Origin of the sequence: Tsukamurella sp. TY48, assembly GCF_019656655.1 — a bacterium.
Taxonomy (GTDB): Bacteria; Actinomycetota; Actinomycetes; order Mycobacteriales; family Mycobacteriaceae; genus Tsukamurella; species Tsukamurella strandjordii.
The window spans coordinates 2099837-2325755 of the sequence record NZ_BPMV01000001.1 but is presented as its reverse complement, the minus strand read 5'-3'; the positions used below and the strand labels follow the sequence as shown (position 1 = coordinate 2325755).

The 225919-nt window shown below is 69.0% G+C and carries 222 protein-coding genes, 2 tRNA genes and 1 pseudogene (2 of these 225 cut by a window edge); 109 read left to right on the top strand and 116 right to left on the bottom strand.

Annotated elements, in window-relative coordinates:
• Positions 1-442, top strand: partial view of an NAD-dependent epimerase/dehydratase family protein gene (locus tag TTY48_RS11315; RefSeq protein WP_220657581.1) — the 3' portion only. The gene continues 545 nt to the left of window position 1, outside the view; only the last 442 of its 987 coding nucleotides appear in the window; the start codon falls outside the window, past its left edge; its stop codon occupies positions 440-442.
• Between the two features lie 81 nt (positions 443-523).
• Here the strand turns inward: TTY48_RS11315 and TTY48_RS11310 are convergent, their stop codons facing one another.
• Both TTY48_RS11310 and TTY48_RS11305 read right to left on the bottom strand, forming a co-directional pair.
• The gene (locus tag TTY48_RS11310) at positions 524-1429 is read right to left on the bottom strand and encodes an SDR family oxidoreductase (protein ID WP_220657580.1); all 906 of its coding nucleotides are present in this window, start codon (positions 1427-1429) and stop codon (positions 524-526) included.
• A 27-nt stretch (positions 1430-1456) separates the two neighbouring features.
• Positions 1457-2248 (bottom strand): SDR family oxidoreductase, encoded by a 792-nt coding sequence (locus TTY48_RS11305; RefSeq protein ID WP_220657579.1) that lies wholly within the window; start codon positions 2246-2248, stop codon positions 1457-1459.
• 103 nt (positions 2249-2351) lie between these two features.
• Here TTY48_RS11305 and TTY48_RS11300 point away from each other — a divergent pair, with 103 nt between their 5' ends.
• The 4 genes from TTY48_RS11300 to TTY48_RS11285 are packed head-to-tail and all read left to right on the top strand — an operon-like array spanning position 2352 to position 5804.
• A complete protein-coding gene (locus TTY48_RS11300; protein ID WP_220657578.1) occupies positions 2352-3140 on the top strand; it encodes an enoyl-CoA hydratase family protein in 789 nt (262 codons plus the stop codon).
• Complete coding sequence (locus TTY48_RS11295) at positions 3137-4009, top strand: CoA transferase subunit A (RefSeq protein ID WP_220657577.1); 873 nt, start codon at positions 3137-3139, stop codon at positions 4007-4009. Before TTY48_RS11300 ends, TTY48_RS11295 begins: the two co-directional genes overlap by 4 nt.
• Positions 4006-4749 carry a CoA-transferase subunit beta gene (locus TTY48_RS11290; RefSeq protein WP_220657576.1) on the top strand — a complete coding sequence of 248 codons (744 nt, stop codon included), beginning with the start codon at positions 4006-4008 and terminating at the stop codon, positions 4747-4749. Before TTY48_RS11295 ends, TTY48_RS11290 begins: the two co-directional genes overlap by 4 nt.
• Positions 4746-5804: a nitronate monooxygenase family protein gene (locus TTY48_RS11285; protein ID WP_220657575.1), complete on the top strand. Its 1059-nt coding sequence runs from the start codon at positions 4746-4748 to the stop codon at positions 5802-5804. Before TTY48_RS11290 ends, TTY48_RS11285 begins: the two co-directional genes overlap by 4 nt.
• Positions 5805-5814: 10 nt before the next feature.
• Here TTY48_RS11285 and TTY48_RS11280 read toward each other — a convergent pair whose 3' ends face one another.
• On the bottom strand, positions 5815-6489 hold the full coding sequence (locus tag TTY48_RS11280) for an MspA family porin (protein WP_255585637.1): 675 nt from the start codon (positions 6487-6489) through the stop codon (positions 5815-5817).
• Positions 6490-6967: 478 nt separating this feature from the next.
• Here TTY48_RS11280 and TTY48_RS11275 point away from each other — a divergent pair, with 478 nt between their 5' ends.
• The gene (locus TTY48_RS11275) at positions 6968-7597 is read left to right on the top strand and encodes a response regulator transcription factor (RefSeq protein WP_220657573.1); all 630 of its coding nucleotides are present in this window, start codon (positions 6968-6970) and stop codon (positions 7595-7597) included.
• Positions 7598-7615: 18 nt separating this feature from the next.
• Here TTY48_RS11275 and TTY48_RS11270 read toward each other — a convergent pair whose 3' ends face one another.
• From TTY48_RS11270 to TTY48_RS11255, 4 genes are read right to left on the bottom strand one after another with little or no spacing between them, the layout of a single operon-like run.
• Positions 7616-8779, bottom strand: coding sequence for an acetyl-CoA C-acetyltransferase (locus TTY48_RS11270; protein ID WP_220657572.1), 1164 nt, complete (start codon positions 8777-8779; stop codon positions 7616-7618).
• Positions 8776-9390 (bottom strand): TetR/AcrR family transcriptional regulator, encoded by a 615-nt coding sequence (locus TTY48_RS11265; protein ID WP_220657571.1) that lies wholly within the window; start codon positions 9388-9390, stop codon positions 8776-8778. Before TTY48_RS11265 ends, TTY48_RS11270 begins: the two co-directional genes overlap by 4 nt.
• Positions 9383-10171 carry an SDR family oxidoreductase gene (locus tag TTY48_RS11260; RefSeq protein ID WP_220657570.1) on the bottom strand — a complete coding sequence of 263 codons (789 nt, stop codon included), beginning with the start codon at positions 10169-10171 and terminating at the stop codon, positions 9383-9385. Before TTY48_RS11260 ends, TTY48_RS11265 begins: the two co-directional genes overlap by 8 nt.
• On the bottom strand, positions 10168-11316 hold the full coding sequence (locus TTY48_RS11255) for an acyl-CoA dehydrogenase family protein (protein WP_220658553.1): 1149 nt from the start codon (positions 11314-11316) through the stop codon (positions 10168-10170). The genes TTY48_RS11260 and TTY48_RS11255 overlap by 4 nt, the downstream gene beginning before the upstream one ends.
• Positions 11317-11438: 122 nt before the next feature.
• On the opposite strand from TTY48_RS11255, the gene TTY48_RS11250 reads away from it, so the two are divergent.
• The 6 genes from TTY48_RS11250 to TTY48_RS11225 all read left to right on the top strand — a co-directional run bounded on the left by TTY48_RS11250 (position 11439) and on the right by TTY48_RS11225 (position 18070).
• Positions 11439-12968, top strand: coding sequence for a FadD3 family acyl-CoA ligase (locus tag TTY48_RS11250; RefSeq protein WP_220657569.1), 1530 nt, complete (start codon positions 11439-11441; stop codon positions 12966-12968).
• The gene (locus TTY48_RS11245) at positions 12965-13867 is read left to right on the top strand and encodes an enoyl-CoA hydratase (RefSeq protein WP_220657568.1); all 903 of its coding nucleotides are present in this window, start codon (positions 12965-12967) and stop codon (positions 13865-13867) included. The genes TTY48_RS11250 and TTY48_RS11245 overlap by 4 nt, the downstream gene beginning before the upstream one ends.
• Positions 13867-15027 carry an acyl-CoA dehydrogenase family protein gene (locus tag TTY48_RS11240; RefSeq protein ID WP_220657567.1) on the top strand — a complete coding sequence of 387 codons (1161 nt, stop codon included), beginning with the start codon at positions 13867-13869 and terminating at the stop codon, positions 15025-15027. Before TTY48_RS11245 ends, TTY48_RS11240 begins: the two co-directional genes overlap by 1 nt.
• Positions 15024-16025, top strand: coding sequence for an acyl-CoA dehydrogenase family protein (locus tag TTY48_RS11235; RefSeq protein WP_220657566.1), 1002 nt, complete (start codon positions 15024-15026; stop codon positions 16023-16025). Before TTY48_RS11240 ends, TTY48_RS11235 begins: the two co-directional genes overlap by 4 nt.
• Positions 16022-17080: an acyl-CoA dehydrogenase family protein gene (locus tag TTY48_RS11230; RefSeq protein WP_220657565.1), complete on the top strand. Its 1059-nt coding sequence runs from the start codon at positions 16022-16024 to the stop codon at positions 17078-17080. Before TTY48_RS11235 ends, TTY48_RS11230 begins: the two co-directional genes overlap by 4 nt.
• A gap of 72 nt (positions 17081-17152) precedes the next feature.
• Positions 17153-18070, top strand: a complete 918-nt coding sequence (locus TTY48_RS11225) for an SAM-dependent methyltransferase (protein WP_220657564.1) — start codon at positions 17153-17155, stop codon at positions 18068-18070.
• A 90-nt stretch (positions 18071-18160) separates the two neighbouring features.
• Here TTY48_RS11225 and hsaB read toward each other — a convergent pair whose 3' ends face one another.
• The 4 genes from hsaB to hsaA are packed head-to-tail and all read right to left on the bottom strand — an operon-like array spanning position 18161 to position 21710.
• Positions 18161-18742 (bottom strand): 3-hydroxy-9,10-secoandrosta-1,3,5(10)-triene-9,17-dione monooxygenase reductase subunit, encoded by a 582-nt coding sequence (gene hsaB / locus TTY48_RS11220; RefSeq protein WP_220657563.1) that lies wholly within the window; start codon positions 18740-18742, stop codon positions 18161-18163.
• On the bottom strand, positions 18742-19647 hold the full coding sequence (gene hsaC, locus TTY48_RS11215; protein ID WP_220657562.1) for an iron-dependent extradiol dioxygenase HsaC: 906 nt from the start codon (positions 19645-19647) through the stop codon (positions 18742-18744). Before hsaC ends, hsaB begins: the two co-directional genes overlap by 1 nt.
• A 3-nt stretch (positions 19648-19650) precedes the next feature.
• A complete protein-coding gene (gene hsaD / locus TTY48_RS11210; protein ID WP_220657561.1) occupies positions 19651-20532 on the bottom strand; it encodes a 4,5:9,10-diseco-3-hydroxy-5,9,17-trioxoandrosta-1(10),2-diene-4-oate hydrolase in 882 nt (293 codons plus the stop codon).
• Between the two features lie 2 nt (positions 20533-20534).
• Positions 20535-21710, bottom strand: coding sequence for a 3-hydroxy-9,10-secoandrosta-1,3,5(10)-triene-9,17-dione monooxygenase oxygenase subunit (gene hsaA / locus TTY48_RS11205; RefSeq protein ID WP_220657560.1), 1176 nt, complete (start codon positions 21708-21710; stop codon positions 20535-20537).
• Positions 21711-21918: 208 nt separating this feature from the next.
• Between hsaA and TTY48_RS11200 the strand changes: the two genes are divergently transcribed.
• The 7 genes from TTY48_RS11200 to TTY48_RS11170 all read left to right on the top strand — a co-directional run bounded on the left by TTY48_RS11200 (position 21919) and on the right by TTY48_RS11170 (position 29465).
• Positions 21919-23379 carry an FAD-dependent oxidoreductase gene (locus TTY48_RS11200; protein ID WP_220657559.1) on the top strand — a complete coding sequence of 487 codons (1461 nt, stop codon included), beginning with the start codon at positions 21919-21921 and terminating at the stop codon, positions 23377-23379.
• A gap of 241 nt (positions 23380-23620) precedes the next feature.
• Complete coding sequence (locus TTY48_RS11195; RefSeq protein WP_220657558.1) at positions 23621-24073, top strand: hypothetical protein; 453 nt, start codon at positions 23621-23623, stop codon at positions 24071-24073.
• A 187-nt stretch (positions 24074-24260) separates the two neighbouring features.
• Positions 24261-25979, top strand: a complete 1719-nt coding sequence (gene kstD, locus TTY48_RS11190; protein WP_220657557.1) for a 3-oxosteroid 1-dehydrogenase — start codon at positions 24261-24263, stop codon at positions 25977-25979.
• Entirely contained in the window at positions 25976-27154 is a 1179-nt protein-coding gene (locus TTY48_RS11185) for a Rieske 2Fe-2S domain-containing protein (RefSeq protein WP_220657556.1), read from the top strand. Before kstD ends, TTY48_RS11185 begins: the two co-directional genes overlap by 4 nt.
• Positions 27155-27159: 5 nt before the next feature.
• Positions 27160-27492: a hypothetical protein gene (locus TTY48_RS11180; RefSeq protein ID WP_220657555.1), complete on the top strand. Its 333-nt coding sequence runs from the start codon at positions 27160-27162 to the stop codon at positions 27490-27492.
• Between the two features lie 14 nt (positions 27493-27506).
• A complete protein-coding gene (locus TTY48_RS11175; RefSeq protein WP_220657554.1) occupies positions 27507-28586 on the top strand; it encodes a ferredoxin--NADP reductase in 1080 nt (359 codons plus the stop codon).
• A gap of 21 nt (positions 28587-28607) precedes the next feature.
• On the top strand, positions 28608-29465 hold the full coding sequence (locus TTY48_RS11170) for a MaoC/PaaZ C-terminal domain-containing protein (RefSeq protein ID WP_220657553.1): 858 nt from the start codon (positions 28608-28610) through the stop codon (positions 29463-29465).
• Positions 29466-29543: 78 nt separating this feature from the next.
• On the opposite strand, the gene TTY48_RS11165 is transcribed toward TTY48_RS11170, so the two are convergent.
• The gene (locus TTY48_RS11165) at positions 29544-29954 is read right to left on the bottom strand and encodes a nuclear transport factor 2 family protein (protein WP_220657552.1); all 411 of its coding nucleotides are present in this window, start codon (positions 29952-29954) and stop codon (positions 29544-29546) included.
• A gap of 8 nt (positions 29955-29962) precedes the next feature.
• Positions 29963-30829 carry a TIGR03619 family F420-dependent LLM class oxidoreductase gene (locus TTY48_RS11160; protein WP_220657551.1) on the bottom strand — a complete coding sequence of 289 codons (867 nt, stop codon included), beginning with the start codon at positions 30827-30829 and terminating at the stop codon, positions 29963-29965.
• A gap of 133 nt (positions 30830-30962) precedes the next feature.
• Here TTY48_RS11160 and TTY48_RS11155 point away from each other — a divergent pair, with 133 nt between their 5' ends.
• The 5 genes from TTY48_RS11155 to TTY48_RS11135 are packed head-to-tail and all read left to right on the top strand — an operon-like array spanning position 30963 to position 36413.
• Positions 30963-33218: an acyl-CoA dehydrogenase gene (locus tag TTY48_RS11155; protein WP_220657550.1), complete on the top strand. Its 2256-nt coding sequence runs from the start codon at positions 30963-30965 to the stop codon at positions 33216-33218.
• Entirely contained in the window at positions 33215-34201 is a 987-nt protein-coding gene (locus tag TTY48_RS11150) for a bifunctional MaoC family dehydratase N-terminal/OB-fold nucleic acid binding domain-containing protein (RefSeq protein ID WP_220657549.1), read from the top strand. The genes TTY48_RS11155 and TTY48_RS11150 overlap by 4 nt, the downstream gene beginning before the upstream one ends.
• Entirely contained in the window at positions 34198-34614 is a 417-nt protein-coding gene (locus TTY48_RS11145) for a MaoC family dehydratase (protein ID WP_220657548.1), read from the top strand. The genes TTY48_RS11150 and TTY48_RS11145 overlap by 4 nt, the downstream gene beginning before the upstream one ends.
• Positions 34611-35783, top strand: coding sequence for a lipid-transfer protein (locus TTY48_RS11140; RefSeq protein ID WP_220657547.1), 1173 nt, complete (start codon positions 34611-34613; stop codon positions 35781-35783). Before TTY48_RS11145 ends, TTY48_RS11140 begins: the two co-directional genes overlap by 4 nt.
• A gap of 3 nt (positions 35784-35786) precedes the next feature.
• Positions 35787-36413 (top strand): PaaI family thioesterase, encoded by a 627-nt coding sequence (locus tag TTY48_RS11135; RefSeq protein WP_220657546.1) that lies wholly within the window; start codon positions 35787-35789, stop codon positions 36411-36413.
• Here the strand turns inward: TTY48_RS11135 and TTY48_RS11130 are convergent, their stop codons facing one another.
• Both TTY48_RS11130 and TTY48_RS11125 read right to left on the bottom strand, forming a co-directional pair.
• Positions 36414-37109 (bottom strand): hypothetical protein, encoded by a 696-nt coding sequence (locus TTY48_RS11130; protein WP_220657545.1) that lies wholly within the window; start codon positions 37107-37109, stop codon positions 36414-36416. It lies immediately after the preceding gene.
• A gap of 136 nt (positions 37110-37245) precedes the next feature.
• A complete protein-coding gene (locus TTY48_RS11125; protein ID WP_220657544.1) occupies positions 37246-37719 on the bottom strand; it encodes an SgcJ/EcaC family oxidoreductase in 474 nt (157 codons plus the stop codon).
• Positions 37720-37994: 275 nt separating this feature from the next.
• On the opposite strand from TTY48_RS11125, the gene TTY48_RS11120 reads away from it, so the two are divergent.
• The 6 genes from TTY48_RS11120 (at position 37995) to TTY48_RS11095 (ending at position 42193) form a co-directional block, all read left to right on the top strand.
• Entirely contained in the window at positions 37995-38915 is a 921-nt protein-coding gene (locus TTY48_RS11120; RefSeq protein WP_220657543.1) for an SPFH domain-containing protein, read from the top strand.
• The gene (locus tag TTY48_RS11115) at positions 38915-39142 is read left to right on the top strand and encodes a hypothetical protein (protein WP_013128435.1); all 228 of its coding nucleotides are present in this window, start codon (positions 38915-38917) and stop codon (positions 39140-39142) included. The genes TTY48_RS11120 and TTY48_RS11115 overlap by 1 nt, the downstream gene beginning before the upstream one ends.
• A 63-nt stretch (positions 39143-39205) precedes the next feature.
• A complete protein-coding gene (locus tag TTY48_RS11110; protein WP_220657542.1) occupies positions 39206-39706 on the top strand; it encodes a DinB family protein in 501 nt (166 codons plus the stop codon).
• Between the two features lie 68 nt (positions 39707-39774).
• Positions 39775-39847: transfer RNA gene (locus TTY48_RS11105), tRNA-Thr, on the top strand.
• A 387-nt stretch (positions 39848-40234) separates the two neighbouring features.
• Positions 40235-41059, top strand: coding sequence for a hypothetical protein (locus TTY48_RS11100; RefSeq protein ID WP_220657541.1), 825 nt, complete (start codon positions 40235-40237; stop codon positions 41057-41059).
• Positions 41060-41419: 360 nt separating this feature from the next.
• Positions 41420-42193, top strand: coding sequence for a S1 family peptidase (locus tag TTY48_RS11095; RefSeq protein ID WP_220657540.1), 774 nt, complete (start codon positions 41420-41422; stop codon positions 42191-42193).
• 10 nt (positions 42194-42203) lie between these two features.
• Here the strand turns inward: TTY48_RS11095 and TTY48_RS11090 are convergent, their stop codons facing one another.
• Positions 42204-43085, bottom strand: coding sequence for a dihydrodipicolinate synthase family protein (locus tag TTY48_RS11090; protein ID WP_220657539.1), 882 nt, complete (start codon positions 43083-43085; stop codon positions 42204-42206).
• A gap of 30 nt (positions 43086-43115) precedes the next feature.
• Positions 43116-43895, bottom strand: coding sequence for an aldolase (locus TTY48_RS11085; protein WP_220657538.1), 780 nt, complete (start codon positions 43893-43895; stop codon positions 43116-43118).
• Positions 43896-44053: 158 nt separating this feature from the next.
• Here TTY48_RS11085 and TTY48_RS11080 point away from each other — a divergent pair, with 158 nt between their 5' ends.
• The 5 genes from TTY48_RS11080 to TTY48_RS11060 all read left to right on the top strand — a co-directional run bounded on the left by TTY48_RS11080 (position 44054) and on the right by TTY48_RS11060 (position 50040).
• Positions 44054-44602 carry a helix-turn-helix domain-containing protein gene (locus TTY48_RS11080; RefSeq protein WP_220657537.1) on the top strand — a complete coding sequence of 183 codons (549 nt, stop codon included), beginning with the start codon at positions 44054-44056 and terminating at the stop codon, positions 44600-44602.
• Between the two features lie 108 nt (positions 44603-44710).
• Positions 44711-45928, top strand: a complete 1218-nt coding sequence (locus TTY48_RS11075) for a CdaR family transcriptional regulator (protein ID WP_220657536.1) — start codon at positions 44711-44713, stop codon at positions 45926-45928.
• A gap of 208 nt (positions 45929-46136) precedes the next feature.
• Positions 46137-47633 carry an NAD(P)/FAD-dependent oxidoreductase gene (locus TTY48_RS11070; RefSeq protein WP_220657535.1) on the top strand — a complete coding sequence of 499 codons (1497 nt, stop codon included), beginning with the start codon at positions 46137-46139 and terminating at the stop codon, positions 47631-47633.
• Positions 47634-47743: 110 nt separating this feature from the next.
• Positions 47744-48289, top strand: a complete 546-nt coding sequence (locus TTY48_RS11065; protein ID WP_220657534.1) for a dihydrofolate reductase family protein — start codon at positions 47744-47746, stop codon at positions 48287-48289.
• A 71-nt stretch (positions 48290-48360) separates the two neighbouring features.
• Positions 48361-50040 (top strand): serine/threonine-protein kinase, encoded by a 1680-nt coding sequence (locus TTY48_RS11060; RefSeq protein WP_255585635.1) that lies wholly within the window; start codon positions 48361-48363, stop codon positions 50038-50040.
• On the opposite strand, the gene TTY48_RS11055 is transcribed toward TTY48_RS11060, so the two are convergent.
• Positions 50037-51257, bottom strand: coding sequence for a DNA polymerase III subunit delta' (locus TTY48_RS11055; protein ID WP_220657533.1), 1221 nt, complete (start codon positions 51255-51257; stop codon positions 50037-50039). The two genes, TTY48_RS11060 and TTY48_RS11055, sit on opposite strands and share 4 nt — an antisense overlap.
• 85 nt (positions 51258-51342) lie before the next feature.
• Between TTY48_RS11055 and TTY48_RS11050 the strand changes: the two genes are divergently transcribed.
• A complete protein-coding gene (locus TTY48_RS11050) occupies positions 51343-52842 on the top strand; it encodes an adenylate/guanylate cyclase domain-containing protein (protein ID WP_220657532.1) in 1500 nt (499 codons plus the stop codon).
• Here the strand turns inward: TTY48_RS11050 and topA are convergent.
• The 3 genes from topA to TTY48_RS11035 form a co-directional block, all read right to left on the bottom strand.
• Positions 52839-55805, bottom strand: coding sequence for a type I DNA topoisomerase (topA, locus tag TTY48_RS11045; RefSeq protein ID WP_220657531.1), 2967 nt, complete (start codon positions 55803-55805; stop codon positions 52839-52841). The two genes, TTY48_RS11050 and topA, sit on opposite strands and share 4 nt — an antisense overlap.
• Positions 55806-55982: 177 nt before the next feature.
• A complete protein-coding gene (locus TTY48_RS11040) occupies positions 55983-56561 on the bottom strand; it encodes a hypothetical protein (protein WP_220657530.1) in 579 nt (192 codons plus the stop codon).
• A gap of 146 nt (positions 56562-56707) precedes the next feature.
• The gene (locus tag TTY48_RS11035) at positions 56708-56911 is read right to left on the bottom strand and encodes a cold-shock protein (protein WP_220657529.1); all 204 of its coding nucleotides are present in this window, start codon (positions 56909-56911) and stop codon (positions 56708-56710) included.
• Between the two features lie 321 nt (positions 56912-57232).
• Here TTY48_RS11035 and TTY48_RS11030 point away from each other — a divergent pair, with 321 nt between their 5' ends.
• The gene (locus TTY48_RS11030) at positions 57233-59596 is read left to right on the top strand and encodes a DEAD/DEAH box helicase (protein ID WP_220657528.1); all 2364 of its coding nucleotides are present in this window, start codon (positions 57233-57235) and stop codon (positions 59594-59596) included.
• 4 nt (positions 59597-59600) lie between these two features.
• Here TTY48_RS11030 and TTY48_RS11025 read toward each other — a convergent pair whose 3' ends face one another.
• The gene (locus tag TTY48_RS11025; protein ID WP_220657527.1) at positions 59601-59930 is read right to left on the bottom strand and encodes a TfoX/Sxy family protein; all 330 of its coding nucleotides are present in this window, start codon (positions 59928-59930) and stop codon (positions 59601-59603) included.
• A gap of 66 nt (positions 59931-59996) precedes the next feature.
• Between TTY48_RS11025 and TTY48_RS11020 the strand changes: the two genes are divergently transcribed.
• The 3 genes from TTY48_RS11020 (at position 59997) to TTY48_RS11010 (ending at position 62495) form a co-directional block, all read left to right on the top strand.
• Positions 59997-60473: a tetratricopeptide repeat protein gene (locus tag TTY48_RS11020; RefSeq protein WP_220657526.1), complete on the top strand. Its 477-nt coding sequence runs from the start codon at positions 59997-59999 to the stop codon at positions 60471-60473.
• A gap of 98 nt (positions 60474-60571) precedes the next feature.
• On the top strand, positions 60572-62071 hold the full coding sequence (locus tag TTY48_RS11015) for a SulP family inorganic anion transporter (protein WP_220657525.1): 1500 nt from the start codon (positions 60572-60574) through the stop codon (positions 62069-62071).
• 10 nt (positions 62072-62081) lie between these two features.
• The gene (locus TTY48_RS11010) at positions 62082-62495 is read left to right on the top strand and encodes a MerR family transcriptional regulator (protein WP_220657524.1); all 414 of its coding nucleotides are present in this window, start codon (positions 62082-62084) and stop codon (positions 62493-62495) included.
• Between the two features lie 12 nt (positions 62496-62507).
• On the opposite strand, the gene TTY48_RS11005 is transcribed toward TTY48_RS11010, so the two are convergent.
• The 7 genes from TTY48_RS11005 to ssd form a co-directional block, all read right to left on the bottom strand.
• Positions 62508-62861, bottom strand: a complete 354-nt coding sequence (locus TTY48_RS11005) for an Rv3654c family TadE-like protein (RefSeq protein WP_255585634.1) — start codon at positions 62859-62861, stop codon at positions 62508-62510.
• Entirely contained in the window at positions 62858-63166 is a 309-nt protein-coding gene (locus tag TTY48_RS11000; protein WP_220657523.1) for a TadE family type IV pilus minor pilin, read from the bottom strand. The genes TTY48_RS11005 and TTY48_RS11000 overlap by 4 nt, the downstream gene beginning before the upstream one ends.
• A gap of 23 nt (positions 63167-63189) precedes the next feature.
• Positions 63190-63384 (bottom strand): DUF4244 domain-containing protein, encoded by a 195-nt coding sequence (locus TTY48_RS10995; protein WP_220657522.1) that lies wholly within the window; start codon positions 63382-63384, stop codon positions 63190-63192.
• A gap of 23 nt (positions 63385-63407) precedes the next feature.
• The gene (locus TTY48_RS10990) at positions 63408-64004 is read right to left on the bottom strand and encodes a type II secretion system F family protein (protein WP_220657521.1); all 597 of its coding nucleotides are present in this window, start codon (positions 64002-64004) and stop codon (positions 63408-63410) included.
• The gene (locus TTY48_RS10985) at positions 64001-64735 is read right to left on the bottom strand and encodes a type II secretion system F family protein (RefSeq protein ID WP_220657520.1); all 735 of its coding nucleotides are present in this window, start codon (positions 64733-64735) and stop codon (positions 64001-64003) included. Before TTY48_RS10985 ends, TTY48_RS10990 begins: the two co-directional genes overlap by 4 nt.
• A gap of 69 nt (positions 64736-64804) precedes the next feature.
• Positions 64805-65989 carry a TadA family conjugal transfer-associated ATPase gene (locus TTY48_RS10980; RefSeq protein WP_220657519.1) on the bottom strand — a complete coding sequence of 395 codons (1185 nt, stop codon included), beginning with the start codon at positions 65987-65989 and terminating at the stop codon, positions 64805-64807.
• On the bottom strand, positions 65986-67053 hold the full coding sequence (ssd, locus tag TTY48_RS10975; RefSeq protein WP_220657518.1) for a septum site-determining protein Ssd: 1068 nt from the start codon (positions 67051-67053) through the stop codon (positions 65986-65988). Before ssd ends, TTY48_RS10980 begins: the two co-directional genes overlap by 4 nt.
• Before the next feature lie 139 nt (positions 67054-67192).
• Between ssd and TTY48_RS10970 the strand changes: the two genes are divergently transcribed.
• A complete protein-coding gene (locus TTY48_RS10970; RefSeq protein WP_255585747.1) occupies positions 67193-68023 on the top strand; it encodes an HAD family phosphatase in 831 nt (276 codons plus the stop codon).
• Between the two features lie 410 nt (positions 68024-68433).
• Here the strand turns inward: TTY48_RS10970 and TTY48_RS10965 are convergent, their stop codons facing one another.
• The 5 genes from TTY48_RS10965 to TTY48_RS10945 are packed head-to-tail and all read right to left on the bottom strand — an operon-like array spanning position 68434 to position 74405.
• Positions 68434-69171, bottom strand: a complete 738-nt coding sequence (locus TTY48_RS10965) for an oxidoreductase (protein ID WP_220657516.1) — start codon at positions 69169-69171, stop codon at positions 68434-68436.
• A 46-nt stretch (positions 69172-69217) separates the two neighbouring features.
• Positions 69218-70987, bottom strand: coding sequence for an ABC transporter ATP-binding protein (locus TTY48_RS10960; RefSeq protein WP_255585633.1), 1770 nt, complete (start codon positions 70985-70987; stop codon positions 69218-69220).
• Positions 70987-71937 (bottom strand): ABC transporter permease, encoded by a 951-nt coding sequence (locus TTY48_RS10955; protein ID WP_220657515.1) that lies wholly within the window; start codon positions 71935-71937, stop codon positions 70987-70989. Before TTY48_RS10955 ends, TTY48_RS10960 begins: the two co-directional genes overlap by 1 nt.
• Positions 71930-72856 (bottom strand): ABC transporter permease, encoded by a 927-nt coding sequence (locus tag TTY48_RS10950; RefSeq protein WP_220657514.1) that lies wholly within the window; start codon positions 72854-72856, stop codon positions 71930-71932. The genes TTY48_RS10955 and TTY48_RS10950 overlap by 8 nt, the downstream gene beginning before the upstream one ends.
• Positions 72857-72860: 4 nt before the next feature.
• The gene (locus TTY48_RS10945) at positions 72861-74405 is read right to left on the bottom strand and encodes an ABC transporter substrate-binding protein (RefSeq protein ID WP_255585746.1); all 1545 of its coding nucleotides are present in this window, start codon (positions 74403-74405) and stop codon (positions 72861-72863) included.
• A gap of 287 nt (positions 74406-74692) precedes the next feature.
• On the opposite strand from TTY48_RS10945, the gene acs reads away from it, so the two are divergent.
• Genes acs through TTY48_RS10925 form a run of 4 tightly spaced genes read left to right on the top strand, consistent with a single transcriptional unit; the run spans position 74693 to position 79311 of the window.
• Positions 74693-76639 (top strand): acetate--CoA ligase, encoded by a 1947-nt coding sequence (acs, locus tag TTY48_RS10940; RefSeq protein ID WP_220657513.1) that lies wholly within the window; start codon positions 74693-74695, stop codon positions 76637-76639.
• A gap of 35 nt (positions 76640-76674) precedes the next feature.
• Entirely contained in the window at positions 76675-77529 is an 855-nt protein-coding gene (locus TTY48_RS10935) for an ABC-2 family transporter protein (protein ID WP_220657512.1), read from the top strand.
• The gene (locus TTY48_RS10930) at positions 77522-78352 is read left to right on the top strand and encodes an ABC transporter permease (RefSeq protein WP_220657511.1); all 831 of its coding nucleotides are present in this window, start codon (positions 77522-77524) and stop codon (positions 78350-78352) included. Before TTY48_RS10935 ends, TTY48_RS10930 begins: the two co-directional genes overlap by 8 nt.
• Positions 78349-79311 (top strand): ATP-binding cassette domain-containing protein, encoded by a 963-nt coding sequence (locus TTY48_RS10925; RefSeq protein ID WP_220657510.1) that lies wholly within the window; start codon positions 78349-78351, stop codon positions 79309-79311. Before TTY48_RS10930 ends, TTY48_RS10925 begins: the two co-directional genes overlap by 4 nt.
• On the opposite strand, the gene TTY48_RS10920 is transcribed toward TTY48_RS10925, so the two are convergent.
• The gene (locus TTY48_RS10920; RefSeq protein ID WP_220657509.1) at positions 79284-79808 is read right to left on the bottom strand and encodes a nuclear transport factor 2 family protein; all 525 of its coding nucleotides are present in this window, start codon (positions 79806-79808) and stop codon (positions 79284-79286) included. The genes TTY48_RS10925 and TTY48_RS10920 overlap by 28 nt on opposite strands.
• Positions 79809-79852: 44 nt before the next feature.
• Here TTY48_RS10920 and mug point away from each other — a divergent pair, with 44 nt between their 5' ends.
• The gene (mug, locus tag TTY48_RS10915) at positions 79853-80431 is read left to right on the top strand and encodes a G/U mismatch-specific DNA glycosylase (protein ID WP_220657508.1); all 579 of its coding nucleotides are present in this window, start codon (positions 79853-79855) and stop codon (positions 80429-80431) included.
• Between the two features lie 216 nt (positions 80432-80647).
• Complete coding sequence (locus TTY48_RS10910; RefSeq protein WP_220657507.1) at positions 80648-91216, top strand: hypothetical protein; 10569 nt, start codon at positions 80648-80650, stop codon at positions 91214-91216.
• 3 nt (positions 91217-91219) lie between these two features.
• Here the strand turns inward: TTY48_RS10910 and TTY48_RS10905 are convergent, their stop codons facing one another.
• A complete protein-coding gene (locus TTY48_RS10905) occupies positions 91220-92392 on the bottom strand; it encodes an IS3 family transposase (protein ID WP_220657506.1) in 1173 nt (390 codons plus the stop codon).
• A 714-nt stretch (positions 92393-93106) separates the two neighbouring features.
• On the opposite strand from TTY48_RS10905, the gene TTY48_RS10900 reads away from it, so the two are divergent.
• Entirely contained in the window at positions 93107-93844 is a 738-nt protein-coding gene (locus tag TTY48_RS10900; protein ID WP_220657505.1) for a hypothetical protein, read from the top strand.
• Positions 93845-93883: 39 nt separating this feature from the next.
• Here the strand turns inward: TTY48_RS10900 and TTY48_RS10895 are convergent, their stop codons facing one another.
• Entirely contained in the window at positions 93884-95221 is a 1338-nt protein-coding gene (locus tag TTY48_RS10895) for an MFS transporter (RefSeq protein WP_374758688.1), read from the bottom strand.
• A 44-nt stretch (positions 95222-95265) separates the two neighbouring features.
• Between TTY48_RS10895 and nhaA the strand changes: the two genes are divergently transcribed.
• The 3 genes from nhaA to TTY48_RS10880 are packed head-to-tail and all read left to right on the top strand — an operon-like array spanning position 95266 to position 97988.
• Complete coding sequence (gene nhaA, locus TTY48_RS10890; protein ID WP_220657503.1) at positions 95266-96474, top strand: Na+/H+ antiporter NhaA; 1209 nt, start codon at positions 95266-95268, stop codon at positions 96472-96474.
• A gap of 38 nt (positions 96475-96512) precedes the next feature.
• Positions 96513-96980, top strand: a complete 468-nt coding sequence (locus TTY48_RS10885) for a phage holin family protein (RefSeq protein WP_255585630.1) — start codon at positions 96513-96515, stop codon at positions 96978-96980.
• Between the two features lie 36 nt (positions 96981-97016).
• Positions 97017-97988, top strand: coding sequence for an alpha/beta fold hydrolase (locus tag TTY48_RS10880; RefSeq protein WP_220657501.1), 972 nt, complete (start codon positions 97017-97019; stop codon positions 97986-97988).
• Here TTY48_RS10880 and TTY48_RS10875 read toward each other — a convergent pair.
• Genes TTY48_RS10875 through nth form a run of 4 tightly spaced genes read right to left on the bottom strand, consistent with a single transcriptional unit; the run spans position 97985 to position 101341 of the window.
• Entirely contained in the window at positions 97985-99196 is a 1212-nt protein-coding gene (locus TTY48_RS10875) for a MarP family serine protease (RefSeq protein WP_220657500.1), read from the bottom strand. The genes TTY48_RS10880 and TTY48_RS10875 overlap by 4 nt on opposite strands.
• On the bottom strand, positions 99193-99897 hold the full coding sequence (locus TTY48_RS10870) for a CoA pyrophosphatase (RefSeq protein ID WP_220657499.1): 705 nt from the start codon (positions 99895-99897) through the stop codon (positions 99193-99195). The genes TTY48_RS10875 and TTY48_RS10870 overlap by 4 nt, the downstream gene beginning before the upstream one ends.
• Complete coding sequence (locus TTY48_RS10865) at positions 99894-100577, bottom strand: TlpA disulfide reductase family protein (RefSeq protein WP_220657498.1); 684 nt, start codon at positions 100575-100577, stop codon at positions 99894-99896. The genes TTY48_RS10870 and TTY48_RS10865 overlap by 4 nt, the downstream gene beginning before the upstream one ends.
• Positions 100574-101341, bottom strand: a complete 768-nt coding sequence (gene nth / locus TTY48_RS10860; protein ID WP_220657497.1) for an endonuclease III — start codon at positions 101339-101341, stop codon at positions 100574-100576. The genes TTY48_RS10865 and nth overlap by 4 nt, the downstream gene beginning before the upstream one ends.
• Positions 101342-101416: 75 nt before the next feature.
• Here nth and TTY48_RS10855 point away from each other — a divergent pair, with 75 nt between their 5' ends.
• Positions 101417-101629, top strand: coding sequence for a hypothetical protein (locus TTY48_RS10855; RefSeq protein ID WP_255585629.1), 213 nt, complete (start codon positions 101417-101419; stop codon positions 101627-101629).
• Between the two features lie 159 nt (positions 101630-101788).
• Positions 101789-102463 (top strand): Crp/Fnr family transcriptional regulator, encoded by a 675-nt coding sequence (locus TTY48_RS10850; protein WP_013128499.1) that lies wholly within the window; start codon positions 101789-101791, stop codon positions 102461-102463.
• A gap of 122 nt (positions 102464-102585) precedes the next feature.
• Here TTY48_RS10850 and TTY48_RS10845 read toward each other — a convergent pair whose 3' ends face one another.
• From TTY48_RS10845 to TTY48_RS10835, 3 genes are read right to left on the bottom strand one after another with little or no spacing between them, the layout of a single operon-like run.
• Positions 102586-103419, bottom strand: a complete 834-nt coding sequence (locus tag TTY48_RS10845; protein WP_220657496.1) for an MBL fold metallo-hydrolase — start codon at positions 103417-103419, stop codon at positions 102586-102588.
• The gene (locus TTY48_RS10840) at positions 103416-103880 is read right to left on the bottom strand and encodes a RidA family protein (protein ID WP_220657495.1); all 465 of its coding nucleotides are present in this window, start codon (positions 103878-103880) and stop codon (positions 103416-103418) included. Before TTY48_RS10840 ends, TTY48_RS10845 begins: the two co-directional genes overlap by 4 nt.
• Positions 103880-104041: a DUF4177 domain-containing protein gene (locus tag TTY48_RS10835; protein WP_220657494.1), complete on the bottom strand. Its 162-nt coding sequence runs from the start codon at positions 104039-104041 to the stop codon at positions 103880-103882. Before TTY48_RS10835 ends, TTY48_RS10840 begins: the two co-directional genes overlap by 1 nt.
• 101 nt (positions 104042-104142) lie before the next feature.
• Here TTY48_RS10835 and TTY48_RS10830 point away from each other — a divergent pair, with 101 nt between their 5' ends.
• Positions 104143-105189, top strand: coding sequence for an ArsA family ATPase (locus TTY48_RS10830; protein WP_374758707.1), 1047 nt, complete (start codon positions 104143-104145; stop codon positions 105187-105189).
• Complete coding sequence (locus TTY48_RS10825; protein WP_220657493.1) at positions 105186-106286, top strand: ArsA family ATPase; 1101 nt, start codon at positions 105186-105188, stop codon at positions 106284-106286. Before TTY48_RS10830 ends, TTY48_RS10825 begins: the two co-directional genes overlap by 4 nt.
• A gap of 68 nt (positions 106287-106354) precedes the next feature.
• Here the strand turns inward: TTY48_RS10825 and TTY48_RS10820 are convergent, their stop codons facing one another.
• Positions 106355-106666 (bottom strand): WhiB family transcriptional regulator, encoded by a 312-nt coding sequence (locus tag TTY48_RS10820; protein WP_013128505.1) that lies wholly within the window; start codon positions 106664-106666, stop codon positions 106355-106357.
• Between the two features lie 244 nt (positions 106667-106910).
• Between TTY48_RS10820 and TTY48_RS10815 the strand changes: the two genes are divergently transcribed.
• The 3 genes from TTY48_RS10815 (at position 106911) to TTY48_RS10805 (ending at position 111715) form a co-directional block, all read left to right on the top strand.
• Complete coding sequence (locus TTY48_RS10815) at positions 106911-109433, top strand: transglycosylase domain-containing protein (protein WP_220657492.1); 2523 nt, start codon at positions 106911-106913, stop codon at positions 109431-109433.
• A gap of 127 nt (positions 109434-109560) precedes the next feature.
• Complete coding sequence (locus tag TTY48_RS10810; protein ID WP_220657491.1) at positions 109561-110943, top strand: aldehyde dehydrogenase family protein; 1383 nt, start codon at positions 109561-109563, stop codon at positions 110941-110943.
• 13 nt (positions 110944-110956) lie between these two features.
• Complete coding sequence (locus tag TTY48_RS10805) at positions 110957-111715, top strand: enoyl-CoA hydratase/isomerase family protein (RefSeq protein ID WP_220657490.1); 759 nt, start codon at positions 110957-110959, stop codon at positions 111713-111715.
• Here the strand turns inward: TTY48_RS10805 and TTY48_RS10800 are convergent.
• The 4 genes from TTY48_RS10800 to TTY48_RS10785 all read right to left on the bottom strand — a co-directional run bounded on the left by TTY48_RS10800 (position 111696) and on the right by TTY48_RS10785 (position 114214).
• Positions 111696-111926, bottom strand: a complete 231-nt coding sequence (locus tag TTY48_RS10800; RefSeq protein ID WP_220657489.1) for a hypothetical protein — start codon at positions 111924-111926, stop codon at positions 111696-111698. The two genes, TTY48_RS10805 and TTY48_RS10800, sit on opposite strands and share 20 nt — an antisense overlap.
• A gap of 131 nt (positions 111927-112057) precedes the next feature.
• Positions 112058-112825, bottom strand: a complete 768-nt coding sequence (locus TTY48_RS10795; RefSeq protein WP_220657488.1) for a crotonase/enoyl-CoA hydratase family protein — start codon at positions 112823-112825, stop codon at positions 112058-112060.
• Entirely contained in the window at positions 112822-113616 is a 795-nt protein-coding gene (locus tag TTY48_RS10790) for an acyl-CoA thioesterase domain-containing protein (RefSeq protein ID WP_220657487.1), read from the bottom strand. The genes TTY48_RS10795 and TTY48_RS10790 overlap by 4 nt, the downstream gene beginning before the upstream one ends.
• Before the next feature lie 10 nt (positions 113617-113626).
• Positions 113627-114214, bottom strand: coding sequence for a TetR/AcrR family transcriptional regulator (locus tag TTY48_RS10785; RefSeq protein ID WP_220657486.1), 588 nt, complete (start codon positions 114212-114214; stop codon positions 113627-113629).
• 123 nt (positions 114215-114337) lie between these two features.
• On the opposite strand from TTY48_RS10785, the gene TTY48_RS10780 reads away from it, so the two are divergent.
• The gene (locus TTY48_RS10780) at positions 114338-115783 is read left to right on the top strand and encodes a carotenoid oxygenase family protein (RefSeq protein ID WP_220657485.1); all 1446 of its coding nucleotides are present in this window, start codon (positions 114338-114340) and stop codon (positions 115781-115783) included.
• Here TTY48_RS10780 and TTY48_RS10775 read toward each other — a convergent pair.
• Both TTY48_RS10775 and TTY48_RS10770 read right to left on the bottom strand, forming a co-directional pair.
• On the bottom strand, positions 115780-116310 hold the full coding sequence (locus TTY48_RS10775) for an AAA family ATPase (RefSeq protein ID WP_220657484.1): 531 nt from the start codon (positions 116308-116310) through the stop codon (positions 115780-115782). The two genes, TTY48_RS10780 and TTY48_RS10775, sit on opposite strands and share 4 nt — an antisense overlap.
• A 121-nt stretch (positions 116311-116431) precedes the next feature.
• Positions 116432-118036: an MFS transporter gene (locus TTY48_RS10770; RefSeq protein ID WP_220657483.1), complete on the bottom strand. Its 1605-nt coding sequence runs from the start codon at positions 118034-118036 to the stop codon at positions 116432-116434.
• A 115-nt stretch (positions 118037-118151) separates the two neighbouring features.
• Here TTY48_RS10770 and TTY48_RS10765 point away from each other — a divergent pair, with 115 nt between their 5' ends.
• Both TTY48_RS10765 and TTY48_RS10760 read left to right on the top strand, forming a co-directional pair.
• Positions 118152-118661, top strand: a complete 510-nt coding sequence (locus TTY48_RS10765; protein ID WP_220657482.1) for a MarR family winged helix-turn-helix transcriptional regulator — start codon at positions 118152-118154, stop codon at positions 118659-118661.
• A 432-nt stretch (positions 118662-119093) separates the two neighbouring features.
• Positions 119094-120266 (top strand): annotated as a pseudogene (locus TTY48_RS10760) (IS3 family transposase).
• Here TTY48_RS10760 and TTY48_RS10755 read toward each other — a convergent pair.
• The 3 genes from TTY48_RS10755 to TTY48_RS10745 are packed head-to-tail and all read right to left on the bottom strand — an operon-like array spanning position 120263 to position 122630.
• A complete protein-coding gene (locus TTY48_RS10755; RefSeq protein ID WP_220657481.1) occupies positions 120263-120631 on the bottom strand; it encodes a hypothetical protein in 369 nt (122 codons plus the stop codon). The pseudogene TTY48_RS10760 and the gene TTY48_RS10755 overlap by 4 nt on opposite strands.
• A gap of 32 nt (positions 120632-120663) precedes the next feature.
• Positions 120664-121473 carry a GIY-YIG nuclease family protein gene (locus tag TTY48_RS10750; RefSeq protein ID WP_220657480.1) on the bottom strand — a complete coding sequence of 270 codons (810 nt, stop codon included), beginning with the start codon at positions 121471-121473 and terminating at the stop codon, positions 120664-120666.
• Entirely contained in the window at positions 121473-122630 is a 1158-nt protein-coding gene (locus TTY48_RS10745; protein ID WP_220657479.1) for a DNA cytosine methyltransferase, read from the bottom strand. The genes TTY48_RS10750 and TTY48_RS10745 overlap by 1 nt, the downstream gene beginning before the upstream one ends.
• A 199-nt stretch (positions 122631-122829) precedes the next feature.
• Between TTY48_RS10745 and TTY48_RS10740 the strand changes: the two genes are divergently transcribed.
• Positions 122830-123207 carry a hypothetical protein gene (locus tag TTY48_RS10740; RefSeq protein WP_220657478.1) on the top strand — a complete coding sequence of 126 codons (378 nt, stop codon included), beginning with the start codon at positions 122830-122832 and terminating at the stop codon, positions 123205-123207.
• Between the two features lie 116 nt (positions 123208-123323).
• Here TTY48_RS10740 and TTY48_RS10735 read toward each other — a convergent pair whose 3' ends face one another.
• Positions 123324-124397, bottom strand: a complete 1074-nt coding sequence (locus TTY48_RS10735) for an ImmA/IrrE family metallo-endopeptidase (protein ID WP_220657477.1) — start codon at positions 124395-124397, stop codon at positions 123324-123326.
• Between the two features lie 274 nt (positions 124398-124671).
• On the opposite strand from TTY48_RS10735, the gene TTY48_RS10730 reads away from it, so the two are divergent.
• A complete protein-coding gene (locus TTY48_RS10730; protein WP_220657476.1) occupies positions 124672-125397 on the top strand; it encodes a hypothetical protein in 726 nt (241 codons plus the stop codon).
• Positions 125398-125510: 113 nt separating this feature from the next.
• Positions 125511-125822, top strand: coding sequence for an integration host factor, actinobacterial type (gene mihF, locus TTY48_RS10725; protein WP_220657475.1), 312 nt, complete (start codon positions 125511-125513; stop codon positions 125820-125822).
• Between the two features lie 152 nt (positions 125823-125974).
• Here mihF and TTY48_RS10720 read toward each other — a convergent pair whose 3' ends face one another.
• The 3 genes from TTY48_RS10720 to TTY48_RS10710 form a co-directional block, all read right to left on the bottom strand.
• Positions 125975-126136 (bottom strand): hypothetical protein, encoded by a 162-nt coding sequence (locus tag TTY48_RS10720; protein ID WP_220657474.1) that lies wholly within the window; start codon positions 126134-126136, stop codon positions 125975-125977.
• Between the two features lie 317 nt (positions 126137-126453).
• On the bottom strand, positions 126454-127098 hold the full coding sequence (locus tag TTY48_RS10715; protein ID WP_220657473.1) for a hypothetical protein: 645 nt from the start codon (positions 127096-127098) through the stop codon (positions 126454-126456).
• Positions 127099-127198: 100 nt separating this feature from the next.
• Positions 127199-128017 (bottom strand): hypothetical protein, encoded by an 819-nt coding sequence (locus tag TTY48_RS10710; protein WP_220657472.1) that lies wholly within the window; start codon positions 128015-128017, stop codon positions 127199-127201.
• A 239-nt stretch (positions 128018-128256) separates the two neighbouring features.
• On the opposite strand from TTY48_RS10710, the gene TTY48_RS10705 reads away from it, so the two are divergent.
• Entirely contained in the window at positions 128257-128397 is a 141-nt protein-coding gene (locus TTY48_RS10705; RefSeq protein ID WP_220657471.1) for a hypothetical protein, read from the top strand.
• Between the two features lie 115 nt (positions 128398-128512).
• Here TTY48_RS10705 and TTY48_RS10700 read toward each other — a convergent pair whose 3' ends face one another.
• The 5 genes from TTY48_RS10700 to TTY48_RS10680 all read right to left on the bottom strand — a co-directional run bounded on the left by TTY48_RS10700 (position 128513) and on the right by TTY48_RS10680 (position 133742).
• Entirely contained in the window at positions 128513-129190 is a 678-nt protein-coding gene (locus tag TTY48_RS10700; RefSeq protein WP_220657470.1) for an SMI1/KNR4 family protein, read from the bottom strand.
• Between the two features lie 99 nt (positions 129191-129289).
• Entirely contained in the window at positions 129290-130111 is an 822-nt protein-coding gene (locus tag TTY48_RS10695) for a DUF5642 family protein (protein WP_220657469.1), read from the bottom strand.
• 35 nt (positions 130112-130146) lie between these two features.
• Positions 130147-131223, bottom strand: coding sequence for a hypothetical protein (locus tag TTY48_RS10690; RefSeq protein WP_220657468.1), 1077 nt, complete (start codon positions 131221-131223; stop codon positions 130147-130149).
• Positions 131224-131742: 519 nt separating this feature from the next.
• Positions 131743-132396, bottom strand: coding sequence for an MspA family porin (locus TTY48_RS10685; protein WP_220657467.1), 654 nt, complete (start codon positions 132394-132396; stop codon positions 131743-131745).
• A gap of 374 nt (positions 132397-132770) precedes the next feature.
• Positions 132771-133742 (bottom strand): hypothetical protein, encoded by a 972-nt coding sequence (locus TTY48_RS10680; RefSeq protein ID WP_220657466.1) that lies wholly within the window; start codon positions 133740-133742, stop codon positions 132771-132773.
• A gap of 95 nt (positions 133743-133837) precedes the next feature.
• Here TTY48_RS10680 and TTY48_RS10675 point away from each other — a divergent pair, with 95 nt between their 5' ends.
• On the top strand, positions 133838-134875 hold the full coding sequence (locus tag TTY48_RS10675; protein WP_220657465.1) for a hypothetical protein: 1038 nt from the start codon (positions 133838-133840) through the stop codon (positions 134873-134875).
• A gap of 39 nt (positions 134876-134914) precedes the next feature.
• On the opposite strand, the gene TTY48_RS10670 is transcribed toward TTY48_RS10675, so the two are convergent.
• The 9 genes from TTY48_RS10670 to TTY48_RS10630 all read right to left on the bottom strand — a co-directional run bounded on the left by TTY48_RS10670 (position 134915) and on the right by TTY48_RS10630 (position 139188).
• Positions 134915-135502, bottom strand: a complete 588-nt coding sequence (locus TTY48_RS10670; RefSeq protein ID WP_220657464.1) for a hypothetical protein — start codon at positions 135500-135502, stop codon at positions 134915-134917.
• A gap of 19 nt (positions 135503-135521) precedes the next feature.
• Positions 135522-136007, bottom strand: coding sequence for a hypothetical protein (locus tag TTY48_RS10665; protein WP_220657463.1), 486 nt, complete (start codon positions 136005-136007; stop codon positions 135522-135524).
• Positions 136004-136288: a hypothetical protein gene (locus TTY48_RS10660; protein ID WP_220657462.1), complete on the bottom strand. Its 285-nt coding sequence runs from the start codon at positions 136286-136288 to the stop codon at positions 136004-136006. The genes TTY48_RS10665 and TTY48_RS10660 overlap by 4 nt, the downstream gene beginning before the upstream one ends.
• The gene (locus TTY48_RS10655; RefSeq protein WP_220657461.1) at positions 136278-136799 is read right to left on the bottom strand and encodes a hypothetical protein; all 522 of its coding nucleotides are present in this window, start codon (positions 136797-136799) and stop codon (positions 136278-136280) included. The genes TTY48_RS10660 and TTY48_RS10655 overlap by 11 nt, the downstream gene beginning before the upstream one ends.
• 131 nt (positions 136800-136930) lie before the next feature.
• The gene (locus TTY48_RS10650) at positions 136931-137332 is read right to left on the bottom strand and encodes a hypothetical protein (RefSeq protein ID WP_220657460.1); all 402 of its coding nucleotides are present in this window, start codon (positions 137330-137332) and stop codon (positions 136931-136933) included.
• A complete protein-coding gene (locus TTY48_RS10645; RefSeq protein WP_220657459.1) occupies positions 137329-137553 on the bottom strand; it encodes a hypothetical protein in 225 nt (74 codons plus the stop codon). Before TTY48_RS10645 ends, TTY48_RS10650 begins: the two co-directional genes overlap by 4 nt.
• Positions 137550-137771: a hypothetical protein gene (locus tag TTY48_RS10640; RefSeq protein WP_220657458.1), complete on the bottom strand. Its 222-nt coding sequence runs from the start codon at positions 137769-137771 to the stop codon at positions 137550-137552. Before TTY48_RS10640 ends, TTY48_RS10645 begins: the two co-directional genes overlap by 4 nt.
• On the bottom strand, positions 137768-138628 hold the full coding sequence (locus TTY48_RS10635; protein WP_220657457.1) for a DUF2637 domain-containing protein: 861 nt from the start codon (positions 138626-138628) through the stop codon (positions 137768-137770). Before TTY48_RS10635 ends, TTY48_RS10640 begins: the two co-directional genes overlap by 4 nt.
• Positions 138625-139188, bottom strand: coding sequence for a recombinase family protein (locus TTY48_RS10630; RefSeq protein WP_220657456.1), 564 nt, complete (start codon positions 139186-139188; stop codon positions 138625-138627). Before TTY48_RS10630 ends, TTY48_RS10635 begins: the two co-directional genes overlap by 4 nt.
• A gap of 269 nt (positions 139189-139457) precedes the next feature.
• Between TTY48_RS10630 and TTY48_RS10625 the strand changes: the two genes are divergently transcribed.
• From TTY48_RS10625 to TTY48_RS10585, 9 genes are all read left to right on the top strand, one after another.
• Complete coding sequence (locus TTY48_RS10625) at positions 139458-140036, top strand: hypothetical protein (protein ID WP_220657455.1); 579 nt, start codon at positions 139458-139460, stop codon at positions 140034-140036.
• Complete coding sequence (locus TTY48_RS10620) at positions 140023-142407, top strand: hypothetical protein (protein WP_220657454.1); 2385 nt, start codon at positions 140023-140025, stop codon at positions 142405-142407. Before TTY48_RS10625 ends, TTY48_RS10620 begins: the two co-directional genes overlap by 14 nt.
• Positions 142408-142421: 14 nt before the next feature.
• On the top strand, positions 142422-142937 hold the full coding sequence (locus tag TTY48_RS10615) for a hypothetical protein (RefSeq protein WP_220657453.1): 516 nt from the start codon (positions 142422-142424) through the stop codon (positions 142935-142937).
• A gap of 482 nt (positions 142938-143419) precedes the next feature.
• Complete coding sequence (locus tag TTY48_RS10610) at positions 143420-143962, top strand: hypothetical protein (protein ID WP_220657452.1); 543 nt, start codon at positions 143420-143422, stop codon at positions 143960-143962.
• A 33-nt stretch (positions 143963-143995) separates the two neighbouring features.
• Positions 143996-144472 (top strand): hypothetical protein, encoded by a 477-nt coding sequence (locus tag TTY48_RS10605; RefSeq protein WP_220657451.1) that lies wholly within the window; start codon positions 143996-143998, stop codon positions 144470-144472.
• On the top strand, positions 144472-145047 hold the full coding sequence (locus TTY48_RS10600; RefSeq protein ID WP_220657450.1) for a hypothetical protein: 576 nt from the start codon (positions 144472-144474) through the stop codon (positions 145045-145047). The genes TTY48_RS10605 and TTY48_RS10600 overlap by 1 nt, the downstream gene beginning before the upstream one ends.
• A complete protein-coding gene (locus TTY48_RS10595; RefSeq protein WP_220657449.1) occupies positions 145044-145403 on the top strand; it encodes a hypothetical protein in 360 nt (119 codons plus the stop codon). Before TTY48_RS10600 ends, TTY48_RS10595 begins: the two co-directional genes overlap by 4 nt.
• Positions 145403-146164: a hypothetical protein gene (locus TTY48_RS10590; protein WP_220657448.1), complete on the top strand. Its 762-nt coding sequence runs from the start codon at positions 145403-145405 to the stop codon at positions 146162-146164. The genes TTY48_RS10595 and TTY48_RS10590 overlap by 1 nt, the downstream gene beginning before the upstream one ends.
• Positions 146161-146316, top strand: coding sequence for a hypothetical protein (locus TTY48_RS10585; RefSeq protein WP_220657447.1), 156 nt, complete (start codon positions 146161-146163; stop codon positions 146314-146316). Before TTY48_RS10590 ends, TTY48_RS10585 begins: the two co-directional genes overlap by 4 nt.
• A 246-nt stretch (positions 146317-146562) precedes the next feature.
• On the opposite strand, the gene TTY48_RS10580 is transcribed toward TTY48_RS10585, so the two are convergent.
• From TTY48_RS10580 to TTY48_RS10570, 3 genes are all read right to left on the bottom strand, one after another.
• Positions 146563-147249: a hypothetical protein gene (locus TTY48_RS10580; protein WP_220657446.1), complete on the bottom strand. Its 687-nt coding sequence runs from the start codon at positions 147247-147249 to the stop codon at positions 146563-146565.
• 148 nt (positions 147250-147397) lie between these two features.
• Positions 147398-147559, bottom strand: a complete 162-nt coding sequence (locus TTY48_RS10575; protein WP_220657445.1) for a hypothetical protein — start codon at positions 147557-147559, stop codon at positions 147398-147400.
• Positions 147559-148218: a VOC family protein gene (locus TTY48_RS10570; RefSeq protein ID WP_220657444.1), complete on the bottom strand. Its 660-nt coding sequence runs from the start codon at positions 148216-148218 to the stop codon at positions 147559-147561. The genes TTY48_RS10575 and TTY48_RS10570 overlap by 1 nt, the downstream gene beginning before the upstream one ends.
• A gap of 101 nt (positions 148219-148319) precedes the next feature.
• Here TTY48_RS10570 and TTY48_RS10565 point away from each other — a divergent pair, with 101 nt between their 5' ends.
• From TTY48_RS10565 to TTY48_RS10555, 3 genes are all read left to right on the top strand, one after another.
• A complete protein-coding gene (locus TTY48_RS10565; protein ID WP_220657443.1) occupies positions 148320-148724 on the top strand; it encodes a hypothetical protein in 405 nt (134 codons plus the stop codon).
• Positions 148725-149246: 522 nt separating this feature from the next.
• Complete coding sequence (locus tag TTY48_RS10560) at positions 149247-150014, top strand: S1 family peptidase (protein WP_220657442.1); 768 nt, start codon at positions 149247-149249, stop codon at positions 150012-150014.
• 41 nt (positions 150015-150055) lie between these two features.
• The gene (locus TTY48_RS10555; RefSeq protein WP_220657441.1) at positions 150056-150976 is read left to right on the top strand and encodes a toll/interleukin-1 receptor domain-containing protein; all 921 of its coding nucleotides are present in this window, start codon (positions 150056-150058) and stop codon (positions 150974-150976) included.
• A 26-nt stretch (positions 150977-151002) separates the two neighbouring features.
• Here TTY48_RS10555 and TTY48_RS10550 read toward each other — a convergent pair whose 3' ends face one another.
• Positions 151003-151449 carry a DUF6247 family protein gene (locus TTY48_RS10550; protein ID WP_220657440.1) on the bottom strand — a complete coding sequence of 149 codons (447 nt, stop codon included), beginning with the start codon at positions 151447-151449 and terminating at the stop codon, positions 151003-151005.
• A 400-nt stretch (positions 151450-151849) separates the two neighbouring features.
• Between TTY48_RS10550 and istA the strand changes: the two genes are divergently transcribed.
• Both istA and istB read left to right on the top strand, forming a co-directional pair.
• Positions 151850-153544 (top strand): IS21 family transposase, encoded by a 1695-nt coding sequence (gene istA / locus TTY48_RS10545; protein WP_220658546.1) that lies wholly within the window; start codon positions 151850-151852, stop codon positions 153542-153544.
• Complete coding sequence (gene istB, locus TTY48_RS10540; protein WP_220657439.1) at positions 153541-154362, top strand: IS21-like element helper ATPase IstB; 822 nt, start codon at positions 153541-153543, stop codon at positions 154360-154362. Before istA ends, istB begins: the two co-directional genes overlap by 4 nt.
• Positions 154363-154372: 10 nt before the next feature.
• On the opposite strand, the gene TTY48_RS10535 is transcribed toward istB, so the two are convergent.
• The 3 genes from TTY48_RS10535 to TTY48_RS10525 all read right to left on the bottom strand — a co-directional run bounded on the left by TTY48_RS10535 (position 154373) and on the right by TTY48_RS10525 (position 156472).
• Positions 154373-154576 carry a DUF1737 domain-containing protein gene (locus tag TTY48_RS10535; protein WP_220657438.1) on the bottom strand — a complete coding sequence of 68 codons (204 nt, stop codon included), beginning with the start codon at positions 154574-154576 and terminating at the stop codon, positions 154373-154375.
• A gap of 10 nt (positions 154577-154586) precedes the next feature.
• Positions 154587-155438, bottom strand: coding sequence for a hypothetical protein (locus TTY48_RS10530; protein ID WP_220657437.1), 852 nt, complete (start codon positions 155436-155438; stop codon positions 154587-154589).
• Between the two features lie 116 nt (positions 155439-155554).
• A complete protein-coding gene (locus tag TTY48_RS10525) occupies positions 155555-156472 on the bottom strand; it encodes a hypothetical protein (RefSeq protein ID WP_220657436.1) in 918 nt (305 codons plus the stop codon).
• A gap of 67 nt (positions 156473-156539) precedes the next feature.
• Between TTY48_RS10525 and TTY48_RS10520 the strand changes: the two genes are divergently transcribed.
• The 3 genes from TTY48_RS10520 to TTY48_RS10510 all read left to right on the top strand — a co-directional run bounded on the left by TTY48_RS10520 (position 156540) and on the right by TTY48_RS10510 (position 158391).
• Positions 156540-156710 carry a hypothetical protein gene (locus tag TTY48_RS10520; RefSeq protein WP_220657435.1) on the top strand — a complete coding sequence of 57 codons (171 nt, stop codon included), beginning with the start codon at positions 156540-156542 and terminating at the stop codon, positions 156708-156710.
• A gap of 200 nt (positions 156711-156910) precedes the next feature.
• On the top strand, positions 156911-157177 hold the full coding sequence (locus TTY48_RS10515; RefSeq protein ID WP_220657434.1) for a hypothetical protein: 267 nt from the start codon (positions 156911-156913) through the stop codon (positions 157175-157177).
• 42 nt (positions 157178-157219) lie between these two features.
• Positions 157220-158391, top strand: a protein-coding gene (locus TTY48_RS10510; protein WP_374758672.1) for an IS3 family transposase whose coding sequence is annotated in 2 segments (ribosomal slippage) — positions 157220-157480 and positions 157483-158391 — 1170 coding nt in all. Because the reading frame shifts where the segments join, the coding sequence is not laid out codon by codon here.
• A 3-nt stretch (positions 158392-158394) separates the two neighbouring features.
• On the opposite strand, the gene TTY48_RS21340 is transcribed toward TTY48_RS10510, so the two are convergent.
• Positions 158395-158589 carry a hypothetical protein gene (locus tag TTY48_RS21340; RefSeq protein WP_255585623.1) on the bottom strand — a complete coding sequence of 65 codons (195 nt, stop codon included), beginning with the start codon at positions 158587-158589 and terminating at the stop codon, positions 158395-158397.
• Between the two features lie 15 nt (positions 158590-158604).
• Here TTY48_RS21340 and TTY48_RS21485 point away from each other — a divergent pair, with 15 nt between their 5' ends.
• A complete protein-coding gene (locus tag TTY48_RS21485) occupies positions 158605-159051 on the top strand; it encodes an HNH endonuclease (RefSeq protein ID WP_308443059.1) in 447 nt (148 codons plus the stop codon).
• Positions 159052-159384: 333 nt separating this feature from the next.
• Here the strand turns inward: TTY48_RS21485 and TTY48_RS10500 are convergent, their stop codons facing one another.
• From TTY48_RS10500 to TTY48_RS10480, 5 genes are all read right to left on the bottom strand, one after another.
• Positions 159385-159621, bottom strand: a complete 237-nt coding sequence (locus TTY48_RS10500) for a hypothetical protein (protein WP_220657433.1) — start codon at positions 159619-159621, stop codon at positions 159385-159387.
• Positions 159622-159796: 175 nt separating this feature from the next.
• Positions 159797-161824, bottom strand: a complete 2028-nt coding sequence (locus TTY48_RS10495) for a phage/plasmid primase, P4 family (protein ID WP_220657432.1) — start codon at positions 161822-161824, stop codon at positions 159797-159799.
• 170 nt (positions 161825-161994) lie between these two features.
• Positions 161995-162699, bottom strand: a complete 705-nt coding sequence (locus tag TTY48_RS10490; protein ID WP_220657431.1) for a M50 family metallopeptidase — start codon at positions 162697-162699, stop codon at positions 161995-161997.
• The gene (locus TTY48_RS10485; protein WP_220657430.1) at positions 162678-163229 is read right to left on the bottom strand and encodes a hypothetical protein; all 552 of its coding nucleotides are present in this window, start codon (positions 163227-163229) and stop codon (positions 162678-162680) included. Before TTY48_RS10485 ends, TTY48_RS10490 begins: the two co-directional genes overlap by 22 nt.
• A gap of 169 nt (positions 163230-163398) precedes the next feature.
• Complete coding sequence (locus TTY48_RS10480) at positions 163399-163620, bottom strand: AlpA family transcriptional regulator (protein WP_220657429.1); 222 nt, start codon at positions 163618-163620, stop codon at positions 163399-163401.
• A gap of 125 nt (positions 163621-163745) precedes the next feature.
• Here TTY48_RS10480 and TTY48_RS10475 point away from each other — a divergent pair, with 125 nt between their 5' ends.
• Complete coding sequence (locus TTY48_RS10475; protein ID WP_220657428.1) at positions 163746-164267, top strand: helix-turn-helix domain-containing protein; 522 nt, start codon at positions 163746-163748, stop codon at positions 164265-164267.
• A gap of 25 nt (positions 164268-164292) precedes the next feature.
• Positions 164293-165468, top strand: a complete 1176-nt coding sequence (locus TTY48_RS10470; RefSeq protein WP_255585622.1) for a site-specific integrase — start codon at positions 164293-164295, stop codon at positions 165466-165468.
• 141 nt (positions 165469-165609) lie between these two features.
• On the opposite strand, the gene TTY48_RS10465 is transcribed toward TTY48_RS10470, so the two are convergent.
• Positions 165610-165683: transfer RNA gene (locus TTY48_RS10465), tRNA-Pro, on the bottom strand.
• A gap of 55 nt (positions 165684-165738) precedes the next feature.
• Positions 165739-166692: a metallophosphoesterase gene (locus TTY48_RS10460; protein WP_220657427.1), complete on the bottom strand. Its 954-nt coding sequence runs from the start codon at positions 166690-166692 to the stop codon at positions 165739-165741.
• A 53-nt stretch (positions 166693-166745) separates the two neighbouring features.
• Here TTY48_RS10460 and TTY48_RS10455 point away from each other — a divergent pair, with 53 nt between their 5' ends.
• Both TTY48_RS10455 and TTY48_RS10450 read left to right on the top strand, forming a co-directional pair.
• Positions 166746-167210, top strand: coding sequence for a GatB/YqeY domain-containing protein (locus TTY48_RS10455; RefSeq protein ID WP_220657426.1), 465 nt, complete (start codon positions 166746-166748; stop codon positions 167208-167210).
• A gap of 11 nt (positions 167211-167221) precedes the next feature.
• Positions 167222-167716, top strand: a complete 495-nt coding sequence (locus TTY48_RS10450) for a hypothetical protein (RefSeq protein ID WP_220657425.1) — start codon at positions 167222-167224, stop codon at positions 167714-167716.
• Here the strand turns inward: TTY48_RS10450 and TTY48_RS10445 are convergent.
• Genes TTY48_RS10445 through TTY48_RS10435 form a run of 3 tightly spaced genes read right to left on the bottom strand, consistent with a single transcriptional unit; the run spans position 167711 to position 168866 of the window.
• On the bottom strand, positions 167711-168067 hold the full coding sequence (locus tag TTY48_RS10445; RefSeq protein WP_255585621.1) for a CrcB family protein: 357 nt from the start codon (positions 168065-168067) through the stop codon (positions 167711-167713). The two genes, TTY48_RS10450 and TTY48_RS10445, sit on opposite strands and share 6 nt — an antisense overlap.
• A complete protein-coding gene (locus TTY48_RS10440) occupies positions 168064-168501 on the bottom strand; it encodes a CrcB family protein (protein ID WP_255585620.1) in 438 nt (145 codons plus the stop codon). Before TTY48_RS10440 ends, TTY48_RS10445 begins: the two co-directional genes overlap by 4 nt.
• Complete coding sequence (locus TTY48_RS10435; protein WP_220657424.1) at positions 168441-168866, bottom strand: organic hydroperoxide resistance protein; 426 nt, start codon at positions 168864-168866, stop codon at positions 168441-168443. Before TTY48_RS10435 ends, TTY48_RS10440 begins: the two co-directional genes overlap by 61 nt.
• Before the next feature lie 202 nt (positions 168867-169068).
• Here TTY48_RS10435 and TTY48_RS10430 point away from each other — a divergent pair, with 202 nt between their 5' ends.
• Entirely contained in the window at positions 169069-170187 is a 1119-nt protein-coding gene (locus TTY48_RS10430) for a hypothetical protein (RefSeq protein ID WP_220657423.1), read from the top strand.
• 24 nt (positions 170188-170211) lie between these two features.
• Here TTY48_RS10430 and TTY48_RS10425 read toward each other — a convergent pair whose 3' ends face one another.
• The 6 genes from TTY48_RS10425 to TTY48_RS10400 all read right to left on the bottom strand — a co-directional run bounded on the left by TTY48_RS10425 (position 170212) and on the right by TTY48_RS10400 (position 176646).
• Positions 170212-170637, bottom strand: coding sequence for a Fur family transcriptional regulator (locus tag TTY48_RS10425; protein ID WP_220657422.1), 426 nt, complete (start codon positions 170635-170637; stop codon positions 170212-170214).
• Positions 170638-170689: 52 nt separating this feature from the next.
• Positions 170690-171589, bottom strand: coding sequence for an alpha/beta fold hydrolase (locus tag TTY48_RS10420; protein WP_255585619.1), 900 nt, complete (start codon positions 171587-171589; stop codon positions 170690-170692).
• The gene (locus tag TTY48_RS10415) at positions 171586-172038 is read right to left on the bottom strand and encodes a MaoC family dehydratase (RefSeq protein ID WP_220657421.1); all 453 of its coding nucleotides are present in this window, start codon (positions 172036-172038) and stop codon (positions 171586-171588) included. Before TTY48_RS10415 ends, TTY48_RS10420 begins: the two co-directional genes overlap by 4 nt.
• A gap of 27 nt (positions 172039-172065) precedes the next feature.
• Positions 172066-173775: an alpha/beta hydrolase gene (locus tag TTY48_RS10410; protein ID WP_220657420.1), complete on the bottom strand. Its 1710-nt coding sequence runs from the start codon at positions 173773-173775 to the stop codon at positions 172066-172068.
• Positions 173776-173796: 21 nt separating this feature from the next.
• Entirely contained in the window at positions 173797-175299 is a 1503-nt protein-coding gene (locus TTY48_RS10405) for a long-chain fatty acid--CoA ligase (protein WP_220657419.1), read from the bottom strand.
• 126 nt (positions 175300-175425) lie between these two features.
• A complete protein-coding gene (locus TTY48_RS10400) occupies positions 175426-176646 on the bottom strand; it encodes a CdaR family transcriptional regulator (RefSeq protein ID WP_220657418.1) in 1221 nt (406 codons plus the stop codon).
• A 108-nt stretch (positions 176647-176754) separates the two neighbouring features.
• On the opposite strand from TTY48_RS10400, the gene TTY48_RS10395 reads away from it, so the two are divergent.
• The 10 genes from TTY48_RS10395 to TTY48_RS10350 all read left to right on the top strand — a co-directional run bounded on the left by TTY48_RS10395 (position 176755) and on the right by TTY48_RS10350 (position 186388).
• The gene (locus TTY48_RS10395) at positions 176755-177594 is read left to right on the top strand and encodes a LysR family transcriptional regulator (protein WP_220657417.1); all 840 of its coding nucleotides are present in this window, start codon (positions 176755-176757) and stop codon (positions 177592-177594) included.
• Positions 177591-178487 carry a serine hydrolase gene (locus TTY48_RS10390; RefSeq protein ID WP_255585618.1) on the top strand — a complete coding sequence of 299 codons (897 nt, stop codon included), beginning with the start codon at positions 177591-177593 and terminating at the stop codon, positions 178485-178487. Before TTY48_RS10395 ends, TTY48_RS10390 begins: the two co-directional genes overlap by 4 nt.
• A gap of 71 nt (positions 178488-178558) precedes the next feature.
• Positions 178559-180301, top strand: coding sequence for a penicillin-binding transpeptidase domain-containing protein (locus TTY48_RS10385; protein WP_220657415.1), 1743 nt, complete (start codon positions 178559-178561; stop codon positions 180299-180301).
• 64 nt (positions 180302-180365) lie between these two features.
• Positions 180366-180647 (top strand): hypothetical protein, encoded by a 282-nt coding sequence (locus TTY48_RS10380; protein ID WP_220657414.1) that lies wholly within the window; start codon positions 180366-180368, stop codon positions 180645-180647.
• 26 nt (positions 180648-180673) lie between these two features.
• Entirely contained in the window at positions 180674-181264 is a 591-nt protein-coding gene (locus tag TTY48_RS10375; RefSeq protein ID WP_220657413.1) for a phosphoribosylanthranilate isomerase, read from the top strand.
• A 59-nt stretch (positions 181265-181323) separates the two neighbouring features.
• Positions 181324-182004, top strand: a complete 681-nt coding sequence (locus TTY48_RS10370) for a hypothetical protein (RefSeq protein ID WP_220657412.1) — start codon at positions 181324-181326, stop codon at positions 182002-182004.
• Positions 182005-182088: 84 nt separating this feature from the next.
• Positions 182089-183531 (top strand): PepSY domain-containing protein, encoded by a 1443-nt coding sequence (locus TTY48_RS10365; RefSeq protein ID WP_220657411.1) that lies wholly within the window; start codon positions 182089-182091, stop codon positions 183529-183531.
• Positions 183532-183601: 70 nt separating this feature from the next.
• Positions 183602-184105, top strand: a complete 504-nt coding sequence (locus tag TTY48_RS10360) for a ferritin (RefSeq protein ID WP_220657410.1) — start codon at positions 183602-183604, stop codon at positions 184103-184105.
• A 110-nt stretch (positions 184106-184215) separates the two neighbouring features.
• A complete protein-coding gene (locus TTY48_RS10355; RefSeq protein WP_220657409.1) occupies positions 184216-184884 on the top strand; it encodes a TetR/AcrR family transcriptional regulator in 669 nt (222 codons plus the stop codon).
• The gene (locus TTY48_RS10350; protein WP_220657408.1) at positions 184877-186388 is read left to right on the top strand and encodes a glycosyltransferase family 39 protein; all 1512 of its coding nucleotides are present in this window, start codon (positions 184877-184879) and stop codon (positions 186386-186388) included. Before TTY48_RS10355 ends, TTY48_RS10350 begins: the two co-directional genes overlap by 8 nt.
• A 54-nt stretch (positions 186389-186442) precedes the next feature.
• On the opposite strand, the gene TTY48_RS10345 is transcribed toward TTY48_RS10350, so the two are convergent.
• Together TTY48_RS10345 and TTY48_RS10340 are read right to left on the bottom strand one after the other, a co-directional pair.
• Positions 186443-187468: an aspartate-semialdehyde dehydrogenase gene (locus TTY48_RS10345; protein WP_220657407.1), complete on the bottom strand. Its 1026-nt coding sequence runs from the start codon at positions 187466-187468 to the stop codon at positions 186443-186445.
• 3 nt (positions 187469-187471) lie between these two features.
• Positions 187472-188737 (bottom strand): aspartate kinase, encoded by a 1266-nt coding sequence (locus tag TTY48_RS10340; protein ID WP_220657406.1) that lies wholly within the window; start codon positions 188735-188737, stop codon positions 187472-187474.
• Positions 188738-188896: 159 nt separating this feature from the next.
• Between TTY48_RS10340 and TTY48_RS10335 the strand changes: the two genes are divergently transcribed.
• Complete coding sequence (locus TTY48_RS10335) at positions 188897-189670, top strand: hypothetical protein (protein ID WP_220657405.1); 774 nt, start codon at positions 188897-188899, stop codon at positions 189668-189670.
• 47 nt (positions 189671-189717) lie between these two features.
• Positions 189718-190926, top strand: a complete 1209-nt coding sequence (locus TTY48_RS10330; RefSeq protein ID WP_255585617.1) for a mannosyltransferase family protein — start codon at positions 189718-189720, stop codon at positions 190924-190926.
• 48 nt (positions 190927-190974) lie between these two features.
• Here the strand turns inward: TTY48_RS10330 and TTY48_RS10325 are convergent, their stop codons facing one another.
• From TTY48_RS10325 to TTY48_RS10315, 3 genes are read right to left on the bottom strand one after another with little or no spacing between them, the layout of a single operon-like run.
• On the bottom strand, positions 190975-191178 hold the full coding sequence (locus TTY48_RS10325) for an MbtH family protein (protein WP_220657403.1): 204 nt from the start codon (positions 191176-191178) through the stop codon (positions 190975-190977).
• 51 nt (positions 191179-191229) lie between these two features.
• Positions 191230-192069 carry an ABC transporter permease gene (locus TTY48_RS10320; protein ID WP_220657402.1) on the bottom strand — a complete coding sequence of 280 codons (840 nt, stop codon included), beginning with the start codon at positions 192067-192069 and terminating at the stop codon, positions 191230-191232.
• Complete coding sequence (locus TTY48_RS10315; protein ID WP_220657401.1) at positions 192069-203438, bottom strand: non-ribosomal peptide synthetase; 11370 nt, start codon at positions 203436-203438, stop codon at positions 192069-192071. The genes TTY48_RS10320 and TTY48_RS10315 overlap by 1 nt, the downstream gene beginning before the upstream one ends.
• 556 nt (positions 203439-203994) lie before the next feature.
• Between TTY48_RS10315 and leuA the strand changes: the two genes are divergently transcribed.
• On the top strand, positions 203995-205863 hold the full coding sequence (gene leuA / locus TTY48_RS10310) for a 2-isopropylmalate synthase (RefSeq protein WP_220657400.1): 1869 nt from the start codon (positions 203995-203997) through the stop codon (positions 205861-205863).
• A gap of 79 nt (positions 205864-205942) precedes the next feature.
• On the opposite strand, the gene TTY48_RS10305 is transcribed toward leuA, so the two are convergent.
• The gene (locus tag TTY48_RS10305; protein WP_220657399.1) at positions 205943-206800 is read right to left on the bottom strand and encodes an alpha/beta fold hydrolase; all 858 of its coding nucleotides are present in this window, start codon (positions 206798-206800) and stop codon (positions 205943-205945) included.
• A 54-nt stretch (positions 206801-206854) separates the two neighbouring features.
• Between TTY48_RS10305 and TTY48_RS10300 the strand changes: the two genes are divergently transcribed.
• Entirely contained in the window at positions 206855-207460 is a 606-nt protein-coding gene (locus TTY48_RS10300; RefSeq protein WP_255585615.1) for a TetR/AcrR family transcriptional regulator, read from the top strand.
• On the opposite strand, the gene TTY48_RS10295 is transcribed toward TTY48_RS10300, so the two are convergent.
• Positions 207426-208388 carry a DMT family transporter gene (locus TTY48_RS10295; RefSeq protein WP_220657398.1) on the bottom strand — a complete coding sequence of 321 codons (963 nt, stop codon included), beginning with the start codon at positions 208386-208388 and terminating at the stop codon, positions 207426-207428. The genes TTY48_RS10300 and TTY48_RS10295 overlap by 35 nt on opposite strands.
• Between TTY48_RS10295 and TTY48_RS10290 the strand changes: the two genes are divergently transcribed.
• Positions 208387-209793, top strand: coding sequence for a PLP-dependent aminotransferase family protein (locus TTY48_RS10290; RefSeq protein ID WP_220657397.1), 1407 nt, complete (start codon positions 208387-208389; stop codon positions 209791-209793). The genes TTY48_RS10295 and TTY48_RS10290 overlap by 2 nt on opposite strands.
• On the opposite strand, the gene TTY48_RS10285 is transcribed toward TTY48_RS10290, so the two are convergent.
• From TTY48_RS10285 to TTY48_RS10275, 3 genes are all read right to left on the bottom strand, one after another.
• The gene (locus tag TTY48_RS10285; protein ID WP_220657396.1) at positions 209794-210960 is read right to left on the bottom strand and encodes a globin domain-containing protein; all 1167 of its coding nucleotides are present in this window, start codon (positions 210958-210960) and stop codon (positions 209794-209796) included.
• A 109-nt stretch (positions 210961-211069) separates the two neighbouring features.
• Positions 211070-211876: an SDR family NAD(P)-dependent oxidoreductase gene (locus tag TTY48_RS10280; RefSeq protein ID WP_220657395.1), complete on the bottom strand. Its 807-nt coding sequence runs from the start codon at positions 211874-211876 to the stop codon at positions 211070-211072.
• On the bottom strand, positions 211873-213591 hold the full coding sequence (locus TTY48_RS10275) for an FAD-binding dehydrogenase (RefSeq protein WP_220657394.1): 1719 nt from the start codon (positions 213589-213591) through the stop codon (positions 211873-211875). The genes TTY48_RS10280 and TTY48_RS10275 overlap by 4 nt, the downstream gene beginning before the upstream one ends.
• Positions 213592-213684: 93 nt before the next feature.
• Here TTY48_RS10275 and TTY48_RS10270 point away from each other — a divergent pair, with 93 nt between their 5' ends.
• Both TTY48_RS10270 and TTY48_RS10265 read left to right on the top strand, forming a co-directional pair.
• Positions 213685-214278, top strand: a complete 594-nt coding sequence (locus tag TTY48_RS10270; protein ID WP_220657393.1) for a TetR/AcrR family transcriptional regulator — start codon at positions 213685-213687, stop codon at positions 214276-214278.
• Between the two features lie 11 nt (positions 214279-214289).
• Positions 214290-215474 (top strand): winged helix DNA-binding domain-containing protein, encoded by a 1185-nt coding sequence (locus tag TTY48_RS10265; RefSeq protein WP_220657392.1) that lies wholly within the window; start codon positions 214290-214292, stop codon positions 215472-215474.
• Here the strand turns inward: TTY48_RS10265 and TTY48_RS10260 are convergent.
• The 3 genes from TTY48_RS10260 to TTY48_RS10250 are packed head-to-tail and all read right to left on the bottom strand — an operon-like array spanning position 215471 to position 219135.
• Positions 215471-216853, bottom strand: coding sequence for an LLM class flavin-dependent oxidoreductase (locus TTY48_RS10260; protein WP_220657391.1), 1383 nt, complete (start codon positions 216851-216853; stop codon positions 215471-215473). The two genes, TTY48_RS10265 and TTY48_RS10260, sit on opposite strands and share 4 nt — an antisense overlap.
• Positions 216850-218178 carry an MFS transporter gene (locus tag TTY48_RS10255; RefSeq protein WP_255585614.1) on the bottom strand — a complete coding sequence of 443 codons (1329 nt, stop codon included), beginning with the start codon at positions 218176-218178 and terminating at the stop codon, positions 216850-216852. The genes TTY48_RS10260 and TTY48_RS10255 overlap by 4 nt, the downstream gene beginning before the upstream one ends.
• 21 nt (positions 218179-218199) lie before the next feature.
• Complete coding sequence (locus TTY48_RS10250) at positions 218200-219135, bottom strand: LysR family transcriptional regulator (RefSeq protein ID WP_220657390.1); 936 nt, start codon at positions 219133-219135, stop codon at positions 218200-218202.
• 93 nt (positions 219136-219228) lie between these two features.
• Between TTY48_RS10250 and TTY48_RS10245 the strand changes: the two genes are divergently transcribed.
• Entirely contained in the window at positions 219229-220149 is a 921-nt protein-coding gene (locus TTY48_RS10245) for an EamA family transporter (RefSeq protein ID WP_220657389.1), read from the top strand.
• A 6-nt stretch (positions 220150-220155) separates the two neighbouring features.
• Here the strand turns inward: TTY48_RS10245 and TTY48_RS10240 are convergent, their stop codons facing one another.
• Positions 220156-220902, bottom strand: coding sequence for a trans-aconitate 2-methyltransferase (locus TTY48_RS10240; protein ID WP_220657388.1), 747 nt, complete (start codon positions 220900-220902; stop codon positions 220156-220158).
• Between the two features lie 38 nt (positions 220903-220940).
• Between TTY48_RS10240 and TTY48_RS10235 the strand changes: the two genes are divergently transcribed.
• Complete coding sequence (locus tag TTY48_RS10235; protein WP_220657387.1) at positions 220941-222182, top strand: Mur ligase family protein; 1242 nt, start codon at positions 220941-220943, stop codon at positions 222180-222182.
• Positions 222183-222208: 26 nt separating this feature from the next.
• Positions 222209-222916, top strand: a complete 708-nt coding sequence (locus TTY48_RS10230; protein WP_220658538.1) for a type 1 glutamine amidotransferase — start codon at positions 222209-222211, stop codon at positions 222914-222916.
• Between the two features lie 2 nt (positions 222917-222918).
• Here the strand turns inward: TTY48_RS10230 and TTY48_RS10225 are convergent, their stop codons facing one another.
• From TTY48_RS10225 to TTY48_RS10200, 6 genes are all read right to left on the bottom strand, one after another.
• The gene (locus TTY48_RS10225; RefSeq protein WP_220657386.1) at positions 222919-223446 is read right to left on the bottom strand and encodes a methylated-DNA--[protein]-cysteine S-methyltransferase; all 528 of its coding nucleotides are present in this window, start codon (positions 223444-223446) and stop codon (positions 222919-222921) included.
• A gap of 3 nt (positions 223447-223449) precedes the next feature.
• The gene (locus TTY48_RS10220; protein ID WP_220657385.1) at positions 223450-223944 is read right to left on the bottom strand and encodes an SRPBCC family protein; all 495 of its coding nucleotides are present in this window, start codon (positions 223942-223944) and stop codon (positions 223450-223452) included.
• Between the two features lie 9 nt (positions 223945-223953).
• On the bottom strand, positions 223954-224532 hold the full coding sequence (locus TTY48_RS10215; protein ID WP_220657384.1) for a DinB family protein: 579 nt from the start codon (positions 224530-224532) through the stop codon (positions 223954-223956).
• Between the two features lie 68 nt (positions 224533-224600).
• Entirely contained in the window at positions 224601-225164 is a 564-nt protein-coding gene (locus tag TTY48_RS10210) for a uridine kinase (protein WP_220657383.1), read from the bottom strand.
• A 1-nt stretch (position 225165) separates the two neighbouring features.
• Positions 225166-225813, bottom strand: a complete 648-nt coding sequence (recR, locus tag TTY48_RS10205; RefSeq protein WP_220657382.1) for a recombination mediator RecR — start codon at positions 225811-225813, stop codon at positions 225166-225168.
• A gap of 4 nt (positions 225814-225817) precedes the next feature.
• A protein-coding gene (locus TTY48_RS10200) for a YbaB/EbfC family nucleoid-associated protein (protein ID WP_220657381.1) crosses the window boundary here: on the bottom strand, positions 225818-225919 show its 3' portion. Its footprint extends 207 nt past the window's final position; only the last 102 of its 309 coding nucleotides appear in the window; the start codon falls outside the window, past its right edge — the gene reads right to left on this strand; the stop codon is at positions 225818-225820.

The following is a 225919-nucleotide window of genomic DNA, read 5'->3' as shown; positions in this document are numbered from 1 at the left end:
GTACACGGCGGCCCGCGGCCGCATGCCGGTGTTCGTCTCCAAGGCGGGTTTCGATCTGGTGGATGTGCGAGACGTGGCAGCGGGTGTGATGCTGGCGGCGGAGAAGGGCCGCACCGGCGAGAACTACCTGCTGGGTGGCGAATTCGCCCCCATCATCGATGCGATGCGGCTGTCCGCCAAGGCGGCCGGACGCCCCGGCCCGCAGATCGGGGTCCCGATCGGCGCGCTCGCCGCGATCATGCCGGTACTCGAGCCGATCAACGCCCGGCTGGGTTCCGATGTGCTGTCCAAGGCCGCCCTGGGGCCGTTGTTCGCCTCGCCCCTGGTGAACATCACGAAGGCGCGCAACGAATTGGGCTACGCGCCCCGCTCGATGGCCGAGACGGCCGAGGAACTCGTGGACTTCTTCGCACGAAGTGGACGGCTCAGCCGCAGGAACTGAGCCCACCGGACTCGGCACACCCCTCCGCCGGGATACAGCCGGCCGCGTGGAATCCCCTCCCACGCGGCCGGCTTCCTCGTCTCAGGCGCCGTACACCGGTTCCGGTGCGGGCCCCGCGGCGATCAGCTCGCGCACCACCCCGCCCAGCTCGGCCGGTTCCCACCGGGCGCCCTTATCGCGGACCGCCCCGTGCCGCCAGCCCTGTGCGACGGACACCTTGCCGCCCTCCACTTCGAAGACCCGACCCGTGACATCGGCGGACTCCGTGCTTCCCAGCCAGACCACGAGCGGCGAGACGTTCTCCGGCGCCATCGCATCGAAACCATCGGCGGGAGCGGCCATATCGTCGGCGAAGGTGACCTCGGTCATCCGGGTGCGCGCAGCCGGGGCGATCGCGTTCACGGTGATCCCGTAGCGCCCCATCTCGGCCGCGGCCTGAATCGTCATCTCGGCGATACCGGCCTTCGCCGCCGCGTAGTTGCCCTGGCCCACACTGCCCAGCAGTCCGGCACCGGAACTGGTGTTGATCACCCGGGCGTCCGGCTGCCGCCCCGCCTTGAATTCGTCACGCCAGTAACCGGCGGCGTGCCGCAGCATCGCGAAGTGCCCCTTGAGGTGCACGCGGGTCACCGCGTCCCACTCCTGTTCGGACATGTTCACCAGCATCCGGTCGCGCAGGAACCCGGCGTTGTTGACCAGTACGTCGAGGCGCCCGAACTCGTCGATCGCGGTGCGCACCAGCGCCTGCGCACCGGCCCAGTCGGCCACGTCCGAGGCGTTCGCGACCGCGCGGCCGCCGGCCGCCCGGATCTCCTCGACCACCTCGCCGGCGGGACCCGACGAGGCGTCTCCGCCGTCCAGACCCACGCCGTAGTCGTTGACCACCACGGCGGCTCCCTCCGCGGCGAAGGCGAGCGCATGTGCGCGCCCGATACCGCGGCCGGCCCCCGTCACGATGACCACGCGGCCGTCGACGATTCCAGTCATGTCTTCTCCTAGTGGTTTCCGAGTGGTTCAGGCGCCGTGATCGGCGTTCGCCGCGGCGAGGAAGGCGGGGCGCTCGCCGCCGCCGTGGACGAGCATGGTGGCGCCGCTCACGTAGGACGCGAGGGGCGAGGCGAGAAATGCGGCGCAGGAACCGATCTCCTCCGGCTCTGCGAGCCGACCGAGCGGGATCGTGGCGCCGATCGCTGCGATGCCCGCATCGTCACCGTAGTGCTGCTGCGCCGCCTCGGTGCGCACCATGCCCACGTCGAGGGCGTTGACGCGCACGGCCGGTGCCCATTCGACCGCGAGGCTGGCGGTGAGCGAATCGAGGCCGGCTTTGGCCGCCCCGTAGGCGGCGGTACCGGGCGAGGGGCGGGTGGCGCTCACGCTCGAGATGTTGATGATGGCGCCGCCACCCGCGGCCTGCATCGCGGCGTTGGCACGCTGGGCCACGAGCAGGGGCGCCAGCAGATTGAGCCCGATCACCTTGTCGTGGAACCGGGGCGAGGCGGTGGCGGCATCGGCATGGGGCGCACCGCCCGCGTTGTTGATCAGTACGTCGAGCCGGCCGTGTCGCTCGACGATACCGTCGATCATGGCGTCGACCTGCTCGGCGTCGCGCACATCGCAGGCGACGAACTCCGCGGTGCGGCCGTCGACCCCGACGGCGGTCTCGGGCTCGCGTCGCGCACACACCACGACGGTGGCCCCGGCGCGCAGGAAGACCCGCGCGATCCCCGCGCCGATCCCGCGTGCGCCGCCGGTGATGAGGACCACCGCATCGTCGAGCCCCGGCACTGCCGGTGCGTTGCTGGACATCGTTTCCGCCTTCCCATTCCGGCTGACCGGACAACGGTGGTAGCGTACCAAGCAATTGCTAGGTTTAGATCACGTTCTACCTGTCTACCTCGAAGGAGGCGGTGTGTCCACACCGATCAAGACCACCGTCGCGGCCCCCGGAATCCATGTGATCACGGTGGACGCGCCGCCCGTCAACGCCCTCACCGTGCAGGGCTGGTTCGACCTCGCGACCGCCCTCACTGAGGCCGGAGCCGACCCCGAATGCCATGTGGTGGTGCTCCGCGCGGAGGGCCGGGGGTTCAACGCCGGGGTCGACATCAAGGAGATCGACGCCTCCGAGGGATACGGCGCCCTGATCGGCGCCAACCACGGGTGCGCCGCCGCCTTCTCCGCCGTGTACGACTGCGCGGTACCCGTGATCGTGGCGGTGAACGGCTTCTGCCTGGGCGGCGGGATCGGCCTGGTGGGCAACGCGGACGTGGTCCTCGCCTCCGACGACGCCACCTTCGGCCTGCCCGAGGTCGATCGCGGGGCACTGGGAGCCGCAACGCATCTCGCGCGCCTGGTGCCACAGCACCTGATGCGCACCCTGTACTTCACCGCCGGCACGGCGACGGCGCAGCAGCTCCACCACTTCGGATCGGTCTACCGCGTGGTGCCTCGCGCCGAGCTGGACGAGGCCGCGCTGGAGGTGGCCCGGGCGATCGCCGCCAAGGACACCCGGGTGATCCGCAAGGCCAAGGAAGCCATCAACGGCATCGATCCGGTGAACGTGCACACCAGCTACCGCTTCGAACAGGGCTTCACATTCGAACTGAACCTGGCCGGTTACTCCGACGAGCACCGTCGTGAGTTCGTGGCCACCGGCCGCACCGTGGGCGAGGCTGCCACCGGAGAGGAGAAGGCATGAGCGACAAGAGGATGACTCCCGAACAGGTGGTCGCGGAGCTGCACGACGGGATGACCCTCGGCATCGGCGGATGGGGCTCGCGGCGCAAGCCGATGGCACTGGTGCGCGCGATCCTGCGGTCGGACCTCAAGGACCTGACGGTGGTCTCGTACGGTGGCCCCGATGTGGGTCTGCTCGCCGCCGCGGGCAAGATCCGCCGGCTCGTCTTCGGTTTCGTGACGCTCGATTCGGTCCCGATCGACCCCAACTTCGCCCGGGCCCGGCAGGCGGGCACCATCGAGGTCTCCGAGTGGGACGAGGGCATGTTCGCGGCGGGACTCAAGGCCGCGGTGCAACGCCTCCCCTTCCAGCCCATCCGCGCCGGACTCGGCTCGGCAGTCATGGCCACCAACCCGGACCTGAAGACGGTGCGCTCGCCCTACGCCGACGGCGAAGAGCTGGTGGCGGTGCCGCCGCTGCACCTGGACGCCTCGCTGATCCACATGAATCGCGCCGACGCCCGTGGCAACGCGCAGTACCTCGGCCCCGACCCCTACTTCGACGACGACTTCGCGTTGGCGGCGGAGCGCTGCTACGTCTCCTGCGAGAAGATCGTGAGCACCGAGGAGTTGGTGGCAGGTGGGCCCGTGCAGTCGCTGCTGATCAACCGCAGCGCCGTGACCGGTGTGATCGAGACCCCGAACGGCGCCCACTTCACCACCGCCGCACCGGACTACGGGCGGGATGAGAAGTTCCAGCGCCACTACGCGGCGAGCGCGAAGGACCCCGATTCCTGGGCGGCCTTCACCGAGCGCTTCCTCACCGGCGACGAGGCGCACTACCAGGCAGAGGTGGCGGCGTGGGCCGCCGAGCAGGAGGACGCGAAATGACCGACATCACCCGCGCCGAGGTGTGCGTCACCGCCATCGCGGACCTGTTCCGCGGCGACGGCGAGATCACCGCCAGCCCGATGGGATTGATCCCGTCCTTCGGTGGCCGGCTCGCCCGCCTGAGCTTCGAGCCGGATCTGCTGCTGTCCGACGGCGAGGCCTACCTCGTGGCCGACGCCGCGAACCCCTCCGCCGGGATCGAGGGCTGGCAGCCCTTCAAGAAGGTGCTCGATGTGGTGGTGCCGCACGGTAAGCGGCACGTGATCATGGGCGCCAGCCAGATCGACCGCTACGGCAACCAGAACATCTCGGCCATCGGTGACCACCGCGCACCGTCGCGCCAGTTGCTGGGCGTGCGCGGCGGACCGGGCAACACGGTGAACAACCGCACCTCGTACTGGATCCCCAAGCACTCCACCCGGGTCTTCGTCGATGCGGTCGACGTGATCAGTGGCGTCGGCTACGACAGCGCCCGCGCCGCCGGCCCCGCCGCCACCCGCTTCCACGACGTCTACCGCGTGGTCACCGATCTCGCCGTACTCGGCTTCAACGCTGAGGGCGCGATGACACTGCTGTCCGTGCACCCCGGTGTCACGGAGCAGCAGGTCCGCGAGGCCACGGGCTTCGAACTGGACGGTGCCGGGGCCCCGCAGACGCGGCTGCCCGACGATCGCGAACTGCAACTGATCCGCACCGTCGTCGACCCGAAGGGCCTGCGCAACCGCGAGGTTCCGGCATGACGCTGCGCACCCGGCTCACCGACCTGGTGGGCATCGAGCACCCCGTGGTGCAGACCGGCATGGGTTGGGTCTCGGGCGCCCACCTCACCGCGGCGACCGCGAACGCCGGCGGCCTGGGCATCCTGGCCTCGGCCACGATGACCTACCCGGAGCTGGAGACGGCGATCCGGAAGACCAAGGAGCGCACCGACAAGCCCTTCGGGGTGAACCTGCGGGCGGACGCCGAGGACGCGCAGCAGCGGGTGGAGCTGTTGATCCGCGAGGGCGTGCGGGTGGCATCGTTCGCCCTGGCCCCGCGCAAGGAGATGATCGCGCAGCTCAAAGACGCGGGCCTGGTGGTGATCCCGTCGATCGGAGCCGCTCGGCACGCCGAGAAGGTGGCGTCCTGGGGCGCGGACGCGGTGGTGGTGCAAGGCGGCGAGGGTGGCGGTCACACTGGCGGTGTGGCGACCACGCTGCTGCTGCCCTCGGTCCTGGACGCGGTGGACATCCCGGTGATCGCGGCGGGCGGGTTCTTCGACGGCCGGGGCCTGGCCGCAGCACTGGCCTACGGGGCATCGGGCGTGGCGATGGGCACACGGTTCCTACTGACGCAGGACAGCCGGGTGCCCGATTCGGTGAAGGCGGAGTACCTGCAGCGCGGGCTGGCGGACACGGTGGTGACCACCAAGGTGGACGGCATGCCGCACCGAGTGCTGCGCACCGCACTGGTCGAGGCGCTGGAACGATCGCACGGCGTGGCCACATTGGCGCACGCGGCGCGGAACACGCTGCGCTTCCAGGCTCTGACCGGGGTCTCCTGGAAGGGCCTGATCAACGAGGGGCTCGCCCTGAAGAAGGGCGGCGACCGCACCTGGAGCCAGTTGATGATGTCGGCGAACACGCCGATGTTGTTGCGGGCCGGATTGGTCGAGGGCAACACCGAGGCCGGTGTGCTCGCGTCCGGCCAGGTGGCGGGGATCATCGAGGATCTCCCGACCGTGGCGGAGCTGATCGAGCGGATCGTCGCGGAGGCCGAGGCGCGCCTGGACGCGCTCTCGGGCCTCCGCTCCTGATCCCGCGGGATCAGGCGAAGCGCATGACCTCGCTGTAGACGGTCTTCATATCGTCGAAAGCACGCGACGAGACGGTCAGGGTGGAGTAGGCGACGGCGTCGACGCTGCCGATGCAGCCCTCGATGCTCACGCGCTTCTCACCGAAGCGCACGCCGAAGCTCTCACCGGGCTTGGGCTTCTGGATGGTCTTGGTGCCCACCGGGAGGAAGACGATGCCACCCGGTGCGGTCTTGATGACCTGGTTCTGGCTCAGGCCCAGGGTGCCGCCGACGCCGGCGCCGATGGCACCGAACGGACCGGGGGCACCGCCGACGACGCCCACGCCGCCGCTGATGGACTGGTTGGAACCGATCCACGACTCGAAGCCGCCGTCCTTGACGCCGCAGGCCACCACGTAGCCCACCTCGACCGTGGCCGACTCGACATCGCCGGGCGCCTTGGTGATGGTGCCCTCGGCCTTGCCGTCGACATAAGCCAACCGCGACTTGTTATCACCCGCGAGCGGCGGGAACAGCTTCGCCTTGAGGTCGAACAGCGCGATCTGAGCGTTGACACCCTCAGACGACTTGATCGTCTGCTTGCCACCCTTGACCGGGCCGGACGGGTTCTGCGGGGTGATCTGGGCGGAGGCGGGCCCCACCGACATCACCGAGACGGCGCAGGCCGCGACTGCCACAGCTGCCATACCGATCTTGATTCGACGCACTCTTCGACTCCTTCGCAAGGTCACTATTGAGTAAGCAAAGGAAAGCACGTCACCTTAGAATTTGCCAAACAGAACCTGCGGTCTGATGGGTTTTTGCGACACAAAACACACTCACGCGACCGAATCGCGACATTTTCATTGCGCCGACACGTGTTCGTCGCCACATCTATACGGCTTTCCACCTGTACATACCCTTGACGCCTGAGAGAACCTCAGATAACTTACGGAGACAGTATTACGGCGTGTCGCGACATTGGCGACGCAAACCTCGTCTTTGCAGACGCTCAGACGGAGGTCGGCGGCCGTTCGGCGGCAGAGCCAAAGTATTGTCGATACTGCATCATGCCATTACTTGTCGGAGCGAAGGAGAATCGTGCAGATCCTCTACTTGCACAGCTCGGCAGACCCGTCGATCGCGGTTCCTTCCGAGGCCAGACTCGAGGCTCAGGGTCACGCGGTGCTGTTGGCCCCGGTCAGCGACGCCGTGCCCATGCGGGCGCTGGCGGACATCTCCGCCGTCATCATCGACTCCGACAACGGGGACGCCTTCGACGCCTGCCGGGAGCTCCGCCGGCTCAGCGACGTGCCGATCCTGATGATCGGCGGAGCGAACCGCGACGAGGTCCACACCATCGCCGCGCTCACCGTGGGCGCGGACGACTTCGTCACGCGCCCCGTGTCCGACCGCGAGATCGACGCCCGGCTGCGCGCCATCCGGCGCCGCGCCCGGTCGACCGGCGCCTGCACCCTGACCTGCCGCACGCACGAATCGGGCGGCACCGCCGACGGCGGACCGGTGACGATCGAGCAGAGCGGACTGTCGATCGACCCCACCACGCGCACCGTCTCCCGCAACGGCGATCCCGTCCTGCTCACCGCCACCGAGATAGGCCTGCTCCTCGCCCTCGCGGCGCGGCGCGGCGTGCCCCAGTCGCGGGACTCGCTGCTCCGGCAGGCATGGGGCCACGACTACCTGGGCCGGTCACGCATCGTCGACAACGCGGTGCAGCGACTGCGCTCGAAGATCGACACCCCGAAGTGGCACCACGTGCACAGCGTGCGCGGCTTCGGTTACGTTCTGCGCTGATTCATCGAGCGGTGCGGATCACACGCGCTCGATCACGGTGACATTGGCGGTGCCGCCGCCCTCGCACATCGTCTGCAGGGCGTAGCGTCCGTCGCGGCGCTCGAGCTCGTGCAGGAGCGTGGTCATCAGCTTCGCCCCCGTGGCGCCCAGCGGGTGCCCCAGGGCGATACCGCCGCCGTTGACGTTCACCTTCTCGTGCGGGATACCGAGCTCGTCCATCCAGGCGAGCGGGATCGACGCGAAGGCCTCGTTGCACTCGAACAGATCGATGTCTCCGACGGTGAGCCCCGTCTTCTCGAGGGCGTGCTTGGTGGCCGGAATCGGACCGGTGAGCATCCACACGGGATCGGCGGCGCGCACCGAGATGTGGTGGATGCGGGCGCGGGGCCGCAGCCCGTGGGCCTTGACGAAGTCGGCCGAGGCCACGACGAGGGCCGCGGCACCGTCGGCGATCTGGCTGGCGACGGCCGCGGTGATGGCCGAGCCCTCCGCGAGCGGGGCCAGGCCGGCCATCTTGTCCAGGCTGGTACCGCGCCGCGGGGTCTCGTCGGTCGCGAACTCGCCCACCGCGGCGATCTCGGCCGCGAACCGTCCGGCGTCGATGGCGTCGATGGCGCGTTCGTGGCTCGCGAGCGCGAACTCCTCCATCCGGCGCCGCGAGATGCCCCACTTGGTGGCGATCATGTCGGCGCTGGTGAACTGGGAGACCTCCACATCGCCGTAGCGCTCACGCCAGCCCACGGAACCGGAGAACGGATCGTCGAAGCCGTACTCGCGGCCGGCCAGCATGGCCGCGCTGATCGGGATCGCGCTCATGTTCTGCACGCCCGCCGCCACCACCGCGTCGGCGGTGCCGGACAGGACGGCCTGCGCCGCGAAATGCACCGACTGCTGGCTGGACCCGCACTGCCGGTCGACGGTGACGCCGGGAACGTGTTCGGGAAGTCCCGCGGCGAGCCAGGAGGTGCGGGCGATGTTGCCGGACTGCGGGCCGATGGTGTCGCAGCAGCCCATGATCACATCGTCGATCAGTGCCGGATCCACACCGGACCGCTCCACGGTGGCGCGCAGCACGTGCGCGCCGAGGTCGGCGGAGTGCACACCGGCCAGTGAGCCGCCGCGCTTGCCGGTGGGCGTACGGACCGCGTCGATGATGTAGGCGCCGGGGGTGATCTCGGTCATGACTGCTCCCTTGGGGATTCGGATCGGCGGGCGATGCCCTGCTCGAGGATGCTGAGGTACTGCTGGGCCACCGCGTCGGAGGTGAGCGCTCCGCCGGGGCGATACCACCGGACCGCGATCCACACGGTGTCGCGGAGGAAGCGGTAGGTGACGTCGATGTCGAGATCCGCCCGGAAGTCCCCGGATTCGACGCCGCGCGTCAGGATGTCGCGCCACATGGAGCGGAACTCGTCCAGCCGGTCGGCGATGTAGCCGAACCGGTCGAGCTGGGCCAGCGAGCGCGCCTCGGCCTGGTAGATCGCCACCGCCTCGGGGCTGGAGTCGATCGCATCGAAGGAGGCGATCACACAGCCGCGCAGTTGCTCGCGCGGATCGGCGCCGGAGGCGAGCACGGCGCGGTACCGGGTGAACAGGCGCCCCAGGAACTCTCGGAGGATCTCGTCCACCATCGATTCCTTGGAGTCGAAGTGGTGGTACAGGCTGCCCGACAGGATCCCGGCCGCATCGGCGATATCGCGCACGGTGGTGGCGCGGTAGCCGTTCTCGGCGAACAGCTTCGCGCACACCACCAGGAGTTCGGCTCGGCGCGCCGAGACATCGGGTCTAGGCATGTTGACTGCTCACCGAGAGCACCTCCCCGGTCAGGTACGAGGAGTAGTCCGAGGCCAGGAAGACGATCACGTTCGCCACCTCCCAGGGTTCGGCCGCCCGCCCGAAGACCTCGCGGCGCGAGAGCTCGTCGAGCAGCTCATCGGAGGTGACCTTGGCGAGGAAGGGATGCATGGCGATGCTGGGGGACACGGCGTTGATCCGGATGCCGTGCTCCGCCGCATCCACCGCGGAGCATCGGGTGAGCGCCATGACCCCGGCCTTGGCGGCGGCGTAGTGCGCCTGTTCGGCCTGGGCCCGCCAGCCGATCACCGAGGCGTTGTTGACGATCACTCCACCTCCACCCTGCCCGATGAACCGGTTGATGGCCGCGCGGGTGGCGCGGAAGGTGCCGGTGAGGGTCACGTCGAGCACGCGGGACCACTGCTCGTCGGTCATGTCCTGCACCGCGACGCTGCCGCCGAGTCCGGCGTTGTTGACCACCACGTCGATGCGGCCGAACCGCGCTGCGGCACCGTCGAACAGGCCCTGCACCTGATCCTCGACCGTCACATCGCAGGGCACGGCGTGCACCCGGTCGCCGAACTCGGACGCGAGCTCGTCGAGCTTCTCGCCGAGGCGCCGCTCGTGCCAGTCCGAGATCACTACGCGCGCGCCCTCTTCGAGGCAGCGCTTGGCGGTGGCGGAGCCGATCCCGGTGCCGGCGGCGGCGGTGACCACGACGACGCGGTCTTCGAGGATGTTGCGGCCCTGCGGGTAGGGAGGTGCGGGAATCGCGGTCACGGTCGAGCCTCTCTCGGCAGGCCGAGCACGCGCTCGGCGAGGATGTTGCGCTGAATCTCGTTGGAGCCGCCGTAGATGGTGTCGGCGCGGGTGAACAGGAACAGGCGCTGCCAGTCGTCGAGCTCGGGGTCGGCCAACAGCCCATCGGCTCCCCGGATCGCCATCGCGATCTCGCCGAGGCCGCGGTGCCAGTTGGCCCAGAGCAGTTTCGCGACCTCCGCGGTGCCGGTCTCGGCCGAGCCCAGAGTGCGCAGCGCGTGGGCGCGCATCACATCGAGTTCGGTCCAGGCGCGGCGCAGCCGATCGGCGATCTCGGGGCGTTCGGCGGCTCCGGAGTCGATCGCGAGATCGGTGAGTCGTTGCAGCTCCCTGCGGAATCCGAGTTGCTGGCCCAGGGTGGCGACACCGCGCTCGAAGGCGAGGGTGCCCATCGCGACCCGCCAGCCCTCGCCGGGTTCGCCGACCACATTGGCGGCGGCCGTGCGCGCACCGTCGAAGAAGACCTCGTTGAACTCGGAGGTGCCGGTGAGCTGCACGATCGGTCGCACCTCTATACCCGGCTGATCCATGGGCACCAGGAGGTACGACAGGCCCTTGTGCCGAGCGCTCCCCGGCTCGGTGCGGGCGACCACGAAGCACCAGTCGGCCACGTGCGCGAGAGAGGTCCACACCTTCTGCCCGGAGATCACCCACTCGTCGCCCTCGAGCCGGGCCTGCGTGCTGACATTGGCGAGGTCGGATCCCGCGCCCGGCTCCGAATAGCCCTGGCACCACAGCTCGCGGACGTCGCGGATCGCGGGGAGGAAGCACTGCTTCTGCTCCTCGGTGCCGAAGGCGATGAGCGTGGGGCCCAGCAGTTCCTGGCCGAGGTGCGAGACCTTGGCCGGCGCCTCGGCGCGGGCGTACTCCTCGTGGAAGATCACCTGCTGGGCGAGCGTGGCCCCCGCCCCTCCGTACTCGGTGGGCCACCCCACGCAGTTCAGCCCCGCGGCCGCGAGATGGCGCTCCCACACCATCCGCTCCTCGAAGAACTCGTGTTCGCGGCCCGGGCCGCCGGCGCCCCGCAGGCCGGCGAACTCGCCGGCCAGGTTCGTCGCGAGCCAGTCCCGGATCCGCGCGCGGTACTGCGCATCGGACTCGTCCATCGCCGTGGCCACCGCTCTCCTTCCCGCTCACCAAGCGATTGCTTGGTGGAATCAGGTTACATAGAAACCACCGGCACTGTAACGTGTTCTACCAAGCACTTGCTAGGTAGGAGGCTTTTCGCATGTCGGGCACCATTGCATCGGTCCTGCGCGCGGCCGCAGAGCGGTTCGCGGACCACCCCGCGGTGGTCGACGGCGAGCGCCGCATCGGCTACGCGGAGCTCCACGATCGGGCTCGGGCGGTGGCCAAGGCGCTGCTGGCCGACGGGGTCCGCCCGGGCGACCGGGTGGCGATCTGCGCACCCAACGGGCACGAGTGGATCGAGGCGGCGCTGGGCCTGGCCTACATCGGCGCCGTGCTGGTACCGGTGAACACCCGCTACACGGGCCCCGAGATCGTGGACCTCCTGGTGCGCACCCGTGCACGGGCCTTCGTGGTGGCCGGCCCCTTCCTCGGGGTCGACCGGCTCGAACTCGTACGGAGCACCGCCGGGGAGCTGCCCGCCGACATCGTCTCCGTGCTGCGGCTTCCCGAGTGGGAGGGCGTCCCCGCGCGCGGCGCGACCGTCCCGGACGCGGAACTCGACGCGGTGGCCGCCACCGTGACCGCGCAGTCACCGTCGGACATCTTCTTCACCTCGGGCACATCGGGCCGCAGCAAGGGTGCCGTGAGTACCCACGCGCAGACCCTCGCCAACGCGGCCAACTGGGCCGAACTGGTCGGCGTCAGCGAGGCGGACCGCTACCTGATCCTCAGCCCGTTCTTCCACATCTTCGGATTCAAGGCGGGCATCCTGGCCGCGCTCCAGCACGGTGCCACCATCTACCCCGAGCAGACCTTCGACGTGGTGCGCGCCTTCGAACTCATCGCGCGCGAACGGATCTCGATCCTTCCCGGCGTCCCCACCATCCACCAGATGATGCTGGACCATCCCGAGCGCGAGCACTACGACCTGTCGAGCCTGCGCGCCGCGACCACCGGAGCAGCGACGATTCCGGTGGTGCTGATCGAGCGGATGCGCGATGAACTGCGCTACGACCGCGTGCTCACCGCGTACGGGCTGTCCGAGGCCCCGGTGGTCACCATGTGCCACGCCGACGACGATCCCGCGGTCATCGCCACCACGTCCGGACGGGCCGTGCGCGATATGCAGGTCCGCATCGCCGAGGACGGCGAGATCCTGGTGCGCGGCCCCAACGTGATCACCGAGTACTTCGAGGATCCCGAGGCCACCGCCAAGGCCTTCGACGACGCCGGGTGGTTCCACACCGGCGACGCCGGGAGCATGGACGAGGCGGGGAACCTGCGGATCACCGACCGCATCAAGGACATGTTCACCAACGGCGGCTTCAACGTGTATCCCGCCGAGGTGGAACAGGTGATCGCGCGGATCCCCGGGGTCTCGGAGAGCGCGGTCGTGGGAGTGCCCGAGCCCCGGCTGGGCGAGGTGGGCAAGGCCTTCGTCGTGCTCACCGCCGGCCAGGCGCTCACCGAGGATGCCGTGATCGAGCACTGCCGCGGCTCCCTCGCGAACTTCAAAGTCCCCCGCAGCGTGGAGTTCGTCGCCGAGCTCCCCCGCAACGCCACCGGAAAGGTGCTCAAGCGCGTCCTGCGCGGCGAGCCCGATCCCGTATCAGGAGAGAAGCGATGACCGACAGCCCCACGTCCGCGAGCGAGCAGGAGCCCGTGACCTACGAGGTCCGCGGGCCCGTCGCCGTGGTCACCATGAACCGTCCGGAGTACCGCAATGCGCAGAACTCCGCGATGACCTACGCCCTCGATGCGGCCTTCGTACGCGCCGTGGAGGATCCGGCGGTCAAGGCGATCGTGCTGGCGGGAGCGGGCAAGCACTTCTCGGCGGGGCACGACATCGGAACGCCCGGACGCGATGTGGACACCCGGTTCGAGAACAAGGCCGTGCTGTGGTGGGACCACGTGGGACGCGAGGGCGGCGACCAGCGCTTCGCCCGCGAATCCGAGGTGTACCTCGGGATGTGCCGCCGCTGGCGGGAGATCCCGAAGCCCGTGATCGCCTCGGTGCAGGGCGCCTGCATCGCCGGTGCGCTCATGCTGGCCTGGAGCTGTGACCTGATCGTGGCCTCCGAGGACGCCTTCTTCTCCGATCCCGTGGTGCGGATGGGCATCCCGGGCGTGGAGTACTTCGCCCATCCGTGGGTGATGGGACCGCGGGCGGCGAAGGAGTTCCTGTTCACCGGCGACCGGTTCTCGGCGCAGCAGGCCAAGGAATGGGGCATGGTGAACCGGGTGGTGCCGCGCGCCGAGCTCGAGGAGGAGACGCTCGCGCTGGCCGAGCGGATCGCCGAGATGCCGAGTTTCGGCCTGGCGCTGACGAAGAAGGCCGTGAACCAGTGCGAGGACCTGATGGGGATGCGCGCCGGAATGGACTCGGTGTTCGGGCTGCATCACTTCGCGCACGCGCACAACGCCGAACTCTCGGGCGGGGATTCGCTGGGCGGCCAGGACGCCAAATCGATGGCGTCCGGCGCACGCAGCGCCACCGATGACAAGGCCACCGGGAAGGCCGAGTAGTGGACCTCGAGTTCGACGAGGCCACCCTCGCCTTCCGCGATGAGGTGCGGGCCTGGCTCGCCGCGAACGTTCCGGCGCAGCCGCTTCCGTCCTTCGACACCGTCGAGGGATTCGCGGCGCACCGGGCCTGGGACGCGGTGCTGGCCGATGCCGGCCTCGCCGCCGTCTCGTGGCCGCGCGAGTACGGCGGCCGCGAGGCCACGCTGCTGCAGTGGGTGCTGTTCGAGGAGGAGTACTACGCCTCGGGCGCACCGCTGCGAGTGAACCAGAACGGCCTGTTCATGCTGGCCCCCACGTTGTTCAGCCACGGGACCGAGGAGCAGCGCGCCCGCATCCTTCCCGCGATGGCGCGGTCGGAGCGGGTGTGGGCGCAGGCGTGGTCGGAGCCCGAAGCGGGCAGCGATATCGCCTCCCTGCGTTCCACGGCGACCCGCGTCGAGGGCGGCTGGAAACTCTCGGGACAGAAGACCTGGAGCTCGCGCGCCGCCTTCGCGGACAGCGCCTTCGGTCTGTTCCGCAGCGAACCCGGTTCGGAGCGGCACCGCGGCCTCACCTACCTGATGTTCGACCTGCGGGCGCCCGGTGTGACGGTGCGGCCGATCCCCCAGCTCGACGGCGAACCGGGCTTCGCCGAGATCTTCCTCGACGAGGTCTTCGTTCCGGACGCCGATGTGATCGGCGAGCCCGGCCAGGGGTGGCGGGTCGCGATGACCACGGCGAACAACGAGCGCGGACTCTCCCTGCGCAGCCCCGGCCGGTTCCTGTCCGCGGCGGATGCGCTGGTGGACCTGTGGGATCGGGAGGACGGATCAGCCGATTCGGCTGCTGCCCAGCGGGTGGCCGATGCCTGGATCGGGGCGCGGGCGTACCAGCTGTACACCTTCGGCACCGTCACCCGGCTGCAGGACGGCGGCGAGCTGGGCCCGGAGTCGAGCGTCAACAAGCTGTTCTGGAGCCACCTGGACGTGGGCCTGCACGAGACCGCGCTCGACGTGCTCGGCGCGCGTGGCGAGCTCACCGGAGCGGACGCGCCCGACGGTGGGCGGTGGCCCGCCGGCTACCTGTTCTCCCTGGCCGGCCCGATCTACGGCGGCACCGACCAGATCCAGCGCAACACCATCGCCGAGCGTCTCCTCGGCCTACCTCGGGGGTCCCGATGAGATTCGCACCGTCGGACGAGAACCGCGCCTTCGCGGCGTCCCTGAACGATCTGCTGTCGTCGGCGGGCACCGTGTCCGCCGCGCGGGCCTGGGCCACCGGCGACCATGAACCCGGCCGCAAGATCTGGGCCTCGCTCGCCGACCTCGGCGTCACCGCGCTCGCGATCGATGAGGTCCACGACGGTGTGGGCGCCGATGCCGCCGACCTCGCCGTCGCGCTCGAAGCCCTGGGATACCACGGCGTTCCGGGACCGGTGGTCGAATCGATCGCAGTGCTTCCGGCGCTGCTCACGGGCGATCTCGGCGACCGGCACCTGCCCGCGCTCGCGGGCGGGGCGATGGGCACCGTCGCGCTCGCGCCGCGCACGCCCTACCTGCTCGACGCCGATGCGGCGGACCTGCGATTCGTGGTCGCGGAGGACGGCGCTGTCGCGGAAGCCGCTGCCCCCGAGGCGGGTCCGCATCGATCGGTGGATCCCACCCGTCGCCTGTTCCCGGCGCCCGCAGCCGCGGGCGGCGTGAGCGGTGACCGCGATCGCGCGCTCCTGCTCGGCGCCTTCGGTGTCGCCGCGCAGTCGCTCGGCGCGGGGCGGCGACTCCTCGACGAGGCCGTCGCCTACGCGAAGGCCCGTGCGCAGTACGGCCACCTGATCGGCGAGTACCAGGCGATCAAGCACCTGTTGGCCGATGTGGTGACCCGCCTGGACCTGGCGGCGCCGCTGGTGCAGGGCGCCGCGGTCGCACTGTCCGGAAGCGGTACCGGTGTCGATCTCGATGCGGCGCGGGACGTCTCGGCGGCCCGGGTCGCCGCGGCCGATGCGGCGAACCTGGCGGCGCGCACCGCGCTGCAGGTGCACGGCGCCATCGGCTACACCGCTGAGCACGACCTCGGGATCTGGCTCACCAAGGTCCGGGCGCTGCAATCGGCGTGGGGCACCCAGGCCGAGCACCGCACCGTCGTGCTGGAGTCGGTGCGCGGCCGGGCGGTGGCCCGATGAGCTCGGAACTCGACGATCTGGCGAGTGCGGTCCGCAGCGTGCTGGACCGGCGCTGGTCGGACGCGGCACTGCGTGCGGCGATCGACTCCCCCGCCGGCTACGACGCCGACCTGTGGGCGGTGCTGTGCGAGCAGGTGGGCGTCGCGGCGCTGGCCGTCCCCGAGGAGTTCGACGGTGTCGGCGCCGGGGTCCGCGCCCTGCAGACCGTGGCGCAGGAGCTCGGTCGGCGGCTGATCCCGTCGCCCTTCCTGGGCTCGGCGGTATTCGCGACCACGCTGCTCAGCGCAGCCGGAACGCCCGCAGCGGGCACGCTCGGCGATCTCGCGGCGGGCACCCGCACGGCGGCGGTCGCCTTCGCCGGCGAGGATTTCGCCGACCGGGCGCTGCGCGTGCGCGACGGCTCGGTATCCGGGACGGCGCGCTTCGTCCTCGACGGCGATCTCGCGGACGATCTGGTGCTGGTCGCCGGCGACGGCGACCGGACGGTGGTGCACCTGATCGACGGCGAGTCCGCGTCGCGGCGGCACACACCCACGATGGATCCCACCCGGCGCCTCGCCGAGGTCACCGTCGACGGTGCGACCGGGACCGTGGTGCTCGACGACGCGGGCTCCGTGTTCGCGCACGCACTGGACGTGACCTGCGCGGTGCTCGCCGCGGAGCAGGTGGGCGCGGCCGCGCAGGCGCTGGCGGCGACCGTCGAGTACGCGAAGTCGCGGGTGCAGTTCGGTCGCGCGATCGGCTCCTTCCAGGCCCTCAAGCACCGGATGGCGGACATGTTCGTCCTGGTCGAGGCGGCACGCTCGGCGGCCTACGCGGCGGGCGAGGCCCTCGACCGCGGCGATGCCGATGCCGGGCTCGCGGTGGCCACGGCGAAGGCCTACTGCTCGGAGGCCTTCGAGGCGGTGGCCGGCGAGATGATCCAGCTGCACGGCGGTATCGGCATCACCTGGGAACACGATGCACACCTGTACTTCAAGCGTGCGCACGGCAGCGCCCAGCTGTTCGGCGATCCGGCCTCGTTCCTGAACCGCCGCGCGCTCATCCATTCCTGAAACAGGTTCTTGTCCTGCGCCCGCAACGCGGGTACTTTCGTTAGCGAAGTACCCCACGAGGCGGAGGTTCACATGACGGACAGCGTGCGCACGGACGGCGACACCTGGGACATCACCACCAGCGTGGGGTTCACCGCCCTCCTGGTGGCGGCGGCACGTGCCGTGGAGAACGATCGCCCGGACGCCCTCGCCCACGACCCGTACGCGCGCGTCTTCCTGGAGGCGGCCGGCGACCCGCGCACCCTGGCGATGCTCGCCTCCGCCGACGATTCGGGCAGCCCGATCAGTGCGAGCCGCCACCTCGGCATCCGCACGCGGTTCTTCGACGACTTCGTGATCGACGCCATCGCCGCCGGCCTCCGGCAGGTGGTGATCCTGGCCTCCGGGCTGGATTCCCGCGGATACCGCCTGGAGCTGCCCAGCACCACCGTGGTCTTCGAACTCGACCAGCCCGAGGTGCTCGCGTTCAAGTCCGCCACGCTCGGTGAGCACGGGGCAACCCCGGCGGCCCACCTGCGCGCGGTGCCCGTCGACCTGCGCGACGACTGGCCCGCCGCACTCAGTGCCGCCGGTTTCGACCCGGGCGCACCGTCGGCCTGGCTGGTGGAGGGTCTGCTCCCGTACCTGCCCTCGGACGCCCAGAAGCTGCTGTTCGAGCGCATCGTGACGCTCGCGGCACCGGGGAGCCGGGTGGCCGTCGAGGGCCAGATCGGCAAGCTCGACCTGGACGGCTTCCGCGCCGTGCAGCAGAAGTACTCGACGCCCGACAATCCGCTCGGCGACTTCGACGTGACCTCGTTGTTCGTGGCCGACGCCGAGCGCGAGGACCCCGCCGAGTACCTCGCGAGCGAGGGGTGGACGGTGCGGCGCGAGGGCGGCCCCGTGGAGCTGGGCAGCCGGTACGGGGTGGAGGGCGCGGTGCTCCCGGAGGACGCGGCGCGGCTATCGGGCGTGATCGAGTACTTCACCGCGGAGCTCCCCGCGAGCTGACTGCCCCGGATCGCGATCGGACGTCGGCCCGCCGGACCCGTGCGGCCTCGCGCTGCGCCGGGCTCACGAACGGGAAATGGGCACCGAGGACTACATCCAGTCGTCGCCGACCGGCCACGTGAGGAAGGCGTCGAGCGAGAGGGCGCGCGGGATCGCCTGCCCGGGATCGGTCACCGTCTGGGTGTACCGGCCGCGGTAGAACAGCAGCGGGCGACCTGGATTCGGCGGGCTCAATTGCTGGACCCGGCCGATCACGATGTGGTGGTCGCCGCCGTCGTGCACGGTCTCGACGGTGCAGTCGATCCAGCTGAGCGCATCGTCGAGCAGCGGCGATCCCGTGGGCGACGGCCGCCACCGGACCTCCCCGAATTTATCGGGGTGCCGGGAACCGAAGACCGAGCTCACGGCCTGTTGGTTCTCCGACAGCACGTTCACGGCGAACCGGCCGGTGCGCTCGATGGTGCGCCAGGCACCCGAGGTCTTCATCGGGCAGAACAGCACCAGCGGCGGGTCGAGCGACAGTGCGGAGAAGGACTGGCAGGCGAAGCCCACCGGTCCCTCCTCGTCGGCCGCCGTGATCACCGTGACGCCGGTGCAGAAGTGCCCCATGGCCGTGCGATACGCCAGCGGATCGATCGGATCGATCTTCACGGGGGACGTCTGCTCGGTCATCACTGCTCCTTGAAGCCGATGGTGAAGTCGTGGCCCCACAGGCTGACCGCGGTGGACTCGCGAGCGATCCAGTTCTCGTCCTCTACCTCCATACCCTCGCAGCCGAATTCGATATCGAATCCGCCGGGGGTCTTCATGTAGAAGGACAGCATCTTGTCGTTGATGTGCCGCCCGAGAGTGGCCGACATCTTGACCTTCTTGCGGTAGGCGCGATCGAGGGCCAGACCCACATCGTCACTGTTCTCCACCTCGACCATGAGGTGGACGATGCCGGTGGGGTTGGGCAGCGGCAGGAAGGCCAGCGCATGGTGGCGCGGGTTGCACCCGTAGAACCGCAGCCAGGCCGGATCGCCATCGGCCGGACGGCCCACCATCTGCGGCGGGAGACGCATCGAATCGCGCAGCCGGAAGCCGAGCACGCCCTGGTAGAAGTCCTGCGCGGCAGCGTCATCGGTGCACGTGAGCACCACGTGGCCGAGGCCCTGTTCCGCCGTGACGAACTTGTGCCCGTACGGGCTGACGAACCGGCGGCCCAGGTACTGCGCGCCGTGGAAGGCCTCGAGCGTGTTGCCCGCGGGATCCTGGAACCGGATCAGCCCCTCGACGCGGCGCTCGCCCTTCTCCTCCTTCGTGCCCTCCTCGAAGGCGACGCCCGCGGCGGCGAGCGTCTCCCGGAGTTCCTGGAGGGCAGGCGCGTCGGTGACCTCCCAGCCGGAGACCAGCAGCCGGTCCTTCTCACCCGGCACGATCACCAGGCGGGCCGCGAAATCGTCCATCCGCAGGTAGAGCGAGTCGGGGTCGTTGCCCGTGCCCTCCATCATGCCGAGCACCTTGAGCCCGTACTCGCGCCAAGCCGCCATATCGGTGGCCTCGATGCGCATGTACCCGAGCGCCTTGATCGCCATCGCCTACTTCTCCTTGGACCCGGCCAGGAAATCCGCTGTGAGCCGGTTGAACTCGTCGAACTTCTCCAACTGCGCCCAGTGTCCGCACTGCCCGAAGACGTGCAGCTGCGCGCGCGGGATCTGCTTGAGCGCGAGTAGCGCACCGTCGAGCGGGTTCACCCTGTCTTCCCGGCCCCAGATCATGAGCACGGGCTGACGCAGCTTGTAGGCGTCGCGCCAGAGCATGCCCTTCTCGTAGTCCGCCGAGGCGAAGGACTTCCCCATCGCCTTGAACGCCGCGATCGCCTCGGGGTCGAGCGCGAGCTCGAACCGCTCCTCGATCAGCTCGGGCGTGATCATCTTCTGGTCGAAGACCATGATCCGCAGGAAGTCCTCCAGCCGCTCCTTACTGGGCGCGGCGTAGAACTTCTGCAGGGTGCGCAGCCCCTCAGTGGGGTCGGGCGCGAAGGTGTTCACGCTGAGGCCGCCGGGGCCCATCAGCACGAGGCGTCCCGCCCGCTCCGGGAAATCGAGAGCGAACCGCACCGAGGTGCCGCCGCCCAGCGAGTTGCCCACCAGGTGCACGCGTTCCGTGATCCCGAGGGTGTCGAGCAGGCCCGCGAGCGCCGTCGCGCTGTGCACGAAGTACTGCGGGTGCTCCGTGGGCTTGTCCGATCGCCCGAACCCGGGCTGATCGACGGCGAGCACGTGGAAGCGCTGCGCCAGCACCGGGATGTTGCGTCCGAAGTTGCTCCACGAGGAGACACCCGGGCCGCTGCCGTGCAGTAGTACGACGGTGCCGTTGGCCCGGTTCTCCTCGCCGGCCTCGTGGTAGTGCAGCGTGAGACCGGCTGCGGTGGTGGCGAACTTGCCCTCCTTGAGGACGTCGACCTCGGTCTCGGGCACGGTCAGACCATCCCGTCCATGACCGGCTCGCCGAACTCACCGGTGCCGAACATCTTGTACGCCCGCTCGGGATCGTTCGCGGCGTGCACCCGGCCCGCGTGGGCATCGCGCCAGAACCGCTGGATCGGGGTGCCCTCGGCGAGCGCGCGGCCGCCGGAGTTCTCGAACATCCGATCCACCGCGAAGATCGCGCGCTCGGTGCCGCGCACCTGATCGCGCCGGACCTTCAGGCGCAGGTTGAACGGGATCTTCTCGCCGGCCTTGACCAGCTCGAACTCCTCGCGGATGTTGCTGGTGAGCTGCAGCCAGGCGGCGTCGATCTCACTGCCCGCCTCGGCCACCCGGACCTTGGCGAACGGGTCCTCCTTGGCGTTCTCGCCCGCGTAGGCGGCGCGCACGCGGCTGCGCTGATGCTCGACGTGGGCGTCGTAGGCGCCCTGCGCCATGCCGATGATCGGGGCGGTGATGGTGGACGGGTGCACCGAGCCGAAGGGCAGCTTGTACAGCGGGCTGGTGTTGACCTCCTGGCCCGGCCCCTTGCACTTGGAGACCTGCTGGAAGCTGAGCGCGCGGTGGGCGGGCACGAAGACGTCCTCGACCACGATGTCGTTGCTGCCGGTGCCGCGCAGGCCGACGGTGCGCCACACGTCGTTGATCGTGTAATCACTGATCGGCACCAGGTAGGTGAGGAAGTCGACCGGCTTGCCGTCCTGGAACGCCGGGCCGCCGAGCAGCGCCCACGTGGCGTGGTCGCAGCCGGACGAGAAGCTCCACTTGCCGGAGAGCCGGTAGCCGCCCTCGACGATCTCGGACTTGCCCATCGGCGCGTACGACGAGGAGACCAGCGTGTCCTGATCCTCGCCCCACACCTCCTGCTGCGCGCGGTCGTCGAAGAGCGCGATGTTCCAGGGATGGATGCCCAGGATCGATGCCACCCAGCCGGTGGAACCGCAGGCGCTGGCGAGCGCCTTGACCGCGGTGTAGAACTCGATCGGATCGGCCTCGAAGCCGCCGTACCGCTTCGGCTGGAGCAGCCGGAAGAAGCCGCTCTGCTGCAGCGCCTTGATGGATTCGGCCGGAACGCGACGCGCGTCCTCCGTTTCCTGCGCGCGATCCCGGAGCGTGGGCAGCAACTCCGCCACCTCGGCCAGCACGGCGCTGACGCTCTGTTCGCTCATGTTTCCTCGCTCTCTGCGACTCTCGGACGGGCATCGCGCCTGCCGGTGGAACCGATACTAGAACACGTTCTCATTTTCTGGACGGAAACGCTACATCAAGGCCGCGGATCCGCCTATCTTGCTGGTATCTCCCGTGGCCGCGGCCCTCGTGGACCGCGGGCACGATAGAGATGCAACCGGTTTCCATCACTGCTGCCGAGGAGCCCCGATGACCACCAGCCGACGCCCGATCGACGCCGAATCCGTGACCGCCTGGGATCTCGAGGCCGATGTGGTGATCGCCGGCTACGGCATCGCCGGTGTGTGCGCCGCCATCGAGGCCGCCCGCGCCGGCGCCGAGGTCCTGGTCCTGGAACGGGCGGGCGGCTGGGGCGGCGCCGCCGCGGCCTCGGGTGGCTGGATCTACCTCGGCGGTGGCACCGGGCTGCAGCGCTCGCTCGGCTTCGAGGACACCGCGGAGAACATGGAGAAGTTCATGTCGGCCGCGCTGGGTCCGGGGGTCGACGAGGCGAAGATCCACGACTACGCCCACGGCAGCACCGAGCACTACGACTGGCTGGTGGACTGCGGCGTGGTCTTCAAGGAGGAGTTCTGGGGTGAGCCGGGATGGGAGGTACCGCACGACGAGGGCCTCGGGTACTCCGGCGGCGAGAACGCGGCCCCCTTCAACACCCTCGCGCAGCCCGCCCCGCGCGGTCACGTTCCGCAGATGGCCGACAAGCAGACCGGCGTCCGCGGCGCGGGCTACATGTTGATGAAGCCTCTGGTGGAGACGGCGGAAACATTGGGCGTCCGTGGCGAATTCGATATCCGCGCACACACTTTGATCAGTGACGCGCAGGGCCGGGTGTGCGGAGTCCAGGCCCGCCGGTTCGGCCAGGACCTCACGGTGCGCGCCCGCCGGGGCGTGGTCCTCGCCACCGGCAGCTTCGCCTACAACGCGGAGATGATCGCGACCTACGCGCCGCGGCTCATCGGGCGGCCCGCGGCGGCCGTCGAGGAGCACGACGGTGCGGGCATCCTCATGGCACAGGCCGCCGGCGCCGGACTCGCGCACATGGACGCCACCGAGGTGGCGTTCTTCGGCGACCCGCAGATGATGGCGCGCGGCATCCTGGTCAACGGCCGCGGCCAGCGCTTCATCGCCGAGGACACCTACGGCGGCCGGATCGGGCAGGCCGCGCTGATCCAGCAGGACAACGCGGTGTTCCTGGTGATGGACATGGATTCGCACGAGGAGGCGCTCGGTACCGAGACCTCCACGCCCTACTTCCGGCAGCCGCCCACCTGGGCCGCGGAGACGGTCGAGGAGTTGGAGTCCGATATGGGGCTGCCCGCCGGGGCGCTCACGAGCACCGTCGAGACCTACAACCGGCACGCGGCGGACGGCGACGACCCGCTGCTGCACAAGAAGCAGCAGTGGGTGCGCCCGCTCACCGGTCCGGTCGCGGCCTGGGACATGCGGGGCTTCACGGCGGGGTTCACGCTGGGCGGGCTGCGCACCGATGTCGATTCGCGGGTACTGCACGTGGACGGGGCGCCGATCCCCGGCCTGTTCGCCGCCGGGCGCTGCACCTCCGGCGTCTGCGCGGGCGGCTACGCCAGCGGAACCAGCCTCGGCGACGGCAGCTTCTTCGGCCGGCGGGCCGGGATCTCCGCCGCAACCTGATCGCTTCTCATTTTGCAACCGCGCCGCCCTGTCGGGTGAGCTCAACTGGCCGCCGGCGTGATCGCAAAACCGAGGCTGATTCACCTCCGTGCACACAAGTGTGCCGGATGAATCATCGCTGTCCCGTTGGCTATTCGACGTTCTCCCCTCCTCGCCCACGGCCGCCTCCGCACTGAGAGGATGTGGCCATGAACGCGATATCAACGACCGCGTCGACCGCCCGGCGAGAGGGTCGCGCAGCATGACGCACCGCCTCGACAAGTCCACCGGCGGGACCGGGCTGCTACGCGGATCGTCGGGCCGATTCCTCGCGCTGGGAGCGGCCGCCGTGCTGTGCGCCACGGCGATCGCGGTGGTCGTCGGCCTGAGCCTGCGCGACGACACCACGCCGGTGCCCGCATCCGCACCGTCGAGCGTGGCACCCACCTCGGCCGTGCACGCGGTCGCTCCCGCACCGAACACCCCGTCGCCGAGCGGCGCACCGTCGTCCGCTCCGGCCGAGCCCACTGCGGCGCCGACCACCGCGGCGCCCGCCCCCACGACGGCGCAGCAGGCACCGGCGGCCACCGCACCCGTTCGCACCGCCGTCCCGCGGACCACGGCGCGGCCCGCACCGTCGACCTGTCGACCGCAGACCAAGTGGGTCTTCCGGCCCAGCACCGGCAGCTACGAGCGGATGACCATCCCCTGCTGACCCCTCACTGATCGCAGCCCTGCGGCCGCACCCGTGAGCCCCCGGCTCACGGGCCTCTCGGGTACCCGGTTCACTCCATCCCTGGATACTGGAACACGTTCTAGTCTATGCTGCACTGAGAGCTAGAACACACTGCGCATCGGTGCAGTTCAAGCCAGAGAACCTGTTACATCGACGAGGAGAGCCGATGACGGCGGAAGCCACCGAATACGACGTGATCGTGGTGGGAAGCGGTGCCGCGGGCATGGCGGCGGCACTCAAGGCCGCGGACAGCGGACTGAGCGCGCTGATCGTGGAGAAGGCGCCGCACTACGGCGGTTCGACGGCGCGCTCGGGCGGCGGCGTGTGGATCCCCGGCAACGAGGCCCTCGCGAAGGCCGGCGTCAAGGACAGCCCCGAGGAGGCCCGCAAGTACCTGCACTCGATCATCGGCGATGTGGTCCCGGCGGAGCGGATCGACACCTACATCGATCGCGGCCCCGAGGTGATCTCGATGCTGCACCGGATGAGCCCCCTGGAACTCACCTGGGTGCCCGGCTACTCGGACTACTACCCGGAGGCGCCGGGCGGACGCGCGCACGGCCGCTCCTGCGAGCCGAAGCCCTTCGACGGCAACCAGCTCGGCGACGAGCTGAAGAACCTGGAGCCCGACTACACCAAGGCGCCGATGAACCTGGTGGTCACGCAGGCCGACTTCAAGTGGCTCAACCTGATCATGCGCCACCCCAAGGGCATCCTCCGGGCACTCCGGGTGGGCGGCCGGTTCTACGCCGCCAAGGCCCGCGGCAAGCACCTGCTGGGCCGCGGGCAGGCACTCGTGGCCGCGCTCCGCGTGGGCCTGCAGCGCGCGAACGTCCCACTGTGGCTGAACACCTCGCTCGTCGCGCTCACCGAGGCGAACGGCCGGATCACCGGCGTCACGGTGGAGCGCGACGGCAAGCAGGTGCAGCTCACGGCCCGCCGCGGCGTGATCCTGGCCGCGGGCGGCTTCGAGTCCAGCGAGGAGATGCGCGCGCAGTACCAGCGCCAGCCCATCGGCACCGAGTGGACCAACGGCGTGCCCGCGAACACCGGTGACGCGATCCGCGCCGGCGAGGCCGTGGGCGGCGCCCTCGAATTCATGGACGACGCCTGGTGGGGTCCGTCGATCCTGCTGCCCAAGATGGCCTGGTTCGCCCTCTCGGAGCGATCGCTACCCGGCAGCCTGATGGTCAACACCGACGGTGAGCGGTTCGTCAACGAATCCGCCCCGTACGTCGAGGCCGTGCACTCGATGTACGGCGGCGAGTACGGCCAGGGCGAGGGGCCCGGCGAGAACGTGCCCTGCTGGCTCGTCTTCGACCAGCGGTACCGCAACCGCTACCTGTTCGCCGGCCAGCCGCCGCGCCAGCCGCTGCCCAAGCGCTGGTTCGAGTCCGGGTGCATGGTGCGCGCCACCACGCTCGCCGAACTCGCCGAGAAGATGGGCGTGCCCGCCGACACGCTGACCGGCACCGTCGAGCGGTTCAACGGTTTCGCCCGCGCCGGCCGGGACGAGGACTTCGGCCGCGGCGTGAGCGCCTACGACCACTACTACGGCGATCCGCGGAACAAGCCGAATCCCAGTCTCGCCGAATTGTCCACCGGGCCGTTCTACGCTGCTCGTATGGTTCCCGGCGACCTCGGCACCAAGGGCGGCCTGCGCACCGACGTGGCCGGCCGGGTCCAGCGCGAGGACGGTTCCGTGATCGACGGCCTGTACGCCGCCGGCAACACCAGCTCCCCCGTCATGGGCCACACCTACGCCGGCCCCGGCGCCACCATCGGCCCCGCCATGGTGTTCGCCTACCTCGCCGTGGAGGACATGGCGGCAGCCCCCGCCGCCTCCACCTCAGCCCCCGTTCGCGCGGAAGAGGAGATCTCATGAGTAACACCGAAACCGCCGCCCGCCTGATCGACAGCGGCACCGCACCCACCCGGTACGCCCGGGGCTGGCACTGCATCGGCCTGCTCAAGGACTTCGCCGACGGGAAGCCCCATGCGGTCGAGGCCTTCGGCACCAAGCTCGTGGTCTTCGCGGGCGAGGACGGCAAGGTGAACGTGCTCGACGGGTACTGCCGGCACATGGGCGGCGACCTGACGCAGGGCACCGTCAAAGGCAACGAGGTGGCCTGCCCGTTCCACGACTGGCGCTGGGGCGGCGACGGCAAGTGCAAGGGCATCCCCTACGCCAAGCGCGTCCCGCTCCGCGCCCGGACCCGCACCTGGCCCACCATGATCGAGAACGATCAGCTGTTCATCTGGCACGACGTGGAGAACTCCAAGCCGACCGAGGACGTGGCCATCCCCAGGATCGACGGCGACGTCGACGGACCGGAGTGGTCGAACTGGGTGTGGAACGAGATCATCATCGAGGGCAGCAACTGCCGCGAGATCGTCGACAACGTGGTCGACATGCCGCACTTCTTCTACATCCACTACGGCCTGCCCACGTACTTCAAGAACGTCTTCGACGGACACATCGCCTCGCAGTACCTGGATACCAAGGGCCGCAACGATGTCACCGACATCGGACTGTCCGGCGGCGACGACGTGCTGCTCAAGTCCGAGGCGCACTACTTCGGGCCGTCGTACATGATCAACTACCTGCACAACGACTACAAGGGCTTCCAGATCGAGAACATCTTGATCAACTGCCACTACCCGATCGATCAGCACTCGTTCAAGCTGATGTACGGCGTGAAGGTCAAGAAGCTGCCCGGCTTCGACGACGAGAAGTCCGACTACCTGGCGGGCAAGTTCGCCAAGAACGTGGGCCTGGGTTTCCTGCAGGACGTGGAGATCTGGAAGAACAAGACCCGCATCGACAACCCCCTCCTGTGCGAGGAGGACGGACCCGTCTACCAGCTGCGCCGGTGGTACGAGCAGTTCTACGTGGATGCCGCCGAGGTCTCCGAGGACATGACGCAGCGCTTCGAGTTCGAGATCGACACCACCCACGCCGTGGAGGCCTGGGAGGCGGAGGTCGCCGACAACATCGCGCGCCAGGAGGCCGAGAAGGCCTCGGATCAGGCCGCCGACAAGCAGTCCGCGGAGGCCTGATCGCCATGTCCCCCACGGTGACGATGTTCGGCGAGCCGGTCACGCAGCCGGCCACGGTGGCCGACCGCGAGGCCTTCCTCACGGACGGTTTCACCCCGCTGAACTGCGGCACCTGCGGCGTCGCGGTGCAGGTGCGCAAGAACAGCCGCGAGCAGACCTCCATCCAGTGGTGCGGGTCGGCACGCGACTGCTCCGTCTTCGCCGCCGACGGTGCCGGTTCCGCCCTGCGGGCCACCTGCCCGCGGCTGATGGACTCGATCACCCGGGCGGCCAAGCTGGGCGCGGTCCCCGTTCCACCGGAACCCCTCCCGTCGACCAACGACGCGGACGCCGACTAGGAGAGACAGAACAAGTGAGCATCCACCGACTGCTCGTCGCCAAGGTGGTCGCGGAGACGCACGACGCGCACTCCATCGAGTTCGAGGTGCCCGCCGAGCTGGCGGACCAGTTCACCTACAAGCCCGGCCAATTCCTCACCGTGCGGGTTCCCAGCGACCAGACCGGATCGGTGGCCCGCTGCTACTCGCTGTGCAGCGCACCGCACGACGGCGGCCCGCTGCGGGTGGCCGTCAAACGCACCGCCGAGGGATACGCCTCGAACTGGCTGTGCGACAACGCCACCCCGGGCCTCGAACTCGATGTCCTCGTGCCCGCCGGCATCTTCACGCCGAAGTCCTTCGACACCGACATGCTGCTCTTCGCCGGAGGCAGCGGTGTCACGCCGATCCTGTCGATCCTGCGATCGGTGTTGGAAGCGGGCACCGGCTCGGTCGCGTTGATATACGCCAACCGCGACGCACAGTCGGTGATCTTCGCCTCCGCCCTCGCCGAGCTCACCCGGAAGTACCCGGAGCGCCTGGTGGTGGTGCACTGGCTGGAATCGGTACAGGGACTGCCCAGCGCCGCCAATCTCGCCGCCCTGGCCGCGCCGTACGTGGCCCGCGAGGTCTTCGTGTGCGGTCCCGGCCCGTTCATGGACGCGGTCTCCGAGGCCATGACCTCACTCGGCAAGGGCCGCCGAGAGGTGCACGTCGAGAAGTTCCGCTCGCTGCCGCGCAACCCCTTCGAGGTGGAGGCCTCCAAGGAGGAGGCGGAGGAGAAGGCCGCCATCGCCGAGGCGGAGGACCTGCCGGATCCGGCCGCACCCGTTGCGGACGACGGCGGCACCGTGACCGTCGAGCTCGACGGGAAGACCACCGAACTGGCCTGGCCGGCCGAGAAGAAGCTGCTGGACGTGATGCTCGACGCCGGCCTGGACGCGCCGTACTCCTGCCGCGAGGGCGCGTGCAGTGCGTGCGCCTGCCGCATCGTCGACGGCGACGTCGAACTCGCGCACAACGAGGTGCTCGATCAGGAGGACCTCGACGACGGCCTGATCCTGGCCTGCCAGTCGCTGCGCCGGTCCCAGACCGTGCACATCACCTACGAATAGACCTACTGCACAGGGAGCTTCATGCCCATCGATCCGTCCGTCGCGATCGGTGCCGATCTCGGCACCGCCGAATTCGCCTGGAGCACCTCCGATGTGCTGCTGTATCAGCTGGCCCTCGGCGCCGGTGCCGACCCGGTGTCGTCGCGCGAGCTGCGCTACGCCACCGAGAAGGACACCGTGGTGCTGCCGACCTTCGCCACGGTCGCGCAGAACTTCCATGCCACCGAGCCGCCGAAGGTGTCCTTCCCCGGCGTCGAGATCGACCTCGCGAAGGTGGTGCACGGCAGCCAGTCGGTGACCGCGCACCGTCCCCTTCCCACCAGCGGGAAGGGCGTCTCGCGCACCCGGATCAGCGATGTGCACGACAAGGGCAAGGCCGCGGTGATCTGGCAGGAGACCGAGGTGGTCGACGACTCCGGCGAACCGCTGTGGACCGCCCGCTCGTCGATCTTCGCCCGCGGCGAGGGCGGCTTCGGCGGCGAGCGCGGACCGTCGGACAGGATCGAGCTGCCCGACCGCGCCGCCGATGTCACCGTGGACGTGCCCACACTCGGCCAGCAGGCGCTGCTCTACCGGCTCTGCGGCGACCGGAACCCGCTGCACTCCGACCCCGGCTTCGCGAAGGCCGCCGGCTTCGACGCGCCGATCCTGCACGGCCTGTGCACCTACGGGATCGTCGCCAAGGCCGTCACGGACGCCGTACTCGACGGTGACGCCTCCGCGGTGGGGTCGTGGTCGGCCAAGTTCGCCGGCACCATGCTGCCGGGCGAGACCCTGCGCGTGCGTATCTGGCACGACGGTGACCGGCACCTGGTGACCGCGGAGTCCGTGGAGCGGGCCGCGCCGGTACTCGCCGACGCGGTCTTCACCGCGCGCTAGCTACGGAAACCGGCGGTTTCCTCGGCGATACGACGTGATGCGTCGCAACGCGGAGGAAACCGCCGGTTTCCGTTCGACTCAGGCGGGGCGGGCGGTGGCCATCGCGCGGTCGACCTCCCAGAAGGCGCGCAGCGCCACGATCTTCCCGGCGTCATCGACCTTGTACGTGAACACGCCCTCGGCGTCGATGATGTGGCCGCCGATCACGGTGCGGATCAGGCCGGTGAAGGCCACCTCGTCGCCGCAGGCGAAGCCGTCGCCGAACAGGAACTCCAGCGATTCGGCCACGCCGATGGTCTTGTCGTAGAACGCCGCAATCTCCTCGCGCCCGTGGTGCCCCTTGCCCTCCGGGTCGAATCCCGATGGGCCCACCGGATCCTCGACCACCCCGTCGGGGGCGAACAGATCGAGCCAGGCCTGCTTGTCGTGGGCGCTGGCGGCGGCCTGCGAGGCGCGGCCGGCACGGACGGCGGGGTGGTCTTCGTTCATCGTGTCTCCTAGAACTTGCTGATCACGGAATCGGCGTAGCGGCGCAGGTTGTCGATCTTCGGCTGCAGCGGCTCCGTATCGGGGCCCAGCTGGTAGGGCAGCCGGAAGCCCACGATCACATCGGTCACGCCCTTGTCCTCCAGCCGCTTGATGCCGTCCACCGTGTAGGCGTCGAGCGAGATCACGTGGATCTCGAAGTCCTTCTTGTCGTGTTCGGCGCGCAGCTCGTCGATCCGGGCCAGCATCCGGTCGAGCTCCTCGCCGTCGCCGCCGGCGTGCATCCAGCCGTCGCACAGCCGCACCGCCCGCCGCAGGGCAGCGTCGGCATGGCCGCCCACCAGGATCGGCAGCGGCTCAGTGGGCACCGGCGAGATCTTGATCGAGGGGATGTCGTAGAACTCCCCGTGGTACTCGAAGTACTCCCCGGTGGACAGGCCGCGGACGATCTCGATGCACTCGTCCATGCGCTTGCCTCGCCGCTCGAAGGGCACGCCCATGATCTCGAAGTCCTCGGGCCACGGACTGATTCCCACGCCGAGCGAGAAGCGGTTGCCGCTGATCGCGGCGAGCGAGGCCGCCTGCTTGGCGACCAGCACCGGCGGCCGAATGGGGAGCTTGAGCACGAACGGGGTGAACCGCAGCGTGGTGGTGGAGGCGGCGAGCGTGGCGGCCAGCACGAAGGTCTCCACGAACTCCTTCCCGTCCAGGAACTCCCGGCTACCGTCCGGGGTGTACGGGTAGGTCGAGTCGGAGACCTCCGGATAGGCCACGCTGTCGGCCACGCACATGCCGTGGTAGCCCGCCTCCTCCGCCGCTTGCGCCAGGGGCACGTAGAAGGCCGGATCCGTCATCGCCTCCGCGTAGGTGAATCGCATCGTGGTCCCGTCTCTCGATCCGCTCTCTGTGAGCTGCCGGTCAGTTTCCCGACTCGCTTGCGGGCGCTGCGCCCACCTTGCTAAAAATAGAACACGTTTCACTGATTTTCAGCCGTATGAACCAGGAGTGTGCGTGGACTTCCACCCGGACGAGAACCAGGCCGCCGTCGCCGGTCTGGCGGCGGACGTGCTCGCGCGTTCGACGGAGCAGGACGACTGGCGCGCCACCTGGACCGACCTCGCGCGCGCCGACCTGCTGGGCCTGCCGGCACCGGAGAGTGCCGGCGGCGCCGGGCTCGGCGCGGAGGAGGTGGCCGCAGTCCTCACCGAGGCGGGGCGGCTGCACAGCACCGCTCCCCTGCTGCCCGCGCTGGCACTGGGCATCGCCCCGGTGGCCGCGTACGGCACCGAGGAGCAGCAACAGCGACTCCTGCCCGCGGCGCTGCGCGGCGAACAGCTCGTGGTGGGCGCCCTCAACGAGGCCGGGGCCGCGCTGCCCCGCCGGCCCCGCACCCGCGCGGAGCGCACCGCCGAGGGCTGGACGCTCACCGGCCGCAAGGTGGCGGTCGGCTACGGCCAGCACGCGACACACCTGCTGGTGAGCGCGACCACCGATTCCGGAGCCGCGGTCTTCCTCGTGGATCCCGAGGCGCCCGGCGTCACCGTGCGGCCGAGCCCCACCTCGTCCTCGGCGCCCGAGGCCACCGTCTACCTCGATGCGGTCGCAGTGCCGGACGACGCGGTGCTCGGCGCCGACGTCGACGGCGTGGTCGCTCGATCGGTGCGCGAGTACGGCCTACTCGGTGCCGCCGCGCTGGCCGACGGTGCGCTCGCCGGGGCCCTCGCGCTCACCGTGGACCATCTGCGCAAGCGGGAACAGTTCGGGCGGCCGCTGGCGGCCTTCCAGGCCGTCGCGCAGCAGATCGCCGATGTGTACATCGCCTCACGCACCCTGCACCTGGCCGCCACCAGCGCGGCATGGCGCGTGGGCACCGGATCGGCGGCCGACGAGGCCACCGCGCTCGCCGCGTACTGGCTGGCCGCCGAGGCACCGGCGGCCGCGCGCACGTGCCATCACCTGCACGGCGGCGTCGGCGTGGATGCGACCTACCCGCTGCACCGGTTCTCCTCGCAGCTCAAGGATCTCGTCCGGTTCGTGGGCGGCGAGGTCGCAACGCTGCGCGATCTCACGATCGCCGACCGGGACGATTCCGTAGCCGGCGGCGAAGACGGCAGGTTCATCGCCCTCACGGACGCGCAGCGCGCCCTGCAGTCCGAACTGCGCGACTACTTCTCCACCCTGATGACGCCGGAGGAGCGCACCGCGATGCTGGTGCAGCGGCACGGCGAGGTGTTCCGGAACGTGGTGCGCCGCATGGGGCTCGACGACCGCCTGGGCGTGGGATGGCCCACCGAGTTCGGCGGGCAGGGCTTCGGCCCCATCGAGCAGTACCTGTTCGTCAACGAGGCCTCCCGCGCCGATGTGCAGCTGCCCTCGGTGACCCTGCAGACCGTGGGCCCCACGCTGCAGGCCTTCGGCACCGATGCCCAGAAGGCGCAGTTCCTTCCGAAGATCCTCTCGGGCGAAGTGCATTTCGCGATCGGCTACACCGAGCCCGAGGCGGGCACCGACCTCGCCTCGCTGCGCACCACCGCCGTCCGCGACGGGGACCACTACGTGGTGAACGGGCAGAAGATCTTCACCACGGGCGGACACGACGCCGACTACGTGTGGATGGCGGTGCGCACCGACCCGGACGCCCCCAAGCACAAGGGCATCTCGATCCTGATCCTGGACACGAGCGATCCCGGGTACAGCTGGACCCCGATCATCACCGCCGACGGCGCGCATCACGTGAACGCCACGTACTACAACGACGTCCGGGTGCCGGTGGACATGCTGGTGGGCGTCGAGAACGAGGGCTGGAAGCTGATCACCACCCAGCTCAATCACGAGCGGGTCATGCTCGGCCCGTCCGGCCGGATCGGCTCGCTGTACGACCGGGTGACCGCCTGGGCGGCGGACCACGGCCTCGACACCGACCCCGATGTGGCCGCGGCACTCGCGAAGGTGCGCGCCGCCGAGCTCATCAACGAGCTGTTGAACTGGCAGGTGGCCGCCGCCGAGGCGGGCGGCCCCGTGGACGTGGCGGACGCCTCCGCCACCAAGGTCTTCGGCTCCGACCGGATCCAGGGCCTCACCGCGCTGCTCGAGGACGTGGTGGGCACCCACGGCGATCCCGGGGAGGCGGCCACGGGCGAGCTGCTGCACTGGCTGGACGTGCAGGCCAAGCGGAACCTGGTGCTCACCTTCGGCGGTGGCGTCAACGAGATCCAGCGCGAGCTGATCGCCCTCATGGGCCTGCAGTTGCCGCGGGTGCCGCGATGAGCGCGCCCGAGACGGACGCGGTGCTCGCGGCCGCGGAACGCATTCGCGCCCTCGGCGATTCCGCACCGCGCACCGGCCGGGATCCGGTGAACCAGCCGATGATCAACAACTGGACCGAGGCCATCGGCGACACCAATCCGCTGTACTCGGACCCGGCGTTCGCGGAGCGCTCGCGGTTCGGCGGGGCGGTCGCGCCACCGGCGATGGCGCAGGTGTGGACCATGAACGGGCTGCACGGCACGCGCGCCGACGACGATCCGCTGGGCCTGATCACCGCCGCCCTCGACGAGGCCGGCTACACGTCGGTGGTGGCCACCAACTCGAACCAGACCTACCACCGGCACCTGCGCATCGGCGAGGAGGTGACCGCCTCGTCCCGCCTGGAGGACGTGGTGGGCCCCAAGAAGACCGCCCTCGGCGAGGGCTGGTTCTTCACCACCCGCACGCTGTGGCGGGTGGGCGACGAGGTGGTGGCCGAGATGGTCTTCCGGCTGCTGAAGTTCCGGCCACCGTCCGCCGACGCCCCCTCGATCCCGGATGCCGGGCCGAGCGGACGGATCGTGGACGCCTCCGGATACGCGGGCGGCGTGCTGCGCCCGGTGATCTCGCGCGACACCGCCTTCTACTGGGAGGGCGCCAAGGTGGGCGAGCTGCGCATCCAACGCTGGGGCGCGACGGGCTCGCCGACGCTACGACACCCGCCCGGACCGATGGACCCGAACGGCGACCTCGCGGCGGTGCCCGACTACGTGGTCTCCCCCGGCACCGGCACGGTGTTCAGCTTCGTGGTGCACCACCACCCGAAGGTGCCCGGCAAGCGACTCCCCTTCGTGGTGGCCCTCGTGGAACTCGACGAGGGCGTACGCGTGCTGGGCGAACTGATCGACGTCGACCCCGCCGACGTGCGGATCGGCATGGCCGTGCACGCGGTCTTCCTCCGTGTGGACGACGACCTGACCCTGCCCGCCTGGGAGGTGGCATGAGCGCTCCGCAGACCCTGCGCGCCGGTGATGTAACGGTGGGAACACCACTGCCGCCCCTCCAGATCCACGCCACGCCCACGTTCGTGACGAGTACGGCGATCGCGACCCGCGACTTCCAGGACGTGCATCACGACCGCGATGCGGCGCACGCCCGCGGCAGCAAGGACATCTTCGTGAACATCCTCACCGACAACGGCCTCGTGCAGCGGTACGTGACCGACTGGGCGGGACCGGAGGCGTTCGTGCGCGCCATCGACATCCGGCTCGGCGTGCCCTGCTACGCCTACGACACGCTCACCTTCTCCGGCACCGTGACCGCGGTCGAGGGCGACCGCGTGACCGTGGCGGTGACCGCGAAGGACAGCCTCGGCGACCACATCACCGGGACCGCGACGGTGGAGCTGCCCGCATGAGCGCGCTGAGCGGCCGGGCCGCGATCGCCGGTATCGGCGCCACCGAGTTCTCCAAGGACTCCGGCCGCAGCGAGCTGCGGCTGGCGGTCGAATGCGTGCGGGCGGCGCTGGACGACGCCGGCCTCACACCGCAGGACGTGGACGGGCTGACCACCTTCACGATGGACACCAATTCGGAGATCGCCGTGGCCCGTGAGCTGCGCATCCCCGAGCTGAAGTTCTTCAGCCGCATCAACTTCGGTGGCGGCGCCGCCGCAGCCACGGTGCAGCAGGCGGCCATGGCGGTGGCCACCGGCGTGGCCGATGTGGTGGTGGCCTACCGCGCCTTCAACGAACGCTCGGGCCACCGCTTCGGCCAGGTGTCGAGCGCCGCGGCGCAGCAGGTGAACACCAACGGCATCGACAACGCCTTCCACTACCCGGCCGGAATCGCCACGCCCGCAGCCACCGTCGCGATGGCGGCGCGCCGCTACATGCACGACTTCGGGGCCACCAGCGAGGACTTCGGCCGGGTGGCGGTGATCGACCGGGCCCGCGCCGCGACGAATCCGCTGGCCTGGTTCCACGGCAAGCCGATCACGCTGGAGGAGCACCAGGCGTCGAAGTTCGTGGCGGAACCGCTGCACCTGCTGGACTGCTGCCAGGAGTCCGACGGCGGTGTCGCGCTGGTGATCACCAGCGCCGAGCGCGCACGCGACCTGAAGCAGACGCCGGCCGTGATCGCCGCGGCCGCCCAGGGCAGCGGACCCGATCAGTACGTGATGACCAGCTACTACCGCGACGGCCTCACCGGGCTCCCCGAGATGGGCGTGGTGGGTGGGCAGCTGTGGTCGCAGTCGGGGTTCACCCCGCAGGACATGGACCTCGCGGTGCTCTACGACCACTTCACGCCGTACGTGCTCATGCAGCTCGAGGAGCTCGGCTTCTGCGGGCGCGGCGAGGCACCGGGATACCTGGCGGCCGGTAGCTGCGAGCTCGACGGTGCGCTGCCGCTCAACCCGCACGGCGGGCAGCTCGGCGAGGCGTACATCCACGGCATGAACGGCATCGCGGAGGCGGTGCGCCAGCTGCGCGGCACCGCCGCGAACCAGGTGGCCGGGGCGTCGAGGGCCGTGGTGACCGCGGGGACCGGGGTTCCGACCAGCGGTTTGGTGCTGAGTAAGGTCTGATCCATGACTGAGGCCGATTCGGAGAAGGTGGACCTGCGGAGCGAGATTCCGCGGTTCAAGCCGGCCACCCCGCCGGCGGCGTTCGGCGAGTTCGTGGAGAACATGCGCCGGCTGCAGGACCTCGCGGTGAGCATCGACGCGCCCGACGAGGTGTACGCCGCCGCGCAGGAGAAGACCGCCGAACTGATCGAGCTGCTGGCCCCGTTCGAGGCGCGCGAGGGCAAGGGCCCCGCGAACCGGTCGATGCAGCTACCCGGCCGCGGCAGCCTGCTGATGCCGCCGTGGAAGGTGGAGAAGTTCGACGAGGAGTCCGTGGTCGCCACAGGCGTCCTGCGGCGCTACCACCTGGGCGGGGGCGGCGTGGCGCACGGCGGTGTACTGCCCCTGATCTTCGACGACAACTTCGGCATGGTGGTGTACGCGGCGAAGCGGCCGATCAGCCGCACCGCGTACCTGCACGTCAACTACCGCAAGGTGACTCCGCTGAACGTGCCTCTGGTGATCGAGGGCAAGGTGGACCGTGTGGACGGCCGCAAGACCTTCATCACGGCGCGGCTCACCGAGGAGGACGGCACCCTGCTCGCCGACGGCGAGGGCCTCATGGTGCAGTTGCTCCCCGGCCAGCCCTGATTACTTGCCGCCGCCCAGCGCGGAATCGATGCCGCTGACGTCGGTGATGATCCAGTTCTGCTTGGTGTCGATGGTGACCGCGTAGGTGGCGACCGACGGAATACCCTGCGGCCGCTGCGTGCTCTTGGTGATCACGTTGACGAAGACGTTGGCCTGGATCACGCCGTCCTGATTCGACTTCACCACCGAACCGAGCGGGGTGGCGGTGGACTGCCACTGCATCGGCACGAAGACCTGCTCGAGTTCCGTGGACGCCTGCTGCAGGGAGGTCGCGAGCGACGGAGTGGTATTGGCGCCCAGCGCCGTCCGCCACGGGGCGAGGTTCTGGTAGTCCACCGTGGCGGCACCCACCGCGTACTTCGTGGCCACATCCTCGGCCCGCTTGTTCTGATCCTCGGTGGCCTGCACCGCCGTGAGCTGCGCCCCGGCGTCGTCGCGCTCCGAGGCCGCGGAGGACCAGAGGAATCCGAGGGCGGTGGCGATCACGGCGAGCACCACGACCGCGGCGGCGAGACCCATCGCGAGCGGCGAGACGGTGACGCCCTTCGCCTGCCGCTGGTCCGGAGCCGGCTTCGGCGCGGCGGACGTGCGCGCCGACACGCGCTTGGTGACGGCCTCGGGCTGATCGTCCGGCGTGCCCGGCTCGGCAGTGCCGACGGCGCCGGTCTTCTCGTCGGTCTCCGATGTGGTGGCCATTTCGAGTCCCCTTCCCCGCATGATCACCGACATAAGCCCAGCTGAGAGCCACTACGGATGCGGTTATGTGAGCAGAACTGTAACACGTTCCAGTTCTGCCGCGGGTGGGGTTTCCGCAGATCGATCGGGTGCGAACCTACCCGGCGCGCGACTGCCGCGCGGCGGGATCGTCGAAGACGGCCGTGGACTGGGCCGCGGCGATGCGCCAGGCCCCGTCGTCCTTGGACAGCACGTACAGCGGGGCCGAATCCGGGGCGCCGGGCAGCGGCGCACCGTCGAGCCCGAGGGGCCGCACCCGCACGCTGACCGCGGCCACATCGGGCCGGACGAAGAGGATGCGCTCGACCCGGTAGTGCGCACCGCCGCGGCGCATCGACCCGCTGACGGTGCGGGCGACGAAGGCGTCGATGGCGGCGCGGCCGTGCAGGCGCCGGCCGTGCGCGGTGGTCCACACCGCGTCGTCGCGGAACAGCGTGCGCACGCGCGGAACACTGCCGGTCCGCTGCGCCTCCAGCACCTCGGCCACGAACTCGACGATCGCCGCGGTATCGGCGGGAGCGCCATCGCCGAGGATCTCCGGGGCAGCGCGATCGAATGCGTCGTCAGACATGCCTCAAGGCTCGCCTATCAACCCCGGTTGAGGTCAAGGCTTCGATTCAGCGTGGTTGGATCACTCGCCGGTCCGAGCGGCGGTAGTACAGCTCGTTGACCAGGCGCAGGATCAGCAGCACGCCCAGGAGGATCAGCAGGAAGGTCATGGGAGAAGACGCTAGATCCGAGTGCGATCGCAGAACAGGGAGCTTGACGCGTTCCTGACGACTCCTTGACGCCCGCTCCAAGAAACTGATATCACTTAAATAAGTGATATCAGAAAAAGGAGGGGTGATGACCGACATCGTTCAACCCGAGGACACGCAGGTGGCCATCTCCGAGCGACCCGCCTGGCACGCCGGCTCGGGGGCGGCCGTCGCAGCGTTCTTCGGGGTCATCGTGCTGCTCGGGGGCGCCGCGGGCTTCGTGGCACTCGCGGCCAAGCAGTCCGCGCCGGGGTTCATCGCGGGCACCGTGATCCTGGTGATCGCCGCCGCGCTGTTGGCCAGCATGATCGTCATGGTCTCGCCCGGCCACACCCTGGTGGTGCAGCTGTTCGGCAAGTACCTCGGCACGGTCCGCTCCACGGGCCTCGGCCTGGTCGTCCCGCTCACCACCCGGCGCCAGGTGTCGGTGCGCGTGCACAACTTCGAGACCGCCGAGCTCAAGGTGAACGACTCCACCGGCAATCCCGTGAACATCGCGTCGATCATCGTGTGGCAGGTGGCCGACACCGCCCGCGCCACGTTCGCCGTGGAGGACTACGAGGAGTTCATCATCTCGCAGGCGGAATCGGCCCTGCGGCACGTGACCACGAGCCACCCCTACGACGCCGACGATGCCGATACCGACGCCACGAGCCTGCGCGGATCGACCGACCAGGTGGCCGCCGAGCTCGCCGAACAGGTGGCCGCGCGCGTCGAGCTGGCCGGCCTGGAGATCCTCGAGGCCCGCATCTCCTCGCTGGCCTACGCCCCCGAGATCGCCCAGGCGATGCTGCAGCGGCAGCAGGCCTCGGCGTTGCTCGCGGCGCGGGAGAAGATCGTGGAGGGCGCGGTGGGCATCGTCGAGAACGCGCTCACCCGGCTCGAGGACAACGGCACCGTCGAGCTCGACGACGAGCGGCGTGCCGCGATGGTCTCGAACCTGCTGGTGGTGCTCTGCTCCGACAGTCGCACCACCCCGGTGGTGAACACGGGCAGCCTGTACAGCTAGTGGATTCCGAGCACGCACCCGAGCGTCCGGAGCGGGGCCGCAAGGCGGTTCCGCTCCGGATCGACCCGGCGGTCTACCAGGCGCTCGCGAAGTGGGCGGCCGACGATCTGCGCAGCGTGAACGCGCAGATCGAATTCCTGCTGCGCCGCGCGCTCGACGATGCCGGGCGCATGCCCGCCAAGGCCCGCCCGATGCGCGGGCCTGGTCGCCCGTCGCAGAACAACTGATCCTGCCGCACACCGCGACTTACCGACGGGTGGAGTCCGATGCGCCGCTGCTAGATTCATCTCATGACGCAGCCGACGATCGAGCGCGCCGCAATCGAAGCGCCACTGCGACAACAGCTCGAGGTCTTCCTCGACGAACATCGATCCCGGCTGGCGGCCACTCTCGATGGACTCACAGAGGATGAGGCGCGGGCGGCGCTCGTGCCCTCCCGCACCACGCTGCTGGGACTGGTCAAACACGCCGCGTTCGTCGAGAAGGTGTGGTTCGACTCCGCACTGTCCGGCCGGAGCCGGGCAGAGATCGGCATACCGCAGACCCCCGACGAGTCCTTCGTTCTCGACGACAGCGACACCATCGCGGCGGTGCTCGCCGCACACACGGACGCCTGTTCGGCGTCACGGCGCGCCACCGCGGGCCTTGGTCTCGATCATGTCTTCCCCGGGCACCGACTCGGGCCACTGCCGCTCCAGTGGGTGTACCTCCACGCTCTGCGCGAGTACGCGCAGCACCTCGGGCACGCCGACATCCTGCGCGAGCAGGTGCTGGCGAAGCGGCCCAGCTGAGCCGTGCGTTTGGTGCCCGCCGGGACGATCAGTACACTTGGTCCTCGGTCCTGCCTCGGTAGGGCCACGCCGCCTTAGCTCAGTCGGTAGAGCGCTTCACTCGTAATGAAAAGGTCGGGGGTTCGATTCCCCCAGGCGGCTCCCAGATAAAGGCCAGGTCAGAGACATTTTCTGCCCTGGCCTTTGTCGATGCGAGCGCCGGATGCGGCCCCAAAATGGGACACAAAGGCCCAGCTCAGTCCCGACGGGTACCGATCGGCAGCAAACAGGGAGCCGCGCGGACCCGCTGGTCGAGAACTCAATACCGACGCGCGTCAGACTGTCCACCTACCGTCGAGCCATGGACGCGGAGAAGGGGCCTGCGCGGCGCGCGGTGTTGGTGGCAGTTCGGCCCGCGCCAATAGCGAGTCGGAAGGTCGCTGCGCGCAGACCGCTAGCTGACGGTGGCTTTGCCCAACGAGCCTACCCAATCCGCACGCCCTCCTGAGTTGACAACCAGCCACCACTACGAGGGAACTACGAAGAGATATGAACGTTATCGATGCCGACAATCTTAAAGATGGAAGCCACCTAGTGAACTATCAGCGATGGCGAATCCACTGGGGATCCCCAGCGATCGGGTTCAATGTCAACGACGACACCGACACCCCTTACGAACGAGCTTTCACGCTCGCAACTTTCTTGTTCACCGTCGCCCCCGGGTCAGAGTGGTTCGTGGGCGTAGGTTCCGAAACGGGCTACGACACGACAGCGCTCCCCGGCTCTCCCGATCTTGCAGCGAACACACTGATTGATCAGTTTGACGCCCACCGGGATAGGGGCATCGTTCACCTGGAATGCCACGGCGACTATCAGTGCGGCCTTGTTTACAGGGATGGACGGGCCACAGTGAGTGACCTTTCGAGCGTCGTCGCGCCGAATGCGATCACCGCAGCAGTCGTCGACTGGTACTCAACCGGTCGCGCCACGTGGCCCGTCACCGAAGCCACGGCCGTCAGTTTCAAGCAGAGAGAAATCCAACGCACCCGAGAACGAGCCCAAATATTTACCGACATAGAGGTCGAATCCCTTCTGCGCGGCGAAATGCCGCCACCTCGTCCCCAACCAAATACCCTGTCGAGCGTTTCCGACATCGGATGGATGAATACTCTACAAACGACAACTTTGAAGTTTCCCGAGTTGCTCACCGATGGAGTTGATTGGACTCCCTCAGATGAATTCGGGTACAGCTTTCTCCAACTAGGAAAGAATCCCGAGGATTTCACATTCGAGATGGCCGAGTCCGTGCATCGAGCGTGCGGAAATCCTACCCTTGAGGAGATGCGAAACACGTTGGCTGCGCTACAAAGCTAGACAGGGGCCATCGCGACGGGCCCACCAAACGCCCACCAGATCTTCACCGCAGGGCTCACCCAGATCCATGTACACCCAGAACCGCTCCCTCGCCGCCAACGTCCGTGCGGGCCGGATTCGGCGAAACCGGTGTCAGATCACTCGTTTGACCGCGGCGGTCGCGTCCCGAAGCTCGACCGCCATGCGAGGGTGATCGTCCTCGATCACCCTCCGCACCCTCTGTCGCGCGTTCCATCCCCGCGCACGCGGATTCGTGAATTCACTGTGCCGTAGAGCGAAATGCGTTGATCCGCTACCCTAAACTCCGGCCAGGAATTCCGCCGCACCGGAGTGCGGTGCAGAACGAGACGGGGGACAGCAATGCGAGCACGGTCAGCTCTGCCAGGCGCGATCGCCGGAACCATCACCGCGATCCTGACAGCCGGGCTCGGCGCTCCCGCCGCCCAGGCAGTGCCCGCACCGCCTGCGCCCGCACCGGCCGTCACCGTGGGCCCCGGTTCGGCGATCAGCATCGCCAAGAAGGAGAACCCGGACGGCACCGTCGATGCTTCGCGCTGCACCCTGGGCTTCATCGCCGTGCGTCCGGACGGCAGCCGCGTGGGCCTCATCGCCGGTCACTGCGGCACGACCGGGCAGCGCATCGGCGTCCCCGCTCCCGGCAAGCCGAACACGATCCGCGAGATCGGGCGGGTCGCGAACTCGTCCAACCCGCCGACTCGCGTCAACCCGGACACCGGCAAGCGCGGCCCTGCCGACCCGTCGGCCCCCGACTGGGCGGTGCTCGAGTTCCGCCCGAACGTCACTACCACCGCGGGCAAGGGCGCGGTCCAGCCCCGGAGCGTGGGCATCGCTCGCGCCGGCGACCGCGTGTGCCAGCAGGGCGTGACCACCGGGTGGCGGTGCGGTGTGGTGATCAAGGCCGATGCCCGGCAGATCGCGACCGATATCGCCTCGCGGCAGGGCGACAGTGGCGGGCCCCTGATCCGGCTGTCCGACGGGGCCGCGCTCGGCATCGTCTCGTCGATCCTGACCGGTGACCCCGCCGTGGCCAGGACCTACTACTGGACCGTGAGCGACTCGCTGGCCCGCGCCGGTGGCCTCACCCTGGCCACCGTCGGGCCCGCCCGCATCTGACCCGGGCGCGTCAGCCCACGCCGGCGGCGGTGAGGAGCCTGCTCAGCTCCTCCGCCTCGGCGTCGTCGAGCGGCAGCAGGGGTCGCCGAGGATGGCCCGCGGCGATGCCCGTGAGCGTGAGCCCCGCCTTCACGGTGGTCGGCAGTCCACGCGCGACGATGAACTCCAGAAGCGGCCGGATCTGCGCGAAGCGTTCTTCGGCGAGGGCGTCGTCGCCCGCCGCGACGGCGGCGTGGAAATCGCGAACCTGCTCCGGGATCAGACACGGCGCGGCAGTGCACCATCCGGCCGCACCCGCCTGGAAGGCCTTGAGTGCGAGCGGGTTACTGCCGTTGAAGAAGGGCAGCGTTCCTCCGCTGAGCTCGCGGAGCCGGTGCATGCGGTCGATATCGCCGGTGGACTCCTTGACCATGGTGATGTTCTCGACATCACGCACCAGTTCCCAGAGCTGTTCGGGCGTGAGATCGATCCCCGCGGTCGCCGGATTGTTGTAGACCATCACGGGGATCGACACGGCCCCCGCGATCGCCTCGAAGTGCCGCTGCACCTCGGCCGCGGTGAGCTTCCAGTACGAGACCGGCAGTGCCATGACCACATCGGCGCCGAGCCCCTCGGCGATCCGGGCCCGTTCCGCAGCCCCGCGCGTGGTGAGATCGGAGACCCCGACCACGGTGGGGACGCGGCCGCCGATGTGGGTCACGGTGCTCGCCACCACCTGCGTCCACTCCGTGAGGTCCAGATACGCGGATTCGCCGGTGCTCCCGAGCGGGGCCACGGCGGAACAGCCACCGTCCACGAGGCGGTCGAGCACTCGGTGCAGGGCGAGATGATCCACGGTCCCGTCCGCGGCGAACGGGGTGATGGGATAGGCGACGATGCCGGAGACGGTCATGCGATTTCCTTCACGGGTCGGTGTTGACGCTCAGACGGCGTCGGGGTGGGTGCGGAGGGCGCGGCGCGCGTAGTACTGGAAATTCGCCTCGCTGCGGCGGTGCGACAGGGTCCAGTCGTGGGCTTCGCGGGCGAGCCGCGGTGGCAGCGGAGCGATCTCGCCCGCGCTCATGGCGAGCAGTTGCAGGCGGGCCGCCCGCTCGATCAGGTGGGCCAGCGAGCAGGCCTCCTCGATCGTCGCGCCCACCACCAGCTGGCCGTGGTGGGCCAACAGGATCGCGCGCTTATCGCCGAGCGCCTCGGAGATGATCTCGCCCTCCTCGTTCCCGACGGGGACACCCGGCCAGTCCTTGAGGAATGCGCAGTCGTCGTACAGCGGCGCGATGTCCATCTGCGAGACCTGCAGCGGCACTTCGAGCATCGACAGCGCGGCGACGTGCAGCGGATGCGTGTGCACGATGCAGTTCACATCCGGCCGCGCGCGGTAGACCCAGCTGTGGAAACGGTTCGCGGGGTTGGCCATGCCGTCGCCGGCGAGGACGGTGAGATCCTCGTCGACCAGTAGGAGGTTGTCGGCGGTGATCTCGTCGAAACCGAGGCCGAGCCGCTGCGTCCAGAAGGTGCCCGGCTCGTCTCCGCGGGCGGAGATCTGCCCGGCGAGCCCGGAATCGTGCCCCGCGTCGTACAGGGCGCGGCAGGTGAGCGCGAGCTTCTGCCGATCGGTCCACTCCTGCGTGATCATCGTCGTGTCCATCGCCCGCTGGGCGGTGTCCATCAACTCCTGTTTGCCGAGCCCCATCGTCGATGCCATATCAGCACAAGACCTTTCAGTTCCGGGTCCGCTGGTCGAACCCGATTCCCACCGTAGGACACTTGTGTCCTATCGTCAACTGGGGTCCTGTGCGGTAGGATCGATCCCGCTACCGGATGGAGCACACGCAACGAAGAAGAACAGGGCGGGCGAGACCGATGTCGGCGATGGTGCGGGCGCGACGATTGAGCGCGGGACTGACCCTCGACGCCCTCGCCGAGCGCGTGGGGGTCACGAAGAGCTACCTGTCGAAGGTCGAACGAGGCCGCAGCACACCGTCGATCGCGATCGCGCTGCGGATCGCCGAGGCGCTCGGCGTGGACGCCGCCGAGATCTTCGTGGACCGGGATGAGACCGATTCCGGCGGCGTCACCATCGAACGCGCTGCACAGCGCATCACCCCGGGCCGGGCCGACCGTCCGATCTACGACCCGGTCGCCGCGGCACTCTCGGGCAAGCAGATGCATCCCTTCGTGGTCCATCCCCCGCACGAGAAGTCCGACCCGGTGCACCACGACGGCGACGAATTCGTCTACGTCATCGCCGGCACCCTCGGTCTCACCGTGGACGGCACCGAGACACCGCTCGAGACCGGCGACTGCGCATACTTCTCCGCGACGCTGCCCCACCGGCTCCGCTCACTGTCCGAGACCCCGGCCACCGCACTCCTCGTGACCACCGTGACGCGGCACCACGCCCCGACCTGACATCCTCACTGCGCCCCGGTGACCGTCGTCCCCGGGACGAGTCCGGCCCGGTGGACCCGGGCCGCTGACGCCTGCGCGAGAATCGACGGACAGATCGAAGGGACCTCGATGCGCAAGACCTGGCCCGAACCGTCGGAGCGGGTGAAGGAGCTGATCCGCCGTGGCGCGGAGATCGCGAGCAATCCGCCCGAGGAGTGGGTGGCCGAGCTCCACGACGCGACGCTGGCCGGGGCCATCATGCAGGGCATCGCCGCCGATCCCACGCTCGCCGAACTGGTCCGCCAGTCCAACACCGCCGCGATGCTGCTGTGGGCCACCCACAACCTGCGCCACCCCGGCGCCCGGGTACCGCCCAACACCGACGACGAGGCCCTCGCCGTCGCCCGTGACCTGGTGCGACGGGGCCTCGACCTGCACGGCATCGACTCCTACCGCACCGGACTGAACGCGGCGTGGCGACGCTGGATGGAGCTGTGCTTCACCCTCACCGACGATCCGGAGGAACTGCGCGACCTGCTCGCCGTGACCTGGGAATCGATGTCGGTGTACATCGACGACACCATCACCGCGATCGCCGTGCGCATGGCCGCCGAACGCGACCAACTGACCACCGGGACCAACGCGGACCGTCTGGCCACGATCTCTCTGGTCCTGCAGGGCGCGCCCATCGCCCGGGACCGGGCCGAACAACAGCTCGGCTACCGCCTCACCGGACCGCACACGGCCGCCGTCGTCTGGACCACCGGCGACGCCGCCGACCTCGACGCCGCCGCGCAGGCCCTGGCCCGGCACGCGGGGACCGCGCGACCGCTCACCGTGGTGGCCAGCGCCTCGGCCCTGTGGGTATGGCTCCCCGGCACCGTGGTCCCCCACAGCGCCGAACTGGCACGCGAACTGGCCGATCACCCCGAGGTCCGGGTGGCACTGGGCCGGCCGGGCGACGACCTCGACGGCTTCCGGCGCAGCCACCTCGACGCCGGTGCGGCGCAGCGCCTCCTCAGCCGGCTCGGCTCGCCGCGGCGCGTGGCCCGCTACGACGACATCGCGCTGATCTCACTGATCACGGCCGACACCGCCAAGGCCGACGAGTTCGTGCACGACACCCTGGGCGAGCTGCTGACCGCCGACCAGGACACCCGCGACACCGTGGCCACCTACGTGAGCGAGCAGTTCAACACCTCCCGCACCGCGGAGCGGCTGTACACCCACCGCAACACGGTGATCCGCCGCCTGGCCCGCGCCGACGAGCTGCTCCCCCGCCCGCTCGCCGAGAACCCGACCGGGGTGGCCGTCGCCCTCGACGTACTGCGCTGGCTGGCGCCCTGAGCGGCGCGTGAAACTGCTCCGCAGCGGCGGGGCGTGGACATAGTGTCCGCGGCGGCCCTGTGGTGTGCATTTTCGCGAGGCACCGCGTGACGATCTGCACAACGCCGTAGGGCAACCGGGTGCATTCTGCTGTGGCCCGCGCCACCGCCGCCGCGAGAGAGTAGGGCATCGGTTCTATCACTGAGCCCCATCAGCAGGAGAAACAGCTATGACGAGCAGCACCCCCGAGCACCTCGACATCCTGGTCATCGGCGCCGGCATCTCCGGCATCGGCGCCGGCCACTACATCCGCACCGAGCTGCCCACCAAGTCCTTCGCGATCCTCGAGGGCCGCGACACCTTCGGCGGCACCTGGGACCTGTTCAAGTACCCCGGCATCCGCTCGGACTCCGACCTGCACACCTTCGGCTACGAGTTCAAGCCCTGGGAGAGCAAGGACTCCATCGCCGACGCGCACAAGATCATCGACTACCTGCAGGAGACGATCGACGAGAACGACCTCGGCGACAAGATCCGCTACAACCACAAGGTGATCTCGGCCGACTGGTCGAGCGAGGACGCCCGCTGGACACTGACCATCGAGCGCGACGGCGAGCCCACCACGCTGACCGCGAACTGGATCCTGTTCGGCAGCGGCTACTACGACTACGAGCAGGGCTTCACCCCCGAGTTCGCCGGCCGCGACCGCTTCGCCGGCCAGATCATCCACCCGCAGTTCTGGCCCGAGGACCTCGACTACACGGGCAAGAAGGTGGTGGTGATCGGCTCCGGCGCCACCGCCGTGACCCTGGTCCCGTCGCTGCTGACCGGCGACAAGACCGCCGGCCACGTCACCATGCTGCAGCGCACGCCGACGTACATCATGCCGGTGCCCAAGCAGGACCCCATCACGAACACCCTGCACAAGGTGTTCGGCCACAAGATCGGTCACGATCTGTCCCGCAAGCGCTTCATCTGGCAGCAGCGCGGCGTGTACGTCTTCGCGCAGCGCTTCCCGAAGGCGGCCCGCAAGATCATCCGCAACGAGAACGCCAAGCGCCTGCCCAAGGACTTCCCGGTGGACGTGCACTTCAACCCGCCCTACAACCCCTGGGACCAGCGGCTGTGCGCCGTGCCCGACGGCGACCTGTTCAAAGCGATCCGCAGCGGCAAGGCCGATGTGGCCACCGACAAGATCGCCACGTTCGACGAGACCGGCATCGAGCTGGCCAGCGGCGAGCGCCTGGACGCCGACATCATCGTGACGGCCACGGGCCTGAAGCTGAAGCTGCTCGGCGGCGTGACGCTCTCGGTCGACGGACGTGAGGTGGACGTGCCGAACGCCGTGATCCACCGCGGCGCGATGCTCTCCGGCGTCCCGAACGCCGCGCTGGCGATCGGCTACACGAACTCGTCGTGGACGCTCAAGGTGGGCATGCTGTGGAAGTACATCACCAAGCTGATCAACACCATGGACCGGCAGGGGCAGGACGTGGCCGTGGCCGTGGCCGATCCCGATATGGCCACCCGCCCCGCCCTCGATTTCGAGGCCGGCTACGTGCAGCGCGCCCTCGCCGAGCTGCCGCGGCAGGGCGAGGCCGATGACTGGCGCATGTCGATGAGCTACTTCGAGGACGCCAAGCGGCTCAGCAGCGAACTGTCGCTGGACGAGAGCTCGGGCCTGCGCCTGTCGTCGAGCACGCGGACGGCGCCCGCGAGCGTCTGACCGGTTCCACCGACGCGCCCTCTCCCGCGTTCCGCAGCACCGCGCACCCGCGCGGGGTACCTTCGCTGCGGACGCCGAGAGGGCGCGTCGGTCTATCCGGAAGAGGGATCATGGGCACCATTCACGCACACGAATTCGTCACGCTCGACGGCTATTTCGACGACCCCAGCTTCACCTTCCCGTTCGGATTCGATCCGGCCATGGGCGAGACACTGGGGGCGATCACCGGCGCCGCGAGCGATATCCTGCTGGGCCGCAAGACCTACGAGATGTTCGCGCCCGCATGGCGGGACCGCACCCCCGACGACGATCCGGGCGCACCCTTCTTCAACGACACCACCAAGCACGTGGTGGGCGCGAACCCGCTCGTGGAGCAGTGGAACAACACCGTCGCGCTGGGCGCCTACGACCCCGCGGCCATCGCCGACCTCAAGGCCACGGCGCAGGGCGACATCTACATCAGCGGCAGCGGCCAGCTGGTCCGCGGGCTGCTGCACGACGGCCTGCTCGACTCGCTGCACCTGTTCGTGTACCCCGTGGTGCTCGGCCGCGGCGAGCGCCTGTTCACCGACCAGGAGCTCACCCTCACGCTGCAGGAGTCGCAGTCCTACGACAACGGCGTGCTGCACCTGGCGTACGGGCCCGCCGCGACCTGAGCCGCACCCGTTCCGCCTCCCTGACCTGCAAGAACATGGCAAGCTCAGGGTGTCCCGCTACCGTGGAACGGATGCGTGAAGACAGTCTGGCCGTGGCGCAGAGGGAGCGGATGAACGAGCAGTACATCGCGGGATACCGCGTGGTGCGCCGCCTGGGCGGTGGCGGCATGGGTGAGGTGTACCTCGTGGAGCACCCCCGGCTGCCCCGCCAGGACGCGCTCAAGCTGCTGCACTCCTCGGTGAGCAGCAACCCCCAGTACAAGGCCCGCTTCGAGCGCGAGGCCTACCTGTTGGCCCAGCTCAACCACCGCAACATCATCCACCTGTACGACCGGGGCGAGCACGACGGCCGGCTGTGGATCGCGATGGAGTACGTGGCCGGACCGGACACCGCGCAGATGCTCGCCGAACGCGGGCCCATGCCGCTGCCCCTGGCGATCGAGATCGCGGCGGGCGCGGGCGCCGGGCTGGATTACGCGTACCGGCACGCGAACATCACCCACCGCGATGTGAAGCCCGCCAACATCCTGGTGGCCTTCGACGCCGACGGTGCGCCGCAGGTCAAGCTCGCCGATTTCGGCATCGCGAAGGCCGCGGGCGAAGCGCTCGGCGTCACCTCCACCGGCGTCACCGTGGGGACGATGGCCTACATGTCGCCGGAGGCCTTCGACAACAAGAACCTGGACAACCGGGCCGACCTGTACTCGCTGGGCTGCACCGTCTTCGAGCTGCTCACCGGCACCCCGCCCTTTCCGGGCGATTCGCCCGCCGCGGTGATCTCCGCACACCTGAATCAGCCGGCCCCGAAGATCACCTCGCGCAATCCGGATCTCCCGCCGCATCTCGACCTCGTCTTCCGCAAGGCTCTCGCGAAGCGGCCCGAGGACCGCTACGCCTCCTGCGCGGAGTTCGTCGCCGGCCTGCGCGGCGAGGTCCCGACGATGCCGGCGCAGGCGGGGACGGCCGAGCACCCGTCACCGTCGACCGGCGCCTACCCGGCCGGCGGCGGCGACACCGGCTCGTACGGTCCCGCCACCGGCTCCTACGGTCCGCCGCCGGGCGCGTACCCGCCGCCCCGGCACACCGCGCCGCAGCCCGCCCCCACCCGCGCGCAGGCCTATCCCCCGGCGACCGCGGCCGAACGCTATCCGGCGGAGCAGTACCCGCCCGCCGAGTACCGCGGCGATACCAAGCCCCGCAAGCGCAGCCTGCCGATCGTGATCGGTGCGCTTATCGTGATCGTGGCGCTGGTGGCGGGCGGTTTCTACCTGTTCTCCCCGACCGGAAAGGGCGGCGCGGCCAGTGGTTCGCCGCTGACCGGCACCTCGGTCCAGCTGGTGAACTTCCAGGGCACGAACGATTCGTCGCCCAATCTCCGGAACGTGCTGACCGGTGCCTCGCCGTCCTGGAAGACCGACCAGTACTTCAGCGGACCGAAGTTCGGCGGGCTCAAGTCCGGCGTCGGCTTCCTGATCACCCTGGACCGCGAGGCCTCGGTCACCTCCGGCACCATCACCTCGCCCAGCGCGGGATCGACGGTGCAGGTGCGCACGGCATCGTCGGCGTCGGTGAGCTCGCTCGATCAGACCTCGACGGTGTGGGACGGCACGCTGAGCAGCGGCGACACCGCCTTCGCGGCCGGCGCCTCGGAGAAGACCCGCTACGTGCTGGTGTGGATCACCGGGCTCTCGCAGATCTCGGGCGGCAAGTGGCAGACCACCATCGACCAGGTGCAGCTGCGCGGAGACTAGCGGCGGTAATCGCGCAGCGCCGAGGACACCCCGGCGGCCATCGCGTCCAGCGCCACCACCGGCTTGACGTTGAGGTCGATGGCCTCGCGGCAGTCGAGCACCGACTCCACGCAGCGCAGCAGCCCCTCGGGCCGCGCGTAGCCGGCCAGCCGGCTGGTCTGCTCGGCCTCGTCGGGATGCATCAGCGTGACCCGCGCACCGGAACCCTGCACCAGGGCATCGCGGAACAGCGCGGCCAGGTCGATGAGCGCCCGGTCGAGCGCATCGCGCACGGCCCGGGTGCTGCGCGCCTTCTGCCGCTTCTCCAGGTCTTTGAGCTGTCCCGCGCTACCGCGCATGACCCCGGCCGTGCCGCGGCCGGTGCCGCCCGCACCGAGCGCGGTCCGCAGTTCCTCGGTCTCGCGTTCGTTGAGGTCGGCGTTGAGCTCCTTGGCGGTGGACTCGGCATCGCGCAGCAACTGCTCGACCACGCCGTAGACGCCCTCGGAGGTGGCGGCCCGGGCCACGCCCAGGGCCTGCCGGCGCTGCTTCTGCGACTCCGGATCGGTGGCGAGGCGCTTCGCGCGGCCCACGTGGCCGCCGCACACCCCGGCCGCCCAGGCGGCGCGTTCGGGGTCGATGCCGTCGCGTTCGAGCACCGCCGCGATCGCCTCCGCCGACGGCGTGACGAGCGGCACATGCCGACATCGCGACTTCAGCGTGACGGAGATGTCCTCGGGATCGACGGTGGGCGCGCACAGCAGCACGATGGTCTGCGCGGGCGGCTCCTCGACCATCTTCAGCAACGCGTTACCGGCCTGCTCGGTGAGGCGGTCGGCGTCCTCGATCAGCACGATCTGCCAGCTGCCCACGGACGGCCGCCGCGACGCATCGGCCACCACCTCACGCATCTGCTTGACCGCGATCGACAGCCCGTCCGGCGCGATTCCGCGCACGTCAGCGTGGGTTCCGGCGAGCACAGTGGTGCAGGCGCGGCATTCGCCGCAGCCCGGCTCGCCCGGGGTCTCGCACTGCAACGCGGCCGCCAGGGCGCGGGCGGCGACCGACCGTCCGGAGCCGGGCGGGCCGGTGAACAGCCAGGCGTGGGTCATCGCGGACCCGGCCAGATCGGCGACGGTGCCGGACCCGGCCGCGACCTCACGTGCGGCCACCGCGGCCGCGCGCAGCTCCGTCACCACCGCGTCCTGCCCGACCAGCCGACTGAACACCCCACTCACGCCACCAGCCTAGCCCTCGTCCCACGAGCCGAGTGCAAGCTAAGTTGGACCCGTGGTCACGCCAGCTAGCAGGTTCAGTCGCTTCATGCGGCTGGCGCGCTGGCTGGCCAAGACCCCGTGGCCGATCTTCGCGCTGGACATCCTGCGGTCGAACATCCTGGGCGCGGTTTTCGTCTTCGGTTTCCTGCGGTTCGCGCTGCCGGTCAACCAGTCGGTGCAGATCCAGCAGATCAGCGGTGTGAACCTGCTGGTGTTCGTGTCCTATCTGCTGTTCGCGACCGCGATCGGCACCATCGTGGGCCTGCGTCTGGTGCTGCCCGTGCTGCGCTGGCACCGCCGCAGCGCCCCCAACGACCTCGACATCTCCCAGCGGGTGCTGGCGCTGCCCAGCCGGATGGCGCTGCTGCAGGCGATCCTGTGGATCGTGGGCGGCGCGATCTTCGTGGTGATCAACTACGACGCCCCCACCGGCACCCCCGCGGTGATCGCGATGACGGTCTTCCTGGGCGCAGCGACCACGTGCGCGCTGAGCTACATGCAGACCGAGCGGGTGCTGCGGCCGATCACGGTGGCGGCGCTGGCGCAGGAGCCGCAGGGCACCGCCGGACTGTCCGTGAACACGCGCATCATGCTCAGCTGGCTGCTGGGCACCGCGGTGCCGATCATCGGCATCCTCATGGTGATCCTGTTGCAGCACTTCGGCCTGGTCGATCCCGATGCGCCCAGCATGATCGACCCCATCCTGTTGCTGTCGCTGGTGGCGCTGGCCGCCGGCCTGCTCGGCATGGTGCGGGCGGCGAAGTCCATCGGCGATCCGATCCGCGACCTGTTCCGGGCGCAGCGCCGCGTGCGTGACGGTGATTTCAACACCTCGGTGAAGATCTACGACTCCAGCGAGCTGGGGCTGCTGCAGGCCGGTTTCAACGACATGGTGCACGATCTGGCCGAGCGGCAGCGGATGCGCGACATGTTCGGCCGGTACGTGGGCGAGGACGTGGCGCGGCAGGCGCTGGAGCACGGCACCCACCTGGGCGGCGAGACCCGCGAGGTGGGCGTGCTGTTCGTCGACCTGGTCGGCTCCACCAAGCTGGCCGTCACCGAGGAGCCGGCCGCGGTGGTCGACCTGCTCAACGACTTCTTCAAGGTTGTCGTCGACCTCGTCGACCTGCACGGCGGTTTCGTCAACAAGTTCCAGGGCGATGCGGCGCTGGCCATCTTCGGTGCCCCGCTGCCGCACCCCGATTCCGCGGGCGCCGCGCTGGCGGCGGCGCGGGAGATGCGGTTCCAGCTGCGGGACGTGCTCGGCGGCACCGGCTTCGGCATCGGTGTCTCCGCCGGTCAGGTGGTGGCCGGGCACATCGGCGCGAAGGCGCGGTTCGAGTACACCGTGATCGGCGATCCGGTGAACGAGGCGGCGCGGATCACCGAGATCGCGAAGTCGGAGCCCTCGTCGTTGCTCGCCGCCGGTCGCGCGGTACAGGCGGCGACGGAGGCCGAGCAGGCCCTGTGGACGCTGGGTGAGGCGATCGAGCTGCGGGGACGCGGCCAGCTCACGCAGCTGGCGCGCCCCCTCTACGACGACTAGACGGTCTCGTCGGCCGCCGGTGCGGCCTTCTTGGCCGGTGCCTTCTTCGCCGGTGCCTTCTTCGCGGGCGCGGCCTTCTTGGCGGTGGTCTTCTTCGCCACCGTCTTCTTCGCCACTGCCTTCTTCGCCGCGGCCTTCTTGGCCGGTGCCTTCTTCGCGGGCGCCTTCTTGGCCGCCGCCTTCTTGGTGGCCTTCTTCTTCACCGGTCCGCGGGCGCGACGGTCCGCGAGCAGCTCGGAGGCGCGCTCGTCGGTGATCGACGCGACCTCGTCGCCCTTGCGGAGCGAGGCGTTGGTCTCGCCGTCGGTGACGTACGGACCGAACCGGCCGTCCTTGATCACCATCGCGGCACCGGACACCGGGTCGTTGCCCAGCTCCCGCAGCGGCGGCGCGGCGGCGGCGCCACGGCCCCGTCGCTTCGGCTCGGCGTACAGCTTGAGCGCCTCGTCGAGGGTCACCGTGAACAGCTGCTCCTCGGTGGCCAGCGACCGGGAGTCGGTGCCCTTCTTCAGGTACGGCCCGTAGCGGCCGTTCTGCGCGGTGATCTCCTCCTTGGACTCGGGATCGACACCCACCACGCGGGGCAGCGACAGCAGCCGCAGCGCGTCCTCGAGGGTCACCGTCTCGATGTCCATGGTCTTGAGCAGTGAACCGGTGCGCGGCTTCGGCGCATCGGTCTTCTTCTTGCGCTTGGCCTTGGTGGTCGCCGCCTCGTCGAGGTTCTCCGCCTCGGGATCGGTCTCGGGCTCCGGCAGGATCTCCGTGACGTACGGGCCGAAACGGCCCTCCTTGGCGACGATCTCGTGGCCCGTCGCCGGGTCCACGCCCAGCGGGCGGCCGTCCTGCGGGGTCGCGAACAGCTTCTCCGCGACCTCCTCGGTGAGCTCGTCCGGGGTCATCGAAGCGAGGATGTTGGCCCGCTGGACCGTGGGCTCGCCGGGCTCGGTCTCCCCGTCCTGGGGGGCGACGGTGCGCTCCAGGTACGGGCCGTAGCGGCCCACGCGCACGTAGACCACGTTGCCGTTGGTGTCGGTGTACAGCGGGATCGAGTTGATCTCGCGGGCGTCGATCGCGTCCAGGTTGGCGGCGACGAGGTTCTTCAGGCCGGGGCTGTCGGGGCCGGGGCCGTCGGCGGAAACCGTTGCGGCATCGCCGTTGTCGCCGAAGTAGAATCGGGTGAGCCAGTCGACCCGGCCCTCGCGGCCGCCGGCGATCTCGTCGAGATCGTCCTCCATGGAGGCGGTGAAGTTGTAGTCCACGAGGCCGCCGAAGTGGCCCTCCAGCAGGCCGATCACGGCGAAGGCGACCCACTGCGGCACGAGGGCGTTACCCTTCTTCACCACGTAGCCGCGGTCCTGGATCGTCTTGATGATCGAGGCGTAGGTGGACGGGCGGCCGATGCCCAGCTCTTCGAGGGTCTTGACCAGCGAGGCCTCGGTGTAGCGGGCGGGCGGGCTGGTCACGTGATCGGCGGCGATGAGCTCGGCGGCGGTCACGCTCTGGCCCTTGGTGAGCTGCGGCAGACGCGATTCCGCGTCGTCGGCCTCGCCGCCCGCCTGATCGTCGACGGTCTCGACGTAGGCCGAGAGGAAGCCGGGGAAGGTGATGGTGCGGCCGGAGGCGGCGAACTCCACCGTCTCGCCACTGGTCGCGGTGCCGCCGATGCGCAGGCTCAGGGTGGTGCCCTTGACGTCGGCCATCTGGGAGGCGACGGTGCGCTGCCAGATCAGCTCGTAGAGCCGGAACTCGTCGGTGCCCAGCACGGAGTTCAGCGCGCCGGGGGTCTGGAAGACCTCGCCGGCGGGGCGGATCGCCTCGTGCGCCTCCTGCGCGTTCTTCACCTTGCGGGTGTACTGCCGCGGGGTGGGGTGCACGTACTCGTCGCCGTACAGCTGCCGCGCCTGATCGCGGGCGGCGGCGATGGCCGTCTCGGACAGCGTGGTCGAGTCGGTACGCATGTAGGTGATGTAGCCGCCCTCGTAGAGGCGCTGCGCCACCTGCATTGTGCGGTCGGTGTTGAACCGCAGCTTGCGGCTGGCCTCCTGCTGCAGCGTGGAAGTCATGAAGGGCGCGTAGGGCTTGCGGGTGTAGGGCTTCTCCTCGACGGAGTTCACCGTGAGGGTCGCGTTCTGCAGGCCTGCGACCAGGGCGTTGGCCCGCGCACCGTCGAGCACGGTGGTGCCGGCCGGCTTCTTGAGCTGGCCCTGCGCGTCGAAGTCGCGGCCGGTGGCCACGCGGTTGCCGTCCACGCCCACGAGGCGGGCGCCGAAGGTGCGCGGGGTGGCCTGCGCGCCGGCGTCGAGCTGCGCGGCGATGTCCCAGTAGCCGGCGGTGCGGAAGGCGATCCGCTCGCGCTCGCGGTCGACGATGATGCGGGTGGCGACGGACTGCACGCGGCCGGCCGAGAGGCCCTGGTTCACCTTGCGCCACAGCACGGGGCTGACCTCGTAGCCGTAGAGGCGGTCGAGGATGCGGCGGGTCTCCTGCGCGTCGACGAGGTTCATGTCGAGTTCGCGGGGTTCCTGCGCCGCGGCCTGGATGGCCTGCTGGGTGATCTCGTGGAAGACCATCCGCTTGACCGGGACCTTGGGCTTGAGCACCTCTTGCAGGTGCCACGCGATGGCCTCGCCCTCGCGGTCACCGTCTGTCGCGAGGTACAGCTCGTCGGCCTGCTTGAGCAGCGACTTCAGCTCGGAGACCGTGGAGCGCTTGCTCGCGGAGGTCACGTAGTGGGCCTCGAAGTCGTGGTCGACGTCCACGCCGAGTCGGGACCAGGACTTGCCCTGATCGGCCTCGGGCAGCGGGTTGTCGCGGCTGGGGAGGTCCCGGATGTGTCCCATGGACGCCCGGACGGTGTAGTTCGGCCCCAGGTAATCGCCGATCTTCTTGCCCTTGGCAGGGGACTCCACGATCACCAGACGATGCAAGCCGTCCTCGCCTGCTGCCTTCCCGCGTGCCGCCATGGACCCTCCTGCCTGTTACCGGTGGTCGCCTCGCGCCACCTGCACCCCGTACGTCTCCTCCGACGCTGGGGTCACGGGTGCCCATTCTGCCGCACCCGAATCGGACTTGCTACCGGACACCTTATATCTAGGGGTGCCGTGCACGCCGCGCACAGCCGGATCCTCGCCAGTCGGCGGTCAGGGAACCGGCCACTCGGCGGATGCCTCCGGGACGGGCGGCGGGTCGCCGATGCTCTCCCGCAGGCGCAGCAGCCGACGGTGCCCGGACACCCGCAGCGCGGGGCGATTACCGCGGGTGCCCACCAGGGTGGGAGCGATGCCCGCGCGCATGAGGGCGGTCGCGAGCACGGGCGCGGTCTCGGGCGTGTGCGGGTCGAGGTGGAGAAGATAGTGCGCCCCGTCGGGCTCGCCGGCGGCCAGGGCCCAGGCGCGCAGGGCGCGGGGTCCGGGCACCCAGGTGGGCGGGGCCACCTTGGCGGCGCCGCGGGTCCACTCGAGCGCGAGCGGCTGCAGTTCGGGGCTGGCCAGCGTCCGGACCAGGGGCGATCCCTCGTCGGAGGTGCCGGTCTCGCCGCGGAGGCCGGCCTCGGCGATCATCGCGGCCAGGGCGTCGGCGCGCCAGGGGGCGGAGACGACCACGGAGATCCGGGCGCTACCGCCGAGCTGCACGATCTGCCCCGGGGCCGCCAGGACTCCGGCGAGGTCGCGCGGCGACGGCGCGGTCTGCTCGGCGGAGAAGAGTGACAGTTGGGACACCGGTTAAGAGTAGTTCGCCCGCACGCCCCGCCCGGTGCCGACACGATCTCGATCGCGTCGCGAACCGGTCGCGAATGCACGACACCCCCTCACCGTGCGGTGAGGGGGTGTCGCGAGAAACGCTTATCGCGTGGTGCGGAGGTTTCTTAGATAGCGCGGACGCCGGTGGCCTGCGGGCCCTTGGTGCCCTGGCCGACCTCGAACTCGACCTGCTGGTTCTCCTCGAGCGTACGGAAGCCGTTGCCCTGGATCTCCGAGTAGTGGACGAACACGTCATCCGAGCCGTCGGCGGGAGCGATGAAGCCGAAGCCCTTCTCCGCGTTGAACCACTTCACAGTGCCCTGTGCCATTGAGATGTTTCCTAACTTGTCTTACTACCGGTGTAGGAACTCACCCAAGATGAGGGCGTGTTCCTGGCCGGTTCCGGCCGCCATACTTTCTGGAGCCGTTTGCGGAGTCCGCACACAAAAACCTTCAGTACCACGCCCGCAACATCGATCCCCCGATGGTCCACTCGGACCCCCGGCGGGAGCTGCGACCGCATACAGTCAATCACGATTTCGAATCGAGCGACAGCGGGCGGGGTGAATTCGCCTGCTGTTAACCCGGCGGGCGTCGAATCGTATCCGAGTTCCTACCCGAGAGTAGAGTGGGATACCGCCTCGGAAGGGATGCGCGGGGCGATCGGTACAGGTGCAGCGTCGGGGGCAATCGCAGTGGAGCACAACACCTTCGGGCGCGAGCTGCTGGCCCGGATCCAGGCGGGCACCGGCGCCGGGGGCGATGGGATCACCCACATCGCGGACATCCCGTCACGGCGAGCGGAATTCGGGGAGTGGCCCACCTGGCTCCCGGCGGACATCCGCGACGGCCTCATCGAGACCGGGGTCGAACGGCCGTGGCGGCACCAGGTGGAGGCCGCCGAGCACGCTCACGCCGGCCGGCACGTGGTGATCTCCACCGGTACGGCGTCAGGAAAGTCCTTGGCGTATCAGCTTCCCGTGCTGACGGCGCTGGCCGACGAGCCGCGCGCCACCGTCCTCTACCTCTCTCCCACCAAGGCATTGGGCACCGATCAGCACGCCGCCGCGGTGCGCCTGATGTCGCTGTTCGACGGTTCGGACACCGTATCGCCGGCGATGTACGACGGCGACACCTCGCAGGAGATGCGGCGGTGGGCGCGGTCCGACAGCCGGTGGGTGTTCACGAACCCCGACATGATCCACGTGGGAATGCTTCCGCGGCACGCGAAGTGGGCACGTTTCCTACGAGGACTGAAGTACGTGGTGGTGGACGAGTGCCATCACTACCGCGGCGTCTTCGGATCGCACACGGCGTTGGTACTGCGGCGGCTGCTGCGGGTGGCGGCGAAGTACGGCGCCGCCCCCACGGTGATCTGCGCCTCGGCCACCACGTCCGATCCCGCTGGCGCCGCCTCCCGTCTCATCGGCGCGGACTGCGTGGCGGTGGACACCGATTCCTCTCCGCACGGGCCGCGCACCGTGGTGCTGTGGGAGCCGCCGCTGATCCCGGACCTGGAGGGCGAGAACGGCGCCCCGGTGCGGCGGCAGGCCACCACGGAGGCGTCCCGGATGATCGCCGATCTCGTGGTGGAGGGCGCCCGCACACTGGCCTTCGTCCGTTCCCGACGGTCCGCGGAGACCGTCGCGCTGTCCGCCCGGCGGATGCTGGCCGAGGCCACACCGGAACTCGCCGGCCGCGTGGCCGCCTATCGCGCCGGGTACCTCGCGGAGGATCGTCGGGCCCTGGAACGCGGCCTGGGCGACGGTGAGCTGCTGGCGGTGGCCACCACCAACGCGCTCGAATTGGGCGTGGACATAGCGGGATTGGATGCCGTGCTGATGGCGGGTTTCCCGGGGACGGTGGCCTCGTTCTGGCAGCAGGCCGGGCGCAGTGGGCGCCGCGGGCAGGGTTCGCTGATCCTGCTGATCGCGCGCGATGATCCGCTGGACACGTACCTGGTGCACCACCCGCAGTCGCTGCTGGGCCGTCCGGTGGAGGCCACGATCACCGATCCGTGGAACCCGTACGTCCTTGGGCCGCAGCTGCTCTGCGCCGCGGGCGAATTGCCGCTGACCCGCGAGGAGGTGGCCACCCTGGGCGCGGTGGACGTGGTGGGACGGCTCGCAGCCGACGGCCTGCTGCGGGAGCGGCCCGCCGGGTACTTCCTGGCCGCCGGGATCGATCCCCATGCGCGCGTGAACATCCGAGGCGGGGCGGGCAGCGAGGTACTGATCGTGGAGGAGTCCACCGGCCGGCTGCTGGGCACCGTCGATTTCCATCGCGCGCTGTCCACGGTGTACCAGGGCGCGGTGCACGTGCATCAGAGCGAGTCGTACGTGGTCGACGAGCTCGATCTCGACGAGGGCCTGGCCATGGTGCACGCCGAGGAGCCGGAGTGGACCACCTCGGCCCGCGAGGACTCCGATGTCCGGATCACGGCGGTGCACCAGACCGAGGAGCTGGGGGCGGTCACGGCGCGGTTCGTCTCGGTGGAGGTCACCAGCCAGGTGGTGGGATACCTGCGCACGCTGCGCACCGGCGAGGTACTCGATGCGGTGGAGTTGGACCTGCCGGAGACCTCGCTGGCCACGCAGGCTGCGCTGATCACGATCGATCCGGAGGCCCTGCTGGCCGCGGACCTCGCCCCGGAGCACTGGCCGGGCGCGCTGCACGCCGCCGAGCACGCGGCGATCGGCCTGCTGCCGCTCGTGGCCTCGTGCGACCGGTGGGACATCGGCGGGCTCTCGACGGCGCTGCACGAGGACACCGGCCTGCCGTCGATCTTCGTCTACGACGGGTACCCGGGCGGCGCCGGCTTCGCCGAGCGCGGCTATGAGGCGCTCGCGACGTGGCTGCTCGCCACCCGCGATGCCGTGGCCGCCTGCGAATGCCCGGCGGGTTGCCCGTCGTGCGTGCAATCCCCCAAGTGCGGCAACGGGAACGACCCACTCGACAAGGCCGGCGCGATCGTGGTGCTCGACCTGGTGCTGGCCGCTCTGGCCCGGGGGTGATCCGCTACTTCGGCGGCAGCGTCCGCGAGTAGTCGACGGTGCGCCGCACCCACTCCGCGAGGTCGATATCGGAGGCGATCTCCTCCTCGTCGAGCACGAGCCAGCCGCGCATCTCCCGTCCGCCCATCACGCCGAGCGAGACGTGCTCGCCGATGTACTCGTCGGCCACCTCGCGCGGCAGCCGGACCATGGCGCCACCGTCGTTGCGGACGGCGATGCTCATGTGGCCGTCCACCAGGAAGGCGAGGCCGCCGAACATCTTCTTCTCCGTGATGTCCGGGGCCACCCCCAGTGCGTCGCGGATCCGATCGGCCAGGCCCTCGTCGTACGCCATGGATTCAGTGTGCGCGCGTGCGCTCGACGCTGCTAGGTTCCAAGCGTATCGATCGGAGGGGGCGCGATGACCTGGGAAGACGATCTCGAGGCGGCGTGGGCGGCGGACCTCGGCGAGGACGAACTGCGGGCCCGGATCGGTCGGATCGTGGGCGATCCCGCGGTCCCCGAGGGCGTCGCGGAGTTCGAGCGCGCGGGTGTCGAGGATTCGACGGGGCACCCCGAGCGGGCGGTCCCGGGCTACCGGCGCGCCCTCGCCGCGGGTCTCGACGAGAGCCGCGCGCGGCAGGCGACGATCCAGTTGGCCAGCTCGCTGCGCAACCTGGGCGAGCCCGGCGACGGGCTGATGCTGCTGGACGGCCTCGACCGCACTCTCGGCGACGGCCTCGATCCCGCCATCGCGGTCTTCCGGGCCCTCTGCCTGACCGACCTACGGCGCACCGACGAGGCGGTGGCGCTCCTGATCGACACCGTGGCCGAGGGAATGACCCGCTATCAGCGCTCGGCGCGCGCCTACGCCCAGGAACTCAGAGACAAGGACTGACCGCACGGGCTCCGTCCGATTCGTCATCCGCACCGGCCCTCGTTAACCTTACCCTCACGGGAGGGTAGATTTACCCTCCGCAGCAACGGAGGGCCGCCATGATCACGCGATTCGCACGCGCAGCGCAACGGAGCGAGGTGCTCGCGGCTCTGCGAAGCCCGCAGCGGCTGCGCACCGAGACGCTCGCCGGGCTCGTCGTCGCGCTCGCGCTGATCCCCGAGGCCATCTCGTTCTCGATCATCGCGGGCGTCGATCCGCGGGTCGGCCTGTTCGCATCGTTCACCATGGCGGTGACCATCGCCGTCGTCGGCGGCCGACCCGCGATGATCTCCGCCGCGACGGGCGCCATCGCGCTGGTCATCGCGCCGATCGCCCGCGAACACGGGCTCGACTACCTGCTGGCCACTGTGATCGTCGCGGGCATCCTGCAGGTGCTGCTGAGCATGCTCGGGGTGGCGAAGCTGATGCGCTTCATCCCCCGCAGCGTGATGATCGGCTTCGTCAACGCCCTCGCGATTCTCATCTTCCTCGCTCAGCTCCCCCACATGACCGGCGTTCCCTGGGCCGTCTACCCGCTGATCGCCGCGGGTCTCGTGCTCATGGTCGGCCTGCCGAAGCTGACCCGGGCGGTGCCGGCGCCCCTCGTGGCGATCGTCGTCCTCACCGGGTTCACGCTCGCCTCCGGACTCACCGTGCCCACCGTGGGCGACGAGGGCGAATTGCCTAGTACGTTGCCGCAGTGGCTGATTCCGGACGTCCCGTTCACCCTCGAGACCTTGCGACTGATCGCCCCGTACGCGCTGGCCATGGCGCTGGTGGGCCTCCTCGAATCACTGATGACCGCCACCCTCGTCGACGACATCACCGATACCCCCTCTGATAAGACCCGGGAGGGTTGGGGCCAGGGGGTAGCGAACGTGGTCACCGGATTCTTCGGCGGGATGGGCGGATGCGCGATGATCGGCCAGACGATGATCAACGTCAAGAGCTCCGGCGCGCGCACGCGGATCTCCACCTTCCTCGCCGGTCTGTTCCTGCTGATCCTCGTGGTCGGGCTCGGAGACCTGGTGGCGAGGATCCCGATGGCGGCACTCGTGGCGGTGATGGTGATGGTGGCCGTGGGCACCTTCGACTGGCACAGCATCGCCCCCGCCACGCTCCGCCGGATGCCACGCAGCGAGACCGCGGTGATGCTCGTGACCGTGGCGATCACCGTGGCCACGCACAATCTGGCCTACGGGGTGATCGGCGGCGTGATCGTCGCGACACTGCTGTTCGTCCGCCGGGTCTCGCACTTCACCGAGGTCTCACGGTCTCCCGAGGGAGCGGATGGCACGCGGACCTATCGTGTGCGGGGCGAGCTGTTCTTCGCGTCCAGCAACGATCTCGTGCATCGATTCGACTACGCGGACGATCCCGAGCGGGTGCTCGTCGACCTGTCCGACACCCACGTGTGGGACGCGTCCACGGTGGCGACGCTGGACGCGATCGAGATGAAGTACCGGGCCCGCGGCAAGACGGTGGTCTTCACCGGCCTCAACCCGGCCTCGGCGGAACGCCACGGGCGCCTGACCGGCAGGCTGGGCGCAGGCCACTAGGCTCGAGGGCATGGCTGATCAGATGCGCCTGCCCGAGGCCCGGCTGCTGCAGATCGGCCAGGTCGCGGAGGCCACCGGGCTCTCCCTCAAGACGATCCGGCACTACGACGAGATGGGCCTGGTCGAACCGTCGGAGCGCAGCCCCGGAGGTTTCCGGCTGTACACCGCGGCCGACGTCGAACGTCTCCTGGTGATCCGCAGGATGAAGCCGCTCGGCTTCACCCTCGAGCAGATGCGTGATCTGCTGTCGGCGCTCGACGCCCTCGCCGATCCGGACACCGATGGCGAGGTCCGTTCCGATGCCGCGGAATTCATCGACCAGTGCTCGGCCGCCGCCCAGCAGCGATGTGCCGAACTCCGCACGCAATTGGCGATGGCGGAGGAGTTCGCGGCGGTGCTCAGCGACCGGGCGCAGCACCGCTAGCGGGCCGGACCGTCATTCCGGACCTGCCCGCGCCATCGCGACCGCCTCGCCGTCGCCGAACACCGAGAAGGCGACGGGCACACCCACCCGGACGGTGACCTCGAACTCCCGCTCCACCGTGCACGCAAGTAGTCGCGCCGAATTCTCCTGCGCCAGACGAGTCGCCGCCGCACAGGCCGCATCGACGTCGAGCGCATCGGCGGCTCCCGCGAGCGCGGCGAGATCGGCCGCCGCCTGCGCGCGGTGCCGCGCCGACACGGCGGCGCCCACGTCGATGATCATCACCGCCACCACCACGATCACGGCCACCATCACTGCGCCCAGCACCGTGGCGACCCCGTCGTCATCACGGAGTACCCGTCTCACCCCGCCTCCCCCGGTTCGAGCGCCGCGACCGCCGTGGCCGAGACCGTGAGGCCCGGCAGCGCGGGCACGGGTGCCTGCACCCGCACGGTCACCGTGTCGCCGGACCGTGTCGTCGATGCCGTGGCGCCGGGCGGTCCCACCGCGGAGATCGCCTCGGCGGCAAGGGCATCGTCGCCGCGGGCGGTGAGCCGGGCGGCCTCGCGTGCGGCGTCAACACACCGCACCTGGGCGGTGACGCCGACGATCGCCCCGACGCTCAGCACCAGCACCGTGATCAGGCTGGCGACGGCGAGCGCGGCCTCCACGGTGACCGCGCCCGCATCGCCGGCTAGCCGGTGGAGGTGCCCAGCGCCTTCCCGATGATCGACGTGAGGCCGCTGACGATGTTGTCGCCGGTGACCACGCCGTAGAGCACCGCACCGAAGGCCGCGGCCGCGATCGTCCCGATCGCGTACTCCACCGTGCTCATCCCCTCCTCCTGCATCATCAGTTCGGTCATCGTGCACCGCAGACGAATCCACATTCCATCCCCCTAACGTCGGGCCGCTACAGCAGCCCCTCACCGAGCACTTTGCCCGCGAGTCCCATCACCACCGGAACGATGCCGAGGCACACGAACGCCGGTAGGAAGCACAATCCGAGCGGGCCGGCCACCATGACCCCCGCTCGTTCACCCGCCGCCACCGCGCGGTCCTCGGCCTGCGCCCGCTCCGTGCGCGCGAGATCCGCGAGGCCGGCCGCGGGCGAGGAACCGGCGCGTGCGGAGCGGCGCAGCATCCGCGTGAGCGCGACCACCTGCGGGTCGTCGGACTCGGTGCGCCAGGCGGTCTCCGGATCGGAACCGAGCGCCAGCAGTTCCGCCGCCCGGTGCAGCACCGCGGCCAGGGCCGGCGCCGCGGTGGCCCCCACGGCGCGGGCCGCGTCCGCGGTGGGCATGCCCGCGCGAAGACACACGGCGAACAGGTCGTACGCGGCGGCGGCCTCGAACGGATCGGGCTTCGGCGCGCGCCGCGGCAGGTGCCGACGGCGGGAATCGGAGCCGTCACCGGACCGGTGCAGCCGAGCACGCGCCTGCACGGGCAGGGCCACCAGCGCGGTCGCGATGAGGGCGAACGCCGCCGCGAACGGACCGTATCCGCTCATGCCGGCACTCCTTCGCCCTGGTCGCTGCCCGCCGCACCGTCGGCGATCGACCGCGACCACAGCAGCCCCACCGAGGTCAGACACACCCCCACCACCAGCAGGATTCCGCCGGCCCCGGTGCCGAGGAGGGTGCGCAGCGGATTCGCGCCGATCAGTTGCCCCATCGCCACCCCGAGCACCGGGAGCGCCGCCAGCACCTGTGCGGTGGCGCGCGCTCCCGCGAGCGCGGAGTGCGCACGGCGTTCGTACCGCTCGCGGGCCCGCAGATCCTCGCGGACCGAGGCCAGCAGCTCGCCCATGCCGATGCCGTGCCGCGTCCCCGTGTCCCAGGCGGCCGCGAGACGCGACCAGGCGGCGCTCTCGCCCGCGTGCCCGCGCAGGCCTGCGGCCACATCGCCCCCGAGCTCGGCGCGGCCCGCCATCTCCGCGAAGACGTCCCGGACGTGCCGATCCTCGGCGTCGCGCCCGGCGGTGGCGCACGCGGCGGCGGGGTGCGCGCCGACCGACAGCTCGGCGACCATCGCATCGACGCCGGCGAGGATCGCGGTCAGCCGGTCGGCCCTGGCCCGGCGGGCGTGGTTCCGCGACCACAGCTCGCGCACGGTCCCGGCGGCGAGCGCCGCGGCGAGGGCCTGCGCGGGGCCGACCAGCAGCGCCCCGGCGGGTACCGCGAGCGCGAGCCAGCCCCCACCGCAGCACGCGTTCGCGCCGCGCCGGACGGTGCGCGGCACGCAGCCGGGCCGCACCGGCGCCGCCCGGCCACAGGAGTGCGGCCACTGCGAGCACCGCGACCGCCCCGCTCACGCTGCGCCCCGTTCGGCCAGCAGCTCCCGGAGCACAGCGACGGCACCGGTGAAACCCTCGTCCCGATCCCACGCCGGACGCACCCGCACGTACCCGTCGTCGGCTCTGTCGACCACGCCGATGCTGCGCAACCCGCGGCGCCCGTCGGGCCAGCGATGCACCGCGAAGACCACCTGGAAGGCGGCGGCGAGCTGCGCATGCAGCGCCTCCCGACCGAGCCCGCCCAGGGCCGCGAGCGCCTCCAGGCGCGCCGGGACCTCGCGCGGCGAGTTGGCGTGAACGGTGCCCGCGCCGCCGTCGTGCCCGGTGTTGAGCGCGGTCAGCAGGTCGACCACCTCCGCGCCGCGGACCTCGCCCACCACGATCCGGTCCGGCCGCATCCGCAGCGACTGCCGCACCAGATCGCGCACCGTGACCTCGCCGACGCCCTCCACGTTGGCGCCGCGCGCGATCAGCGAGATCACATGGGGATGAACGGGATCGAGTTCGTGCGCGTCCTCCACGCAGAGCACGCGCTCACCGGGGGACACCTCGCCCAGCAGGCCGTTGAGCAAGGTGGTCTTGCCGCTGCCGGTGCCGCCGACCACGAGGAAGGCGAGCCGCGCGGACACCACCGCGCGCACCGTCTCGGCCACCTCGGGCGGCACCGCACCGGAGGCGATCAGCGCGGTGAGGCTCTGGGTGGCGGGCCGCAGGACGCGCAGTGAGATGCAGGTGCCGCCGTGCGCGAGCGGTGGCAGCACGGCGTGCAGCCGGATGCCGCTGCCCGCGCGGCCGCCGGGCCCGGCGGGGAGGTGCCCGTCCACCCAGGGCTGGGCGTCGTCGATCCGGCGGCCCGCCGCGAGCGCGAGCCGGGCGGCGAGGCGGCGAACCGCATCGTCGTCCTCGAAGGTCACCTCCGTGCGTTCGAGACCGGCCCCGCGATCGATCCACACCCTGTCGGGCCCCGCGACCAGCACGTCCGCGACCGCCGGATCGGCGAGCAGCGGCTCCAGGCGGCCCGCGCCGACCAGCTCGGTCTCCAGGTAGGCCAGACCGTCGAGCAGCTCGGTATCGCCCAGCACCCCGCCGCACTCCGCACGGAGCGCGGCCGCCATGACGTCGGGGGTGAGCACGGCCGCGGTGTGCGCGAGCCGTTCCCGCACCCGAGCCAGCAGGTCCGCACTCGTGGCGGGATTCATGCGGCGCCCCGGCGGACACCGTCGAGTACGCGGCCGGCCGCGGCGGCGAGCGGCGAACCGCGGCGCAGGCGCAGGCCTCCCTCATCGAGCTGGGCGTCGAGCCCCGGCTGCGGCCGCATCGATGTGAGCAGGGGCAGGCCGACGGCCCGTTCGACGTCCCGAGCGGACAGGCCGCCCGGTGCCGGACCCCGCACCACGAGCCGCGCCGCTCGCGCCCGGCGCGCCACCCCGTCGGCCACCGAGCGGGCCGCCGCGCAGGCCCGCACCGTGGCACCGCACACCACGAGCACCACATCGGCCACCTCCAGGCAGGCATCGGTGGCGGCATCGGAGCGGCGCGGCAGGTCGACCACCGTGACCCCCACGCTGCGGCGTCCCGCATCGAGTACCGCGAGTAGCGCCTCCGCCGGGATCTCGGGTGCGGGGGAACCGCCGGCCGCGAGCACGGCGACGGCGTCCGCGCGCCCCGGCAGCGCGGCCACGAGCGCCTCCGAGGGCACGTGCCCGCCGCGTAGGGCGAGATCGCCCCAGCGCAGGCCGGGGAGATCGGCGCAGCCCAGGAGCAGGTCGAGGCCGCCGCCCCAGGGATCGGCGTCCACCGCGAGCGCCGTGATCCCGCGCCCCGGCGCCGCCACCGCGACGGCCGCGGCCAGCACCGACGCCCCCGCTCCGCCGTGCCCGCCGAGGACCGCCACCACCCGGGACCGGGCACCGTCGTCGGGCTCGCGCGCGGCGAGGAACCGGGCCAGGTCGCGGACCTGCGCGGGCAATTCGAAGACCTGGGCCGCCCCCACGTCGACCGCTGCGGCCAACTCCGGGAGCCCGGCCTGCGCCGCCACCATCGCGACGCCCTCCCGGCGGGGCAAGCCGCCGGCCCGGGCCGCGGCGGCCATCACCTGGGCTGCCGCGAGGTCGAGCACCAGCCCGCTCGCCGTGGCCCACGCCGCCCGCGGTTGCCCGCGGTCGACATCGGTGACGGTGCGCGCGGCGGCCGCCGCGGCCCGCCGGACATCGTCCGCGAGCGCACCGTCGGCCACCGCCATCCCGATCTCGATTCCTCGCATGCCTCCAGCCTCACCCCGCCGGCGGCCGGAAACCGTCGCCGACGACCTCGCCTGTGGAGGAATCCGGGTGCTCCGAGAAACCTGTGGAGGAATCCGCTCTCGGCTCTTGCGGGGTGTTCGCGACAGCAACGGCGGTACGCTGAACGTCGTGAGTCCAACCGCGCCCGATCAGGCCCCGGTGCGCCGGGTCGCCGCGTTCTTCGACCTGGACAAGACGATCATCGCGAAATCGTCCGCGCTGGCCTTCTCCCGGCCCTTCTTCGACGAGGGGCTGCTCAATCGCCGCGCGGTCCTCAAATCCAGCTACGCGCAGTTCCTCATGATGCTCACGGCCGCCGATCACGATCAGATGGAGCGCATGCGTGATCACCTCACGCAGATGTGCGAGGGCTGGAACGTGGAGCAGGTGAAGTCGATCGTGCGCGAGACGCTGCACGACGTGGTCAATCCGCTGGTCTTCGCGGAAGCCGCCGAGCTGATCGCCGGCCATCACGCCCGCGGCCACGATGTGGTGGTGGTCTCGGCGTCGGGCGAGGAGATGGTGGGTCCCATCGCCGAGATGCTGGGCGCGGACTACTCCGTGGGCTCGGTGATGTCCGTGGAAGACGGCAAGTACGCCGGCGAGGTGCAGTTCTACTGCTACGGCGAGAACAAGGTGACCGCGATGGAGCGGCTGGCCGCCGAGCACGGCTACGACCTCGACCAGTGCTTCGCCTACTCCGATTCGGTGACCGATGTGCCGATGCTGGCGGCGGTGGGGCACCCCACCGCGGTGAACCCGGACCGCGGGCTGCGCAAGGAGGCCGCCGACCGCGGCTGGCCGGTGCTGTCCTTCTCGAACCCGGTGCCGCTGCGGGACCGCCTTCCCTCGCCGTCCCGGACCTCGGTGCTCGCCACCGCGGGGCTCGGCGTGGTCGCCGCGGGCGCGAGCGTGGCGACATATCTTGTGCTGCACCGCAAGCGGAGCTGACAACCGCACTCGCGGAAATTTTCGCTCCAACCCCTTGATGTGACCGCGGCCACAAGGTACAAATGAATCACGGAGCGGCGCAAAGCCAAACCCCCACCGGAAGAGAAGGTCGAGGGTTCCCGAGCGTCAAGGCTCCCAGCACGGACACCAGGCACCCACGCGGAGCACGCCACGTTGGCAGAAAGCGCTGTGGGCCTGCGGCACCGAGGAACATTCAGCTGATGAGGTCTGCGGATAGTGGACCTTTCCATCGGTGTACGCCGAGGCCGCACACACAGCCCACCCAGCACGCTTGGTAACCGGGATCCGTGCTTGCGAACGGCGATTCGGACCCGTTCTTCAGGACGCACCACCTGTGGTGTGAGCCCTGGAGCTCAGGCCGGGTCGCCGTTGCGCGTGTTCGGGGTAGGTCAGCGCTCCGCGAGGGCGAGCGCTTCCCGCGCACCGGCCTCCAGCGCCTGGCAGCACAGCACCACCCACGCCACCACGCCGTCGGTGCCACCCAATCCGAAGGTATCGGCCGCCTCGGCGTAGCTCGGCGCGAACTTCAGCCACGTGGTCTCCGGGATTCCCAGCGCGTGCGGGTCCAGGCCCGACGACACCGTGACCAGGCGTGATGCGGCGCGGGCCACCACCCCGTCCGCCACCTCGAACGGGCGGAGCGAGAGCAGTTCGCCGTGCACCACGGCCGCCAGTACCGGGGCGGGCGCCTGCGTGCCGCCGGTCACCAGCTGCGCGAGCAGACCGAGCCGCTCCCCCGCCCCTTGCCGGGGGCGGCCCAGGCGCTCGTCATCGCCGTCCACCAGATCGGCAGCGGCCAGCGTGTGCAACCGGGCGAGGACCTGCAGCGGCGCGCGCCGCCACACCGCCACGGTGGCATCGAGGGAATCACCGTCGATCGCCTGGTAGACGCGCATCGCGCCCGCCAGCACCGGATCGGTGACGAGTTCGTCGCGGCTCAGTTCCACGGCGCCGCCGTCGAGTGCCGCCGATGCGCGGGCTCCACGCAGGGAGGATTCGGTGGCGGTGGCGCGCCATTCCCGCCGGTTGGCGGGGTGACGGTGCACCTGCGCCAGCGCCTCCCGCGCGGCGGACGCCGCCTCCGCGACGGCGGGGACGGCGGCGAGCGGGCTCAGCGGATCGGTCACGATGATCCAGGGTAGCCCGCCCGCCGTCGTTGCCTCGACGCTGGCGTCAGCCCGCCGCCAGCTCGATCGAGCCGCCGGGGATGGCCTCGATCAGCGTGCGGGTGTAATCCGAGGTCGGGTTGTCGTAGACCTGATCGGTGGGGCCGGAGTCGACCACCTTGCCGCGCGACATCACGATCGTCTGGTGCGCGATCTGCTTCACCACCGCAAGGTCGTGCGTGATGAACAGGTACGTCAGCCCCAGGTCCCGCTGGAGGTTCTCCAGCAGGGTGAGGATCTGTGCCTGCACCAGCACGTCGAGCGCGGAGACCGCCTCGTCGAGCACCACCACCTCGGGGTTGAGCGCCAGCGCCCGCGCGATGGCCACGCGCTGCCGCTGCCCGCCCGAGAGCTCGTTCGGGTACCGGTGCATGGTGTCCGCCGGCAGCGCCACCATCTCCAGCAGTTCCCGCACTCGCGCCACCCGCTCGTCCTTGCTCCCGATGCCGTGCACCGCGAGTGGTTCCGAGACGGCCCGGTACACCGAGTACATGGGATCCAGTGAGCCGTAAGGATTCTGGAACACCGGCTGCACCCTGCGGCGGAACTGTTTGGCCTCGGCCCCCTTCAGGCCGGAGACATCGACCCCGTCGAATTCGACGGTGCCGCTGGTGGGTTCGAGCAGCCCCAGCACCATCTGCGCCACGGTGGACTTACCCGAACCGGATTCGCCCACGACCGCGGTGGTGGTACCGCGCAGCATGGAGAAGCTGACATCGTCGACCGCGCGGAAGGCGGTGCTCTGGAAGGGCACCGAGCCGCGGATCTGGAAGTCCTTCACCAGGTGCGAGGCCACCACGACCTCCGCCGGACCGTCGCTCGACTCGTCCTGCGCCTGATCGGCGAGCGTCTGCGCGCCCACCTCCTCGGCACGCTCCTGTTCGACCACGTCGGTGATCGACGGAGCCTCCTCGCGGCGGGCGTTGAGCGACGGTGCCGCCGCGACCAACCGCTTGGTGTACTCGTGCTGCGGGTTCTGCAGGATCTCCAGCGCCGGACCGGATTCCACGACCCGTCCCTTGTACATCACCACGAGGTGGCTGGCGCGTTCGGCCGCCAGTCCCAGATCGTGCGTGATGAGCAGCACCGCGGTGCCCAGCTCGTCGGTGAGGGTGTCCAGGTGATCGAGGATCTGCCGCTGCACCGTGACGTCGAGCGCCGAGGTCGGCTCGTCGGCGATCAGCAGCTTCGGCCGCGCCGCGAGACCGATCGCGATCAGCGCACGCTGCTTCATACCGCCCGAGAACTCGTGCGGGTACTGGTTCACGCGCTGGTCGGGATCGCGCATGCCCGCCTCGGACAGCAGCTCGATCGCCCGCTTCTTGGCATCGCCCTGTTCGGCGCCGTTGGCCTTGAGGGTCTCCCGGATCTGGAATCCCACCCGCCACAGCGGGTTCAGGTTCGTGTTCGGATCCTGCGGCACCAGGCCGATACCGCTACCCCGGATCTGCTGGAAGTCCTTCTCCGAGGCCTTCGCCAGATCCTGCCCGTCGAACAGGATCTGTCCACCGGCCACCTTGCCGGTGCCCTGCAGCAGGCCGAGGACGGCCGCCGCGGTGGTGGACTTGCCCGAGCCCGATTCGCCGACGATGGCCACCGTCTGGCCCGGATACACGGTGAGATTGGCGCCGCGCACGGCGGGAACCTTCTTACCCTGCACCGTGAATTCCACGATGAGATCGCGGATCTCGAGGAGCGGATCGGGCGTCTTGCCGAACCGCTCGGTGACCTTGTCCTTGATCTTGCCCGCCAGGTTGCGCTTGTGGTCGTCGGACATCAGCGGGTCCTCGCCTTCGGATCGAGCGCATCACTCAGGACGTCACCGAGCATCATGAAGGTGAGCACGGTGAGCGCGAGAGCAGCCGCGGGGAAGAACAGGATGGGATTGCCCTCGCGGAGCAGGGTCTGCCCGTCCGCGATGTCCATACCCCAGGACACGGTGCTGGCCGGCAGGCCGATGCCGAGGTAGGAGAGCGTGGCCTCGGTGACGATGTAGATGCCGAGGGCCACGGTGGCCACCACGATCACGGGACCGAGGCAGTTGGGGATCACGTGCGTGAAGAGCGTGCGAACCTTGGAGGCCCCCAACGATTTCGATGCGGTGATGAACTCCTCGTTGCGCACCGAGATGGCCGCCGACCGCGCGATGCGGGCGATCTGCGGCCAGCTGAAGATGGTGAGCACCAAGACCACTGACAGCACCGTGCGGGTGGTGACCATCTGCATGACCACCACGGCTGCCAGCATCAGCGGGACGCCGAAGAAGATGTCCGAGAGCCGCGCGATCACCGAATCGAGCCAGCCGCCGTAGAACCCGGCGGTGGCGCCGAGCAGGCCGCCGATCACGACCACCGCGAGGGTGGTGAGCACGCCCACCAGCACCGAGGCGCGGGCGCCGTAGATGGTGCGGGCGTAGATGTCGTAGCCCTGCAGATCGGTGCCGAACCAGTGGGCGCCACTGGGCGGCAACAGGGATCGGTCGAGCGAGGCCTCGTGGGGGTCCTTCCCGAAGGCGAAGACGCTCGGGAAGATCACGACCAGCAGGATCAGCGTGAGCAGAGCGACGCAGACCCAGAACAGCGGCCGTCCCCTGAGCTGCTGCCACGCCGTCTTCCAGAAGCCCGCGGGCTCCACGTCCTGATCGACGGCGTCGATCGCGCCGACCACCACATCGTCGGCAGCGGCGACGAAGCGTTCCTGTCCGGGGTAGGTCTGATTGTCAGGCATAGCGAATCCTCGGGTCGAGGGCGGCGTAGAGCAGGTCGACCACCACGTTGCAGATGAGGTAGATGACGATGAGAACCGTCACGAAAGAGACCACGGTGGTGGCCTCGCCACGGATGATGGCCTGGTAGATGGTGCCGCCGACGCCGGGGATGTTGAAGATGCCCTCGGTCACGAGGGCACCGCCCATGAGCGCCCCGATGTCGGCACCGAGGAAGGTGACCACCGGGATCAGCGAGTTCCGCAGCACGTGCACGAGGACCACGCGCGAACGCGGGAGACCCTTGGCCGTGGCGGTGCGGACGTAGTCGGCGGTGAGGTTCTGCGAGACCTGCGATCGGGTGAGCCGCACGACGTAGGCGAAGGACACCAGGCCGAGCACGATGCCGGGCAGCAGCAGGTGGTAGAAGTCCAGGTTGCCGCCGACGGTGACCGGGAACCACTGCAGTTTCACGCCGAAGACGAACTGAGCAATGAAGCCGAGCACGAAGATCGGCACCGCGATGATCACCAGCGAGACGAACAGGATCGTGGTGTCGAACCACTTGCCCTTCTTCAGGCCGGCGATCACGCCGAAGAAGATGCCGAGCACGGCCTCCACCACGAGCGCGATGAGCGCGAGGTTCACGGTGACCGGGAAGGCCCGCTTCATCACGTCCCACACCGGCTGACCGGAGAAGGAGACGCCGAAGTCGAGTGTGAAGACGCCCTTGATGTAGTACCAGTACTGCACCAGGAAGGGCTGGTCCAGGTGGTACTGGGCCCGGAGGCCCTCCACCACCTCGGGCGGGAGATTCCGGTCGCCGCCGAGCGCCGCGATGGGGTCGGCGGGGACGAGGAAGACGAGCGCGTAGATCAGCAGGGTGGAGCCGAAGAAGACGATCACCAACTGCCCGAGCCTGCTCAGGAGATATCTGGTCATCCCGCTACTCCTTCGTGATGTTCGTAAAGTCGAAGCGGCCGTTCCAGGTGAGATCGCCCGTGACGCCCTCGGCGACGCCGGCGGGCGCCTTGTAGTCCCACAGCGGGACCACCGGGAGGTCGTTGAGCAGGATCGACTGCGCCTCGTTGACGAGGCGGGTGGACTGCACTGGGTCCAGGGCCTGCTGCGCCTGCGCGATCTTGGCGTCGAAGGCCGGGTTGCTGTAGTCACCGTCGTTGGAACCGCCACCGGTGAGGTAGTTCGGCTCCAGGAAGTTGAGCTGCGTGGGGTAGTCGCCCTGCCAGCCGTTGCGGCCGGCGGACTGCAGCGTCTTGCGGGTCAGCTCGTCGCGGATCTGCTTGAACGTGGCGTAGGGCTTGCCTGCGGCCTCGATCCCCAGATTGTTCTTGATCTGGTTCGTCACCGCGTCGATCCACTGCTTGTGGTCGCCGTCGGAGTTGTAGGCGATCGTGAACGCACCGGTCCAGGGCTTGATCGCATTCGCCTGCGCCCAGCGCTGCTTCGCCAGTTCCGGGTTGTACTTGGTGGTCTCGTTGCCGGGGATGTCCGCACTCCAGCCGGGGATCGACCGTGCGGTGAAGTCCACCGAGGGGTAGCGGAATCCCTGGAAGACCACGTCGATCACCTGCTGGCGGTCGATCGACATCGAGATGGCCTGGCGCCGCAGGCGGCCCTCTTCATCGCTGCCGAAGTGCTCCAGGAACTGGGGGATCACGAACGACTGGGTCTGCGCCGTGGGCCGCGTGATCGCGCGCTTGCCCAGCGTCTTCTCGAAGGACCGCAGCGCACTGTTCGGGATCGTGTCGAGCGCATCGAGATTGCCCGAGGTGAGATCGACGTACGCGGGATCGTAGGACTCGTACATCACGAAGGTGAGCCCGCCGTTCTTCGGCTTGGGTCCCTTGAAACCCTCGTTGCGGACGATCTCGAGCTGCACGTTGTGCCGCCACTGCTTGAACTTGTACGGACCGTTGCCCACCGGATTCTGGCCGAACTGCTCCTTGCCCTCGGTGAAGAAGACATCGGGCAGCGGCGCGAAGGGCAGGTAGCCCAGGGCCAGCTTGAAGTCGATGTTGGGCTGCGCGAGCTCGATGGAGAAGGTGTAATCGTCGATCACCTGCAGGCCGCGCATCTCGGTCTTCGTGGCGCCCTTCTCGGACACCTCGTCGAAACCGGCGATGGGAGCGTAGAAGCTCTGCTGCTTCTGCAGGTTGCCGATCGCGGCGCCGAAGTTCCAGGCGCGCACGTAGTTCTGCGCCTTGACCGGCGTACCGTCGGTGAAGGTCCAGTCCCGCTTGAGCTTGACCAGGAAGCGCTTGTTGTCGGTGGTGTCCACGGACTCGGCGTTCGCGAGCTCGGGCTTACCGTCGGCCTGGTACGAGTACAGACCCGTGAACAACATGTCGGCGACGCGGCCGCCCATGTTCTCGTTGGTGTCCGAGGGCACCAGGCCGCTCTGCGGTTCGCCGCCGTTCACCCGGATGATCGCGTCCGGGCCCACCGTGTTCTGGGACCGCGCGCCGTCCATGCTGCAGCCCGACACCGCCAGGCTCGCGGCCACCGCGATCGCGAGGATCGCCCGCGTCGCCGTCGACCTACTTCGTCTTCTCACCTGATACCTCCGCCTGATTTGGCTTGTCTTCGGTGGTGAGCACTCTAGGGCCGCTCCACCTGTGTTGTCCTGCTAACGGACAGCCGCCCCTCGCCGATCGGGCACCGCCGAGGGCCCCGGCAACCCCCTGCAACCCCACCCGTACCGGGTTCAATTCGGGTAAACCCCTCCTCACGTCCCGAGCCGAAAACTACGATCGATCCATGACTGATTCCGCGACCTCCGCGTACCCGCCCTCCGCAGACTTCGCAGCTCAGGCCAATACCCACGGTCGAGAATTGTACGACCGTGCCGAAGCCGACCGCCTCGGCTTCTGGGCCGAGCAGGCGAATCGCCTCGATTGGGACACCCCGTTCGGCGAGGTCCTCGACTGGTCGGGAGCCCCGTTCGCGAAGTGGTTCGTGGGCGGCAAGCTGAACGTGGCCTACAACTGCGTCGACCGGCACGTGGTGGCCGGCAACGGCGACCGGGTGGCCATCCACTGGGTGGGCGAACCGGGCGACACCCGCGACATCACCTACGCCGATCTGCAGGCCGAGGTGAGCCGCGCCGCCAACTACCTGGAATCACTCGGATTGCAGGCGGGCGACCGCGTGGCCATCTACATGCCGATGGTCCCCGAGGCCATCGTCGCCATGCTCGCCTGCGCCCGCCTGGGCCTGACCCACTCGGTGGTCTTCGGCGGCTTCTCGGCGGGTGCGCTGCGCTCGCGGATCGACGATGCGCAGGCCCGCGTGGTGATCACCACCGACGGCCAGTTCCGCCGCGGTAAGCCCACGCCGCTCAAGGCCAATGTGGACGAGGCGCTCGACATGGACGTCGACGGCACCAAGGCCACGAGCGTCGAGAAGGTCATCGTCGTCCAGCGCTGCAAGAACGACATCGACTGGCACGACCGCGACGTGTGGTGGCACGAGACCGTGGGCGCCGCATCGTCCACCCACACCCCACAGGCCTTCGACGCCGAGCACCCCCTGTTCCTGCTGTACACCTCCGGCACCACCGGCAAGCCCAAGGGCATCGTGCACAGCTCGGGCGGCTACCTCACGCAGGCGGCGTACACGCACTACTACCTGTTCGACCTCAAGCCGGACAAGGACGTCTTCTGGTGCACCGCCGACATCGGCTGGGTCACCGGGCACACCTACATCGTCTACGGCCCGCTCGCCAACGGCGCCACGCAGATCATCTACGAGGGCACCCCGAACTCCCCCACCGAACACCGGCACTTCGAGATCATCGAGAAGTACGGCGTCTCGATCTACTACATCGCGCCCACCCTGGTGCGCACGTTCATGAAGTGGGGCAGGGAGATTCCCGACGCCCACGATCTCAGCTCGATCCGCCTGCTGGGCTCGGTCGGCGAGCCGATCAACCCCGAGGCCTGGCGCTGGTACCGCGATGTGATCGGCCACGGCACCGCCCCGATCGTCGACACCTGGTGGCAGACCGAGACCGGCGCCGCGATGGTGGCGCCGCTGCCCGGAACCACCACCCTCAAGCCCGGTTCGGCGATGGAGCCGGTGCCCGGCATCAGCGCCAACATCGTCGACGACGAGGGCAACAGCCTGCCCCGCGGCGAGTCCGGCCTGCTGGTGCTCGACAAGCCCTGGCCGGCGATGCTGCGCGGCATCTGGGGCGATCCCGAGCGTTTCGTGGACACCTACTGGTCGCGCTACGCCGATCAGGGCTGGTACTTCGCGGGCGACGGTGCGCGGTACGACGAGGACGGTGCGCTCTGGATCCTGGGCCGCGTGGACGATGTCATGAACATCTCCGGCCACCGGATCTCCACGGCCGAGGTCGAGTCGGCCCTCGTCGGGCATCCCGCGGTGGCCGAGGCGGCCGTGGTGGGCGCCTCCGATCCGACCACGGGCCAGGCGATCGCCGCGTTCGTGATCCTGCGCCAGGGCGTCGACGACTCCGATCCCGCCCGCCTGATCGCGGAGATGACGGCCCAGGTGTCCAAGGACATCTCGCCGATCGCCAAGCCCCGCGAGATCAACATCGTGCCCGAGCTGCCGAAGACCCGTTCCGGCAAGATCATGCGGCGCCTGCTGCGTGATGTGGCCGAGGGCCGCGAGCTGGGCGACACCTCGACCCTGGTCGATCCGACCGTCTTCGAGAACATCCGCAAGCAGAAGAGCTAGCACCGAGCCCGGGAGGGCGGTAACGTCAGTCCACTGTGTCGTCGCAATCCAGCGCGGCCGCAGTGTCCGGGCGTGCCGCCCTCCTCGCAGCTCTCCGTCCGTACGCCCGGCTGACCGTCGCCGGGTTCCGCCAGCAGTCCACCTACCTGGCCGCGGCGCTGGCCGGGCTGTTCACCAACACCGTCTTCGGATTCCTCAAGATGGGCGTGCTGCTGGCCACCCTCGCCGGCGCCGGCGGCATGGCGGGCGGCTACACGCCCGAGCTGATGGTGAGCTACATCTTCCTGTCCCAGGGGCTGCTGACCGCGATCGGCGGCTTCGGCACCGACGGTGAGCTCCCCGAGCGGATCCGCACCGGCGATATCGCCGTCGATTTCCTGCGGCCGCTCAACGTCCAATTCGCCACGCTCGCCACCGGTCTCGGCGGGGCGGTCTACTCGCTGATCCCGCGCTGGTCCCCACTGATCGGGGTGGGCCTGCTCACCGGGATGATGGCCTGGGCTCCCGAACCCGCGGCGTACCCCCTGGGTGCGCTGAGCATTCTGCTGTCCATCGTGCTGAGCCGGGCCCTGCTGTACGCGGTGGAGATCCTCGGTTTCTGGGTGGTGGAGACCCGCGGCATCGTGCTGTTCTACGTGATCGTCTCCAGCTTCCTGATGGGCATGTTCGTGCCCATCGGCCTGTTCCCCGCGTGGCTGGCCGCGATCGCCGAGCACTCCCCGTTCGCGTCGATCCTCATGCCGCCCTGCGACATCCTCTCCGGCCGGATCGACGTGGCCGCAGCCCTGCCGGCGGTCGGCGCGCAGGCGGCGTGGTGCGTCGTCGCCCTGACGCTGGGCGCGTTGCTCACCTCGGCCGGACGGCGACGGCTGGAGGTGCAGGGTGGCTGACGTCTCCGCCGGGTCCCGGCGTCCCGGACGGCTCGCGCCCTACCGCGCGGTGCTGGCCTCCCGCATCCAGGCGCAGGCCTCCTACCGCGCCTCCCTGGCCCTCGACCTGGTGACCGCCGCGGTGCTCGGGCTCGTCGAGTTCGCCGAGGTGTGGCTGCTGTTCCACAACGCCAAGGTGATCGGCGGCCTCACCTTCTCGGCGGTGGTGCTCGTGTTCGCGCTGGCCGACGGCTCGTTCTGCCTGGCCGACATCCTGTTCGGCCATCTGGACAAGCTGAACCGGTACATCCGCAAGGGCACGGTGGACGTCTTCTACCTGCGCCCGCAGCCGATCCTGGCGCAGCTCATGACCAGCGACATCCGGATCAACCGGCTCACCCGGCCCGCGGTGAGCGTCTTCGCGCTGGTGTACGCGCTCACCCACAACCCGATCGACTGGGGCCCCACCACGATCGGCATGCTGGTGCTCGCGATGCTGTGCGGACCGGTGATCTACGCGAGCATCTTCGTGATCGCCGCCGGGCTGCAGTTCGTCCTGGTCAACGGCGCCGAGTTCACCAATGCCTTCGTCTACGGCGGCAGGTACGCGGCCACGCAACCCGCACCGGTGATGCCCGCGGCCTTGAAGGTGACGCTGGGATTCGTACTACCGCTGGCCTTCACCGGCTACCTCCCCACGCTGGTGGTGCTGGAGCTGCCCGGCCAGGGCGTCTTCCAGCCGTGGTTGGCGTGGCTGTTGCCGCTGGCCACGCTGTGGGCGGTGCTGGTGGCGGCCTTCTTCTGGCGGCTGGGTATTCGGCACTACCGAGGGGCGGGCGGATGAACGGTCCACACATCATCGAGACGCACGATCTGACCCGGACCTTCGTCCGGCGCGGCTGGAACGGCCGGGTGAAGAAGGAGACCACGGCCGTCGACCGGTTGAATCTCGCTCTGGCGCCCGGGGAATCGGTGGGGTACATCGGCGCGAACGGTGCGGGGAAATCGACCACGATCAAGATGCTCATGGGCATCCTGGTGCCCACGTCCGGCACGGTGCGCACCGTCGGGCTCGATCCGCTCACCCAGCGCCGCGCGGTGGCGCGCCGCGTGGGCGTGGTCTTCGGGCAACGCTCCCAGCTGTGGTGGGACCTGCCCACCTCCCGCTCGTTCGACATCCTCGCGGCCATCCACCGGCTCACGCCCGACGAGGCGCGGGCCCGCACCGGCCGGCTCGTCGAGCGGCTGGAGCTGGCGGAGTTCCTCGATCAGCCGGTGCGCCAGCTCAGCCTCGGCCAGCGGATGCGTGCGGAGGTCGCCGCGGCGCTGCTGCACTCCCCCGAGCTGCTGATCCTCGACGAGCCCACGATCGGTCTCGACGTGCTCAGCAAGCAGCGGCTGCGCGAGTTCCTCATCACCGAGCGCGCCGAGCGCGGCCTCACGCTGCTGCTCACCACGCACGATATGGGCGATGTGGAGCGCCTCTGCGACCGGATCGTGGTGGTCGACCGCGGCCGCACCGCCTACGACGGCACGCTGCCCGGACTCGTCGACACCGTGGGTGCCGCGCGGGTGCTCGTGCTGGACCTGGACCGTCCCACTCCGGATCTGCACGTCGACGGTGCGCGGCACCTCGCCAGCGAGGCCGGCGGCCTCCGTCAACGATTGGAGTTGAGCGGCGCGCTGCCGGAGGTTCTGGCCGCGGTCTCGCACACGGCGACGGTGCGCGATCTCACGGTGGACGAGCCCGATATCGAGGACGTGGTGCGCCGGCTCTACGAGCGGTCGCGCCCCAGTACCTGAGCGCGGAGCAGGTCGATGGGATCGTCGCCGCCGCGCCCGGGCGGCGGGCCGGCCTCCGGTACGCCGAGGGGTCCGGTGAGGTCCTTCTCCCAGCGTGTCCAGTCGGTGACGGCCCAACGCTCGGCGATCGCCCACCGTCCGGCCCGGCGCTCGAACCGGTCCACGTAGCGCAGGCCCAGCGTCACGTAGGCCTGGAGTTCCGCGCCCGGGGTGGACCAGTGCGTTGCCGTGCAATAGGTCTCGACCACCGCGGTGTCTCCCGAGGGCTCGCACAGATGGTTCCCGATCTGGTGGTGCGTGCCGCCGAGCGAAGTGAGCTGGCCACGCACCCAGGGCACGTAGTCCTCCACCGGCCCGGTGAAGCCGGTGTGATGATCGACGGCGCCCGGGTGGTAGCAGTCGCGCACCGCGTCCAGGTCGAGCCGGTCGATGCCGCGGCAGTAGCGGAGGACCACGTCGTGGATCTCGCGGCGGGCCAGGAGTTCGTCCACGGTCATGTCCCCCAGTGGACCACGGCCGATCGAGCGGGTAGGACCGTTGCATGGGATTCACGCGCGAGCAGCTGCTGGCCTTCGCCGATACCGAGGTACCCGATCTGATCGGTCCGGACTGTCGGCTGCTGTTCGCCGGGATCAATCCGGGGCTGTGGACCGCGGCCACGGGTGCCCACTTCGCCCGTCCCGGCAACCGCTTCTATCCGGCGCTGTACGCCGCGGGCATCACCGATCACGTGATCGACGCCGCCGAGGGCATGCGCGCGGAGGACCGCGAGGCGCTCATCGCCGCGGGTGTCGGCATCACCAATGTCGCCCCGCGGGCCACGGCGAAGGCGAGCGAACTGACGACGACGGAGCTCCGGGAGGGCGGCGAGGCATTACTGGCCCGGGTCGATCGGGTCGCCCCGCGGGTTCTGGCGGTGCTCGGGGTCACCGCGTTCCGAACGGCCTTCGGTCAGCCGAAGGCCACGGTCGGGAGGCAGGCGCGGGGGCTCGGCGAGACCGCGGTGTGGGTCCTGCCCAATCCGAGCGGCCTCAACGCCCACGAAACGGTGTCCAGCCTGGCCGCCGCGTACCGCGAGGCCGCGGAAGCGGCGGGAGTGCCGCTGCTCTCGCCGCCCTAGAACGAACCTGTTGCTAACGAACAAGCGTCGTACTGAGCAGGTGCTCATCGAACTGCTGTTCGTGACTACATCTGCAGTCGCGCGTGGCCCAAACCTACTTTGAAGAATTCGCGACATTGAATCTGATTTGGTACCGCGTTGGCCTATTTGCAATGACACTTTTGGCACGATGCACGACTGCGCTGTGCATCCCTGCCCAAAAGGACTGAAGAAAACATGTCGTCGATCGCACGCGCCGCTGCTGCAACCACCACTGTCGTGGGCCTGGTGACCTCAGGCTCCGCTGGAGTTGCCGCAGCACAGAACAACCTCATCGATTCCAGCACGCGACAGGTGGCGCTCACGCCCGCGAGCGCCGGCTGGATGGGGTCTCCGTTCTCGGTGCAGGTGCCGTCCGCCGCGGTGGCCGATCGCGCGTCCGCGGGGACCGCCACCGCACCGTGCTACCCCACGCGGCTCGTGTGGCTGGGCGCGCGCGGTGCGAACAGTCCGCTGGACCTCAGCTGTGGCTTCGCACTCGGCGGCTACAACAGCAACGGCTCCTATGTGATCGGCAATGCCCCTGACTTCGGGCGGATCGGTCTGGGCCCCTGGGTGGGCGTCGGGGCGCCGACGGACGGTCCGGGCTTCGGACTGGGTGCGGGAGTCGGCTTCGGCCCCGGGCTCGGTTTCGGCGCGGGCGCGGGCTTCGGCGCGGGGCTCGGCAACGGCTTCGGGTTCGGGTCCGGCGTGGGCTTCGGCGGGGGCTTCGGCCCCGGGTACGGGTTCACTCCCGGGTTCAATCTCGGTCTCACGCCGGGATTCGGTCCCGCCCTGCCCTACGGCTTCGGCACCGGTTTCAGCCTCGGCATCGCGCCGGGCGTCGGTATCGGGTTCGGTCTGGGCGCGGGCCTGGGCTACGGGCCCGACGGTCTGCGGCTGGGCGCCGGCATCGGCTTCGGCATCGGTCTGGGTCCCGGTATCGGGTTCGGCTTCGGGATCGGCGGTTACTTCGATCTCCGCTCCCCCGTGAGCATTCCGGGTATCGACTACGCGGCGCAGGCGCGCGCGAGCGCGATGGCCGCACGCATCGCGGCGGAGTGGGCTGCGAGCGAGGCGGACCGGGCGCGCAGGGCGTTGGACGCCGCGCGTGCCAACCAGTCGGCGTCCGCCGACGCCGTGAAGAAGGCCGAGGATCGCCTCGCTGCCGCCAATACGGCCGCGCAGAAGGCCGCCGCGGCAGCAGAACAGGCGACGAAGGATCGCACCGCAGCCGAGCAGGCTTCGACGGAGAAGGCCGCCGCGGCCAAGACGGCTGCGGATCAGCTGAATGCCGCGCGTGATGCCCAGTCCAAGGCAGCCGACGCCGCGCAGAAGGCCGCCGCCGATAAGACCGCCGCCGACGCCGCCCACAAGTCCGCTGCCGACGCCGCCACGAACGCGCAGCAGAAACTCAACGACGCCACCGCCGCTGCCGACAAGGCGGCCAAGGCCGCCGAGCAGGCCACCGCAGAGAAGAAGACAGCCGAGCAGGCCGCCGACGACCGCGAGAACGAACGCCGCACCGCCACAAACCAAGCCGCCGCCGACAAGGCCGCCGCGCAGAAGGCCGCCGACGACCGAGCCGCCGCCCAGAAGGCCGCCGACGACGCCGCATCGAAGGCCACCACCGCCCGAGACACGGCGAAGGCCGCCGCCGACAAGGCAGCCACCGACAAGGCCACCGCAGCCGACTCCGCCGCTGCGCAGAAGGCCGCGGAGAACAAGGCCGACTCGGCCACCTCCAACGCCACCGCCGCCCGCGACGCCGCCAAGGCAGCAGCAGACAAGGCCACCGCCGACAAGCAGACCGCAGCCGACTCCGCCGCCGCACAGACCGCCGCCGACAAGGCCGCCGCCGACGCAGCCAAGACCGCAGCCGACAAGCAGGCCGCCCAGAAGAACGCCGACACCGCCGCAACCGACGCCAACAACGCCGCCGACAAGTCCGCCGCCGCGCAGACCGCCGCGGAGAAGGCCGCCGCCGACGCAGCCAACAACGCCGCCGACAAGCAGGCCGCCCAGAAGAACGCCGACACCGCCGCATCCGACGCCAAGGCGGCTGCGGACAAGGCCAGTGCCGACCGCGCCACCGCCGCCAAGAACCTCGACAACGCATCCAAGAACGCCTCGACCGCAGCCTCCGCAGCCAAGGACGCCGCCGATAAGGCCGCGGCATCCACCACCGCCGCGAACAACGCCGCCACCGCCAAGACCGCGGCGGACACCGCAGCCAGCAAGGCCAACGACGCGGCGAAATCGGCCGCCGACCAGGCCGCATCCGCCGCCACGAAGGCCAAGGACGCCGACTCCGCGGCCGCACAGGCCCGCGCCGCGAAGTCCGACGCCGATAGCGCCAAGACGGCGGCCGATAAGGACCTCGCCGATAAGACCGCCGCGGCCACGAAGGCCACCGCTGACGCGGATACCGCCCGAACGACTCACCAGCAGGCGACGGCCATCGCCGATCAGGCTGCCAAGGACAAGGCCGCCGCACTCTCGGCCGCCGCCTCCCAGGCGAAGGCTGCGAACAGCGCTGATAGCGCGTCGGCCGCGGCTGCGTCCGCCGCCGACAAGGCCGCGGCTGCGAAGAGCGCGGCGGAACAGTCCGCCGCGGCTGCCGATAAGACCGCGAAGGATGCCGCGGCTGCGGCCACCGCTGCCGGCGAGCGTCTCGCTGCCGCGAACGATGCCGCGCAGAAGGCCGCCGCGGACGCCGCGAAGGCCGCTCAGGAGCGCGCCGACGCCGACAAGACCGCCGCCGACAACACCGCCGCCGCGAAGGCCGCCGCCGACCGGCTCGCCGCCGCACGGGACGCGCAGAAGCAGGCCGAGGACGCCGCGCAGAAGGCCGCCGCCGATAAGGCCGCCGCCGACGCCGCCCACAAGTCCGCTGCCGACGCCGCCACGAACGCGCAGCAGAAACTCAACGACGCCACCGCCGCCGCCGACAAGGCGGCCAAGGCCGCCGAGCAGGCCACCGCAGAGAAGAAGGCAGCCGAGCAGGCCGCAGCCGACCGCGAGAACGAACGCCGCACCGCCACAAACCAAGCCGCCGCCGACAAGGCCGCCGCGCAGAAGGCCGCCGACGACCGAGCCGCCGCCCAGAAGGCCGCCGACGACGCCACCAAGGCCTCGACCGACGCCGCCACCGCCGCCAAGAACGCCGCCGACAAGGCGACCGCCGATAAGCGGACCGCGAACGACTCGGCAGCGGCCCGTGACACGGCACAGAAAGACGCCGCACAGGCCACCTCCAACGCCACCGCCGCCCGCGACGCCGCGAAGAACGCCGCAGACAACGCCAGCGCTGACAAGGCCACCGCTGCCGACTCCGCCGCTGCACAGACCGCCGCAGAGAAGGCCGCCGCCGACGCAGCCAAGAACGCCGCCGACAAGCAGGCCGCCCAGAAGACCGCCGACACCGCCGCCGCCGACGCCAACAACGCCGCCGACAAGTCCGCCGCCGCGCAGACCGCCGCGGAGAAGTCCGCCGCCGACGCAGCCAAGAACGCCGCCGACAAGCGCGCCGCCGAGCGGACCGCCCTCGATCGAGCCGCCGCCGATAAGGCGACCGCCGATAAGGCCGCCGCCGACAGGGCTGCCGCAGCCAAGAACCTCGACAACGCCACCACGGCGGCGAACCAGAAGGCCACGGCAGCCAAGGACGCCGCCGACAAGGCCGCCAGTGCCAAGTCCGCCTCCGACTCCGCGGCCGCAGCCAAGACCGCCGCCGATCAGGCTGCCGATCAGGCCACGCGCAACGCCACCAGCGCCTCGCAGGCTGCGGCGTCCGCGACGACGAGGTCGGACGCGGCGAACACCGCAGCGGCACAGGCGCAGACCGCCAAGACCACTGCGGACAATGCCAAGACGGCGGCCGATAAGGACCTGGCCGACAAGACCACCGCGGCCAAGAACGCCGCCGCCGCGGCGGACACCGCCCGCGCCGGGCAGCAGCAGGCCGACGCCGCCGCCGCGCAGGCTGCCAAGGACAAGGCCGCCGCGTTGACTGCCGCGGCGGAGAAGGCGACGGCGGCGCAGACCGCCACCGAGAAGGCCGCAGCCGCGAGTTCCGCTGCTGCCAATGCCTCCGTGAAGCAGAACACGGCACAGCAATCCGCCGCTGCCGCGGACAAGGCCTCGCAGGACGCTGCCGCGGCGAAGAAGGCAGCCGACGAACGGGCTGCCGCAGAGAAGGCCGCGGCGGATGCCTCCGCTGCGGCTGCGGACGCCGCTCGCAACAAGGCCGGCGACGCGTCCACCGCCGCGGCCGATCGAGCCTCGGCCGCACGCGCCGCGGCGGACCGCACCACGGCCGCCAACGCCGCGCTGCAGAAGGCGCAGGCCGACCAGGCCGCCGCCGACCGCACCGCGGCCGAGGCCGCGAAGGCCAGCGACGCGAGGGCTGCGACCGCGAATCAGGCCGGCGCCACTGCGGCTCAGAAGAAGTCGGATGCCGACGCCGCCGATGCTGCGCGGGCGGCCGCGGAGAAGGTCGCCGCGGATGCCGCTCGTGCTGCCGAGGAGAAGTCTGCCGCCGCGAGCGATGCGGCAGATCGCGCCGCGGCAGCGAGCGCGAAGGCCGCCGAATCGGCCGATGCTCGGGCGAAGGCCGATCGTGAGCGCGCGGAGGCGGATCGCGCCGCCGCTGAGAAGGCCGCCGCCGACAAGGCGGCAGCGGACAAGGCGGCAGCAGCGGCGCAGGCCGCTTCCGCCGCCCGCGCCGAGAAGGATCGAGCGAACGCCGCACGGGATGCGGCGGACAAGACCGCCGCGGAGAAGGCCGCCGCGGCACGAACCGCCGCCGATGCGGCGACCGCCGCTGAGGCCGCCGCGGAGCGCTCTGCGGCAGCCGAATCCGACGCCCGGCAGGCGGCGACCGCCGCGGCGGCACGGCAGAAGGATGCGGATTCCGCTGCTGCGTCGGCATCGTCGAGCAACGATGCCGCGCGTGCCGCGGCCACGAAGGCCGCCGAGGATCGGGCGGCGGCGGACCGCAGCGCGGCAACCGCCACCGCTACCCGCGCTGCTGCCGATGCCTCGGCGAAGGCGGCCGCGGACAAGGCGGCGGCCGACAAGGCGGCGGCCGAGAAGGCGGCGGCCGACAGCACGAAGGCGCAGGCCACCTCCGCCGCCGCGGTGAAGGCGCAGCAGGACGCGGCATCGGCGGCGACGGCGGCGAATGAGCGGGCCACCGCCAGCCAGGCGGCGGCGGATGCCGCGCGGGCCCAGCAGGATGCACAACGATCAGCCCAGTCGAGCGCGGCCGCGCTTCAGGAGGCACAGAGCAAGTCCGCCGCGGCGAACACTGCGGAGCAGCAGGCGCAGGCGACCGCGAACCAGACGAGCAACGACGTTCGCAACGCCCAGGCTCTGGTCGCGCAGCGCGAGGCCGAGCTGCGCGCGAAGACCGGCGGCTTGTTGACCCCGATCATCAATTTGCTATTCGACTCTGCCCGCAGAGAGCGTCAAGCTCTCACCGACGCCCGGAATGCGCTCCGTGACGCAACCACTCGCGATAACGCGGCGCAAGCGGCGCTGGGCACTGCCAACACCACCGCGACCGCGGCGTCGAATGAGGCGAAGGCCGCGGCCGCCACGAACACCGCGGCTCAGGACCAACTCGCCGGGGCGAACACGACGAAGCAGAACGCCGATGCAGCGCTGAGCTCGGCGACCGACCGGGCGACCAGCGCGCAGGCGACCGCGGACCGGTCCGCTGCCGCCGTTGGTCAGGTGACCTACGACGACACCGCGGTGCGGGCCGCGAAGGACAAGGCTGCCGCGGCACAGGCGACTGCCGATAAGTCCGCGGCGGCTGCTGCGGCGAACCCGAACGATGCTGCGGCCGCGGCGAAGGCCGCCGCGGACAGGGCGGCGGCGAACAAGGCCGCTGCCGATGCCGCGCAGACCGAGCGGCAGGCGATCAGCTCCGCCGCTGCGGCAGCCGTGACGAACGCCGCCAAGAAGGAATCGGACGCGAAGGCCGCTGAGGCAGCTTCCGCCGCAGCGAAATCCGCCGCGGAGAAGGCCGCTGCCGATGCAGCGAAGGCCGAGCAGGACGCGGCGAACGCGGCGAAGGCCGCTTCCGATCGGGCGAGCTCGGCCCAGGCCGTGGCGGAGAAGGCCGCGCAGGACAAGGCGGCCGCCGACAAGGCCGCGGCCGATGCGGCTGCGGCGCGCCGGGATGCCGACACCGCCGCGAAGGCAGCGGCCGACAAGGCGGCCGCCGATCAGCAAGCTGCCGAGGCTGCGCGCGCCACCGCCGATAAGGCGCTGGCCGATGCCGAAGCGGCACGTGCGGCCGCAACGAAGGCACAGCAGACCGCATCGGAACGAGCGGCGAGCGACAAGGCCGCGGCCGATGCCGCCGATGCGGCGGACAAGGACGCCCAACGCGCCGCGGCGGAGAGGGCCGCCGCGGAGAAGGTTGCATCGGAGAAGGCCGCCGCCGCCAAGGCGTCCGCCGATACCGCCGCAGCCGATCGGAGCGCTGCGGACACCGCGGCAGCCGCCCAGACCGCCGCGGAGAAGGCCGCCGCCGACGCGGCGGCGAAGCAGGATTCGGCGTCCGCAGCTGCTCAGGCCGCGGCCGATAAGGCCCGGGACGCCCGGGCGGCAGCCGACCAGGCGGCAACGGCCAAATCGGATGCCGATCGGGCGGCTTCGGCTGCCGCGGCCGCGCAACGCGATGCCGCGGCCTCCGCTGCGGCCGCTGCGGACCGGGTGAGCTCCAACTCGACCGCGGCACAGAAGGCCACGTCGGATCAGGCCGCAGCGGACGAGGCGGCCCGCTCCGCCGCTCGGACCGCCACCGATGCAGCGCAGGCGAGCACTGCCGCCGCGAACAAGGCCGCAGCGGACAAGGCGGCCGCGCAGAAGGCCGCCGACGACCAGGCCGCAGCAGCCAAGGACGCCGCAGCCAAGGCCGACGCGGCGAAGACCGCAGCCGACCAGGCAGCGGCAGCCAAGACCGCCGCCGACCAGGCCAAGGCCGAGGCCGACAAGGCAGCGGCCGACGCCGCCAAGGCCCGTCAGGACGCGACGACCGCCGCCGGCAACGCCGACGCCGCCACCGCCGCCGACAAGACCGCCGCCGACAAGGCAGCAGCAGCCAAGACCGCAGCCCAGAACGCCGACGCCGCCAAGGCAGCAGCAGACAAGGCACAGGCCGACGCCACCGCAGCCCAAACCCGCGCAGCCGACGCGGCCAAGTCCGCCGCCGACAAGGCCACCGCCACCAAGACCGCAGCCGACCAAGCAGCGGCCGCCAAGGCGACCGCCGACAAGCAGGCCGCCGATGCGGCCAAGGCTCAGCAGGATGCAGTCGCCGCGGCGAAGTCCGCATCCGACACGGCGGCTGCGGCCAAGGCGGCGGCGGATGCCGCTGCGGCCGATCAGGCCAAGGCGCAGAAGGCGGCCGACGATGCCGCGAAGGCGAAGCAGGATGCGACTGCCGCCGACCAGGCGGCCGCGAACGCTGCCAAGGCGGCGGCGGATCAGGCCGCCGCGACCAAGGCGGCGGCGGACCGCGCAACAGCGGACCGCGTCGCTGCGGAGAAGGACGCCGCCGACCGGGCAGCAGCCGCCAAGACCGCACAGGACAAGGCCACCGCCGACAAGACCGCAGCCGACGCCGCGAAGAAGGCAGCCGACCAAGCCGCCGCCGACCGGGCCGCCGCAGACAAGACCGCAGCAGACCAGGCAGCAGCAGCCAAGACCGCACAGGACAAGGCCACCGCCGACAAGCAGCAGGCCAACACCTCCGCCCAGGCACAAGCCCAGGCAGACAAGTCCGCCGCCGACGCCGCAGCCGCACAAAAGGCAGCCACCGACGCCGCCAAGACCGCAGCAGACAAGGCCACCGCCGACAAGCAAGCAGCAGACAACTCCGCCCAGGCCCAAACCCAGGCAGACAAGTCCGCCGCCGACGCCGCCAACGCACAACAGGCAGCCACCGACGCCGCCAAGACCGCAGCAGACAAGGCCGACGCCGCCAAGCAAACCGCCGACGCCTCCACCGCAGCAGCCGACAAGGCCACCGCAGCAAAGGAAACCGCCGATAAGACCGCAGCCGACAAGACCGCAGCAGCCCACACCGCCGACGCCGCCAAGAAGGACGCCGACGCGCAGCAGACGAGGGCCGCGGCTACCGCGGCGGACGCGAAGAAGTCCGCCGATCAGGCGGCGGCCGCACAGTCCGCGGCCGACCAGGCGGCGACCAACGCTGCCGATGCGGCTCGCGCCGCCGCGGAGCGGACGAAGAGTGCCGGCTCGACGGCGAACGACGCCGCGGCTGCTCGGGCGGCAGCCGAGCGGACTGCCGCGGACAAGGCCGCGATCGATAAGGCGATGGCCGACAAGGCCGCAGCGGACAAGGCGGCCGCGCAGAAGGCCGCCGACGACCAGGCCGCAGCGGCCAAGGACGCCGCAGCCAAGGCCGACGCGGCGAAGACCGCAGCCGACCAGGCAGCGGCAGCCAAGACCGCCGCCGATCAGGCCAAGGCCGACGCCGACAAGGCAGCAGCAGACGCCGCCAAGGCCCGTCAGGACGCGACGACCGCCGCCGGCAACGCCGACGCCGCCACCGCCGCCGACAAGACCGCCGCCGACAAGGCAGCAGCAGCCAAGACCGCAGCCCAGAACGCCGACGCCGCCAAGGCAGCAGCAGACAAGGCACAGGCCGACGCCACCGCAGCCCAAACCCGCGCAGCCGACGCGGCCAAGTCCGCCGCAGACAAGGCCACCGCCACCAAGACCGCAGCCGACCAAGCAGCGGCCGCCAAGGCGACCGCCGACAAGCAGGCCGCCGAGAGCGCTGACGCAGCGCAGCGGGCAGCGGACGCGGCCACCGCCGCGGCGGACCGGGCTTCCGCCGCACGGACCGCGGCGGACAAGGCCACCGCGGAGAAGGCCGCCGCGGATCGGGCAGCGGCCGATGCCGACAAGGCGCAGAGCGACGCCGCTGCTGCCGATCGGGATGCGGCGGATGCCGCGAAGAAGGCCACCGAGGCAGCGGCCGCCGCCAAGGACGCCGCCGATCGGGCCGCCTCCGAGCGCGCCGCCGCCGATAAGGCTGCGGGAGATGCCGCGGCCGCGGCCGCATCGGCGAAGGATCGCGCCGATGCCGACCGGGCCGCTGCTGACGCCGCGAAGAAGGCAGCCGACCAAGCCGCCGCCGACCGGGCCGCCGCAGACAAGACCGCAGCAGACCAGGCAGCAGCAGCCAAGACCGCACAGGACAAGGCCACCGCCGACAAGCAGCAGGCCAACACCTCCGCCCAGGCACAAGCCCAGGCAGACAAGTCCGCCGCCGACGCCGCAGCCGCACAACAGGCAGCCACCGACGCCGCCAAGACCGCAGCAGACAAGGCCACCGCCGACAAGCAAGCAGCAGACAACTCCGCCCAGGCCCAAACCCAGGCAGACAAGTCCGCCGCCGACGCCGCCAACGCACAACAGGCAGCCACCGACGCCGCCAAGACCGCAGCAGACAAGGCCGACGCCGCCAAGCAAACCGCCGACGCCTCCACCGCAGCAGCCGACAAGGCCACCGCAGCAAAGGAAACCGCCGACAAGACCGCCGCCGACAAGACCGCAGCAGCCCACACCGCCGACGCCGCCAAGAAGGACGCCGACGCCAAACAGGCCACCGCAACCGACCAGGCAGCAGCAGCCAAGACCGCCGCCGACCAGGCCACCGCAGCCAAGGAAACCGCCGACAAGGCGGCCACCGACCGAGCGAATGCGGCCAAGGCGGCCGCGGATGCCACCGCTGCGGCGAAGGCCGCCTCGGATCAGGCGGCGGCAGCGAAGGCGACGGCCGATCAGGTCGCGGCCGACAAGGCGGCCGCCGATAAGGCGATGGCCGATAAGGCCGCCGCGGAGAAGTCCGCCGCTGAGAAGGCGTCGGCCGACCAGGCGAACGCGTCGAACGACGCCGCGGCCAAGGCCGACGCGGCGAAGACCGCAGCCGACCAGGCAGCGGCAGCCAAGACCGCCGCCGATCAGGCCAAGGCCGAGGCCGACAAGGCAGCGGCCGACGCCGCCAAGGCCCGTCAGGACGCGACGACCGCCGCCGGCAACGCCGACGCCGCCACCGCCGCCGACAAGACCGCCGCCGACAAGGCAGCAGCAGCCAAGACCGCAGCCCAGAACGCCGACGCCGCCAAGGCAGCAGCAGACAAGGCACAGGCCGAGGCGACGACGGCGCAGGCGCAAGCGGACAAGTCCGCCCAGGCGGCGGCAGACAAGGCCACCGCCACGCAGACCGCAGCCGAGAAGGCGGCCGCGGACAAGGCCATCGCCGATAAGGCGGCGGCCGACCGGGCCGCGGCCGCGCAGAGCGCGACGGATGCCGCCACCGCAGCCGCGGACAAGGCTGATGCGGCCAGGGCCGCGGCCGACAAGGCGGCAACCGAGAAGGCAGCGGCGGAGAAGGTGGCGGCTGACGCCGCGAAGAGTGCCGCGGACGCGCAGGCCGCCGACAAGGCGGCGGCAGACGCCGCGCAGGCCGCGGCGGATGCTGCCCGTGCCGCCCAGGAGGCCGCCGACAAGGCAGCAGCCGAACGCTCGGCTGCGGAGAAGGACGCCGCCGACCGGGCAGCAGCCGCCAAGACCGCACAGGACAAGGCCACCGCCGACAAGACCGCAGCCGACGCCGCGAAGAAGGCAGCCGACCAAGCCGCCGCCGACCGGGCCGCCGCAGACAAGACCGCAGCAGACGGGTCTGCTGAAGGTTTCGTTGTCACTTCAGCTCAGTGATTGTTAGGCCGCGTTGGCGGCTGTGTAGATCATCTCAAATTCGATGGGTGTGAGCTTGCCGAGTGTGCGTTGTCGCCGGCGGCGGTGGTAGGTCCGTTCGATCCAGACGACGATTGCCGTCCGCAGTTCCTGGCGGGTGGTCCACTGCTGGCGGTCGAGGACGTTCTTCTGCAGCAGCGAGAAGAACGATTCCATCGCTGCGTTGTCCCCGGCGGAGCCGACCCTGCCCATCGAACCGCTGAGCTGAAACCTGTTGAGCTGCTCGGTGAACCGGCGTGATCGGAACTGGCTACCTCGATCCGAGTGCACTACGCATCCGGCAACCGCGGCAGGGCCACCGCGCCGGGTCACGGCGCTGTTGATGGCGTTGACCGCGATGCGGGTCTTCATCCGTTCGTCGATCGAGTATCCGACGATCCGATTCGCATAGACGTCTTTGACCGCGCACAGATACAACTTGCCCTCGCGGGTGTGGTGCTCTGTGATATCAGTGAGCCACAAACGGTTCGGGGCCTCAGCGGAGAACTCGCGTTCTACCAGGTCGTCATGGACCGGCGGTCCGGGACGTTTGCCGCTGCCGCGCCGGCGGCTGTGCGCGGAGAACAGACCAGCTTGTGAGCACAGCCGCCACACTCGCCGCTCCGACACACTGTGACCGGCAGCGACGAGTTCGTCGGCGATGAACCGATACCCGAACTCCGGATCATCACGATGGACATCGACCGCAGCATTAGTCACCACCGCATCATCGACATCACGGTCACAGACTGGAACAGCGCTCCAGGCATAGAAGGCTTGGCGGGAGAACTTCAGAACCCGGCAGGTCACCGCGACGGCAATCCCGTCAGCGGCCAGCTCGCGGACCAGCGGGAACATCATTTTGGGGGACGAACCGAGCTTCAGATTCGCCTGCGACAAATACGCCGCCGCCCGCCGAAGGACTTCATTCTCCTGCTCCAACAGCCGGATCCGCCGCCGCGCTTCCCGCAGCTCCTTCGCCTCGTCCCGGCTCACACCGGGACGAACACCGTCATCGACATCGTCTTGCCGCAGCCACCGCCGCAAACACGACTCCGCGATCCCGAAATCCTCCGCTACCTGTTTGAGCGAGACCTGCCCCGACCTGGCCACGCGGACCACATCAGCACGGAACTCCTCTGGATACGCCTTCGGCATGGTCGATCATCCTTCCAGCAACAGTCCGCAGACCGCTACAGATCAGGTGACAACTAGACCTTCAGCAGACCCGACCAGGCAGCAGCAGCCAAGACCGCACAGGACAAGGCCACCGCCGACAAGCAGCAGGCCAACACCTCCGCCCAGGCACAAGCCCAGGCAGACAAGTCCGCCGCTGACGCCGCAGCCGCACAAAAGGCAGCCACCGACGCCGCCAAGACCGCAGCAGACAAGGCCACCGCCGACAAGCAAGCAGCAGACAACTCCGCCCAGGCCCAAGCCCAGGCAGACAAGTCCGCCGCCGACGCCGCCAACGCACAACAGGCAGCCACCGACGCCGCCAAGACCGCCGCAGACAAGGCCGACGCCGCCAAGCAAACCGCCGACGCCTCCACCGCAGCAGCCGACAAGGCCACCGCAGCAAAGGAAACCGCCGACAAGACCGCAGCCGACAAGACCGCAGCAGCCCACACCGCCGACGCCGCCAAGAAGGACGCCGACGCCAAACAGGCCACGGCAACCGACCAGGCAGCAGCAGCCAAGACCGCAGCCGACCAGGCCACCGCAGCCAAGGAAACCGCCGACAAGGCGGCCACCGACCGAGCGAATGCGGCCAAGGACGCGCAGGCCCGGGCCACCGCGGCTAAGGAGGCGTCCGACAGCGCCAACGCGGCCAAGGCGGCCGCGGAGCGCACCGCCGCCGACAAGGCGGCCGTGGACAAAGCGATGGCGGAGAAGGCCGCCGCCGACAAGGCGACCGCGCAGAAGGCCGCAGCCGACCAGGCCGCTGCGACGAAGGCCGCCGAGGCGGCCGGAACGGGCCAGCAGGACGGCGCGGCCGCCGCGAAGGCGGCGGCGGACCGGGCCGCCGAGGCGAAGGCCGCAGCGGATCGAGCCGCCGAGGAGGCGGCCCGCAAGCCGGTGGACCGGGAGGCCGCTCAGCGCGCGGCCGCCGAGCGCGCCGCCGCCGAGAAGGCCGCTGCCGCCGCGTCCGAGCAGGCCGACGCCGCGCAGAAGGCGGCGGGCCGAGGCGGGTCGTCGAGCAGCGCCGGCTCGTCGTCGGGCCGCACGGGTTCGGAGGGGTCCGGCTCCGGATCGAGCAACTCCGGAAGCTCCCGCTCGACCGAATCCGGTTCGACCGGCGCGGGTTCGAGCAGTTCCGGCTCGACCGGTTCGGATTCCAGCGGTTCCGGATCGCGTTCGAGCTCCAGCGGCTCCGATTCGAGCAGCTCGGGATCGAGCAGTTCCGGTTCGGGTAGCTCCGGTTCGAGCGGCTCCGGATCGAGCAGTTCCGATTCGGGTAACTCCGGATCGAGCAGCTCGGGATCGGGTAGCTCCGGTTCGAGCGGCTCCAGCTCGTCGGGTAGCTCCGGCTCGTCGAGCGGTTCGGACTCGGCCGGCTCGTCGAGCGGATCCTCCGCCGGATCCGCATCGTCGGCGACGGCCGGCTAGCGGGTACCCCGGATGGGCCGGCCGCGCCGGCCCATCCGGCTAGACCTTGTCGAGCTCCACGTCGCGGGTCTCGGGCATCGCGAGCAAGGCGATGAGCGTGGCACCACCCGCGAGCGCGAGGTACACGCCCACCCAGCCGACGCCGTAATCGCTCACCAGCCAGGTGGCGATGAAGGGGGCGATGGCGGCGCCCAGGATCGACGCGAAGTTGTACGCGATACCGCTGCCCGTGTACCGGACGTTGGTGGCGAACAGCTCCGGGAGCACCGCGCTCATCGGGCCGAAGGTGATGCCCATCAGAGTCAGGCCCACGATGAGCACGGCCAGCATCGACCCCTGCGTGGTGGTCGACGGGTCCAGGATCCACTTGAAGGACAGGCCGAAACCGATGATGGCCAGGGTCGCGCCGATCAGCACCAGCCGCCGGCCGATCCGGTCGGCGAAGTAACCCGAGACCGCCACGAAGGCCGCGAAGAAGAGCACGGCGACCAGCTGCATCTGCAGGAAGTCGATGTAGGAGATGCCCAGCTTCACGCCCGACTTATCCACCACCTTGCCGGTGCCGTACGACACGATCCAGGTGGTCACCAGATAGAACAACGTGTACGTGGCCACCATGACGAAGGTGCCGATGATCAGCGGCCGCCACGCGGTGCGCAGCACCTCGCCCAGCGGCGCCTTCACCTTCTTGCCGTCCTCGACGGCCTTGGCGAAGACCGGGGTCTCGGTGAGCTTGAGCCGCACGTACAGGCCCACGATCACCATCACGGCCGACGCGAGGAAGGGGATGCGCCAGCCCCAGGTCATGAACGCGTGGTTGGAGGCCGAGGTCTTCGAATCGAAGTCCATCAGCTGCATGATCACCAGGAAGGTGCCGTTGGCCAGGAAGAAGCCGAACGGGGCGCCGAGCTGCGGCCACATCGCCGCCCAGGCCCGCTTGCCGGGCTCCGCGGTCTCCGTCGCCAGCAGGGCGGCACCCGACCACTCGCCGCCGAGCCCGAGGCCCTGGGCGAAGCGCATCAGGGCCAGCAGCGCCGGAGCCCAGTAGCCCACCTGGTCGAAGGTGGGCAGCACGCCGATGAGGAAGGTGGCGATGCCCATGGTGAGCAGCGATCCCACGAGGGTGGCCTTGCGGCCGACCCGGTCACCGAAGTGGCCGAACAGGATCGAGCCCAGTGGGCGGGCCACGAAAGCCAGACCGAAGGTGGCGAACGAGGCGAGCAGCGCCGCGGTGTCGTCCCCCTTCGGGAAGAAGAGGGTGGGGAACACGAGCACGGCTGCGGTCGCGTAGATGTAGAAGTCGAAGAACTCGATGGTGGTGCCCACCATGGAGGCGACGACGATTCGCCTGCGATTCATTCGGCAGAGATTACTCATTCCGTGACCTCCGTCACCCACCGACCCTGCGGTAGGTTCGACCGATGAGCGACGCATCGTCGAACCCCCAGACGAACGCGCTGTCCCGCTTCCTGCGCACGGAGACCGTGGGCGGAACCGCCCTGCTGATGGCCGCCTTCGTCGCCCTCGTCTGGGCCAACTCACCCTGGGCCGATGCCTATCAACACCTCGGCGAAATCCATGTGGGCACAGACTCACTCAGACTGTTCGGGGAGCCGCTGCATCTGCGCCTCACGCTCGCCGAGTGGGCGAAGGACGGGCTGCTGGCCGTGTTCTTCTTCGTGGCGGGCCTCGAGCTCAAGCGCGAACTGGTGGTGGGCGAGCTCTCGACCCTGCGCAGCGCCGCCCTCCCGGTGATCTGTGCGACGGGCGGTGTGGTGGTGCCCGCGCTGATCGCCTTCGCCATCGCGCACGACGATCCGCGCATCGCGAGCGCCTGGGCCATCCCCATCGCCACCGACATCGCCTTCGCCCTCGGCATCCTGGCGCTCACCGGATCGCGTCTGCCCTCCGGCGCACGGGTCTTCCTGCTGGGGCTGGCGGTGGTCGACGATCTGATCGCGATCGTGGTGATCGCCGTCCTCTTCTCCACCGGCCTGAGCCTGCTGTGGCTGGGCGTGGCCGTGGCGGGGTGCGCCGCCTACGCGCTGGCCCAGCACCGCCGCATCACCACGCCCCTGCTCTACCTTCCGCTGGCCGCGCTGGTGTGGATCGCCATGCTGCAGTCCGGGGTTCACGCCACCATCGCCGGAGTCGCGCTCGGCCTGCTCACCCGCGTCCGCACCGATCCCGGCGAGGCCGAGGCACCGGCGGAGCGCCTGGAGCACCGCATCCAGCCCTTCTCCGCGCTGGTGTGCGTGCCGATCTTCGCCTTCTTCGCCTCCGGTGTCGCCGTGAACGGTGAGGTCTTCCGCGCCTTGTTCACCGATAAGATCGCGGTCGCCGTGATGGCCGGGCTGTTCTTCGGCAAGATCATCGGCATCTTCGGGTCCAGCACGGTGGCCGTGCGGCTGGGCATCGCCGAACGCCCCGAAGGACTCACCGGCCGCGACATCCTGGCACTGAGCGTGCTCGGCGCGATCGGCTTCACCGTGAGCCTGCTGGTGGCCGAACTCTCGCTCGGCGACAGCGCCGATCTCGCCAAGGCGGCAGTGTTGCTGACATCGCTCGTGGCCTCCGTGATCGGTTCGCTGCTGTTGCTACGGCGTGGTCGCGCGCACACGAACACCTGACCTCTGGCACGATGAGGACAGCAACGAGGAGGAAAGACGTGAGCTTGGACAGCACACCCACCACCGGAACGCCGCAGACCCTGTCGGCGATCCCCCTCACCGACCCGAACGTGACGTCCACGGGCGATCCCACGATCGGCAGCCTGGTGCGCGATGCGACGGCCCAGGTGTCCTCGCTGGTCCGCGCCGAGGTCGAGTTGGCGAAGACGGAGACGGTCGCCGACCTGAAGAAAGGCGTCACGGGTTCGGCCTTCTTCATCCTGGCGGGCGTGGTGCTGCTGTACTCGTCGTTCTTCTTCTTCTTCTTCCTCGCCTACGTGATCAACATCTGGCTGCCCACCTGGGCCGCCTTCGGCATCGTCTTCCTGCTGATGGTGTTCATCGCCGTGGTCTCGGCCGTGATCGGTTACCTGCAGGTGCGCCGTATCCGCGGACCGAAGAAGACCATCGAATCGCTCAAGGAGACGCAGTCCTCGCTGGTCCCCCGCGGTGGCGCCGACTCCTGACCGGCGAGCTCCGGCAACGGCCACGAGGCACGTGTGGTGACCGCTAATCCCGATCCGTCGAGCGTCCGCTTCCCCGGTCCGTGGAAGCACCTCGACGTGCGTGCCAACGGCATCCGGCTGCACGCCGTCGAATACCGCCCCGAGGGCTCCGACGAGCCCCAACACGACCGCCCACTGGTGGTCTTCCTGCACGGCTTCGGCGGATTCTGGTGGAGCTGGCGGCATCAGATGCCGCTGCTGCACGAGGCCGGCTACCGCGCAGTCGCCGTGGACCTGCGCGGCTACGGCGACAGCGACAAACCCCCGCGCGGCTACGACGGCTGGACCCTGGCCGGCGACATCAGCGGCCTGATCCGCGCGCTCGGCCACGGCAACGCCGCGCTCGTCGGGCACGCGGAGGGCGGGCTCGGCTGCTGGTCCACCGCCACCCTGCATCCCCGGGTGGTCTCGGCCATCGCGCTGGTGTCCTCGCCCCATCCGATCGCCCTCAAGCGGTCGGCCCTGCGCAACCGGGATCAGCGGTCGGCGATGCTCGGACCGATCACCTTCGCGCAGCTGCCCCGGGTGGCCGAGGACCGGCTCACCCGCGACGACGGCGCGGAGATCGCCCGGCTCATCGACGAACGCAGCGGGGCGACCTGGAAACGCACCGCCGACTACGTGGACGCGGTGGACCGCTACCGCAGCGCCATCCGCATCCCCGGCACGGCGCACAGCGCCCTGGAGTACGCGCGGTGGGCGTGGCGCAGCCAGTTCCGGCCCGACGGCACCCGCTTCCTGAGCCGGATGAACCAGCGGCTGCACATCCCCGTGCTCGCCTTCCGCGGCGAGAGCGATCCGTACGTGCTGCCCCAGCCCGTCTTCTCCAGCCACGACTGGGCGAGCGACTACCGGGTGCGCACCGTCGACAACGCCGGGCACTACGCGCACGAGGAGGCGCCCGGCACCGTCGGCCCGCAGCTGCGCGATTTCCTGCTGGGCCTGCCCGGCCCCCGGCTCCTGAACTAGCGGCTCAGCACACAGTTGCCCGTGGACACTCCCGGTGCGGCGGCGGCGGGCTTCTTCGCGGCCTCGAGCGCCGGTTCGATCTGCTTGGCACTGAGCGCGTACGCCGTGTCCGGATCGTTGGTCGCCATCCCGAAGATCACTCCCACCACGTTGCCGTCGCGGTCGAGGAGCGGGCCGCCGGAGTTACCGGGCCGCACCTGCCCGCGCAGCAGGTACACATCGCGGCGCACCTTCGCATCGCGGTAGACGTTCATCCCCTCCAGCGTCTGGTGGTTGCGGACCCGGGTGGACGAGAGCGTGAGCGGCCCGCCGCCCGGGTAGCCCAGGGCGAAGCCCGAATCGCCCGGCTTCGCACCGTTGAAGACGATCCGCAGCGGGTCCGCGCGCAGGCCCGGCACCGTGAGCACCGCGACATCGGTCTGCGGGTCGAAGTAGGTGACCTGTGCGGCGTACTTCTGCCGCCCGTCGACGGTGACCTGCACGTTGCGCGTGCCGGCCACCACGTGCGCGTTGGTGATCACGCGCTCGCGCAGCGCGATGAACCCGCTGCCCTCCAGCGCGCGGCTGCACGAGGGCGCCTGGCCGTCGATCCGCACCACGCCGGGGCGCACCCGCTGCACCGCGGGATCGGTGAAGTCGACGCGCTCGGGCGCATCCACGTTGGTGATCGGGGTGCGCGCGAACGGGCCCATCACCTGCGGCAGGCCCGAATCGTCGACGATCCCGGCCACCTTCTGCGGCAGATCGCCCAGGCCCACGTTCTGGGCGAACTTGTTCACCCCCGACAGCACCGACGATCCGTTCACCGCACCGGACACCGCCGGCGACGCCGCCGATGTCAGCGGGATCGCCACCAGCCACGCGGCCAGCAGCACCGCACCCATCTGCGCGATCGCGCCGACGCCCGAGTCGAGGGCCCGCGCCGACGATCCGCGGATGGAACTGCGCACCAGCCGTCCGAGCACCATGCCCGAGAGCTCACCCACGATCACCAGCGCCGCCAGCAGGCCGAGCCCCAGCAGGAGCCGGGTGCGCTGGTCGTCGACGGAGGACAGCACGTGCGGCGCGAGGAGCACGCCCGCGGTGGCGCCCAGCGCCACGCCGATGAAGGCCAGGACCGAGGCGGCGGCGCCCTGCCGGTACCCCGAGATCGCCGCCACGATCACCAGGAGGATGACCACGGCGTCCACCCACGCGGACCCGCTCACCGCACCTCCTCCTGCCAGTGCGCCGCCCGGTCGGCCGCGGCGCGCACCTCGTCGGTCAGCGGCCGCACATCGTGCGTGTCCCAGGGGCGTTCCCATCCGGCGGCCGCGATCAGAGCGTTCAGCAGGCCACCGGTGAAGCCCCACACCAGCATCGGGCCCGCGGCGAAGGCGGGCCCCTTGTAGAAGGATTTGCGCACCATGAACCGGTTCGCCGGATCGGTCAGCTCGGCCAGCGGCACCTTGCGCACCAGCGCGGTCTCGCCCTCGTCCACCACGTGCACCGTCGAGGGGCGCGCGGCGTAGCCGATCACGGGCACCACCAGGAAGCCGGACACCGGCACTTCGATCGGGTCGAGCACCGCGAGCACGTCGACCGAGGCGGGGTCGAGGCCCGTCTCCTCCCACGCCTCGCGCAGGGCGACGGCCACGTCGTCGGCGTCCTCGGGGTCGCGGGCGCCGCCCGGGAAGGCCACCTGGCCCGAGTGCTGGCGCAGCGCGGACGCCCGCTGCTGCAGCAGCACCGAGGCGTCGGCGGGAAGCCTCTCGGCGGTGGGGTCACCGTCGAACAGGATGAGGACGGCCGCGCTGCGCGGGTTGCGGACGCGCTGCAACGCGGCCACCGCCCCGCCGCGGCGCTGCAGCTCGGCGCCGATGTCGTCGAGGTTCCCCAGCAGCGGTTCGAGCCACGCCGGGGCGGTCACAGATCGACTCCCAGATCGGCGCGGACGGTCGCGGCCACGTCGTCGGCTGAGGTGAAGGGGCGGGCATGCACGCTCGCCACACTGCCATCGGCGCGTAACAGGATGGTTGCGGGGTACACCCGCGGAGCGCCCAGCAGCGTGGCGACCTTGGCCTGCGGGTCCTCCACCGTGGGCAGCGTGAGCCGCAGTTCGGACAGCAGATCGAGGGCGGCCGCCGGGTTGGGATCGGCGTGCACGGACAGCACGGTGAGCTTGCCGGTGCCGCGGCTCGCGATCTCGGCCATCGCCGGCAGCTCCACCCGGCACGGCGCGCACCACCAGGCCCACACGTTGACCAGCGTCGGCAGCCCGTCGGGCAGCGCGCCGGCGTCGAGCGGGGCACCGTCGCCGAGGCAGTCGAGCCGCAGTCCCGCGAGCGGGCCGCGCGCCGTCCCGCCGGTGACGCACGGTGCGAGCGCCGCCTTCGCCCGGGCGGCCTGCAACTGGCCGGGGCTCACGCTGGTCGACGGTGCGCCCGACGGCGGCGGCGCCGCGGTATCGCCGCCGCTGCGGGGCCAGATGGCGACGACGAGCGCCAGGGCCACCACGGCGCACACGATCACCCAGCGGGCGGTGCCGGAGATGCGGCTCGGCTTCTCGCCGGGCAGCAGGGGCGCGGGTTCGCGCTCGGGCTCGGTCATCGGGCGGCTCCCGGGGCTCGGCGGCGGCGCGGCGGGGGCGGCGCGATCTCCAGCAGGTGCTCGCGTTCGGGGCCCTTCACGAGATCGGCGGCCTCCGCCGGGTCGACGGGGCCGGTGCCGAAGGACGGGCAGTCCTTGGCGAGTACGCACACGCCGCACGCGGGTTTGCGGGCGTGGCACACGCGACGGCCGTGGAAGATCACGCGGTGGCTGAGCAGTGTCCACTCCTTGCGCGGGATCAGCTCGCCGACGGCGTGCTCGATCTTCACCGGGTCGGTCTCCTCGGTCCACTCCCAGCGGTGTACGAGTCGGCTGAAGTGGGTGTCCACGGTGATGCCCGGCACGTCGAAGGCGTTGCCGAGGACCACGTTCGCCGTTTTCCTGCCGAATCCGGGCAGCGTCACCAGGTCTTTCATGCGGCGCGGGACCTCGCCGTCGAACCGGTCCACGAGGGCCTGACCGAGGCCCATGATCGAGGTGGCCTTGTTCCGGTAGAAGCCGGTGGAGCGGATGTACTCCTCGAGTTCGGCGCGCTCGGCGCCGGCGTAATCGGCGGCCGTCCGATACCGGGCGAACAGGGCGGGTGTGACTTGATTCACCCGGACATCGGTGCACTGCGCCGAGAGGATCGTGGCGACCGAGAGTTCAAGCGGATTCGTGAAGTCGAGCTCGCAGTAGACGTGCGGAAACGCGGTCGCCAGGGTCCGATTCATTCGCCGGGCCCGACGCACCAGCGCGAGGTGGGACTCCGGCTCCTGGGGCATGGTTCACCATCTTAACGACGAGCCCGTATCGGTTTCGTGGCCTTATCGAGACCTTCGCTGTGTTTACTGACCGGCATGCAAGGATTGCTCGGGCTGCTCTTTCCGGTGGTGCTGATGCTGTTCGCTCTCGCGATGGAACGCATCGAAGTACGGGTCACCGCGCAGTCCTCGGCACCCTCCGGGGCCGAGGACGACGCTCCCGATGTGGAAACGCTCGCGACGATCGGGCTGCCGAAGGCCGTCGACAGTCTCGACCTGGACGGCGGCGCCGAGCGACAGGCCAGCTGACCCCGTCGCCGTGCCCTTCGCACTCCGAACAGGTATGGTGCACTAGGTCATGTGTGCGATCTCCCACATCGGGGACGATCGGTGCATAAACTCACACAGCAATCGGATTCGCGGCGAAAAGCGTTCGCGAGCATGGGTCGATCGAGGAAGAGGTACCCCGTGGAAGAGGTCCTGGCGCGGGCCGGCATTTTTCAGGGTGTCGAGCCGAGCGCTATCGAGGCGCTCACCAAGGATCTGCACGAGGTGGATTACCCCCGTGGCCATGTGATCTTCAGTGAGGGCGAGCCGGGCGACCGGCTGTACATCATCCTGTCCGGCAAGGTGAAGCTCGGCCGTCGCTCGCCCGACGGTCGCGAGAACCTGCTGTCGGTCATGGGACCGTCGGACATGTTCGGTGAGATGTCGATCTTCGACCCGGGCCCCCGCACGTCGAGCGCGACCACGATCACCGAGGTCCGCGCGATGACGATGGACCGCGAGGCCCTGCGCGCCTGGATCCGGGATCGGCCCGAGATCGCGGAGCAGCTGCTGCGCGTGCTGGCCCGCCGCCTGCGGCGGACCAACAACAATCTGGCCGACCTCATCTTCACCGACGTTCCCGGTCGCGTGGCCAAGCAGCTGCTGCAGCTCGCGCAGCGCTTCGGCACGCACGAGAACGGCGCACTGCGGGTGACGCACGATCTCACCCAGGAGGAGATCGCCCAGCTGGTCGGCGCCTCCCGCGAGACCGTGAACAAGGCGCTGGCCGATTTCGCGCACCGCGGCTGGCTGCGCCTCGAGGGCAAGTCCGTGGTGATCACGGATTCCGAGCGCCTCGCCCGTCGCGCCCGCTGACATCCGGAACGAGGGATGGGGCGGGGAGACGCTGCGAACGATTCTGCAGTGCCCGAGGCGCTAGCCGAGGGTGCGAAGCCTAGTGAGCAGCGTCTCCCCGCCCCATACCGTCCGCTCGCCCATCAGCCGTGGTCGGCGAGGTAGCGCAGCTGCACCTTGACGGATTGCCGTGCGGCGGGCCAGACCTTCTTGTCGACGTCCTTGTAGACGTGCTTGACCACCTTCATCGGCTTCGCCTCGGCCGCAGTCACACCCAGCTCGTCGAGCGCGTCCCGGACCTGCTGCAGCCGCTCCTGACGGTGCGCGGCGTAGCCGGCGACCACGGGCGCCGCATCGGGCAGATCGGGACCGTGCCCGGGGAGCAGCACCCGACCGGAGGCCACCTCCGACAGCGCCTCCAACGAGCCGAGGTAGTCGGCGAGGGTGCCGTCCTCGGCGTCGAGCACCGTGGTGCCGCGCCCCAGCAGGGTGTCGCCCGAGACCAGGGCGCCGGGGACCGCGCCGTCCGAATCCTCCCAATCGACCAGGAAACTCAACGAGTCCGCGGTGTGGCCCGGCGTGTGCAGCACGCGGATCCGCAGTCCGGCCACGTCGATCTGCTCGCCGCCCTGCAGCGGCGTCGCGGTGTTCACGCAGTACTTCGGTGAGAAGGCGCGGATCGGGCTGCGGGTGAGTTCCTCCCAGCGGCGCAGGCCGCCGGTGTGGTCGCCGTGCCGGTGCGTCACCAGCGTGAGCGCCACCTTCCCGGCGGCCTTCGCCACTCGTTTGAGGTGCTTCTTGTCCTTCGGCCCCGGGTCCACCACCACCGCCTCTTCACGCCCGGGGGCGCGCAGGATCCACGTGTTGGTGCCGTCGAGCGTCATCACCGACGGGTTGTCGCACAGCAGCACCGAGGCGTACGGGGTCACCGCGCGCAGCTTCTTCGGCGCCGGGTGCGTCAGGGCCCCGGAGCTCATACCTGGACCGTGAGCTCGACCTCGACCGGTGCGCCCAGCGGCAGTTCGGCGACGCCGACGGCGGAGCGCACGTGCACGCCCGCATCGCCGAAGATCTCGCCCAGCAGCAGCGAGGCGCCGTTGAGCACGGCCGCCTGGTTGGAGAAGCCCTTGGCGGAGGCCACGAATCCGGTGACCTTGACGATCCGCTTCACCGAGTCGATGCCCACGAGGGCGTGCACGGCGGCGAGCGCGTTGAGCGCGCACTGTCGGGCGGCGAAGACGGCGTCGTCGAGGTGCACGATGCCCTCGGCGTTCTCGCTCACCTTGCCCTGGGACACCAGCTCACCGTCGCGCATGGGGAGCTGGCCCGCGGTGTAGACGAGGTCGCCCACCTGCGTGGCGGGAACGTAGGCGGCGAGCGGGGGCACCACCTCGGGCAGAGTGATGTTGAGCTCGGCGAGCCGCTCGGACCAGCTCATCAGAGGGCCCGCTTCATGTACGCGACGTGCTGCTCACCGGTGGGGCCGGGCAGCACGGTGACCAGCTCCCATCCGTCCGACCCCCAGGTGTCGAGGATCTGCTTGGTGGCGTGCGTCAGCAGTGGAATGGTCGCGTACTCCCAGGTGGTCTTCTCGCTCATGGGCTCAGCCTATCCACACGTGTTCTGCGTCGCAGTGGCGTAGGCGGTTGTCGCTATCGCACCGGCCGTGACGTCGGTGTGGATATGCTGCGGAAGTGGCGGTGAGCGAGGTGGGCCCGACGGGGTCGGCGGAGGACGCGGTGGTGTCGGAGTCGACGAGTTGGCCCGGTGAGCTCCGCGAGGCCCGGTTGCACTTCGTGTCCGGCAAGGGCGGCACCGGCAAGTCGACGGTGGCCGCGGCGCTGGCCCTGGCACTCGCCTCGGGCGGCAAGAAGGTGCTGCTGGTGGAGGTCGAGGGCCGCGGCGGCATCGGTCCCACCTTCGAGGTGAGCGATCTGCCGCCCACCGAGACGAAGATCGCGACGGCCGACGGGAACGGCGCGGTCTTCGCGCTGCCGATGGACGTGGAGGCCACGTTCCTCGACTACCTCAAGACCAATTACGGCATGGGACTGGCCGCGCGCGCCCTGAAATCGATCGGCGCGATCGAATTCGCGACCACGCTGGCGCCGGGGTTCAAGGACATCCTCATCACCGGCAAGATCATGGAGTGCACGCAGCGCCGCGATCGCGACGGCCGGTACGCGTACGACGCGGTGGTCGTGGATGCGCCGCCCACGGGCCGGATCGGCAAGTTCCTGGACGTGACCCGCGCGATGAAGGAGATCGCCAAGGCCGGACCGATCGCCGGACAGGCCGACCGCGTCGTCCGCCTGCTGCACTCCCCCGACACCGTGGTGCACCTGGTGACGCTGTTGGAGTCGCTGCCGGTCCAGGAGACCGCGGAGGCGGTCCGCGAGCTGCGCGAGTTGGATATGAAGGTGGGCGCGGTGATCGTCAATCGCGCTCTGCCGCAGCTGCTCAGCGATACGGAGCTGTCCGCCGCGGCGGACGGCACCGTGGACGGTCCGGCGGTGCGCGCCGCGCTCACGGGCGCCGGGTTGGAGCTGTCGGACGAGGATTTCGCGGGGCTGCTCACGGAGACGATCCAGTACGCCCGCACGGTGCGCGGACAGGACGATGCGCGCGCCGAGCTCGACGAGGTGCGCACGGCCGGCCGGTTGAAGCTCCCGCTGCTGACCGGCGGGGTGGATCTGGGCGGCGTCTACGAGCTCGCCGAGGCGCTGACGAAGGCGGGTGTCCGATGATCGCACTGAAACTGGGCCCCCAGCTGGTGGATCCGGACACCAAGGTGGTGGTGTGCTGCGGCAGCGGCGGCGTCGGCAAGACCACGACCGCCGCGGCGATGGCGCTGTGGGCGGCCGAGCAGGGCCGCCACGTGGTGGTGCTCACGATCGATCCCGCGCGGCGCTTGGCGCAGGCGCTCGGGGTCTCGGATCTGACGAATGAGCCTCAGGCCGTGGATGTTCCGGGCACCGGTTCGTTGCACGCGATGATGCTGGACATGAAGCGGACCTTCGATGAGATGGTCACGTCCAATGCGGATCCCGCTCGCGCGCAGGAGATCCTGAGCAATCCCTTCTACCAGACCGTGGCCTCGTCGTTCTCCGGGACGCAGGAGTACATGGCGATGGAGAAGCTGGGCCAGCTCACCGAGGACGACCGCTGGGACCTGGTGGTGGTGGACACGCCGCCGTCGCGCAATGCGCTCGATTTCCTGGACGCACCGAAGCGGTTCGGCTCGATCCTCGATTCGCGGCTGATGAAGCTGATCGCCGGGCCCACCCGGGGCGTGGGCCGGATGCTGTCAGGAGGGATGGGACTGGCCCTCAAGGCGGTCTCCGCCGTCGTCGGCAGTCAGTTACTTTCGGATGCTTCTATTTTCGTCTCGCAGATGGACGCCTTGATCGGCGGCTTCCAGGACCGCGCCGACCGCACCTACGCGCTGCTGGCGCAGCCGAGCACGCGGTTCGTGGTGGTCGCCTCCCCCGAGGCGGACACGCTGCGTGAGGCCACCTACTTCGTGGAGCGGCTGGCGGGCGAGCAGATGCCGCTGGCGGGGCTCATCGTGAACCGGACGCATCCGAGCCTGGCCACGGTCCCGGCCGAGGCCGCCGCGTCCGCCGTCGATCGTCTCGGGTCCGACGGTGCCGGCCCGGTCGCGGCGGGCGCCCTGCGGGTGCACGACTGGCGGTCGCGGATCGCGACACGCGAGCTGCAGACGCTCGGCGCCTTCGTCGGGCGGAATCCGGAGGTGCCGCTGGTGGGCGTGCCCTCACTGCCCTTCGAGGTGGCGAGCCTGGAGGCCCTGCAGGCCGTGGCCGAGCAGATCATCGGCGACTGACCGGGATCGATCCGGCCGGGCTCGACATGCGAGCGCCCGGGCCGTGAAGCCCGGGCGGAGGGGGTCGGTCAGACCGCGGTGCGCTTGCGGTCGCGCTGCGCCTCGAAGAAGGCGCGCCAGCTGGTGACCTCGGGATGCTGGCGGAGCAGGGCCCGGCGCTGGCGCTCGGTCATCCCACCCCAGACACCGAACTCAACGCGGCTGTCGAGCGCGTCGGCACCGCACTCGAGCTGCACGGGACAGTGGCGGCAGATCGTGGCGACCTTGCGCTGCGCCGCACCGCGGACGAAGAGCTCGTCCGGGTCGACATCGCGGCACTTCGCCTTGGACACCCAGACCAGACGATCCTCGTCGTCAACGAGTACCCGTGCGTTGGTCATCTGACTCCCCTTTCACCTGGTGCTGCAACCTGCCGGCGACCCCGTCCCGTGCTGCCTATGGGGGTCGATCGAGGCGCTCGCCACATCGTCTGCAATAGTGTTACCTGAATCACACGGCGGACACAAGTCCGGAGCCGGGGGAATTCGGAACAGTGGTCCAAGAAAAGGTGTACGAACGTACCGATCGCCTGATCGGCGCGTCCGGACCCCGGAATCCGGAGCATCGGCACGTACTCTGGTGACCGTGTGGAAACCCGGAGTGATCGCCAAACTGGCCGCCTGCGTGCTGCTGGGCGGGCTGCTCGTGGCGGGCATCCTGTTCCCGTACATCGGTGGTATCGGGCTGATCTCCAACCGCGCCGCGGACACGGTGGACAACATCAGCTCGGAGCTGCTCGAGGGTCAGGTCCCCGAGGTCACCACGGTCACGGACAACACCGGCGCCCCGATCGCGTACCTCTACGACCAGCGCCGGGTGCAGGTGCCCTTCGACCAGATCTCCGAGAACATGGTGCGCTCGATCATCTCGATCGAGGACAAGCGCTTCATGGAGCACGACGGCGTCGACTACCAGGGCACGCTGCGGGCCTTCCTGAAGAACCAGTCGGCGGGCGAGGTGCAGCAGGGCGCGTCCACGCTCGACCAGCAGTACATCAAGAACTATCAGCTGCTGGTGCTCGCGCGGTCGGACGCCGACCGCAGGGCGGCCACCGAGACCACCCCGGCGCGCAAGCTCCGCGAGGTGCGGATGGCGCTGTCCCTGGAGCGGACGCTCACCGAGCGGGCGAAGCAGGAGCGCGGCGTGGACGACGCGCAGGCCAAGCGGATCGCCAAGCAGCAGATCCTGGCGCGCTACCTCAACCTCGTCCCCTTCGGCAACGGTGCCTACGGCATCGAGGTGGCCGCGCAGACCTACTTCGGCAAGCGCGCCTCGCAGCTGTCGATCCCCGAGTCGGCGATGCTCGCCGGCATGGTGCAGTCGAGCTCGGCGCTCAATCCCTACACCAACCCCCAGGGCGTCACCGAGCGCCGCAACATCGTGCTCGACACCCTGGTGGACAACTTCCCGGACAAGGCCGACGAGTACCGCGCCGCGAAGGCGGCGCCACTGGGTGTGCTGCCGCGACCGAACACGCTGCCCGGCGGCTGCATCTCCGCGGTCGGCGGCCGCGGCTACTTCTGCGACTACGTGCAGCAGTACCTGGCGCAGGCCGGCATCCCCAAGGAGCAGGTGGTCCGCGGCGGCTACACCATCCGCACCACCCTCGATCCGCGCGTGCAGGACTCGGTGCAGTCGGCGCTCAACGCGGCCGCCAGCCCCACGCTGTCGAACGTGGCGCAGGTGATGAACGTGATCAAGCCGGGCGAGAACTCGCACGACATCCTGGCCATGAACTCCTCCCGGGTGTACGGCCTGGACGTGGGGAAGCGGCAGACGGTGCAGCCCGAGCCCTTCGCCCAGGTGGGCGACGGCGCCGGCTCGACCTTCAAGATCTTCACCGTGGCCGCGGCCATGGAGAAGGGCATGGGGCTCGACACCGACGTCTCGGTGCCGTCGACGGTGCAGGTCAAGGGGATGGGTACCGGCGGCTACGCGGGCTGCCCGGCCAATTCCTACTGCGTGAAGAACGCGGGCACGTACCCGGCGAACATGTCGCTCACCCAGGCGCTGGCCACCTCGCCCAACACCCCGTTCGTGAAGATGATCGAGCAGGTCGGTGTGACGCCGGTGGTCGATATGGCGGTCAAGCTCGGCCTGCGGTCGTACACGCTGCCGGGCAGCTCGGGCTTCGGCAACGACAGCCTCGCCGAGATGTTCAAGAAGCAGAACCTGGCCTCGTTCACGCTCGGCCCCACCGCGGTCAGCGCGCTGGAGCTGTCGAACGTGGCCGCCACCCTGGCCTCGGGCGGCGTGTGGTGCCCGCCCAACCCGATCCAGTCGATCACCCAGCCGAGCCGCAACAGCGACGGCGTGCAGACCATCGGGCAGGACGGTAAGCCGGTCACCACGCCGGTGCCCTTCAAGTCCGAGAAGTGCGAGCAGGTGATCGACAAGGGCCTCGCGGAGACCCTCGCCAACGCGCTCAGCGCAGACGACCGCGGCGCCGGTACTTCCGCGGCCGCGGCCTCGCGGGCCGGGTGGACGCTGCCGCTCGCCGGTAAGACCGGCACCACCGAGACCTTCCGCTCGTCGGCCTTCCTGGCGTACACCAACCAGATGGCCGGTGCGAGCTACGTCTACAACGACGGCGACTCCCCCGGCCCCATCTGCACCAGCCCGCTGCGCCCCTGCGGCGAGGGCAACGTGTACGGCGGCAACGAGCCCGCGTCGGCGTGGTACGCCGCGATGCGACCGGTGGCCACGCTGTACGGGCCGGTGTCGCTGCCCCCGGTGGATCCGAAGTACAAGGACGGCTTCGGTCCCGGCAAGATCCCGAATGTGATCGGGCTCAACGTGAACGCGGCGAAGGCGCGGCTGGAATCGGCGGGCTTCAAGACCACGGTGGCCTACGTCAACAACTCGGCGCCGAGCGGCACCGTCGTCTCCACCTCGCCCTCGGGCTTCTCGCAACCGGGGTCGACTATCACCCTGAACCTGTCGAACGGGATCGCCCCGGCACCGTCGGTACCGATCCCGGGCGTGCAGACGGGTCCCGGCGGCACCACGATCACCATCCCCGGCTTCGGACAGTTCACCATTCCGGGCGCGGGCGGCCAGGGCGGCGGCCCGGTGCAGCCGCCGGCGCCGAATCCGCCGGGCAACTGATCGACAAGTCGCGCCGAGGTAGTTACGCAATCGCATTGTGCGAGCGGTTTCGATGGCGTCGCGTCCCTAGTCTGAGGTGAGGGCACCCGCGAGCGCGGGGCCCGCATCCTCCGACGGAAGGATCGCCGTGCCCGCCACCTCGTTCGCCGACATCGTCGACCGCCAGCGCGCCCACTTCTACACCGATGCGACCAAACCGCTGGACTGGCGGCTCGATCAACTGGACCGCATGCAGCGCATGCTGAGCGAGCATCAGGACGAGTGGACCGCCGCGCTGTATCAGGATTTCCGGAAGCCGGCTTTCGAGCAGCTCTTCGAGATCACCGTGCCCACGGGGGTGATCGAGTACTACCGGAAGAACCTCGCGGGTCTCATGGCGCCGGAACCGGTGGCCCTGCCGCCGGGCTTGGAGGCCATCGGGAACAGTGGCGTGATCCACCGCGAGCCCTACGGCGTGACACTGGTGATCGGCCCCTTCAACGCGCCGATCCTGCTGCTGCTGGACCCGGCGATCGCCGCGCTCGCCGCGGGGAACACGGTGGTGCTCAAGCCCGCGAACACCACGCCCGCGACCGCCGCGCTGTTCGCGCGCCTCGTCCCGGAGTACTTCGAGCCGGAGAACGTGGCGGTGGTGACCGGCGGCCGCCAGGAGATCAGCGCGCTGCTGGACCTGCACTTCGATTTCATCTTCTTCACCGGCAGCTCCGCGGTGGGCAAGGTGGTGATGCGCGCGGCCGCGGAGAACCTCACGCCGGTGCTGCTCGAATTGGGCGGCCAGAACCCGACGATCGTCGATCGCACCGCGAACCTGGACCAGGCCGCAGACCGGATCGCGTGGGGGCACAACGCGATCTCGGGCCAGTGGTGCATCGCGCCCGGCTACGTGTGCGTCGAGGACACCGTCGCCGACGAGTTCGTGGCGAAGCTGTGCGCGTCGATCACCCGGATGTACGGGTCCGATCCGCAGCAGAGCCCGGATCTGGCCCGCATGATCAGCGAGCACGACACCGAACGCGTTGCGGGGTACATCCTCCCGGAGAAGACGGTGCTCGGTGGCCGCTCCGATATCGGTGACCGGTACGTGGAGCCGACGGTGCTCTACCCCTCGGACTGGGACGATCCGGCGTTGCAGCAGGAGGTCTTCGGTCCGGTGCTGCCGGTGCTGCGGTACTCGGATCTGGACGAGGTGATCACCCGCATCCGATCGTTGCCGCGCCCGCTGGCCGCGTACTTCTTCAGCACCGACCAGCCCACCGTGGACCGGTTGATGACCTCCTTGTCGTTCGGCGGCGGGTGCATCAATCAGACGAATCTGCACTGCTGGATCGACGCCCTGCCGTTCGGCGGCGTCGGCAACAGCGGCATGGGCAAGTACTACGGCCGGACCGGGTTCGAGGCCCTGAGCAACACCAAGGCCATGCTCGTCGGCGATCCGGACCGTCCGATCGACGTCTTCCCTCCCTATGCTGGCAAGGACCTCACAGCGTCGCTGTCGCTGTTCAGCGGATGATCGGAGCCCCCGCGTGACCACGCCCGAACCCACCGTCCTCCTCCGCGTCGAGGATCACGTCGCCACCATCACGCTGAACCGGCCGGGGAAGCTCAACGCGATCAACGCCGCGATGGTCGACGACCTCGCCGCGGCGCTGGACCGGGTGCGCGCGGGCATCGCCGACGGTGCCGTGCGGGTGCTGGTGCTCACCGGTGCCGGGCGCGCCTTCTCCGCCGGTTTCGATCTCGGCTCGATCGTGGGCTCCCCGGTGGACTTCGCGGTGCGCACCGGCGATGTGGTCGATTCGATCGAGCAGCTGGACGTGCCGGTGATCGCGAAGGTCCGGGGTCCGGCGATGACCGGCGCACTGGAGGTGGCGCTCACTGCCGATCTGATCGTGGCCGCGGAGAACGCGAAATTCGCCGACACCCATGCCAAGTGGGGCCTGGTGCCGCAGTGGGGGCTCTCGGTGCGGCTACCGGAGCGGGTGGGCGATGCGACCGCGAAGCTGATGACCTTCACGGCGCGCGTCTTCAGCGGGACCGAGGCGGCGCGGATCGGGCTCGCGGATCTCGCGGTGCCGGAGGCGGATCTCGACGGCGCCGTGGCCGCGTTGGCCGCCGAGATCGCGGACAACTCGGCCGAGGCGATCGCGATCTACAAGAAGCTGTACGCCGATGCCCGTGTGCTGGACCGGCGCGCGGCGTTGGATGCGGAGCGCCGGCATTCGCGGGGCACCGCATCGGACACCGCCGAGCGGGTGGAGCGGTTCAGCCGAGGTTCTCGATGAGCCGGGTGATCCGATTCTGCACGCGGCGCAGCTGCGCGCCCTGATCGTCGAGGCGGCGGGCGATGGAGTTCACCGCATCGGACGAGCCGGTCTCGTGCAGGCTGCGGGCATCGATCTGGAGGTCGTCGCCGGTGCGGCCCACGGACGCGGCGATGAGGGTGAGTTGGGCGGTGAGATCGTCGAGTTCGCTGCGGACGCCTGCGAGCCCCATGGTGTTTCCCTTCCTCCGCCCCGGTGATCGGGGCGTTCGAGGAGCAGGTTATTGCGCGTGCACAGTCGGGGCGGCGACGCGCAGGTGACTGTCACATGACCGTTCTCCGACGAACGACTCCGGGTGTTTAGCTAATCGAACTCTCCGTGCCGGCCGGCGCCGCCCGCGAACCGGGTCGCGCCCGCCACCGCACCGTCGGTCAGGGAGGCGACGCCGTACCGGTGCTCCACGCCGAGCGCCTCGGATTCGGGGAGGCCCTCGGATTCGAGCATCGCGAGCCGGTCGTTACGCAGGCAGGCCTGCGGGAACCCGGCCAGATCGCGTCCCAGGGCGACGGCGGCGGCCAGCGCGGTTCCAGGTTCGACGAGGCGGTTGACCAGGCCGATGGCGTGCGCCTCGGCGGCGTCGACGGGCCGCCCGGTGAGGATCAGGTCCATGGCCCGGCTCGCCCCGATCAGGCGGGGCAGGCGCACCGTCCCGCCGTCGATGAGGGGCACGCCCCAGCGGCGGCAGAAGACGCCGAGCACGGCATCGGATGCGGCCACCCGCAGGTCGGCCCAGATCGCCAGTTCGAGTCCGCCGGCCACGGCGTGTCCCTCGATCGCGGCGATCACCGGTTTCGAGAGCCGCAGCCGGGAGATCCCCATCGGGGCGTCGCCGTCGGGTTCCACGCGATTCGGCGTGCCGGCGGCGACGGCCTTGAGATCGGCTCCGGCGCAGAAGGTTCCGCCGGTACCGTGCAGCACGGCGACCGCGGCGTCGGGATCGGCATCGAAGGCGCGGAAGGCATCCGCGAGTGCCTGCGCGGTGTCCCGGTCGACGGCGTTGCGCACCTCGGGACGGTCGATCCGGATGACGGTGACGGGTCCCTCGCGGTGCACCCGAACGGTTTCGGTCATCGCGTCTCCTTCGGTCCGTGCACGGCGGCGCCGGTCGCCACGCCGGTCACGGTGCAGATGCCGAACCGTCCGGTGCGGTCGAACATGCTGGCCGAGGAGGCACTGACGCCGTCGACGAGCAGGAATTGGTCGGCCTCCAGTCCGATCTCGTCGCCGATCGGCGCACGGGACAGGGCCATCGAGACATCGCCGTTGATGGTCTGCACCCCTTCGGTTCCCATGCCCGTCACCAGGTTGGTGGTGTCCGAGACCATGGCGGCGCGCGCGAAGGGGGTGGTGTCCTCGCCGTCGAGCACGCGCCAGCCCACCGTCCACACCCGCTTGCGTTCCGCGTTGAGCCACTGCGACGGGTCCTCGGCGGAGAGGTAGTCGCCGTCTCCGCATGCCATCGACAGGCGCGGCGCCCCGGCCGCGGGTGCCTGCGGGGATCGCGGATCCGTCCAGACGAGGCCGTCGGGTTGCGGCGCGCGGTGGTAGAACGTGGCGGCGGCGCGGACCACGGTGGTGTCCTCGTGCACGATCTCCGCCTCGGCCACGCGGATGCGGCGGCCCGATCGGATCAGGCGGGTGCGCACGTCGATGCGGCCCGCGGGAACCATGCGGAACAGGTCGCAGTGCCAGCGCGCGGGCACCAGACCGTCGCCGAACTCGGTGTCGAGTACCTGCGCCAGCAGGCCCGCCACGGCGGGGCCGGACAGGGTTCCGGGCGCCCAGCGTCCCTCGGCCGCGGGCAGGGACTCGAAGCCCTTGCCGCTGCGTATGAACTGGGGGCTGACCTGGGGCTCACTCACCCTTATCGGTCTACACGAGTGGGTTCAGGCCGGCGGCGGTGAGGCCCCCGTAGGCCATGGAGAAGTAGGTGCGCGCGAGCGCCTCGCGCTGATCCCGCAGGTCGGCCGACAGGTAGTGCAGGCACAGCGCCGGTCCGCACACGCTGAGGATGGTGACCAGCGCTTCGCCGTCGACGGCGACGCGGTCGGCCCCCGCGGCGTTCCGCGCGCCGATCGCCAGCAGGGTGCGGGTGGCATCGCCCCACCGCTGGGAGATGGGGTCGAAAGCACTGGCGGGCAGCAGGTGCGGCGCACCGTCGAGCACCGCCGTGAGCGTGGGGCGGTACCGGTCCAGCTCGGCGAAGACGGAGGCGAGGAGCTCGGGCCCCAGCGTGACCGCGCCGCCCGCGAGGGTTTCGCGGAGCCGCTCACCGAAGGAGGTGACGAGATCGTCCATGATCTCGGCGACCACGGCCGCGACCACCGACTCCTTGTTCGGGAAGTACTGGTACAGCGTTCCCTTCGAGACCCCGATCCGGTCGGCGATCGATCCCATCGACAGCGCGGCGTACCCACTCTCGGCCAGAATCTGACCAGCGGCCGACTCAGCCCGATTCACCGTGTCCTTCGCCCGCCCCTGTGAGGGCCGTCGGCGCAGCGCAGAGCCGCTCTCGGAGTTCTTGGACACGGCAGCCTCCGATCTGACTTGTATCCGTCCCGCGCGATGGGGTCGAGTGTAGTCATGACTACCGGGGAAGACATCGCCGTGGACCGCTCGCGCGTCTTCGAACCCGCCGTGGGCGAGTACGACGACATCGTGATCGAGGACATCACGGGCGCCCTCCCCGAGGATCTGCTCGGCACGCTGTACCGGAGCGCACCGGTCCGGTGGGAGGCCGGGGGCTTCTACGCCCGGCACCTGTTCGACGGTGACGGGATGGTCGCGAAGTTCGCATTGCAGGGTGGGAAGCTGCGCTACCGGAACCGGTACGTGCGCACCCCCAAGTACCAGCGGGAGGAGGCCGGGCGAGGGGACCGGGTACGTGGGCTCGGTACCCTCGCCGCCGGCGGTCCGCTCGGCAACGCCGGCCGCGGTCCGGCCGACCGGTCCAACACCACGTCGATCTACCACGGTGACCGGCTGGTCTCGCTGTCCGACGACGGCCGCCCGTGGGAGCTCGACCCCGATTCCCTGGAAACGCGGGGGCGCTGCGATTTCGGCGGTGCGCTGAGCCTGCTGAGCACGTTCTCCCCGCACCCGAAGGTCGATCCCGTGACGGGCGAGCTGTTCAACTTCGGGCTCACGGTGCCGCCCCTCGGGCGCACGCCCGGCGTGGTGGGGCTGCGCTGCTACCGCGTGGACCCGCGCGGCCGGCTCAGCACGATTCGCACGGTGCCGCTCACGCATGTGCTGATCAATCACGATTTCGCCATCACCGAGCGGTACCTGGTGTTCGTGCTCGATCCGCTCACGATGAATCCGGTGCGCGCCGCACGGGCCGGGCTCGGCATGGTCGATTTCAACTCCGCCACCGAGTTCCGCGCGGAGCTGGGCAGCGAAGTGATCCTGGTGCCGCGCGACGGTTCCGCGCCGCGGCGGTTCACCATTCCCGCGTTCCCGAAGGTGCACGTGAACAACGCCTACGAGGTGGGCGGCGATGTGCTGATCGATGTGGTGAAGTACGACGACTGGGACGAGACGGCGAAGATGCTCTCGGACTTCCGCGAGTACGGTCCGGCCCGGGGCGGCACGCTCACGCGGCTGCGGATCACACCGAGTGATCGCGTGGAGCTGACCGAGTTGTCGGCCTCGCTGGGCGAGTTCCCGATGCACGATTGGCGCCGCACCGGGCGGTACTTCCGGTACTCGTACCTGATGGAGTCCGATGGGACGACGCCCCCGTCGCTGGAGAAGATCGACAACGAGACCGGGAAGCAGACCTCGATGGGCGGCTTCTCCGTTCACGACGGCGTGGGTGAGCCCTTCTTCGTTCCGCGCGCGGACGGCGACGGCGAGGACGACGGCTGGCTCCTCCTGGTGGTGTACCTGGCGGAGGAGCACCGCTCGGCGCTGTACGTGGTGGACGCCCGCGATATCGAGGCCGGTCCGGTGGCCGTTGCGCGGCTACCGCACCACTTCTTCCCCGGGTTCCACGGCATGTTCACCGATCGGGTGTCGCAGGCCTAGAGACGGAACCCGTTCGCCGCGAGTGCCTCCGCGACGCGATGGTGCGTGCGCTCGGCATCGTCGTGCGATGTGTCGAGGACGTTGCTCTCGTACTCGCCGAGGTCGGCGAACTGGTCCCACATCGTGAGGATCGGCTGTACCTCGACGAGGGCATCAGGTGCGGTGCGGGCCTGTGCGCGGGCGAGGACGGTGGCCCGGTCCGGACGGAGCACGAGGTAGCGGACGTCGATGCCGGGGTCGTGCGCGCGGAAGTGAGCTAGCATCCAGGGCCCGACGATGCCATCGAGCACCGTCGTGTATCCGCCTGCGGCATAGGCGAAGGCGGCCCCGGCGATCACCTCCATGACGGTGTCGTTCTGCACGGCGGATTCGGGCTCGTACGGCGGGATCGCGCCGGACACGATGGCGTGCCAGAAGTCATCGGTATGCAGGTGCACGCCCAGCTCGAAGGTTCGGGCGAGCCGGGCGGCGACGGTGCTCTTCCCCGCCCCCGGTGGGCCGGTCAGGATGATCACGGTTCCGCTCATCCGGTTCTCCCTCGTCGCTCCCCCGTTTGGCCGGTGGCCCGTCCGCCTCGACACTACGACGGACGGGCCCCGCGCGTCCATCGCTTTCCGGCGCGACTGAGGGACCGCGGATGACGATGCGCTACTGCGGGTCCGGCTTCGACGGTGGAATCAGCGCCGTGGCCACGAGGCCCAGCAGGATGAATCCCGCGGCGAGATAAGCGCCCCACTCGATCCCGTCGGTCATGGCGAGGCGCCCGGCCTCGGCGACCGGCACCGTCTGCGGATCGGCTTGCAGGCCCACGATCGCGGCGCCCGCACTGTCGGTGATGACGTGCGCGTACTGCTCCGCCTGCGGGGCGGCGACGCCCTCCGCGGTGAGACGGTCGGTCACCTGGGTGGCGAGCGTGGTGAAGAAGACCGTGGTGAGGATCGCGATACCCAGGGCGGATCCCAGCTGCCGGAACGTGCTCTGGATGCCCGACGCCTGCCCGTTGTCGCGTTCGGGCACATCGGCCAGCACCACGTTGGTCACCTGAGCAGTCGCGAAGCCCACGCCCACGCCGTACACGCAGAGGATCGCCGCGAGCACCCACCACGAATTGTCGGGCGAGACGAAGAAGCCGAGGGCCGCGAGGCCGACCACCTCGAACACCAGGCCGACGCGCACCAGATTCAGTGCGGAGACGTTCTTATCGGCCAGCCCGAAGCTCGCGCCGCTCGCGATGAAGCTGCCGATCGCGATGGGGACCAGCGCCAGGCCGGCCTGGACGGCGCTGTAGCCGAGCACGAATTGCAGCCACAGGGGCAGGACCGCGACGATGCCGAATTCGCCGAGCCCGATGATCAGGGTGGCCACGTTGCCGTTGCGGAACGAGGCGAGGGAGAACAGGCCCACGTCCATGAGCGCCTTGTCGACATCGCCGGCGCGGCGCAGCGCCACCTGCCGGGCGACGAACCCGGTGAGCGCGCATGCGCTGATCAGGAGGGCGACGAAGGCCGGGGAGAGGCCACCGTCCCAGGTGAATCCGGCGATCTCGATCGGGCGGATGCTCATGATCCAGCCGTAGGTGCGGCCCTCCACCAGGCCGAAGGCGAGCAGCCCGAGGCCCAGGACCGAGAGCAGGGAGCCCAGCACGTCCAGGCGTCCCGGCACGCGGGGCGATCGATCGATGCACAGCAGGACGCCCACCACGATCAGCGCCGCGAGCGGCACGTTGATCCCGAACGCCCAACGCCACGAGGCGTGTTCGGCGAGCCAGCCGCCCAGCAGCGGTCCGAGGGCCGCCGCCGCGCCGATCGTGGAGCCCCAGATCGCGAAGGCCTGCCCACGCGCCTTGCCCGTGAAGTTGGCGTTGAGCAGCGAGAGCGAGGTGGGCAGGATCATCGCGGCGCCGGTGCCCTGCAGGAAGCGCGCGACGATCAGCAGGCCACCGTCGGGCGCGAGACCTGCCAGGATGCTCGTGACGCCGAAGACGACCACGCCGATCAGGAAGACGCGGCGCGCGCCCACGATGTCGGCGACGCGACCCGCCACCAGCAGAAGTGCCGCGAAGACGATCGCATAGGACTCCTGGATCCACTGCGCCTCAGTGGAACCCGTGTTCAGGTCCTCGATGATCGACGGGATGATCACGTTCACGATCGTGGTGTCGACGACGATCAGCGCCACTCCGAGCGCGATGGCGATCAGTCCGAGCCACTGCCGGACCGTGGGTGCGACCTCCGTCGCGGGTTCTGCGGTCATCGTTCGATCCACTCCAATCTAATTCCATGCTGGAATCATTCCGTGGCAAAATTAGATTCTGGGACGTAGATTGTCAACCGAGCACCGGCGCGGCCGGTGGAAGGCGAGGACTGAGATGGCTGAGGAGCGGGCCGGCCGGCGGCAGCAGGAACTGGTGACCGATCGACTGCGCGACTTCGGCGTGGTCTACCGCGAATACTCCCGGCGATTCGCCGAGTGGCTGGGCCTGCACTCCACCGATGCCGAGGCCCTCATCGAGATCCTCAACGCCGAGGAGCGCGGCGCGCCCCTCTCACCCGCCCGCCTCAGCGACCGGATCGGGCTGTCGCACCCCGCCACCACGGCCCTGCTCAACCGTCTCGAACAGGCGGGCCACGTGACGCGCACGCGCGAGCAGCGCGACCGCCGCGTGGTCACGGTGCGCGCCGACCCGCGGATCCAGACCCTGGCCGACGAGTTCTTCACTCCCCTGGGCATTCGGGTGGGGCGCGTCATGGACGGCTACCCGAGCGAGCAATTGCAGGGGATGGAGAACCTCCTCAACGATCTCCTCGCAGTGATGCGCATCCAGCTCGACGAGCCGATCACGCCACTCGACGCACACGCTCCTCGCGCCACGACCTGACCGCGCCGCGGCAGGGCCCTGCTGTCGTCTCAACCAACGAGTCGGGGTGGCGGGATTCGAACCCACGACCTCTTCGTCCCGAACTATCCACGACCCAGTTGACCTGCACCTCATCTACCAGCGCATACTCGATCTATTTCAGCATTTCGACAGCTAGCAACCCGGGTCGCGATGGCTGGTGCGGCTGGTACGGCTGGTACGTGCCAGCTCGCCTGCGTACCCACTGCGTACCCAGGCGCACGCGCTACCCGTCACCCCCTCCTTCCTCCCGACGGACCTCCCCTGCGACCACCGGCGGCATGACGGCCACCAGATCCGTGTGGTCGACGGCCTGCATGTGAACCAGGCTGGCGATGGTGAGGGTCTGCTGAAGGTCTAGTTGTCACCTGATCTGTAGCGGTCTGCGGACTGTTGCTGGAAGGATGATCGACCATGCCGAAGGCGTATCCAGAGGAGTTCCGTGCTGATGTGGTCCGCGTGGCCAGGTCGGGGCAGGTCTCGCTCAAACAGGTAGCGGAGGATTTCGGGATCGCGGAGTCGTGTTTGCGGCGGTGGCTGCGGCAAGACGATGTCGATGACGGTGTTCGTCCCGGTGTGAGCCGGGACGAGGCGAAGGAGCTGCGGGAAGCGCGGCGGCGGATCCGGCTGTTGGAGCAGGAGAATGAAGTCCTTCGGCGGGCGGCGGCGTATTTGTCGCAGGCGAATCTGAAGCTCGGTTCGTCCCCAAAATGATGTTCCCGCTGGTCCGCGAGCTGGCCGCTGACGGGATTGCCGTCGCGGTGACCTGCCGGGTTCTGAAGTTCTCCCGCCAAGCCTTCTATGCCTGGAGCGCTGTTCCAGTCTGTGACCGTGATGTCGATGATGCGGTGGTGACTAATGCTGCGGTCGATGTCCATCGTGATGATCCGGAGTTCGGGTATCGGTTCATCGCCGACGAACTCGTCGCTGCCGGTCACAGTGTGTCGGAGCGGCGAGTGTGGCGGCTGTGCTCACAAGCTGGTCTGTTCTCCGCGCACAGCCGCCGGCGCGGCAGCGGCAAACGTCCCGGACCGCCGGTCCATGACGACCTGGTAGAACGCGAGTTCTCCGCTGAGGCCCCGAACCGTTTGTGGCTCACTGATATCACAGAGCACCACACCCGCGAGGGCAAGTTGTATCTGTGCGCGGTCAAAGACGTCTATGCGAATCGGATCGTCGGATACTCGATCGACGAACGGATGAAGACCCGCATCGCGGTCAACGCCATCAACAGCGCCGTGACCCGGCGCGGTGGCCCCTGCCGCGGTTGCCGGATGCGTAGTGCACTCGGATCGAGGTAGCCAGTTCCGATCACGCCGGTTCACCGAGCAGCTCAACAGGTTTCAGCTCAGCGGTTCGATGGGCAGGGTCGGCTCCGCCGGGGACAACGCAGCGATGGAATCGTTCTTCTCGCTGCTGCAGAAGAACGTCCTCGACCGCCAGCAGTGGACCACCCGCCAGGAACTGCGGACGGCAATCGTCGTCTGGATCGAACGGACCTACCACCGCCGCCGGCGACAACGCACACTCGGCAAGCTCACACCCATCGAATTTGAGATGATCTACACAGCCGCCAACGCGGCCTAACAATCACTGAGCTGAAGTGACAACGAAACCTTCAGCAGACCCAAGCCCCAGCAGAAGAAGTCGTCGTGGTCGTACCAGCCGTCCATCGAGAAGCGGTGGGGTGGCCCGTCATCAGTGAACACCCGCTCAAACTCGATTCCCAGTTCCAGCGTGTAGCGGTTCTCTGGATACGGACCAACCCGCTCGAAATCGGGACCAACGACGGCGACCTCTTCGTCCCATTCGAGCCTCAGGCCGAGCGTAGAGCACACCGCCGCGAGAGTGTCCGCCGTGACGACCGGGACCGCCCAGCCCTCCCACGGGTCCGTGAACTCAATCGCGCTCCACGTCTGGCCAGCGCCGGAGACTGTGAACTGCTTGCTCATGGCCCCAAGGGTATGCGCTGCCACTGACACCGCTAGTCGTCGTCCCCGTCGTCTTGGCGTTGCTGGCCGTGTGGGTCGGAGGGTTCATACATGACGGTACCGACCAGGCCCTCTACCGAGATCGCCTTGGCATCCGGTTCTGGACGCCCTTCAACCTCTGCCAGTCGAACAGCGGAGATGTAAGCCAATCGGACCGCCTGGATCACCAGTACACGGCGGAGACCATCCGACACCTCACCACGCTCGTGGGCCACCGCTGCGAGCCGGCTGATCGTCTCTGCCCGTCGAGCGATGCGTACATCTGCATGCCCGCGCTCCTGCCTGGTGTGTTCAGAGATGAGCGGGAAGGCATACGACTGCGGCAACGGAACAGGGTCGGAAAGTGGCGGGATCTTCTCGTTGAGAATCGCGCCGAACTTGCTGTCCTTGATGGCCTCCACGTATGCCGAGTACTCAAAGGCGTTGAGCTGCGCTATCGCAGCCTTGTCCTTGTTGGAGATGCCTTCGAGCTCCCATATCGGCCACATGCGAACCTCCGCCACCTCAAAAATGTCCAGGATCCGCATGGCGACAGCATCGGTGCGCTGGTTCGTTAGGTGCCGGTTGAGGCGAGTGGACAGCTTCTCGTTGGTCTGTCCCACGTAGATGGGTTCACCGTCGTAGTCGAAGAACGCATACACGCCCCACCTAGCTGACGAGATCTGCCGACCTTGATCGTCAGTTGCCTTCTTGGCGTCATCGAAGAGCTTCCGGAACTCCTGCACGAGCGGCGCAGGTAGATCCTTCCGCTTCGGCTTGGCCGCCTTCTTGGCGCTCGTACTCGCGCGGCTCGTGCTCGCCATCAGATGGCATCCTGTGCTCGTTCAACATCCGCGGACAATACGCCCTTGACCAGCGGCATCAGGTAGTGCTCTGCGAGCCACGAGACAGCAGGAACAGCGACGGCGTCTCCGAAGCCGAACAGTGCCTGGTTGTTCCGAGCGGCGGTGAGATCGTAGTCCCCGGCTCCCATGAGACGGGCGTACTCACGAGGCGTCATCCACCGGACCTGGAGACGCTTGTTTCCGAGGCGCACAACCGCCTGCTTCGACGAACCGCCACGCGCTGTACGCAGGCACCCGGAGATGTCGTCTGGGCGGACTTCCCACACGGCCACTCCCTTGCGTGTGCGCCGGTATGCCGTGCGGTACTTAACGCCCTTACCGCGCTTCAATTCGGCGACGCGCTCCAGTTGGGTGGGTGAGAGCGACGCCACGAACGCCTCGGTTCGCTTGGCGTCCCACCAGCGCTCGTCATCGAGCTGCATGTCCTCGATCTCGTCACCGAGGCCCTCGGTCTTCGGAGCGGGCGGTGCAGGCAGCGCGGCGCGGTGTGTCCGGAGGCTCTCGTCGCCGTAGACCCACTGGAGCCAGTCTGGTCGCAGTTCCGAGTTCGGCTCCGCCACGTCCTCGGGCGGGTTCTGTGCGCCTACGAGGAACAGGCGGGGGCGGGACTGCGGCACGAATCGCCGTGCGTCAATCGAGAGAACGTCGACCGAGTACCCAAGTTCGTTGAAGGCGCGGATCGCCGCGGAGAGGTCGTCGCCTCCGTGCGATGTCGCCAAGCCAACCACGTTCTCGAGTACGACGGTCTCGGGGCGCTTCTCTTCCAGTTCCCGGAGCAGCCGGATGAACTGCCAGAACGTTCCCGACTGCTCCCCGGCGAATCCGGCGCGGTTCCCGGCGAGTGATAGGTCGGTGCACGGTGACGATGCCCAGGCCAGCGATGCATCAGTGGGCAAGGCATCGACCTTCACCTTCGTGATGTCGCCCAGCGCGAAATGCTCGTCATCGGACTCGCCGAACTGCGCGTCGTACATCGCCTTCTTGTCGGGCTCGTAATCGTTCGCCCAGGCAACGCGGAAGCCCGCGGCCTCCAGTCCAAGGCGCGCGAGGCCGATGCCTGCGAAGAACTCCAACACCTTGGGACGGGCAGCATCGAGCGGTGTCACGTTCTCCATACCTGGATCCTATCGAGGGGGACCGACCTTGCTTCGCTACACCACGCGAATTGGAACGGGAACCTGTGACAGCGGTACACGGCGCGTCCGCGGCGGCAAGCTACCAGCACGACGCCAGCGGCGTTTCAGCTGGCCCGATGCGTCAGCTCCTGAGCCACTCGTTGAACTTCCCACGGTCGAACGGACCCGTTGGAGGCGTATGTCGTTCTTCACGGTGGAGCGTTCGGGAATACGACCACAGTTCATCGTCACTGACGAGCTGCATGCGGTAAGCCATCCGAAGGAGCCCCCACGTCCCCGTAATCGCAGGAGTCCCGCCGAGGTCCAGTCGACCAACCGGGCCATCGTCGGTGACCAGCACCGCCGCAAGACCACGACACTCGATGAGTGCGAGAGTCTCTGCCTCGCCCAGGTTGTGGGTCAAGCCCTGTCCCGCGGAACGCAGCATGTCCCGGTATCTCTGCACCGTGACGTGTTCTCGACGGTCGGCTGGAACGAGAGGAACTCCGAAGATCTCGTGCGCCTGGGTCATTTGCGGCAAATCGTGTCGCGCCGAGTGCCGGTCACACTCCTCTGACACCGTTTGGCACCAGCTACCGCGATCCCCGACGATCTGAGCGAGCAGATCCATTCGGTCGATGTGTGCGAAGTTGATGAGAACCGTGTTGTCTGGGAAGAGGATCAAGACGACGCCTACGCGATGCCGAGTGCAGCAGCAAGATCATCACTGCTCAACTCACGGCGCTCCGGCTCATCAACTTCTAGTGCCTCTGCGTCGACCCCGAGCATCCAGGCCAGGGTTCCCTTGTGGAGCTGCCCTGCGGCGATACGGTCCTGGTGCGCCTCCTCAAGGGCGCGAGGAAACCGGCGTGCCGACGCTGCGCGCATCCGATCAGTGATCTCGTCCGACTTCCCACTGCGATGCCAGTGCCGGTGCAGAAGCCGCTGTGTCTTCTCATAACGCCACCGCTCCGCGGCGGGGGAAGCGATGCACAGAGTCTCCAACCGGATCGCGAGCGACTGGGTAGAGACGCCCAGTTCCCATACCAGATCCGCGAGATCAGACTCGGTCATCGAGGACCAGTCGTACCCACGAATCATCTCGCGCGGCATCAGCAAGTCAGCGGCGAAGGCGTTGGCAACCTGCTCGTGCTTCTTCGGGACGACCCCGGCCCCCGCATGGTGCCCGTATACGAGATGGCCCAGCTCATGCGCGAGACTCCAGTTCTCCCAGAACCAACTGCCAGTCGCGGGAATCGCGATGACCACATATGGGCCGCTGGTCATGCTGTAGGCGGTCGAGAGCTCCTTGACACGCACCACGTCGATACCCAACGCGCCTTCAATGCGGTCGACGAACGGGCGCACGAAGTCCGCGCCGAGTCGGTCCCTCACTTCATCGACGCCGGACAGCGAGAGTAGCGCGCCCGAGGGGGCCGGCTCCCCCTGGTGGTACGCCAGTGCAACGTCCTGGAGAATCCTGCGGTCCTCCTCGACTGTCGGTACAGAACGCTCGCGGGTATCCCGGTCGTAGGTGTGCCGCGCCGCGATGACGATCCTGTTCGGATCAGGCTCACCGGTAATCAGCTCGTGCAGGTCAGCGGCGTAGTGGTCAGCGATGCGCGCTAGTTCTCCCGAACTGAAATTGCGTTGCCCACTCAACGCACGTGACAGCGCGTCTGGTGCCATCCCAATGGCGTCCGCCAACTTGCCCTGGCCCCGGGCCGGGATCAGGGCAGCAACACGTTCCCCGATGGATTCCGTCATGCCTCTATGGTACAAACAAAGTTTGGGAAAAACCCAAAATTGTGATGCAGGTCGTTTCCCGATCCGGTCGCCTCTACGATCACTGACCTGGGATTATGCGCAGTCCATATGTCGTTCCGGTTGCAGTCTGTATCGCGTGTTTCCAGCGGCCTCATCGCCATCACCGTTATCGGGGGACCGACTCGCCGGCACCTGCGCCTGATCCATCCTGATCCCCCGAATTTCCCAGGTCAGCCCCTAAAACCTGTCACACCCTGCCGCTAGATTCGAGGTCATGGAAGCCCAGGTCCTCGAAGCCGCCGCCCGCCTCAACATGCCCCAGTCGCTGCCGTCGAGCGCGATCCAGCGGGTCCTCGACGCGGACCCGTCGGCCGCTGTTGCCGCCTACATGGCTCTCGCGGAGACCCACGTGGGTCGGGTGGGCTCCACCCGCAACGCGCGCGAAGAGGCGGAGGCCCTGGCGCTCCACGAGGCCGCGAAGAAGTTGGGACTGTTCTCCACAGCGCAGGCCAACGTGGTCCCGCGGTGGTGCGCGGCGACGATGCCCCCTCGGTTGTCGGAGGCTGACGTGCTGATGCCCGCGGACATCATCAACATGACCTGTGAGTTCCTCGCCGTGCTGGCGTACGTGGTGGACACGGGCATGTTCCCGCGGCCCCGTCGCGACGCAGACCTGGGCGCGATTCAGATGGGCGCAGTGCTAAACCCGATCTCGCCCGCCGCGCGCGACCTTTACTTCGACGGACCAGATCCACGCCTGACCAAGGCCCACAAGGAGCTGGTTGAAGCGGTGGCTGCGGATCCGAAGCTCCTGTACCAGCGTCGCAACCATCCCGTGAAGGATCGGATGCTCCTCCGGCTACGGGAAGTGGGCTTCGGGTTCGACACCGCGCGCAAGATTCTGGTGTGCGAGCAGGTCGATTTGGAGCAGGGCAAGGGTGGTCAGCGGCCAACGGAGAGATTCGTGGCGGAGCTGGTGCTCCTCCTGGACCGCCGGTAACCCGGCTCCGCCGTGGCCAAGGGGGACCGACTCGCGACCGTGCGCCGTTTCTGTCGGCCCAGGTCGCTAGCGTGCGCTCCGACAGCATTATCCGGCTCACCAGGAGGAATACCATGGCTCTCCCCACTCTCACCCCCGAACAGCGCGCCAACGCCCTCGCGAAGGCCGCCGAGGTCCGCGCAGCACGCGCCGCGATCAAGGCCGATCTGAAGGCTGGCACCACCACCTTGGCCGAGGTGCTCGACCGCGCCGACGAACCCGCCGTCGGCAAGCTGAAGGTCCTTGCGCTGCTGCAGGCCCTGCCGAAGATCGGCAAGGTCAAGGCCACCGAGATCATGACGGAGCTGGAGATCGCCGACACCCGTCGTGTCGCTGGCCTCGGGGAGCGTCAGCGGGCCCACCTGCTGGAGAGGTTCGCCGCGTAGCAACCCCGCAGGTACAGAAGCCCGCCGCCCCGGACGCTGAGGCGGCGGGCTCCTGCGTCTGGTAGCCCGATCGACGTGTTCCAGCTCCACGGGCCCGCGGACGTGCTCGCCGCGCTCGACGCCGCCAGGTCCGGAGCCATCGGGTAGCTCAGTCAATCCAGGACGCCGTAACGCGCCCGAGCGATGTCCATGTGCGGCCTCCGCGCGGGGCGACCCGTCTTCTCGGGCCCCGCGACTCGGCTGGCTTCAATCTGGCGCAGGATGTCCGGGCGGGCCAGCAGGTTTGCCTCTACCCTGTTCACGTCGTCGGACATGGTTCCGATTGTGCCAGTTCAAGATGCGTGAAGACCCCCACTCGGCCACGCAACCGAGCGGGGGTCAGTGGCGGATCCGGCACACACCCGGTCCACCCGCGACGGGGTACCGTCGCTCTCCCAACACACCGGCGAGGGAGGCACCCCTGCGACCTCGCCGTTCGAGCGGGCCCCTAACCCGCTCGTGATCCATCCTGGTCCGCCGCGAAGGTCCATGGGGCGACACGCCGGGAACCTCATCGCGTCGAGGGGGACCGACATTTCGCCGGCTCCTACACCACCACTCGGAAACGAGAAACGTTCCGGTATTTCGATACTCAGGACCAGAGGTATCGCATGACGCCAACGAAGTCCCGGCGCGCCTCGTCGATCCGGTGCTCCCACTCAGCCACCCGCACCTGCCACGCCTCGTGCGCCGCGTGCTCCGCCGGAGTGAAGGGACGCATCGTGACCGCCTCTCCCACCTTGACCTCCGGGAACAGGTCCCCCGCCGCATCGGATATTGTCTGCTCCCCGTCGGTGTACTCCGGCGTAGGCTCCTCCAGTCGCGCGATGAGCTGCTGGAACTCGGTGCGGCGCTCATCACCGATGTCGCAGATGGACCAGTCGCAGTGGTACGTCAGGCTCGCGATGGCCAGCGCGTTGAAGCTGTGGTCGAACTCGTCGATCACCCAGTCGAACGCGGGGTCCCGCAGGTACGTCGGTGCGCCCACCGCTTCGCCGTAGGTCAGGTGCCGCCGGTCGAACTCCAGCGCGAGGGGGCCGACACACCCCGTGTAGCCGGTGGACATGCCGCCCGGCTCGTGGCTGCGCCCGAACCACTTCGGGTCCCAGTCCGCGCGCAGCCGGAACTCGAGATGCAGTCGGTCCCCCAGGTCCAGCGCGACACCCCGCGCCATCCACGAGGTCACCGCGGGGTCGTGGCGCACACCGAAGCCGAGCTTGAGCTTGAACGTGATCACGGCGGGCCTCCTGGAGCTGCCGGGAGCAAAGCCGACCAGCCTATCGCCGCGGGGACCGACAGCGCGAACGAGATTGGTGGAGCTAAGACTGTGCTGGATCTCAGTCAGATGGGTCATCCTCGACTCGCGCAATGATCTGCGCCCCGGCGTCCAAGTCGTCGCCGCGAAGGTGCTGAAGCGCGTCAACCGTCGACAACTCTGTGAACCCTTCAGGCAGATCGTCAAGGTTGCCCGGCATCTCGGTGCCGACCGGGCCGAAGTACACCTTGAATGACTGGGGCTGCGGAGCTTCTGCAGCGGTGACCACCGACTCGACCGCCACCGGATCGAGTTCGATGCCCCCCTCCTCGGCAAGCTGGAGGATGAGGTAGTACGTCAGCTCAATCAGGAAGACGATCCGCGAGAACAGGGCCCGTGCAGCGAGAAACCTGTTGGCGAGGTCGACGCCGGGTGTCTTCACCTTGGCGTCATCTGCGTGCGCCACGTCGCAGTAGAACCACCCGAAAGCGATCTCGCGGTCCGTCAGTTCGCCTTCCTCGGTGATCATTTTGAAGCCTTGGTGCTCCCCGTCGCGTGCGGCCACGAGTTCCCACTGGGCTTCCCACTCATCGTGGGTCATGTCGGATACGACGCTGAGCTGTTCAGGGGAAACTCCGGCTCGGAGGGCCCTCATGACGGACCTGTAGCTGACGGCTTCGCTTCCGAGGGTGATCGGCCGAATCCGGCTCGCCAAGGACTCGAACAGCTCCTCGTCGCCGGTATCGGATGGCTTCATTCGTGGCGTAGCAGCCCCGTCGGGGGACACGGAGAGCAAGATCGTGTGCTTGCCGAGTGCATAGTCCTTCAGTTCCGAACGATGCTCTCGGACGAGTGAGTGCGCGAGGACTCTCCTTGCTCGAAGTACGAACGCAGAGAGCACTACTTCCGGTTTCAACGCGCCTCCGTTGGCTCGGCGTGGACCCGCGCTACTCGGCCGCGATCACCAGACTCTAGCCACACTGTGGCGAGTCCTACCGAATCGTCGAGTTTGTCAGAGGTGATCACCAAGTCCGCTCCGTTGCGCGCGGCACAACTCCGGATGGACCGACATCGCAGGTGAGATTGGAACCGAACAGGGAGCTGGTGCGTCCAATTGATGTGGAGGAAGAACATGACGAGGTGCCCACCCTGCCCGACTGGGTTGAGGACTACTTCGCTGAACAGCGCCGATACTGGAGGACGCTGCGGGATGGCGGCGTAGTCGACCTCGCGGAAGCCGGGGAGCTGATCCGGCGGCAGGTCGAGGAGCCAAACCGGTGACACCTGGCGACCAAGCGCGGACGGGTGCACCGACAGGAACAGCTGGTGATAGTGCGCATCGACCAGCGACTTGCATGTTGACGGTGGAAATCCCAAGAACCGCGAATCCGCGACGCTACATATCGAAGTAGTCCGGGAAGTGCAGCACGGTCGTATCAGTGGGGAAGCCCGGTGCGAGTTCCTTGAGCACGTGTTCGAAAGCGTCGTTCTCGTCGGTAAGCTCCACGATCCGCCCCGACCCGTAATCATTCACATTGACACCGAACAGCTTCCGCTCGCACGTGATCGCGAACGCCTCCAACCACACCTCAAGGCTCGGCGCATGTATCGGCCGCATCTCTGAGTCGTGGTGGAACTCAAGCACCTGCGCTGGCTGCGTCGGGTACGGGTTGTCCTCTCCGCCTCCGCTGTCTAGCAGCGCCTCGCCCGCCATGTCGATCACCAGCTCCGGACCGCCATGCGCCATCAGCGGAAGGTAAAACTCGCCCCACCATGCAGCCTGCACCCACCCAGGCTCCTCGCGGAGATCTCGGTGCATCTGGACCGATTCCAGCGCGTTCCGCGCCGAGGTCAACTCGTAAATCTTGATCATGTAGCCGGAGCATGGGTACGTACCGGGGGGGTTCGGTCCACGCCAGGCAAGAAACGAACGGTATGCCTCAGGAAGCGGCATACCGAACTCCCGTTCTAGCTCATCGATGTCCTCACCCGGTGAGCCGGGCGCGAGCACGTCGTACAGAGCCGGGTAGTTCGCCGCCAAGGCGGCATCGAGTCGGTCGACCAGAGGGTGCATGGCCTCACTGTATGTCACAGGGCGCTCTCCTTGGAATCTTCGGAAACACGCGCGGGAGTGGGTATATCGCCGTGGCGGATACCCCTACGCTTCGTTCTGCTAGGCGGTGACGAGCTTGACGCCCTCGACCAGTAACTGCTTCGCCAGTGTCGGATCAATCGGGCTCGCCTGGGGTTTGTACGTCGGATCAGAAGCAGCTTGCACGACCACGGCGTGGAAGTCATCAACCCACGCCACGAACGTGTAGCTATCGATAGTCTCGTTCTGTCCTGTACGCGCAACCGTGCGAGTCGCTTCGACCTCGGCATTGGCGATCTCAGGCTTGTCGCGCGGCGTAGTCGCTATCGAAGCCCCGCCGTCAGGAAACTCGTAGGACACAGTGGCGCACGCAGCGCCGTCGGGCCGGGTACGTTTGCCGTTCTTGCTCGGGATCACCTCAGCGGTAACGATGTAGCGCACGCCCTTGTCGAAGGCAGATACCGTTTGCGCGGTTGCTCCGATCAACCTGTCAGTGTTGACCTTCTTCGTATCCTGGCAAGCAGAAGGACGCGCTTTGATCGAGTCATTGCCCGCATTCAATCCACGCACGTCATCAGCGCTGAAGGTCTTCTTCGGCCCCTTGATTACCTGTGTTCCGACGGGAAGCTTGGACACCACCGAGTCGATTCGCCCGAGGTCGAAACTCGTCGGCTTCTCATCCTTGTCACGGGTTGTTGACCACCAGATCGTCCCGCCGCCGACTACGACGACAACCGCAGCCGCTGCACATCCGACCGCGAGCCATGTCTTGCGTTTCGGTTTTGAACCCTCTGGGGTGGCAACTTGCTCGCCCCCGTCGTCGACGGGAACCGAATCGGCCTGTTCGCGGTCCAGCGGCGCTGTCTCATCTTCGCTGCCCTCGAATGAATTGCGATCACTCACGGCTCATATCTCCTAGCTTCGAACGACAATCAGGCTCAGCCCGCGAGGGCATAATCTGCGGCAACCCCGACTGCGGCGGCGCCTGCCCCTACAGCAGCAGGTGCTGCAGCTCCGCCAGCGGCTGCAGCTCCGCCAGCGGCCGCAGCTCCACCGCCTGCCGCTGCGGCGCCGCCCGCACCCGCCGCGCCCGCGCCCACGGCGGCGCAGATTCCAGCAGTTGCGACAACGCACGCCACACCGCCAGCGACCAACACGCCGACTCCAACACCGACGGCGACCTTCTTCCAGTTTCTGCTCCACCAACCGCCCTTCGCCGGCTCAGGAGCAGCCTGCGTAGTCGGAGCAGGCACCTCAGCAGGCTTCTCCGTCTGGGTCGGCTTCGGAGGAGCCGCAGGCGGGTTCTCCGTCGCCGGCGGCTGCGCGGGAGTTCCCGTCGGGTACTCAGGAGTGCCAGGCGGCTGGGTGACAGTCTGAGGAGGCGTGTAGGGAACCTCCGTGGGCGTCGGGACCGAAGTCAAAGTCGGCGTGGCCGTGCTACCCGAGTCCGAGCCCGAAGTCGAAGCTGACGTGTCTGAACCGCTGCCTTCGCCTTCTCCTGTGCCCTCCCCCGCGCCAGCCGATGTCGGATTCTCTGCCAGCTTCTGAGAGATCAGGAACATGATGACAGGGGTTGCCTCTTCCTCCGCCTCACACATTGCGGCCAGTTCCTCGGGCGTGATCTTGTCGTCCACACGAGGGCGGGGAAACCAAGTCTGGCCGTACTGACTAGCGGGGTGCCCTCCCTTCGAACCGTTGATCGAGCCGTTCAATGGGCGCAGGTTCGCCGGATCGTCGGCGATCTCCAACTGCGACTTGAGAGGTAGATTCTTGAAGTTAGGGAGCTCCCACAACGCGCGTGCCGCGAGAATGTGATCAGGCTCTTCGCCCGGTGCAAGCTCCTTCTTCTTCGCCTTATAGTTTGGCTGCTGCCGAACCTTGCTCTCAAAATCCTTCCACTTCGCATAGTCGGGATGCCCAGGTCTAATCGGATCCGCCTTGACGTCGATTAGGTCGAACCAGGGATTAGGCTTGCAGTTCGCCTCTTCCTTCTTCTTCTTCTGCGCGTCCGTCATCTCACGCTGCGCCTTCGCGGGCGTCGTGGCAGGGACAGACTGGGGCACAGATGCCCGGGCCGAGGACTGTGTCGGCTGTGCCGTCGTTGGAGGCTGCGTCGTTGGAGGCGCGGTCGTGTCACCTGGGAGGCGGAATGGCTGCGTCGTCTCAGGAGGATTTGCAGCGGTGGGCACGGATCCTGCACCGTTGCCCGACTGCTGGGGCGCAGTTGTAGGGCTTGGGGGCGCAGTCGTGGGCTCGGGCGTCGGCGATACGGGCGACGGGATCGCGGTATTCGTCGGCGCGGCTGTCGGCAAAGGCGTCTGTGTGGGCTGCGTCGGCTGCTGCGTCTGGCACCATTGCGGCGGCATCGGCGGGACAGGTGTACCGGGCGAATTCTGCCGCCAGTATGCGGCCCAGTCGCCCTGGCAATCGGCGTTCGCGACACCCGTGCCAACCTGCAGGTTTACGCCCGTGACGACGAGCACTGCGAGGACGAACGCCGATAGGATTCTCTTGATCTGAGACACCGCGATCTCCTACAGGCGAGTGGCGGGACCGTAAGCGACGAACTGAGTCGAGCCCAGCTCTGTACGCATGATCACGCGCGTGAATGTGCGGACTGTCATTTGCCCAGCCGCGCCGCTGGCGGACAGATGCACACCGCTCAGGCTGAGGTAGGCGAAGTCTGAGGTCATGGCGATCTTGCCGATGGGCACCTCAGTGATCCCACCATGCTCAATCTTGAACGTCGCGGTCTGACTCGGGATGATCTTGCTCTGCGCACCGACATTCGCGCCTGCATTTCCGCCGACTGTGCCTGTGACACCACCGCTCACGGACCCCGACGGCTGCCCTCCACTGACGCCGCCCTGGCCTTGAATCGAGGGCGTAACAGAAGCATTTACACCGGTGTTGACTCCGCCGTTAACCGAAAGGTCGGGGGTCGTGAGGGTGACTGTTGCTCCACCGTCCGCGCCGACCTTGGCCGGGTAGCCAATCTGGTAGCCAGTTTCGAAGGATGCGCCGAGCAGCTTGCCACCGCGGGGGCCTTCGATCTTCACGGTGTTGTCTCCCGCCAGGAACGCCTCCCGTGAGAACGGGCTGGAGTCGAGCGGGGGCACCGCGTCGAGCTTGTTCTTCTCAAGCTTGATGATGATTTTGAATCCGTCGGGCGTGCTCTTCGTCCGCACGATGTCGCTGCTCGTGGGCTTAGGAGCGGGGTCAGCGTTTACCGAAGCGCTACCGACTCCCATGACGGTGGCCGTAATCGCCAGTGTCAGAACGAGAGATCTCAGCGAAGGACGAGGATGCATTGCGGGCGGACTCCTGGATGCATGGACTTGGGCATACGGCACGTAAGCGGTCGGATCGCCGTGTAGAAGCAAACCGAAACGCTTAAGAAGGCGCTATGAACGCCGCCGCGGGCCGAGCGATCCAAAGGGAGGCCGACGAAGCAATCGACGCAATGTCGATTCTGCGGAGATCCGAGAGCTTCGGGTGAACCGATCGTTGGGTCGAATTCACAGGGGTGAAGCCTCGAACTGGTTTCGTACGCTAGCCGAACCTAGACGCTGTCGCAACTTGTGTGGGTCACCTGGACTGCGACGACTCCCGGGGCAACCGTGTGGTCGACGAACCACGCCGCCGCGCGCATCCGAATCCAGCCGCCCGCCAGCGCTCGAATCCGTGCGGCAACTGGAACAGGCTCGTTCCGAGGCATGGTGGCGGCAGCGATTATCGCCGCCGTTATGGCCGGACGGTCATCCGGGTGTATGCCGCTGTTCTGACCAGTACTGAAGCCATGCCCGATGCCCTCGGGCGGGCCGCCGAGCCACCGAAGAACATACGGCGCTGCTGGGAATCGCAGGTCCAGCAGAGCGATGTGCGTCCCGCTCGCGCGGGCATTGACATCTGCCAGAATTGCGTCTGCCAGGGCTGATTCACTCGGGGTGGACACCTCCCACCCGATGCCGAGAATCTCAGCGGACGGTAGCCGGACCTCGATTGACTCGACGCCGACCACGGCTCCCCCGTCCCGCACGACACCCAGGTCAGCCGACCTCACCACTTGGTCCGCGCTCTCGGGCACCAGCGGGCTTGTGATCCAGTCAACATGCTTGATTGCCAGTCCAAGCGAAGGAACCCGAGTGAAGAAGTCCGCCGGCCCATGCATTGATCGGTCGCGGTAGTCCTCGTCTACACCAAGCAGATTCATCGCCGCCAATGACAGATGCAAGCGCGGGGGCCCCGACTCGACTGAGGGAACCCACAGCCAGGTCGCGAGGTCCGCCGCACAGCGTTCGACGGATGTCGCGTCGAAACCGACTACAGCAGCGACCGCGCCCGCCGTCGTTGGATGCCGAACGGGATGCCCAACTGCATCCCCGACCACAATCTTCTGCCCCGTCTCCAGGACTTCGAAAGCCGCACGCTCGACGTCACGAAAGACCGCCCCCCGTATCCTCGCGGCGTTTGCAAGCCTTCCCCCTGTGGCGCGTCGCTCTCCAACCGCTAAGACCCGCAGGGTGCCATCCATAGCCCGCGCGATGGTCCAGACTCGTGTGTCGGTTACCCCCATAGCTACTGCGTCCTTCCCGACCGTCGCCCTCCACTACCCGGTAGATTTAGCACGTGACGAGTAGCTCCGCAGAGATCCTCGAGGCAAGTGCGCATGTCGCCGAGCACATCCTTCGCCCGCATGCATCTGTCATCGACCAGTCTAAAACGCTGCCGCCCGGTCACCTCGCAGCCCTCCGTGACGCCGGACTGTTCGCAGTTGTCGCAGCCGATGCACCACTGCCACTCATCTTCGACGTCGGCGAGACCCTCGTCGCAAGCTGTCTCAGTACCGGATTCGTTTGGGCTCAGCACCAAGGCGCCATTTTACGAGTCATGCGCGCGCCCAGGGACATTCGCGAACAATGGCTACCACAGCTACTCTCTGGCGAAGTGCTCGCAGGGATCACCTATGCAGGCCTACCCAGCCACGGAGGTTCACTCCGAGCAAGCCGCACCTCCAACGGTGACCTCCTGATAACAGGCGAAGCCCGTTTCGTCACCTCGTGGCCCTGGATCGGCCTCCTCATCGCCTGGGCCTATGAGCCGAACAGTGAGGTCGTCCACGCGGTCGCCATCCCGAATCCCCGAGATCTCACCAGCTCAGTCACGGAACTTCCACTCATCGCCGCGAACGCCTCCAGCACCGTCGCCATCGAGATTGACCAGCCCGGCTGGCACATCCCGACCAGGCAGATCATGTCTACGATCCCTGCCGATCAAGCCCGAACCACCCCGGTCGCCGCAGCCCGGTCCAACGCCACTCTCGCCCTCGGCCTGCTCGCCGGCATCGCCAGCGACCTGTCAGCGCATGATCCGATCGCAGCCGGCACCGTCGCCGACACCCGTACGCGCTTACGCAACCGCCTCGACCAGATCGCCAGCACAACCGCGAACCTCGACGAAATGACCTCAACGCGCGCCGCGCTCTTATCGCACACAATGGACGCCGCAACGACCCTCTACAGGTCAGCAGGATCGGCAGCGACCATCGCAACAAGCACCCCGGCTCGCCGCCTTCGCGAAGCCGCGTTCATACAAAGCGCCGCCACCACGCGCGCCGAACGAGCATTGGCGAACAAGTCTCAGGCGACTAACGCGGCTACAGCTTGAGCCCATACAGTGGGCCTTCGGCTGAGGCTCTGTGACACGTTACGTCTTGCACTGGTTGTCCAACTCCTGCGCCAGCTCGCGGACGTGCGGCTTGAGCGCGTTCGTCCTCGTGAAACCCTCGGTGCTCCTGGCCGCCAGGTCGCCGCGGATCGACTCTGCCCAGTCGCCGACCGCGTCACCGTAGTCCCGTGCGGCGCTGGTCACCTCGCTGGGCGCACCGCTGCGACGTGCCAGGTCGATGACCGTGGTCGACTCCCCGTCGAGCGCGGAAGCCGCGGCGGAGGCGATGGGCTTCACCGAGTTCCACGTCCACCCTTCGGCGCGAACGTGGTCGTTGAGAGCGTCGGTCGCCGGGGACCGGCGGTTGACAGCGGCCAGAACCTGGGTGCACAGGGCCTTGGTCTCAGCGCGCCCGGACACCGTGGTGCTCGCTGCCGCCGAGCTGGTCCGCGTGGTCGTGGTGATGGTCGTCGTCGGGGTGCTCGGGGTCCACACGGGCGTCGTCGTGGGGATCGACACCGCCGCACGTGGTGCCGGAGCGGGCTTGTCGGTCGCCGTCTGAACCAGAGCGATACCGGCTACCAGCGCCACGGCAACACCACCGATGATCAGCGGCTTCTTGTCCATTTCAGTCCTTCGGTAGGGATCAGGCAGGTAGTCGACCTTCGGCGACAGCGAGGACCCACGGCTCCGGCTCCTTGCCTTGCTGGCGGTCCAGCTCGACAGTGAGCTTCGCGGCTTCGCGGCGAGCCGCGGCGCTACCACCCGACAGCTCGAAGTCGGCGGCGGCACGCTGTGCTGTCAGGAGAGCCATCTCGGGTCCACCAGGCACCTCGACGTGCCGCGGCGGTTCCGGAGGTGGTGAGCCCGAGGGCCGCAGGTGGATCACGTTCGCACCCATCCGCGCGATCTCGTGCGCCTGGTCGATGCCTCGGATGCAGCCAGCATCGTCCGCAAGGACGATACGATCCGGGTCGACGCGCACGCAGAGGCGGATGCCCTCCAGCATGCACCGTTCTGCTGCTGCCGCAGCTTCGGCTGGATCAGCGAAGTATCCAGCGCCGCGCGCGGTCTCCCACTCCCGGAGCCTGTCGATGGCGGGCACTTCGATGATCCAGATGTCCTCTGTCATTGTCGGTCCCCGTTCGTCCTGAGCCGCGTCGTGTGCCCCATCGCGCGGTGCACGGCGTCATCGACGGTCCGGAGCGCCTCGTCGACACACTCCAGTCCCCGGTGCACCCCCGTCAGAAGCGAGGGGACCGACACCGCCGGCCCGAGTTCGTCCACGCCGAGCCGGTCGACATCAAGCGCGCCATAGCGGTGCCGAAGCACCGCGAGCTGCCGCCGGACCTGGGTCACTCCATCGAGCAGATTCACGACGCCGTCATACAGCTCTGCTGGGTCATCGATCACCGTCGGTCCCCTTCCTTGCCACGCGGACCGACCAAGGCTTCAACGGTAGGCCCGATGGGAAACCGTTCGGGCTCACTGGGATCACCTGCGCGCCCGACACCGCGAAGTTGTGCCGGTGCTCGACGGGCCCGTTCACCACCTGGAACTCCAGACGCTTGCGCGCCTCGATGGCCGCCTCGTGCGGGTCCAGGAAGTACCCCCGGTTCAGGTCAGGAACCACGTCGTAGCCCGGGTTCAGGTGGACCGGAAGAGCGACGAGGTAGATCGTCGAGGTGCCGGCGACGAAGGAATCCGACTTGACCCAATCGACCGCGGCATCCGTAAGCACCGTGCGGTGGATGTCGGCGTCGGTCCCCTCGCTCACCGCCTCATCCAGGTGCTCGATGAACTCCTCACCGGACGCGAAAGTGGTTACCTCGCCTCGCGCGATGTGCTCGTCGACCTCCCGCTCGCCCGCTTGCCACTCCTTGGTCCAGAACCACTGCTGGCCGCGGCGTGCGATCTCGGCCACGCGGTCCACGATGTCGCTGACGGCTTCCGACGGCGTCCCGCCGAGGGCTGACAGCCCGTGGATCTGGTCGCAGGTCGCAATCCACTCGCCCACGTCGGCGGACCACTCGACTCGGTAGGTGAACTGATTCATTACGCCTCCTGCCAGGAGCTATAGAGGTCGACAAAGGCAGCAAACGGACTCCACACGGCCTGGGCAAGCTCTCCCGTCGCACGCCACCGAGCATCGTCATCCAGGTCCGGGCGCAGCTCCGGACCAATCGCGTTCTCGGCGGCGCGCATAAGCGCGATCTTCAGGACCACGGCGCGGAGCAGTACGTCCGCTTCCTCGCGCGTCGAGGCCATGCTGCGGATCAATCCGTCGCTGTCCAGCGGGTACTCGCGGACAAGCCCATCCGAAGGCTTGAGCCGGTCGGACAGCTCGCTGCTGATCTGGGTAACCCGGTCGAGCACAGCCTCCCGAAGGGCACGTGTTTCAAGAGCCTCTATCCGTCGCACGAGGCCCTCGTGGCTCACCGCTTCTTCGCCGCTCATAGGTTCCGCGCCGTCGCTCCGACAGTCCGCCAATGGAAGGTGCCGAGTTGCTGCTCCCATTGGTCCACGAGGTCGTCCAGACCGACCGCCCGAGCCTCCTCGGGCGCAACCGCGGCAAGGTGGTGCGCCGCGTTCACTGCCTCCCCGAGCTTCATCATCAGGTCGCGCTCGGCGGCGTGCGCCGTGCCAGTCGGCAGCGGATGGATCAGTTCCCGAGTCACCGGTGGCTCCCCTCGCCGCGTGGACCGACCGTGCGCCAGTACATGCGCGCGAGGTCCTGATTCCACCGGTCGATGGTCTGCTCCAGCCCGAGCGCGCGAGTCTCATCCGGTGACACACGAGCGAGTTCGTGGGCCAGCTCGACCGCCTCGCCGAGCTTCATCATCAGGGCGACCTCGACCTCGTACACGTTGCCGGTCGGGAGTGGCGGGCGCGTCATGCCACAGCCTTGATTGCCGGTCCATCGGTCGATGGAAGGGCGTCGCGGATCTTGGTCACAGTGCCTCGCGCAGCCACATCGGCGGCTGCGATGGACCGCACCGACTCGCGTGCGTTGAGCCGGCGGATGACCTCTTCGACGACGGCTTGATCCACTTGGACCACGTCACGGGCCACGAGGTCCGCCGCCTGGGCCACCACTGGATCGGCCGGTCCACTGACTGGCCCATCGTCATCATCTGCGCTGGTCACGGCGTGGCCCATCGTGGACCAAGCGTGGGCCAGCACCGGTTCATCGGCGACGGCAGGTGCGGTATCGGCCACCTCGATGTCGCGAGTAGTCGGCGCAGCCTGGACCGCAGCATGGGCCAGCTCGTGGACCGGCTCGCGGGCCGGTTGGACCATGACCGCGGACCGCGAAGCCTCGTCACCGGGGTGGTCCACAGCCTGGTCCGCGCCCGTCGCGGCCTCCGCATCGAACCGGCTCAAGACCACCAGCGCCAGCGCCGTCACCGCCAGACCGCCGTCGAGCATCAGTGGGAACAGGGCAGCATCGAGTGGCCCATAGCCGTAGGACACAGCGAGGTCCCGCACAGCCGCGAAGCTGACCCGCGCGGCACCGGCAGCAATCAGCGCGACCGTCACGAGGATCGCCCAGTACGTCACTCCGCTCGCGCGAATCCGGCCCCACAGACCGACCAGGTGCGTGAAGGCCAGAAGAGCGACGGGAGCGGCGACCGCCATGATCCGCGGGCCGATTCCCGGGTGCGCGTGAGCCATGTTCGCCGCGACCGACCCCGCGGTGCCCGCGATCAGGAGAACCCAGAGGAACCGGCGGACGGGTTTGGTCAAGCTCATGCTGCCTGCTTCCGGTAGTCGTAAACGGTGCTGCGGGCGACGCCGTACTCGGCTGCGAGGGCTGTCGCGGACTCTCCCGAGGCGAGGCGCTGGCGAAGCTCCTCGGCTTGGTCTGCGGTGAGCTTGGCCTTCCGCCCCTTGTACGCACCCTTCGCCTTCGCGAGCGCAATGCCCTCGCGTTGACGTTCCAGGATCAACGCCCGCTCGAACTCTGCGACCGCACCGAGCATGGTCAGCAGCAGGTTGTTCATCGGGGAGTCGTCTCCGGTGAAGGTGAGGGCCTCCTTGACGAACTCGACTCGTACGCCCTGGCTCGTCAGCTCGCGCACGACGCGGCGGAGGTCTTCGACGTTGCGGGCGAGTCGGTCCATGGAGTGGACCACGAGGGTGTCGCCCTCGCGGATGAAGTCGAGGGCGCGGGTCAGTTCGGGCCGGTTGGTGTTCTTGCCCGACGCCTTGTCGGTGAAGGTCCGGTCGAGCCGGATTCCGTCGAGCTGCCGGTCCGTGTTCTGGTCGGCGGTGCTGACGCGGGTGTAGCCGATGCGCTGCCCCGTGGACATTTGCCCCTCGTTCCCAAAATCGTCCGAATAGGTTCTAGAGATTCCCCTACAACTGTCTGGAAATGATCGAACCGACTCTATTCATACACGATTTCGCCAGGTCGCAAAAGTCCGTCTGAGGCACACCCTGTCTGGACAGTTTCGCCCCCTTGACCAGGATCGTTACACCACAACAATAGAAATAGGAACAATGGCGACCCTTGCTAGAAATAGCCCCCTCAGAGGGCTACTTTGGTCGCATGTGGGTCGCACTCGGATTCGTCGCCGGATTGATCTTCGGCGCGCCGCTCGCAGGGTTCTGGGGTTTCGTGATCCTGACCTGTGCGGGAATCTTGATCCACTTCATGACGGACCGCAATACCTCCGGCGCGACCACCGACGGCCCCGCGGCGAACCTCACTGATCGGCGAGGTGGCCTGGGTCCGGCGCAGGCGAGCTGGAACCGTGCCGCTGAGGGCGCGAACTGGGGCGTATGGCACCAGCGCCCCAACCTGTTCGACAGGTTCACCGTCGGCGGTGTGAAGTACAGCTCGATCAAGAAGCACCGCGAGTGGGGCATCTTCCCAGGTAAGACGGTGTTTGTTCCCCATTTCGCGATCGTCGGCGGTCAGTTCCGCAGCGACGGAGACATGGCGCTCGTGCTGGAGCCCACGCACGACGGCCTGCACGAAGCTCCACTCCAGGGCTTCGTACCGATCGGGCTGGCCGAGTTCGGGACCATGCGCGTCGAGGGCGAGGTGCATCGGCATCACGATGTCGGCCAACGCTATTCGATCCACGTGACCAACCGGCACCGCCCGCTCGACGACGACCCGATCCTGAAGGGTGACCTTGATGAGCACCTCTGACTTCGACGACTTCCTGAACTGGAACAGGCCCAAGGCCGATCCTGCTCCGGCGCAAGAGAACCCGTTCGTGACTCCATCGCCGAAGAACCAGGAGCACCTGCCGGAAACCGATAGGCCGGCGGAGTCGGTCCCCCAGGAACCCGAACGGATCAAGCCGGAGCCGACGTTCGACAAGGTCACCTCGGAGCAGGGGGAACAGGTTGGCGGTAGCGGGAAGGTAATCCGGCCGGAGGGCTTCGACGCCGACGAGACCCCGAAACCGAAGGGGCGCGGCAAGAGCAAAAAGGCCGCACCCGAACCCGACGCGGCGAGTGACGCCGAGCTGCTCAAGAAGATGCGCGCGCGGTCCGCTCAGATCCTCCGCGACCTGCCGAAGACCAAGGTCCACAAGCGGACGCGCGCTGGTGAAAGCCTGCGCCGCGACCTACCTCCGGAGCAGAACGCGCAGCTCACGCGGCAGTTCCTGCGGGAGACCTACGTGGGCAACCCGACCTTGTGGCGCGAGCACTGCGCCGGACTCGGTCTGCACGCTCGGGTCGCAGTCGGCGGCAAAGCACGGACCATGACGGACGCTGTCACCTCGCTTGCACAGCAGGGCGTGCAGGTGATCGCCTCCGGGGAGCGAGATGCCCTGCCGCACCTGGTCGACGTGCGGATCGTCCCGACCTACGACGCTCTCGTTTTCCGCTGCACGTTCCCCGGATCCGTGCTCCACGTGCAGAATCCGTGGGAGACCGACATGGTCACGAGCCAGTCGACCATCGAGTCACCCGACCCCCGCGGGCCAGGTGAGACTTGGGACATCCGGGTCCGGCTCGCCGCAGTAATGAAGTCCTGGAGCCTCGACTTCCGGCCTCCGCCCCCGCCGGAGCCCGACCCCCTCGACGTGATCGCCGTCGAGGTTCCGGTGCTCGCTGCGGCCCTTGCGGATCGCGAGACTCCAGGCCACAACAAGTGGCGGGAGATGGCTCGGGCCGGGGGAATCCGCAGGTCGGAGCCTCGGCAGAAGGTGGCCGGCGGCAAGGCCGTGACCTACGAATCCCACGCCAGCCCGCGATTCGCTGGTGCCGGTATCGGCCTGCGCGGCCCCTGGATCGACATCGAACCCATCCACCAGCGAGGACAGACAGTGGACGACATCAAGCGCCAGATCAAGCAGTTGGCTTCCGTACTCCGGACGCCCAACCTCAAGGTCGCGCCCTCGGGCGACGGCCTGTTCGCACGGCTCAACCTCAACACCAAGCCGCTTCAGTTCCCCTCGTTCGTGGGCATGGAACCCGAGGATTTCACGCGCCCTACCAGCGGAAACACCGAGGCGAGCGTGGTGAAGGCGTACCAGGATCTCGCCTGGCCGCTGGGTGTCACCGCGGAGGGTCGGCGGTTGGAGAACCACCTCGCGACGATCCCGCACACGCTGGTCTGCGGTACCACCGGCTGCGGCAAGACCCGCACAATGATGTCCGGCGTGACGGCGATGTGCGTCCAGGGAGCGCAGATGATCATCTGTGCGGCGAAGGCCGACACCTGGCTGAGCCTGATGAAGCCCGGTGTCTCCCCCGGCGTCCTCCACGTCGCCACCTCCCGCGGCGGCATGCTCCGCGCGGTCGCGTACGTGCTCCACGAGACCCAGCGCAGGAACAACCTGGTCGAGCAGGGTGTGGACCCGAGCACGTTCCCACCCCTCATCCTGCTCTTCGAGGAGCAGGCGTTCTTCACCAAGGCGATGGCTACCGACCCGGCGCTCAAGGACTACCTCCGCGCGCTGGAGAAGATCACGCTGGTCGGTCGGTCCCTCGGCGTGCACTTCATCGGGGCGTCGCAGCGCGTCGAGGACAAGAGCTTCTCCAACGCCCTGTTGGCGCAGGTCAGCAGCCGTATCGCACTGGGTGAGAAGGAGGACATGGCGCTTTCGAAGCTGTTCGACGGTTCCGAGGCTGCCGCCGACGCGATGTCCAGCATCACCAAGTCGATGAAGGGCCGCGGCGTCGTCCTCGACACCGACACGGGCGAGGTCGAGCTGATCCAGATGCCGTACATCTACAGCCCCGGCGCGAAGCCCGTCGAGTACGACAAGGCCACCCCCGAGATGCTGGACAACTGGCAGCGCTGGAAGACCGCACTGGAATCCACTCCGCGCATCCAGTCCCGGATCGGATGGGCCTTCGAGACTGGCGTCGCCGGTGCAGAGAATCCGTGGCAGGAAATGGACTGGGCCGACTTGGAGATGATCCGCCCGATCAATCTCGACCGGCAGGACGAGAACGGGAACTGGGTTCCCATTCCGGAACGGGCGATGTATGACCCCAGCGACGCAGAGAACTACGCCGGTGGTATCAGCAAGTCCAGCGGCAACCACGCCTCAATAGAGTAAGGAAGAAGCCAAGCATGCCTCGTAAGGATCCCATCGCCAACAAGGCTGCACGTGATTTCATGCAGCACTTGGTTCCCGCCTACGCTACGGAACTGACCGATGCGGTGAGGCCGTTGATCGGGTTGGCTCGGAAGTGTGCAGTTGAGGACCACAAGCCCACGATCAACGAGGTCCACCAGATCCTGCACGAGCTTCACTTGGCCCTCAAGGCGTCGGATGAGATGAAGTGGGAACTGCTCGCAGCAACACGCCCCGCCGGATCCACTGTGGAAAACATCGCGCGCGTCTCTCACACGGCGTACTCGAAGACGAAGGCCCGGCTCCGCTTGCATCCGATCAGTCAGGCGAAGGGTGCCAACTTCGTCCGGGTGGATACCCACATGTCACGTACTGGTAGTACGGATTCTGAAAATTCAGATTTTCAAAATTCTTTTTCAAAATCCATTTTCCAGAAAATTTCTCCACAGGTTGTTGGGTGGGAACTCTGGTTTCAGGATTCTGTTGATTCTGATGGTGAGGTATCCGCCTGATGCATGTGGATGCGTGCGGGTGCACACATGACATGTGTGGGTGCGCACACGTGCCCACGGGCACACGTGGATCACGGATCCTCGGGATGTTTCCGGGGGTCGGTCCCCGGTGTGCCCGGCGTGGTGCGCATCTACACCGTGGAGGTCTGTGGAGGGGGTTTTCGACCGTTGAGGCTCCCTCTGAAGGGGCCAATCTGACCGGTCTGGCCCCTTCGGTCGATCTGGGATCTGGGTCTGTTCGGGGCCGTCGGTGGTCGCGCCGCGACCACACAGAAGCTCTGTGTCGAGCAGTCCTGGTCTGCACCCCGCGGTCTGGCCTGAGGAACGGCTCTGACAGGCCGAATGGGGACCATCTGATGTCCGCAGAATCCCACTCACCTATTAGGAATCAATAGGTCGCCGGCCAGCGCAGACACGCCAAAACTTCTCGGCACAGGGCCGTCCGGATCACTAGAATTAGAGACGAACAAGGAAGGAGCAACGTGAACCACGCGAAGGTCGCTGCAACCATTGCCACTATCGGCATCCTTGCAACTGGATGTAGCGAGAAGTCCGCGCCCTTGAACGAGCGCATTTTCACCGATGTCATCTGCATCAAGCAGTACACGGCAGGCATCCAGAACGACTGCTCGACGATTCTCAAGGCAAGCACTGCCGAGCTGGAAAACTGCATCCCACAGAAGCCGCCGAGCCCGATCAGTTCCGTCCAGGAACTCGCGAAGTACTGCCCTTCGGTGGCAGCACGAATCAGCTCGAATACCGGTTACTCCGGCGGGTCCACGGCACCTACTCCGGCGCAGGGGACCGACACCAATACCGAGTCGGGGAATGCCGCCGAGGCAGCGCCGGACTCCGGAAACATGTCGGACCTCGGAGATAAGGTGAAGATGGTCGGCCTCGGGTTCCTTGCGCTCCTCGCGGTCACCGGAATCGGGTTCTGGATCAAGGCCCGACGGGAACAGCAGAACCGCACGGCACAACGGCAACACGCGGCCGATCACGGCTGGCACAGCGACAGCAACTAACGGACTAACTGTCGAAATGAATGGAGAAACGAAATGACAAACCTACGGGACTGGGCGCTCGCGGAGCTGGAGTACCTCACCGCACACCCCACCGTCAGCGGGCACGAGCAGCGGCGCAGCGACGCCGTCCGCGCCCTCGCCGCCACCCCAGCGACCTCCACCGGAGACCGGGCCATCGACGGCCCCGCCGCGGCATGGGACGACGTGAGCATGCCGGTTGCAGGACTGCTCAACGCGCGGGCGCATCAGACCGCGAGCCGGTACGCCTCGAACCTCAGCTTCTTCGATGGCGACGTTGCCGGACACCGCGCATTCGAGCTGGTCGAAGCCCGTCACCCGGCCCTCATGGACGCCGTGAAAGCGGCTGAACTGGCACCCGTGGGTAAGGAGAGCCACACCGTGGAGCAGGTCTGGTCCGCGACCGACGGCGACTTCATCGCCCGATTGGCCACCGAGATCGCGATGGTCGAACTGGCGCGCTGGTGCAGCACGTGGCGCGAGGTCGCCTGATGGACACCGGCAAGATCATCATCGTCGTCGTCGTCGCGGCGCTCTTCCTCGTCGGAGGCTGGTGGGGGCAGCGTGACGCGGACGAGCGGCGCGCGAAGCGTGAAGCCGCTTGGGCGGAGGCCCGGGACAAGGCCGCGTGGAGCATGGGCGGCGACGCCTCGTTCGCCCACCCTGTCGCCGCGGTCACGGATACGCCCGCTGGCCGCAGCCTGGCGCACTCGGATCCCGACACCTATGAGGACTGGTACGGCAACGTCGCCGCGTTCTATCTGACCTGGTGGCGCGAGGAGGTTGACCGGCGCGCACACGGTCTCCAGCGCGGTGTGCCCCTGCCTGGTCCCCCGCAGCCCCCTGCGTGCCCGCCGCACCTTCGGACACCTCCGGCTCCCGGCGAGGGTCAGGGCGCGGCCTACGCTCCGTCTGCACCCACAGCCCCCACAGTGCCCGGTGCACCGAAGGGTACCGACAAGGCGGGTCAGTTCGACCCGAAGGACCGCTCGCCGCGCGAGGACCAGTTCGCGGCCAAGACGTTCGATCCGAAGGACTTGACCCCCGACGCGGACGGGTTCCTATGATGAGGACCCACTTGGACCAGGACGGCTGGCTGGCCTGCGTCAAGGCCACCGGGATCTCCGTACCCGAGGAGCGCGAGCGGATCGTGGACGGGCAGGTCGTGTCGTACACCCGCCACCACCTGCCCCGGATCGTCGCTCGCGCGCCGTACGAGGAGCATGACGAGCAGCGCGACTGGGTCGACGTGGAGCCGGTGTCGTCCCGCGGCCAGACATGGTCTGACATCGCGGCGCGTCAGGGCCAGCTCCGGGGATTCTTCCAGGCACGTGACCTCACCGTCACGCTGTCACCGGCGGATGGACTCAGCGCCCGGATCACGTTCAACCTCACCTGCGACCAGTGCGGACAGGTGACCTGATGGCCAGCGACCTCACCGACGACTTCCAGGCCGCAGCGTCGCGCATGGGCCTACCGACACTGGAGTTCCGCACTCCCCTGGCCCAGCGGATCCAATGCGGAGACGCGGAGGAGTTGGTCAGCGGGTACATGTTGCTCATCGAGCGATGCGAGACGCACCGATACGACATCCTCAGCACCCTTGGTGCCCGGACGTACCGTGTCAGTGAGCTGCACTGCGCGTTGTTGGACGCCCTCGGGCACAGCGAGGTCGATGACGGATTCTGGTCGATGTCCGGGAGTCTCGCGCAGGGCGAGGCGGAACACCTGCTGCACCGTCTCGACGGTGATGCGCTACTGCCGACGCAGATGGTTGATCCGACGGTCGAGTTCCTCGCCTGGATAGCGCACGTCGCAGACCTTGATGTCGAGCTGGGCACGGTGCGGCTCATGGGCTATAAGCGTGCCAGCAGCGAGAGGCGGAACGCGACGGTACGCGCTGCGCGGCTAGACACCGCACGTGCACTCAATCCGAGCGGTGCGGCAGCGGAGAGGCTCTGGTGCATCGGGGTACTCGATGCGGCCCTCGCCGCTGGGTGGACTTGGCAGCGGTATGGGCCGCATCGACTCCCGCTGGATCCACCGGCGGAAGTCGAGGCCCCTTGGATCTCCTTGAGGTGCATCGACCCAAACGATCGCGCGTCAGTCAAGAAGTTGGCTGCGAAGCTCCGCCGTGCCGGAGTCTCGGTGCCTGAGCCCCCGGCAAGCCAGGCGGGGGCATGAGTACCAACGACATCATCTTCTTCGTCTGGATCGGGCTCATGCTGCTGCTGATCTGGCTCGCGCCTCGCTGGCCGTGGCTCCGTCGGGTCCTCGGCGGCAGCGGGACCGGGCAGAGGTCGGCGAGTCGGTCCCCCGAGGATCGGGGGCGCTGACATGGACCGGAACAGGATGATCGCTGCTGCTCAGGCGGCTGGCTGGACCTTGGTGAAGGGTCGGAAGCACTTCAAGCTCGTGCCGCCCGAGGGGACCGACACTCGGTGGATCAACTTGGCCGCGACGCCATCCGACCATCGCGCCGCCGCGAACACCGCAGCCCGTCTGCGCCGCGCGGGCGTCCCTGTGCCCCACCGAGGCGGTCACCGCTGACCGCTGCGCCGCCCCCGCTCCACCACGAGCGGTTAGTCAAGTCCTAGTGCAGTTCGCTGCTGCGCTATTAGCTCTAAGAGCCAATCTGGATACGTGGACGGTGCTGGAACTGCGTACCCCTTCAGCGTGCTCTCCGTGCCGTCTGACTTGATCTTGGGGCCTTCGGCCCCGACGATGACGGAGCCGTCAGCCTTCATATCGATGCTGAGTCGGTGTGGACGGACAACTTCCCAGCGGTGCTCGTCGCGCATGTGCGCCGCACCATCAACGATGAACAGATCCTGGATGTTTGCGCGCGTCCTGCGGACCTCGACCCCGTCGAATGTGTGCCAATTGCCGTCCGCGGTGACAGTCTCTGTCACGAGACTCCGTGCCCACGCCGGGGCAAGCAGCTCGTTCTTTGGACTGTATGAGACAGGCGTGTTCACCGGGGTGTAGTAGAAGCAGCCACTTCGCTTGCCAGCGGTGCCGTCCTTCTTGGCGATGCTCCCACCCACGGTGAAGCTGTAAGGATGCCGTTCCTCTCCGCGGGGCCCTTCGCCTCTGCGTATCGTTACTGATGCGCGCTCAGGACATAGCCCGGTGACTTTTCCTTCGGTGTCCTCGCCCGGTCGTTGATACGCAGCACCAACCGAGTACAGGATGTCCGCGTTGCGCACGTCATACGAGCGCTCCTCTTTGCCCGGATACTTCGACCTCCGGATGCTCACCTCGTTCATGCGTTGGAGAGTATCTGTCGCTACCTCGGTCAGCAGGTGGAGGCGCGGCAGCCCGTCTGCGCCGTGCGGGAGTCCCCGTACCCCACCGTGGCAGTCACCGCTGACATCCTCTCCACGAGCTGGGGCGTCCAGAGCCGAACGCGCCCAGCTACGTCGCCTCGGCGAGCTTGACGAGGCGAAGGTCCGGGCTCTTGCCCTGTCTCGTAGCGGCCTTGACGGCAACTTTCGCGGCCGCGCTGCGGACGGCAACGCTGCGCCGAGCCTCGCGGGGCGCGGACGCGCGCATGCGAGTGGATTCCTCATCGGTCATCAGCGGCCCCTCCTTCCCAGCTCCACCGGGTTGCCGTCCGGGTCGACGGCGCACCGGGGACCGACACCAACATCTCCCGCGACACTGAAGCCCTCAGCCCGTAGAGCCTCGACGGTCGCGGCGGGGTCCGCCACGTTGCACCCCAGGCGCACGTAGGTCACTGGGAGCCTCTCCCCCGCGGGCCACAGCCACAGAGTCGTGGACCCGGTGGACCGGTACGTATCAATGTCCCCAACCCTTTCCGCGCGAAGGTCGAAGCCCAGGATTCGGTAGAACTGCGCGCTGGCTTCAACGTCATTGCAGTAGAGCATCATCAGCGCCACCTCGGGCGGCAGATGGCGGCGCAGCGGCCGAGGGTGCAGGCCCTCGTGGGGGACCGACAGTCCTCGGTCAACGATCTCCTGGACCTCGGGCGGCAGATCGCGGTGCTGGTACGAGCGAGTGACTCTCGGGGATTCGGCGGCGCGCTTGAGCATCTCGCGCAGCTCGGGATTCTCGTCGTATTCGCGCTGTGCCGCATCGGGATCCTCCTGGTCAGGGCCGCGGGCCCACACGCGGCGGGGGCTGGTGTTCGCCAAGCCCTCCTCGACGATCCGTCGCACGTCAGACTTCAGGTAGGCCTTCTCGAACGGGGTCAGTTCCTCTTCCTCGTCGCTCATGTGCAGGTTCCTATTTCTTGAGTGATGGTGTAGCGCTGGCTAATTCGATTCCTCTGACGTATTCTGAAACGTTGGCCTCACCCCGAATCCGGAGGACCCCAGTGAAGTTCTCGACCATCGTCTCAGCCGGTGCCGCCCTGGTGCTGACCGTTGGCGCGGCCAGTTGTTCATTCCCTCCCGCTGGTCACCGCGCGACGGAACCGACCAGCTCCTACGGCACCTCAATCACAACCCCGGGCGGGGGGACCAACCGTCAGTCCGAACCTGACGCCGACGGCTGCACGCACACGATCCGCATCGGGCCCGACGGCACCGAAGAACACCATCTCGACGCCAATTGCCCCGTGATCTACCCGCCCGAGGGCGAGCGGGTGATCGACGTCGGTCCCCCGCTCCACCGGATCACCCCCGTCGCGCCGGTGGAGCCGTGGATGCTCCCAGAAGCCAGCCAGCCCGAAGCTGTTACGCCCGTGGCCCCGGTCGAGCCCGGGGACATCCCGATCTGATCCAGCTCGCAGAACAGGGCCGTCAGCAACGCTGACGGCCCTGTTGTCGCTACGGGCTCCCGGACGGCCCGACCAGCCGACTTCGTGACGTAGGCATCGCGACCCAAGAGCGCGATTACTACACCACAAGAATCGATATGTAAACATTCAGGTTATGGAACAACGCGGCAGACAGCGCCTGGCGGTGGCCATCCCCCTTGGGCTTCTGATGACCCTTGCGGGTTGCAGTTCGGTCGTAGGGGGACCGCGACCCCCGACACCGAGGCGGCACGCTGCACTGCGGTCGACCCAATCTCTGGAGCCCTGCCGAGCGGATGCGCCCCAGGGACCGCAGGACGCGCTACCACGACCAAGCCAGCGGGCACCAGCACCGCGACGACCTCGGCGGCGTCTCCCACGACTGCGGATGCGACCGTGTGCGCCGTGTACAACTGCACGACCGCTCCTTCCGCGCCCACGGTTGTCACTGGCGCGACTCCCAACCAGGGGCCCAACGACTTCAGCAAGATCGGGGGCTGAACCGTGTCCACCACAACGCTTCGACGCATCGCAGGGGCTGTCGTCACCGCGTCGGTGCTCGTCGCCGCGCAGGTGACCATGGCACCTGTCGCCTCGGCTACCCCGGACAACAAGTGGCTCTCGTTCCCCGGTGGCTTCGCTCCCGGAGGGGCCATTGGGCAGGTTAACAACGCGCACACGAGTATCAAGCGATGCACCATCGGGTTCCTCGCTGCGAGCGCGGACCGCAAGGAGCTGTACGCGGCCACGGCGGGACACTGCCTCCAGAACACGGGATACGAGGACATGGTCTTCTACACCGATGCACGTGCGCCACTCACTGCTGTCCCTCTGGGGCGTTACACCGCGGCGCAGGACAAGGGCACGCGGTACTCCAGCATCGAGGGATTCGCATCGATCACCACAGACTTCGCGCTGATCAAGCTGGATCCGCGGTCGTCATTCCACTCCAGCCTGATCGGTGGCAAGTACAAGGTCTCCGAGGTCCTGCCGGTGGAGAAGCTCCGTGAGGGCATGGAGATCTGCAAGTTCGGATCGCGCACCGAGGAGACCTGCGGACCGATCACGAGTATCTCGGGAGATCGTGTCACCGCGAACATCCACGCACTGGAGGGCGACTCGGGTGCGCTGGGCTTCGTGAAGAAGAAGGACGGCACGGTTGCTGGTGTGGGACTGGCTAGCACGGCAGGATCCGACACTGTCACCTTCTACCACCTGTCTCCGCCGATGAACCTGATGAACCTGACGCTCCTGTCGGGCGGCGTCCGGTGAGGCGGCTGGAGAGTGCCGGCGGAACGAACCATAGGAGAAGCATGAGCGCAGATCTGTTCATCTCGTACGCATGGACCTCGGCAGATCACCGTCAATGGGTTCGGCTTCTCGCCAGCCAGCTCAAGGCGCTCGGCTACGACGTTCTCATCGACGCCGACCTTGACTACGGGGACCAACTCACGGGTTTCATGCGTCGCGTGGTCGACAGCAGGCACATCCTCCTCGTCGCAGACGACAACTACGTCGATCGGGCAGACACCCTGCCGGGATCGGGCGTCGGCCAGGAGAACCACTACATCTCGGATGTCTACGCCGAGCGACCTGATACTTGGGTCGCGGTGTTGTTCAAGGACAACCTGAACTTCCGACTCCCCGCCTGGCTCGCGGAGCGTCAGCCGAAGGGGTTCCCCTTCAACTACGATCCATCCTCGCCAGCCGACTTTCCAGGATCCGAACAGATCGAGGACCTCTGGCGGTGGATCGAAGGACTTCCCGCGAACCGCGACAACGCCACTCCTATCGCCACGCTGCGTGAACGGTCGGCGCGACTCGAACGTCAAGCTGTGCGCACTGAGCCATCTCAGTGGCGGAGCCCGTCAGTGGAAGGTGCAGTACGCTTCGCGTTCGCCGACGCGCCTCAAAACACGTACAGATGGGGATTCGGAGACTCCGAGTTTGCCTTCGAGGCAACCGGACACGGACCCGACTCGGTCTCCGTATACAAGGACCCCATCAAGGCGGTGGGCATCCGCCGCACCGATGTCGACGGTGGAGAGCTGGCTGGGTATCTGGTGCCTGGGCGGACCGTCGTCGCACGCGAAGGCGACACAGTGGTGCTGATGAACGAGCATGGGCGACTCGCCACCGTCGAGGTCATCAAGGTTCAACACGAGAACATCTACGGCGGCCAGTACACCGCTCCCTACGTCGAGATCCGATGGAAGGTCGTCGATGCTTCGTGAGCCGCGCCTTTGATCGGCACCGAACCTCAACGATTGAGGTCATCGTCGATCCCATCCGCGTCCTCGCGGACCATCTGCACCCCCAACTGATCGAGGTACCGCGCAACCTCGCTCACTGGGATACGGAAACGCCTCGGCGGATGGCCCAACCAGCACCCGCGGAGCGCACCGTCACGGACCCGACGCTCCACCTCGTCGCGGGACATCGTTAGCCGCTTCGCTGCCTGACCGACCGTCACTAGTGGTTCTGACGTGCACTGGTGGGCGAACTCCAGCTCCTCCGGCGGAATCGGATCCGCCGCCTGCACCGCGACGGGCCACCAGCGAGTGATGACCTCCTCGATCCGAGCGGTGTCGAAGTCTCCGTCAGTCTCAGCCAGCGTCGCGCGGAACTCAGCCTCGAACTTCGGAAGCTCGGCGGGTGCCGCCTCCCCAAGGGCCTCGCGGATCGCAGGCCCGGTGCGTTCGATCATGTTGACTCCGCTCTTTCAGCGAGGCTGGACCACTTGGACATCCAGCGCGGCAAGCACGCGCCCAGGGTGGACGATCAAACTGAACATCGCGCTGACCCACCGAGCCCACCGCGTCGGATCACCGTCGTCAAAGCCGACCACCGATCCGAATGGATCCTTGAGGTTCACGGGCAGCAGATCGACCAGGGCGGAGGCATGGTGACTCGCTGTGAGATCCCGAGGAGACGGCAAGGGCGGTGCTAGGGACCTGTGGTTGTGACAGCTTGAGTAGGCCCCGGCTCGACGGCTTGACCTGGCCCCGTTTGCGACTCGCCGGTGGTGTTGCGACGGTTTGATCTGGCCCCACCCGATGGTTGCTCGTGAACTGACTTTCACGAGCCGAAGCAGGTGGTGGCCAATGATGGGATCGAAGGTGGAGCTGTTCGCGCAGATCCGGCGGGACGCCCGAGTCGAGGGCATGAGTATCCGGGCGTTGGCGCGCAAGCACGGCGTGCACCGCCGAACGGTGCGGCAGGCATTGTCGTCAGCGGAGCCGCCGCCACGGAAGACGCCGGAGCGGTCATCGCCGCGGCTCGATCCGTTCAAATCGGCGATCGATGCGATGCTGCGGTTGGATCTCGATGCCCCGCGCAAGCAGCGGCACACGGCGACCCGGATCCGGGAGCGCCTGGCGATCGAGCACGGCGCCGAGGAGTTGTCGTATTCGACGGTGCGGGACTACGTCCGCGTCCGCCGAGCCCAGATCGATCTGGAGGCCGGCCGCCGCACGGAGGTGTTCATCGCCCAGGACCACGCCCCAGGCGCGGAGGCGGAGGTCGACTTCGGCGAGGTCTGGGTGATCCTGAACGGGATCAAGACCAAATGCCACATGTTCGTCTACCGGCTCTCGCATTCGGGCAAGGCCATTCACCGGGTCTACCCGACAGGCGGACAGGAAGCGTTCCTGGAAGGGCACGTTGAAGCGTTCCGCGAGCTCGGCGGGGTCCCGACCCGGCACATCCGCTACGACAACCTCACCTCGGCGGTGGTGGCGGTGCTGCAGGGCGGGGACCGGCGGCGGCAGGAGAACCCGCGCTGGACGCTGTTTCACTCGCACTACGGATTCGATCCGTTCTACTGCCAGCCCGGTATCGCCGGGGCGCATGAGAAGGGCGGAGTCGAGGGCGAGGTCGGCTGGTTCCGCCGCAACCGGCTGACCCCGATGCCGCAGGTCGAGTCCCTCGATGAGCTCAACGAGCAGATCAAAGTCTGGGAAGCCCGCGACGAGGGCCGCCGGATCGACGGACGAATGCGCACCATCGGCCAGGACTACCAACACGACCGGGCAGCGCTCGCGCCGCTGCCCGTGGAGGATTTCGACCCGGGCCTGATCCTCACGCCACGGGTGGATCGCTCGGCGATGATCACCGTTCGGATGGTGAAGTACTCGGTGCCGGCGCATCTGATCGGCCGCCGGGTCCGAGTCTCACTGCAGGCCTCGCAGCTGCTGGTCTACGACGGACGCACCCTGGTGGCTCGGCACCAGCGAGTCGCTGGCCGCGGCATTTCGAAGATCGACCTCGACCACTACCTCGAGGTCCTCAAGTTCAAACCCGGCGCACTTCCGGGATCAACAGCATTGGCCCAAGCCCGCGCAGCCGGAGTGTTCACGCCCGCGCATGATGCGTTCTGGGCCGCTGCCCGACGAGTGAACGGCGACGCCGACGGCACCAGCGAGCTGATCGACGTGCTGCTGTTGCACCGCAGCCTGCCCGAGGACGCGGTGACTGCCGGCATCGACGCTGCATTGCGGGTCGGGGCGGTGACCGCCGAGGTGGTCGCGGTGGAGGCCCGCCGCGCAGACGCAGCAATGCTGACCACTAGCGACATGGCGGGTGGGGCCAGCTCGGGTCGTCATCACGTTCGCCATGCCGATTGGCGTGAGCAACGAGTTGTCAGCCTCACCCAACGACGCCTCGCAGACCCGGCCGCGGTGATCGCCGGCCTCCCACCAGACCGCCGGCCGCTGCCGACGGTGACCGCCTACGACCGGCTCCTGCGGCGGCGCACCGCCTCAGACGCTCCACCACCACCGACTCCGGAAAGGCAACTATGACCACCACCACCTCGAAATCCCAGGCCACCACGTTGGCGCCATCGTTGCGGCGCCGCGGCGGCCTCACCGAAGAGGCCGCCCTCGCCGCTGTTGACCAGGCCTGCCGACGCCTGCGGCTACCGACAGTGCGGTCGATGATCGACCAGCACCTCACCAACGCGGCGAAGCAGCAGCTCTCTTATCAGGGGTTCCTCGCCGAACTCCTCCTGGCAGAAGTCGACGACCGGGACCGGCGTTCGACCGTTCGTCGTGTGAAAGCCGCGGGGTTCCCTCGGGATAAGTGGTTGGCGGACTTCGACTTCGACGCCAACCCCGACATCGAAGCCGCCACCATCCACCAACTCGCCACCGGCGACTGGATCCGCCACGGCCTACCGCTCTGCCTCATCGGCGACAGCGGAACCGGCAAAAGCCACCTGCTCATCGGGCTGGGGACCGCGGCCGCCGAACAGGGATTCAGGGTCCGCTACACTCTCGCCACCAAACTGGTGAACGAGCTGGTCGAAGCCGCTGACGAGAAGCAGCTCGCGAAGACCATCAACCGCTACGGCCGCGTCGATCTCCTAATAATTGATGAGCTGGGCTACATGGAACTCGACCGCCGCGGCGCCGAACTGCTCTTCCAAGTCCTCACCGAACGCGAGGAGAAGAACAGCGTCGCGATCGCCTCCAACCAGTCCTTCTCCGGCTGGACCGACACCTTCACCGACCCCCGCCTCTGCGCCGCGATCGTCGACCGCCTCACCTACCGCGGCACGATCATCGAAACCGGTACCCACAGCTACCGCCTCGCACACACCGAGGCCACCGCTCAATAAGCCCGGCGCTCTAGCGATCGACCGGAACTCGAGGCGGCTCGCCGGGCCCCGGCCACACCACGGCCTGAGCAACGATCACCGAACCCTCCCCGAACGTGACCGCCGGCCCGCCCTGGAGCACGAATCCCAGATCCAAAGCCTCGCTGACCCGGAAGCAGAACGTCGCGTCATCCGGCCCGGTCAACACCCGATACCGCGGGAACCGATCACTCATACCGAAATTCTCACACGCGAACTCCTTCAACGCTGCTCGCCTGGAGCCAGGTCAAGCCGTCGTGGTGGAGCCCAACGGAGTTGACATAGCCAGACCTGAGAAGGTCGTCGCGCCGCAGCAGTTCGCTCGCTTCGCGTTCGGGCGCGACGGGCGACGCGGCTTCGATCTCACCCGCAACGCGCCGCACCCAGCCCGCATCTGCTGCGTCGCCGAGTGGCACGGCGATCCGCTGCACCCCTCGGATCGCGTCGCGCCCCAACGCGAGAGACACGCCGCCACGGTCCTCGAAGTAGTTGAGGTACCGCGCGGCATCGATTCCCGGTGGACAGACCTCATCGAGGGCTACATCACCGACACCGTTGGTCCTCTCGGGTGCCCATCCCTCTCGAACCACCGCCGACGGTTCGACGTGCACCCGATACAGGTAGAACTGACTCCCCTGGTCGTTCTGGTCCGTGATGCGCCTGAGCATGTTCTCGACGGCAGCCTCATACGTCCCGACGTGGAGCGCCTTGGCTCGTTGACGAACAGACCAGTCCGCAACCGCCCCAGCTCCACCCATCATCTGCTGAACAACGGGATCGAGGTGAGCGGCAGGATCAAAGTTCGTCGTGGGCCAGTCTGGATATGTGCTGGTGTGATACCAGAAGAGACTGGTCACAAGCTGGTCATCCAAGGCCACGTCATCAGGATCGACGGTGACCCGAGGCGCATCTTCCGACTCGCAGTTCACACCGCAGCCGGGGCACAGCTCTGCACCCTGCTCCCACCCGTCGATCCACTCCAGGTCCACCCGCCACTGATGCTCGCACCGACCGCACAACATCTGCCGGTCACGTGAGAAGTCGATCTGCCGCTCCATACAGACATTCTCGACCGGGCTCGCGGCGACGAAGACTTAACCGGGGATCTCGGCCGCCCGCCGAACCCGGGTCTGGGTCGAGAAGTGCAGCCGCCCTACGTGCGTATTCAGCGGGTTCAACTCTGCCTCCGAAAGGCGTTCGTGTCGCCATCTTCGGTGTTCCGCAGCCAGACCAAGGATTCGAGGAGGTTGACAGCTGACCGCCGGGCTCCCTCCTCACTGACGATCAGGCGCGCGATCGTCGGGGAAACTGTCTCCCGTGTGAACTTCCCATCGCCGTGAGTAAGTCGATGCGGTTCACCGCTTGTTAGAAAGCCGTCGATACGCTCCTCGGCCTCGTCGACGCCAGCGGCCCGATACAGCTGCTCCATGGTGGTCCGGAGAGCACAGCTCTCCGTGTCCCGATTCACCCCTTCGTCCGCCCAAATCGCGTTCGCCAGATCCTCCACGACGGACTCGATACCTACGAGGTCATCGGTCTCGTGATTCACCCACGCCGTTAACCCCTCTACGGCGAGGGCAACCGTCGGGCGATGGGTCCAAAGTCGGAGCACCGACGGAAATCTCGCCTTCTTATACGGATGGATGGTTATCGGAGCCTGTCTAACCGTCTCTCTCCCCATGTATGTGTAGGCGTGCTTCTCGTCGTCGGAGACGTATATGCGTGCCCTCCGCAGCCATGCCTGAAGGTCAACCGGTGCGCAGAACACCGGGTTGCCACGAAGCGTTCCAAACATGAATGTCGGTACACCAGAGGCAGTTCCCGTGATCCATCCCTGCACCGTACCCAGCCTCAGCTTGTCGCGATTCGCAGCCTTGACCTGAATGTGCGCGGTGTGCCCGGAGAGTGTCCACGACTGCGTACCGGCGAGGGAAGCGTTGTAGATCAAGTCGTCCGGAACATGGCAGTGCAGATCCCAGCCGGTGTCTGAAGAAGTCAGAGCATTGATCGCGAGACCGTGTTCCAGCAGTAACCCTGTTACCTCAAGTTCCCGGAGATCGCCGACTACGTTGCTGCCGGTACGTTTCGCCATGGTGCGACCATATTGGGCGTCGTCCGATCCCGCAGGGATGTCAGTCCCCCGCCGTACCGTCTGGCCCATGCCGTGGGTCGAGAAGCTGCCGCCGCGCTGCGAGGGGTGCGGTCAGCCCTACCGTCCGAACCATGCGCTCCTCGGATTCGACAACCTCGCCCGAGCACGGACGCTGTACTGCCGCGATTGTGGGCACACCGCCACCGTGGACACCACACTGGTCTGGCGCGAGCGGTAGCCATCGCTGAGGCTCACCGGACTCGAGCTCGATACACCAAAGGAACAGGAATGCACATGCCGGCCTGGGGACCGACAGCGACCAGAAGAACTCTCACGCGTCGGACACCCCTTCACGACGGTTCGCGGAACCTGGGCACCCACGGGTTGATACTGTCCGTCCCCTCACGCTAAGAAACACGCGAAGGGCACGAACCGGACATGCAATACCTACTGGCGCTCGGCATCCTTGTCGTCATCATCAGCTTCCTGATCAGGATCCTCCCCTTCCTGGCAGCGGTGGCCGGAGCCGGCGGCGCGATCTACCTGGCATACCGTGCGATCCGCTACATGCGGATGAAGCGCTACTTCAGTAGCGAACCGTTCCAAGCACGCAAGACCCAGATCGCCGCCGTTGTCGCAGAACACAACGACATCGCCAACTACGTCGCCGAGATCGGGTCTGCTGAAGGTCTAGTTGTCACCTGATCTGTAGCGGTCTGCGGACTGTTGCTGGAAGGATGATCGACCATGCCGAAGGCGTATCCAGAGGAGTTCCGTGCTGATGTGGTCCGCGTGGCCAGGTCGGGGCAGGTCTCGCTCAAACAGGTAGCGGAGGATTTCGGGATCGCGGAGTCGTGTTTGCGGCGGTGGCTGCGGCAAGACGATGTCGATGACGGTGTTCGTCCCGGTGTGAGCCGGGACGAGGCGAAGGAGCTGCGGGAAGCGCGGCGGCGGATCCGGCTGTTGGAGCAGGAGAATGAAGTCCTTCGGCGGGCGGCGGCGTATTTGTCGCAGGCGAATCTGAAGCTCGGTTCGTCCCCAAAATGATGTTCCCGCTGGTCCGCGAGCTGGCCGCTGACGGGATTGCCGTCGCGGTGACCTGCCGGGTTCTGAAGTTCTCCCGCCAAGCCTTCTATGCCTGGAGCGCTGTTCCAGTCTGTGACCGTGATGTCGATGATGCGGTGGTGACTAATGCTGCGGTCGATGTCCATCGTGATGATCCGGAGTTCGGGTATCGGTTCATCGCCGACGAACTCGTCGCTGCCGGTCACAGTGTGTCGGAGCGGCGAGTGTGGCGGCTGTGCTCACAAGCTGGTCTGTTCTCCGCGCACAGCCGCCGGCGCGGCAGCGGCAAACGTCCCGGACCGCCGGTCCATGACGACCTGGTAGAACGCGAGTTCTCCGCTGAGGCCCCGAACCGTTTGTGGCTCACTGATATCACAGAGCACCACACCCGCGAGGGCAAGTTGTATCTGTGCGCGGTCAAAGACGTCTATGCGAATCGGATCGTCGGATACTCGATCGACGAACGGATGAAGACCCGCATCGCGGTCAACGCCATCAACAGCGCCGTGACCCGGCGCGGTGGCCCTGCCGCGGTTGCCGGATGCGTAGTGCACTCGGATCGAGGTAGCCAGTTCCGATCACGCCGGTTCACCGAGCAGCTCAACAGGTTTCAGCTCAGCGGTTCGATGGGCAGGGTCGGCTCCGCCGGGGACAACGCAGCGATGGAATCGTTCTTCTCGCTGCTGCAGAAGAACGTCCTCGACCGCCAGCAGTGGACCACCCGCCAGGAACTGCGGACGGCAATCGTCGTCTGGATCGAACGGACCTACCACCGCCGCCGGCGACAACGCACACTCGGCAAGCTCACACCCATCGAATTTGAGATGATCTACACAGCCGCCAACGCGGCCTAACAATCACTGAGCTGAAGTGACAACGAAACCTTCAGCAGACCCAAGTACTTCAACATCAAGGCAGACGAACAGCACCTCACGCGGGTCGAGAACCTTGGGCGGGACATCAGCCGCCTCGAAGCGGCCCTTGCGAATCTGGAACGCCGCGAGCAGGAGATCACCCAATCGTTCAGCCCGCCCGCGTTCATACTGAAGCACTACACAGCCGAGTTCATGGAACAGGTGGGCGTCAACCTCTCCCCTATCACAGTCCCTTACCCCCGTTATCTATTCGAGTACGTGAGCGCCGGGGGAAACAGCTCGCAGCGCACCGTCGTCGACATGAAGGGCCAGACGGTCGACACGCTGATCGAGCTCATGTCTCAGAAGATCCGATTCCGGAAGAGTGCAGCCGGTCAGCGTGCCCTCATGACCTCCACGTTGCGGAACTCGATCAAGAGACGCGACAACTACACGTGCCAGATCTGCTCGCTCTCGATGGCAACCGAACCGAACCTCCTACTTGAGATCGACCACATCATCCCTGTGTCGCGAGGTGGAGTGTCTACACCCGAGAACCTGCAGACCCTATGTTGGCGTTGCAATCGGTCGAAGTCGAACAAGATGCCTCCCTCTCATCCTCCGCGCGCGGACCAGCGCCCACCGATCAATCTGCGCTAACCATGAGATCGACACGCCACCTGTTCAGGCCCCGCAGGTTGGACACTGTCGACTGGGACAGGTCCTTGCCACCAGGCTCGAGATCGGTACACGACCCCTACGGTCCACAAGGGCCGATAGCGACGAAACATGTTGCTACCTATCTGTTTTCGATAGGCAAGTCGAAGGTTGTCGCAGGTAGACGCCCCGGCGGATCATCCGAGAATTCTTGAGAACCTCTCGCGCTCAGGGCCCAGGTGGTGCAGTTTTAGACCACCTGCTCGGTATCTTTTGCCAAGTGGTCAAAACCGGCGAGCAAGAAACTCCCGGTCACACAGGGACCGGGAGATTCTGTCACGCAGCGTGATACGACGTGAACCACGTGTGCCCAGCGGGACACACATAGTCCGCGCGCATCGAGCCATCGAGCATCGGTGCGATACTCACGGGCTGATGCAGCGTCACGGGAGGCTCACCGCCGGGAGGTGCCGCAAACGGGTTCGGCTGCTTCATCCGAACCGCGAGGGCCGCGCGCTCGCAGGTGCGGCAGGTGTCGCCGTACGGGTCCTGCTCAGTCGTCTGGTTGTTCATCATGTTCTCCTTCGGTTGTGGCCCGAGGTGGGCCCGTTCTTGCCACACCAATCGGTGCGCGCAGTTTCTGCAGGTCAGGCATCGCGGGGTACAGGCAGTACATCCCGCCGCAAGCATTCACTCAGCTCGTGCTCACGAAGCACCTCCCCTGGAGGGCTGTACCCGCTGTACCCGCCTACCCGATGGGGTCGCCCTTGAGCGTCCCGAGCGCGAGGCCCTTCCAGACCCGTCCGCCCTTGCCTCCCGCCTTGACGCGTTCGCCGTTGGCGTTGAGCTTCGGCAACTTCTTGCGGACCTCGCTGGTCAGCCATCCGGCGTCCTTGGGCTCGACGCCCCGGCTGGCGCACCAGGTCGTGTACGCGGCGTGTAGGGCCGGGCGACTGACGCCGATGTCGTTGAGGCTCACCATCGAGCACTCCTCGGATAGGAAGATCCACGCCACATCTGCATCGTCGAAAAACTCCGTGGTCTTCGCCTCCACCGCCGCGGGCGTCGGCCCAAGTCCGTCACGCAAGTAGTCCACGCACCCGGCAATGAGCCAGGCGACGACCTCGGACGCCGCGTCCTGCTGGAGGTAGTCCGGGAGCGTCTTTCCCCGGATGGTGGTCCCGTCCGTGAACTGTTCCGGGAAGTCGACGAGGCGTACGCGGCGCTTGAGCCCGCCGTCGTCACCGACGATGACCGGCGGGAAGTTCGTGATCATGCACAGGGTGTGGGACGGGTCGAACTCGATGGGGGCCCTGTAGATCTGGCGAGTCTTGAGCCGGTCGCCGCCAGTCAGCCACTTCACGGTCCGCGAGGAGAGCGGCATACCCTCCTCCACCTCGGACACGAAGGCCAGCCGTGCTCCTCGAAGATCCGCCAGCTCGTACTGCTCACGACGGTTGTTCGCGTCGAGCACGTCGGCCCGCAGGACAGTGGAGTAGCCCCCGAGCACGGCGTTCACGGTCGCGTACATAGCGCCCTTGCCGTTGCCGCCGGAGCCGATCCAGATCGGGAAGATGTTCCGCTCCACCTTGCCGATGAGGCCCATGCCGAGGATCCGCTGGACGTACCGACGGACCTCGCTGTCACGGAGGGTGGACACGGTGAAGTCCCGCCACTCTCCGCTGGCCGGATCGGGGCCCGCGAGGGTGATCCGAGTCATGAGCAGCGCGGGGTCGTGAGGAGCGACAGCCCCGGTACGCAGGTCGACCACTCCGGTCGGCGTGTTCAGCAGGTACGGGTCCGCGTCGAGTTCCGCGACGGTGGCGCTGAGTACGCCCTCGGCGAGCTTGAGGACTCCCGCCAGGTTGTCCATGACCTTCTTGAGCAGGTTCAGACGCTTCGTGGAGGCTCCGACCGAGTTCGCCCAGGCGGACTTCACGAGACTGCGCGCGGCCTGGATCGCACGCTTGTCGCCGTGATCCTCGGCCCACACGGTCCCGGTCCAGTGCAACCAGCCGATGCCGTGAACGTGCAGGAAGCGGCCGGAGAACCTCTCGGCGAACAGCTCGGCGAACTCATCGCGTCCGTCGACGATGCCGTCGGAATTGGTGGGTGCGGCGTCCGAGTTGTTCACCCTGCTCCGGATTGGGATAACCTCGGCCTCCACCGGCACGAGGTCGTCGAGGCTGTGCCCCAGCGCCAGGTGGTCGACCACATCATGCGCGCCGTTGAGCCCTTCGACCACGCGGTACCCGACGTTGAGGGCGTCGAGTTGCGCGCAGACCTTCTTCACGAACGTCCGGCCAGCATCGTCGGCGTCCCGGACGATGATCGCCTCGTGTCCGCGCAGCGGGGACCAGTCGGCCTTGTCGGGGCTCTGAGCGCCACCGCACGAGGTTGTCGCGGAGGCTCCCTCGCGCTCCACGGCCTCCACGTTCCCCTCGCCCTCGACGATGTAGACGGGCTCGTCGGGCGGGAACTCGACGCGATAGAGGTCGTTGCCCTCGCGCCCGCGGTCCTGGCGGATCGTCTTCCCCCGTTGCGGGTCGGGAAGTCGGCGGACGGTGTGGCCGTCGGGGTAGCGGTACTCGACCCCGCGCTTCGGGTTGTCGTAGAGGTCTGCGAAGGTCAGCCCGAGCGCCTCCAGCACGTCGGCCTTGTCGTCGGCGTAGGACTCGATCCAGACCATCTCGCGGGCGTCGTAGACAGCGACCGAGTCGTCGCCGGGGCCGTGCCCGGGTGCTGATGCGCGGAAGCCGCGCCCCTGGTCGCGCACGGTGCATCCGGCGTCGACGAACGCATCGCGAACTCGATCAATCGCTCGCTGTTGGGCTACCATGGGAGTGTCGGTCCCCTTCCTGGCATGGAATACGGATCAAGACGTTGAAGCGAACTCCCCCGCACCACCGGGGGCTTTCGCGTTTCTGGGCCAAGTTGTCCTCGCGGTCAACGCGTCATCCGCTCCAGCTTCCGACGCGCCCACAGGTCCTGTAGGGCTTGGGTGTGCTCGCGATAGGAGCGATCTGCGTACTTCTCGATGACGGCATTCAACTCAGCGTCCCCCGCCCAACCGTCGCGGGGCAGGGTCTCGTGGTACAGCGCGCGGACTTCCCTGTCGGTGACCAACTCGCGAGCGTGGATCCTCGTGGCGAGGGCCTGGATCTGGGTCCACACGGCCTCCAGGTCCCGTTCCCAGCCGACCTCCGGCGCGAACGTCATGCCCTGGTCCGCCAGCGCCTTGCGGAGGCTCTCCTGTTCCGGGGCGTGCAGCCACGAGCGCCAGGCAGTGGCGTCGTCCGGCTGGTTCACGAGCACGCCGACGACGTAGCCGGAGAACTCGCAGTCGTCCTCGTCGCGCTCGTCGAGAGGCCGGTCGCCCCACTTGAACCTGGCCTCGGCCCAGGGGCCGGCGTACGCGATGAACCCGAAGTCCCACTGGGCCGAACGGAAGCGTGTGAGGCCGTGACCCGGACGGTCCAGGTCGATGCTGGCGGCGCGAAGGCTGGAACCGCCGCGCATCACCGCGGCCATCGCGTGACCGGCCTCGTGGTGGGCGGCCAGGTCCAGCTGGTCAGCGTGGGTGTCGTCCGTCTCGGCGGCGCGGTGCGACACGCTCTTTCCGATGCCCATCAGGCGACCTTCCAGGTCCACCCGCGGACGGAATCGAGCACGGGGTTGATCGTGATCTCCTCGACGACCGAGTAGATGCCCTCGTTGTCCAGCTGCTGGTACCAGGAGCTGCCGGGCGGGATGTCCGCCTCCCGCAGCACGTCGTGGGCCTCGCCAGTGAAGACGGTCACGCCGTACCGGGCACCCGCGGCCTGGGCGGCGGCGGTGAGCGCAGTGTCCCAGTCGGCCTCGAACTGGGCCAGCCGGTCGCGTGCGGCCTGGGCTCCCGGCCCGTTGCCCTGCGCGGCGGCTTCGAGGTTCGAGAGCCACGCCCGGAGAGCCGGGTCGTTCCCGAGGAACTCGTCGGCGAGGGGGCGGTGGCCGAGGTCGATGTAGAACTCGGTGTCGCTGTCGCCGCCGCGGAGTTCCGCGCGCCGCACCCGGAACTGCTCGACGATCTCGTCGCGGTCGACATCGGGGGATCCGGCGAGGGCCTGGTCGGCCAGCGTGTCCAGCTCGGCGTTCGTGCTCGTGTCCTGGACCTCGTCGAGGAGGTCGGTGAGGTTGCTCATGTCGGGGTATCCTTTGTTTGTCGGTCCCCGTGTTCCTCTGGAGCACGGGGATCTGCTGGTTTCCGGGGGTGTTCACCCCGTCCACGTGCCCCTCCGGGAGTCGAACCCGGCCCGCTCTCCGCGGTTCCTCATGAGGGGCTGTCGATGCTGATTGGCGCTGGTCAGGCAGTTAGCTGGCAAGGACAACACCGTTGCCACGCAGCGTCTCCGCGCGCACCTCTGCCTTCCACGCCTCGTAGTCGGCGCGCGGGTAGCGAACAGCACGCGGGCTGTACTTGACGCTGGGCGGGCCGTGGTTGATCGACCGCCAGTAGGCGAGGGTCTTCACCGGAATCCCGGTGTCCCTGTAGACCTCGGCGGGGGTGAGGTCACCCTTCGGTTCCTGATCCATATCTTCACCTCCATCAGTACGTATCAGCGTTGTTCGTCTGTTTTAGACTAGCGCTGCGGCACCGTCCGTGCAATCCGTATTGGCGTATTCCGTCCGTATTAGCCTTAGCTGCTACTGTCAGCACCATGATCAACGACAAGAATCTCGGTCGGGAGTTGCGGACGCGCCGGGAAGCTAAGGACATGAGTCAAGAGAGGTTGGCACAGGTCGTGGGCTTGAATCAGTCCATTGTGGGGCGTATCGAGGCCGGGACCCGACCGTGCCGCGCAACGGAACTCGTCGCGCTGGCGGAAGCTCTAGGTGTAAGCGCCGAGAGGCTGCTAGCAGATTCTGCGGTACCAGGCTTCGCCAACGCCGACCATCAGGCCCGTGCTGCCACGTCGTCGGCGGCGGCGGAGCTCGCGAGCCTGGCCGTCGCGATCACGTCTTTGGACCTAGCGCTCCAATCAGACCCGGTGGGAGCAACGGAGCGGGGCATTGGATCCCTCAATGAGGCCATCGACGCCCTACCCGTGGAACCTTTCAGCGTAGGGATGACCGCCGATGCCGCGAACACTCTTCCTGCGCTGTTCCAGCGGCTATTCGACAGCGTCCAGGTCGCGGCCATCATTCCGGATGGAGGTGTAGACGCCCTTGACGAGGATTAGGCAGCACCGTAACCGACGCAGTGGCGTGGAGGACCTGTGGCGCAAGTCGGACGGCACACCGTCGAAGCGCGACGGTAGGGGCAAGCGGTGGCGTGCACGGTACGTAGATGCCGAGGGGCGGGAGTTCACCAAGTCCTTCGCGACGAAGCCGCCAGCGAAGGCGTGGATCGATGCCCAGGTGACTGCCATTGGCACCGGCACTCACGTCGCACCGGGTGCCGGGAACGTCACCGTGGGTGTTCTGTATGAGCAGTTCCGCGGCCAGTGGGGACATCTGACTGAAAACACACGCGCCGCCCGGGAGAGTGCGTGGAGCGCTCGGGTCCGTGATCAGTGGGCGGAAAAGAGGATCAGCGACATAACCACCAGCAAGGCGCGAACCTGGGTAACCAACATGGTGGAGCGCAAGGTCGGTGCGGCGAGCATCGAAGCTGCGCTGGGACTGCTTCGGATGATCTGCGCGATGGCCGTCGACGACAAGTTGATCGCGGTGAATCCGCTCGACAGAGTGAAGGGCCCGAAGCGGCAGCACACCCAACGCGCGTACCTCGATCATCACCAGGTCGAGGTTCTCGCCGGGAGCTTCGCGCGACCTTCCGATCAGACGTTGGCACGGTTCTTGGCGTATTCCGGACTGCGATTCGGGGAGGCGACCGCCACTACGGTCGGCAGCTTCGACATGCTCCGACGCCAGGTTCATGTCAACGAGGCTGCGGCAGAGGTGCGAGGAAAGCTCGTGATCGGACCTCCGAAGGATTGGGAGAAGCGCACAGTCTCGGTCCCCGGGTTCCTGCTGGCTGAGCTATCCGAGTTGATGGTCGGCAAGAAGCGCGACGATCTGGTCTTCACCGCCCCCGAGGGGGGCCGTCTCCGGCTGAACACGTGGCGCGGTCGCGCATGGGCGACAGCTCTGGAGGCTGCAACTGTTGCAACCGACAAGCAGCGGTCCTTGGAGCAGAAGGCCGGGCAGACAATGACCTCGGACTTCCCGCAAGTCACACCCCACGACCTGCGGCACACAGCAGCGTCGCTGGCAGTCTCAGCAGGAGCGAATGTCCTCGTCGTGCAGCGGATGCTTGGGCACGAGTCGGCTGCGCTCACGCTGGATACCTACGCGGATCTGTTCGGCAGTGACTTGGCTTCGGTGTCGGGCGCTCTCGATGCCGCACGCACCGCCGCGTTGGCCTCTCGTATTGGCTGATACGGCTGGGGAGAACTGATACGCCTGCGTACCCGCTGCGTACCGGCGGCCACGAGCCCGATCTACTCACCCGACAACGAGTAGGGCCCCTGGCCAGTGTTTCCACTGATCAGGGGCCCTGCTGTCGTCTCAACCAACGAGTCGGGGTGGCGGGATTCGAACCCACGACCTCTTCGTCCCGAACGAAGCGCGCTACCAAGCTGCGCCACACCCCGTGGTGACAACCTGCAATAGATTACTACAGGCACCGTCGGAGTCGAAATCCGCAGGTCAGGCCTGAACGGCCTCCGGGGCGATCACGGGGCCCAACTCCACTTCCCGATCGCGCACGGGGGCGCCGACGAGGGTGAGCAGTGAGGCCTCGGGACGGCAGAAGGTGCGGAACGGCGCCCACGGCGAGGTGCCGAGCCCAGCACTCACATGCAGCTTCATGTGCGCACCCCACGCGGAGGCACCCTTGACCCGCGAGCGATCCAGGCCGCAGTTGGTCACCAGCGCGCCCACCACCGGCAGGCACAACTGCCCGCCGTGCGTGTGCCCGGCCAGCGCCAGGTCGTAGCCGTCGCTCGCGAACCGGTCGAGCACGCGGGGCTCGGGCGAATGCGTGAGCGCGAGACGCAGGTCGACGGACTCGTCGGCCCGCCCGGCCACGGTCTCGTACCGGTCCCGGTCGATGTGCGGATCGTCCACGCCCGCAACGGCGATCGTCACCCCACCGGCCTCCAGCCGGCGCTTGGTGTGGGTGGCGTCCAGCCAGCCCCGCTCGGAGAACGCGGCCCGCAGGTCCTGCCAGGGCAGGGGCTCGCCGTGCTGGCGCTCGTGATTCTTGTTGAAGTACTTGGCGGGGTTCTTCGGGGTGGGGCCGAAGTAGTCGTTGGAACCGAAGACGAACAGGCCCGGCCGCGCGAGCAGCGGATCGAGGGCCTGCACCACCGACGGCACCGCCCGCGGGTGCGACAGGTTATCGCCCGTGTTCACCACGAGATCGGGTTCGAGGGCCGCGAGCTCGTGCACCCAGCCCTGCTTGAGCCGCTGGCCGGGCGTCATGTGCAGATCGGAGATGTGCAGCAGCCGCAGCGTGGGCGTGCCCGGCGGAAGGATCGGCAGCGTGTGCTCGCGCAGCGTGAACGCGTTGCGTTCGTACACGCCCGCGTAGGCGGCACCGGCGAGACCGGCGCCGACCAGCGACGCTCCTGCGCGGACCAATGAGGGATTGACTGCCATTCCGCCAGGATACGTCCGTGCCCCGCCCGCGCGCACCGCGTAACTTGTAAAGCATGTCTGAAGTGAAGGCCGCGATCCGCGACGACCTCAAAACCGCGATGAAGGCCAAGGACACCCTGGTCACCGGCACGCTGCGCATGCTGCTGTCGGCGATCCAGAACGAGGAGACCTCCGGGACGGCGCACGCGCTCACCGATGAGGAGTTCCTCAAGGTGGTGGCCCGCGAGGTGAAGAAGCGCGGCGAGGCCGCGGAGATCTTCGCCGCGAACGGTCGCGACGAGCTGGCGGAGAAGGAGCGCGCCGAGGCCGAGGTGATGTCGCGCTATCTGCCCAAGCAGCTCTCCGAGGACGAGCTGAACAGCCTCGTCGACGATGCGGTCGCGCAGGTCAAGGCCGATCTGGGCGCAGACCCGACGGTGCGCAACATGGGCCAGATCATGAAGATCGCCAACGCGAAGGCCGCCGGCGCCGCCGACGGTAAGCGGCTCTCCGCCGCCGTCAAGGCCCGGCTGGCCTGACGGTGGCGTCCGTGCGCCGGGGAGGCGCGGTCTGGCTCTGGGTGCTGGTGTCGCTGGCGGCAGGCGCGGGCGCGATCGCGCTGGACGTCTTCGCGATCGTCCAGACATCGGCGCTGCTCGGCACTCAGGGCTACCCGGGGAACTTCCCGTCGTCCCCGCTGGGGATGCGCACCATCACGGTGATGGTCCTGGCGATCGCCGGGCTGGTGGTGTGCGCGCTGATGGCACTCACCGGGCTGTTCGCACTGTTCGGTGTGCGCTGGGCCGGTCTGGCCTACGCCGCCGTCACGTTCATCGGTTTCATCATCGTGGCCGCCGAGGTACTGCTGGGCATCCCCCGCGAGTACACCGATCCGGTGAGCCAGTACGGCGTGAACCACAACGGCCAGCCCTTGGACGGGCTTCCGATGTGGGGCGGGGTGATCGTGATGTTCCTGCTCCTGGCCTCGCTGATCCTCACCCGCAGCGCGTACCGGTACGCGCTGGCCCGCAGCTCCTCGTCATAGCGCGCCGAGGGCGTAGCCGCCCCACACCGCGACCACGCTGACGCCGAGCGTGCCGAGACCGTAGGCGGCACCGTCGCGGTACCGGCGGTCCCGCAGCAGATTCAGGGTCTCGACGGTGGCCGTGCTGAAGGTGGTGTATCCGCCGCACACCCCGGTGCCGAGCACGGCGAGCGCACTCGCGCCGAGGCTCTGGTGGGCCGCGAGACCCGCGAACAGGCCCAGGAGGAACGAGCCGGTCGCATTGATCACGGCGGTCGACCACACGGACATCCTCGACCGCAGGACGGTGTCCACGAGGAATCGGAGCACGGCGCCGAGCCCGCCGCCCAGGCAGATCAACAGCATCGTCATCGTCGGACCACCGCCGCCCCGGCGAAGGCCGCGACGAGGCCGAGCAGGATCGTCGACCCGGCGTACAGCGCGCCCATCGCGGGCGCCGCGTCGTGGATGTCCAGCGCGAAGGCGCTGTAGGTGGTGAGGCCGCCGCAGAATCCGGTGCCGAGCAGCAGCCGGTAGCGGCGGTACCGCTCATCGTCGGGTCGCTGCGCCAGCGCCTCGGTGAGCGCGCCCAGGAGGAAGGCCCCCGCCATGTTGACGGCGAAGGTGGCCCAGGAGAACGGACTGTGGGGCAGCCAGTGCCCCACCTCGGCCCGCACGAATGTGCCGGCCGCGCCGCCGAGGAAGACGAGCCCCAGGGCGGCGGGCCGGAGATTCGGGTGAATCCTTAGACCTGCGTGGTGAGATCCACGTCGATGTTGCCGCGGGTGGCGTTGGAGTACGGGCACAGCTTGTGCGCCTTGGCCACCAGGTCCTCGGCGGCGGACTGGTCCAGGCCGGGCAGCGATGCGGTGATCGCGGCGTTGATGCCGAAGCCGTGCTCGGTCTTGCCGAAGCCGACCTTCACCGAAACCGAGGCGTCGTCGGGCACGGTGGCGTGCTCGGCGCGCGCGACCGCGTGCACGGCGCCCAGGAAGCAGGCTGCGTAGCCGGCCGAGAACAGCTCCTCCGGGTTCGTCCCCTCGCCGTTGCCGCCGAGCTCGGCGGGCGGGCGGGTGTCGAGGTCCAGCCGACCCGAGTCCGACTTCACGTGACCGTCGCGGCCACCGCCGGTCGCGGTCGAGGAGGTGCTGAACAGCAGTTTCAGGCTCATGTGCGGGGGTTCCTTAGCTCTCTGCAGCGACGATTCCGCCGGGTCCGGCGGTCCATTCGCGACAGTACTCGCATCGCATCGGTCCAGTCCGGGCGAATGAGGACGCGACGATCCCGGTGTGCGTCGTCGTGGTTTGCAATATCATCAGCGCGCTCACTGGCCTCGCCGCCATCGAACGCTCCGACTGACAGGTAGGTACTGCATGTCTCGCCGCCGCTCCACTGGACTCCGGGCACCGCTGCGCGCGGGCGCCGCGCTCGCCGTCGCGGCCTCGGTCGCACTGGCACCGGCGGCGCAGGCCGCCGAGCGTTCCTTCGCTCCGTCGGCCGTGACGACGACGGCGCAGCTGACGGGCACGACGGCCGCTCTGAGCGCGGCGTCCGGCCGCCGACCCCTGCCTCCGCCCACCGACATCGACGATGTGACGTGGCTCCGCGGCATGCTCGAAAGCATGCGGCGCAATGCCACGTTCCTCTGGGAGGGCGGGAGCCTCTTCCCCGACCACACGCCCGGATTCAACGGCACCGTGGAACGCATGCGCACCGCCCTGGACGCCGGCGATGCTGCGGCCGCGTACACGTGGGCGGTGAACTTCGCCGACAGCTACCGGATCGCTTTCAGTAGTTTCGGTGCCGATGCGGTCGATCGGTTCGTCCCGCGGATCGGCCCGGTGGGGGTGGCCTTCGCCGAGGCGTACACGTATCTGCGCCTGGCGAACTCGAATCTCGTGGCGACCGTCGTCGGGGTGCCCCGGATTCTTCTGCAGACCGCGCAGGACGCCGCGCCGTACCTGCGGAACGGGAACATCCTGGGCGTGATGGACGTGCTGAACGGCGGCGCGTACAAAGTCGGCGAGTTCGCACTCGACGGGATCTTCGGTTCGGGTCGTACGGTGTCCAATCTCATTGCGGCCGTCGGTGCGTTCGGGAAGTCGCTGGAGGCGTCGTTCCCGCCACCCGCCTCCGTTGTTCCGCAGTCTGATCCCATCCCCGCGCCGGATGGCGTGGCGCCGATCCCGGCGGTCCGGGAACCCGTCGCCACGTCGACGTCGGCGAGCGACCAGATCGAAGCGGTCTCCACCGCGAACGACGGCGTCAGCGCACCGGCCACCGTCGACGCCACCCCGGCGGAGACCCCGAAGGGGCCGGCCGCTCCCACGACGCAGCTGGACGGTGCCGCTTCCTCCAGCACCGAGCTGCCCGAAGCGGGGGCCGGCACCGGCGGTGCGACGAAGGAGGCGAGGGGCGACTCGCCCGATGCGACCACCGCTGCTTCCGGGGTCGAACCGCCTGCCGACGCACCCTCCGGTTCCACCGACTGACGACGCGACCCGCGACTTTCCGGATCAGCGGGACGCAGCGCAGTCGCCGCAGTAGCCCCAGAAGGTGACCTCGGCCTCGTCGATCACGAAGCCGTGGTCGTCGTCGGGGGTAAGACACGGCGCGGCGCCCACCACGCAGTCGACATCGATGATCCGGCCGCAGTTGCGGCACACCAGGTGGTGGTGATTGTCGCCGACGCGGCCCTCGTAGCGCACCGCCGAACCCGCGGGCTCGATGCGGCGCAGCAGGCCCTTCTCGGTGCACACGCGCAGCACGTCGTAGACGGTCTGCGTGGCGACGGTGCCGAGCTGCGCACGCAGGTGCTCGGCCACGTCGTCCGCGGTCGCGTGCGGGTGGCCGTCGAGGTAGCCGAGTGCGGCCACCCGGGGTGCGGTGATGCGCAGGCCCACGGACCGCAGCCGGTCCTCAGCGGTGGGGCCGTCTGCCATGTCCGTAGGCTACGCCTGATTCTGGAATCATTCCAGTACTTGCGGGAGTCTCCTACCCGCCCGGAGTGAGCGGTTCGGCCGGACGCCCGCGCCAAGTGCGCTTGCCGATGTGCGGGGCGCCCAGGAACTCGTCGATCACCGGCACCAGTTTCGCCGCGTTGGTCACCAGATCGACGTGGCCGCCGGGGTGGGTGAACAGGGTGGCCCGGGGCATCAGCTTCTTCATGATCTTAGCGTTCGCCATCGGGATGATCGGATCGTCCTCACCGGCCATGATCAGCGTCTTCTGCCGGATCGCGGGCAGCGCGAAGAGCGAGGTCCACACCGCGCCGGCCAGCAACTGGTGCACGTAGCCCACCTTCGACCCCGCGTGCAGCTGCTTGATGAAGATCTCGGCCACGTCCTGCCCGTCCTCCCGGACGGTGCCCCCGTACAGCTCGCCCGCGATCTGAGCGCCGTACGTGGGGTCCTTGAACCGCCGCGGGGTCAGCATCTTCCGCAGCACCAGCGGGTTACCGGGGATCATGACGGCGCCGGTCCCCGTGGACACCAGGATCAGCCGGCGGCAGCGCCACGGATTCTGGAAGGCGAACTGCTGCGCCAGCGCGCCACCCCAGGACAGCCCCAGCACATCGACCACGCCGACTCCGAGATCGTCCAGGACACGACCGAGAACCCAGGCCAGATACGGGAATCCGTAGGGCAGCAGCGACGCCGGGGATTCACCGGTACCGGGTGCGTCGAACCGGATCACCGGCCGCTGCGGATCGAGCGCGTCGACGAACGGGTCGAGCACCTCGAGGCTCGCGCCGATGCCGTTGCACACCACCAGCGGCACCCCCACGCCCGGGCGGTAGCGCACCCGGATCCGTTGGCCGCCGGTCGCGATGAAGATGTCCGGCAGTTCCTCGGCCCCGGCCTGATCGGCCGGCGCCCGCTCCTCGTCGGTCATCGGTACAGCACCACCGTCTCCGCGATGCAGGCCGGACGGTCGCCGCCCTCCACCTCGTAGGTGAGCCGGAAGGTGGCCTCGATACCGAAGGGCTTCTCCTGCGCCGCAGCCAGTTCCACGGTGGCCCGGATCTTCGATCCCACCGGGACCGGCGCCGGGAAGCGCACCTTGTTGAGGCCGTAGTTCACCGCCGCGTCGAACTTCTCGACGGTGACCACCTGCCCCACCAGCACGGGCGCCAGCGAGAGGGTGAGGTAGCCGTGCGCGATGGTGCGGCCGTACGGTCCGGCGGCGGCCCGCTCGGGATCGGTGTGGATCCACTGGTGATCGCCCGTGGCGTCGGCGAACAGGTTCACCCGATCCTGGTCGATGGTGAGCCAGTCGGTGGTGCCCATCGGGGTTCCCACCAGACCGAGCAGGTCCGCGGGGGTGGCGACGGTGGTGCTCATGGAAGTCTCCGTATCCGTTGTCGGGTATCAGTTCTCGAGCACGAAGGTGCCGGGTGCCGGGGCCAGCGGCTCGTAGCCGGGGGCGCCCAGCTGACTGGGCGCGTCGACCTCGGCGCCGCTGCGCGCGTTCAGCCATTCCAGGTGGTGCGGCCACCACGAGCCGGCCTGCTTCTCGGCGCTCTCGAACCACTCCTCCGGCGTCTGGCCGTGCACCACGGGCGCGGTGCGGAACGACGACTTCGGGTTACCGGGAGGGTTCACCAGCGAGGCGATGTGTCCGGCGGTCGAGAGCACGTAGGTGTTGTCCTTACTGCCCAGCAGGGCGGCGCTGCGCTCAGTGGCCTGCCACGGGCAGATGTGGTCCGAGATGCCGCCGAGGACGTAGGCGTCGCACTCGATCTTGGACAGATCGACCGGCGTGCCCATCATGGTCTGCTCACCCGGCGTGACCAGGGTGTTGTTCAGCCCCATGAGCACCATGTCCTTGTGCAGGGCCGCCGTCATCCGGGTGGTGTCGGCGTTCCAGAACAGCACGTCGAAGGGCGCGGGCGACTTCCCCTCGATGTAGTTGTTCACCCAGTACCGCCACACCAGGTCGGTGGGCCGCAGCCAGGCGAACATCTCGGCCATGGCGGCACCGTCGAGATAGCCCTGGCTCGCCGAGGTGCGGATCGCCGCGTCCGCCGCCTTCTGGCTGGCGAGCGCCGAGCCGAGGCCGGCGTGGCTCTGGTCGAGCACGGTCACGCCCAGCGTGAGGCCGGCGATGCGGTCGCCGTGCCCGGTGGCGAACAGGTGCGAGAGCGTCATCGAGGTGAGGATGCCGCCGGAGCAGGTGGCGAAGACGTTGGCCTTGTCCGCGCCGGTGATCACCTGGATCGCGTCCAGCGCCCGCACGATCGCGGCACCGTACTCGTCGAAGCCCCAATCCCGATGCTCCGGTGAGGGATTGCGCCAGGACACGGCGAACACCTGCTGGCCGCCCTTGAGGTAGTACTCGATCAGGCTGCGGCCCGGCGCGATGTCCATGATGTAGAACTTGTTGATCACGGGCGGCACCATCAGCAGCGGCACCTCGCGCACCTGCTTGGTCTGCGGCGCGTAGTGGATCAGCTCGAACATCGGGGTGCGCAACACCACCGTGCCCTTGGTGACGGCGATGGTCTCGCCCACCTTGTACGCGTCGGGCTCGATCATCGCGGGGATGCGGGGGTGCTTCGACATGTCCCGCACGAAGGCCTTCGCGCCGCGCACCGCCGACAGGCCGCCGGTGTCGATGAGGGCCTTCCAGCCCGACGGGTTGAGGCCGGGGATGTTGGTGGGTGCGGCGCCCTCGATCACGTTGTCGAGCACGAACCGCATCCGCTCGGCGTCCTTCCAGTCCAGGTCGGCGTCCTCGTAGAGCTGATCGGCGGTGTCCGAGGCGGCCAGGTACGCCTGCTCCACGCGGTGCAGCAGCGGATTCTGGGTCCACGCGGGGTCGGCGAAGCGGCGGTCGCCCTTCTTCGGTGCCCGCTGGCTCTTGCCCGCGGCGATCAGCCCGAGCTCCTTGGCCAGGCCCGCGCCGCGCTCGGCGACGGTGACGGGCTTACCGGCCAGCGACTGCGCCATCCGCGCCCAGGAGGCGTTGGGCATCATCCGGGAGGCGAAGGACTTGGTGGAGTTCACCAGCAGCATGTCGAGCGGGGCACCCAGCTCGTCGGCGTTGGTGAGATCGTCGGTGTTCTTGGCGTCGGTCATATCGTTCAGTCCTCTTCGGTCTCAGGCGGTGAACTGCTCGGGGACGGCGATGTCGCGCTTCTGGACCTTGCCCGTGGCGCCCTTGGGGAGCTCGGTCAGCAGCCAGACGTGGCGCGGGTACTTGTAGGAGGCCACGCGCTCCTTGACGAAATCGCGGATGGCCTCGGCGGTGATCGCGGCACCGGCCTTGAGCGCGACGGCGGCACCGACCTCCTCACCGAGCGTGTCGTGGGGGATGCCGACCACGGCGGCCTCGGCGATCTCCGGGTGGCTGTAGAGCACCTCTTCGATCTCGCGCGGGTACACGTTCAGGCCGCCGCGGATGATCATCTCCTTCTTGCGGTCGACGATGGAGAAGTAGCCGTCCTCGTCGACGATGCCGATGTCGCCGGTGGAGAACCAGCCGTTCTCGTCGATCGACGCCGCGGTGGCCTCGGGCAGGTTCCAGTAGCCCTTCATGATGTTGTGGCCGCGCACCTGCACCTCGCCGCGCTCACCCTGGGGCACTTCATTGCCGCTGTCGTCCACGCAGCGCATCTGCACGCCCTCGATGGGCGTGCCGATGGTGCCGGCCTTGCGCGGCTTGTCCGGGTGGTTGAAGGACGCGACGGGCGAGGTCTCGGACAGGCCGTAGCCCTCCATGATGATCGCGTCGAAGGCCGCCTCGAAGTCGGTGATCACCTGCAGCGGCAGCGCCGCGCCGCCCGAGCCGCAGGCGCGCAGCGAGGAGACGTCGTCGCCCGGCTGCAGGGCGGCGACCAGCGCCGCGTACATCGTGGGCACACCGAGGAAGACGGTCACCTTGTCGCGACCGATCACCTCGATCGCCTTGCGCGGCTCGAATCGCGGGATCAGGGTGAGCGTGGATCCGAAGCGCACGGCGGCGTTCAGTCCGCAGGTGAGGCCGAAGACGTGGAACAGCGGCAGGCACCCCATCACCACGTCGTCACCGGTCAGGTGCAGCAGGGTGCGGCCCGAGATCTCGCAGTTCATGCCGAGACCCTGATGGGTCAGCTCGGCGCCCTTGGGCTTTCCGGTGGTGCCCGAGGTGTGCAGGATGACCGCGGTGTCGCCGCCGTCGCGGGGTTCGACGGCGGAGGCCGGCTCGTGCTTCGCGAGCAGGGTGGCCAGCGCCGCATCGTCGCCGAAATGGCAGGAGGCCCCGGCGGCCTTCGCGCCGGCCTCGGCGTCGTCGGCGAAGACCGGCGTGGCGAACAGGGCCTTGGCTCCGGTGTTGGCCAGGTAGTACTCCACCTCCGCGGCCTTGAGCAGCGGGTTCATCGGCACGGCCACCGCGCCGCGCCGCATGATCCCGTAGAAGACCACCGCGAAGGCCGGGGTGTTGGGCAGCATGATGCCCACCCGGTCGCCCGGTTCGATGCCCTGCTCGGCGAGATAGCTCGCAAAACGCGCCGAGGCCTCATCGAAGGCGGCGTAGGTGTACTCCAGGTCGTCGCACTTGAGGGCGAGGGCGTCCGGCCGCGCAGCGGCTGCGGCAGTGAGGTTTTCGGCGAGGTTCGACATCGGGCGGTCCTTACGCGTCGGCGGTGATTTCGTCTGTATTCAGAGTGACTGGCGACACCATCGGGTGGCTATGGTGACGGAACAACGTTTCGGTCCGTGGGGTGTCACGGCGCACAACGGGCGGGGTCACCGCACTGGGTCGATCGGGGAATCGCGGGTGCGGCCGACGCCGATCCGGGCATCGACCTCGAAGGCGAGGCACAGCTCGGCGAGCTCCCGTGGCGAGTTCACCGACCTCCCGGTCAGCTGCTCCACCCGGCGCAGGCGGTGCCGCACGGTGTTCGGGTGCACGTAGAGCTCGGCGGCGGCGTCCTTGACGTTGCCGTCGTGCGCTACCCAGGCGCGGAAGGTCTCCTGCAGCGGCTCGCGATCGTCGTCGGGCAACCGGTACAGCTCGCGGAGCACGCCGCGCGCCAGGTCGACGGTGGTCTCGGGGGCCGCGATCGCGGCGGTGCCCAGCACCGATCCGTCGAACACCGAGACGCCCGCACCGGGGCCGATCAGCTCGCGGCGCGCGAAGTTCAGACCCTGGGGAGTGTCGCGGAGCTCGGCGAACGGCGCGCTCACGCCGACGCGGCCGGTGGCCACACGGCGCAGCAGGTCGATCACCGCGGCGCGGATCTCGGCGGTCGGCGCGTGGACGATGCCGATCAGCTGGTCGGGCAGCAGGCGCCACGCGGAGTAGGCGTCGAGGGCGCGCAACCGGTCGGCGATACCGGGGAGCGGGTGCCGCCCGATCTCGGTCGCCGCGGCGACGGCCAGGTACGGACCGGTGGTGGGCAGGCGCAGCAGGGTGGCGATCTCCCACAGGCTCTGATCGCTCGGAATCCGGCCCTGCAAAAGGTATTCGGCGAGCACCGCCCGCTCGGCCGCATCGTCGAGCACCTGCTCGGTGGTGCGGTCCCGATGGGCGGCCGCCATCGCATCGACGTACACGTCCTGCGCCTGCCACATGTGCTGCGCGGCGCTGAGCAGGGCCTGGCGGCTCAGTTCGGGGCGCTCGTCCGCGATCACCATGACCTCCTCCCAGATTCGGTGCACGCCGATCCGGTACGCGTGCATGACGGAGGCCAGGGGGACGCCGAGTTCGGCGCGGGTGCGGCCGGTGATCTCGGCCGGCGCGGTGTCGAAGGTGGGCGCGGTGAGCGAGTCGATGATGAAGAGCAGGTTGTCGCGCACGGTGGCGGCGAGCAGCCGGTCGGAGACGATGTCGTCGGTGGCGTAGAACGGGACCTCGGCCCGGATCCGCGCGACGGCGCCGGCCGTCACGATGTCGATCCGCGACGCCAGTTCGTCGCGGATGCACCCGACGTCCGCGACGACGCTCTCCCCTGTGGCGTGGCTCACAGTTGTCGATTGTGGTCGGTCCGTCCCGTTTGCGTACGCGAATTCACGGGCTCGATCGTGGGGTTCAGCGTCGTCCGAGGTCGGCGGGGCGCCGCTACACTCCGCACCATGGATCTGATCCGGCACCTGCGGTTCTTCGTCGCGGTGGCCGAGGAGCAGCACTTCGGGCGCGCGGCGGACCGGCTCGGGATCACCCAGCCACCGGTCTCGGCCGGGCTGCGGCGCCTGGAGGAGGCGCTCGGGGTCACCCTCATCGACCGCAGTCGCCGCGGCGCCGACCTCACGCCCGCGGCGCGCGAGCTGCTCCCCCGCGCCCGGGTCATGGTGGGCGATGCCGACCGCTTCGTCGCCGAGGCGGCCCGGCTCGGCGCGGGGACCGGACAGCGCCGGGTGGCGCTGTGCGATGCGCTCGACGGTGCCACCGCCACGGCGTGCGGCGCGGGGCTGCGCGACGATCCCGATCCGCTCACCCTGTCCGCGGGGCCGTCGCCGCAGCTCGCGCGGGCGGTCGCGGAGGACCTGTTGGACGCGGCGGTGGTCGAGCATCCGGTGCTGTCCGACGGTGCGCCGTCGGGCCCGGTGATCGCCCTGCCGCGCGATTTCCTGGTCCCGGAGGACTTCCGCTCGCCGCGCCTGCGCGAGCTCTCGGGCCTGCAGGTGGCGATGCCGCCGCGCGCGGCGAACCCGCCCGCGGCCGATCTGCTGCTCGACCGGCTCACCGCCCGGGGGATCACGGCGCAGCCGCGGATCTCCGAGACGGAGGCCGCCACCCACGCCGCGGTGGCGGCCGGACTCGCCTTCGCACTGGTCCCGGCCGGTGGTCCCACGCCGCCGGGAACCGCGCGGCGGGCGGCGCCCGATTTCCCGCTGCGGGTGCGCGTGCTGGGCCGCCGCGATCACCGCGATGTCGCGCGGTTGGAGTCGACACTGTGGCGGTTGAGCCGGTGACGGACGATCCGGCCGCCGCGATCGCGGAGGTCTTCGCCGACGCCGGGTGCAACGGATGGCTGCACGCACGGGTGGTGGGTGGCGACGCCGCACTGTCGGTGGGTGGCCACGAACCCGTGGTTCCCGCGTCGGTGTACAAGATCGTGCTGCTGGTGGCGGCCTGTCGGGCCTTCGACGCGGGGCGCCTGGATCCGCGGGCGCGGGTCGTGGTCGATCCGCGGACGGCCACGCCGGGACCCACCGGTATCGCGACCTTCGACGATCCGGTGGAGCTGAGCGTGCGCGATCTGCTGCGGTCGATGATGGCGGTCTCCGACAATGCGGCCGCCGGCGCCCTGCTCACCCTGGTCGGGCTCGACGAGGTGCAGCGCACCGCCCGGGAGTTGGGACTGACGGCGACCACCATCGCCGGCGGCGATGCCGAGATCCAGGCGGCCCTGATGGCGGAGACGGGCACGCGCACCGTCGCCGAGGCCTTCGCGGCGCTGGCCGACGACGATCTGTCGCGCCCGGTGCGGGCGTACGATCCGACCTTCGGCAGCGCCACCACCCCGGCCGATGTCACCTCTCTGCTCGCGGCGATCTGGTCGGATGCCGCCGCCTCGCCGGAGGGCTGCGCGTTCGCGCGATCGGCACTGGCCGGGCAGGCCTTCCGGCACCGGATCGCCTCCGGCTTCGGCTCGGGAGCGGAGATCGCGGGCAAGACCGGCACCCTGGGTGCGCTCCGCAACGAGGCGGGCGTGGTCACCTATCCCGGGGAGCGGCCGGTCGCGGTAGCGGTGTTCACCCACGCCGCGCGCAACGATCCGACCCTGCCCCGGGTCGACGCGGCCATCGGGCGGGTGGCTGCGCTCGCCGTCGGCGCGCTTCGCACACCCATCTACCTGGAGTGATAGCGAATCGCTATCGAAACCCCCGGCGTCGCACTTTGCTCGCTATGGCCCGCTGCGGGTCCACTGGTGGCATGCTCCTGCGCCGCTCCCTCACCCTCGCCGTGTCCGCGGTCCTGGTCGCCGCGGCGGCCGGGTGCTCGGCCGACGATCCCGTGGCGAAGTTCGCCGCCGCACTGTCCGCGCGGGACGCGAACGCCGCCGCCGAGCTCACCTCCGATCCCGCGGCGGCGCGGCCGGCCTTGCAGGCCTCCTTCGACGGCATGGGCACCGCGACGCCGACGGTGGCCGCGGGCCGCGACGGCGATTCCCCCGCCCTGAACTGGTCGTGGTCGCTGCCGCGCAACCGCACGCTGCGCTACTCCGCGCCGGTCACCGCGTCCGGCGGCACCATCACCTGGGCGCCCAGCCTGATCCACCCCGAGTCCACCGCCGGGTCGCGACTGCTGTACTCCGATGAGAAGTCGTACCGGACACCGGTTCTGGACCGGAAGAACAGCCCGTTGATGACCTGGCAGACGGTCACGGTGGTCACCCTGGCGGCCGATCGGGGCGATTCCGCCGATGCCCTCGCCGCCCGCCTGGCCCCCGTCGACAGGTCCGTGACGGCGGCCGGTATCCGCGCCGCGATCGCGGGCAAGTCCGGTGCGGTGCAGGTGATATCCCTGCGCGAGGACGATGCGAAGCGGGTCGGCGATCTGTCCTCGATCCCCGGCTTCCGCGCCCGGGAGGAGGGCCGGTTGCTGACCGCGGCCCCCACGCTGCGCACCCCGGTGGGCAAGGGCTTGGAGGAGCGCTGGCGCAGCGTGGTCGACGATGCCGCGGGTGCGGGCGTGAACCTGGTGGACGGCGCCGGGAATGCGGTGCGGCACATCGAATCCTTCCCCGGAAAGACACCGCAGCCGGTGCGCACCACCCTCGATGCCGGGCTGCAGCGCGCCGCGAACGCGGCCGTGGCGGGCGAGAGCCGGCCGACGATGCTGGTGGCGATCCGGCCCTCGACCGGCGGCATCCTGGCGGTGGCGCAGAACCCCGCCGCCGATCAACAGGGCCCGATCGCCCTGACCGGTCTGTACGCCCCGGGATCGACCTTCAAGACGATCACCACCGCCGCGGCACTCGGCTCGGGGATCACCACCCCGAACGCCATGCTCCCCTGCCCGGGCAAGGCCACCTTCGGCAGCCGCACCATTCCCAACGAGAACGAATTCGCCCTGGGCACGGTGCCGCTGCACACCGCCTTCGCACGATCCTGCAACACCACCATGGCCGGGCTGGGCACCAAGCTCGGCGAGAACCAGCTGACCGAGACGGCGCGGGCCTTCGGCCTGGGCGTCGACTTCACCCTCCCCGGAGCCACCACGGTGACCGGTGCGGTGCCGGTGGCACGGTCCGATGCCGAGCGGGTGGAGGAGTCGATCGGCCAGGGCCGGGTGACCGCCTCCCCCTTCGGTCTCGCAGTGGTCGAGGCCAGTCTCGCGGCGCGCGGCACCGTCCGGCCCGCGCTGTTCGACGGTGAGCCCGCCACGGCGGACGTCCCTCCGCAGCGGATCGATCCGGGGGTCGCGGACGCGCTGCGGGCGGCGATGCGCGAGACGGTGACCGCGGGCACCGCGACCGCGCTGCGCGATATCCCGGGGCTCGGCGGCAAGACCGGGACGGCCGAGTTCGGAGACAACACGCACGCGCACGGCTGGTTCGCGGGCATCGTCGGCGATCTGGCCTTCGCCACCCTGGTGGTCTCGGGCGAGAGTTCGGCTCCGGCAGTGGCGGTGAGTGGCGCGTTCCTCCGAGGCGCGGGCGGCGACCTGCCCTGACGCACTTTGCAAGCCCACGGTGAATTGATAGTGTGAAACAACAGTTCACTTCGGGAGGATTCGCATGTCCAGTCGCTCGACCGTCCGCCGCACCGTCGCCGGAGGCCTCGCCACGCTCGGCGTCCTCTCCGCGAGCTTCGTCGCGAGCACCGGCACCGCGAGTGCGCTGGAGCAGTGCCCGCCCGGACAGACCCCGTTCTGGAACGGCAAGAACTGCGTGATGCAGCTGTGCAACCCGCCGTACAACCCCGGCTTCCCGCCCTGCACCATGCCGATCCCCACTCACACCCCGGTCCCGGGTGCGCCGGCCGGCACGCCCGGATCGATCCCCGGCCAGCCCTTCTGATCCCTCCCCCTTCTAGGATCGGGCGCATGTTCGTCAAGGTCTGCGGCTTGCGCACGGTCGAATCGGTCGACGCCGCGGTGGACGCGGGCGCCGACGCCGTCGGCTTCGTCTTCGCCCCCGGTAGTGTGCGCCTGATCGAGGCCGCGGCCGCTGCACCGCTGGTCGCACGGGTGCCCGAGCGCGTGGAGACCGTCGGGGTGTTCCGCCGCCAGCCGATCCACGAGGTGCTGCGACTGGCCCGCGCCGCAGGAGTCGGCACCGTCCAATTGCACGGCGACGAGCCCGACGATCACTTCCACCGGGTCACGGAGGCGGGCTTCGCCGTGCTGCGCGCCGTCTCGGCCACCCGCTACACCGAGGCGGGCCGGGACTGGCCGGAGCGCCTGCTCATCGACGCCACCGATCCCGGTTCGGGCGTCCCGTTCGATCCAGCGGATCTCCCGGTGCCACCGTCGGCCTTCTGGCTCCTGGCCGGCGGGCTCACCCCCGGCAACGTCGCCGAGCTCGCCGCCGCCTTCGGCCCCTCCGGGGTCGACGTGTCCAGTGGTGTCGAATCGGCGCCCGGGGTGAAGGATCCGGCGCGCATCCGCGCCTTCGTCGCCTCGGCCCGCGGCTGACCGTCTGACCTGCCGATTCCGGTTCGGAGACCGTCCCCTACAGGGAGTAGTATTCGACCATGTTCCGGCCCGCCCACCCCGCCGCCACGGCCCGTGGTGTGTTCGTGGGCGGCACCTCCTTCGCGGCCAGCCTCACCGCGCACATCGTCGCCATGGCCGGCTCGATGCCCGCACCCGCGCCCGCCGGACACCCGATGGCGGACGGCACGATGGCGGGAGGCGCGATGAGCGCGCACTCGATGCCCGGCCACGCGATGCCCACAGCCATGCCCGGCCACGTCATGCCCACCGCGATGCCGGGTCACGACATGGCGGCGATGGGCACGGACGCCGGAATGCCGATGGGACCGGCGATCCCGCTCACCTCGGTGCTGCTCCTGGCCGGGGTGTGCGCGATCATCGGTGCGCTCGCCGCCCGGCCGCGCGCCGCCGGCCCCGTGGCCGCGGGCGCGATGGTGCTGTTCGGTCAGCTCGGCGGGCACCTCGCGCTCGGCCTCACGATGGGACACCTCGCGCTCACCCCGTCGATGGGACTGGCCCACCTCGCCGCCGCAGTGGTGGCGGGCCTGGCGATCGCGGGTGCCGAGAGGGCGCTCCGACTGGCGGTCGCGACGCTGCGGCCCGTCCGCGCGGCGTGGCTGAGCGTGCGGCGCACCGTCGTCCATCGGGTGTGGGAGTTCCGCACCCGGCCGCTGTCCGTGCTGAGCTGCCACGGCGCGCTGCGCGCACCACCCGCCTGAGACCTCACCCCTTCCCACTCGGACCGGCACCGCCGGCCGAGCCCCCGTGCGTGCGCGCACACCTATCGTGAGGTGAAACTCCTTATGTCCTTGACAGATTCGGCGGCCGATCCCGCGCCGCCGCAGTCCACTCCGCCGAAACGGCCGGGGTGGCGAGCCGCGATCATGCGGCTGCACTTCTACGCCGGGCTCCTGGTGGGCCCGTTCATCCTGATCGCCGCCATCAGCGGCGGCCTCTACGCGGCGGCCCCCACCGTGGAGCGGTTCGTGTACGCCGACGAACTCACCGCGGCCACCTCCGGTCCCGCACAACCGCTCACCGTCCAGGTGGCGGCGGCGCAGGCGGCGAAGCCCGACCTCATCGTGAAGGGCATCCGCCCCGCCGAGGAGGCGGGCAAGACGACCCGCGTGCTGTTCACCGACCCGGCCCTCACCGACGATCGCGATCTCGCCGTCTTCGTCGACCCGGCCTCCGGCCGCGTGCAGGGCGCGCTGCCCGTATACGGATCGGTGGAGGCACTGCCGATCCGGTTCTGGATCGACCGGCTCCACGTGGATCTGCACCTGGGCAGCGTCGGTCGGTTCTACAGCGAGCTGGCGGCGTCGTGGCTGTGGGTGGTGGCCCTCGGCGGCTTCTACCTGTGGTGGCGGGCCCGCCGCGGGAACGTCCGCAAGATGCTCTCCTACGACCGCTCGCTCCAGGGCCGGGGCGGCGCGATGAACCGGCACGCGGTGATCGGCACCTGGCTGCTGCTGGGCCTGCTCTTCTTCTCCGCGACGGGACTCACCTGGTCGAAGTACGCGGGCGACAACATCGCTCAGTTGCGCACCGAGCTCAGCTGGACCAAACCCGCGCTCTCCACCTCGCTGCAACCGGATGCCACGGCGGCCGGCGGCGGCGAGCACGCCGACCACGGCAGCTCCGCGCCGGTGGCCGCCCCGGTCAGCCCGGAGGTCGCCGCTCAGACGCGGGCGCGCAACGTCGCCGCGCTCGACACGGCCGTCGCGGCCGCGGCGAGCCGGGGCGTCGACGGTGCGGTTCAGATCTCGATCCCGGCCGATCCGTCGGTCGCGATGACGGTGGCGCAGACCCGGCAACCGTGGCGGTTCGGCATCGATTCCGCGACGGTCGATCCGGAGACCGGGCAGGTGGTCACGGTGCTCGCCTTCGCCTCGTGGCCGCTCATGGCCAAGCTCACCGAGTTGCTGATCAACACGCACATGGGATGGCAGTTCGGTCTGCTCAACCAGATCGCATTGGTTGCTTTCGCAGCACTTTTGAGCGTCGTGATCGTGCGCGGCTACCTGATGTGGTGGCAGCGCAGGCCGCGCTCGGGCGGGTTGCCGAAGCCGCCCGCGCGCGAGTCGCTGCGGAAAGTCGATCCGTCCCATGCGATTCCGGCGGTCCTGGCGGTGGCGTTCATCGGATGGTTCCTGCCGGTGCTCGGCGTCTCACTGCTCGCTTTCATCGTGCTCGATGTTGCGATAGGCGTGGCTAAGCGGGGCACGGCTAACCTAAGAAAATAGACCCTGACCTGCAAGAAGGGTCGCCTTGCCTGCGTTGCCAGGCAGGTCGGATCGCTCTACAGTCGTTCCCATGAAGCTCACGGACGCACTCGAAGAGAAGTTCAACGATCAGATCACCCTCGAGTTCGAAGCGTCGCTGGTGTACCGCCAGCTCGCCATCGAGATGGAGATCCGCGACCTGCCCGGCATCGCCGCGTGGCTGCGTCATCAGGCCGATGAGGAGATCGTCCACGCCAACAAGTGGATCGATCACCTGTCGGATCGTGGCAACCACCCGAAGATCGGCGCCTCGGCCGCACCGAAGGTCGATGTGGCCACCGTTCTCGACGTCTTCGAGGCGGCCCTGGAGCACGAGCGCCGGGTGTCGGATTCCATCCGCGCCCTGTACCGCGCGGCCACGGACGACATCGATTCGAAGGCGCTGATCCAGTGGTTCGTCAACGAGCAGGTCGAGGAGGAGGCCACGGTCAGCGAGATCGTCGGTCGCCTCAAGCTGATCGACGGTGACGGCCCGGGCCTGCTGCGCCTGGACGAGGAGCTGCGTTCGCGCCCGGCTCGCACCACCGAGGCGTAATCCGCCACAAGCCACACATTGCAGCCCGGAACGGGGCCCTCCACCACGGAGGGCCCCGTTTTCGTTCGCTCCTCTTCCCTTCACCTGACCCGCCGTGCTAATTTTTGACCATGCGGCCAGAAAATGAGTCGAGCGGCCAACCGCGGTCCTTCATCGAGGAGGCCCGCCGCCGGCAGATCATCGCGGCGGCGGTCGAGGTGCTGGCCGACGAGGGATACGGCCGCGCCACCCTGGCCCGCATCGCCCGCCAGGCGGGCGTCTCCAAGGGCGTCATCTCGTACCATTTCGACGGCAAGGACGAGCTGATGCGCCAGGTGGTGATCCAGCTCTTCGTGGCCGGCGCCGAATTCATGGGTCCGCTTCTGGCCGAGCAGAAGACCGCCGCCGGCACGCTGCGTACCTACATCGCTACCAACCTGCAGTTCATCCAGGCCAATCAGCGCTTCCTGGCCGCCATGATCGAGGTGGTACCCAATCTGCGGAACGCGGACGGTACGCCCGCTTTCGGGCCCTCGGATGGTGAGGACGCGATGGTCGCTCCCGTCCGCGACATCCTCCGGTCGGGGCAGCAGTCGGGGGAGTTCGGCGAGTTCGACCCGCTGGTGATGGCCCGCTTGATCCGCGACTCGATCGACGGTGCCGCCGGGCACGCCGCTCGCGACCCCGAATTCGACATCGATGCCCACGCGGACCAGATGGTCCGCATGTACCTCGCCGCGGTGCAGCCCGCGCCGCCGAACTCCACGACCACCGCGCAGCCGGAGGAAACCGATGACTGACACCGCATCTCGCACCAGCGATCAGGCCGCACCCGCCCCACCCGCACCGATCACATGGGCGTACCTCATCCCGATCCTGGTGCTCAGCGCGATCGCCGCAGCCTTCGGCGCCAGCCGCTACCACCTGTTCGGCGATGAGCTGTACTTCATCAGCGCCGGGCATCACCTCTCGGTGAGCTACGCCGATCAGGGACCGATCCTGCCGCTGCTGGCACTGCTGGGCGATGCCATGCCGGGCGACTCCCTGGTGCTGTTCCGGTTGCCCTCGGTGATCGTGACGATCGCTGGAATCCTGGTGTCGGCGTTGATCGCCCGCGAGCTCGGTGGTGGTCGCTTCGCGCAGGCGCTGACGGCCGGCGCGTACGCCACGTCGACCTTCCTGCTGCTGCAGTCCTCGCTGCTCGCCACCAACGCGATCGACACCCCGCTGTGGGTGGCGATCACCTGGCTGGTGGTGCGGTGGGTGCGCACCCGGCAGGACTGGCTGCTGTTCGCCGCGGGTGTGGTGACCGCCGTCGATATGCAGGTCAAGTGGCTGATCCCGATCTTCTGGTTGTGCGTCATCGTGGCCTCGTCGATCTGGGGCCCGAAGGATCTCGTGCGTCGGCCCGCGCTGTGGGCGGGCGGGGTGTTCACCGTGGTCACCATGATTCCGGCGTTGATCTGGCAGGCGCAACGCGGTTGGCCCTACCTGCAGCTCACCGAACAGGTGGCGGAGGAGAGCCAGTACGCGGGCGGGCGCCTGCTGTTCGTTCCCATCCTGCTGCTCACCGCCGGCGTGCTCGGTGCCCTCCTGCTGCTCTACGGTCTCTACGCCCTGATGCGGTCGGATCAGTTGCGGCCGTATCGATTCCTGGCGCCCGCGTTCGTGCTGCTGGTGATCGTCTTCATCATCACCGCCGGGCGTCCGTACTACCCCGGCGGCATGCTGCCCGTGATCATCGCCGCCGGTGCCGTCGCCTTCGAGGCGGTGCCGAAGCCGCGACTGCGTCTGGCCCTGACCGCGCCGCTGTCGATCCTGGCCGTCGGCTCGATCGTGGTGAGCCTGCCGTTCACCCCGGAATCGGAGATCAAGGAGCCGCAGTCGATCATGGAGGCCGGCATGCAGATCTCCGTGTATGGCCAGTTCGGATGGCCCGAACTCACACGGGCCGTAGAGGATTCACTGGCATCGCTGCCCGAGGCCGAACGGCCGCAGGCGATCGTGACGGGGTCGTACTGGCAGGCCTCCGCGCTCGCCTACTACGGCACGGGCCTACCGCCCGTGTACAGCCCGAACCGCGGGTACGGATACTTCGGGCAGCCTTCGGATTCGGCGACCACGGTGCTCCGCGTGATCAGCTCCGATGCCGCGCTGCAGGACGACATGTGCGATCAGGCGCGCACGCTGCGGAAGTTCGACTACCGGATCGGCATGCCGACCGCGTCCACCGACGTCGACATCCGCCTCTGCCACGTCCGCGCGCCCTGGTCCCAGCTGTGGCCGCAGCTGCGGCGCATCTGATCGAGATCGGTACCGACCGCCCCGCGTCGCCGGCCGGGCCGGAACGCGGGCTGGCTAGACCAGCAGCTCCGCGATCTGCACGGTGTTCAGGGCGGCGCCCTTGCGCAGGTTGTCACCGCTGATGAACAGGGCCAGGCCGCGGCCCTCGGGCACGCCCGGGTCCTGGCGGATGCGCCCGACCAGCGACTCGTCGGCGCCGGCGGCCGCGAGCGGCGTGGGCACCTCGACCAGCTTCACACCGGGCGCGTCCGCGAGCAGCTCCTGCGCGCGGGCCACCGACAGCGGCGCACCGAACTCGGCGTTGATCGACAGCGAGTGTCCCGTGAACACCGGCACGCGCACGCAGGTGCCGGACACCAGCAGCTCGGGCAGGCCCAGGATCTTGCGGGACTCGTTGCGCAGCTTCTGATCCTCGTCGGTCTCCCCCGTGCCGTCGTCCACCAGCGAACCGGCGAGCGGGACCACGTTGAAGGCGATCGGCGCCACGTACTTCACGGGCTCCGGGAAGGTGACGGCCGAACCGTCGTGCACCAGCTTCTCGGCACCGTCGACCCCGGCCCGCACCTGCGTGGCCAGCTCCTCGACACCGGCGAGGCCCGAACCCGAGACCGCCTGGTAGGTGGAGACGATCAGCCGCTGCAGGCCCGCCTCGTCGTGCAGCACCTTGAGCACCGGCATGGCGGCCATCGTGGTGCAGTTGGGGTTGGCGATGATGCCCTTCTTCAGGTTCTTGACCTGCTCCGGGTTCACCTCCGAGACCACCAGCGGCACATCGGGATCCTTGCGGAAGGCGCTCGAGTTGTCGATCACGGTGACACCGGCGGCGGCGAACCGCGGCGCCTGCACGCGCGACATGGTGGCGCCGGCGCTGCACAGCGCGATGTCCAGGCCCGTGGGATCGGCGGTCTCGGCGTCCTCGACCACGATCTCGCGGTCACCGAAGGGCAGCTTCTTGCCGGCCGAGCGCGACGAGGCGAAGAACCGCACCTCGTCCGCCGGGAAGTTGCGGTCCAGCAACAGCTGCCGCATCACGGCGCCCACCTGACCGGTGGCGCCGACGACTCCTACGCGTACACCCATGATCTAGCGCCCCGTCCCGCCGTACACGACGGCCTCTTCGTCGGAGCCCAGGCCGAAGGCGTCGTGCAGCGCCTTGACCGCGTCGTTGAGCTCGGTGTCGCGGATCAGCACCGAGATCCGGATCTCCGAGGTGGAGATCAGCTCGATGTTGATGCCGGCCGCCGACAGCGCCTCGCAGAAGGTGGCGGTCACGCCGGGGTGGCTCTTCATACCCGCGCCCACCAGCGAGACCTTGCCCACGTGATCGTCGTAGACCACGGAGTCGAAGCCGATCTCCTGGCGCAGCGCCTCGAGCTTCTCGACGCCCAGCGGGCCCAGCTCGCGCGGCAGGGTGAAGGTGATGTCGGTGCGGCCCGTGTCCACCTTGGAGACGTTCTGCAGCACCATGTCGATGTTGATCTCGGCGTCGGCGATGGCGCGGAAGACGCGGGCGGCGTAGCCCGGCTTGTCCTCCAGGCCGACCACGGTGATCTTCGCCTCGCTGCGATCGTGGGCGACGCCGGTGAGAATTGCCTCTTCCACGGGGATGTCCTCCATAGAGCCGTTGACGATGGTGCCGGGCTTGGTCGAGTACGACGAGCGCACATGGACGGGAACGTTGTAGCGGCGCGCGTACTCCACGCAGCGCAGCATGAGCACCTTGGCGCCGCACGCAGCCATCTCGAGCATCTCCTCGAAGGAGACCTTCTCCAGATGCTTGGCGTTGGGCACGATGCGGGGATCGGCGGTGTAGATGCCGTCGACATCGGTGTAGATCTCGCAGACATCGGCGTTGAGCGCCGCGGCCAGCGCCACGGCGGTGGTGTCCGAGCCGCCGCGGCCCAGCGTGGTCACGTCCTTGGTGTCCTGCGAGACGCCCTGGAAGCCCGCGACCAGCACGATCTTGCCGTCGTCGATCGCGGCCTGCACGCGGCCCGGGGTCACGTCGATGATCTTCGCGGCGCCGTGCCGGCTGGTGGTGATCACGCCGGCCTGCGAGCCGGTGAACGACTGGGCCTGCGCGCCGAGGGAGTGGATGGCCATCGCGACCAGCGCGTTGGAGATCCGCTCACCCGAGGTGAGCAGCATGTCCATCTCGCGGGCGGGCGGCGCCGGACACACCTGGTTGGCGAGGTCGAGCAGCTCGTCGGTGGTGTCACCCATGGCGGAGACCACGACGACCACGTCGTTGCCGGCGCGTTTGGTCTCGACGATCCGCTCTGCCACGCGCCGGATGCGCTCGGCGGAGGCGACGGAACTGCCTCCGTACTTCTGGACGACGAGTGCCACTTGGGTACCTCTCCGTTCGTAGCTCGAGCAGTATGCGTCGAGAGTCGATCCTACCGACCTGGCCTTGTAGGCCCCGAACCCCCGTGTTCCAAGCGGTGCGCAACCCACCGTTCAGCGAATCGCGGATAATCGCCTGTGAAGCCGAAGCGAGGAGAACCCATGAACCCGTACGGAGGCCAGAACCCCGGCCCGCCCCCCGGGCAGAACCCCCAGGGCGGTCAGTACCCGGGCGGCCCGTACCAGCAGGGCGGCTACCAGCAGGGGGGTTACCAGCAGGGCGGATATCCGCAGGGCGGCTACCAGCAGAGCGGCTACCAGCAGAGCGGTTACCAGCAGCAACCCGGCCCCGCCGGCTATCCGACCACGCAGTACGGCGCGCCGAATCAGGGCGGGTATCCGCAGCCCGGCCCGCCGCCCGGTGGGAACGGCAACCGCAAGGGCCTCGTGATCGGGCTGACCGCGGTGGTGGCGATCCTCGCGGTGGCGGCGGCCGTCGGCATCGGCCTCATGCTCAAGGACAACGGCTCGACCTCCGCTTCCCCGGTCACCTTCTCCTCGGGTGCCCCGACCACGGGGGCGCCCACCACCGGTGCGCCCACCACGAGCGGCGGTGCGCCGGGCACCGAGACCGACGGTTTCGCGACCACCTCGGCCCCGTCGGGCGGTACGACGATGATCCCGCTGAAGCTGGCCGCCGGTGGTGCCGGCGCGGGTGCGGTGCAGGTGACGGGCCTGACCGGCTCCTCGGCTCCCCCGCCGGCCTCGTCTCTTCCGTGGGAATGGCAGGGACTGGCCGCCATCGGCGACAGCCTGACGATGCGCGTCGTCGGCACCGGTGAGGTGACCTGTTCGATCTCGGTGAACGGCAAGGAGATCAGCCAGCGCACGGGGCAGAACTCCGTGCAGTGCGGGATCACGCGCCGCCCGTCGTGACGGCGGCGGATGCAAGACGTCCGGGCACGCGCCCGGACGCCGGTACGATGCAACGCGTGTCGACCGCCCCCGCCCGCGCCGAGGCGCCGCCGCGCAGCCTGGTCGAGCGGACCCGGTCGGTGTGGCTGCCGATCGCCTACTACCTGGCGATCCGCGGTATCGGCCTGGCCGTCCTCGCGCGCTTCGCGCAGCTGCGCAATCAGAACCTCGCCGATCTACTGACCGCGTGGGACGGCAAGTGGATGATCGGCCTGGCCACCTACGGCTACAACGACATGCCGTGGCGGTTCGTGGACGCCCGCGGCGAACACACCGCCGACACCGCGTACGCCTTCTTCCCCGGGTTCCCGATGCTGGTGCGCGCCGTCGCGCAGCTCCCCGGGTTCGACGCCTACCGCGCGGCGCTCACCGTCAACGTGGTCCTGGGCTGCGCCGCGGCCGTGGCGGCGTACCGCCTGGGGAAGCTGTGCGTGGAGCACATGCCGCAGGTGCCGGACCGGTACGCGCAGACCGCGGGACTGCTCACCACCGTGCTGTTCGCGGCCGCCCCGATGGCGATCGTCCTCACCATGGCCTACACCGAGGCGCTGTACTGCGCTCTGGCGGGCTGGGCGCTGGTCGGGGTGATGGAACGACGGTGGCTGGTGGCCGGGATCTGCACGGCCCTCGCGGGATTCTGCCGCCCCACCTCCGTGGTGCTGATCGGGGTGGTGGCGTTGGCTGCTTTGATCGCGGTGCTCTCGACCACCGGCACCGAGCGGCTGCGCGCAGCCGTCTGCGTGCTGCTCACGCCGCTCGGGTGGGTCACCTACCTGCTGATCGTGGCGCACCACACCGGCAGCCTCACGGGCTGGTTCCGGATCCAGACCGAGGGCTGGGGCACCACCTTCGACATGGGCCTGCAGACCTGGCAGTTCGTGAACTACACCCTGATCAACGGGTCGGACGTGGCAGACCTGTCGGTGGTCGCGCTCCTCGCGGCCTCGATCGTGCTGATCGTGATCGCGGTGCGCTCCAAGATGCCCTGGCCGGTCACGCTGTACGGCTCGCTGGTGGTGATCTCGCTGCTGGGCTCGGGCGGCCTGATGATGTCGCGGCCCCGGCTGCTGCTGCCCGCCTTCGTCCTGCTGATCCCCATCGCGATCGCCCTGGCGCGCAGGTCCCGCCGGGCCCAGATCTGGACCTGCGCGGGCATCATCACGGTCACGTGCTGGTACGGCGCCCACATGGTGAGCGTGTACCCGCACGCCATGTGACCGACCGGGCCCGCGGCCCGGCCGGTCACGCGGCCGTGTGGTGGAAGGTCAGGCGCGCAGGCTGAGCGGACGGATGTCCGTCCACGCCTGCTCGATGTAGCCGAGGCACTCGGCGCGCGACCGGCCGCCCTCGCCGAAGGCGATCCGCCAGCCCTTGGGGGCCTCGCGGAAGGTCGGCCACAGCGAGTGCTGGCCCTCGTCGTTGATGAGGACGACGAACTCGCCGGACTCGTTGTCGAAGGGATTGTTCATTGTGACTCCTTCTTTCGGACGGTTGTTGGTGACAGGTGGTCGGGGGTGGCGCTATCGGCGCATGTAGGCGACGGCGGCCAGGGGGACGATGATCGCGATCATCGCCACGGAACTGAGGGCCGCGTACGCCGTGGCGTGTTCGGAGGCCCAGTTGATCGGATCGTTCATCGCCGGCTTCGGGCTGAGCGGGTTGCCGAAGGCCTCGCGCAGCGAGCGGGCCATGGCGGTCACCGGGTTCCAGGCAGCGATGGTGCGCAGCGGCTCGGGCAGATCGCCCGCGGAGATGAAGGCCGAGGAGATGAAGGCGAACGGGAACATCACGATCATCAGAGCGGCCTGCGCCGACTCCGGGGTCGAGACCAGCAGGCCGATCAGCGCGCCCAGCCAGGAAGTCGCGAACCCGAACAGCAGCAGCACCGCGAGCGAGATCGCGGTGTCACGCCAGTTCCCATGCATCCGCCAGCCGACGAGGAGCCCGACGCCGAGCATGATTGCCACGCTAATTACGTTGACCAGGAAGTCGGAGACGGTGCGCCCCACCAGGATCGACAGGCGTGACATGGGCAGCGAACAGAAACGATCGATGATGCCGTTCTTCATATCCGAGGCGACGCCAATTGCAGTCGTGACTGAGCTAAACGCCACTGTCTGCGCCAGGATGCCGCCGAGGAGGAACTCGCGGTAGGTCCCGCTGCCCACATCACCGCCGAGCGCCGATCCGAAGACGTAACTGAACAGCAATACGAACATGATCGGTTGCACCGTGGCGTTGAGCAACAGCTGTGGGATGCGCACCAGGGTGGTGAGATTGCGCCGCGTCATCACGGCGCAGTCGCTGAAGAACCCGCTCAGCGACGACGTCCGTTCCTGCGGGAAGGTGATCGCGGTCATCAGTTGGTCTCCTCGGTGCTCTTGTTCGCGTCCTCGCCGGTGAGCGCGAAGAAGACGTCGTCCAGGGTCGCCTCGCGCAGCATCGCGCTGTCGGCGATCACGCCCACCTCACGAAGGTCGTTGAGTACGGCGACGATCTTCTGCTGGCCGTCGGCCACCCGGATCGCGCACAGGCCGGAGGCCTCGCGGATCGCGGTGCCGTCGATGGCGTGCCGCGCCAGGATCGGCCAGGCCTTCGCCCGGTCGCGCTCGCGGAGCCCGATCTGGATGAGATCGGCCGCCGCGGCCGACTTGAGCTCGGGCACGGTGCCGCTGCGGATGATCCGGCCCTGGTCGATGATCGTGACCAGATCGGCCAGCAGCTCGGCCTCGTCGAGGTACTGCGTGGTGAGCAGCACCGCGATACCGTCCTCCTTGCTCAGCCGCGCGATCACGTCCCACACGTCCTTGCGGCTGCGGGGATCGAGACCGGTGGTCGGCTCGTCGAGCACCACCAGGCGCGGGCGGGCGATGATCGCGCCGGCCAGGTCGAGCCGGCGGCGCATACCGCCGGAGTAGGTGCCCGACCGGCGATCGGCGGCCTTGGTCAGGCGGAACTGCTTGAGCAGCTCGTTCGCCCGAGCCTTCGCCGAATCCTTGTCGAAACCGTAGAGGCGCGCGAACATCTCGAGGTTCTCGCGTCCCGTGAGGTTCTCGTCGACCGCCGAGTACTGGCCGGACAGGCCGATGATCGACCGTGCCTTCCGCGGATCGGCGAGCGCGTCGACCCCGTCGATCGTGACCGAGCCCGAGGAGGGTTCGAGCAGCGTCGCGATGATCTTCACCGTGGTGGTCTTGCCGGCACCGTTGGGTCCGAGCAGCGCGTGCACGCTGCCGGGGGCGATGTCGAGATCAACCCCGTTGAGCGCGTACACGGCGTTCTTACCGCGCCCGTACTTGCGGGCGAGACCGCGCACGCTGACCAGCGGCTCCTGATCGTCGAGCGATGCGGAGTTCGCCTTCGCGACCGGCGTGTAGTTGCCGGTGAGGAAGACGTTCATCGTGCGGGCGACCTCGTCGATCGCCGGTGCCGAGCCGAGCTGGTTGTGCGTGGCCTCGATGTCGTGCACCTGCACCAAGCCGGTGACGTACGGCCGCCACAGCTGCGGGATCAGGCCGCCCGTGGGCTGCTCGGTGGCACGGAACACCAGGACGTTGCCGTCGTACTCGCGCGGGACGTGCGAGTACCCGAGCGAGACGTTGTGCCGGTAGTTCGAGTACAGCCGCTCCATCTGGCCGCGCGAGAGCTCGCGCGCCGGACCGCCCGCGCCGGCGAGCAGATCGAGCGCCTCGTCGGTGCTGATCTCGGTGTCCTCGTCGATGTCGAGGCCGACGAACTCGCGCAGCAGGCTGGCGATCGTCATCTCCTCGCGCGGACCGCGGTACTCGCCCAGCGGGTACGCGTCCATGAGCGCGAGGTTCACCTTCTCGCCGAGACTGCGCAGTTCCACCGCCATCTCGTGCGCGATGAGACCACCGAGGCTCCAGCCGAGCAGGTTGTACGGGCCGTGCGGGCGGGTGGCCCGGATCGACCGGACGTAGCCGCGCGCGAGCTCCTTGATCGAATCGGCGGGCGGCATCGGATGCGAGATGCCGGGTGCCTGCAGGCCGATGATCGGGATGCTCGGATCGAGCTCGCTGCTCAGCCCCAGGTAGTTCCACGCCAGGCCCACCGCGGGATGCACGCAGTACAGCGGGTCGATGCCCGCGGTACCCGCGCGCAGCGGCAGGATCGGATCGGTGATCGCGGTATCGGAATCCGCTGCCACGCCGGTGATCACAGCCGTGGTGGGCACCGGTCCCGGGTTGCCCGCGATGCGGGCGGCCAGCGATCCCACGGTGGCGTCCTCGAAGAACCAGCGGATGCTGGCCTCCTCCGCGCCGAACCGCTCCCGCAGCCGGTCGACGGCGATCGCGGCCTGCAGCGAGGTGCCGCCCATCGTGAAGAAGTCGTCGTCCTGGCCCAGGGAGGGAACACCGAGTACGTCCGAGAGCACCTCGGCGACGGCGCTTTCCATGCTCGCCGAGGCGGCGGGACGGGAGGGCTCGACGACGGGCTCGGCCTTCTTCGGCGCGGCGGCAGCGGCCTTGAGCAGCGCCGCCGGTACCACCGGCTGGGCGGGAGCGGCGGGCTCCTCGGGCCGGATCACCCGCGGCGAGGTGGCCGGTGCCGGGGATTCCACGATCGCGACCGGCTCGGCGGGCGCAACCGGCTCCGGCGGGGCGACCACCTTCACCGGCTCGGACGCCACCGGCGGCAGCGCCTTGAGGTCGGTCTTGCCGTGCGGCGTGACCGGCACCCGGTCGATCTGGACGAGAACGGACGGGATCATGTGCCGCGGCAACCGATCCGCGATGTGCGTGCGCACGGACTCCGCGGCGAGCACGCCGTCGGCCACGTAGTAGGCCACCAGCCGCGCCGCGGCCTGCGCCTCGACCGAGCCGTCTCCGCGATCCACGACCACGACGGCCTGGCGGACCGACGGATGCGTCTCGATCGCGGTGGCCACCTCGCCCGGCTCCACGCGGAAGCCGCGCACCTTGAGCTGATCGTCGCTGCGGCCCACGAACTCGAGCACGGGATCGCCCGAGTCCGAGGCGCGCCAGCGCACGAGGTCTCCGGTCCGGTACATGCGCTTGTAGCCCTCGGCATCGCTGTAGGGGTTCGCCACGAATCGCGAGGCGGTCAGGTCGGGGCGGTCCAGGTAGCCGTGGGCGATGCCGGGGCCGGCCACGTACAGCTCGCCCACGGCGCCGGGCGGCACCAGGTTCAGCCGCTCGTCGCAGATCATCAGCTGCGCATCGCTCACGGCGCTGCCGATGCTCACGCTGTCGGCGTCCACCGGGCCCATCGTCGCGGCGATGGTCACCTCGGTCGGGCCGTAGGCGTTGATCAGGATCCGGCCGTTGGACCAGCGGCGGGCCAGCTCGGTCTGCAGCACGTCGCCGCCCACGCTCAGGGCCTCGAGCAGCGGCAGATCGCGATCCGGGATCGTGGCCAGCGCCGCGGGGGTGATGAAGGCGTGGGTCACCTCGTTGTCGGCGAGGAAGTCGCCGAGGTCCGAGCCGCCGTACAGCGTGGTCGGTGCGATCACCAGCTCGGCGCGCGACCAGGTCGCGAGCAGCAGCTCGAGGATCGATGCATCGAAGCTGGGCGAGGCGAAGTGCAGCACGCGAGCGCCGTTGCCCACGGCGTGCTGCCGCACCAGGGTGTCGGCCATCGCGGCCAGGCCGCGGTGCGGCACCACAACGCCCTTGGGGCGCCCGGTGGAACCCGACGTGTAGATGACGTACGCGGGATCGTCCACGTGCGCGGGCACGGCCGTGACGACCGGCGGGTGCTGCACCCGGGACGCGCCCGGATCCACCAGCACCCAGTCGATGTCCTTCGGCAGGCCGCCCACGGCCTCGCGCACCGACAGGCCCATGGTGGGCGTCGCATCGTCGAGGATGTACTTGATCCGCTCGGCCGGGTAGTTCGGGTCGACCGGCACGTACACGGCGCCGATCCGTGCGACCGCCCAGAACGCGATCACCGATGCCGCGGAGCGCGGGATCGAGACCGCCACACGGGTTCCCGCTCCCACGCCGAGGCCGGAGAGGCGGTTGGCCAGGGCCGTGACCGCCGAGTCCAGCTCGGAGTAGGTGTAGCGCACGGCACCGTCGCGCAGCGCCGGATCGCCCGGGCGCTGGCGCACCGCGCGGGCCAGGATCTCGGCCATCGTGTGCGGTTCGACGGAGCTGTTGGCGCGGAGGAAGATCTCCTCCTCCTCGGGCAGCAGCACCGGCAGGTCGGCCACGGCGGTGGTGGGCGCGGCGACACCCTCGGTGACCAGCCGCACCAGGCGCTTGACGATGCCCTCGGCGGTGCCGCGGGTGTAGAGGTCGGTGCGGTAGCGCAGGTTGAAGCGCATGCCCTCCTCCACCTCGCGCACCTCGAAGGTGGCGTCGAAGGTGGTGGTGGCCGCGGCCAGATCGAGCGGCTCGAGATCGAACATGCCGCCGCCGTCGGAGCTGATCACGCTGAGCGGATCACCGAGGTTCTGGTGGCTGAGCACCACCTGGAACAGCGGGTGCCGATCGCGGCTGCGCGGCGGCGAGACCGCCTCGATGACGCGCTCGAAGGGCGCCGTGGCGTGCACGAGGTCGTCGAGATCGCCGCTGCGGATGCGGTCGACGAGGGCGTTGAAGGGCTCCTCGCCCTTGACCTGGGTGCGCAGTGCCACGGTATTGACGAACATGCCCACCACGTCACGGAGGCGACGATCGGTGCGGCCGATCACCGGGGTGCCCACGACCACGTCGTCGGCGCCGTTCACCCGGTGCAGCAGCGCGGCGAGCGCCGCGTGCAGCACCATGAACACCGAGACACCGCGCCGGGCGGCGAACTCGGCCAGGGCCTCCCGCTGCGCGGGCGGCAGCACCACGGCCACCTCACCGGCGTCGGTCGATCCGATGGTCGGACGCGGGCCGTCGGCAGGGAAGGAGCTCTCGTCCGGGATGCCGCGCAGGCGCTCGGCGAAGTAGTCCACCGCGCCGGCGTCCTTATCGGCCTGGCCGCGCTGCCACACCGCGTAGTCGGCGTACTGCAGCGGCAGCTCCTCCCACTGCGGTGCGTTCCCCGCGGTGCGCGAGAGGTACGCGGCCATCAGGTCGCGCGTCAGCGGCACCACCGAGGCACCGTCGGCGGCGATGTGGTGCACCGCGATCGCGAGGATCGAGCCGGTGCCGGTGGGAGCAGTGAGCAGCCGGATCGGCAGATCGCGGTTGAGCGCGAAGGGCCGGGCCACGAACTCGGCGATGGCATCGCGCTGGTTGCTCACGGTGGAGGCGGCCGTGCCCTGCTCGGCGGCGAACTCCTGCACCGCGGGCGCGTCCGCGGCCAGGATCTCCTGGTACGGGCCCTCGGTGCCGGACGGGTAGCGGGTGCGCAGGCTCTCGTGGCGTGCGAGCACGTCCCGCAGCGCCTCGTCGAGGATGCGCTTGTCCACCGGGCGCGCCGCGAAGAACGCCGCGCCGATGTTGTAGGTGGGGCCGGGATCGATCTTGTTCTGCAGCCACATCCGCTCCTGCGCGGACGACAGCGGCATGCGGTCGCCGCGCTGCACGCGGCGCAGGCCCTGGTCCTCGAGTGCCGCCTCGTGGGCGATCGAATCGGGATCGCCGGTGAGTGCGGCCGCGATGGCCGACGGGGTGCGCAGGTCGAAGACGGTGCGTACCTCGATGCCGTTGCCCAGCAGGCCCACGAGCTCGTTGGCGGACAGCGAGTTCCCGCCGAGGTCGAAGAAGTCGTCCTCGACGCCGATCTGCTCGTTGCCCAGCACCTTGCGGAAGGCCTCCACGACACGGGCCTCGCCCGGGGTGGTCGGCGTGGCCGCGGCGTTACCGGTGCCGCCGAACCGCGGCTCGGGGAGCGCGGCGTTGTCGAGCTTGCCCGTGCTGCCCATCGGCACGGTGTCGATCACCACGACGGCGGCCGGCACCATGAAGCCGGGCAGTCGGGTGCGCACGAAGGAGCGCACCGCTGACGGATCGATGGCATCGCCCTTGACGTAGGCCACCAGGGCGGGCTGGCCGTCGGGGCCGGGTCGCACCTGGGTCGAGACGAAGCCCACGCCCGGCATGGTGCCGATGGTGGAGTCGATCTCGCCCAGCTCGATCCGGATACCGCGGATCTTCACCTGGAAGTCGTTGCGGCCCACGAAGTCGATGATCAGGTCGCCCGAATCCGAACGGACCCAGCGAACCACGTCGCCGGTGCGGTACATCCGGGAACCGGGTGCCCCGTACGGGTTCGCCACGAAGCGCGACGCGGTGAGCTGCGCGCGGCGGTGGTAACCGCGCGCCAGCTGCGGCCCGGCCACGTAGAGCTCGCCCGGCATGCCCACGGGCACGGGGCGCAGCAGGTCGTCGAGCACCATCAGCTCCTGCCCGCGCACGGGCGGGCCGATCGGCACGCGTCCGTCGCCCGAGAGGGGATCCGACATCGCCGTGATGATCGTGGTCTCGGTGGGCCCGTAGCCGTTGTGCAGGCTGCGGCCGGCGCTCCACTTGGCCGCGAGTCCGGGGTTGATCGCCTCGCCACCGGCGAGCACGTTCTTCCATCCGGGCACGTTCTCCGGCTCCAGGGTGGCCAGCGTGGACGGGGTCAGGAAGCCGTGCGTGACAACGTTGTCGGCGATCACGCGCTCGAGTTCGCGGCCGCCCGTGGTGGCGGCGGGGACGATCACCAGAGGCGCCCCGACCCGCAGCGCCATGAGGTGCTCGAGCACGGTGGCGTCGAAGGCGGTGGAGGCGAAGGCCATCACGCGGGTATCGCTGCCGGTCTGCATCCGCACGTGCAGTTCCTCGGCGAAGTTCTCCAGGCCGCGGTGCGTGACCACGGTGCCCTTCGGCTTGCCGGTGGACCCGGAGGTGTAGATCACGTAGGCGGCGTCGTCGATGCTGGGCACGATCTGCGGGTCGTAACCCGGGCCGTCCTCGTCGATCCGGTCCATGGCGATCCACTTGAGACCGGGTGCGCCGCCCGAGGCGGTGACGCCGACCCGCGCGCGGATGTCGTCCGCGATGTAGTCGCGGCGTTCCTGCGGGTAGCGCGGATCCACAGGCGCCACAGCTGCTCCGGCGAGCGCGATGCCCCAGAAGGCGATCACGGATTCCGCGGAGCGCGGCAGGTCGGTGAGAACCGCCTCGCCCGGGCGCGAACCCGCGGCGATCACCGCGGCGGCCACCTTGCGGGCCTCCGCGTACAGCTCGCGGTAGGTGAGGGTGCGGTCACCGTCGATGATGGCGGGCCGCTCCGAGAAGGTGCGTGCCACCTCGCGCATGAGCTGCCCGAGCGGCGTGTGGAAATCGGCGGGAACGCCGCGCACCGGGGTGAGCTCGGCGAGGCGCTGCTCGGACATGATCGGCAGTTCCGCGATGGTGAGCTCGGGGTTGCCGCCGACCGCGGTGAGTACGGAGACGATGGCGTCCAGGATCGACTCGGCCTGCTCCGTGCGGTAGAGCTCGGAGGCGTAGCGCAGCTCGATGGTGCCGTCGCCGGTCAGGGTGACCTCGAGGTCGAAGCGGGCGATCGGGACGTCGACCGGCACCACCTCGACGTCGATGCCGGCCATCGGGAAGTGCTGGGTGTCGAACGGGCGCTGGTTCAGCATCACCTGGAAGATCGGGTGCCGGCCGGCCGCTCGCGGCGGGTCGACCAGTTCGAGCACCGATTCGAAGGGCAGATCCGAATTGTCCAGCGCCTCCAGGTCGCCCCGGCTCACGGCGCTCAGGTGCTGCGCGAAGGTGGCGCTCTGCGGGGTCCGGGTACGCAGCGGGATCGAGTTGACGAACATGCCGACGAGGCCGTCGAGTTCCGCTTCGCCACGACCGGCGACGGCGGTGCCGATCACCAGGTCCTCCTGGCCGGACAGGCGCGTGATCGCGGCGGCCAGCGCGGCGTGCACCACGATGAACGGGGTGGTCACGTGGGCGCGGGCGAGGCCGGCGACACCGGCCCACACCTCGGGCGCCACGCGGGTGCCGATCGACCTCGCGCCGGAGACCACGCCGCCGGATCGCGGCACCGCGGCGGGCGGTACCGATTCGGCGGGCGGATTGGCGAGGGTCTCGGCCCAGAAGGCGTCGAGCGCCTCGCGGGGGGCGCCGGTGAGACGGCGCTTGTAGGAGCGGGCGTGCTCGGTGTACGTGCGCGGCAGCGGCGCGAAGCGCGGCGCCTTGCCCTGGGTGCGCACCGCGTAGGCGGAGGCGAGATCGCCGGCCAGCGGCATCATCGACCAGCCGTCCGCGGCGATGTGGTGGATCACCAGGACGAGTACCTGATGCTTGGCATCGACCTTGTACAGGCGCGCGCGGATCGGGACGTCGGCGGCCAGATCGAAGGGCTCACCGGCGTATTCGACCGAGGCGGCCGTCAGCTCGTCCTCGGCGACCTCGCGCTCGGTGAAGGGCACCAGGTTCGGTCCGGCGGGCAGCACCTGCACCTCGGGCTCGCCCGCGGTGGGTCCGTTGCGGTACACGGTGCGCAGCGGCGTGTGCCGGGCGACCACGTCGCCGAGCGCGGCGCGCATCGCGGAGACGTCCACGTCGCCGCGCAGGTGCAGCGCGACCGGAATGTGGTACGAGCCATCGGGACTGACCCGGTTGCGCACCCACATCTGATGCTGTGCGGGGAGCAGGTCGGCCGCTTCCTCGGCCCGATCCTCGGTGGCGGGATCGGCGTGGATGATGTCCTCGGGCTCCGGGGCGGGCGCGGGGGCGCCGCCGATCGCGGAGGCGAGCCCCTCGACCGTGGGGTGGGCGAAGACGGTGGCCACACTGACCCGGCTGCCGGTGGCCGAGCCGACGCGGGCCGCGATGCGGGTGGCCGACAGCGAGTTCCCGCCGAGGTCGAAGAGCGTGGTGGTGACGTTGAGCTTGTCCTTGTCGACGCCCGGGATCACCTCGGCGAAGGCCTCGGCCACGAGCTTCTCGGCGTCGGTCTTGGGCACGCGGCCGGTGGACGCGGCGGCGACGGTGCGCTCGGGCTGCGGCAGCTTCTTGTGATCGACCTTGCCGTTGACGGTGAGCGGGAATTCGTCGAGCGCGATGATGTGCGCGGGCACCATGTAGGCGGGCAGCTCGCCCGCGATGCTCGCGGTGATCGCGTCCACGGCCGCGGTTCCGGTCACGTAGGTGATCAGCTCCGCGGTGGCGGTGTCGTCGCCCGAGACCACGGTCACGGCGCGTTCGGTGCCCGGTACCCGCATCACGGCGGCGTCGATCTCGCCCAGCTCGATGCGGAAGCCGCGCAGCTTCACCTGGGAGTCGATGCGGCCGAGGAACTCCAGCGATCCGGACTCGGTCCAGCGGACGAGGTCGCCGGTGCGGTACATCCGCGCACCGTCGTCCTCGAAGGGGTTGGCCACGAACCGTTCCGCGGTGAGCACCGGGTTGCCGTGGTAGCCGCGAGCGATGCCGGGACCGGAGATGTACAGCTCGCCCGCGACGCCGGCCGCGGCGGGGCGGAGGTAGGAGTCGAGCACGTACAGACGGGTGCCCGGGATCGGGCCGCCGAGCCGCACGGGCTCGCCGGCGGTCAGTTCGCCGAGCGTCACCGCGATGGTGGTCTCGGTGGGGCCGTAGACGTTGACCAGGTTCCGGTTCGGCGCCCAGGTGTCGACCAGGGCCTGCGGCACGGTGTCGCCGCCCACGCCGAGCGAGGTGAGCTCGGGCAGCTCGGCCGGATCGAGGGTGGCCAGCGCGGCGGGGGTGATGAAGCCGCCGTTGACTTTCTCGCGCGCCAGGATCTCGGTGAGTTCCTCGCCGCCGTAGACATCGGGCGGCACGACCACCAGTGTGGATCGGCTGTCGACCGCCATGAGCAGTTCGAGCACGGAGGCGTCGAAGCCGGGCGAGACGAAATGCATGACCCGCGCACCGTCGGGCAGCCCGTGCGAGCGCACGAGCTCGGCCGCGAGGCTGGACAGTCCGTTGTGGGTGACGCTGACGCCCTTGGGGCGGCCGGTCGAGCCCGAGGTGAAGATGAGGTAGGCCGGGGTGTCGAGCGAGATCTCGGGCCAATCGGCGGCACCGGAGCCGGCGCTCGCGCCCGGACCCCAGACGCGGGCCAGGTCGGCGGGCGTGACGGTGGCGACGGGCGCCGCGGCCTCGCCGATGTGCTCGGCGCGCTCGGCGGGCAGCTTCGGGTCGATCGGTACGAAGGCCGCACCGGTCTTGGTGACCGCCCACACGGCGATCACGGATTCGAGGGAACGCGGGATGCGCAGCGCCACGCGCTCTTCCGGCTTCGCACCTACGGACATCAGGTAGCGCGCGAGGCGGTCGCTGTACTGATCGAGTTCGGCGTAGGTGATGCTGCGATCACCGTCGACCACGGCCACCCGATCGGGTTCGGCCGCGGCGGTGCGGCGCAGCAGTTCCGGCATCGGGACCGAGGGGCCGGCAGCGGCGGGGGCGTCGGCGGTGGCACCCGCGAACCGCTTCCAGGCCTCGGCCTCGGACTCGGTGGCGACGGCCAGCTGCGAGAGCGGAGTGGGGCCGGCGGTGGCCGCGAACCGGTCGAGGTACTCCATGAAGCGCGCATGATGCGCCGCGAGATCGGCCTCGGTGTAGGTGGCCGGGTTGGCCTCCATGTCGATCCGGACAGCGCCCTGCTCGGACTCGTAGACGGTGACGGCCACGTCCTCCGCCGGTCCGGAGGTGAGCAGATTGAGCTTGCCGTCGGTCTCGCCCAGGGTGATCGCGGTCGAGAACATCATGATGTTGATGGTGTCGCCGAAGGTGGAACCCACCACGCCCTCGCGCAGGGTGGGCGCCTCCATCCGGGCCGCCGGGTAGAGCTGGTGCCGCAGGCCGTTGCGCAGGTCGAGACCGGTGCCGTCGACCACGTCGGAGACGGTGGCGCCCTCGCCCACGCGGACCGGGACGGGGAGCACGTTCGCGGTCATGCCGGTGGAGCCGCGCAAGGCGGCGGTGGTGCGGGCCGCGACCGGCACGGCGATCGAGATCTCGTCGCGTCCGGCGATCGCCGCGACGTACGCGCCGAAGGCGGCGATGACGAGGCCGGACCGGTTGGTGCCGAGACGCTCGGCACCGGCGTCGAGGCGGGCACCCATCTCGTGGCTGGAATCGCCGTTGTGGCGCAGGTTCAGCGGGGACGGGCCGCTGATCCGCCGACCCAGACCCGCCGCCTCGGGCAGGGTGGGGACGATGCCGGACCAGTACTGCGCGTCGCCCTCGGCGCGCGCGGATGCGAAGTACTTCTCCTCGGCGGTGACGAAGCCCTCGGGTGCGAGGGGCTTCGGCTTGAGCGCGGGCGCGTCCTCACCGGTGACGAGCGCGGTGTACAACTCGGCGACCCGGCGCTGCAGCGTGGAGGCGCCGTAACCGTCGATCACGGCGTGGTGCGCGCGGGCGTACCAGAACCAGCGGTCCTCGGAGACCTCGATCAGGCGGTTGATGATCAGCTCGTCCGTGGCCAGGTCGAGCGGGCGCGAGTACTCGGCGCGCATCCACTCGACGGCGGCTGCGACGCGCTCCTCCTCGGGCAGGTCGGCCAGGCCGATGTCGATCACCTGGGCGCCGGCGTCGATGGTGTGGTCGATCCGCTGGATCGGGGTGCCCGACTCGTCGACGTCGATGCGCACATAGGGAGAGACGAACTCGTCGCTGGCCGCGCGGGTCGCCGCTGTCATCTGCTCGACGTCGAGCGCGCCGCGGAAGTCCACGTACTGCGCCACCGAGTAGGAGACGTCGGGCGACATCTGCTGACTCAGCCACATTCCGTACTGGGCTCCGGTCAGGGAGTGCACCACGTGGTCCACCAAGCTCTCCTACTGTCGCGTTGCAAACTCCGAGCCTTGCAATCGCAAGAATTGTAGGGAGCGTCTCGTTGAAATCGCAACATTCATAACCATGGTTATTTTAGGAGCGCACCGCTTTAAAGACCGCAGGTCGAACGACGTATAGTTTGACGAAGTTCACTACCCAGTAGGCAAGCTGGCGATTTGCGCTGCTGAAGGATCATTGAGAGCGCGGCGTCGATGCAGCATTCGAAATAATGCGGTGCTGGAAGTTCACCGGCCCCGACTAGATCGTGTTCTAGATCACAGTCGTTGTCATCGGGTCTTCATCGTGCTGACACCGCGTCTTCGCCCCGACTGGACGGCCCGAGGTCCGGATTCGCCGGCCGTGGGTTATCGTGATGGTGTGCAGCGGCGCGCCCTTCTCCTCGGTTGCCGCGGCGGGGCCTGATCCAGACCGGCTCCCCGTCGCGGGTTGAGCCGTGCAACGGCAGCGCCGGTCGAGTCCCTCCCGGCTTCTCCGCCGGCTTTCCTCCCCCTGATCCGTGGGGAGATACGAGAAAGTAGCCTCGTCACCATGAGTCCTGCAGCCGATTCCTACACCTCCGGCGTATCGAAGATCTCCGCACCGGCCGGCCCGCGCAATCCCGGGCAGCCCGCGTGGAACCCGCAGCGCTCGAGCGCCATGCCGAATCACCGGTACCGCTCGTACGCCGACGAGGTCGAGCAGATCTCGCTCCCCGACCGCACGTGGCCCGACAAGGTCGCCCAGACCGCCCCGCTGTGGTGCGCCGTCGACCTGCGCGACGGCAATCAGGCGCTCATCGATCCGATGAGCCCGGCGCGCAAGCGCCGCATGTTCGATCTCCTGGTTCGTATGGGCTACAAGGAGATCGAGGTCGGATTCCCGTCCGCCAGCCAGACCGATTTCGACTTCGTGCGCGAGATCATCGAGGACGGCGCCATCCCCGACGACGTCACGATCCAGGTGCTGGTGCAGTGCCGCGACGAGCTGATCGAGCGCACCTTCGAGGCCTGCCAGGGCGCGAAGAACGTGATCGTGCACTTCTACAACTCCACCTCCGTGCTGCAGCGCCGCGTGGTCTTCCGCGCCGATAAGGCGGCGATCAAGAAGATCGCCACCGACGCCGCGCACAAGGTGCTCGAAGAGCAGAAGAAGTACCCGGACACCTCGTGGCGCTACGAATACTCGCCCGAGTCGTACACCGGCACCGAGCTCTCCTTCGCCAAGGAGGTGTGCGACGCCGTGACCGAGATCATCGCTCCCACACCGGAGAAGCCGATGATCCTGAACCTGCCGGCCACCGTCGAGATGGCGACCCCGAACGTCTACGCGGACTCGATCGAGTGGATGAGCCGCAACCTGGCCCGCCGGGATTCGGTGATCCTGTCGCTGCACCCGCACAACGACCGCGGTGAAGGCGTGTCCGCGGCCGAGCTGGGCTACCTGGCCGGCGCCGACCGCATCGAGGGCTGCCTGTTCGGCAACGGCGAGCGCACCGGCAACGTCTGTCTGGTCACCTTGGGCCTCAACATGTTCAGCCGCGGCATCGATCCGCAGATCAACTTCGCCGATATCGACGAGATCCGGCGCACGGTCGAGTACTGCAACCAGCTGCCCGTGCCCGAGCGCCACCCGTACGGCGGCGATCTGGTGTACACCGCCTTCTCCGGCAGCCACCAGGACGCGATCAACAAGGGCCTCGATCAGATGAAGATCGACGCCGACGAGGCCGATAAGGACGTCGACGACATCCTGTGGCAGGTGCCCTACCTGCCGATCGACCCGAAGGACGTGGGCCGCTCGTACGAGGCCGTGATCCGCGTGAACAGCCAGTCCGGCAAGGGCGGCGTCGCGTACATCATGAAGTCGGACCACGGCCTGGCGCTGCCGCGCCGCCTGCAGATCGAGTTCAGCCAGTCGGTGCAGAAGATCACCGACGGCGAGGGCGGCGAGGTGACGCCCAAGGAGATGTGGGACGTCTTCGCCGGCGAGTACATCGACCCGATCCTGCCCCTGGAGCGGATGCGCCAGAAGGTCACCGCATCCGAGGTCGACGGTGGCGTGGACCGCATCGACGCGGTGGTCAAGGTCAACGGCAAGGAGCAGGAGATCTCCGGCGAGGGCAACGGTCCGCTCGCGGCCTTCGTCGACGCGATCGGCACCGTCGGCTTCGACGTGCGGGTCCTGGATTACAGCGAGCACGCCCTGTCCGCCGGTGACGACGCGCAGGCCGCCGCCTACGTCGAGGCGATCGTCCGCGTGGGCGACGAGGACCGCACCGTGTGGGGCGTGGGGATCGCACCGTCGATCACCACCGCTTCGCTCCGCGCCGTCGTCTCCGCGGTGAACCGCGCGCACGGCAGCGTGCAGTCGGAGCAGGAAGCGGTCGGCGAGGCGTCGACGCGGACGTGGGCTCCGTAGTCACGACGTGACCGTGATGGGTGGAGGTATTGCTGCTCGCTAGGCTTCGCAGAAGCGCTCGCAGCGATACCTCCACCCATCACTCGTTTCTACGCCCGGCCGCGTGCCGGCCCGCGAGGAATCGCGACAGCTCCGCAGCGATACGCGCGGGCTGGTCGATCTGGGCGAGAACGTAAGCGTCGTCGATTTCGACGAGTGTCGAGCGAGGGATCAAACGAACCAGGCGGACGCCGTGGTCTCGGGGCATGACCTTCCCTGCAGCAGACCACAGGACGAGGGCCTCTCCCGGAAATCGCTTCAGCGCTTCGGTGTTCTCAATCAGCACACGCTTGTCGAAGCCAGAGCGAAGGTACTTGAGAAGATCACGCCGGACCCTCGAGTCGTTGAGGCCCGGTTCGGTCCAGCCGCGCACCATGGCGTCGTCCAGCGATGCAGTCGTCATCCATCCGAAGGACATCGGCAGCCTCGACAGCCAGCGGATCCGCATCTGCCACAGGGCGAACCACACGCCACCTGGAAGGTAGGCCGCCGCCCTGGCTGCAACGCCCGGGAGCCCGGGCGGGAAGTTGTCGAAGGCCTCACAGGGTAGGGCGACGATCGCGCCGACGCGTTGATCGAGACCGTAGGCGGTGAGGAAGAGCCCGCCGCCCCAGTCGCTGTGAACCACGGTCACATCGTCCAACTCGAGAGCCTCAAGGAATTCGGCGATCAGCACGTTCAAACCGTGCATCGACAGATCGGCGTCGACCCTCAGAGGTTCCGTGTGCCCGCCCAACGGCAATGTCGGACGGATGCATCGGTAGTGCGGCGGTAGCAGGTCGATCACCCCGTCCCAGACGGTGTGGTTCATCAACAGGCCGTGTAGGAAGACGACCGGCGGCCCCTCCCCGGATTCCACGTAGTGCACTCGGCCCGCAGTCAGATCAATGGTCGGCACGGCTCACCACTCCCTAGAATGCTCGTTCTAGAACGATTACTCTAGGCTAGGTGCGTGAGCGACAATCCGTCAAACACCCGCACCCGCCTCATCGTCGCGATGACGGAGTCGCTACGACGCCGCGGCTACAACGGGACCTCGGTGAAGGACGTGACAGTTGCCGCCACGTCCACCATCGGCTCGATGTACCACCACTTCCCTGAAGGCAAGCCCGCGCTCACCCGCTCCGCACTCCACGATGCGGGCGCGGCGTACATGGAACTGCTTCCCGCACTGCTTGATCAGCACGAAGATCTATCGACGACTGTTCAGCTCACCTTCGAAGCAGCGGCACAGCAGATGGAGGCGGCAGGATGGCTGAACCTGTGCCCGGTCGGTACCGTCGCGGGTGAGGTCGCAGACACCGAACCTGAGCTGCGCGCGGCGATCGCCGACATAATCGAGGGCTGGTTCGAGCGTGGTGCCGAGTACTTCGTCGGGCGCGGGCTTCCACCGGAGACCGCACGCGAGTTCACCCTTGCCGCTCTGTCTGCGCTGGAAGGAGCCTTCATCCTCAGCCGGACAGTCCGTTCGACCGCTCCCGTTCTGGCGGCGGGGCGCGCGATGTCGGCCTTCGCCGCGGAGATCACGTCCGATTCGGCATCGATCCGACTGCGCTGACTCCACGACCAGTGCGGGTGCGGATGGCGAGGGCGGCGAAGGCGATCACCGCGAGGCCGCCGAGGATCGTGGACCAGCCGATACTCTCACCCAGAAGCAGAGCAGCCCAGGCGATTCCGAAGACGGGCTGCGCCAGCTGGACCTGGCTCACCGTGGTCATGGGGCCGATCGCGAGGCCGCGATACCAGGCGAAGAAGCCGAGGTACATGCTGATCACGCCCAGGTAGGCGAAGGCGAGCCAGCCGTTGGTGGTCGCGTGCAGGCCGTTCCGGGCGCTGACCGCGGTGAGTACCACCATCACCGGAGAGGCCACGATGAGTGCCCACGAGATCGTCTGCCAGGCACCGATCTCCCGGGACAACAGACCGCCCTCCGCGTAGCCGACCGCGGCGGCGATCACCGCACCGAACAACAGGAGGTCGGAGGCCCGGAGCGAGCCGAAGCCACCGCCCTGCAGCACCGCGAAGGCCACGGCGGCCACGGTGCCCGCCGCGGCGAGCACCCAGAAGCGCAGCGGCGGACGCTCCCCGCCGCGCCACACCGCGACCACGGCGGTGGCCGCCGGGAGCAGGGCGATCACCACGGCACCGTGCGATGCGGACGCGGTGGTCAACGCGAATGAGGTGAACACCGGGAAACCGACCACCACCCCCAGGGCCACCACCGCCACGCGCAGCCACTGCGATCCGCGGGGCAACGCCTGCCGGGTGGCGATCAGAGCGATGGCGGCCAGTGCCGCGGCGATCACCGCTCGCCCGGCGCCCGCGAACAGGGGCGGCAGGCCGCCGTCGGCGACCGCGACCCGGGTGAGCGGGATCGAGAAGGAGAAGGCGACCACACCGACCAGGCCCCAGACCAGGCCACGGGAGGGCGACGGTGACGATATCGGTCGCCGCTCGAGAAGAGTAGCGCTATCCTGTTGATTCATGTTCAACGATAGCAGTGGAGATCGGCTCGCGACAGCGCTGCGCACCTGGATCGCCTCGGCGCCCTCCGGCGCGCAGTTGCCGTCCACCCGAACCCTCGTGGCGGAGCACCAGGTCAGCCCCGTCACGGTGCAGCGGGCGCTGCGTTCCCTCGCGGCGCAGGGGCTCGTCGAATCCCGCCCCGGTGTGGGCACCTTCGTCCGCGGAGAGCGCCCGGCACGCCCCGTCGACTTCGGCTGGCAGACCGCGGCACTCGGCGTGCAGGGGCGGCGCACGCCCGGTACGCCCACCGCGCTCCGGCCGAACGACGGTGACGCCATCGCCCTGCAATCGGGCTACCCCGCTCGGGAGCTGCTACCCGAAAGGCTCGTGCGCGCGGCCTTCGCCCGTGCCGCGCGGAACGAGTCACTGCTCGATCGCACACCCAGCGCGGGAATCCCCGAATTGCGCTCCTGGTTCGCCACGGAACTGCAATCGCTCACGCCCGCCCGGGTGGCCCCGGCCTCGGCCCGCGATGTAGTGGTCACCCCCGGCAGCCAGGGCGGACTCCTCACGACCTTCCGCGCGCTCGTCGGCGCCGGGCGGCCGCTGCTGATGGAGTCGCCCACCTACTGGGGCGCCATCCTGGCCGCGGAGAGCGCCGGGGTCGACGTGATCCCGGTTCCCAGCGGACCGGACGGCCCGGATCCCGAGGTGGTCGAGCGCATCCTCGCCGAGACCGGTGCCCGCGCCTTCTACGCGCAGCCCGCCTTCGCGAGCCCGACGGGAGCGGTGTGGAGTTCCGAACGCGCCGAACGCATCCTCGACGCGGTGCGCACCGCCGGGGCATTCCTCATCGAGGACGACTACGCCCGGGACTTCAGCATCGACGCGGAGCCGGTACCACTGGCCACCCGCGACGAATCCGGCCACGTGGTGTACATCCGGTCGCTGAGCAAATCCGTGGCGCCGGCGGTCCGCGTGGCGGCGATCGTGGCGCGCGGTCCCGCCCGCGACCGGATCGTGGCCGATATCCAGGCCGATGCCATGTACACGAGCGGGGTGCTGCAGACCGTGGCGCTCGACGTGATCACACAGCCGGCGTGGCGAACTCACGTGCGGCGATTGGGGCGTCAGCTCAGCGAGCGCCGCGATCTGTTGCTGCGGTCACTGCACGAGCACGCACCGTCGGTCTCCGTGGACAGGGTGCCGCGCGGCGGACTCGCCCTGTGGGCACGGCTGCCCCACGATGTGGAGCTGGCCGCGGTGGTCGACCGGTGTCGACGGAACGGGCTCATCGTGGGTGTCGGCGACGAGTGGTTCCCGGCCGAACCCACCGGGAACTACCTGCGGCTGGCCTACGCCGGACCTGAGCCCTCGCGATTCGAGGAGGCCGCGAAGATCCTGGGTTCCGCGCTCGCCTGGTGATCAGACCGTGGGGGTGAACGCCTCGAACCACACCTGCTCGCGAGGGAGCCCGCACCGCCGCAACTGGTCCGCGAGCCCCGTCATGAACGGCATCGGACCGCACAGGTAGGCATGCGTATCGGGCCGCATGGGCAGTGTCGAGACGTCGATGCGCCCGCGACGTTCACCGTCGATGAGCGGGTACGGGTCCGGGAGATCGTCGTACCAGACATGCAGCGTGGCACCGGGAATGCGTTGCACCAACTCGGATAGTTCGGCGCGATGCGCGTGTGTCGCGCGGGACCGGTCGGCGTGAGCGACCCTGACGCTCCGGTCCCCGCCCTCCTCGGCGAGGTGGTACAGCATGCCGAGGACCGGCGTGATGCCGATCCCTGCGGAGGCGAGCAGCAGCGGCACCGAGGGATCACTGTCGAGCACGATGTCACCGAAGGGCGGCGATACCGACAGCCGGGTTCCCTCGAAGGCGTACTCGTGCAGGTGCGTCGAGACCTCGCCGTCCCGTCGTACACCGATCCGCCAGCGTCCGACTCCCGCGCCGGAGAGGCTGTACTGACGGATCTGGTGGGCTCCGTCGGGAAGCGTCACCGCGACCGAGATGTACTGCCCAGGTTGGAATGCGGGGAGCGGCGCACCGTCGGGATCGGCCATGACGAAGGCCACGGTGTGCGGCGATTCCTGTCGGCGCTCTGCCACCACGACCGCGCGCCACACCGTGTCCGGAGAGACCTCGGCGCGGCGGTACAGCTCGGCCTCGATGGCGATGAGTTCCTCGGCCAACTGCCAGTACAAGGCGGTCCACGCCTGCGTGACCTCCGGGGTCACCGCCTCGCCGAGCACCTCGGCGATGGCCGCGAACAAGTGGTCGTACACCACCGGGTACTGCTCGGGTGCCACGCCGAGCGAAGCATGTTTGTTCGCTACCCGCTCCAGCATCGACGATGCATCGACAGCATCGTCGACAACGGCGGTGGCGTACATCGCGATCGACGCCGCCAGTGACCGTTGCTGCGCACCCACGGCCTGATTGCCGCGATTGAACAGATCGCGCTCCAGTTCGGGATGGGCGGTGAACAGGCGGCGGTAGAAGTTCGGCGTGATCGTGTCGATCGCACCACCGACGACGGGCAGGGTGTCGCGAATGACGGTGCGGTGCGCGGCGGAGAGCATAGCGGTGGTCCTTCTGGCCGATGGACGAATTTCCTACGACGCTACGTAGTAGATACCGACCGCACCAGGGACACCTGTCCCGCGTCCCCGGGACTCGCCTACAGGACCTCTATCGCTTGAGCCCGTGCCGCTTGGCCACGATCTTCGAGACCACCTCGATGGGCACGAGTCGCTTGAGCAGGAAGACGAACGGCGCATTGCTGCCCACCGCGTAGAACTCGCGGGGCGGATCGGCCTCGATCGCCTTCACGATCACCTCGGCCACCTGCTTCGGCGTGATCCCCGCGCGTTCGTTCTTGTCGAGATTGTCGATCATGGTGTCGAAGTCGGTGCGGTACACCGAATCATCGGCCACGTACTTGGTACGGCGCTCGCCGATGCCGGTGGCGATCGAACCGGGTTCCACCGTGCTCACCCACACCCCGAAGGGCGAGAGCTCCTGGCGCGCAGCCGCGGCGAAGCCCTTGAGCGCCGCCTTGGCGGCCACGTAGGAGCCGCGGTAGGCGAGCGGAAAGCTGGCGAGCATGGATCCCACCATGATAACGCGGCCGTAACCGCGATCCCGCATGCCCGGGAGGAGCGGCTGCGTCAGCTGGACGGCGCCGAAGACGTTCGTCTGGAACAACCGGTCCACCGCATCGGCGGGCAGTTCCTCCAGTGGTCCGGACTGACTCTCGCCGGCGTTGTTCACCACGATGTCCACATCGCCGGCCGCCTTCGCACACGCGGCCACCGACGCGCGATCGGCGAGATCGAGCGCGAGGTACTCGACGCCGGGGATGCGCTTATCGGCGGGCACGGTGTCGGGGTTGCGGCTGGTGCCCAGCACGCGGTAGCCCTTCTGCGCCAGCAGGCGCGCCACCTCCAGTCCGATTCCCGACGATGCCCCTGTCACCAGGGCGGTGCGTGCGCTCATGCCGTCTTCCCTCCAGTCGGATTGCCGGTCGCTGCGGCCGCGGCCCGTCCGGCTGTCATCCCCGAGAATATGCACCCGCCGAGGAAGGTGCCCTCTAGGGCGTTGTAGCCGTGCACGCCGCCACCGCCGAAACCGGCCACCTCGCCCGCGGCGTACAGGCCGGGGACGGGCGCACCGTCGGACCCGAGGACCCGCGCCGAGAGATCGGTCTCGAGCCCGCCGAGCGTCTTGCGGGAGAGGATGTTCAGGCGCACTGCGATGAGCGGCCCGTGCTCCGGGTCGAGGATGCGGTGCGGTTTGGTCACCCGTACCACCTTGTCGCCCAGGTAGTTCCGGGCGTTGTGGACGGCCTGGAGCTGCGCGTCCTTGCTGAAGGCGTTCGTCACTTCCCGATCGCGGGCCACGATCTGCCCACGCAGGTGCTCGATGTCCACGTGACCGCCGCGGCCGATCCGGTTCATGCCCTCGACGAGTTCCTCGAGGGTATCGGCCACGATGAAGTCCTCGCCGTGTTGCTTGAAGGCCTCGACGGGGCCGGGCGCGCCCTTGGACTTGATCCGACCGAGGGCCAGTTTGAGGTCCTTCTCCGTGATGTCGGGGTTCTGTTCGGACCCGGACAGTGCGAACTCCTTCTCGATGATCGTCTCGGTGAGCACGAACCACGAGTAATCGTAGCCGGTCTCGAGAATCGCCTTCATCGTCGAATTGGTGTCGAAACCGGGGAAATTGGGGGCGGCGAAGCGATTGCCGTTCGCGTCGAACCAGAGCGACGACGGTCCCGGGATGATCCGGATGGCGTGCTTCGGCCAGATCGGATCCCAGTTGTGGATGCCCTCCGTGTAGGCCCACACCCGGTCCCGATTGACGATGTTCGCGCCCGCCTCCTCGGAGATCGCGAGCATGCGCCCGTCGACGTGTGCGGGCACACCGGCGATCATGTGCTGCGGAAAGGGCCCCAGCCTGTCGGTGGGCCAGTACTTCTCCATCAGCTCGAAGTTGTGGCCGATGCCGCCCGAGGTGACGAGGACCGCCGGGGCCCGGAACTCGAAATCGCCCACCGTCTCCCGGTTCGACGCCACGCCGCGCTCGGTATCGCTCTCCGCCAGGAGCGCGCCGCGCACGCCGGTCACGGCACCGTCGTCGCCGCGCAGCAGTTCGTCGACCCGGTGCCGGAACGCGAACCGGACCAGGCCGGCCTGCTCGGCCCGCTCGACCGGCTCGCGGAAGACGCGCACCACCTCGGGGCCGGTGCCCCAGGTGAGATGGAAACGCGGCACCGAGTTGCCGTGACCGTCGGCCGCGCCGCCGCCGCGCTCGGCCCACCCGACCACGGGGGTGAAGCCGAGACCCAGGCGGCGCAGGTAATCCCGCTTACGATCGGTGGCGAAATCGACGTACGCACGGGCCCACTGCCGAGGCCAGTGATCCTCGTCGTCACGGTCGAACCCGGCGGAACCGAACCAGTCCTGTAGCGCGAGTTCCTTCGAATCCTTGATGCCCAGGCGACGCTGCTCGGGCGAATCCACGAGGAACAGGCCGCCCAGGCTCCAGAAAGCCTGGCCGCCCAGATTGTTGCGATTCTCCTGGTCCAGGATCAGCACCCGGCGACCCGCGCGGGACAGCTCGTACGCGGCGACGAGACCGGCGAGGCCCGCACCCACCACGATCGCATCGGGACGGAATCCGTCGGGTCCGGTGTGCTGCGCCTCCGCCATGGATCGCCTCTCGATCGATAAATAGACTGGGTGGTCTAGTTATCGGTATCATGGCACGCACCGATGCCCGGGTCAACGGAATGCGAGGTACTGGTGGCGAAAGGCGACCGCACGCGCGCACGCAGCGTCGAACGCTTCCTCGACGCGGGACTCGCCGTCTTCGCCGAGCGCGGCTTCCACGCCGCCTCGATGGACGAGATCTGCGCCCGCGCGGAACTCTCCCGCGGCGCCTTCTACTCGAATTTCGCCGGCAAGGAGGCGCTGTTCCTCGCCCTCTTCGACCGGCACGCGGAGCACCAGATCGGACGCATCGCCCGCGCGATCGAATCCGCGCCCACGCTCGACGAGGCGATCGCGAACGCCGCACTCGCCGCCGGGTCCGACGATCCCGACGAACGCCGGTGGTCCCTGCTGTCCACCGAGTTCACCATCTACGCCGCCCGCGACACCGCGGCCGCGGCCCGGCTCACCGCGCGCGATCGCGCCGTGCGCGACCGCCTCGCGGCCGCGATCGCCCGGTTCGACGTCGCTCCGGCCGAGGCCCAGGCCCTCGCCCGGTACGCCATCGCGCTGTACGAGGGCGCCATGATGACCCACCTCGTGGACGGCGACACCGCCGCCGCCCGCGGCCTCCTCACCCGCTTCCTGCCCGCCGGGCTGCACACCGTGGAGGGCGCACCGCGCTAGCGTGGAGAGCGGTGCCGAACATCACGAACGACCAGATCATCGGATTCCGCCTGCGCACGCACGGCCTCGCGGAACGGCTCGACAAGGCCGCACTCGCGACCGCGGCCGGACGGTGCGGTGTCCAGGACAGCCCGCCCGGCTCCGCGCTCCTCGCGCTGCACGCCCGGGTGCGCGGCGTGACCCCCGGCACGGTGGCCGAGGCGCTCGAATCGCGGCTCCTACTGCGCACCTGGTGCATGCGCGGTGCGCCGTTCCTCGTTCCGACCGCCGAGGCGGCGGTCTTCACCACCGGGGTGCTGCCGCCCACCGAGAGCGCCGCGCGGCATCTCATCCAGGGGGTGGGTCCCGCGCTGGATGCCCTCGGGCTCGGCCTCGATGAGGCCGTCGATCTCACCGCGCGCCACACCGCCACGGTGCTCGCCGATCGGCGACTCGCGATCGCACAGCTCGGCGCCGAGGTGGCCGGCGCGATCGCACCCGAGCTCGGCGCGGAACAGCGCACCGTCTGGGAGGCGGAGGGGCCGCACGCACCTGGTCAGCCCCTCGGCGAGGCCGTCGTGCACTTCTGCGTCCGCATCCTCGCCCTGCGCGGACAGGTCTGTTTCGCACCCCGTGACGGCAACACCGCGCCCTTCGCGCTCACCGACGAGTGGCTGCCCGAGCCGGTGCCCGCCCGCGCCCCCGAGGACGCGCGCGCCGAACTCCTACGCCGCTACCTCCGCTGCTACGGCCCCACCACCCGAGCGGATTTCGCCGCCTGGCTCGGTGTCCGCGCCGGCGACGTGGGGCCCTGGTGGGAGACCCTCGCCGATCGGCTCGAACGGGTCGACACCGACGGCGCCCGCGCCTGGGTGCACACCGACGACCTCGCCGAGCTCCGTGCGTCCGAACTCCCCACGGGCGTGCGACTGCTGCCACCGCGTGACCCGTACACGCAGGCGCGGGATCACTCGGTGATCGTCGCCCCCGAGCATCACCGCGCGGTCTGGCGACCGGTCGGCGAACCCGGCACCGTCCTGCTCGACGGCCGCATCGTGGGGCTGTGGCGGCCCCGCAAGGACGGGGACCGGCTCACGCTCACCGTGACGCCCTTCGCCCGACTGGCCGCGGCGGACCGTGCGGCCGTGAGTATCGAGGCGGAGGCCGTCGGCGCGTTGCGCGGCGCCACCTCGACGGTGGTGGTTTTCGACTCCTAGGACAGCGCCTGCGCGCCGATGCCGAGCCGCCGCGCGAGATGGGTCGGTGGCAGCCGCGGCCCGTCGGACGTGCCGAGCCGCTCCCGCAGGGTGGACGGTGCCGCACCCGGTCCGTCGACCAGCCCGCGGCGGCGCAGCTCCGGCACGAGGTGCTCCGCGAGATCGGCGAAGGTCCCGGGCAGGGTCACGTACATGAAGTTGAAGCCGTCGACGTCGGCCTCGTCCTGCCACTGCTGCAGGCGATCGGCGATCGTCGCCGGGGAACCGGCCAGCACCGGTCCGCGCCCCCCGATGCTCACGAAACGCGCCAGCTCGCCCACCGTCCACTCGTGGTCGGCGTCGCGGGTGAAGGCGTCGAGTGCGGATCGATTGGCATCGGTGGTCACGTGCACCAGCGGAGCGTCGGACGGGAGGCCCGCCAGATCCACCCCGGTCCATCCGCCGAACAGGGCGAGCGCCCCGGATTCGCTGGCGGATTCACGGTATTCGAGGAGCGCGGACTCCGCCTCCTCGTCGGTGGCGCGGACGATGGCGGTGAGCCCCGCGATCACCCGTACGGACCGCGGATCGCGCCCCTCTGCCTCCGCCTCCGCGCGGACCGCCGCCACCGTGGACCGCACCGAGGCGGGAGTCGGGCCGATCACGAAGACCGCCTCGGCGTGCCGGCCCGCGAACCGCCGCCCACGCGGTGAGGCCCCGGCCTGGAAGATGACCGGGGTGCGCTGCGGCGAGGGCTCGCACAGGAAGGCGCCCGGAACGGCGAAATACTCTCCCCGGTGGTCGATGTCGCGCACCTGGTCGGGACGGGCGTACACGCCGGTGCCGCGGTCGGCGATCACGGCGTCGTCGGTCCACGAATGCTCCCACAGCTTGTAGCAGACTTCGAGGTACTCGTCGGCGATGTCGTAGCGCTGATCGTGCGGGATCTGCGTGGTGAAGCCCAGGTTCTTCGCCGCAGAGTCCAGGTACCCGGTGACCACGTTCCAGCCGATCCGCCCGCGGGTGAGGTGATCGAGAGTGGTCATCCGCCGGGCCAGCGCGTAAGGCTGTTCGTAGGTGGTCGAGACCGTCACGCCGAAACCGAGATTCCGCGTGGCCGCGGCCATGGCGGACACCGCCAGGATCGGATCGTTCACCGGGACCTGCAGCGCGGAGCGGACCGCCTCATCGCGGTTGCCGCCGTAGACGTCGTAGGTGCCCAGCACGTCCGCCAGGAAGAGGGCGTGGAATCCCGCTTCGTCGAGCAGGCGGGCGAGCGAGATCCAGTGATCCAGATCGGTGTAGTGGGTGCTCCGGTCCTCCGCCCGGGTCCACAGGCCCGCGGACTGGTGACCCACACAGGCCATGGCGAAGGCGCTCAGCAGCAGCGTCCGGGTCATGCGATCGCCTCCGCCGCAACGTGATCCTGCGGCACCGCGCGCCGCACCGGCCGCGTCTCCGGCGCGAGGATCACTCCCACGGCGGAGAGCACCGCCAGTACGGAGACGAACCCGGCCACCAGCCAGGGCGTTCCGCCGCCAACGGTGAGGAGCGCGGCGGCGACGAGCGGCGTGAGCCCACCGCCCAGAACGGCACCCACCGCGTATCCGATCGATGCACCGCTGTACCGCACGTCGATCGGGAAGAGCTCGGCGAAGAAGGCGCCCTGCGCTCCGTACTGGCTGTCGTGCCCGATGTTGATACCGATCACGAAGGCCAGCACGATCAGCGCAGCGCTTCCCGTCCCGATCAACACGAAGGCCGGTGCGGTGAAGACGGCGGTGACCAAGGCCCCGAACAGGTACACGGGCCGGCGCCCGAGCCGGTCGGACAGTGCGCCCCACAGCGGCGTCGCCGCCAAACCGATGATCGACGCCACGAGCGTGGCCACCAGGCCGATCGGCGCCCCGTCCGAGCGGACCTCACGGACGATGTAGGTGAGCATGAAGACGGTGTAGAGGGTGTACACGGAGTTCTGGCCGATGCGCATCAGGACCGTGAGCCCGACGGTGCGCCGGTGCCGGCGCAGCACCTCGCGGACCGGGGAGCGGTGCACGCCGCCGCTCGCCCGGAGCTCCTCGAACTCGGCGGAGTCCCGCACCGAGAGGCGCACCACCAGACCGACGATCACGAGGACGGCGCTGAGCAGGAACGGGATCCGCCACCCCCACGCCGTGAACGCGGCACCGCCGAGCACGGCGTGCACCGCGGTGTAGATCGAGGTGGCGAGGATCATTCCCGCGGCCGATCCGGCCTGCGGGAGCGCTCCGAACAGCCCGCGCCGATCCGCCGGTGCGTGTTCGACGGCCAACAGAACCGCTCCGCCCCATTCGATTCCGGCGGACAAGCCCTGGAGCAGGCGCAGCAGGGTGAGCAGGACCGGCGCCGCGACGCCGATGGCCGCGTACCCCGGAAGCAGGCCGATCGCACTGGTCGCCAGTCCCATCAGGACGAGCGAGGCCACCAACACCCGCTTGCGGCCGATCCGATCGCCGAGGTGCCCGGCGATCGCCCCGCCCAGCGGCCGGGCGAGGAATCCGACAGCGTATGTGGCGAAGGCGGCCAGGACACCACCCGCCGGCGAAGCCGATGGGAAGAACAACGGCCCCAGGATCAGTGCGGAAGCCGTTCCGTAGAGATAGAAGTCGTACCATTCGACCGACGTCCCGACGAAGGAGGCGAGCGCCACCCTCCGCCGCTCGGCCCTCGTTCCCTGCGCAGTCACACCGGGACGATCCCAGCTCCGTCAGCCCCGGTCGACCGTTGGAATCTGCTTGATGCCAACACCGTCCGCGTGCACGGCGGCGACCTCCTCGTCGAGCGCACGCAGTACCGCGGCCACCGCGGGGCGCCGCTCGGCACCCGGCCGGGTGGCCACCTCCAGGATGCGGGCCGCGAGCACGCCGACGATCTCCAGGCCACGCACACGCGGGTGCGTGACCGCGTGCCGCGCCACCAGGGCCACACCGAGCCCGGCGGCCACCATCGCCTGAATGGTGTGGAAATCGTTGATCCGCTGCACCACCCGCGGCTGCACTCCGGTGAGGGTCGCGAGCGAGCGGAGCACATCGTCGACCGGGAAGCCATCGCGCACGCTGATCCAATCGAGGTCCGCGAGCTGCGAGGCGTCCACCCGCCCGGCGGCCGCGAGCGGATGATCGACCGGGACCACCAGATCGATCGGCTCACGCATGAGAATCCGTGACGCGATCCGCGGGCCGCCGAGGGCCGGGGCGCGCTCATCGCGGTGCGCCACCACCACATCGGCGTCGGCGAGCATCGCAGGGAGTTCGGTGCCGGGGAGATCGGCGTCCGCCGCGAGCACCTGCACGCCGGCCGCAGCGGCGCGGCGCAGGACACCGGGCAGGAGCAGTTCGGCGGCGGACGGGAACAGGGTCAGCCGCACCACCCCCGTCGGGGTCGAGCGGTACCGCTCCATCTCGGCCCGGGCACGATCGAGCTCCCCCAACACCGACTCCGCCCGCACCACCAGGGCGAGCCCGGCATCGGTGAGCCGCACCCGGCGACCGTCGGGCTCCAGCAGATCCACCCCGGCTTCCCGGGCCAGCACCTTGAGCTGCTGCGACACCGCCGACGGCGTCATGTCCATCGCCCGCGCCGTGGCCGCCACCGTGCCGCGATCGGCCAGCTCGCGCAGGATCCGCAGGCGATGAACGTCCATGCCGATCAGGCTACGTCAGTGAAGCGCTACTACACACTCCGTGCAGAAGTATTCGATTGTTCTGAGGATTCATCCGCGGAAGACTCGACTGTCATGAGTCCCCGCCACCGCCTCGTCGCCCTCACCGTCGTCGTGCTGTGGGGGCTGAACTTCCTGGCCATCCGGTACGGGCTCGACTACTTCCCGCCCTTCTTCCTGGGCGCGCTGCGATTCCTGGTGATCGCGATCCCGGTGGTGCTGTTCGTGCCGCGGCCGAACGTCCCCACCCGCTGGCTGGTGCTGTACGGCGTGGGCTTCGGCACGCTGCAGTTCGCGTTCCTGTTCCTGGCCATGCACCTCGGCATGCCCACCGGTCTCGCCTCGCTGGTGCTGCAGTCGTCGGCACCGTTCACCGTGGTGCTGGGCGCGCTGCTGCTCCGGGAGAAGCTGAGCACGCGGCAGATCGTGGGGATCACCGTGGCGGTCGCCGGGATGGGGCTGATCGTGGCCGACCGGGCCGGCCACGGCGCCGCCGCGGGCGTGGTCCCGGTGCTGCTCACGCTGGCCGCGGGTCTCGGCTGGGCCTTCGGCAACCTCGGCAGCCGGCTGGCACGCGCCGAGGAGCCGATGCGGCTCACGTTGTGGATGGCCGTGGTGCCGCCGATCCCGATGCTGATCCTCAGCGCCGTGATCGAGGGACCGACCACCGGCTGGACCCTGCTCGCGCACAGCTTCACCAGCGACGCCGGGATCAAGGCGCTCGGCGGCCTTGCCTACATCGTGCTGCTCGGCACCGTCGTGGGATCGGGCCTGTGGACCTGGCTCATGGCCCGGTACCCGTCGTCGACGGTGGCACCCGTCTCGCTCATGGTGCCGGTGGTGGGGATCGCCGCCAGCTCGCTGTTCCTCGGCGAGCATCCGTCGGCGCTCGCCCTGGTCGGGGCCGCCGTGGTGATCACCGGGTGCCTCGCCGGGATGATGCAGCGGGCCCCGCGGGCGGCACCGTCGGCCGAACCGGCGCCGGTCACCGCCTGACCCGGCCTACCGCTGCGCGATGAGCGCGATGGTCGAGGCGCCGAGCTGCACATCGCGATCACCGATCACCCCGGCGAGCGCGGCGCGCAGGGCGGCCTTGCGATCGTCCGGCAGCGTGGAGTGGGCGGAGTAGGTGAAGACCAGGTCGAGCCACCGGCCGGCGGGCTGGGTCTCGGTCCAGGAGTCCTCGCGCGTGCTCACCGTGAAGCCCGCCGCCGTGAATCGCTCCCCCAGCGCGGCGAGCGCGGACTCGGCCCGCGTGGGGTCGGCGCTCACCGCGTCCACGTTGACGTAGTCCTCGCTCGCGGCCCGCAGCTCCTCGTTCGACGGGGTGGTCGGCCGCAGCTTGTTCCACAGCAGGGCCACGCGCCCACCCGGATTCAGCAGGCCCGCGAGCCGCGGCACCGCGGCGTCGGCGTCCACCCAGTGCCAGGACTGGCCGAAGGTCACCAGGTCGTACGTGCAGCCGGCGGTGTCCCACTCCTCGAAGGTGGCCACCTCGGCGGGCACGCCGGAGGCGCGGGCCACCTCCGCCATCGCGGCATCGGGTTCCACCACCAGCACGTCCAGCCCGCGGTCGCGGAGCTGGCGCGACAGGATGCCCGTCCCGGCCCCCACATCGACCGCGGTCGCGGCGCCCGCGGCGATCGCATCGACGGTGGAATCCGCGTAGCGCGGACGGAGCCGGTCGTAGGCGTCGGCGATGGCACCGAAGGACAGGGCCCGGCGACGATCCTCGTGGAGTTCAGCCATGAATCCAGCGTAGGGGCAGGTGGCCTATCCTGGAGCGCATGCCCGGACTCCCCCTCCGCGCCCGCACGGCGCTGCTCGCCGCCCGATCCGCAGCCTGGGCGTCACAGCGCGCAGGCCGGGGCAAGGGCTCGATGATCGGCGGCCTCGTGGCGCTGAAGATCGATCCGAATCTCATGACCAGCCTCGCCGCGGGCAAGCGGACCGCCGTGATCACCGGCACCAACGGCAAGTCGACCACCACCCGGATGGCGGCGACCGCACTCGCCACGCTCGGCCGGCAGGTGGCCACGCAGGCCGACGGCGCCAACATGGACGCCGGCATCGTGGCCGCCCTCACCGCCCACCGGACGGCCCCGCTCGCCGCCCTCGAGGTCGACGAGCTGCACGTGCCGCACGTGCTCGACGCCGTGCACGCCGAGGCACTCGTGCTGCTCAATCTGTCCCGCGATCAGCTCGACCGGGTGGGCGAGATCAACGCCATCGAGCGGAAGATCCGCGCCGCCGTGGACGCGCACCGCGATCTGACCGTGGTGGCCAACTGCGACGACGTGCTGGTGGCCTCGGTGGCCTACGACGCGGCGAAGGTCGTCTGGGTCGCGGCCGGCGCGGGCTGGACCTCGGATTCGGTCTCCTGCCCCCGGTCGGGCGAGCCGATCGTGCGCGACGGTGAGCACTGGTACTCGACCGGCACCGACTTCGCGCGGCCGACGCCCGACTGGTGGGTGGACGAGACGAACATCTACGGTCCGAACGGTTTCGTGGCACCGCTGGTGCTGAAGCTGCCCGGGAAGGCGAACCGGGGCAACGCCGCCCAGGCCGTGGCCGCCGCCGTCGCGATGGGCGCCGACCCCGCCGCCGCGGTGCGCGCCGTGGGCACCGTGGGCGAGGTGGCAGGACGGTATTCGACGGTGACCGTCGGCCGGCACACGGTGCGAATGTTGTTGGCCAAGAACCCGGCCGGCTGGCAGGAGGCGATGTCGATGATCGACGGCACCGCCGAAGGACTGGTGATCGCCGTGAACGGACAGGTGCCCGACGGCGAGGACCTGTCCTGGCTGTGGGACGTGCAGTTCGAGCGGTTCGAGAACGGCAAGGTGGTGGCCTCCGGTGAGCGCGGCGCCGATCTGGCGGTGCGACTCACCTACGCCGGGGCCGAACACTCCCTGGTCACGGACCCGGTGGCGGCCATCGCCTCCTGCCCGCCCGGGCGAGTGGAGGTACTCGCGAACTACACGGCGTTCCGCGATCTGAACACGGCACTGGAGGGGCGCATCCGATGATCGACTTCTCCGGATCCGAAACGCGGATCACCGATTCCACGCTGGTGATCGGCCTGGTGCTGCCCGATGTGATGGGCACCTACGGCGACGGCGGCAACGCCCTGGTGCTGCGGCAGCGCGCCCGCCTGCGCGGCATCGACGCCGAGGTCCTGCCGATCACCCTCGCCGATCCCGTGCCCGCGACCTGCGACATCTACACCCTGGGCGGCGCCGAGGATTACGCGCAGCGACTGGCGACGCGGCACCTGTCGAAGTACCCGGGCATGCAGGAGGCCGCCGCGAAGGGCGCACCCGTGCTGGCGATCTGCGCCGCGATCCAGGTGCTGGGGCACTGGTACGAGACCTCCGAGGGGGAGAAGGTTGACGGCATCTCGCTGTTCGACCTCACCACCTCGCCGCAGGCCACCCGGTCGATCGGCGAGATCGAGGGCCGCCCGCTCGTGGAGGGCCTGACGCAGCCACTCACCGGTTTCGAGAACCACCGCGGCGGTTCGACTCTCGGCCCCGCCGCCGCACCGCTCATGCGGGTGACGCGCGGTACCGGCAACGGCGCGGGCGAGCCCGTGGACGGCGTGATCCAGGGCAGCGTGCTCGGCACCTACATGCACGGTCCGGCACTGGCCCGCAATCCCGAGCTCGCGGATTACCTGCTGGCGAAGGCCACCGGCCGTGAGCTCGCGCCGCTGGACCTCCCCGATGTGGAGCTGCTGCGCCGCGAACGCCTGCGGCGATAGGTCTACCAGAGCCCGAGGACGGCCTGTTCGATCGAGAGCAGGCGCATCTTCGTGTTCACGCCGCCGGAGGCCGAGAAGCCGCCGGTTCGCCCGCCCGCCGCGGTGACCCGGTGGCAGGGCACCACCGGCGGAAAGGGGTTGTCCCCCAGGGCCCGGCCCACCGCACGGGCGGATCCCGGCAGACCGATCTCGTTCGCGATATCGCCGTAGGTGCGGGTCTGCCCCGGCGGGATGCGGCGCGCCACCTCGTACACCGCGCGCTGGAAATCGGTGAGCCCGTTCATGTCCAACGCGACCCAGGTGAGATCGTCCGCCAGATCGGCGCCGGCGGTGAGCGCCACCACGGCATCGATCACCGTCTGGATCCGCTGGGGCGGCGTGGTTTCAGCGACGCCGTCCTTCGCCACGAAGGAACGCGTGCGCTCATCGGATTCCTCCGGTAGCCGCACCGCGGTCACCGTGCCCTCGCCGTTCCAGGCGATACCGCACCGTCCGACGGCGGTGTCGAATAGCGCGAACCCGGCGTCCACGATTCAGCCGACCGATTCCGCCAGCGCGGCGAGGTTGGCCTCCATGCCCGCCCGCCAGATACCGAGCCGGAAGTCGATGATCCGCGCCTCCTTCTCGGGCTGTGCCGCGACGAAGGCCGCGAAGGGCGAGGTACCGTCGCCGATCCGCGCCCACTGGCGCACTACCGCACCGTCACGCGCGGGATCGACCTCGAATCCCCAGGTGGCCCAGGGCTCCCCGCCACCCTCGGGCCCCACCGACCACACCCAGCGGCGCCCGTCCTCGACGTCGATGACCTCGGATTCGGTGGTCCACTCGCCGAGCTCGCCGTTGGCGTTGTGGCCGCGGAAGCGGGCGCCGAGGGCCACTCCGGTGGCACCGTCGAGCCATTCGGCGCGCTGCAGCTCACCGTCGGCCCGGGTGGGGAGCGCGATGTCGGTGACCAGCGCCCACGCCTGCTCCGGGGAACAGGTCAGCTTCCGGGTGACCTCGATGATGGGGTTGTCGCGCAGTCGCATGAGCCGATCCTATTGCGCCGCGCGGGCCGCGGACTCGACCCGGGCGCGGTAGGCGGCCCAGTCGTAGTCGGGCGGCATGTTGGTGTTGTCCGGGAGGAGGCCGGCGGCACCGTCGATCTGCTCGCGCACGATATCGGCCTGACCGGCGTGCCTGCCGAGGTCGAGGATCACGTGCACCGCCAGCCGGTGCAGCGTGACGCCGCGGCCCCTCTCACCCCACCACGGCACCACGCCCTCCGCCGTGAGCGGCAGCGCGGCCAGCGTGGCCGTCGCGTGCGCCCGGGCCTGCGCGAACAGATCGCGGATCGCCGCGCTGGATTCGTCCGCGCGGACCCACAGATCGTCGTTGGGATCGGCCCCCGGCCCCAGCGGATCAGGCAGGTTCGGATGCCGGAAGGGCCGGCCGAAGCAGTCGCCGAGGTACCCCGCATCGACCATCGCGCAGTGCTTGACCAGGCCCAACAGGTTGGTTCCGGTAGGTGTGAGCGGCCGGCGCAGGTCGTATTCGCCGAGGCCGTCGAGCTTCCAGATCAGCGCATCCCGCGAGTGATCGAGATAGCGCTGCAGATCCTCCTTGGCGGCGTCCATACCCCCACACTGGCAGGCCGCACCGACAAATCGTCGCGAAACTGTCTCTCAGGGAGCACCGGCGACCACTATGTCGACGTCGGGCCTCCCACGGACAGTTTCGCGACGACGGGCAGACACCGCTCCCGCGTGCCGTCCACCGCGAACCAGCCGCGCTCGAACTCCTGCCAGCGGCGCAGGTTCTCCCGCTCGGCCTCACCGTCGCGGGCGACCGCGCGTTCCAGCCGCTCCGCGGCGGTGCCGCCCTCGATCCACAGGGCCAGCTCCAGCCGGTCGGCGAAGGAGCGACGGGCGCTGGACACGCCCTCCAGCACCACGAGCGGCGCCCACGGCAACCGCACCTCCGGGCCGGGGCGCGGCGTACCGTCGCGCCAGACCATGGGCCGGTAGTGCGCATCCCAGCCACGGGAGAGCGGGACGATCACCTCATCGATGAGCCGCGGCCACCAGGACACCGGATCGTCCCAGGTGGCGTAGTGATCGGTGCGCACCAGCGCGACGCGGGCACCGTCGGCGCGCAGGTCGGCGACCAACCCTTCGGCGTAGGTCGACTTGCCCGCACCCGACGGTCCGTCCACGGCGACGATGCCCTCGGCGCGTCCCAGCCGGGTGAGCAACTGCGCGGCGTCCACGTCAGCTCGGCGGTGTCTCTTCGAGCACGCGCGGTGGCTCGGCCAGCGAGCGGCGGCCACTCATCGCGCGGCCCAGGGTGAGTTCGTCGGCGAATTCCAGCTCGGCGCCCATCGGGAGACCGGCGGCGGGCCGGGTCACGGCGAGACCGGGGAAGTCGCGGAGCATGCGCACCAGGAAGGCGGCCGTGGCCTCGCCCTCGGTGTTGGGGTCGGTGGCGATGATGACCTCGGCCACCTCCACACCGTCGACCACGGTGCCGAGGCGGACCAGCAGTTCGCGGATGCGCAGCTTGTCGGGACCGATGGCTTTGATCGGGTTCAGCGCCCCACCCAGCACGTGGTAGAGCCCGCGGTACTCGCGGGTGCGCTCCACGGCTTGAACGTCCTTGGCCTCCTCGACCACGCAGATCTTGGACGCATCGCGGCGGGGATCCGAGCAGATCCGGCACCGGACCTCGGCGGAGACGTTGCCGCACACCTCGCAGTAGCGCACGTCGTCGCGCACGCGGGTGAGGGCATGGGTGAGCCGATCGATCTCGCTCGGCTGCGCCCCCAGGAGGTGGAAGGCGATGCGCTGGGCACCGCGCGGTCCCACCCCCGGGAGCTTGGCGAGCTCGTCGATCAGCTCCTGAACGGGGCCTTCGTACACGAGGTCAGAAGGGCAGGCCGCCGGCCAGCGGCCCCATCTTCTGCTGCGCCAGTTCGGCGGTGTTGTTCGTGAGGTCGGAGAGCGCACCCAGGACCAGGTCCTGCAG

Excerpts from the sequence above, each read along its gene's own strand:
- TTY48_RS11075 (WP_220657536.1), top strand. The coding sequence starts at position 44,711 with ATGCGCAAGACCTGGCCCGAACCGTCGGAGCGGGTGAAGGAGCTGATC.
- TTY48_RS10670 (WP_220657464.1), bottom strand. The coding sequence starts at position 135,502 with ATGGACAAGAAGCCGCTGATCATCGGTGGTGTTGCCGTGGCGCTGGTA.
- TTY48_RS11100 (WP_220657541.1), top strand. The coding sequence starts at position 40,235 with ATGAACGTTATCGATGCCGACAATCTTAAAGATGGAAGCCACCTAGTG.
- TTY48_RS10480 (WP_220657429.1), bottom strand. The coding sequence starts at position 163,620 with ATGGATCAGGAACCGAAGGGTGACCTCACCCCCGCCGAGGTCTACAGG.
- TTY48_RS10620 (WP_220657454.1), top strand. The coding sequence starts at position 140,023 with ATGAGCACCTCTGACTTCGACGACTTCCTGAACTGGAACAGGCCCAAG.
- TTY48_RS10750 (WP_220657480.1), bottom strand. The coding sequence starts at position 121,473 with ATGGCGAGCACGAGCCGCGCGAGTACGAGCGCCAAGAAGGCGGCCAAG.
- TTY48_RS11225 (WP_220657564.1), top strand. The coding sequence starts at position 17,153 with ATGACGGACAGCGTGCGCACGGACGGCGACACCTGGGACATCACCACC.
- TTY48_RS11200 (WP_220657559.1), top strand. The coding sequence starts at position 21,919 with ATGACCACCAGCCGACGCCCGATCGACGCCGAATCCGTGACCGCCTGG.
- TTY48_RS11030 (WP_220657528.1), top strand. The coding sequence starts at position 57,233 with ATGCGCGGGGCGATCGGTACAGGTGCAGCGTCGGGGGCAATCGCAGTG.
- TTY48_RS10910 (WP_220657507.1), top strand. The coding sequence starts at position 80,648 with ATGTCGTCGATCGCACGCGCCGCTGCTGCAACCACCACTGTCGTGGGC.
- TTY48_RS10550 (WP_220657440.1), bottom strand. The coding sequence starts at position 151,449 with ATGATCGAACGCACCGGGCCTGCGATCCGCGAGGCCCTTGGGGAGGCG.
- TTY48_RS10640 (WP_220657458.1), bottom strand. The coding sequence starts at position 137,771 with ATGACGCGCCCGCCACTCCCGACCGGCAACGTGTACGAGGTCGAGGTC.
- TTY48_RS10775 (WP_220657484.1), bottom strand. The coding sequence starts at position 116,310 with ATGAGCGGAACCGTGATCATCCTGACCGGCCCACCGGGGGCGGGGAAG.
- TTY48_RS10955 (WP_220657515.1), bottom strand. The coding sequence starts at position 71,937 with ATGCCTGACAATCAGACCTACCCCGGACAGGAACGCTTCGTCGCCGCT.
- TTY48_RS10570 (WP_220657444.1), bottom strand. The coding sequence starts at position 148,218 with ATGAGCGACGAGGAAGAGGAACTGACCCCGTTCGAGAAGGCCTACCTG.
- TTY48_RS10345 (WP_220657407.1), bottom strand. The coding sequence starts at position 187,468 with ATGGGTGTACGCGTAGGAGTCGTCGGCGCCACCGGTCAGGTGGGCGCC.
- TTY48_RS11065 (WP_220657534.1), top strand. The coding sequence starts at position 47,744 with ATGGGCACCATTCACGCACACGAATTCGTCACGCTCGACGGCTATTTC.
- TTY48_RS11160 (WP_220657551.1), bottom strand. The coding sequence starts at position 30,829 with ATGCGATTCACCTACGCGGAGGCGATGACGGATCCGGCCTTCTACGTG.
- TTY48_RS10360 (WP_220657410.1), top strand. The coding sequence starts at position 183,602 with ATGAAGCTCACGGACGCACTCGAAGAGAAGTTCAACGATCAGATCACC.
- topA (WP_220657531.1), bottom strand. The coding sequence starts at position 55,805 with ATGGCGGCACGCGGGAAGGCAGCAGGCGAGGACGGCTTGCATCGTCTG.
- hsaB (WP_220657563.1), bottom strand. The coding sequence starts at position 18,742 with ATGACCGAGCAGACGTCCCCCGTGAAGATCGATCCGATCGATCCGCTG.
- nth (WP_220657497.1), bottom strand. The coding sequence starts at position 101,341 with ATGCCCCAGGAGCCGGAGTCCCACCTCGCGCTGGTGCGTCGGGCCCGG.
- TTY48_RS10395 (WP_220657417.1), top strand. The coding sequence starts at position 176,755 with ATGGATCTGATCCGGCACCTGCGGTTCTTCGTCGCGGTGGCCGAGGAG.
- TTY48_RS11230 (WP_220657565.1), top strand. The coding sequence starts at position 16,022 with ATGAGCTCGGAACTCGACGATCTGGCGAGTGCGGTCCGCAGCGTGCTG.
- TTY48_RS10980 (WP_220657519.1), bottom strand. The coding sequence starts at position 65,989 with ATGAATCCCGCCACGAGTGCGGACCTGCTGGCTCGGGTGCGGGAACGG.
- TTY48_RS10350 (WP_220657408.1), top strand. The coding sequence starts at position 184,877 with ATGACTGACACCGCATCTCGCACCAGCGATCAGGCCGCACCCGCCCCA.
- TTY48_RS10330 (WP_255585617.1), top strand. The coding sequence starts at position 189,718 with ATGCAACGCGTGTCGACCGCCCCCGCCCGCGCCGAGGCGCCGCCGCGC.
- TTY48_RS11310 (WP_220657580.1), bottom strand. The coding sequence starts at position 1,429 with ATGACTGGAATCGTCGACGGCCGCGTGGTCATCGTGACGGGGGCCGGC.
- TTY48_RS10455 (WP_220657426.1), top strand. The coding sequence starts at position 166,746 with ATGTCTGAAGTGAAGGCCGCGATCCGCGACGACCTCAAAACCGCGATG.
- TTY48_RS10745 (WP_220657479.1), bottom strand. The coding sequence starts at position 122,630 with ATGGAGAACGTGACACCGCTCGATGCTGCCCGTCCCAAGGTGTTGGAG.
- leuA (WP_220657400.1), top strand. The coding sequence starts at position 203,995 with ATGAGTCCTGCAGCCGATTCCTACACCTCCGGCGTATCGAAGATCTCC.
- TTY48_RS10240 (WP_220657388.1), bottom strand. The coding sequence starts at position 220,902 with ATGGCTGAACTCCACGAGGATCGTCGCCGGGCCCTGTCCTTCGGTGCC.
- TTY48_RS10575 (WP_220657445.1), bottom strand. The coding sequence starts at position 147,559 with ATGACCGATGAGGAATCCACTCGCATGCGCGCGTCCGCGCCCCGCGAG.
- TTY48_RS10275 (WP_220657394.1), bottom strand. The coding sequence starts at position 213,591 with ATGGCGGAGGCGCAGCACACCGGACCCGACGGATTCCGTCCCGATGCG.
- TTY48_RS11020 (WP_220657526.1), top strand. The coding sequence starts at position 59,997 with ATGACCTGGGAAGACGATCTCGAGGCGGCGTGGGCGGCGGACCTCGGC.
- TTY48_RS10370 (WP_220657412.1), top strand. The coding sequence starts at position 181,324 with ATGTTCCGGCCCGCCCACCCCGCCGCCACGGCCCGTGGTGTGTTCGTG.
- TTY48_RS11185 (WP_220657556.1), top strand. The coding sequence starts at position 25,976 with ATGAGTAACACCGAAACCGCCGCCCGCCTGATCGACAGCGGCACCGCA.
- TTY48_RS10485 (WP_220657430.1), bottom strand. The coding sequence starts at position 163,229 with ATGAGCAACCTCACCGACCTCCTCGACGAGGTCCAGGACACGAGCACG.
- TTY48_RS10755 (WP_220657481.1), bottom strand. The coding sequence starts at position 120,631 with ATGAGCAAGCAGTTCACAGTCTCCGGCGCTGGCCAGACGTGGAGCGCG.
- TTY48_RS10595 (WP_220657449.1), top strand. The coding sequence starts at position 145,044 with ATGATGAGGACCCACTTGGACCAGGACGGCTGGCTGGCCTGCGTCAAG.
- TTY48_RS10590 (WP_220657448.1), top strand. The coding sequence starts at position 145,403 with ATGGCCAGCGACCTCACCGACGACTTCCAGGCCGCAGCGTCGCGCATG.
- TTY48_RS10920 (WP_220657509.1), bottom strand. The coding sequence starts at position 79,808 with ATGACCGTGGACGAACTCCTGGCCCGCCGCGAGATCCACGACGTGGTC.
- TTY48_RS11090 (WP_220657539.1), bottom strand. The coding sequence starts at position 43,085 with ATGACCGTCTCCGGCATCGTCGCCTATCCCATCACCCCGTTCGCCGCG.
- TTY48_RS11015 (WP_220657525.1), top strand. The coding sequence starts at position 60,572 with ATGATCACGCGATTCGCACGCGCAGCGCAACGGAGCGAGGTGCTCGCG.
- TTY48_RS10435 (WP_220657424.1), bottom strand. The coding sequence starts at position 168,866 with ATGAGCCTGAAACTGCTGTTCAGCACCTCCTCGACCGCGACCGGCGGT.
- TTY48_RS10905 (WP_220657506.1), bottom strand. The coding sequence starts at position 92,392 with ATGCCGAAGGCGTATCCAGAGGAGTTCCGTGCTGATGTGGTCCGCGTG.
- TTY48_RS10615 (WP_220657453.1), top strand. The coding sequence starts at position 142,422 with ATGCCTCGTAAGGATCCCATCGCCAACAAGGCTGCACGTGATTTCATG.
- TTY48_RS11235 (WP_220657566.1), top strand. The coding sequence starts at position 15,024 with ATGAGATTCGCACCGTCGGACGAGAACCGCGCCTTCGCGGCGTCCCTG.
- TTY48_RS10500 (WP_220657433.1), bottom strand. The coding sequence starts at position 159,621 with ATGAACAACCAGACGACTGAGCAGGACCCGTACGGCGACACCTGCCGC.
- TTY48_RS10630 (WP_220657456.1), bottom strand. The coding sequence starts at position 139,188 with ATGTCCACGGGGCAGCGCATCGGCTACACCCGCGTCAGCACCGCCGAC.
- TTY48_RS10820 (WP_013128505.1), bottom strand. The coding sequence starts at position 106,666 with ATGACCAACGCACGGGTACTCGTTGACGACGAGGATCGTCTGGTCTGG.
- TTY48_RS11195 (WP_220657558.1), top strand. The coding sequence starts at position 23,621 with ATGACGCACCGCCTCGACAAGTCCACCGGCGGGACCGGGCTGCTACGC.
- TTY48_RS10425 (WP_220657422.1), bottom strand. The coding sequence starts at position 170,637 with ATGGCAGACGGCCCCACCGCTGAGGACCGGCTGCGGTCCGTGGGCCTG.
- istB (WP_220657439.1), top strand. The coding sequence starts at position 153,541 with ATGACCACCACCACCTCGAAATCCCAGGCCACCACGTTGGCGCCATCG.
- TTY48_RS11125 (WP_220657544.1), bottom strand. The coding sequence starts at position 37,719 with ATGTCTGACGACGCATTCGATCGCGCTGCCCCGGAGATCCTCGGCGAT.
- TTY48_RS10740 (WP_220657478.1), top strand. The coding sequence starts at position 122,830 with ATGTCGTTCTTCACGGTGGAGCGTTCGGGAATACGACCACAGTTCATC.
- TTY48_RS10990 (WP_220657521.1), bottom strand. The coding sequence starts at position 64,004 with ATGAGCGGATACGGTCCGTTCGCGGCGGCGTTCGCCCTCATCGCGACC.
- TTY48_RS11305 (WP_220657579.1), bottom strand. The coding sequence starts at position 2,248 with ATGTCCAGCAACGCACCGGCAGTGCCGGGGCTCGACGATGCGGTGGTC.
- TTY48_RS10520 (WP_220657435.1), top strand. The coding sequence starts at position 156,540 with ATGCCGTGGGTCGAGAAGCTGCCGCCGCGCTGCGAGGGGTGCGGTCAG.
- TTY48_RS11280 (WP_255585637.1), bottom strand. The coding sequence starts at position 6,489 with ATGGCAGCTGTGGCAGTCGCGGCCTGCGCCGTCTCGGTGATGTCGGTG.
- TTY48_RS10680 (WP_220657466.1), bottom strand. The coding sequence starts at position 133,742 with ATGGATGGCACCCTGCGGGTCTTAGCGGTTGGAGAGCGACGCGCCACA.
- TTY48_RS10730 (WP_220657476.1), top strand. The coding sequence starts at position 124,672 with ATGGAAGCCCAGGTCCTCGAAGCCGCCGCCCGCCTCAACATGCCCCAG.
- acs (WP_220657513.1), top strand. The coding sequence starts at position 74,693 with ATGACTGATTCCGCGACCTCCGCGTACCCGCCCTCCGCAGACTTCGCA.
- TTY48_RS11135 (WP_220657546.1), top strand. The coding sequence starts at position 35,787 with ATGACTGAGGCCGATTCGGAGAAGGTGGACCTGCGGAGCGAGATTCCG.
- TTY48_RS11095 (WP_220657540.1), top strand. The coding sequence starts at position 41,420 with ATGCGAGCACGGTCAGCTCTGCCAGGCGCGATCGCCGGAACCATCACC.
- TTY48_RS10320 (WP_220657402.1), bottom strand. The coding sequence starts at position 192,069 with ATGACCGCGATCACCTTCCCGCAGGAACGGACGTCGTCGCTGAGCGGG.
- TTY48_RS11085 (WP_220657538.1), bottom strand. The coding sequence starts at position 43,895 with ATGGCATCGACGATGGGGCTCGGCAAACAGGAGTTGATGGACACCGCC.
- TTY48_RS11060 (WP_255585635.1), top strand. The coding sequence starts at position 48,361 with ATGCGTGAAGACAGTCTGGCCGTGGCGCAGAGGGAGCGGATGAACGAG.
- TTY48_RS11255 (WP_220658553.1), bottom strand. The coding sequence starts at position 11,316 with ATGGACGAGTCCGATGCGCAGTACCGCGCGCGGATCCGGGACTGGCTC.
- TTY48_RS10335 (WP_220657405.1), top strand. The coding sequence starts at position 188,897 with ATGAACCCGTACGGAGGCCAGAACCCCGGCCCGCCCCCCGGGCAGAAC.
- TTY48_RS10365 (WP_220657411.1), top strand. The coding sequence starts at position 182,089 with ATGTCCTTGACAGATTCGGCGGCCGATCCCGCGCCGCCGCAGTCCACT.
- TTY48_RS11180 (WP_220657555.1), top strand. The coding sequence starts at position 27,160 with ATGTCCCCCACGGTGACGATGTTCGGCGAGCCGGTCACGCAGCCGGCC.
- TTY48_RS10580 (WP_220657446.1), bottom strand. The coding sequence starts at position 147,249 with ATGAACGAGGTGAGCATCCGGAGGTCGAAGTATCCGGGCAAAGAGGAG.
- kstD (WP_220657557.1), top strand. The coding sequence starts at position 24,261 with ATGACGGCGGAAGCCACCGAATACGACGTGATCGTGGTGGGAAGCGGT.
- TTY48_RS10405 (WP_220657419.1), bottom strand. The coding sequence starts at position 175,299 with ATGTCGAACCTCGCCGAAAACCTCACTGCCGCAGCCGCTGCGCGGCCG.
- TTY48_RS10835 (WP_220657494.1), bottom strand. The coding sequence starts at position 104,041 with ATGAGCGAGAAGACCACCTGGGAGTACGCGACCATTCCACTGCTGACG.
- TTY48_RS11070 (WP_220657535.1), top strand. The coding sequence starts at position 46,137 with ATGACGAGCAGCACCCCCGAGCACCTCGACATCCTGGTCATCGGCGCC.
- TTY48_RS10925 (WP_220657510.1), top strand. The coding sequence starts at position 78,349 with ATGAACGGTCCACACATCATCGAGACGCACGATCTGACCCGGACCTTC.
- TTY48_RS10945 (WP_255585746.1), bottom strand. The coding sequence starts at position 74,405 with ATGGACGGCGCGCGGTCCCAGAACACGGTGGGCCCGGACGCGATCATC.
- TTY48_RS10260 (WP_220657391.1), bottom strand. The coding sequence starts at position 216,853 with ATGACCCGGACGCTGCTGCTGAGCGCCTTCGCCATGGCCTGTGTGGGT.
- TTY48_RS10865 (WP_220657498.1), bottom strand. The coding sequence starts at position 100,577 with ATGACCGAGCCCGAGCGCGAACCCGCGCCCCTGCTGCCCGGCGAGAAG.
- TTY48_RS10410 (WP_220657420.1), bottom strand. The coding sequence starts at position 173,775 with ATGACCGACGCCAAGAACACCGACGATCTCACCAACGCCGACGAGCTG.
- TTY48_RS10825 (WP_220657493.1), top strand. The coding sequence starts at position 105,186 with ATGATCGCACTGAAACTGGGCCCCCAGCTGGTGGATCCGGACACCAAG.
- TTY48_RS11145 (WP_220657548.1), top strand. The coding sequence starts at position 34,198 with ATGAGCGCTCCGCAGACCCTGCGCGCCGGTGATGTAACGGTGGGAACA.
- TTY48_RS10220 (WP_220657385.1), bottom strand. The coding sequence starts at position 223,944 with ATGCGACTGCGCGACAACCCCATCATCGAGGTCACCCGGAAGCTGACC.
- TTY48_RS10375 (WP_220657413.1), top strand. The coding sequence starts at position 180,674 with ATGTTCGTCAAGGTCTGCGGCTTGCGCACGGTCGAATCGGTCGACGCC.
- TTY48_RS10950 (WP_220657514.1), bottom strand. The coding sequence starts at position 72,856 with ATGACCAGATATCTCCTGAGCAGGCTCGGGCAGTTGGTGATCGTCTTC.
- TTY48_RS11170 (WP_220657553.1), top strand. The coding sequence starts at position 28,608 with ATGCCCATCGATCCGTCCGTCGCGATCGGTGCCGATCTCGGCACCGCC.
- TTY48_RS10285 (WP_220657396.1), bottom strand. The coding sequence starts at position 210,960 with ATGCTCTCCGCCGCGCACCGCACCGTCATTCGCGACACCCTGCCCGTC.
- TTY48_RS10215 (WP_220657384.1), bottom strand. The coding sequence starts at position 224,532 with ATGGACGCCGCCAAGGAGGATCTGCAGCGCTATCTCGATCACTCGCGG.
- TTY48_RS10690 (WP_220657468.1), bottom strand. The coding sequence starts at position 131,223 with ATGACGGACGCGCAGAAGAAGAAGAAGGAAGAGGCGAACTGCAAGCCT.
- TTY48_RS11295 (WP_220657577.1), top strand. The coding sequence starts at position 3,137 with ATGAGCGACAAGAGGATGACTCCCGAACAGGTGGTCGCGGAGCTGCAC.
- mug (WP_220657508.1), top strand. The coding sequence starts at position 79,853 with ATGGGATTCACGCGCGAGCAGCTGCTGGCCTTCGCCGATACCGAGGTA.
- TTY48_RS10605 (WP_220657451.1), top strand. The coding sequence starts at position 143,996 with ATGACAAACCTACGGGACTGGGCGCTCGCGGAGCTGGAGTACCTCACC.
- TTY48_RS10430 (WP_220657423.1), top strand. The coding sequence starts at position 169,069 with ATGTCTCGCCGCCGCTCCACTGGACTCCGGGCACCGCTGCGCGCGGGC.
- nhaA (WP_220657503.1), top strand. The coding sequence starts at position 95,266 with ATGAGCGACGCATCGTCGAACCCCCAGACGAACGCGCTGTCCCGCTTC.
- TTY48_RS11285 (WP_220657575.1), top strand. The coding sequence starts at position 4,746 with ATGACGCTGCGCACCCGGCTCACCGACCTGGTGGGCATCGAGCACCCC.
- TTY48_RS10245 (WP_220657389.1), top strand. The coding sequence starts at position 219,229 with ATGAGTCCCCGCCACCGCCTCGTCGCCCTCACCGTCGTCGTGCTGTGG.
- TTY48_RS10280 (WP_220657395.1), bottom strand. The coding sequence starts at position 211,876 with ATGAGCGCACGCACCGCCCTGGTGACAGGGGCATCGTCGGGAATCGGA.
- TTY48_RS11245 (WP_220657568.1), top strand. The coding sequence starts at position 12,965 with ATGACCGACAGCCCCACGTCCGCGAGCGAGCAGGAGCCCGTGACCTAC.
- TTY48_RS11035 (WP_220657529.1), bottom strand. The coding sequence starts at position 56,911 with ATGGCACAGGGCACTGTGAAGTGGTTCAACGCGGAGAAGGGCTTCGGC.
- mihF (WP_220657475.1), top strand. The coding sequence starts at position 125,511 with ATGGCTCTCCCCACTCTCACCCCCGAACAGCGCGCCAACGCCCTCGCG.
- TTY48_RS11270 (WP_220657572.1), bottom strand. The coding sequence starts at position 8,779 with ATGACCGAGATCACCCCCGGCGCCTACATCATCGACGCGGTCCGTACG.
- TTY48_RS11250 (WP_220657569.1), top strand. The coding sequence starts at position 11,439 with ATGTCGGGCACCATTGCATCGGTCCTGCGCGCGGCCGCAGAGCGGTTC.
- TTY48_RS10735 (WP_220657477.1), bottom strand. The coding sequence starts at position 124,397 with ATGACGGAATCCATCGGGGAACGTGTTGCTGCCCTGATCCCGGCCCGG.
- TTY48_RS10635 (WP_220657457.1), bottom strand. The coding sequence starts at position 138,628 with ATGAGCTTGACCAAACCCGTCCGCCGGTTCCTCTGGGTTCTCCTGATC.
- TTY48_RS10720 (WP_220657474.1), bottom strand. The coding sequence starts at position 126,136 with ATGTCCGACGACGTGAACAGGGTAGAGGCAAACCTGCTGGCCCGCCCG.
- TTY48_RS10995 (WP_220657522.1), bottom strand. The coding sequence starts at position 63,384 with ATGTGGATTCGTCTGCGGTGCACGATGACCGAACTGATGATGCAGGAG.
- TTY48_RS11120 (WP_220657543.1), top strand. The coding sequence starts at position 37,995 with ATGACCGACATCGTTCAACCCGAGGACACGCAGGTGGCCATCTCCGAG.
- TTY48_RS10295 (WP_220657398.1), bottom strand. The coding sequence starts at position 208,388 with ATGAATCAACAGGATAGCGCTACTCTTCTCGAGCGGCGACCGATATCG.
- TTY48_RS10960 (WP_255585633.1), bottom strand. The coding sequence starts at position 70,987 with ATGTCCGACGACCACAAGCGCAACCTGGCGGGCAAGATCAAGGACAAG.
- TTY48_RS10525 (WP_220657436.1), bottom strand. The coding sequence starts at position 156,472 with ATGGCGAAACGTACCGGCAGCAACGTAGTCGGCGATCTCCGGGAACTT.
- TTY48_RS10770 (WP_220657483.1), bottom strand. The coding sequence starts at position 118,036 with ATGACCGCAGAACCCGCGACGGAGGTCGCACCCACGGTCCGGCAGTGG.
- TTY48_RS21485 (WP_308443059.1), top strand. The coding sequence starts at position 158,605 with ATGGAACAGGTGGGCGTCAACCTCTCCCCTATCACAGTCCCTTACCCC.
- ssd (WP_220657518.1), bottom strand. The coding sequence starts at position 67,053 with ATGCGAGGAATCGAGATCGGGATGGCGGTGGCCGACGGTGCGCTCGCG.
- hsaA (WP_220657560.1), bottom strand. The coding sequence starts at position 21,710 with ATGAGCGAACAGAGCGTCAGCGCCGTGCTGGCCGAGGTGGCGGAGTTG.
- TTY48_RS10800 (WP_220657489.1), bottom strand. The coding sequence starts at position 111,926 with ATGGGGCTCGCAGGCGTCCGCAGCGAACTCGACGATCTCACCGCCCAA.
- TTY48_RS10355 (WP_220657409.1), top strand. The coding sequence starts at position 184,216 with ATGCGGCCAGAAAATGAGTCGAGCGGCCAACCGCGGTCCTTCATCGAG.
- TTY48_RS10665 (WP_220657463.1), bottom strand. The coding sequence starts at position 136,007 with ATGACAGAGGACATCTGGATCATCGAAGTGCCCGCCATCGACAGGCTC.
- TTY48_RS10475 (WP_220657428.1), top strand. The coding sequence starts at position 163,746 with ATGATCAACGACAAGAATCTCGGTCGGGAGTTGCGGACGCGCCGGGAA.
- TTY48_RS10415 (WP_220657421.1), bottom strand. The coding sequence starts at position 172,038 with ATGAGCACCACCGTCGCCACCCCCGCGGACCTGCTCGGTCTGGTGGGA.
- TTY48_RS11290 (WP_220657576.1), top strand. The coding sequence starts at position 4,006 with ATGACCGACATCACCCGCGCCGAGGTGTGCGTCACCGCCATCGCGGAC.
- TTY48_RS11110 (WP_220657542.1), top strand. The coding sequence starts at position 39,206 with ATGACGCAGCCGACGATCGAGCGCGCCGCAATCGAAGCGCCACTGCGA.
- TTY48_RS11150 (WP_220657549.1), top strand. The coding sequence starts at position 33,215 with ATGAGCGCGCCCGAGACGGACGCGGTGCTCGCGGCCGCGGAACGCATT.
- TTY48_RS10765 (WP_220657482.1), top strand. The coding sequence starts at position 118,152 with ATGGCTGAGGAGCGGGCCGGCCGGCGGCAGCAGGAACTGGTGACCGAT.
- TTY48_RS10380 (WP_220657414.1), top strand. The coding sequence starts at position 180,366 with ATGTCCAGTCGCTCGACCGTCCGCCGCACCGTCGCCGGAGGCCTCGCC.
- TTY48_RS10290 (WP_220657397.1), top strand. The coding sequence starts at position 208,387 with ATGTTCAACGATAGCAGTGGAGATCGGCTCGCGACAGCGCTGCGCACC.
- TTY48_RS10600 (WP_220657450.1), top strand. The coding sequence starts at position 144,472 with ATGGACACCGGCAAGATCATCATCGTCGTCGTCGTCGCGGCGCTCTTC.
- TTY48_RS11010 (WP_220657524.1), top strand. The coding sequence starts at position 62,082 with ATGGCTGATCAGATGCGCCTGCCCGAGGCCCGGCTGCTGCAGATCGGC.
- TTY48_RS10235 (WP_220657387.1), top strand. The coding sequence starts at position 220,941 with ATGCCCGGACTCCCCCTCCGCGCCCGCACGGCGCTGCTCGCCGCCCGA.
- TTY48_RS11080 (WP_220657537.1), top strand. The coding sequence starts at position 44,054 with ATGTCGGCGATGGTGCGGGCGCGACGATTGAGCGCGGGACTGACCCTC.
- TTY48_RS10250 (WP_220657390.1), bottom strand. The coding sequence starts at position 219,135 with ATGGACGTTCATCGCCTGCGGATCCTGCGCGAGCTGGCCGATCGCGGC.
- TTY48_RS10420 (WP_255585619.1), bottom strand. The coding sequence starts at position 171,589 with ATGACCGACGAGGAGCGGGCGCCGGCCGATCAGGCCGGGGCCGAGGAA.
- TTY48_RS11165 (WP_220657552.1), bottom strand. The coding sequence starts at position 29,954 with ATGAACGAAGACCACCCCGCCGTCCGTGCCGGCCGCGCCTCGCAGGCC.
- TTY48_RS10515 (WP_220657434.1), top strand. The coding sequence starts at position 156,911 with ATGCAATACCTACTGGCGCTCGGCATCCTTGTCGTCATCATCAGCTTC.
- TTY48_RS10650 (WP_220657460.1), bottom strand. The coding sequence starts at position 137,332 with ATGAGCGGCGAAGAAGCGGTGAGCCACGAGGGCCTCGTGCGACGGATA.
- TTY48_RS11140 (WP_220657547.1), top strand. The coding sequence starts at position 34,611 with ATGAGCGCGCTGAGCGGCCGGGCCGCGATCGCCGGTATCGGCGCCACC.
- TTY48_RS10795 (WP_220657488.1), bottom strand. The coding sequence starts at position 112,825 with ATGACCGAAACCGTTCGGGTGCACCGCGAGGGACCCGTCACCGTCATC.
- TTY48_RS10895 (WP_374758688.1), bottom strand. The coding sequence starts at position 95,221 with ATGAGTAATCTCTGCCGAATGAATCGCAGGCGAATCGTCGTCGCCTCC.
- TTY48_RS10840 (WP_220657495.1), bottom strand. The coding sequence starts at position 103,880 with ATGAGCTGGTCCGAGCGGCTCGCCGAGCTCAACATCACTCTGCCCGAG.
- TTY48_RS10460 (WP_220657427.1), bottom strand. The coding sequence starts at position 166,692 with ATGGCAGTCAATCCCTCATTGGTCCGCGCAGGAGCGTCGCTGGTCGGC.
- TTY48_RS10855 (WP_255585629.1), top strand. The coding sequence starts at position 101,417 with ATGCAAGGATTGCTCGGGCTGCTCTTTCCGGTGGTGCTGATGCTGTTC.
- istA (WP_220658546.1), top strand. The coding sequence starts at position 151,850 with ATGGGATCGAAGGTGGAGCTGTTCGCGCAGATCCGGCGGGACGCCCGA.
- TTY48_RS10445 (WP_255585621.1), bottom strand. The coding sequence starts at position 168,067 with ATGACGATGCTGTTGATCTGCCTGGGCGGCGGGCTCGGCGCCGTGCTC.
- TTY48_RS11130 (WP_220657545.1), bottom strand. The coding sequence starts at position 37,109 with ATGGCCACCACATCGGAGACCGACGAGAAGACCGGCGCCGTCGGCACT.
- TTY48_RS10555 (WP_220657441.1), top strand. The coding sequence starts at position 150,056 with ATGAGCGCAGATCTGTTCATCTCGTACGCATGGACCTCGGCAGATCAC.
- TTY48_RS10845 (WP_220657496.1), bottom strand. The coding sequence starts at position 103,419 with ATGAGCTCCGGGGCCCTGACGCACCCGGCGCCGAAGAAGCTGCGCGCG.
- TTY48_RS11025 (WP_220657527.1), bottom strand. The coding sequence starts at position 59,930 with ATGGCGTACGACGAGGGCCTGGCCGATCGGATCCGCGACGCACTGGGG.
- TTY48_RS10585 (WP_220657447.1), top strand. The coding sequence starts at position 146,161 with ATGAGTACCAACGACATCATCTTCTTCGTCTGGATCGGGCTCATGCTG.
- TTY48_RS10700 (WP_220657470.1), bottom strand. The coding sequence starts at position 129,190 with ATGCACCCTCTGGTCGACCGACTCGATGCCGCCTTGGCGGCGAACTAC.
- TTY48_RS10325 (WP_220657403.1), bottom strand. The coding sequence starts at position 191,178 with ATGAACAATCCCTTCGACAACGAGTCCGGCGAGTTCGTCGTCCTCATC.
- TTY48_RS11265 (WP_220657571.1), bottom strand. The coding sequence starts at position 9,390 with ATGCCTAGACCCGATGTCTCGGCGCGCCGAGCCGAACTCCTGGTGGTG.
- hsaC (WP_220657562.1), bottom strand. The coding sequence starts at position 19,647 with ATGGCGATCAAGGCGCTCGGGTACATGCGCATCGAGGCCACCGATATG.
- TTY48_RS10385 (WP_220657415.1), top strand. The coding sequence starts at position 178,559 with ATGCTCCTGCGCCGCTCCCTCACCCTCGCCGTGTCCGCGGTCCTGGTC.
- TTY48_RS10780 (WP_220657485.1), top strand. The coding sequence starts at position 114,338 with ATGACTACCGGGGAAGACATCGCCGTGGACCGCTCGCGCGTCTTCGAA.
- TTY48_RS11050 (WP_220657532.1), top strand. The coding sequence starts at position 51,343 with ATGCGGCTGGCGCGCTGGCTGGCCAAGACCCCGTGGCCGATCTTCGCG.
- TTY48_RS10535 (WP_220657438.1), bottom strand. The coding sequence starts at position 154,576 with ATGAGTGATCGGTTCCCGCGGTATCGGGTGTTGACCGGGCCGGATGAC.
- TTY48_RS10530 (WP_220657437.1), bottom strand. The coding sequence starts at position 155,438 with ATGGAGCGGCAGATCGACTTCTCACGTGACCGGCAGATGTTGTGCGGT.